Raw genomic sequence first — 230,686 nt, 5'->3', positions numbered from 1 at the left:
TACCAAGCATTTCGCTGATCCAGTCGGTGATGAGCAAACATTGGATTATGCCGATATGCCAGCAGCCCATCATGAACAGAGGCTGGCACAACTGGCGTACGGGGCGATGACATTAGGTGAACTTGGCGTACCATTTAACATGCGCTTACCGAATGACATGCGCTTTGATCAATCCTCTAGTGCAACAATGGGTGAAGGCGATAGCTTTGCACGAGCATGCTTGTTAAGGCTGGCGAAAGCACCATGATCAATTTTAAAAATTCCTCTACAAATGAGACAGAGATCAATCCTGCAAGCTTTGAGCAATTGGCTTTGGGTCAACATATCACTTCTCACACTGAGCAGGCTAGCGATGCTAAATGGACTCGCAAGCTACTCGCCTTGCCAGCCTATTATTGGGTCTTAATTGCCCAAATCATCGTCATTTTACCGCATGCAGCACATCTGCCTTTATGGTTGATTGGCTTTGCTGTGGTCAGTATTGTGGCTCAGTTGCCACGCGTAAAAGCGCGATTTAAAAAATTAGCGCATTTAAAGCGTGTTTATCAAAGCATGCAAATGCTCGGCTTTTTATTGGGGCTGGCAGGTCTGTGGCTGACTTATAATACAGCGTTTGGTCTCGATATGGGCGTGGCGTTTTTAGTGCTCTGTCTTATCAGCAAGCTATGGGAGTTGTATAAGCGCCGTGATGCTTATGTGGTATTGAATTTATCGCTATTTGTACTGGCTGCGCTATTTTTGATGGATCAAGGTCTCGTGACGACGTTAGAAGTAATCGTCGGTGCGGTCATCATATTATTGGCATTTATTGCGCTCAATGACGATGGCAATACTCGTGGTGATGGTCGTCTGCGTACTTTGGGCGTATTAGGTCTTGGGGCACTACCGTTATTGGTCGTGCTATTTTTGTTTTTTCCGCGCTTGCCACCGCTATGGTCAGTGCAGCTCTCAGGTCAGCAAGCAACCACGGGTGTCTCTGATAGTATGTCGCCCGGTGATTTTGCCAATTTGGGACAATCGACTGAGCTGGCGTTTCGGGTAGAGTTTGCAGATAAGCGCCCACCACAGCAGCAGCTATATTGGCGCGGCTTGGTATTTAGCGACTTTGACGGGGTGACGTGGCGTCCTAGCCCTCAGCAACGACAGTGGCAGCCGACGCAGCGAATACCTGCTTGGATTGAGAATGCCTTTGCTACTATCCCTGATGAGGTGAAAGCTGCGCCGACCAGCTATGAGATTATTCTAGAGCCCACGCAACAAAACTGGCTATTTGGCCTTGATTATCCTTTTGCTCAGCGTCAAGACATTAGTATTACTTCAAACTTTACTTTATTAAAAGACCAGCCGGTTACCCAACAGCTGCGCTACGAGGTATTACAGTTTGCCCCGATGGGTATCGATACGATTCTCTCTGATGAGTCACGCCGTCTGAATCTTGCCCTGCCAGCTGACGGCAATCCCAAAGCAAAAGCACTGGCGCAGCAGCTGTTTGTTCAATCAGACTCAGACCCAGTACGCTACATGCAAGCACTTGAGCGCTGGATCAACCAAACGGACTTTCGTTATACGTTGTCGCCGCCACGATTGCATAAGAACCGTATTGATGAGTTTTTATTTGACACCAAAGCGGGGTTTTGTGAGCACTATTCTTCCAGCTTCACCTTTATGATGCGCGCTGCTGGCATTCCAGCACGCGTCGTGGCGGGCTATCAAGGTGGTGAGCTGAGCCGCGGTGGTAATGTTTGGGAAGTACGGCAAAAGGATGCGCACGCTTGGACGGAGGTTTGGCTTGACGGTCAAGGTTGGGTACGTGTCGATCCGACGGCTTTTGTAGCGCCTGAGCGTGTCGAGCAAGGTATGGATGCACTGACGCAGGCACAAGGGGCAGCAATGTTCGGTGATGGGGCTAGTGCGCAAATCAGCTATCAGCAGTATCAAATGCTACAAACCTTACGCCGCCTCTCAGATCAAGCCAGCTACTATTGGCAAAAAGACGTCGTTGGTTACGATCAGGATAAGCAAGCTGACTCATTACTCAAGTGGTTTAACATCCGCTCAATCATGCAGCAAATTATTTGGCTAGCGGTGAGTGCTATTACCGTCATGGTAATTTTGGTTTTTATCATTTGGCAACGTCGCCGCAAACGTTGGCATCCAGCCGATCTACCACTTGCACAATTATCAAAGCGCATTGGCAAAGCGGATAAATCGCTCGCTCGCGATAACAACGAAGGGCAATTGGCTTGGCTTGAGCGTTTGGCAGCGGCGGTTAATAACCGAGGCAATGATATAAATAGTGACATGGATAGCCGTAACAATACTGTAAGTAGCGGTGCGGGTGGTAAAGTTAGTAAGCTAACAGATAGCGGTCACTCAGAGATTGTACAAGCAAAAATAATACAGATGAAGCAGGACTATCGTCAACTGCGTTATGGACGCCTAAGCAGCCTTGAAACCAATGATAGCGAATACCAAGTCGTACTGAAACAGCTTAAGAAAGATGCACGTGAATTGTTCTAATGGCTGTTTTGTGAAAGCGTTGTTTAGCATATGATAAAATAGCTAATGATAATAAAGGAGGCGACTCTATGGCGATATACGTTGATTTTATGCAGATAGAATTTAAAGGCTATAAATGGTGCCATATGCTGGCTGATACCCTGCAAGAGTTGCATGACTTTGCGGCATTGATTGAAGTGGATAAGCGTTTATTCCACCGTCATGCCAGTTATCCGCACTATGATGTGACGGTGCAAATGCGAGAGACAGCAATTGAGTACGGCGCTATTCCTGCCGGTCGAAAGAAAATTATTGAATGTGCAAAGAAGTTGAAAGTAGAGTTACATGAGCAAATAGCACAATCTGAGAATCGCTAATAATTTAATTTTCTAAAACATGAGAAAGGTGGGTTATGCTTTTGTATCCCACCTTTTTATTTGTTTAGACTTTCATTTATAGGTTATTTTGCAATAGCTGCTTTACTAACACCATCAAGGGCTTTTGCAATATTCGTGAGCTGGGTATCACAACCTTTTATATTATGGCGGTCTTTAAGATATTCAGGATTGTTGTACGACAACCAAACTTTTTTATCAGCATCTTCACTGATGAGGATTTTTTGCGGCAAATCGATAGCGACGCTTTGCTCGCAATTCATCAATGGCGTACCCGCTTTCGGATTACCAAACATAATCACTTGCGTCGGTCTCAATGTTAAATCGACACCTTGCGCATTTTTTTGATGATCGACGCGCGCAAATACTTTCATGCCTTTGCTTTCAATAATTGCCGCTAGCTTATCAGTGGTATCTTGAACGGAGTGATTACTTTGCATCGTCACCAAACCCTTTTCAGCATTGATAGCAGTCATCGTTTCTGGCGTCGACTGCCCCTTGTCTGGCGCGTTTAAAATATTTTCAACGCTGGCGCAAGAGGATACGGCCAAAGCTAGAGCAGCGATAGAGATAATCTTAAGCATAAAAAGTCCTTTTTTATTGTGGTTGTTTATTCAGTGAGTGATGGTTGGTAATATCAAATATTCATTGTGAATCATAACATTGTGCTTCATAACATTGTACTTCATAGCATTGTGCGTAATAAACTGCGCATAGTAAAGGGTCGTATTACAACACCTCTTAAAGAATGACTAAGCCAAAACTATCATCTAAGCCAAACGCTCTGCTAGATAATCTACCAGCAACCGAATCTTTGGCGATAAATGACGGTTGTGCGGATAGACGGCCCAGATACTTTCTTCAGGCTCTCTATAGTTATCCAGTAAGCTGACCAACGCACCTGATGCTAAGTGTTTTTGCACATAATAATCAGGTAGCTGCACGATACCCAGACCTTTTAAGGCAGCATCGACTAGGCTGTGACCACTGTTGTATTGCACAGTGCCAGACACTCGCAGGTTTTTTTCTTTATCAGCGTCTTTTCCAGAACCTGTTTTTTTAGAATCTGTTTTTTTAAAATCTATAAAGTGCCAATAGTCGCGAGTGCCAAGTAAGCAGTTATGTTGGCTTAGCTCGGACAAAGCATGAGGCGTGCCGTATTTTTCAAGATAAGCGGGTGCGGCACAGACGAAGTTGGTACGACGGCTGAGTTTTTTTGCCATCATGGTTGAGTCGCTTAATTTGCCAATACGAATTGCCAAGTCATAGCCGCCATCAACCAAGTCAATTTTTTGATTACTCAAAAATGCCGTCACTTCGATATCACTATATTGCACCATGAAATCATTGACCAGTGGCAATAATTGCTGCTCGCCATAAGTGACAGGGGCGGTCAGTTTAATCCTGCCTTGGGGTTTTGATTGTAAGTTACTCACCGCTTGCTCAGCGGCATCCAAGCCATCGAGTACACTGCGGCAATGCTGATAAAACACGCGGCCTTCTTCAGTCAGTGTTACCTTACGAGTTGTACGATATAGCAATTTAATATTGAGACGTTTCTCTAAAGCGCTTATCTGCCGACTGACTTGCGCGGTTGAGATGCCCAATTCTTTGGCAGCACGTGTGAAGCTCTCATACTCCGCCACATAGACGAACTCGCTAATACCATCCCAGCGCATGATTATTACCACTGTGTAAAAGATATTTGTAAATATAGCACATTGTTATCATGGCAGAAACGACTATAATGGTCAGTATAAAGTTTAATGCTTCACAGACTGGTACAACTGTCGCTTGCCTCTACTAAGTCAGCACTATAAGATGAATAGGTCTGTGCTCAATAATCGATAAAACTAATTAAAAAGAGAGACAACTATGTCAGATAAATTTATTAAATCGAAAGCCGCCATTGCTTGGGGCCCGAACCAACCACTATCTGTTGAAGAAGTGGATGTCATGCTGCCGCGCAAGGGCGAAGTATTGGTAAAAATCATCGCCAGTGGCGTCTGCCACACTGATGCGTTTACTTTATCTGGTGAAGATCCAGAAGGCGTATTCCCAGCTATCTTAGGTCATGAAGGCGGCGGTATCGTTGAGCAAATCGGCGAAGGCGTGACCAGCGTTCAAGTCGGCGATCACGTTATTCCTTTATATACCGCAGAGTGTGGCGTTTGTAAATTCTGTACTTCAGGTAAAACCAACCTATGCTCAGCCGTACGCGAGACTCAAGGTAAAGGCTTAATGCCAGACGGCACCACGCGTTTTTATAAAGACGGTGAGCCAATTTATCATTACATGGGTTGCTCAACTTTCTCTGAATATACCGTCTTGCCAGAGATTTCGTTGGCCAAAGTGGACAAAGACGCCCCATTAGAAAAAGTTTGTTTGCTAGGTTGTGGCGTGACCACCGGCATGGGCGCGGTTATGAATACCGCTAAGGTTGAAGAAGGTTCTACCGTTGCTGTTTTCGGTCTTGGTGGTATTGGCCTTGCCGCCATCATTGGTGCAAAAATGGCAAAAGCCAGTCGTATTATCGGTATTGATATTAACGAAGATAAATTTGAGTTGGCTAAGAAGCTTGGCGCGACTGATTGCATCAATTCTAAAGACTATGACAAGCCTATTCAGGAGGTCATCGTTGAGATGACTGATGGCGGCGTAGACTATTCTTTTGAATGTATTGGTAATGTCGATGTGATGCGTTCAGCGCTTGAGTGCTGCCATAAAGGTTGGGGCGAGTCGGTCATCATCGGTGTCGCTGGTGCAGGCAAAGAAATCTCAACCCGTCCATTCCAGCTAGTGACGGGCCGCGTCTGGAAAGGCTCAGCATTTGGCGGGGTCAAAGGTCGCAGCGAATTGCCAGGCTACGTCGATCGTTATATGCAAGGTGACATCCCATTAAATGACTTTATCACTCATACGATGCCATTAGAAGATATCAACGAAGCCTTTGATCTGATGCATAAAGGTGAGAGTATTCGTACGGTGATTCATTTTTAAGAGATAATCTTGAAGACACGCCCTAGTTTTATAAGATAGAAAAACCAAAAATGCCGTCCCTATATAAGGGCGGCATTTTTTTAGCATTAAAAATATAGTCAGTGAAAAGTAATATCGATATATCAGCAACATCGTAGCATTTTTAGGATATGTTGACGATAGGCTTATAAATAACGGTTAGCCTTGAGTATCAAGAATGATCTGCTCAGCAAGTGTGACAAGATCTGAGGCCACAAAGTCCGGTGTTGGCACATTGGAGGCGGGCAACATAGCGTTATAAGGACGTTTAAGAAACGCTCCTTGACAGCCAGCCGCTTGCGCGCCAATCGTATCCCAAAGATGACAAGCGACAAGGCACAAATCTGACATTTCAACAGCCAGCTCTTTAGTGATCATTTGATAAGTCTCAGGCGCAGGCTTGAATTTTGCAACCTTCTCAACGCTAAAAGACTGCTCAAAAAACTCACTCAACCCTGCCTTTTCAAGTGGCGTAGGGGACGGGCTGCTCGCTGAGTTGGTTAACGTTACCAGTCGAAACCCTGCGTCACGTAGTTTGGTTAATGCCGGTATTGCATCAGGATGAGCAGGCATTTCGCTCATGCGTTCTTTTAACTCATCGATATCGTCACCTGTTAGCGTGATTTCATGGATATCAGCGGTCATCTGCAACGCACCGACGCCAAGCCCACCAAAAGGCGTATAGAGTCCTGATAAAGTCATGGTTTGTGAGTAAAGCACCAATTGGGCAAACCACTCTCTGAGTATCTGCTTATCACCGAACAGTCGGGCAAACAATGGCTCAAGAGTGGCGATGTCGAGTAGCGTCTCATTGACATCAAACACGATAATCGAGGCTGATTTATTAGAGGACATAAAAGATCCTTTTATGAGTAGCGAACGAAATTTTGTTAACAAAGCTAGTCAGGAAATACTATCAACAAAGCTAGTCTGGCATGTCAGCTAATTGCTGCAAAATATTCGTGAAATTCTCTACACCTTGCGCACCGCTAACCAAATGACGTTCATTAAAAATTACCGCCGGCACGCTTTGAATGCCTTGCTGCTGCCAATGTTGCTCAGCCTCTCTTACTGCTTTAGCAAAACGCTGGTCGTCTAACACGGCTAGTGCTTCATTACGATCCAAGCCGGTCTCTGCAGCGATATCGGCGAGCACGGCATTGTCAGAAATATTGCGACCATGGGTAAAGTGTGCGGCGAACAACGCTTGCTTTAAGTCGTGCATACAGCCTTGCTGATCTGCCCAGTGCAAGAGCTGATGCAGATTAAAGGTATTATGCATACGTGTGTCATCGTTAAAGTTAAATTCAAAGCCGACCTCACGACCAGCTTCTATTAATCGAGCACGGCTAGCATCAGATTCTTGCTTACTCGAACCATACTTTTCCATAATATGTTCACGCATATTTTGTCCTTCGCTGGGCATATTTGGATTAAGCTCAAACGGATGCCAGCGAATCTCATGTTCGGTGTTGGTTTGCTTGAGCGCTTCTGCCAGCTGGCGGTAACCAATGACGCACCAAGGGCATACAACGTCTGAGACGATGTCTATTCGGAGTGGTTTTTCTGATGTGCTCATATATCCTCGCAAGCATTATTGTTTATTTTTTATGACGGTATTTTATAGCTAGACATATCAGCCAAAGCGACTTGGTTGAATCAGCTTTGGATAATATCACTCAGTCAATATTAAGAGAATGAGGGAGCGATTACAATGTAGTCTGCACAGTCTGCGTTATCACTTAGGTAGCTCAATTGTAACTATTATCAGTAGGATAGCCGAAATTTTTGCAAAAACGGTCTAACAACTGACGCACTGATAACAAAACCCATGACTACTTAACCAATCTGCCGTGGTCACAAAACAGGTTTTTATTTAAAGTTGCTCCATTGAAATTAGCGATGATTATTTATAAATAACGCTAATAATAATTCAATAAACAATAAAAACTTAACACTCACTATGGTGTCATATATGAAAAATATCACTGAAGCAATGAAATGGCGTTACAGCACCAAAGAGTTTGATACCAACAAAAAAATATCAGCAGAAGACTTTCAGAGTCTAAAAGATATCTTACGTCTCAGTCCGTCGAGCACCAATATTCAGCCTTGGCATTTTGTGATTGCTGATGACGAAGCGGGTAAAGCTCGAATTGCAAAAGGCACTGAGGGCATGTATGAATTCAATGATGCCAAAGTAAAAGATGCCTCGCATGTCATCGTATTCTGTAGCCGTGTCTATGCCGATGACGAGTTTTTAGAAGGCTTGCTCGATAAAGAAGATGCTGATGGTCGCTTTGCAGAACCAAAACTCAAAGAGCAAATGCATCAAACGCGTAAAATGTTCTTGGACATTCGTCGTTATGAGCAAAAAGACGAGCCGCATTGGTTGATAGAGCAGTTGTATCTCAATATGGGTGCATTACTACTAGGCGCTGCTACTTTGGGTATTGATGCTGTGCCGATGGAAGGCGCAGATTTAAAAGCGCTTGATGAAGAGTTTGATTTACGTAGTAAGGGCTATACAGCGGTCGCAATGGTTTCTCTTGGCTATCGTAGTGAAGATGATTTTAATGCTGATCTGCCTAAGTCTCGATTTGACGAAGAAACAATCATCACTAAAGCCTAGTTTTAGGTGTTTGATTTGAAATGATCATTCTAAAGTAGCCTCATAATAGTCCTATAAACTTTCGTTTGTGGGGCTTTTCTTTATTGAAGTCTATTTAATATACTACCTTTTTCTAAAAAATAGATTGCCCACTTCACATAATATAGTCAATCCTAAATAAAACAGATACATTATATATCAAGGTGGAACTGGTCTAAATTTTCCTTGTGTGCTGTACCTACGCAGACAGAGGCTGCGAAAAATTTATCCCAGTCCCACTGTATCGTTTTTATACTGAATTCACTATATATTGCTAAATCATATGGCCTGAATTTGAGTGCTGATAAATTAAAACCAATTAATACTAGCTAGCAGCAGATGGTTAGGCTGATTGAGGTAAATGATTATCAGTTAGCTTACAGCGATTGGTAGTACACACTTTTAGGTACTGCCTCGGATTAAAAACTATACTGCAACAACTACAAAATAAAAACAAAACAAGTTTTTTGGTACGCCATAATGGATTTATTGCCGCCGTAGCTATAAGGCGCTTTTTTCACCCATTATATTCATCTGCCAGCGAGAAGCCAGCATGTCTACCTTGACGTTAACAATCAATAAGCAGGATTATCAGCTCGAGAATCTTGACGCCCGTACGACACTGCTCGACGTCTGTCGTCAACATTTACAAATTACTGGACCCAAAAAAGGCTGCGACCACGGCCAATGCGGCGCTTGTACCATGCTCATCAATGGTCGCCGAGTCAACTCTTGTCTCACACTTGCTATCATGCATGATGGTGATGAGATTACGACCATCGAAGGCATCGGTATGCCGGATTCACTATCGGCGCTGCAACAAGCCTTTAAAGATAACGATGCCTTTCAGTGCGGATATTGCACCCCAGGTCAAATTTGTTCAGCGACTGCCTTAATAGAAGAAGTAAAACAAAATTGGCCAAGCCATGTGAGCACAGACTTACAACATCCTGATAGCCTTCTGGTACAAGAAATCGCTGAGCGCATGAGTGGTAATGTCTGTCGCTGCTCCGCTTATCCCAATATCATCAAAGCCATCTCACAAGTACTTGAAAATGAGATGTCAGAGTCTGCTGCCCAGACCAATGACACCTCTACACAAAATTCAAGCGTAACAGGTATTTGGTCACCGCCGTCAAGCGAGGCTCAGTTCCATAAAGCCTCAGCGAATAACAAAACAATAACAGGCAAGGCAGGAGACCACTCATGAAACGTTTTGAATATAGCCGCGCTGATGCACCTAAGCAAGCCGCAACCTCTGCTAGCGGCAAAGACGCTTCTTTTATCGCAGGTGGTACCAACTTATTAGATCTCATGAAACTAGAGATCGAAACCCCAATCAAACTGGTCGATATCACTCGTTTAGAATTAGAGCAAGTAGAAACGACTGCCGATGGTGGTTTACGTATTGGTACGCTTGTGACCAATAGCGATTTGGCCGCGCATCCTGAGGTGATTGCAAACTATCCAGTATTGTCCCGAGCTATCTTGGCAGGAGCGACTGGTCAGCTACGTAACAGAGCGACAACGGGCGGCAACTTTTTACAGCGTACTCGTTGCTATTATTTTTATCAAACAGACAGCGCTTGTAATAAACGTGAACCGGGCACAGGATGTCCTGCTATCAACGGGGAGAACCGTACCCTAGCTGTCTTAGGTACCAGTGATTCATGTATTGCTCAGCACCCATCCGATATGGCAGTGGCAATGCGCTTACTGGATGCCACGATAGAGACAGTTAAAGCAGATGGCTCGACTCGCGCTATCGATGTCAAAGATTTTTATTGTTTGCCAAAAGACACGCCGCATATCGAAAATGTGCTAGAAGCAGGCGAGCTGATTACTCATGTTGTATTACCTGCCCCTATTAAGGGCATGCATACCTATGACAAAGTGCGTGATCGCGCTTCTTACGCCTTTGCACTGGTATCTTGTGCCGCAGTCATCGATGCTGACGACAATGGCAACCTAAAGACAGTACGATTGGCGTTCGGCGGCATCGGTACCAAGCCATGGCGTAATGAAGAGGTTGAGGCACTATTAACGGATACCGATGGCAATAGCGACGTTATCACGCAGGCCGCTGATCTATTATTGCATGATGCCAAAGGTAATGGTCAGAACGACTTTAAAATACCGTTGACGCGTCGCCTACTAAAACAAGTTATTCAGCGCGCATTAGCGGGCGAGGGAGCATAATCATGGCACTATTAGAATCAATCACACAGTCAGAACCAACCAAAAAACTGACCATGGATGAGCCTGTTGAAACGCTATTTAGTACAACGGCAAGCAAGCTAGTTGGTAAGCCAATCAACCGTGTTGATGGCTCATTAAAGGTCAGTGGTCAAGCGCCTTATTCAGCAGAGATTCATCTAGAAAACCAAGTCTATGGCGTCTTGGTTGGGGCAACTATTGCCAAGGGCAAAGTAGATAGTATCGACAGTAGCTCTGTAGATGATATTCCCGGTATCATCAAAGTGGTGACCGATCCTGAGCACTTCTTACGTAATTCGCAACAGGGCGGGGCAACAAAAGCACCAACTCAAGGTGTGAGTGAAGTGTTTTATCATGGTCAGCCCATAGCTGTTGTAATCGCCGAAACTTTTGAGGCCGCAACAGAAGGCGCTAAAGCGCTGAAAGTGACTTATAAGGATGAGACTGACCAAGCGGCATTAAACTTTACTCAAGAGCTCTCTAACGCACATGCGGTAGATGAAGAAAAAGGCTCTGATAAAAATAATGTCCAAGGCGATCCAGACCAAGGCTTAGCTGATGCGGCAGTGACCGTTGATCGCTTTTATCATACCCCAAGTCAAAGCAACTCTCCGATGGAGCCCCATACAACGTTGGCTCATTGGGAAGGCGATAAGCTCGTTTTGTATACTTCCAATCAGATGATCGCTTCTTGCAAACAGCAAGTCATGGATGCTCTGGACCTAAATAAAGATCAAGTACAACTGATCGCACACTATGTGGGTGGTGGGTTCGGTAGTAAGCTCGGTATTGCTCCTGAATCTATTGCAGCGGCGATTGCTGCGAAAGATCTGGGTCGTCCTGTGCTAATCACTATGACGCGTTCACAAGTGATGGAAGCAACGGTCAGACGCTCAAACACGCGTCAGCGTATCGCTATTGGTTGTAATAAAGAAGGTATTATCAACACATTTATTCATGATACTACGACCAGTAATTTGCCAGGAGAAGCTTTTTTTGAGCCGACGGCATTATCTACCCATTATCTATACCGTGGTGAAAACCGCCGTGTACATTATCAGATGGTAGATATGAATCAAGTATTATCAGGCTCGATGCGTGCGCCGGGTGAGGCGGTGGGTTTGATTGCGGTTGAATGTGCCATGGACGAGCTAGCCTCACAGCTGGACATTGATCCAATCGAGCTGCGCCGCCGTAATGAGCCTGAAGAGGACCCTACCGAAGAGATTCCTTTCTCCACCCGTCAGCTAGTCGCTTGTATGGAGAAGGGCGCTGAACAGTTTGGTTGGGATAAGCATAATCCCAAGCCTGCCAGTCAATTAGAAGGTGACTGGTGGATAGGTACAGGCATGGCGGCGGCTGCCCGTGGTAACCAATTACAGCCATCTGAAGCACGTGCAACCCTACAGGTAGATGAGTCAAAAGCACTTGGTATCAAAGCAGTTATCGAGACAGACATGACAGACATCGGTACAGGGTCTTATACGGTGTTTTCTCAGGTAGCGGCAGACCTGTTAGGACTGCCTATCGACCATGTTGAGATGAAACTAGGTGACAGTGCATTGCCACCAGCATCAGGCTCAGGTGGCAGTTGGGGTGCTGCGAGTGCGGGTAGTGGTGTCTATCTTGCTTGTGAGCAGCTGCGTGAAATGCTAGCAGAAAAAGTTGGTCTGTATCCTGACAACATTCAGTTAGACAATGGTCAAATCAAGAAAACAGGCGAGCATGCTTTAACGGCAATGGAGGCTGCCAAAAAGAGCGGCCAATCATTTGCTGACAGCACTATTGATAAGCTATCGCAAACCACAGGGCTTTCGCTATCAGGACAGTCAGCATCACAAGAGTATGATTTTGATAATACAGAGTCTTATGCGCTTGCGGATGTGGTCGCTGACTATGATGAGCAAAAAATCACTGCTAAAGGCCAGATAAAACCGGGTAAGAACGGTAAGAGCCATCGCCAAGCCTCTTTTGGCGCGAACTTCGCTGAAGTGGCGGTTCATAAAGTCACTGGTGAGATTCGGGTGAAACGTATGACAGGTGCATTTGCCGCTGGTCGTATTCTGAACCACAAAACTGCAACGTCGCAATGCTATGGCGGTATGGTGTTCGGTATTGGCTCAGCGTTGATGGAAGAAGTGATTCATGACAAACGTGACGGTCGTCTCTGTAACCATGACCTTGCCGAGTATCATGTGCCAGTTAATGCGGACGTACCGCAGTTAGATGTCATATTGGTAGAAGAAGATGATCCTTATACCAATCCAATGCACATCAAAGGTATCGGTGAGACGGCTATTGCAGGTGCTGCTGCCGCGATTGCCAATGCTATCTATAATGCGGTCGGTGTGCGTGTTTATGACTTCCCGATTACCCTCGACAAGCTGCTTTATGAGATGCCAGAGTAGTTTTATCAGCTTATGTATGACAAGAACCCGCTTACTGAGCGGGTTTTTGTAACTGAGTCGGTAGTATATTTTATTACTAGCAAAAAATTCACTAACAAAAAACAATTATTAAATAAGAGGCATTATGAATCAAGTCGCTGACATTCTGAAGCTGGCAAGCGAGGCTCAGCAGCAAGGTGTTGATGCTGTATTGGCTACTGTCGTTCATACAGAAGGCTCAGCGTACCGTCGTGCTGGCGCGATGATGCTTATATGCGCAGATGGACGCTCGGTCGGAATGATAAGTGGTGGCTGCCTTGAGCCGCATATTATCAAACGTGCCTTTTGGCTTACTCGTAATGGCGCAAGCGTACAAGTTTATCAAACGGGCGATGATATTGAATACACCAAAAATGGCGAAGCGAAAGCAGCTGCTAAAGAAGAGACGTCCGAAAATGATTTTTTAAATGTTGATTTCTATGATGAACCAGACCTTGATTTAGACGAGTTGAATTTTGGCTTAGGATGTAATGGACGGGTACATGTTTTGTTTGAGCGCTTAACGACAGCGACGGCGCTTTTGAATGTTATTGGTCAAGTTCGAGGTACGCAGCAACCCGTCACGATAGCCACATTAATTCGCTCTGCTAGTCGCCAAAACTCAAATCCTGAACTGCAAATCGGTATGCGCATTAATTTGGATAATTATACCGAGTCAGAACAAATTACGACTATAGGCGCTAATGGTATTGGCACTAGTAACAGCTTAAATCAAGCCGGGTTTGATGTTTCAAATACTCTTTTCAATACGGTCGAAAACCTAGCTCAACATGAGCTTGGTAATAAAAAGACCGAATACGTTGTTGTGAAAGATGATGACCATTATGACAACGTTAATTTAACAACAGAGTGGCTGGTACAAAGATTAGAGCCACAAATCCGTCTGCTGATTTGCGGTGCAGGCAATGATGTCATGCCGCTGGTCACCATGGCAAAATTGCAAGATTGGCATGTCACCGTCGTAGACAGTCGCGCGCAATACGCCACACGTATACGTTTCCCGCAAGCAGATGAAGTGCTGCCGTTATCGTTGGAAGATACGGATACTTTGCTAAAGCTCAGTCATAACGCTGCTGTGGCACTGATGTCACATAGCCTCAGTCAAGACCGTGCTCGCCTTGCGGTACTATTGACACGTGCCAATCACTATAAGTACCTCGGACAATTAGGCCCGCGCTATCGTACCGAGCGTCTGATAGATGAGATTAAGGCTACTAAATCTGATCCTAATATTTTAAACAACGGTATCAATAAGCTACAGTATCCTATCGGCTATAAGTTAGGTGGCGATGGGCCCGAAGCTTTGGCGCTGGGTATCATGGCGCAAATAAACGCGGTTATGCATGGACAAACGCCACCAGCTAAATGTGTAGATTTAGATAATAGTGACTTAACTATGATGAGCCACGCATGATGACTCAAAATCATGCGGTTATCATTTTGGCAAGTGGTCTCAGTCAGCGCCTTGGCCAAGCAAAGCAGCTACTCAAAAAAGATGGCGAACCCTCAATTTGCTATATGACCAAGCTTGCATTAGCGACCCAGCCGCAAGCCATTATCATTGTTATTCCTGAAGATAATCCATCAATAGTCAGTGCGGTTACCGAGTTAGCTACTCAGCATGCCATTATCCACACGGTTACGAACCTAACACCCGAAACAGGGATGGCGCATAGTTTATATTTAGGTATTGAGGCATTAGTTAATCTTGACGACAGTCTTGTTAATCGTGTTTTGATAATGGGGATTGACCAAATCTTACTTAATGAGCCGCATTTAATAGAGCTGCTAGCGGGTCAACAGACTGTGGTTGCAAGTGGCTATAGTAGTTTGAGACATTGGAGTAATGGGCAGGATTTAGATAAAACAGCCGATACTGAAACCTTTAAAAAAGATATCATCGGATTGCCTTTAGCGATTGATTACGAGTTGCTAAAACAATGGCAAGCATCGTTAACAGGAGATAAAGGGCTGCGTTACTTAATTAGAGGACTGTCTTCTAGCCAAATAAGTACCGTGAATGAGCATCAGCTCAGCTATGATATTGACACGCCTGAGCAACTGACTTATGCCAAGCAACAAGGCTGGCTTGATACATAATCACAGATAGAGGCTTCAATGACAAAGGTGATAGAAACTAAACGTCTTTATTTGAGACAGTGGCAGCCAGCTGACTTTGGGGTATTTGCTGAAATGAATGCCGATCCAGAAGTCATGCGTTATTTCCCCAAGCTATTGTCGCCAAAATTGAGCGATGTAATAGCCAATAAATGCCAGCAGCTGATTGCAGATAATGGCTGGGGGTTTTGGGCAGTGAGTGAAAAAGACGGCCCAAAAGCGGACAATAGCTTTATTGGCATGGTGGGTTTAAATGCAGCTCATGCGGATATGTCATTTGCGCCTTGTGTGGAGATTGCTTGGCGGCTGCATAAAGACTATTGGGGACAGGGTTACGCCACTGAAGCCGCGCGTGCAGCGCTGAAATTTGCTTTTGAAGTTCTAGCGCTTAACGAGGTCGTCGCTTTCACCGCAGTCATTAATAGACACTCGCAGCTTATCATGCAGCGCCTTGGCATGGCGGATACACAGGAAGATTTTTATCACCCTATGCTTGATGCTAGACACCCACTTGCCAAGCATGTGTTATACAAAATAACGCGGCAGCAATGGCAAAACACTATCGAAAATTGACTGTATTTATAATTACCATTTATAGGATTTACTTACTATTATCCCGCGAAAACGTCAAAATGTGCCCTTTAAATGGCAAGTCAAGATAAGTGGTATTCTCGGGCTTGACGTGTTGACTGCTAAAACCATATTCAAGCATTTTATTGGTCAGCTTGTTTTTGCGCCCACGCCCAGGGTCTACGACGATGACCTCACATTTTGGTAACGCATGACGTTCGATAAATTCAGCCAAAATATCAATATGTTGGTCTTCATAGAGTAAATCACTACCGATAATGATATCGAACTTGCCAAGGTGGCTATTGTCTTCTGCCCAATCTAAACGCTCAAAGTTAATCTCTTTATTGTTATTCAAGGTGGTATTGCGATCAAGGAAGTACTCAACTGTCGGATGATAGTCGGTCGCCGTAATGTCTGCATGCCGATGATTGAGCAGCAGGCTCGATAATGCCATGCCGCAGCCAACCTCCAAGATACGCTTGCCCGCAATATCATAATCGAGCATGTGATTGGCCAATACCAAGCTTGACGGCCAAATCACGCCAAACATCGGCCAAGAAGCCGAGCAAATACCTAGGTTAAGCGCCTCATCGTCAGGGTCGCTAAATTGTTGGTTGTCACGTAAGGTGCAAATATGGATATCGGTGTTGCCAATTTCAATCGTTTGATAACGCACGCGCACAGTGGTCAGCGAAGTCATAAACTGTCCTAAAAAATAAGCAAGAATGCAAGCTTTGGCAGAGGGTGCCACTTTCAATGAGGGGAAAAGCTGTTGGGTAGGGTTTGCAGCGTTTAAATCTTGGAGAGGTGATAAGCGTCAAGTAAAAGAATAGGTAGAAAAAATATTCTCATTTGGACGATGATAGTATGACCTAACATTTGACAAGTTGTTGTTAATTCTGAGGAGGTTATTCTTACTAATTACCGATTAGCTAACTAATTATCAAATATTTAGTAGCAATTAGCTATAGTCAAAATATTCTAAAACGCGACGGTATTGCTGATATCAATTTTTTGTAGCCTCTGTCTGCGCAGGTACAGCAAGCAAGAAAAGTTGATATCAGCAGTGCATGATGGTTCGATATTACTTTTCACTCACTATATGACACGTTGAACATGGCGCAAACGTAGAAAAATAGCTTATATAAAAAGTGAATAGTGCTTATTACTTATTACTTATCCTAAGGCGCAGCAATAGAGGCGAGGTATCCAGCCTAATACGTTAGATTGTGACCCGCTTAAAGTCAGGCAGTCACTTTAATTCAAAAATCTTAGTCCAGACGTTTTTAATGCCCAGACCAACTCCACAAAGGCACGACTATTGGTCAGAGGCTCACCATCGATGATGAGTACATAACCTGAACCATCAATCCATAAGAATACAAAGCTGGTCTCAGGAATCAACAAGTCTACTTGCTGAAAGAACGAAATCGCTTGGCTTTCTACTGCCCAGCCGCGTTGCTTTTGGCGTAGCATAAAGCCTGAGAAGTCAGCGGCCGCCACACTCAGCATATCCGCTTCTTCTTGACTATAGCCAATCCGAGCAAGACAAAACCCTTCATCAGAGCCAATGGCTGCTCGGCGCTTACCAGATAAGCTCGCTACCACGTAGGGTAGAAATTGATCCAAGGGCAGATTGGGCGCGGGTAAAAACAGAGACAGCTTTTCAATCCAACCTTGTTCAATAAAGCTTTGTAACCACCCGTCAGAGTAGCGTGCTAGCCAGTCAGCAGCCAGTAGTGTCTGCTCATAGGATAATAAATCCTGTAAAGACAGCTGCGCATCGGTCGGCTCGTTTTGTGAAAATGCCTCAAAAATACCGGCTGGGGTTAAGGTCAGATAGGTTTTATCAGCGTTTAAGTAAGAAGACATAGCGGCTACCGTTGTTGGGAAGTTTTAAATAGGCGATAAGTTAAGTTTTGATATTCTGGCCGTTAGTTTGGTCAAGGCGTTGCTGGCAATGGTTCCAACGTTCATCAAACTGCCAATCGCTTTTGCCTAAGCGAAACCAAACTAATGAGAAGGCAAGGCGATCATGGCGCGCGATACAGTGGGCAAAGAACTCATTTTCGATTTGCTCAATCGTGCCCCAGTCTTGATTATTGCGTGCTTGCATCAGCTCAGTGGTGATGTCTTTTGCAATCTCTTTGGCATCATCGCTACTGATACGCAAACGCTTTGTCTGCTCGTTCAGCGATGGCGACACCAGCACGCTCCAACGGGTCGCCAGCATACTATTGCGCTGAATATAGCTTTTTTTATTAATACAGTCGCGAAAACCCTGCTCAACCTGCGGATACAGGCGGTCTTGAATACGAGTAAATAAATTGGTCACATCATAAGGAATGTCATACCAGCAGCCATAAAAAAAGTCCGCCACAGCACCTTGTAGCGGTTCTTTCTCGTTTAATAACAGTGCTGCATTGATACGTTGTTCGTGAAAATACCGATTATTGGGCGCCAAGAATACCTTGCGCGAGTAAAAACGAAACACCTTGCGCGCGGCCATCTCACTTTCTTTAATAAGGTCTACATCAGACATAATGGTGTCCTTTAGGTCATCGCTCGCACTCGAGTGCCATAGGCGATAACCTAACTAAGCAAAATAAAACCAAGGTGAAGCAGAATGCTAAGCAAAACGCTAGATAACATACTAGGGCGTGTCTTCAACTCATTCGATAGTCATCTAAATGGGTTAAAAATGGCTAAATCTTGCCAAACATCGTCAAATAGCTGGTTAATATCCCGATATTATCTGCGCTATTTTTTCTTGTTTGACGGCAATTTATCTCATTTTTATCACCATTTTTGAAATGAAGACATGCCCTAGTCAAGCAAGGTCTGCATCAAATCTATCATAAACTCAGCGTCTTCTTCACTCATAGGCTCAAATCCTTCAGGCATACCCAGTTCAGCCAGTGCTTCTTGACCATCGTCATCCTTATTAAAATTCAGGACAGCATCGGTGATCGCTGCGGCATCGGCAACATCGTCTTTGATTAATAAAACGTGACTGATATCTGCCAAATCACTTTCGATAAGTACCGATAGCTGGGTTTTGGTCAGACGTGAAAAGCCATGGAAAATCTCTGCCAAAAAGAACGCCGCTTGGACCTCCCCTTTAATGACTTTGCGCGCGGCGGCTTGGTAGGTTTCGGTGACATCCCAATTGAGATCCGAATCTTCTATATCAACCGCTTCGAGTAAACGTAAGCCAATCAGCTTAACATCACGGTTGTCCGCCATCGCTACTGTCGCGCCAGCACGGATATCTTCTAAACGATTGATATCGCTATTTGCCGCTGCCGCAATGACCATTTCATCCGATTTGCCGATAGGGCGGGCAATAGCACGGTAGCCTTGCTCGCGTATCAGCGCCGCTGCATCAAAGGGATTGGCGTAAATGACATGGACGTTGCCTGCTTTGATAAGGGCTTCTTGTTCAGCATACGACGTCGGTGTGTTGAGATGCATATGAATACCCGCACGCTTTTGCATAAGGGTGTTAAACATATGCCAACCGGCAAAGCGCTCAGGAGAAAAATCAGGGGCGATTAATAAGTTATACGTGGGTTCACTCATGATTTAGCCTTCCTCATTTTGTTTCATTTCAGCATACTGAGCCATTGCTGCATCAATCTTGCTGCGTGATGGCTTACGGCGGACCGAGGTATAACCCACCGTTTCGCCGTGACGAATATTAGGCACGACCGTGGCATATACCCAATAATGGCTGCCGTCTTTGCATAAGTTTTTGACGTAACCGTGCCATTTCTGCCCAGACTCAGCGGTATCCCACAAGTCTTTATAAGCCGCTTTAGGCATGTCAGGATGACGCAAAATATAGTGCTGTTTGCCGATTAACTCGTCGACATTGTAGCCACTAATCTCGACAAAGGCGTCGTTAACGTGCGTTAAAATGCCGTCCAAATCTGTACGCGAGACGATAAGCTTGCCGTCTGGGTAGGGGCGTTCAATACCAGTATCATAGACAGTACGCGATGTACCATCGTGATAAGTCAGCATGATTTGTTCTGCAGGTAACTCAGGTTTTTGTGCATCAGGGAGTGGAGAACCCATCGTAATCTCCTTCATTTAACGTTGTATTCATAAGGGTTAAAAAGCGGATTTGGTGTGTTAGCGGTCGATAATAGAATGAATGATAAGCCAGATATTTTTTATTGTTCTAATAAGTTCATCGCTCATCTCTTCTCTCATCATTGAAGCCTTTCATATAAACAGTGTGCACTACCTTAAATAGTTTTTATAAGACATAGCACCAATTTTAATTTAGAGTAGGACGGATAACTTGCTATCTCTTGTTATCTATAGCGATAACCATAACGCGGCATCGACAGTGCTTTATGCTCACCAATTAGATGAGTTTGGCTAGGGCTTCTGAGGCGCGCTTGATATCCAAGAATATCAAACCAAGCTTGGCATTGGGTTTTGCCATAATGGTCAGCACTGCCTCATCTCCTGATGACGTCATAATCACGTAGCCTTTTTCACCTTGAATCATAATGCGATCGATACTGCCGCGTGCGAGCTCACGACCTGCGCGGTCACCCAAGGATAAAAGCGCGGCTGACATGGCGCCAACGCGATCTTCATCAACGCCCGTTGGTAAGGCTGAAGCAATCATCAGACCATCGTTAGAAATAAGGGCAGATGCTTCTACATCGGCTGATGAGCTGTTTAGGTCTTCCAAAATCTGCTGGAATGAATCTGTACGCATATCGCTTTCTCTGTACTGGTGGTTGGTATGTATTTGTGAACGAGTGGCGGTAGCCAAAATATCCTTGCTTTAAGAAGGGCATTATAATTCCTTACTAATAATATTGATATACGATTATGCCAATAAAAGAGGTATTTTCTAGATATTTTACTGCTTAGTGGTCGATTTCTACTTTTTATCACTATTTCTGATATAGATTTTAATAAAATATTGAATAGTTATTTATTTTTATACCTCATTACCACTAATTTAACGTTTTTTAACAAGTGAATTGTGCGATAGATTCTTTTCGTTAAAAAGGTTTAGTGATAAGCGAATAATTGCTGCTCATCGTTTGACTATGGAGTACAAACAAAAACCTGCCGCATCAACTATACTGAAAAAAGTCACATCATTTTTCATGATGGTGATATTTACTAGACTTATAGACCCTAAAAATGATATATAGATATGAGATAAAAATAGTTGTTACTTATTAGCTATGCATTTAACCGATTATTTATAGAAGACAAACAGTTGGCGTTCAATCCCATTAGTTTTTATACCGACCTGTGTATAGGAGCGTTTTAATCCCACATCGGCGTTTATAATCCTATCGTTTGCTAGCAAATGATAAGACGTGGATGTATATCAACAGATCACAATTTTTACCTTAAGGAAGCTATATGAGTATCAGTCAGGCCATCGAAAAAATCGAAGAACGTTATGCCCATCAACCTGAATTCGTGCAAGCGGTAAAAGAAGTTGCGCTTACCATCGCACCTCTGTATGACGCTCATCCAGAATATGAACATTTAAAGATATTTGAGCGTTTGGTTGAGCCTGATCGTATTATTTGCTTCCGTATTAACTGGGAAAATGATCAAGGCGAAGTGCAGGTCAATCGCGGCTGGCGTGTTCAGTTTAGTAATGCCTTAGGCCCGTACAAAGGTGGCGTTCGCTTCCATCCTACCGTCAACCAATCCGTATTGAAGTTTTTGGGCTTTGAGCAAATCTTTAAAAACGCTTTAACAGGTCTACCAATGGGCGGCGGTAAAGGTGGTGCTGACTTTGATCCTAAAGGTAAATCGGACAGCGAAATCCGCCGTTTTTGTTATGCCTTTATGCGCGAGTTGCATCAGTACGTCAGCAAGGACATTGACGTACCAGCAGGCGATATCGGTGTGGGTGGACGTGAAGTCAGCTATATGTTTGCCATGTATAAAAACTTGACTCGCGAGCACGGCGGTGTCTTGACTGGTAAAGGCGTTGGTTTTGGTGGTAGCTTAATGCGCACAGAAGCGACAGGCTACGGCGCGGTTTATTTCTTAGAAAATATGATGGCTGCGCAAAACGAAAACATCAAAGGCAAAAAAGTGCTGATCTCAGGGGCGGGTAACGTCTCACTGCACGCCGCCGAAAAAGCGAATATGCTAGGCGCAACCGTACTGACAGTATCTGACTCACAAGGTACGTTGTATGATGAAAAAGGCATGGATCAAGAAAAAATTGATTGGCTAAAAAATCAAAAAGCACAAAGCAAGCCACTGTGTGATTATGTTGATGTTTATGGTGGTGAGTGGTTTGCTAAGCAAAAACCATGGCACATCAAAGGTGATATCGCTATCCCATCAGCGACACAGAACGAAGTCAACGAAGATGATGCTAAATTAATGGTTGAAAACGGCATCAAATATATCGCTGAAGGCGCTAACATGCCATTGACTGCCGAAGCTGTTGATTATATTCGTCTGCACCGTGTCCACTATGCACCAGGCAAAGCGGCTAACGCTGGCGGTGTGGCAGTATCTGGTCTTGAGATGTCACAAAACTCAGTGCGCCAATATAAAACCTTTGAAGAAATCGATGAGCGCCTAAAGCGTATTATGAAAAATATTCATGATTGTGCCGCTGAAGCATCAGAAAACTATGGTCAGACTGATGATGGCTATATCGACTATATGGCTGGCGCCAATATCGTGGGCTTCAAGCGCGTGGCTGATGCGTTATGTGCCTATGGTATCTTGAACTAACTTTTGGTATCTCGAACCAACTTTTAGTATTTTGAGCTAAAAGGACAGTTTGTCTTAGTTCGCTTATTGAAATTTTAAATACCGCTTTTATTTCTAATAAGGGCGGTATTTTTTTGTTTGAAATTTTTTTGCCTTTTTCGACAGGACGCTCACTAAAGTTTTTTGGCTTATAAGTACCTAATTTATAAATGTTTTTACATGTTTTACTTGAAGTTACATTAATCTATTTTATTAGACAGATTATAAGTAATCATTATTAGTCCTTTTGACTATTATCAATTCTCTAGGTTCATTTTAGTTTACCCAAAGTTTTTACCTATAGCTTTGATACATTCATCAAGGGATCAACCATGACCGTCCACAAGGGAGTCTATACTGACAAAAACTCAATTTTTTTGAGTTCGATTCCTATGATAGGAAATCGATTTAGCGATTATTTATTTAGCGATTATCTATTTAGTGATTATAAAAGCAATTTTCATGCTTTGAGAAGTCACTTACTAAAACGCACCGCCCCAAAAATTGGATTATATAAAGACCGTACATTAAAAGGCAGTCGTGCTTTAAACGATTATAGTGATATTGTTGGCTATGCTGGTATTGAAGACCAGCTTGGAGAGGCTGTAAGTATCCATAAGTTTTATGGTCATACTTCAAAAAGCTCTATCCGCTTAAGCTTTCAGTTAATGACCCGTGCTGAACCGGCAGCGATGGTGATTGAGACGATTAAGTCGTTGTTGGCGATTAAAGCAGATGACGATGAGATTTTAATTGTCGATAATAATAATACTCAAACAACGCTCTACAAGCCATTGGCTCAGTTCTGTGCCAGTCTGGATGCGCGTCACAATGTACATTTTTATCATATCGATTCAGTAGCAGGCTTTAAAGCTGGCGCACTTAATTTAGCGTTGGGGCTTATGGACCCCAATTGCAGCCATATAGTGGTAGTTGATAGTGACTATCAGGCGTTACCGCAAGCGCGAGTATCGATTGCCAATGCTATCGAGTGTTATCCGACCCATGCGCTATTGCAGTTTCCTCAGTTTTATCGTGACGCCGGACGAGTCGATATTCATAGCGAGCTAAATCACTATTTCAATCACCATTTATACCGTCCGTTTAATCGCACACGTGCGCTATCGACTGGGACTTATGCAGTCATTCGCCGCCGTGCGCTATTAGATTTAGGCGGCTGGTCAGGCGCATCAATTACCGAAGATGCGCAGATGGGTGTGCTGATGCATAGTCGCGGCTTGCGCAGTCAGTTTGTCCCTGAGGTTATCGCGACAGGACTGCTACCCACTACCTTGCACGACTTGATGAGCCAGCGGCGACGCTGGATCTATGGCAATATGCAAGTGCTTAATACTTACTTTTCAGCGTCATCAAACTTGCCTTCAACAAGTTTATCCATCATAGATTCACTCGTCACAGACTCATCCGCTACAAAAAAGAAACTCAGTGAGCGTCTAGCGTACATGGGTGCACACTTATCTCAGCTTAGTGCTTGGGTCAATTTTACCGGTATCTTTATCGTATTGCAGCTATTGACGCTACTTATTATTACGAGTGCGCTACTATTCAGCACCAGTTTAAATATTTATGCTTTGCTTGCTCCTTTATATATCGTGTATGCGAGTTACGCCATATTTTTGGGTAGGCGTTTATGGGCATATATGCAGGATAGGGCATCGCTCAATCAGCAAACTAGCAATGGAGCTGCGCCAAGCTTAAGTAATCGTTTGCGGGCTTGGGCTGTGCATCTGAATTTTTGGGAGTTGGGCGCTTTATCATGGTGGCCAGTACTATGGGGACAAAAGAAGCCGTTTATCTGTACGCCGAAGCAAGAGTTGATACGTACGCGAAAATCAGTTTATGTTGCCAATTTAATGGCGATGCCTAAAGTATTGCTAATGTTAAATATAACCACAGCCATAATTGTATCGCCATTTTCCCTTTTATATTCACCGCTACTATTTGGCTGCGCCGTGATGGTTTGTATTCTAAAAGTATGGGCTGCCAAGGTGATGCTGGATAATTACAGCTATGAAGAATATCAGGTTGCAAATAAAAAGGTAGCTGCTGAGACCTTAATTACTAAAAACCTCAGTGCTAAAAGCTTCGTTACTAAAAACTTGTCTCAGCCGCACATGATTAGTATTGCTAAATCAAAAGACAAACCTTTGACGTCTTCATTTAAAGACGACAATGCTGTTAATTTTTAACAACATTAATTTTAATCTCTACAATTTTTATCTGTACCTAATGACTGTCATTCAACTCATATTTAGTTAATTTATACTTAATAAATTCATATTGGACTTGTTATGCTATCTAGCCCTACTGTCGATATATCAAGTATTACTGCTTACCGTGATGCTAGCGTAATAGATACTCCTGTATTGCGCATTGCCATTATTGCGCATTCTCTATATCCAATCGCGCAGCCATATGCTGGCGGTCTTGAGATGATTACCGAGCTTATATGTGATGAATTGGTCGCTCAAGGACATGAAGTGTTGCTCTATGCGCATGCTGATAGTCAGACTAATGCGACACTCGTGCCCTTTATGACGCGCACGCAGTTTGATGCGTTGGTCTATGACAATGAGCATGATTCGGTAGGTATGAGTCGCGAAGAGTTGTATCAGTATTTGGTCTATCAGCAAGCCATGCGCGATATCATCAGTCGTGATGAGCAGGGCATGATCGATGTGGTGCACAATCACAGCTTGCACCATATACCGATGATGATGGGACAGGCATTTGGCGCGCGTTTTTTTACCACCTTTCATACGCCGATTTTCCCGCAGCTGCGCTTAGCATTATTGACACTACGTCAAGGCACGCAAACCCAGTTCACCGCGATTAGTGGTCATCAGCAGCAGTTATTTGCTGAGTTCGTGCCTTCTCATGTGGTCTATAACGGTATTGATGTACAGTCATTTGATGCCAATACAAACCCAATTGAAGACGAGATTTACTTTTGGTATGGGCGCATTTGTGTGGAAAAAGGCACCCATTTAGCGATGGAGTATTGCAAAGCGGCCGGCAAGCGCCTCATTATTGCAGGGCCAAAAAGTAATGAGGAATATTTTGATGAGTACGTTGCACCGTTACTAGAAGAAGATAAAAACGCTGGGTCTTTATTCGATTACGTCGGTCATCTGAGTAAAGATCAAATCAATGAACGCTTAAGCCAAGTGACTGCTATGCTATTTACCAGTACATGGGACGAGCCTTATGGCTTAACGCTGGCTGAGAGTTTGGCTTGCGGTACGCCAGTGATTGGATTTGATGTCGGTGCGAGCGCTGAGATTGTCACGTCATCGACTGGTATCATTGTACCTAAGATGGACAAAGACGCTTTCATTCAAGCTTTTGCTGATATCAAACATATTTCCCGCGCGGCATGTCGTCTGCGTGCTGAGCAGTTTTGTTCCGTCGCTACGATGGTGGATGGTTATCTGCGGCTATACGAGCAGGCTTTGGAAAGTGGTGATAGTAATAGTGCTCAGATTCAGGCCTTGTCTTTCTAGATGATACTTATGATTCAAGTTCTAGCCTACTAAAAATTTTCTAAATAAACAGACTAACTTTACTAGCTATTTAAGCGTCAGTTTTTAAACAGTAAATTTTGGGAAATCTCCTTATGCGTATTGGCTATTATGCCCATCATCATGGTTCAGGTCACTGTCGCCAAGCAGATAAATTGGCTGCTCTATTGCCGCCTAAATTACGCTCGCAGATGACAGTGTTTACCAGTTTGCCTAATGATGGTTATCACTTTAGCGCGATAACTGATGAGCAAATCGTACGTTTAAGCGCTGAGGATCAGCTACCAGAAGATGTACTACTAGGGCGAGCTGGAAAATATTGGCAGCCAAGTAGTTTGCATTATTCACCAGTAGGTAATCGCAATGTGCAGATGCGCAGCTGGCAGTTACTCGATGAGATTCGTCAGCGTCAGATTGACCTAATGATTATTGATGTCAGCGCCGAAGTTGCTATGCTGTGTCGCGTGGCTAGTATTCCTTACTTATACGTAAGGCTGGCAGGTGAGCGCGATGATATACCGCACTTGAACGCCTTTGCTGGCGCGCTGGGATTATTAACCCCTTACCCAAAGGCACTTGAAGCGTCAGCAACGCTGGACTGGGTACGCCAAAAAACGCTATATCTTGATTTCATGCCCAATAAGACGGATGAGCTGTTAACGTTTACCGCCTTTATAAATAAGCTCATGACGCTCACTACTAGTAGTATTAGTATCCATGAGCGGCTTTCATCTTCGGATAATAAACAAAAAATAGCTGATACTACAATCATAACGGTTATCAAAGGTTACGGTGGGCACGACGCTATTGATGCCAAGCTGCCCGAGCTACGCCGTGCATTACCGAATGCATTGATTATATCGCTTGGACCTATTAACGACGAGGCACGACATTGTGTTGATATTGCTGCTCACGTAAATGATGTGACGCCATTTATTGCCTATAGTGACCTGCTGTTGATGGCGTGTGGTTTGAACGGTATTGCGCAAGCTTATGACTATGCGACGCCGCTCGTGGTGTTGCCAGATGAGCGTCCGCATCGTGAGCAGGAAGTCATGGCAGAGGCGCTGATTGAGCAAGGTCGTGCTCTAAGTTGGGCACAGTTCATGGCTCAAAATTCAAGTTTGGGTAGTCAGGATATACCGTCTTTTTTATCAGTTAACGATAAGTCAATTAGCAATGAATCGATTAGCAATGAGTCAATCAACACTGATAAGACTGCTCTAACGGATAATCAAGATAATACGCCAGCGCAAAAATTTATGGATAGCATTGTTGACTATACTTCCGTCAAAGCTTGGTTTGAAGAATGGTTATTGCCACAATTGGGCCTAAAACCTGATAAACAATAAGAAACCTTAAAAACAAAAGGTTCTACAATAAGAGCAAAGAAGATCTCTATGACAACGACAACCAAAGCGCAAGAGGCCACTCATGCCACTACTCCCGTTAGCGTGCCTTTAAGCGTCATTACTACCTGCTACGGACGCAATCGCCATCTCTACAATCTACTCGGTAGCTTGGAGCAGGGTAGTGTCAAACCAGCAGAAGTTATTATCGTTAATGATGACGCTGAGCCTGAACGTCTGGCAGCATACGATTTAAATATCATTAAGATAGCAACGACTACAGCGACTGAGAATGGACTAGCAATTAGCGCATCATTTGATATCGGTCGTAACCGTAACCTTGGAGCGGCGCGCGCCACGTATGATGCCATGATTTTCTTGGATGTAGACTGTATCGTCGCGCCAACCTTTATTGAGCAGCTATATAGTAAACTTCAAGCACGTCCCAACGCCTTACTGATGGGTCAACCGCGTTATCTGACGCGTCCTTTGACGGATAATGAGGGTAGACAGCTACAACAAGGTAAATTGGCAGCCGACTTTTTAGACAAGCTGTCTGTATTTAACCCTTATCGGGATAACTTTGATTTACAACATCAGGGTACGTCTATTAAACAGACGCAAGACTATGGTGCGTTTTGGAGTCTTTGCTTTGCTATTATGCACAGTCAGTTTGAGCAAATTGGTGGCTTTGATACGGATTATGTCGGCTATGGCGCTGAAGATACGGATTTTGCTTTTATGGCGCGCGCGTTAAATATCGATTTTTATTTAACTGATGATGTGATTTACCATCAACAGCATAGTGTCTATAGACCGCCGCTTAATCATTTGGATAGTATCGTTATCAATGCCAATCGCTTTTATGAAAAATGGCAACATTGGCCGATGTCAGGATGGTTAGCGGAATTTTCGCAATTACAACTGATTAACTGGCGAGACGAGCAGACAGTACCGATTGCTATTAATCGACAGCCAAGTGAAGTCGAGATTAGAGCGGCTCATTATCCGGATGCGCCTTATGTGTAGATATATAGTCGATACTAAATAAAATAGATACATTGCATTAATACGCTAGACTGGTACAAATTTCTTTTGCGTGCTGTGCCTGCGCAGACAGAGGCTGCAAGAAATTTATCCCAGTCTCGCTATATCAGTTTTAAAGTGAATCAACTATAAGTGTTTAATCTTATTAGTAGTGTTCTATTAGTACTGACGAATAATCTCGACACTATTAGGCGGCGTCGCAAGCTCTTGTCTCTCAAACGCCCAATTATGCCCATCCCAAAAGTGCGCTGTTTTGTCATCATTATTAAAGCCCAACATGACTATCGATAGCGGAGTCGCAGCGTTCTGTCGCTGCTGCACATGTAAGCGCGCCGCCAATAATAGCCGATATAACAGAAACCCTGAGGTCGGCGCTGATGAATGGATATCAGCAAAAATAGGATAATCTGCCACCACGCTATCCTGCTCTGATAACACGCGACAATGCTCATCGCTATGCAATAATTCATTTAGCAGTTCTGGAATCTCTAATACTCGGCTGGCTGTTATCGGATCATCATTAGGGCTGGGGTCATCAGCTAGTAATGGAAACTGGTAGTCAGTATTGCCAAACAAGATGCCAAGTGGTGCATGCTTTGCCATATCGAGCATCGCCGTCAAATTATTACTACGAGGCGGCATGCCAAAATGCAACAGACTGTCGCCAATTTTTCTAAAGAATAATAGTTTTGGTAGATCTTTAACACTAGGATGATGCGCAAAAAAATCAGCATGAATAAAATCATTAAACAAAACCAGCATATCTGTCGGCTGCAACAGCGCCTCTAAGCTCGCTGTATCTATTGAAGGATTATTGGCTATCAATACGATACGCTGCTGTTGTAATAGCGCTTTCTGTATGATAATTGGCAAAGTGTCAAAAGCGGCGGTTGAAGGGTCTGATTGATCATAATTACTGTTGTAAAGTAAGTTTTGTAGCGTGTTTCGCATCATTAATTATGGTCTCAATATTTGGAAATTCAGAGAAGGAAATGGCAGACATATTATAGCGCTTACTCGCTCAAATTAATATATAAACCAAAGAGTTATCTCGTGTTCTTTCCACATGTGCTTGCTTTAGAAGCATAAACAGGAAAGCTACATTACGCTACCTTTTTATCTGCTATTCATCCCTATATATCCGTATCATAAAAGCAATTCCATAATGGCTATAAGGATAAAGAGATATGAGTAATATTATCAAAAAACTTCAACTGACTACATTGGGTGCTTGTCTAACTTTAGCATTGAGCGCAGGTGTAGTTAGTACAGCTGTTAGTGCTGCCAATCATACTGACGAAGTGAGTGCTGCTCAAGCAGCGAAAATTAGCCTAAAGCAGGCGATTACTACGGCGAGCAAAGAAGCTTCCGGTACTTTAATCAGCGCAGAGTTTGATGACGATGATAGCGATGCTGAGGGTGATGGCGGTGTCTATGAGCTGGAATTTAGTACTAATACCACTGGTTATGAAATCAAAGTTGATGCTATAACTGGCAAAATCGTAAAGACTGAAACCGAACGTCTGGATAAGGACGATTTGGCTGACTATAAGGCTCAGCAGCAAGCAAAAATCAAGGTGATGGATGCGATGAGTATCGCTGAGAAGCAAACGGGTGGTCGCATTCTCGAAATTGAGTTTAAGAATGATCGCGATTATGCTAATCATGCGTCCTACTACGAAACCCAACTTCTCAAAGGCAATAGTCTGCTTTGGCTAAATATCGATGCCGATACGGGGAGTACATTTAAAAACAAGTTTAAAAAATAACTGAGCGACATAAATAAATATCAGCAGTGCATGATGTATCGACATTATTTTTTACTGACTATAGAGTAGCAGTGTCTTAACTTCTATCGATAGCCAATAAAAAAACCCCAATCATTTAATGGTTGGGGCTTCTTTAATTATGCTAAATGTTTATATAAATTCGCTATACCGTCTCGCGCCATTTGCCTTGAACCATAATACCCGCAATAGGATTTAGCCCCATTTGATAAGCAAGGTCAGCAGGGCGCGCGATATCCCATAATGCCAAATCAGCATCGTAACCCACTTCTATTTTACCTTTGTTGGCGAGACCTAACGCTTGTGCCGCGTGAACAGTTGCGCCTGCCAATACTTCTTCAGGAGTGAGATAAAATAAGGTACAGCCCATATTCATCGCTAATAACAGCGACGTTAGTGGTGAAGTGCCGGGGTTGCAATCTGTCGATATGGCAATGTTGACCTGATGTTTGCGCAGTGCTTCTATCGGTGGCAACTTAGTATCACGTAGCGTATAAAAAGCACCTGGCAATAGTACGGCTACCGTGTTGCTTACGGCCATTTTTTCAATATCTTCTTCTGCTAAGTGCTCTAAATGGTCGCTTGATAGTCCTTGGTATTCTGCTACCAAAGCACTAGCACCTATGTTTGAGAGCTGCTCAGAATGTAACTTAACTGGTAAGTCTAATGAGCGGGCAACGTCAAAGACGCGCTTAATTTGCTCGCTACTAAAAGCGATGTTTTCACAGAAACCATCGACCGCATCGACCAAGCCCTCGCTATGCAAGATTGGTAACCACTGGCAAACTTGCTCGATATAGTCATCGGCATTGTCTTTATACTCTGGCGGTAGCGCATGGGCGGCCAAATAAGTGGTGCTAACATGAATGTTGTGTTTGTCACCGAGTGCGCGGGCGACTTTTAGTATTTTTCGCTCAGTTTCTAAGTCCAGCCCATAGCCAGATTTGATTTCGACACTGGTCACGCCTTCTTTTATGAGCGCGAGCAGACGTTTTTCACTTTGCGCAAACAACTCTTCCTCATTCGCTGCGCGGGTGGCGCTAACGGTTGAGACAATGCCGCCACCTTGTGCCGCGATATCTTGATAACTAACGCCTTGCAATCGCGCTTCGAACTCGTTGCTACGGTTACCGCCATAAACGATATGGGTATGACAATCGATGAGTCCAGGCGTTACCCAGTTGCCGTCAACGTCTTTGATTTGATCGCTCTTATAATGGGTAAGGTGCGGTTTTATTTGTTCATGCGTGCCAACCCATGCAATTTTGCCGTCTTTGATACCGATAGCGGCGTTTATTAATTGACCATAAGGGGTACTTTTTTTCTGGTTGTTGCTTTGATTGTTGTTATAAATATCAAACCCGTATTGTGCTGAAAAAGTGGCGAGATTGGCATTGATAATGATGTAGTCAAACGATGTCAGAGTGGAATCGTTTATAGGCATTTGATCTGTAGAGTTTATTGTATGAGTCATAATGTGCTCCTGCTTATTAGTATAGATTTAGTGCAGCCATCCATAGTCCATTTACTTTAAAACAGACATTGTGTCGTTGGTAAAAACGTTTCTTGCTGTGGTGCTGCTGACAGAGGATGTGCAAAACTTACTTCAGTAGCCTTGTATGGTTGGTTTATTTTAAAAATATTATAGCGTGACTGGTACAAATTTTACTCGCTTGTTGTGCGCAAGCGAGACAAAGGTGTCGCAAAATTCATCCTAGTCACTTGTATAAATATTCATAACACTTTTATTCTGTATCAATTTATTTATACTAAAAGTAAATGCTGCTCGATAATAGTTGCTAATAGTCTTGCCGCAACTTTACAGCTGCGTCCATCAATATCAAAGGTCGGGTTAATCTCGGCAATATCAGCCATCTTTACTTTATTCGACGCCATGATACGTTTGACCGCGCGCTCAACGAAGCTCAGCTCAATACCATAAGCTGCTGGTGCACTGACACCAGGAACGACGCTCGATGGCAAGCAGTCCATATCAATGGTTAAGTAGACCACATCAACGTCATTGATAAATTCTTCTATTTGAGCTGCAATTTTTTTCCATTTCTTATTGGTGCAGTCTTCGTCACTGATAATGTGGACGCCTAACTGCTCAGCACGGTCGAAGAGCGCGGCAGTGTTGGAAAACCGACTGACACCGATACAGCAATAGTGAAATGGCTGACCTTGTGCTTCAAGGTGCTCGGCTATTTGGCGAAATGGTGTACCAGACGTGGCGACATCAGATTGGCGAATGTCCAAATGCGCATCAAAGTTAATCACCCCGATAGTATGCATTGTGCTTGCATGGCTTTTAACATGGCTTTCAAGATTGCTTTCGACATCATTTTCAACATTACTTTCGATATTGTTAACGTCATTAGTGGGCTGATCGGTTTCTGATGACAGCGCCTGCCATAATCCTAAAAAACTGCCGTAAGCGATGGCATGACCACCACCAAGTCCAATGGGCAGCCCGCCTCGCTGAATAATATCACTTATCTTATCGGCATATTTTACTTGGGCTTTTTCAAGAGTGCGCTCGGCAAAATCATCATTATCATGACAATGGATATCACCAGCATCACCTAGTAGAGTTGGCAGTTGACCCTCATAGCGTTGTTGTAACTCAGCGATGACTGGCAGCGCCGCAAGTGCTTGGCGAATCAAGGGCGGCGCAGCTCGTGCACCCACGCGTCCTTGATTACGTCTGACACCTTGGTCACAAGCGAACCCGACCAGTCCAATGCGCTGACTGGTGCTATCAAAGGCATAAGGCTGCGCTATTTGATACCAGTAGCGGGCGCGCGCAGACTCAAACGGCTCTGCACGTCCTGTCCACCGACTCATATCAGCTGCGGTGTGGCTTACGGTTGTGCCAGTCCCAGACTTTGACATGCTCATTGCCCACCTCCTTTAATACAATAAAGCGTTTATTTAGAGTGATACCTTTTACTTAGACTCATACCAAGCGCTGCGCAGTGACTGCCAATATTCGGTGAGCGTACCATCTAATACTAGTTGCTTTGCAGCTTCAATATCAGGCGCTAGGTAGCGATCTTTGTCATAAAAAGTCACTTGCTCACGTAGCTTTTGATGCGCTGTCTGTAACGCTTCTGAGGTATCTAGTCCACGATGGAAGTCGATACCTTGACCAGCAGCCAATAGCTCAATGCCGATAATGGTGGCGGTATTTTGCGCCATCTCATATAGGCGGCGCGCACAATAGGTTGCCATAGATACGTGGTCTTCTTGATTGGCAGAAGTTGGAATGCTATCAACGCTGCCAGGGTGGGCGATAGACTTGTTCTCTGAAGCTAGCGCCGCTGCGGTCACGTGGGCAATCATAAAGCCAGAGTTCACCCCAGCATTATCAACTAAGAATGGTGGTAAGCCACCTGACAAGGTTGCATCAATCAATAAAGCCACACGGCGCTCAGACATAGAACCAATCTCAGCAATCGCCAAGGCTAAAATATCTGCGGCAAAGGCAACTGGCTCAGCATGGAAGTTACCACCTGAGATAGCAACTGGGCCATCATCGTTAGTGAAGATAAGTGGGTTATCGGTTACCGCATTAGATTCAATTAATAAGGTTTTTCCTGCTTGATTAATAATATCAAGGCAAGCGCCCATGACTTGTGGCTGGCAGCGTAAGCAATAAGGGTCTTGTACTCTATCGTCTTGCTCACCATCATGGGAGGCGCGAATAGCACTGCCTTTAATCAGCTGACGATGCGCTTTAGCGATTTCAATTTGACCATGATGGCCACGCACTTCATGAATACGTGCGTCAAATGGGGCATCCGAGCCTTTGGCGGCATCGATAGACATAGAGCCGACGATGGTGGCTGTCTCAAGCAAGTCACGCGCTAAGAAATAACCACGCAATGCCAGTGCGGTGGATACTTGGGTGCCGTTAATCAGGGCAAGACCTTCTTTGGCCGCTAGGGTAATGGGCTCAAGACCATGCTGCGCTAATGCCTCAGCAGCGGGTACTTTTTTGCCGCCAACATAGACATCGCCTTCGCCCATCATGGCCAGCGTCATATGTGATAAAGGTGCTAAGTCACCAGAGGCCCCAACGGAGCCTTTGGCGGGAATGTTTGGCGTAATTTGATTGTTAATTAAGCCAAGTAAGCTATCGACCACAGCGCGGCGGACGCCAGAGACGCCTTGCGCGAGGCTGGCGACTTTCATGACCATAATCAATCGAACCACACTGTCTGGCAATGCTTCACCAGTACCCACTGAGTGAGAAACGATAAGGTTACGCTGCAGTAGCTCAAGTTGATCATCACTAATACGAGTTTTTGCTAACAGGCCAAAACCCGTATTGATGCCATAAGCGCTCTTATCACGCGCAATGATGGTACGTACATCTTCATGCGAGGCATCTATCGCCTCATAAGCACTGTCGGGTAGCGTCAATATGACAGGTTGCTCATAAATATCGCGCAACATCTCAAAGCTTAATTGGCGTGGGTGTAGGGTTAGTTTTTTGATATCAGTCATGCGATTCATCCTAATTTTATGAGCTATATTAATTGTATTTTTTGTTGTCTATACATTTTAGTTTATGCGTTGTTGTTTATAAACCGTTAAAAGCTATGTTGTCTAAATTTCTTTAACCAATCCCGCTTGTTTCAGTCGGTCTAACTGATCCAGCCCAAATAGATCGCTAAATGTCCAAAAGGTGCAGCGATTAGAATGCTAAGCACCACTCGCTCAAACCAGATAATGACCATCTTAGGTACTGACAGCGGAATCTCAGTTGCCAATACGCAAGGAATCATCGCTGAAAAAAACAGCACGCTACTAATCGAAACCACGCCTGCCACATAGCGGGTCAAGACCTCAGCTTCCGTTAGCAGGAGTGCAGGCAAGAACATCTCAGCCAGTCCCGCTGACATACCTTTGGCAGCAACTAGTGGCTCGGGCATACCGGTTACCCAAGTGAATGGATACAAGAGCAAACCTAGCGCATCAAAGACAGGCGTATATTTGGCTAATAATAAACCCGTTAACCCTACCGCAATAATCGAGGGTACAATCGCTGCCGCCATCGTCACCCCATCGCGAAAGTTCGACCACATAATTTGTTTGAGGTCAGTCGCACGGCGCGAAGTAGCCAGTCCTAAATGATAAGCTGCTGCTAAGCGATTACCTTGTTGGTTTTCCAAGTTTGGACGCTCGACGCTATCATCAAAACCCCGGATAGGCGGAATACGTGCGGTAATGGCAGTGACAATAAAGGTAATAATCAGTGTCGACCAAAAAAACAGATTCCAAAACTCCATTAGACCAAGGGTCTTAGCAACGATCACCATAAAGGCTGCCGATACCGTAGAAAACCCAGTAGCAATGATGATGGCTTCACGGACCGAATATTGATTTTGCAAAAATACCCGATTGGTAATGAGCAGCCCAATAGAGTAACTACCAACAAAGGACGCAACGGCATCAATCGCCGATGAGCCGGGCGTTTTCCAAATTGGCTTCATAATAGGCTGCATGAGCACCCCAAACATCTCCAGTAAGCCAAAACCGAGCAAAAAAGCGAGGATTAATGCGCCAATAGGGACAATCATACCGACTGGTAATGCCAGTTTTTCAAACAAAAACGGCAACATGTCCTTTTCCATGATGATAGCAGGCGCCATATCAGTGATATACATGATGGCGAGTACTAGCCCGATAATCTTGAAGGCGGTTAATATCATATTGGTGATATTTTTACGCCATGAACCATCATAAATGGGTTTGCCAACACCATAAATCATCAGTAGAAACAGCAAAAACACAGCAAGGGTGTGCTGCTGAGTGACTAGATAAGTTGCCCCATGATCAAATAAAATGGTGCTCTTTTCACCAATAGTAAAAGGCACAAAGAACATCACCAAGCCAATAGCACTAAATACGATTAGCTGTATCAGTGCGACAGGTTTGGACAGCAGCTTTTCAGGCGGCGGGCTAGCAGGTGCTGGACTGTCTAGAGGCGTTCTAGGCACGGAGCTGCCTGGGGGCAAAATATCACGTTCAGACATATTATCGTCCTTGATAAAGTGTTGATGATGTCCTTATATCATTTGGGCATATAAGGACAAGGGCAAGCTATTTAATCATCGGTAGATTTAAGCCATATTCTTTGGCTGTTTTGATGGCCAGCTCATAGCCCGCATCCGCATGACGCATCACACCTGAGCCGCAATCATTGACCAGTACTCGCGCCAAGCGCTTGGCAGCGGCATCTGTGCCATCAGCGACGATGACCATGCCAGAGTGCTGCGAGTAACCCATACCCACGCCGCCGCCATGATGTAATGACACCCAAGTGGCGCCGCCTGCGACATTGAGCATGCCGTTTAATAACGCCCAGTCAGACACCGCATCTGAACCATCTTTCATACTTTCTGTTTCGCGGTTGGGGCTGGCAACAGAGCCAGTATCCAAATGGTCACGACCGATAACGATAGGACCTTTTAACTCACCACTTTTAACCATTTCGTTAAATGCCAAGCCTGCTTTATCACGTTCACCAAGACCTAACCAGCAGATACGTGCTGGCAAGCCTTGAAATTGAATGCGTTCTTTCGCCATGTCTAGCCAGCGATGAATATGCTGATTTTCAGGGAACAGCTCTTTAATTTTTTGATCGGTTTTGTAGATATCTTCTGGATCACCTGATAATGCGACCCAGCGGAATGGACCTTTACCTTGGCAAAACAGCGGACGAATATAAGCAGGGACAAAACCCGGGAAATTAAAGGCATTTTTTACCCCTTCATCAAAGGCAACTTGACGAATGTTATTACCATAATCAGTCGTTGGGATACCCATTTCTTGTAGATCTAGCATGGCCTGCACGTGTACGGCACAAGATGCAGCAGCATCTTTGGTTAAGGCGGCATGTTGGTCTGGATTTTCTTGTGCTGCTTTCCATTCTTCAACTGTCCAGCCACTTGGCAAGTAGCCATTGATTAAGTCGTGAGCGGAGGTTTGGTCAGTGACCAAATCAGGTTTTATCTCGCCTGCATTGGCACGCTTGACCATCTCAGGCAAGATATCAGCCGCATTGCCAAGTAGCGCGATAGAGACGGCTTCACCAGCATCCGTATGCTGCTTAATCAGCTCATAAGCATGGTCAAGATTGTCGGCTTGCTTATCGACGTAACCAGTACGCAAACGGAAATCAATACTAGACTGTTGGCATTCGATGTTTAAAGAAGTCGCGCCGGCAAAGGTCGCGGCTAATGGCTGTGCGCCGCCCATACCGCCAAGACCAGCGGTCAAAATCCAACGTCCTGCCCAGCTGCCATCATAATGCTGGCGACCGGCTTCGACAAAAGTTTCATAAGTGCCTTGGACGATGCCTTGAGTGCCGATATAAATCCAGCTACCGGCAGTCATTTGGCCGTACATAAATAGGTCTTTGCGATCAAGCTCGTTGAAATGCTCCCACGTTGCCCAGCGCGGGACAAGGTTGGAGTTAGCAATCAACACACGTGGCGCATTTTCATGAGTTTGAAAGACGCCAACTGGTTTGCCTGATTGCACTAATAAGGTCTCATCGTCTTCTAATTCTTTGAGTGACGCTAGGATTTGATCATAGCTTTCCCAGTTACGGGCTGCACGTCCGATACCGCCATACACAACCAAGCTTTTTGGGTTTTCGGCCACATCAGGGTGTAGGTTGTTTTGCAGCATGCGATAAGGCGCTTCGGTCAGCCAGCTTTTGCAATTTAATGTGCTACCAGTCGGCGCGGCGATTTCGCGGCTCTCATCACGGCGGGTAGGTTTGTTGCTATCGGTATCAGTAGTCATGGTCAAATCCTTATGAAATCTTTTTAGACAATAAAGTAATCAAGGTAAGCGTTTTACAGTCAGTCTATAAATTCGGCGAAATATCGATTAGATGACGCAGATTTTTAGCACTACTGTAAAGTTGTATATACAAATTATCAAAGATTATTTTCACACGCAAGTACTTTTTTATAAATGACTCAATTATTTTTGTGAGTGTTTTGGCAGATAGACAGAGGTGAAGGGGTTTTGCTGAGGTTCATGAAGTTATCTCGTGATATTATGGCCTCATTATTATTGATGAAACTAACGGTTAAAGACGAATATGACAAAGACGATTCCAGCCTATCAGCGGATTAAAAATGCCATATTGGACAATATCCATTCCGGAAAATGGCAGGCGGGCAATGCAATCTCTACCGAAATGGCCTTGGCAGAAGAGTTTGGGGTATCGCGTATGACGGTCAATCGTGCCTTGAAAGAGTTGAGTGAAGAGCGGGTATTGGAGCGCCGCCAAGGGTCGGGGACATTCGTCGCCCAGCAGCAGTTTAATCATACCTTTGTAGAAGTGCGTAATATTGCTCAAGACTTAAAATCAGCCAATCGTGACTATCAGGCACAAGTGCTGAGCAAACGCGCTATTACCGCGAGCATGTTAGATGATGAAATGCGCCGTAAATTTAGTATTGATGAAGCAGTCTTGCATTCTGAGGCAAATGAAGCTGATAGCACTATTAATAGCACCGAGGCGGCTATTTTATACGAAGTAAAAATCATTCATTTCGCGGATGGTCAGCCGATACAATTTGAAGAGCGTTGGGTCGATGCGACAAAAGTACCAGCATTCATTGAGCAAGATTTTAGCGTGGTGAATACTAGCGACTACTTGATTGCTGAAAGTCCACTCGAGCGCGGTAACTATACCATTCGCGCCTTAGCAGCACCTGATGAGATTGCTGAGGCGCTACAGATTGCACCGCAGTCACCGACGTTAGTGCTACGTCGTCAGACTTATTCGGCAGGGAAAGTATTGACCTTTGTAAAGATGTGGCATGCTGGCGATCGTTATCAATTCTCAGGTGCACTCTAACAATCTTACGCATGCTCACTGTTTTTGTACGGTTATTCTTACCCAATTACGATAGTATATAACTTAGCTACGATTTGATTTTTAAGTTTGCTAGGTAGCTGGCAACAGCCATTAGCGCTGACTAGCCATTGTGATTAAAGGTAAACGTTACTGTAAAATGCTTAAAAATTATATCTAATACCTAAAAGTAGTATTGAAAAACAGACTTACTATCCTCAAATTGAGCAACCAAAGACACAGATAATAGCGTACAGGTTTTATTGCTATCTCTGTATGTCATCATTTAGCCGTTTTTATTTGGCTTATATATTTTGCTCTACTTATATTTTTGCATTATTCATTTATCCTATAAGGACGCCTTATGAAACGTCGTAACCTTTTAGCCCTTGCCGCCAGTACTGTATTGCTTGCCGCTTGTGGTCAGTCTAGCACCAATGAAGCCGACACCAATGCGACAGATAGTGCTGCGACTGGTGGTTCAGATTTGCTACAACGTATCAATAATGGCGGCACGATTAACGTCGGTACCGAAGGCACCTATCCGCCATTCACGTATCATAATGAGAGCGGTCAGTTGACGGGTTATGACGTCGAAGTGACGCGTGCAGTCGCTGATAAACTAGGCGTTGATGTTGAGTTTAAAGAAACTCAGTGGGATGCGATGCTGGCAGGTCTAGACTCAAAACGTTTTGATATGGTCGCCAACCAAGTTAGCTTGACCACGCCTGAACGTCTAGCCAAATATGATAAAGCCACCGCTTATAGCTGGTCAGGTGCTGTGGTGTTAGCGCCGACTGATGACAATCGTTATAGCTCATGGGAAGCGTTAAAAGGTTTGCGTTCAGCACAATCACTGAGCAGTAATTATGGTGAGCTGGCAGAACGCTATGAAGCCGAAGTCGTCCCTGTCGACGGGATGGCGCAAGCGATTCAATTGGTCAAACAAGACCGTGCTGACTTTACGATGAATGACAATCTTGCCATATTGGATTATCTCAAGAAATTCCCCGACAGTGCGCTTGAAATCAAATTGGTCGCTCCTGTCAGTGAGCAGACGGGCTCGGGCTTAGTATTGCTAAAAGGTGATGATGCTGTGGTCGCCAAACTAGACGAAGCCATGGCCGCATTAAAAGCGGATGGTACGTTGACCAAACTCAGCGAAGAATTCTTTGGTGCTGATATAAGTCAACAAAAATAATGCTAGCTTCTATCACGTCAGTGCTGGCCGAATTACTGGCATTATTGCCATTCATGGACCCTGCTCGAGCGCAAATTGTTATCAATTCGTTTTGGCCAATGCTCAAAGGCGGTATCTATTATTCGATACCGCTGGCATTGATATCCTTTGCGATTGGTATGGCAATTGCGCTGTCGGTGGCGCTCATTCGTATCGTCCCACGCGCTGGCTGGTTCCATGAAATCATCTATCGGCTCGCTCGTGTCTATGTGTCCGCCATTCGCGGTACACCGATGCTGGTTCAGCTGTTTATTATTTTCTATGGTCTGCCAAGTGTCGGGGTGAAGCTCGATCCCTTTCCCTCAGCGATTATTGCGTTCTCACTGAACATCGGTGCTTATGCATCGGAGACAGTGCGTGCTTCGATTTTGTCGATACCAAAAGGGCAGTGGGAAGCAGGCTCGACGGTTGGCTTGACGTATCTACAGACGTTTCGTCATGTGATTTTACCGCAGGCGCTTCGAGTGTCGGTGCCGCCGTTATCTAATACCTTTATCAGTTTGGTAAAAGATACCTCATTAGCCTCATTGGTGCTGGTCACGGAGCTGTTTAAACAGGCTCAGATTATCACCGCACGTAACTATGAGTTTATGTTGGTTTACACCGAAGCGGCAGTGATTTATTGGGGTATTTGTTTATTCCTAACCTTTATTCAAGGTAAGCTTGAGACCAAACTTGATCGCTACGTGGCGAAATAGCTAAGTACGAAATAGCTTTTTGACTGATTGCAGAACAGCTTTAGTATCATCCGCACAACAGGAACCTTTATGATCAAAGTCACCAACATTCACAAAGCCTTTGGCAGCAATCAAGTGCTCAAAGGCATTGATTTGACCATTGAAAAAGGCAAAGTCGTGGTGATATTAGGGCCATCAGGGTCTGGTAAAACCACTTTTTTACGATGCTTAAATGCGCTAGAAATTCCAGATCAAGGCGTTATTGCCTTTGACGACGGCAGCTTGACGGTAGATTTTGCCACTAAGCCTAAGAAAAAAACCTTGTTGGCGCTGCAACGTAAGTCGGGCATGGTGTTTCAGTCTTATAATTTATTCCCGCACAAATCCGCGCTTGAAAACTTAATGCTTGGCCCGACAGTCGTACAAGGACAAAGTAAAGCGCATGCTCGTGAGCAGGCTTTAGTATTATTGGAAAAAGTTGGTCTGTCGGACAAAGCGGATCTTTATCCGTTTCAGCTATCTGGTGGTCAGCAGCAGCGAGTTGGTATTGCTCGTGCACTTGCGATTGAGCCGTCATTATTGTTGTTCGATGAACCAACGTCCGCGCTTGATCCTGAGTTGGTACAAGATGTCCTTGAAACCATGAAAAAATTGGCGTCAGAAGGTTGGACAATGGTCGTAGTTACGCATGAGATTAACTTTGCTCGTGATGTCGCAGATCATGTGGTTTTAATTGAAGATGGTGTTGTTGTCGAAGAAGGCAGCGCTGAGCAGATGTTTGAGCTATCAACGCATCCACGTACGCAGGCATTTTTACAGCGTATCGAGAAGCAATAAAGCTAAGAGATGTGCTTCTACTGTAAAATGAAGTTCTGAGTAATATCAAACCTTAAGCAATATACAGCCCTGAGTAATATATAACCTTGAACAATAAAAAGCCCCAAACATGCTGTCATGGTTGGGGCTTTTTTTATAAAAATATCAAGAATTTTGTCCATTACACCAGAATTTTATATCTTTTGCCGTTTTTTTAGCCAACGTGGTACGCGAGTAGCAGTACCGTTCAACATGGCATTAAATAAAGCGGCCAATAGAATCAGTACCACGCCTACATATTGAATCAATGACAGGGATTGATGTAGCAATATGGTCGCCAGTGCAATGGCTGTCAACGGCTCAAAAATCGTAAATACTGATGCGCGAGAGGCAGGCAGCTTTTCTAATGCTTTCATATATAGCGCAAATGGTACGACAGTTCCTAGCAAAGACAGCCCTAGGACATACCCCCACGTCATTAGCGGTAGGGTTAGCAGTTTTTCATAAGTATGATAAGTTTCTGGTAATAATAACAGCATGCAAGCACTGATGATAATAGAGGTAAAAAACACCAATGGGGCAGGGTGAGCATCGTGCATCGCACGTTTGCCCAGCACGCCATATAAGGAGTAGCACATTCCCGCTAACAGCCCCAATAAGATACCCCAGTTGACTTGAGCATGCTCGCCTAACATCGTCAAACCAACACCAAAGACAGCCATTAGAGCCAGTAGGGCTGATTGACGAGTAATGGATTCATTGAGCAAGACTGCCGAAAATAATAGGCTAAAAACCGGTGCAGTATATAATAAGGCTACGGCTGGTCCTGCACCGACGTAGATAACAGCAAAGAAATAACACAACGACATGCCAAGCACGCCTATCAAAGACTGGAATGCCAGTCCAAGCCATTGCTTGGGTCGCAATTTAACGAGATGTGGCCATAATTTAGGTAGCATGACGAGCACAAGTAGCGCAGCGGTCACGATGCGTAAGATAGTAGTCTGCCAGCCGCTAAAACCTATCTGATTTAGATAGGTAGAGAATATCCCTAATGTACCCCAGCAAACAGCAGCTGTGATGATTTGAATGATGCCTAGCCATGACCTTGGTGATGGCACTGCTTTATCCATGTTCGCCATATCGTTTTCTTACTATTATCTGAATGATACAATCTTTTGCAAGATTACCCGTGGTTTAAACGCGTCAAGCAATACTAAACAAACAAAAGACAGCCTTATTATAGGCTGTCTTTTGTTTGTTATTTTAGTCTAACATGAAAATATTATTGAGTCGCCCAGAAATATTAGGGCGTGTCCTCATTTTGAAAATAGGCGATAGGCACTACTGATATAGTGCCTTAGCAGAATAACGCATCACAATCGTAAAGATTATAAAACTCTAATCAATCCACAAGAACCACGATTGTTCTCGGCTGTCATTTTGCTGAATAAAACATACTTTTTCAGCTTGGGTGCTGGGTTGATGCCGAGAATCTGCCTCGCAGTCCTTTGAACGCTGCCTTATCCATCTAACCTGATCTTTTTTGAACGCATTCAGGCTATCTTGACCGTATACGTTCTCTATGTCTTTTCCGACAAGTTTGTAGCTACTATTTAAATCTTTGTCAGAAGTTTTATATAAAGAATCAATGAGACCAGCTTGTGACGCTAATGGCAAATAAGTTGAATTTTCTTGGTAGGAAAAGGTCGCGTTATCTTCTGTCCATTGACTACCTACCGTTATTTTCTTGTTTGATGGGTCTATAAATCCGTTAATGTCATTATCCTCAAAGCGATAGCCTTGGAATCTACAAGGGGTCACGCCATCTTTGCATAAGCTATGCTTGGTCTTAGCAGGATAAAGCTTTACGGCATAAGGTAATTTATTTTGCCTATCTCCAAGCTGCTTTGTTTGCAACAATCGACCCAAATCGGGGGCAACCAGCAGCATATTATCGCAAGTCACACTGCCTTCTTCGCAATCTCGATATAGATTTAAGCGTTGACCTTGTATGTCCATACCTAGTATAAAGTTCGCTTTTATAGGCGTCACGGCTGAGCTAAAAGAAGCGCACAGCATTAGACTCGCAAATACACTTACACGGCATAGTCGTTGATATATCGGTAATCTGGATTTATTTGGGTCTAAGGCAAGCATGATAATTTATACCTGTAGCAAAAAATTCGTTAGCAAGCGCTTGGCCCCTTCGGTGGCAAAAGACTCTGGGTGAAACTGTACGCCTTGGATGGGGTAGTCTTTATGCTGGAGTCCCATAATCTCATCACCTGCTAGCGCTGATTCTGCCAAGTTTAAGTCAACATGAGCGTCATTGGCGACGACAGCTGTCACAGTCAAGCAATCTGGTAGGGTATCTGCTTTTACCATCAGTGAGTGATAGCGCATGATTTCAATCTCTTGTGGCAAGCCTTGATAGACACCTGCGCCATCATGTCGAATCGACGAGACCTTGCCATGCATCGGTACACTGGCGCGTACCACGTCACCGCCAAATACATGCGCGATGCCTTGTAAGCCCAAGCAGACACCCAGTATTGGCGTCGTCTTACCCAGAACTTCGATGACTTCGGCACAAATCCCGAAGTAGGCGGGGTCATCAGGGGCACCAGGACCGGGTGATATGATAATGCGGTCAAGATTCATGGCCTGTACATCTGCTAGGGTGATTTCGTTATTGCGTTTAACGATGACGCTGGCCTCTTTATCACTGTCTAAGGTTTGCAAAATCTCACCCACATATTGGTAGAGATTGAAGGTAAACGAGTCGTAGTTATCGATAATTAAAACATTCATGGGTCATAAACTCTTTTGTAAAAATAGTGCTAGGTAAAATATGGTCAATGTACACAGTACTTCTGGTAGCAATTATGATTGCATAAAGCTGTCCAACACGACTTTCATCGCCGACAGTTTACGCTGAATCTCTAAGTACTCATCGGCTGGATTTGAGTCGTAAACGTTACCACCGCAAGTTTGAGCGTAGGCAGACTCGCCATTGATAAACAGACTGCGAATAGGAATGGCAAAGATACAATCACCATTAAAATTGAACGAGCCTAATGCACCGCCATAAGCACCGCGACCATCAGGCTCTAGCTCGTTGATGACTTTGATGGCTTCTACCTTGGGCGCGCCTGATAGTGTCCCAGCAGGGAAGTTACTGGCAAGGGCACTAAACATATCTTCGTTAGGATGCAAGATACCAACGATTTCAGAAGAGATATGCTGCACGTGAGAGAAGCGTTTGATATCCATTAAGCTACGTACTTTTACTGTACCAAATCGAGCCACACGGCCAATATCATTACGATGTAGGTCGACTAGCATATTGTGCTCGGCAATTTCTTTGTCATCGTTGAGTAAGGCGCGGGCAAGCTTACGGTCTTCGATCACATCTGCACCGCGCTTGGCAGTCCCTGCTAGCGGATAGGTTTCCATTTCACCCTGGCGCAAGCGAAATAGCAGCTCAGGAGAAGCGCCAATAATGCACTGCTGCGCAAATTTCATAAAGTACATGTGCGGTGATGGATTGACAGCGCGCAGTTTTTCATAAATCGGCATTTTGTCACCGGCAATACGATATTTAGATTTAAAGCCTACCTCGCACTGAAAAATACGCCCAGCGATGATGTCTTCTTTGACTTGCATAACGACATTGGCATGCTCTTCTTGGCTCATACCATCACCTAAAAATTCAACTTTAGGCGCTTCATAGCTAGGCGTTGGCTCATCGAGTAGGGCTTTGATTTGCTCGATGCGGTTTTCTTGTTGAGCAGTTGGGTAATAAAAATAAAAGATTTCCCCAGTCATTTTATCTAGGGTCAATCCATCTAGATACACGCCAAACTTAAATGGTTCAAAGTCTTCGCTGGCTTTTGCATTGAGGCTAGGTTCAAAGAAGTTCACGCAGTCATAACCCAAATACCCGACCAGACCGCCGCTTTGGTCACGAGCGATGACATGCTGCGGCGTTATGTCGCGCAGTAGCTGATAAGGATTGTCAGTTTGATAATGGCTTGTTTCAGCAGTTTTATTATCGGTAATCGCAAGCGTGTTGCGGTCTAATGCGGCGATAGTCGTCACAGGGTCAAAGCCAATCGCATGATGGCGCGAGATATGGCTGTCTTCACCCAATGATTCGAGCAAGTAGCAGGTATCAAACGCACTTTCAATACGTTTGAATAATGCAAAGAAATCGATATCTTGCGTCAGTTTGATACGTTGTGGTTTGCTCGGGATATCGATAGGAGTAAGTTTGGTCTGTGCGCGAGTACTAGAGGTCATAACAAAGTCCGAAATGGTTCAAATAAGTGTCGATTAATAAGTATAAGTTTCGTCAGTAAAAAGCTAGATAGTATCTTTCAAAGGGTTAAGAGCAGTCTCTATGTGTGGCCAGTAATGCGCTGACATCATGGCTTTGCTTGGCCTTGGCACCGCGAGAGACAGTGGCGATACCAACACCTAGTTGCTCAGAGATATCACGTTGGGTGATGCCACGATCTAGCAAGTCAAAAATCCGAATACGATTGGCGATGTCATGCTGTTCTTTATCCGTCAGCAGGGCACTGAGCAGCTTTTCGATATCTGTGCTATCAGTACAGTTGGTCAAATGTTTCACTAAGCTCTGATAAGGATCGGTAGTCATAATAGGTAATCTTAGCCAAAGAAAATAGATAAGTCGCTCATCGAGCAATTTTTCGCTGAGAACTATCTTGTTTCAGTATTCTAGTACAGTAGTACAAGAAAAACAAGTAATGAGTTAAGTGAATAACAGACTGCTATAAACGTGATAAGTTCTTACGCCTGACTACATATAGCCTTAATACAATAGCCTTAATACAAAGCCAGAATAATATTGAATGATTATTTTATAACCAGTATCGAAGCATTTTTATGCTCTCTCAGCATGTTTAGAGCTAAAATTGAGAATTTATTATATTAATTATTGCCAAAGTGTTAATACTTCGTTATTATGCCTCTCATTATTTAAACGCTAATCATTATCATTAACATTAATCATGTTATTCGCACAATAAGCTTAAGCGTTTTTAAGGTATTTAATCTTCTGGTAGGCACTATTTTAAGGGTTTTTCGATGATAGCCTTTAAAAATAATTCTAAACATTCTAATTTCTGAGAGTAAACCAAGTGAGTAAATGTGTTATGCGCGAAGTAAAGTTATCTAGTCAATTGACAGTATTGTCTATCGGTGTTGCCGCTGTATTGTGGACACAAGCTGCCAGTGCCGCAACGGCAGCAGATATGCCAAATACGACGTTGCAAACGATTACCGTGACAGCAAATAGCTCTGTCCGCGGTAGTGTACAAGAAGACTCTGTCTATATAGATGACTATACGCCAGCGGCACAAGCAAGCCATCTGAGCGATTTTCTGGACGTTGTACCAGGGGTAAGCGTGGGTGGCACCTCATCAGTCAACCAACGTATTCGTGTACGCGGGCTAGATGACACCAACCTAAAAGTTACGATTGATGGCGCCCGTCAAGAAGGCGCTTTGTTCTATCATATGGGCGATGTCACGATTGATCCGGACTTATTAAAACAAGCAGAGGTGTCGGTGGGCAATAACTCAGTGACGCTCGGTAATGATGCTATCGGCGGTGCGGTTGCTTTTGAGACAGTCGACGCGGCAGATTTACTTAAGCCTGGTCAAAAAGTAGGTGCTAAGCTGCATGCAGGCTATGGCAGCAACAATGATGAGCTGTTAACCTCAGCTACTGTATATGGTGCGCCAACAGAAAGTGTTGATTTGCTGGCTTATTATGGCAAACGTGATGCTAATGCTGGTGAAGACGGTAAAGGCCGTAAAATCCAAACGGAAGACAGCGAAGGCGAAAACATCCTATTAAAAGCGGGTGCTTATGTCGGTAGTGATCATCATGTAGGCGCTAGCTTTAGCCGTACCGAAAACAAAGGCAAGTTCCCATTGCGTCCAGATTTTCCTGCTGGTGGCTGGAACCCAATCATCCCGCAGGAAGTCAAACGCGATACCTATGCGCTTGACTATGCATATAGTCCTGCCAACCAGTTGGTCAATGTAGATGCCAATGTATATCAGACTAGCACGCAGATTTTGCGTAACTCTGATGGCATACCTGGGTTTGAGTTTGATGCAGAAGTCAAAACCACAGGCGGCAAAGTACAGAACACCAGTATCGTTGATAGCACTATTATCAACGGTGTGCCAGGGGTTCATAAGTTAATCGCTGGGGTTGAGCATTACAAAAAAGAATCTGAGATGGCGCGCGATTTTGGCAAGGCGAGCACCGATGAGGCGACCAACACTTCAGTCTATCTGGAAGACCAATGGCAAATGGGCAAGCTTAGTTTAACGCCAGGCGTCCGTTATGACCGTTATGAATCTCCAGAGTATGTATCGGCTGGCAAAACCTATGACAATGTCGTCGGTGCCTTGGCCGCCAGCTACGAAATTGCACCACGTACGCAAATATTTGCCAGTTATACACAGCTCTTTAACGGCCCAGACTTGAGCCAAGCTATCTTTAATGCCAATGGTCAAGATACCTTTGTTAATGAAAATCTAAAAGCGGAAGAAGGCGATAACGCAGAAGTCGGTATTACCACGACGTTGCGCGACCTGACCACAAGCGACGACGCACTACAACTGAGCGCCAAGTACTTTGAGACCAATATCGAAAACTATATCGAATTCGTCCGTGCAGGCAGTAATAGAGTGGGTTTAGACTGTGCGACCGGTCAGCTGGGCGGCAAATGCCAAGGGGTCATCAATAAAGACGAAGACTATAAAATCAAAGGCGTAGAGCTATCAGCCGACTATCGAGCAGATAACTTTAGCATGGGTCTCAGCTACGCTCGCGCCCGCAGTGAAGGCGATGATACTGGCTACAATATCTCATCAGTGAGCGGTAGTAGCTCTGAGTCTGGCGACAAGTATATGGTCAATTTGGCGTATCAGCCAACGAATACCACCGAGCTTGGCTGGCGCAGTACCTATGTTGCGTCAGTCACGCCAAAAGCTGAGACAGTACAGCCTAAAAAGCCTAACTATGATGTGCATGATATCTTTATGAGCTATACACCCACTCAAGTTGAAGGCTTAAAAGCCACGCTTGGCGTATATAACATATTTGATGAGACCTATGCCAGCCATGCCTCACGTAACAATGCTTTAGATGATAATTATACGGATTTTGAAATGGGACGTAATATCAAAACGTCTTTAACTTATCAGTTCTAATCTAGCTTATCGAATTTAAGTCTAATCGTACTTATAAAGTCAGCTGTCTTATACGGGAGCTGGCTTTTTATTGCCTACTAGCTTTTACATTGGCTGTAACAGCAATGACGTGCCAACTGATAAGTACCTACCAAAACAACAAATGACAAAGAACTAAGACTAATGATTTCATTCAATCCTCGTCAAGCTTGCCTATGGCTCCATCGTTATACTGGGCTTGCCATGGCAGCTTTCTTAATTATTACTGGTATTACTGGCACGTTATTGGCATTTCATGACGAGCTAGACGATATCTTTAACCATAAACTGGCTCAGGTTGAGAAACAAAACGCATCACATCTGCCTATTGCCGAGCTTCATGACAAGGTCATAAGTGCGTATCCACAATATGCTTTTTCTAGTATGCCAACCTCGATAGCAGCAGAGAGGTCGGCTGTATTTTCGGTAGATAGAGCACGAGGAAAAGCCGCCCAAAACCAATCAACAGCACCGTTTCAGCAAGTTTATGTCCACCCTTATACTGGCGATATCATTGGTACTCGTGATAGAGATGAGTGGGCATGGCACAACACCATGTGGAAAGTGTTTTGGTTACATCGCGATTTATTACTGGGTGATATTGGAAAATTGCTACTAGGGATTGTTGCGCTCGTGTGGACGATTAATTGCTTTATTGGTTTTTACTTAACGTTTCCTAGAGCGCTCAAGAAAAAAGCACAGAATCAAACCTCGCCTAAAAAACGTGCCTCCTTTTTGAAACGCTGGTTACCAGCGTGGAAAATTCGTACCAAAAGTAATATGTTTAAATTGAATTATGATCTACACCATGCTTTTGGATTATGGCTTTGGGGGATCTTGTTTATCATCGCGTGGTCGAGTGTTGGTTTTAACCTACGAGAGGTCTATCAACCTGTGATGCATGCTGTCGTAGGGCTTGAGGGAAGAGGTGAAAGACAGGAGAACTCAAGAAAACCATTAGAAAAAGCGGAGCAGGCGTCTGGTGCAGAAACGGCGACTAGGGTTAAGGCTGTAAACAATAAGGCTGTCGATGTCGAGGCTGTTGATGTGGTCAACAAAGCCAATAGCATTGCTTATTTAAGTGAGCAAGCAGACATCGCTGCCAAAAGTAAGGGCATGACAGTACAACAGCTATTGGGCGTACGCTGGGTAGAGGATGAAGGTCAATGGCAGCTGCGCTTTAAGACAGATAAGGATATTGGTAAAAAAGGCGGTGCATCATCCATCACGGTCAATGCAAAAACAGGTAGCGTTGAACATGTTAACTTCGGCTACCAGAACTCATCATTCGGCAGCAAAACCAATAATTGGTTGTTGACCTTACATATGGGTCATATTAGCCATGGCATCGGCCACTTACTGTATCAAATATTTTTAGCACTGGTCGGTTTGGCTGTGACGGTGTTGTCCATTACGGGCGTCTATCTGTGGTGGAAAGGTCGACAGCAACGACTTAAAGCAGCGCAAAAACTTAAATAGATGTTAAGACATAAAATTAATATGCTCAATATAGTGCTAGTACCAATGTGCTAGTAATATATTGAGTTTTTATTGCGTACTTGAATACGGTTTAGTTATTAAACCGTATCAACAATCACTGGACGACCCTGATGGCTTAGGACAGTGACATCGACGTTGTATAAATCTTTCATCGTCTCTTTAGTAATAACATCAGCAGGACGACCAACAGCCGTCACTTCTCCTGCTTTCATCGTAACCACTGTATCTGCAAATTGTGCTGCTTGATTGATATCATGCAGGACGATTACCACGGTTTTTTGCTGATTGTGGCTAAGCTGGCGTAGCTCACGCATCAGCCGACCAGCATGATACATATCTAGGTTGTTCAGTGGCTCATCGAGCAATAGATAGGGTGTATCTTGGCAAACAATCATGGCGATCAGCACGCGCTGACGCTGTCCACCTGATAGCGTTGACAAGAAACGCTCGGCAAGTGGCTCAAGCTCAAAGCGTTCGAGGATTTCCTGTACTTTTTGCTGATCGTCTGCGGTTGGTTGCCCTTGATGATAAGGATAACGACCAAACATCAGTAGCTCATGTACGCGTAGGCGTCCTTGCACATGATTGTCTTGTCCGAGCATAGCGACAGTTTTGGCCAGTGTGCGCGCCTGACAGCTGACAATGTCACGTTCCTCATTATCTACAGCGAAGCTCACCTGCCCAGATTGTAGCGGCTGCAAGCGAGCCATAACAGAAAACAACGTAGACTTCCCAGCACCGTTAGGCCCAATCAAAGCAATCACCTGCGCCGTTGGTAGAGACAACGTAATGTCATGCAAGATTTGTTGTTTGCCAATATGGTGAGAGATATTATTTAGTTTAATCATAGTCAGTCTTATTTAAAAAAGTCTTAGGGTTTTCTCTATCAACAGCATCAGCTAAATAAACAATGTCGGCTAAGTAGTTATAACGAACGACGTTGAGACATAAATATCAATGCTAAGAACATCAATCCGCCTGCTAGCTCTATCACCACTGACAATACGCCTGCCATATCTAACACTTGCTCAAAGATAGTCTGACCCAGCACTAAGCAAATCATAGCAACCAAGCTGACCAATATCAGCCGCTCAGTGTGATACATATGTCGCGCGATACGATTGGTCAATGCGCAAACCAATAAACCAAAGAAAGTCACTGGACCGACCAGTGCAGTGGCCGTGGCAACCAATACAGCGATGACAGTTAATAGACCAAATGCCAGACGCTGATAGTTGATACCAAGGTTGACGGCCTGTGCTTGTCCGAGCATCAACACATCGCATTGGTAACGCCAGCGCCACACAAATATCGCAGTGATGGCACAGATAAATAAGCTGATACCTAGTAGCTGAGGGTTGACTGTATTAAACTGCGCGTAGCTAGCGGACTGTATGACCACAAAATCATCAGGGTTTATCAGCCGTGCAATGAGTGCTGATAAACTGCGAAACAACACGCCAAAAATAACACCCACCAATATTAGCCGCGTCAGATCCTGACTGCTTTTAGAAAACAATAGCTTAAATAATAATAAAGATGCCCCAAACATCAGGACAATCTCTAGCGTAAACTTAGCAATAGGATCGAGACTGGTAAAGCTAATCGCACCTAAAAAGAAAACCAGCAGGCTCTGCAACAGAACATAGAGTGAATCAAATCCGAGTAGGGAGGGCGTTAGAATTGGATTGTGAGTCAACGTCTGAAACAGTAACGTCGACACGCCAATTGCATAGCCAACCACCATCAGTGCCAGCAGTTTTTTGCCGCGTAATGGTAGCGCAAAGTCCCAATAGCCATTGACATTGAGTGTCATAAACAAGGTCATCGAGATAAGTAGAATAATAGCTGCTATGGATTTTGGATGGGCAGCTATCCATGCCCAAAGCTTTGCCAAATGACCTTGGGCAGCGGCTGAATATTGACCGTCTGCTGAAGATGAGTTATCTACCGCTGTGCTGGTTTTGGTAGCATCAGTCTTGGTGGAAGTAAGCTTAGTTGATGAGAACATACAAAAATCCTATGGTGCCAAGCTTATCTAATAAGGCAAAAAATGAACGACGGTAAGCGAGTGTTGAAAATTAATACATAGTTAGTGAACATGGTGCTACTGCTCAGCTGGCGCACGTAATAACAGCCATAAAAACAGCACCGTACCAACCACACCAAAAATAGTGGCGACCGGTACTTCAAATGGATAGCGAATAGAGCGCCCGATAATATCGCATAGCAGTACTGCTGATGCGCCCAAGAGCGCGACAGCTGGCAAGCTGCGACGCAACTTATCTCCCATTAGACGGCTCACAATGTTTGGTACGACCAGCCCAATAAAAGGAATCATGCCCACAGTCACGACCACGACAGCGCTCATCATGGCTACCATACCCACGCCAATCCAAGTGACTTGACGCTTACTAATACCCAAGTTTAAGGCGATATTGTCACCCAAACCAACGATGGTCAGCTTGTCAGCAATAATATAAGCCAGCACACACAGTCCACCCGTGAGCCACAACAGCTCATAGCGCCCTGCCAATACGCCCGAAAAATCTCCAAACTGCCAAACACTCAGCATCTGTAGTGATTCGGTTTGATAGGCGATAAAGGTAGTGACGGCTTCAATAATGCCGCCAAAGACAATGCCAATCAGTGGAATCATCAAAAAATCAGTGGGCGGAATGCGGTGAATGAGCAGCATAAATAGCATCATGCCAAAAACGGCAGCGATGGTTGCCACGCCCATTTTTACAATGAGCGCACTGGCAGGGAACAGCAGACTGACCACTAGCAAACCAAGTGCAGCACTCTGAGTTGCACCAACCATAGATGGCTCTACAAAGCGGTTTTTTAGTACTATTTGGATAATCATCCCAGCCACTGCCATCGCAATACCAGTCAAGATAATGGCGATGGTACGCGGTATACGGCTAACCAATAACAATGAGCTATCGGAGTTGGCACTCTGAGTCAGCAGGCTCTGCAAGATACCTGACCACGAAAAGTCAGCCACACCAATAGATAAGCTCAATAACACCAAAAGCCCCATAAGAATGAGGCTTGCTGTATTGATGAACCACGGTGGTATGACAGTACGTCGATGTAACGCATTGCCAGTACCGCTTTGCCAGCTTGACGCTGATGGAGCAGTACTGGATTTGAGCCTAGCATGAGTACGGTGTGAAAATAACGACATAATCTCTACTGGCTTAAAAATGAGCAGGGTTAACGGTAATAATTACCTACTTGAGCAATAATATTTTTTATAAGCAACGACGTTATTTAGCGTTAGTAAAAGCATCTTTGATCGTCGTTAGATCCTGCATCCACTGGTAGTAACCGCCAAATGCTAAGTAAGAGTCTGGGCTCAAATAAACCACTTGCTGCTTACTCCATGCATTGCTCTGGGCAACTAGTGGATTGTCTAATACGGCCTTGGCACCAATACCGTCTTCACCAATTGCAGCACTACGGTCGATGACAAATAACCAATCAGGATTGGCTTTTTGGATGTATTCAAACGATATCGGCTGACCATGAGGCGCATCGGCAATTTTGTCATCTGCCATTGGTACACCTAACACAGTATGGATAAAACCATAGCGAGACTTGTCACCATAGGCTGACATTTTGTTGCCATTGACCATGACGACTAGGCCAGTGCCTTTATTTTCTTTTGTTAGATTCTTGGTCTCGTCGATGAGTCCATCGATGTTCTGTTGTAGCTTAGCGGCTTGATCGCTTTTACCAAACAGTGCACCTAAATCATGCAGGCGCTGCTTGCTTGACTCATAGATATTGGCTGTATCAATACTCATGTCCAATGTCGGCGCGATACTTGATAGCTCGTCGTATTTTTCTGCCATGCGTGAACCGACCAAAATAGCTTGCGGTTGCATTGCATTCAACGCTTCAAGATCCGGCTCAAACACAGTACCTACCGATTTTGGATCAGGCTGTGTTTCTGAATGTAGATTCTTTAGTAATAGGCCACCAGGCATACCATCGACCGCCACATCTAGCGCGGCCAAGTCTTGCATCAATGTCATGTCATAAACGACAAGTGGCGATGGGTTCATGGCTAGCTCAACATCACCTTTTACGGTATTAACCATGATTTTTTCAGCAGATACAGCGTCGTTATTAGCAACGTTCTGTGATTCATCAGCCGTTGGGTTTTCGGTTTTAGCGTCTGCTGGCTCAGAGTCATTTGATTCAGGCGAGCTACATCCTGCCACTACCGTAGCTAATAACGCTGTCATGGCAGCAGTCAATAATGGACGTTTGAAAAAAGAGGCGGTAGATCTGCTAGATAATAAGGGTGTCGGCATAATGAACTCGGTCTATCAAAAAATGTTTAAGCAATTGTCTAAGATAATTGCAGATGAATGACGCTAAAAATATTAAGTCTGAAAGATGCTGAGATAAAAAGCATAAAATAAATAGTCTACTTAGGGCGTGTCCTCAATTCAAACGAGTGTCCTCTAAATGGGCTAAAAACAGCTAAATTTTGCCAAACATCGTCAAATAGTTGGTCAATATCTCGATATTATCTGCACTATTTTCCTCGTTTGACGGCAATTTATCTCATTTTTATCACCATTTTTAAAATGAGGACACGCCCTAGTACCACTCACTAATTTTTTATACGAATAGTTTTTGTAAAAATAGTATGGGTAGACAACACAGCCGTTATAATAAAGTAGTTGAGACTCATTATCAATATAAATGATAATGGTTTTTATTAACAGTACTTGCTATATTAAACGCAACGTCTCATTTGATAAAAATATAAGTTTCATAGTAGTGAAATTGAGAAGTAGGGAAGGTTCATAGAAATGAGCGTTCTGAGAGGTAAAACTACTAAGCAATATCAAGTGTCAGAGATGTATTAAATAGCGAAAATATTGTAAATTATTATTGATAATAATTATCGTTTGCATTATTATCTACGCCATTCTACTCTGAGTAATAAACATTAGGCTTTTATGAGTTCAACGGATTTAGACGCGCCACCACTTAAGTCGTTATTGCTAGCTATTGTTGCAGTACTAGGACTCCATGTGCTTGCCGCAATTGCACTAGTGGCAATAAAAACGCCTGAACTCAAACCTGAGCCAAAAAAAGAGATGTCACCACTTGAGATAAAGTTTGTGTCATTACCGGCAAAAACGGTCTCAACTGAAGTAGAAAAACAAACAGTCACAGCCAAAAAAGAAGTACAGCCTGAGGTGCAAGTTCAGCCAGCGCCGCAACCTGAACCTAAGCCTAAAGAGCCGGTTAAACAACCAACAGAGACACCCGTAAAACCAAAAGAGCCTGTTGTAAAAAATACAGAGCCGAAAGTGACGCCTGTGATAGCGTCAGAAAAGCCTCGTCCTGATACCAGTCAAAAAGTAGCCCCAAAAGAGCCGCTACCGAAACCAAAGGTTGATAACTCAGCAGCCGAAGCACAACGTCAAGCAGCTGCCCAAGCTGAATCAGAGCGACAAGCTAGAAAAGCTGAGCAAGAAGCACAAGCTAGGGCAGAGCAAGAAGCCAAAAGAGTCGCCGATGCCAAAGCTGCCGCTCAAGCGAAGGCTGCCGCTCAAGCGAAGGCTGCCGCAGAGGCCGCCGCTGCACAAGCAAGAGCTGAGGCAGAAGCAGCAGCTGCTTTAGCACAGAGTAATGAGCCTGTGAGCTTTACTGCCAGCTCAGCCAACTGGGCATCTGCGCCAAACTTTAGTTTCCCTGAGCGCGCCGCACGTAGAGCCCGTTCTGGTGATACGCTCAACGTTGTCTTGGTATTGCGAGTCAACAAACAAGGCGGCATCGATAACGTGCGAGTGGCTCAATCATCAGGTAATCCGCTAGTAGACAAAGAAGCCCGACGTCAAGTGCGATCTGGCAAGTTCAAACCCTTTACTAAGAATGGCGTACCCGTGGTAGGTGATGTAACTCTACCGATCAGTTACGCGGTTCCTTGATAGTTCATACTTTATAAAAACGTATTTATTAATCATCTTTCATTATAAAACTAAACATGATATTTACCTCAGTATCATGTAATGGCATTACACATTAAGGAGTCTGACATGGACTTTATGCAATACTGGCAGATCAGCGACATGGTGACAAAAACGTTGTTCTTTTTGTTGCTTGCGTTATCTATTCTCTCTTGGGTGACAGGTATCGTCCGCGTATTGCAAAGCCGTAAACTGGCGACCAATGTAGCAGATGATTTGAGTCAGCAATTACAAGCCAAACAGTCTGACTTGGCTGGTACTGATGCTGCCACTCGCCGCTTGGTGACTGAGCAGACTTTGCTCAAGCATATCGGTCGCTATCGCTTTGCTAGTGAGCGCGGTCTGCCGATTCTTGGTACGACGGCAGCGATTGCACCGTTCATCGGCTTGTTTGGTACGGTATGGGGTATTTTCCATGCCTTGCACAATATCGGTATGAGTGGTCAGGCAGGATTGGGGCAGGTTGCAGGGCCAGTCGGTGAAGCTCTAATTATGACAGGTCTTGGTATTGCAGTAGCGATTCCAGCTGTGGTGTTTTATAACCTTGCAGTACGTATCAATCGCCGCATAATGTATCAAGCCAACGATAGAGCGCATGATTTATTGGCGCAATCAACGGGTCTTGTGGATACTACCAAGGTAACCGCGAGCCATGCTGCTAGCGCCTCACAAGTGCACGCTGCACCAAGCAGTCGTTCAACGACGAGCGAGACTCAGCATACCAATAACTACAGTAATTCTGTGCCAAAGCAGCTATAGATAGTGTTGATCTTGCAAGCATTAAATCTGCCAGCGCTAGGTCTGTAAAGGCTCAAACGACAGGTCAAAAAACGGCTTGGCTGTGTGAAAATAACCAAAAGCATTGAGAGTAACTATGGCATTTCAATTGGGTGATGATGACGTACGAAGCATGGATGAGATGAACCTCATTCCGCTGATCGATATCATGCTGGTATTGATGATTATATTTTTATTGACAGCGACCGTGCTGAATCCGACGGTGCCTTTAGATTTGCCAGAGACTAGTGCCGCGCTCAATGAAACGCCGCCAGAAGCGATTCAAGTCAGTATTGATAAAGATGCAGGGATCTTCTGGGATAGTGATCCAATCAGTATGGAAGAGTTAGAGACACGCTTGCAGCAACAAGGCGCGACTGGTAAGAATCCAGCGGTACAGTTACGTGCAGATAAAGAAGGCAAGTACGATACGGTTGCTCAAGTTTTGGCAGCGGCAAGTAACGCTGGACTGACCAAAATCGCATTTGTTAACGAATAATCTGTAGAAGTAAGTGATTGAAAAAAGCAGCTTCTAAAAGAACAAACTAGCAATGTAAACCAGCAAGCTTAGCAATAAGAAAACAACCAAGACCATAATAAGAATAATTAAAATTATAAATTTTTCTCCGACCTCGCTAGGGCAACCTTGCGAGGTTATCTTTTTGCTGATTACCTGTTTTCGATTGTACAATTGCTATAAAACTAGCTCTTTTCGCGCTTATGAGTTAAAGATATGGCACTATTACCAACCATAGCCGAACGGACTGTAACCATAACCAAAGCGTCCAGCAGGACCGTAGGCAAATCGATAAGGCGTACGTAGATAGTCTAGATCACGCTGGCGAATATAATAATAACGCCCTTGCGAATACGCTTCTTCTAGTTTATCAATGCCTTCGAGCGGACAGACAGCCTGCCAGTCATAGCCTTCACGACCAAGTTTATAAGCATTGAGCTCGGTGCAGTAGCTTTTGAGACCTTGCTGTCGCCCTTGCTCCCATTGTATGCGGTTGGGGCTAGCACCGCCCACGCTGGCGCATTGATTGGTATATTGACCAAAGTATGCGCCCGAGCGCCCACGGATGCCGTCTGCGTAGCCGACTTCTTGCCAATTGCTGCTTTGGCACTGCTGCGGTGTGAGACTTTGGGTCGTGGCACAGCCTGATAGGGTAAATAATGCAGCGCTTATCAGCGCTAGGACAATACTGGTTTTACTCATGAATTTGTTTGTCAGTTTGCTGGCTAAAGCAGCGGTCGATGAGTTTGACTTAATAAGATAATTCATAATAAACCTGCGCGCGTCTAAAATTATGGTTTATCATAGCACTTTTTACCGTGTACAACTTTTTGTATCTTGTTATTAAACTTATTTTTTACGTACTAACTGATTGATATGGCAGTATAAATAGTAGGTTTGTCAAATAAGGGGACTTTGCCAAGCAAGTGGCTATCAGCTGATTATCAACGCAGCGCTCTATCAACCCTGCTTGATTTTTTATGGTTCGTGCTCATTATAAGGACTGGTATGACAAACCACTGTCCATCCAGTTACTCGCTAATAGTTTTTTGCTCAATCGCGGCGCTAGTGTCGTCTCAGCCGCATTTTAATTCAGCTAAAAGGTCAGATTGTTATGGGAATATGGATTGCGATCGCCATTGTACTATTCGTATTAGGGAGTATGATGGCGCTCAAACCGAGCGGTATCGATCAGCGCTTGGATCATTTGCGCATGACCGCCCGTCGCTTACAGTTGAATCCAAAACTGGTGGCTTGTCCCGATTGGATCAGGGGCAAGGACAATGAGTATGGTCGCGGGATGCTTGGGCAGTATGGGTTGGTGCTAGACAATGTCAAATTGCCGCTGACGCGCTATCAGGTCCTCGATGGCTACTGGCGACCAGATAGCAATGCAAACAGCAACGTAAATAATGTGCCTCATCAAGCCAATTTTAGCTTGGATAAAGTGCCATTGGCATTGCCCGCCAGTATTGAGCCATTTGTAAAAGCCTTATTAATTAAGTCAAATAGCATTGTTATTTATTGGGAAGATATCGCCTATGTGCGCCCAGTGACCAACCCTCATTATCAACAAAAAATGATTGAGTCAGACTTATTAGTACTGAAGACACAGCTCGAAGCGTGGGCATTACAGATGCAAAAAAAGCGCCAGAGCTAGTAAATCGTTTTTTAGTCTCCATTAATGGGCAATAAGCAAGCAGTTTTGCGGTGCCCCAATTATTTACAGTTGACAGTTCAGCGCCTAGCAGTGTAACGTCTTTGTACCTTTATTGCTGTTTTATGACTCGTATCGGCGTCGTTGCTTGCTTTATACCCTTTTATATCAGCAGCTATTATTACAATAAATCGCTGAGCTATGATGATCAGCTTCCATAAATTGCCGTGCTGCTGAATTTAACCTTACTTTTAAACTACTTATATTATGGTGTCGTCAAATATGGCAAAAACCACAACTAAAAAAAGTCCAGCTGCGGCTGCTGACAAAACTAAAGACAGTCCAAAGGGCAAGTCTTTGGTGATTGTCGAGTCACCAGCCAAGGCAAAAACGATCAATAAATACCTCGGTAATGACTTCGTCGTTCGCTCGAGTATTGGACATATACGCGATTTACCCGTTGGTGCGAGTAAAAGCGCGAAGAAGCCAGCGACCAGTAAAAAAGATGACAGTCTGAGCAAAGAAGAAAAAGCGCAGCAAGCACTAGTCAGACGGATGGGTGTCGACCCTGAGCATGACTGGGCGGCAGTCTATGAAGTATTGCCAAACAAAACCAAGGTCATCAAAGAGCTGAAAGCCTTAGCTAAAGACGCTGACAAAATCTATCTCGCAACGGATATGGATAGAGAAGGGGAAGCCATCGCTTGGCATCTCAAAGAAGTCATCGGTGGCGCAGATAGTAAATATGAGCGCGTGGTCTTTAACGAGATTACCAAAACCGCTATTCAAAACGCCTTTAAGCAACCATCAAAGCTCGATATTGACCGTGTTAACGCCCAACAAGCACGGCGCTTTTTAGACCGTATCGTTGGCTTTATGGTATCGCCACTACTCTGGCAAAAGGTTGCTCGCGGTCTTTCTGCAGGTCGTGTCCAGTCGGTCGCTATGCGCTTGGTGGTCGAGCGTGAGCATGAAATTCGTGCCTTTATTCCAGAAGAATACTGGCAAATTCATGCTGATACTCACGTTGCTAGCAGTAAAAAAGACGCTGAGCAAATTGCCATTCGTTTAGAAGCAACCAAGCAAGGTGGCAAAACGCTAAAGCTTGTCAATAAAGAGCAGACGGATAAAGTCTTAGAAGTGCTTAACGCCAACGACTTTATCGTCAAAGAGCGTGAAGAGAAACCAACGCAATCACGCCCGAGTGCGCCGTTTATTACGTCAACATTGCAACAAGCAGCCAGCACGCGACTGGGTTTTTCAGTTAAGAAAACCATGATTTTGGCACAGCGTTTATACGAAGCCGGTCATATTACTTATATGCGTACCGACTCGACATTCTTGTCGGGTGATGCATTGGCGGCGGTACGTGGCTATATCGAAGACAGCTATGGCGCAAAATATGTGCCAGAAAAGCCAAACTTTTACGGTAATAAACAAGGCGCACAAGAGGCGCATGAAGCGATTCGTCCGTCTAACGTCAATATGAAATCAACCCAGCTAAAAGGGGTTGAGCGTGATGCCATCCGTCTATATGAGCTGATTTGGCGTCAGTTTGTGGCCTGCCAGATGCTCCCTGCAAAATACCTGTCAGTGAATCTATTCGTCGCTGCCAATGATGTTGAGCTAAAAGCCCGCGGTCGTACATTGGTGTTTGATGGCTTTACTAAAGTCATGCCACCAGCGAAAACCGACGATACTTTGCTTCCAGATGTCAAAAAAGGCGACAAATTAACGCTCGATAAGCTCGATCCGAGTCAACACTTTACCAAGCCACCACCGCGTTATACCGAGGCAAGCTTGGTCAAAGAGCTTGAGAAAAAAGGTATCGGTCGTCCATCGACTTATGCTTCTATCATCTCGACCATTCAAGATCGCGGTTATGTAAAGCTTGAAAATAAGCGTTTATTTGCCGAAAAAATGGGTGATATCGTCACCGACAGACTGACCGCAAGTTTTCCGGATTTGATGGATTACACCTTTACCGCCGCGCTTGAAGACAAGCTCGATCATGTCGCAGAAGGCGATACAAATTGGAAAGATGTCCTCGATAACTTTTATGGCGACTTCAAAACCACGCTTGATCGCGCCAAAGAAAAAAATGGCATGCGGCCCAATGATCCGACCGATGTGCCAGATGTCCATTGTGATATTTGTGGTCGTCCAATGCAGCTGCGTACTGGCTCAACGGGTGTGTTCTTAGGTTGTACGGGCTATAACTTACCGCCAAAAGAGCGCTGTAAAGGCACCAAGAACTTAATGCCAGTCGAAGCGTTTGCTAATCTTGATGATGCTGAAGGTGATGACGAAGCGGCTGAAGTTAAAGACTTGATGGAAAAGAAACGTTGCCCAAAAGATGGTACCGCGATGAACGGGTATATCGTTGATGGCGGTCTCAAGCTACATATCTGTGGTAACAATCCCGATTGCGACGGTTATATCTTAGAAGAAGGCAAGTTTGAAGTACCGGGTTCAGATGCCCCAACCATTGACTGTAATAAATGTGATGGGCAGATGGAGCTAAAAACCGGACGTTTTGGTCCTTACTTTGCTTGTCAGAAATGTGACAATACTCGTAAGGTACTCAAAACCGGCGAAGCTGCACCGCCGCGTATGGATCCTATTCATCTACCAGAGCTAAAATCAACCAAGCACGATGATTACTTTATCTTGCGTGAAGGGGCGGCTGGGATGTTCTTAGCAGCCTCTAAGTTCCCGAAAGTACGCGAAACACGTCCGCCAAAGCTTGCGGAGCTACGCGAAATCAAAGATAAGATGGAAGATAAGTTCCAGTATCTGTTTGCAGGTCCAGACGAAGACCCTGATGGCAATCCAACCATTTTGCGCTGGTCACGTAAGAAAAAAGAGCAGTATATCGGCTCTGAGAAAAACGGTAAGGCCACGCGTTGGGGTGTGTACTGGCGCAAAGGTGAATGGGTAGAAGAGTAAATTTCTTTAACCACTTTATCTCGAAGCCATATCTTTAAACCATAAAAAAACCTCTTAGATTATCTAAGAGGTTTTTTTACTATCAGTTTTTATGCTATTAAACGTATTAAACTTTAAAGGTTAATAGTTTAGTTAAAAACTATTAGATCTTTTCAATGATACCGCAAGCAACGCGATCGCCTGCATTACCAGCTGGTTGGCTAGTATAGTCATCTACGCCGCCATGAACGATAAAGGCTAGGCGGTTGACACTATATTTACCGGCATCAGCAGCAGATATTTTCTTGTTTACAAAGTTGATAGTAGCAACACCATCTGCGTTAGCGGTTAAGTTCGGCAAGTCGCCCGCATGACCATTCATATCATCAGGGTTAGAGTGCGGTTTGTTATCTGGGTTGAAGTGACCACCTGCCGCTTTACCCATATTACCGCAGCTACCTGTTTCATGAATATGCAATGATACAGTCTTACCTGGCTGCAAGTTCATCAGTTTACCGTAGACTTGTACGCCACCATCTACTGGGCGTAGGAATACTTGACCCACTTCACTATTGTTACCAGCGACTGCATTGATCGTCGATTTTAGCGCAGGTTGGTTAAGTGGATTACCGGTTTGCATCTGACCTTCTACCGTTTGGCAACCAGTCATCGCTAAAGCTGAACCACATAATAGCGCGCTTGCAAGAATTACTTTTTTCATCGTTTTCTCCGTTTATGTAAATAGTTGTTTCAAGTCTTTATATTTATAATCGTTACTGGCTTTGTTGCAACATTCGTTTATGTCGCAATCAGTATAGCCAACGACTCGGCATAGATATTCATTAAAAACGCAACAATCGGTTAATAAATGTAAGTATCGTATGGATTTGAAAAGGGTTTACGGTGTCTTCTTTACTTCGTTTTGCCATACTAAGGTTTCGCCTGATTCTAACTTTTGAGTAAGGAGATAGCTGGATTCAGAGTTATTAGAAGGATTAGATACTCTCTGCTTATCAAGATTGATCAGTGTTAACTGACTAGAGCTATAAAGCATTAGGCGGCTAAGGCTTGATTCAATATCATCAATGTCATCACCACACCCTACCATCGTTGAAGGGTTGCCACCAATTAGCAACGTTTGATTAGTAGATAAAGCATAAGACCCACCAGCCCCATTGCATCCGACAGAAAACCCAACACCTTGGCTAAAACTACTTTGCTGAGGATGGCTATAATCATGTGAACCAAGTCTGTAGTTTGCAGTAATAGGTACATCTGGACGATTAAATTTATTAATAGTTTTATTGGTATCGTCAGTTGCACTAATAAGACGCCATTGGTATCGCTCTAATAATTCATTGGTAAGCGGTATGCCCGCCACACGATATTCAGGCTTGGGCGTACCCGAAAAAATCAGTGTTTTTCCTTTATTGGTTTTTAGAGCCAGCTGTTTTAATGTCTTGTTAGAATTCTGTGTAGAATTTGGTAGTACTGGATCAAATCTGAAAGCTGTATCTGAATAGGGTATAAAAACACCATTTACGACATTTCCTGTTTTGTTTTTGATTGTGTTTTTATTACTCAAATTTTCGATAATTGAATGGTTTACTGTGGTGCAGTTATCAGATAGTTCTCTGACATCGATTTGCCCGTAAAGGTACGGTAATGGTAACCACATATCAAAAGAAACTTGGTAACGCTGACAGCCTTCTGTGAAAGTTAAAAGGCTTGGATGTACCTCCATTATCAAAGGCAGCTTTTGGTTAAAAGGCTTGATTCGACCCTTATCATTGCTGACATGGGTTAGTTGCCACTCATATTTTGTGGTGGTTTGAAACAGTCTGGATTCAAGCGTGGTCGCTGACCAGTTTTTATCGTCGATAACGGTACTGGTTTGTGCTGAATGATTGAGGCTGTTGGTTTGGCAGCCTAATAAAGCGAGGGGTAGTAATGTGCTTATTACAACTAGAGGCACCCTTAAATGATTTAACATTGTACTTTCCTAATTAATAAACATTTGTCTAAAATATAGCACAGGGTCTTAACCAAATTGTTTTTTATTATTACCAAAAAAAGCCGCCCATCATGACGATGAGCGGCTCTTTAATTTGTAAGACTGGATTAGTAACGAATCAGATTAGCTATGCAGTGCTTTGCTTGAGGTTTTATCAACCGTCACCTTAGCAGGTTTAAGCGGTACTGGCATACTCACCAACGCAACTTTTAATATCTCATCAATCGTCGCGACTGGCTGAATAGTCAGACCAGCTTTGACGTTATCAGGGATATCGGCCAAGTCACGCTCGTTGGTCGCTGGAATCAACACATGCTTGATACCACCGCGATGTGCAGCAAGTAGCTTCTCTTTTAGACCACCGATGCGTAGGATTTTACCGCGTAAGGTAATCTCGCCTGTCATTGCAATATCTGGACGAATGGCAATACCAGTCAAGGCAGAGACCAGCGCTGTGGTAAGCGCACCACCAGCCGATGGACCGTCTTTGGGCGTCGCGCCTTCTGGCATATGTACGTGGACGTCAGTGGTTTTAAAGGTCTCATAATCGATACCTAAGCTGTCACCGCGGGCACGCACCACACTCATCGCTGCACGAATCGACTCTTTCATGACGTCGCCGAGTGAACCGGTAAAGCTCAGCTCGCCTTTACCTTTCATCGCTACCGCTTCGATGGTTAATAGCTCACCACCGACTTGTGTCCAAGCAAGACCCGTAATACGACCAATCTCAGGCTCTTCTTCTGCCAGACCATAGTCATACTGATGCACACCTAAATAGTCATCGATGTTTTTGTCATCGACTACGACCAGCTCACGTTCTGCTTTTTTCGGAGCGCGTGCACCATGAGTTTCGACTGAACCGCGAACCACTTTACGGCAGATTTTATTGACTTCGCGCTCAAGGTTGCGCACACCGGCTTCACGCGTATAGCTACGCACGATGCTATGCAATGCCGCTTCTACAATCTCAATTTCACCTTCTTTAAGGCCATTATTTTTGATCGCTTTTGGCACAAGATATTTCTGCGCAATATTGACCTTTTCTTCTTCGGTATAACCCGGTAGACGAATCACTTCCATACGGTCAAGTAGGGCAGGCGGAATATCCATGCTGTTGGCGGTACAGATAAACATCACTTGTGATAAATCTAAATCCATATCGAGATAATGGTCGTTAAAGGTATCATTCTGTGAAGGGTCTAGCACTTCAAGTAACGCCGACGCTGGATCGCCGCGGAAGTCTTGCGCCATTTTATCGATTTCATCTAATAAGAATAGCGGGTTTTTAACTTCGACTTTTGCCAGTGATTGGACGATTTTACCCGGCATCGCACCGATATAAGTACGGCGATGACCACGGATTTCCGCTTCATCACGGACGCCGCCGAGCGCCATACGTACAAACTTACGACCCGTTGCACGCGCAATCGATTCACCCAATGAGGTTTTACCAACACCCGGAGGACCGACTAAGCAAAGAATCGGACCGCGCAGTTTTTTCACCCGTGATTGTACGGCGAGGTATTCTAAGATGCGATCTTTCACATCTTGCAAGCCGTAATGATCTTCATCCAGTACCGTTTTGGCTTTTTCTAAATTAATCGAAACCTTGGTTGTGGCATTCCACGGCGTATCCAAGATCCATTCAATATAGTTGCGTACGACTGATGATTCACTCGAGGCAGGCGGCATCATTTTTAGCTTTTTAAACTCTTGCTCGGCTTTTTTGCGCACATCTTCTGGCAAGTCAGCATCTTCTAGGCGCTGCTCAAGCTCAGCCACATCATCTTCACCATCGAACGCGCCGTCATTCATATCTGACAGCTCATTTTTAATGGCTTTCATTTTCTCATTTAAGAAGTACTCGCGCTGATTGTCTTCCATCTGCTGACGAACGGCATCTTGGATATCTTGTTCGATATTTTGCTCAGCGCTTTGTTTGACTAAGTACTCAGTTAACGTATTGATATGGGTTTTGATATCGTCATGTTCTAAGAACGATTGCTTGACCTCAAGATCCATCGACACGCGGGTTGAGATGAAGTAAACCAGTTCAAGCAAATCATCGATGCGTTTTGCCACGCGAGTTAGCTCACGCGCATTACGCAAACGAGCATCCGCATAGCTTTCAAACAGTGTAGTTAAAGCTTGAATGGTATTTTTTTGCTGGCTCTCATCCATGTCGACATCAAGGTCAGCACGCTCAAAGCTCGCCATTAATAATTTGTCGTGATTTTCGATGTTATCGACGCGCGCACGGTACTGACCTTCGATCAATACTTTGATACAATTCTCATCGCTGTCATGAGGCATGGTGCTGACGATGCGGCACACGGTTCCGTACTGATACAAGTTATCTTGATCAATGTCTTCGGTCAGCGAGTCTTTTTGCGCCACGACCAATACTTTATTGCCATACTCAGCTTGTGCCAGTTCAACGGCTTTGACCGATGGCGCACGCCCTACGAACAAGGCAATTTGCATATGTGGATACACGACCACATCTCTCAATGCCAGTAGCGGTAGATAGTTCTGTTCACCTTTGTCTTTAGCATTCATGTTTTCAGCATCGTCTTGAGTAGATTCAGGCGTCGACTCTGACTCATTTTCCAACGTATCGTCAGCTGAGATATTTAGCGCATTATCATCAGAAACGTTAGATGATACGTCGACATCGATGTCGATATTGTCTTGGGCAATTTTATGTTCACTCATATATTCTTCCTCGTTCACCAGACTTGTAAAGTCAAGTTAGTGGTTCATGTTTAGATAAATGGTGCTCACAGATAAAATTGCAAGGCTTGGTGACCAAGTCATGCGCTTATCTTTGTTAAATAGTTATATCTTCTTTAATACAGCGATTCATCGCTGTGTTAATTTTATGAGTAATCATTGAAAGTCAGCATAGACAAAGTACTTATTGTTAGTAGGCAGCCAATATCTATTGGGTTCTATGCGTAGGTTTTATGGGCAAAATGAGGTAAACTGACGCGCGTCCGAAACCTCGCTTTTTAGAGTAAAGCATTTTAGGCGTTAGAGCGATATTGATAGGTCTTAAAATACTAATAAATCCTAACCAGACCAGGTTATAAAGAGCAAGGGGCAACATATGACCATCAACGCAGTATTATTGGCAGTCGTCATCATGTTAGGGCTGTCACTAGCGCGCGTGCACGTGGTGCTCAGTTTATTGATCGGTGCGCTGGCGGGCGGGCTGCTAGCGGGTCTCGGTATCACTGATACGCTAGAGGCCTTTCAAGAAGGCATCCGCAATGGGGCACAAATCGCTCTATCTTACGCGCTACTGGGCGCTTTTGCGGTAGCGATAGCTCATTCTGGTTTGCCGCAATCATTGGCAGGGGCGGTCATCAAGCGCATTGATGCCGGTGGCGCCAGTGGCATGATTAAGTATATGCTGTTTGCAGGCTTAATCACCATGAGCTGCTTTAGCCAAAACTTAATCCCCATTCATATTGCCTTTATTCCGCTGCTTGTGCCGCCGTTATTACTCGCCTTTAATCGTATGCAAATTGATAGACGCTTGATTGCTTGTCTGTTGACCTTTGGTTTGGTCACTACCTATATGTTTATCCCATATGGTTTCGGTGATATTTATCTCAATCAAATCATGTTAAAAAACGTCGGTGAAGCGGGCATTGATATTAGTAATATTTCAGTCACTAAGGCAATGGCGATTCCGGCGCTCGGTATGTTGTTTGGTTTGCTGACGGCGGTATTTATCAGTTACCGTAAACCGCGCCACTATCAGCAAATGGCGATAGATAAAGAAGCGCACGATGTGGTAAAAAGTGCAGTGGTAGCAGGCGATTCTTTAAGTAAAACCGCCACTGAGGCGCAAACACAAAGCAAGATGAAAACGCTGGTTGCTCTAGCCGCTATTGTCACTGCCTTTGTCGTACAGCTCTACACAGACTCGTTATTACTTGGCTCAATGTTTGGCTTTGCGGTCTTTATGGCGACCGGCGTGGTCAAGTGGCGTGAAGCGGATACGGTCTTTAATGATGGTATCAAATTGATGGCGATGATTGGCTTTATTATGATTACCGCGCAGGGCTTTGCCGAAGTCATGAAAGCGACAGGTGAAATTGCACCACTTATCGATGGCGCGACCAACTTGTTTGCGGGTAATAAAGCCATCGCTGCGTTGGTCATGCTCGGAATTGGTCTAGTAGTTACGATGGGTATCGGTTCATCATTCTCGACCATTCCGATTATTGCTGCGATTTATGTGCCGCTCTGTATTTCTTTAGGATTTTCACCACTCGCGACGGTGGCGATTATTGGTACGGCTGGCGCGCTTGGGGATGCGGGTTCGCCTGCGTCAGACTCGACATTGGGACCAACCTCTGGTTTGAATATTGATGGACAACATGACCATATTGAAGACAGCGTGGTGCCAACCTTTTTGCATTATAATATTCCGTTATTAGTGTTTGGTTGGATAGCGGCGATGGTGCTGTAGGTTGTATTTTATAGAACTATGTTCCATAAAAAAGCTACCGAATAGGTAGCTTTTTTATTTCAAATCGATAATTTCATACTAAAGCTTTTTGTACTGCTTTTGCTAAAAACCCAGAGCGAGTTTCGTGGTTTTTTTCAGCATAACTGTCAACACGCTGTAATAAATATTCAGGCCAACTAACATTAAAGCGTACTTGCTTAGTTGAAAACTTGTTTTCATCAATATTTACAATAGCCCAAGCCAAAGCATCTTGAAAATCTGCATTCATTCTTAATGTTTCTATATCACTAGTATGAAAGTCAAAACTCATTCCTTTATCTACCATATATTCGATATGATCGTAAATTAAGGACTGCGCTTCTTGCACTGTGTCATCGATGGTATCTCCTAAAGGGAAACAGCCGTCAATATCAGGAACAATAGCTGCATAGTTGTCCATGCCTTCGTCTTTGAATATAGCGATGGGATAATTTAACATATAACCCCCTATGAATATTATCTTATTAATAAAGTTAAATAGGATAGAGAAAGTTTTTATGAAGAGTAAAAACCAACCTTTATTAAAAGGTTGGAGTTGCTTAAAGTTTCAAACCAGAAATACGTCTTGCTTGAGCCAATTGATGCCGAGACACATCTTTTTCAGGCTGACTGATTGAAATAATGCTATCAACGCCTTCCTTTCTCAAAATATGATGACTTCCTTTAACTCTATCAACTATCCAACCATCCTCTTTAAGCAACTTGATTAGTTCACCACTTTTCATGGATTCTCCTCAAGGATACTAATTGGATGTGTGTATTATCACACATAATTTATAATTAATGCTATATTTTGTGTGTAGAAGTGTGTATTGAATATTAAAGAAGATCGTTAATCCCTAAAATTCCCAATCTCACCACTTAAACTCTTCAAAAAATCATCACTTTGCGCTAGTAACTCATTCAAACGCGCCTCATTAATGACACTAGCCAACTCATCACCGCTAAAAGCTTGCTCCTGACTGTAGTAAAGTATCTCTCTAGCATCGTCATTCCCTAACGCTTGCAAATACGTATCAACACTATCAGCGCTAGATGCTTTGTCGTTGGACATTTTGATCTGATTTCTTTTAAACCACCTTAAGCCACTTGGCGTAATTAAGCCATCTAGCGGCACATCCCACGGTTGAGGCTCTAATTGCTCAACCACTTGAAAGTCGTAGCACCAGCCAATTTTCAACGGTTTTTTTAACCCTGCCTGATAGCTTTTACTAAGAGTCGTATCATAAAAGCCACCACCCATGCCCATACGATTACCGCTTTTATCAACCGCTACTAATGGACAGACAATCACATCTAATTCTCTCGCCCATAATAATCGACGATGATGATTTTGCTTCATCCCTAAGCTATGAATTCGCGTCGGTATATTCAGCAGTTTCGACTGATAAATAGGTACAAAGCGCAGGTGTTTATCTACGTTTCCCTTACTATCACGACCGAACGAACCAACCACTGGCAAGTAAGAAAAATAGCCTAAGTGTTGACACCAGTCCAATAGTGGCTGAGTGGGCAGCTCGCCAAAGCCATCATAATATAAGCCAATACGCGCACGCAGCGGTAAGCGTTGTTGCAATTTAATTAAATGTAAACTTGCCATGCGCGCATATTGTCTACGTTCGCCAGCCGTTAATTGCCGACGCTGGCGGGTAAATTGTCGTCTAGGCGGATTACTTAAGCTATCAGCGGTTTTGATATCGTTTTTAGAGCGAGCGTCATCAGTCGCTAACTCAGGTAACGAGTCAGATAATGAAGTAGCAGATTGTTGTTGGCTGGTGTTTTTAGACATCAGTTAGCCTCACGGACTTGGAGAAATTTGTGATAAGTCATGCTATCATAACGCCACTTTACATCGTATTTCCGTTTATGTGCAGCAGCTGTTGCACTTTTTATCGTTCAGTTATTTAACAACAAACCATCAAAGAGGGTAGTTATGTCGACACAGAATCAGGCAACTCGTACCGAAAAAGATACCATGGGCAATGTGGAAGTTCCAGCTGATGCTTATTGGGGTGCGCAAACTCAGCGTAGCCGTGAGAACTTTAAAATCGGTGGCGAGACGTTGCCACGTCCGATGATTGAAGCGATGGCATTAGTCAAAAAAGCCGCTGCCATTACCAATGCAAGCCTAGAGCGTATCGAAGGTGACAAGCGCGATTTAATCGTGCAAGCTGCTGACGAAGTCATCAACGGTGGTTTAACGGATCAGTTTCCATTAGTGGTATGGCAGACGGGTTCTGGCACACAGTCAAACATGAACATGAACGAAGTATTGGCCAACCGTGCCAACGAAATCGCAGGGAACGCGCGCGGCAGTTATACGCCGATTCATCCAAATGACCATGTCAACCATGCTCAATCTACCAATGACAGCTTCCCAACGGCGATTCGTGTGGCTGCTGCTCGTCAAATCAACAGCTTGCTTATCCCAGCGGTAAAAGCACTACGCGATACGCTAGATGCCAAAGCCAAAGAGTTTGATAGCATCGTTAAAATCGGTCGTACCCATCTGCAAGACGCCACGCCTTTGACTTTAGGTCAAGAATTTAGCGGTTATGTCAGCCAACTTGACCATTCATTGACTCGTATCGACAACGCTTTACAAGGTTTATATGAATTGCCACTAGGCGGTACTGCAGTAGGTACGGGTCTAAACGCCCATCCTGATTATGCGGTAAAATCAGCTGAGCAATTGGCTGAATTAACAGGCTTGCCGTTCGTAACGTCACCAAATAAATTTGAAGCACTAGCCGCTCGTGATGCCGAAGTGTTTGCTTCAGGCGCACTAAAAACGCTATCGGGCAGCCTGAATAAAATCGCTAACGACGTACGTTGGTTGGCATCAGGGCCTCGTTGTGGTCTAGGCGAATTGACGATTCCAGAGAATGAGCCAGGCTCTTCTATCATGCCAGGCAAAGTAAACCCAACGCAGTCAGAAGCAATGACCATGGTTGTGGCACAAGTGATGGGTAACGACGTCACTATCAGCATGGCAGGCGCGTCAGGTAACTTTGAGCTTAACGTTTATAAGCCTGTGATTGCCTTTAATTTATTGCAATCTATCCAACTATTGGGCGATGCGTGCAACAGCTTCAACGAAAATTGTGCGGTTGGTATCGAGCCAGTCAAAGACAAAATCGATGACTTCTTGCACAACTCATTAATGTTAGTCACGGCATTGAATCGTCATGTTGGTTATGAAAACGCGGCGAAAATCGCTAAGACTGCTTATAAAGAAAACAAAACGTTGAAGCAAGTGGCGGTTGAGTTAGAACTGTTAACTGAAGCGCAGTTCGATGAGTGGGTAACACCTGCTGATATGGTGCATCCTTCTTAATATCAATCCAAAAACCTGATTAGCATTGTCAGATAAGCTGATTCTACAATTAGTAGCACTTGCGCTTGTCTTCCTCGCTACCCAGATTTTTAAATTCGATATTCTGATTGATAAAAAGACCTTGCCATCTCTTGTAAAAGGGTGTGTAAGGTCTTTTTTTGTCTATCAATTGAATCACCTACATCGCGCGCAACAATGTCTTACGCTCAAACAACAAGCATAATAATAGTTATAACAGCACCAACAAAAATTTTGCTTATAATGAGTACATAGATAAGGGCTCGTGAATCAAAGTTTTAAAAAAATTTTAAATCACGACAAAGACAATAAGAGCAAACGATTAGACTAACTAAAAATAGTTCGTCGCTAACGTCCATATTACTCTTATCTATGACCATTCTATTTATATCATTGAGGTAATTTATGAAAAAGTTAACTGCCGCTCTATCATCAGCTGGCATTATAATGGCGATGTTGGGTTCAGGTTCTGCCATAGCTTACTCGGACCAAGTAATGGAAGCGAGCGAAAGCTATGATACTGCCGTTAAAATTAGAGAAGTTAATTACTCTTGCCAAAATAACAAAAAAGTCAGCGTGACTTACGGTTTTAACAAAGAGTATTTACCGACCTTTGCAGAAGCCAATCTAAATGGCAAGAAAAGATTTTTACCTATTAACTTAGGTCGTTCTGACGATGTTGATACCGTGTTTGGTGATGAAGATAACTTTAGTATTATGACGGGCGCGCTGCGTTTGAATAACTATCATAAATCATCCGCCAATATTCAAAACGCTAAGAGTGAAATCCTTTATAAAGGCTGTAATGTTGCCTCTATCAGAAAGCTTAAAGGCTAGTTTATAGCAGGCTGATAAATATAGTCAATCCCACTTAAAAATGTTATAAACTAATTATCAAATTCAATTGTTATTATAAAGACCATGACTTACTCGCTAGATTTTCGCAAACAAGTACTAAAAAGCTTAGACGAGGGTATGACCTTTGCCGAGGCAGCTAAATTCTATAACCTCAGCCCAACCACCATACAAAACTGGAAGAGACGTGTTCATAGCAAAACAACCAGGCAAACCAAGCCCTATAAAATACCAGATGATGTGCTACTGAATGATGTCAAAGAACATCCCGACGATTACCAGTATGAGCGAGCACGTCGTCTAAACTGTAGTAAAACAGGCATTTATCATGCCCTAAAGCGCCTTGGTATCAGTCAAAAAAAAGACTTTAGAACATCCAAAAGCCTGTCCGATCAAAAGAGCGATATATCAGAATAAGCTTGATATCTTTAAACAACAAGGCTATCCCATTGTTTATATATACGCGCGCGGCTTTGAGCACGAGACTATTCGCTCTCATGGGTACACATTAATTGGTACACCTTGTATTGATAGCTACAATTGGCAAGGTAAAAAGCGAACCAACGTTATCGGTGCTCTGTATGAAAAGATGCTGTTTGCACTAGATTACTTTAAGCACAACATTAACAGCAGCATATTCTACGAATGGTGCAAGTTCACACTTATTCCAAGTCTTAAAACCAAATGCGTGATTGTGATGGATAATGCCAGATTTCATAAGAGTAAGCGTATTCAAAAGCTACTGAATAGGCATGGTCATCGTATTTTATGGTTGCCGCCGTACAGCCCTGATCTGAACCCTATCGAAAAGAAATGGGCTCAGGTGAAGTTTCTACGCCAAGGCTGGATGGAAAACGACTTATCCAAATTGTTTTATGATATTTGTCCTGGCCATAACAATTTTATTTTGAACTGACTATATAGAGAATTAAAAAGACCTTGTCATTTAATGTGGCAAGGTCTTTTTTTTGTATTTAGGTTTAGTGTGGGAGCTAATCCCGCTTTTCGCTACAATTAGGGCTAAATCTTGCTTCAATGAAAAACACCTAATTGGTGCGAAAAGCGATACTCTGTGTGTTTACATATCATTATTGATGTTTATCGATTATCGATATACTATAAGTAGTAGCACTACAACTTATTTTAAAAGCATAAATAAAGGGTATCGAGACTTGTATGATTGTTAATTTCAAATGTAGTGATACTCAAACTCTTTTTTCTGCTGGAAAAACAAAGCGCTGGTCAGCCATTAAAAATGTTGCAGAACGTAAATTACTACTACTAGATAATGCAACTATGCTAGAAGACTTGAAAGCTCCACCTGGCAACCGATTAGAAGCTTTACGTGGTGATAGAGAAGGTCAGCACAGTATTCGCATCAATGTGCAATGGCGACTTTGTTTCACTTGGACAGATCAAGGCGCTATAGATGTAGAAATTGTGGACTATCATTAATTTTATAAGAGATGTTATCAAAGATATAGAATATAGAATATAGAATATAGAATATAGAAGAGAGAAACACTATGACTAAAAACGGTATGCGTCCCATTCACCCGGGCGAAGTATTACGAGAGGATTTTCTTGAGCCGCTGGGTATGAGTGCCAATGCATTGGCGCTGAAGCTTGGTGTCACACCTGCACGTATTAATGAAATCATACGTGAGAGGCGTGGCATTACAGCAGACACTGCCCTGCGTTTAGCCAAGTATTTTGGTGGTAGCGCTCAGTTTTGGTTAAATCTGCAGTCTACTTATGAGCTGCGTTTGGTTGAGACTGATGATTTACATTTTTTAGATGATATTGAACCTATTGAATATGCTTAACTGCGCTATCGAGCAATACTACCTTTATCTTTTTTCCTAGAATATATATTTAACGAGTTACCCGTTACTATCAGCAGCATACCAATGATTAAAGCTGCACTAAAGCTTTCAGAATACAAAAGCACACCGATGATTGAGATGAGCGGTAATCTGAACATATCCATAGTGACCACGAATGTGACCTCTGCATGTTGCATGGCTTTGGTCATACAATAATGCGCCGATAGTGCCGTTATGCCTATGATGACAAGCCATAGCCACTGAATACCTACTGGCGCTGTCCACCCTTCTATAAATAAGAGTAACCCCAGAGGTGCTTGTATCAAACACATCATAAAAATAATGGTGATTGGGCTTTCAGTATTAGAGAGTGATTTTGTGGCCACATGGGAAAAGGCATAACAAATGGCAGCGCCCAACACGATAAGTGACGCATAGTGAGCGACATCTAAGCTGGGTTGTACGATGACGATTACCCCAAGAATTCCTAAAAATACGGCAATAACCTTTTTTACAGTTATAGATTCTTTTAGGAAGAGATACGAGATGATTATTGTCCAAAAAGGGACAGTAAATTCGATAGCGAAAACGGTCGCCAAGGGCAGGAGTCCTATGCCCAAGAACCAGCCATATTGCCCCGCGAAATGAAATAGATTTCTGACTACGTGTAATTTAATACGCTTGGGGAATGAAAAACGACCTTTTTTCGATGAAGCGTTTGATGCAAAGCTTGATAACGATAGTATGGGCAATAATACCAATAGTCCGACGATACTTCGAAAGAATAAGATCTGAAAAACACCAATCTCACCGTTTAGCTCACGAGCACCAATGGCCATTAAACAAAATGAAGTGAGTGCTCCAATCATCCAAAGGGTAGCGTGGAACATAATGGTGCAATCCTGTATATAAAATCAAATCTGGAATTTATCTTATAGTTAATTTACTCTAAGAATGTTATGGCGAGGTTGATAGAAACTTTCGCAGCCTCTGTCTGCGTAGGCACAGCAAGCAAGAAAATTTCTATCAACCTCGCATCCAGATAAAGTAAATGACACTTTTATTTTGTACGAACTATATAGGCTAGTGTCTCATATCAACGAATTAACGCAATAAAAAAGCCAAGCAAAATGCTCAGCTTTTTTATCAAACTTCTTAAACTTATTAAACCTTAAATTTCAAATCTTAAAACTTATAAAGCAAACCAAGTGTCGTCGCTGCTTCAGTACGTGAGTCGACCATTGGGCTATCGTACTGCTCATTTGGTACATAGCTCAAGCTTTGGTTGGCAAATCCTGCCCAGCGCTCATTAAAGTCATAGTTAGCGCTAATGTTGATATACGGATTCAGGCTTGAGTTAGATTTATAAGCGTCAACGCCTGTCTCTGCTGACTCTTTTTCACTGACACCATAGTAGTATTCATTGTAGTCAGCATCATGATATTCAAAGCCAATACTTGGATAGACCGTCAGCTTGTCTTTGGTGATTCGGGCCAGATAAGTCAAGCGCCCCGTATTGCCGCCACTACGATCCAAAATATCAGTCGCTACTTGCGCACGAAAGCCGCCGACAGGGGTATTGCGCTGATAAGTCAGACCAGCAGCAGCTGAGGATTTACGCTCGTCCAGACCAGCAAGCGCGCCTCTGGCATCATCAGGATCGAACTCATTACCATCGAATTGCGCATAAGCAGACAGCTGATTGGTACCATCATTAATGATATAAGCACCCGCTTGCGCCCCGCGTGCATAGAATTTATTGTTGTCATAAAACACACCCGGCAATACGCGTATATCGGTGCTGTCTTCCAAGTCATAGGCTGAGTTGACTGCCATGACGTTAACGCCAACGCTGAGCTCAGCATCTGGATCAGCCGGCAAGTTTTTATTAAAAAAAGCGGCATTGGATATGCTAGCGACACTGAATAGTGCAGTGGCGGTCAAAGTGCTAAGCAAGACGCGCGTAGAGGTAGCGGATAGCGCTGAAAGTGTAAACATAATTAAGTCTCGTCAGTAGGTAAAAATAGCTGGGTAACCATAGAAGAATAAGGAAAGCTAAAATCAGCTGTTTGTTTCTGTGTGCAGGTTAATGATCAAAGATAAGGGTCAGCGTTTATTCAACAGCGTTTAGCACTTGTAGTATTTGCTGATGAATATCCTGCCACCACCAAACAAAGCCAATGCTGATGAACAACATTACCAGCCATGGTAGCAGCTGCCACATAAGGGCAGGTTTGGCCGCTGTCTTTTGCTCGATGATGTCGGCACGATTATCGTTCATATTTATAGGTAAGTTTACACGAGTGTCATCAAAATGAGCATTATTATCCAAATTAATATTGCTCATCGTTGGCTGCTCGATATAGCTGGTTTGCTCATTGTTTTGGATGTTGCTTTGCTCGTTATTTTGAGCGGTGCTTTGAATGTTGTTTTGAATATTATCTTGATAACGACTCTGTTTGAGAGCGACCGTCTGCATGAGGGCTGCCGTACGTTGGCGATGAACGATACCGATGGCGAGTGCAATGATCAATCCTGTCACCGCACCGCCAATATGTCCTGCATTGTCAATGCCAGGCACCGCAAAGCCGTATACTAAATTGATGCCCATAATCAATATCAGACTTTTTAAATTGAGCACTAAGCCATTGACCGATATTTTAAACAGCGCAGCTATCAAAAGAGCGGCACCGATGCCCATGATACCACCAGAGGCACCGGCCGACAGCCCCGGTTGCCCCGTGCCATCCAAGATACTCTGCCACGTCACATAACTATTCAGTAAGTTGCCACCGATGGCCGCGAGTAAAAACAATGCCAAAAATTTAGCGGAGCCAAACATCGGCTCGGCGATTTGCCCAAAAAAATACATGGCAAAACCATTAAACAATAAATGCATCAAACCAATATGCAAAAACGCGCTGCTGACCAAGCGCCATGGATCATCAGTCATGGTAAAAGGCAACGCATTGGCGCCCCATTTTAGCAGCGCTTCAGTCGAGGGGTTATTGGCATCGACGCCTGTCAGCACCTGCATAATAAAAAGTCCGATAAAGCTGACTAATAGCAGGGTGGTCACGGGTGCCGTTTTTAAAAGCTGTTGGATGGTCATAAAAGCCGAGTATCAATTAAAAAGATTAAGGCGATTATAAAGGGTAAGGCCACTATAAAGAAAGCCACTCCTAAAAAGCCACTCCTAAAAAGCCACTCCTAAAAAGCCATCGGCAAAAAAGCAAAAAGCAATCAGCGTCTAGGGGTGGCATTATCAGTGATATAAGGCGGTGCCAATTTTAGCTGCTCATACGTTCCTTTGACCAATATATTATCTGTGACTTGATTGATATCGGTATGACCACAAAACGCCATGCTAATATCGCACTCGTTATAGATAAGCTCAAGCGCGCGGCGCACCCCGTCTTCACCATACGCTCCCAATCCGTAGAGAAAAGCGCGACCGATCATCGAGCCTTTTGCGCCCAATGCGATAGCCTTTAGTACATCTTGACCGGAGCGAATACCGCTGTCGAGCCACACCTCGATATCACTGTTTTCGGCATGGACCGCCTGCACAATGTCAGAAAGCGCAGAGATAGAAGACAGCGCTCCATCCAATTGACGGCCGCCATGGTTGGAGACCACTAGCGCGTCCGCACCGCTACGCGCGGCTAAAATAGCATCTTCCGGCTCCATAATGCCTTTGATAATGAGCTTGCCGCCCCATGCGTCTTTGATACGTGCCACATCATCCCAACTTAGGCGAGGGTCAAACTGTTCTGCAGTCCACGCTGACAGCGATGAGATATCTTCAACATTTTTGGCATGACCGACGATATTGCCAAAGGTACGGCGCTTGGTGCCGATCATATTAAGACACCATTCTGGCTTGGTCATTAAATTTAAAATATTAGCCAATGTGGGTTTTGGCGGTGCGGATAGACCGTTTTTGATGTCTTTATGACGTTGTCCCAGCACCTGTAAGTCCGCAGTCAAAATCAACGCAGAACAGTTTGCTGCTTTGGCACGGCGAATCAAATTGGCCATAAAGTCCTGATCACGCATGACATAAAGCTGAAACCAAAACGGCGCACTGGTATTTTCAGCGACGTCTTCGATAGAGCAGATACTCATGGTCGATAATGAAAAGGGCACACCGAACTTTTCAGCTGCCCGCGCGGCATGAATCTCACCATCTGCCCACATCATGCCTGTGAATCCCGTTGGCGCAATGGCGACAGGCATCTTGGCTGATTCGCCAATCATCGTTGTCGCTAGACTGCGGTTGTCCATATCGACCAAGACGCGCTGGCGCAATTTGATACGATCGAAGTCAGTCTCGTTGCTGCGATAAGTGGTCTCAGTCCATGAGCCTGAATCGACATAATCATAAAACATGCGCGGTACTTTGCGCGCGGCGACTCGGCGCAGATCTTCAATTTCGGTGACTTTTTTTAAAGTTGGGCTCAAGTTTTTCATTATCCCTCTCGCTTATCTATTCCATAACTGCTGTAAATCCATGACTGAAAATGGATAATTTAGACGCTGCGTCTTTGTCAGGAGCACCGGAATGCTGGTAGCAAATTCCATCATCAATGACTCATCGAAGTCAGCGATATCGACATATTGGTAGGTAAGTGGCTGTACCGCCCGAAACTGTGTTAATAGTTGCTCAGCGACATCACATAGATGACAGCCAGAAGTACCAAGCAACCACCATTCATCGAGGTTTTTAGAGTCATTAAGCTCAGGGCACGCTGCCATAACGCGGTTCCGTAATAGGGTTATATTATTATCATTATGCATGTTTCTACTCTTATGTTAAGCCTTGTCGCAAAATACTTGTGTGCTGTTTTTAAGCCGACATACCAATGTGGCTTAGCCGTTATGACATGATAAAGAAATGGGGTAAATAATGACAGCGATTGTGAGATTAGGTAAGATGAGCTGCAGTTTATGATTCTCAATTTTATCTTATTATCTTTTTATCCACTCAGGTAGCGCACGCATGGCAAGTTTTGGCAAATTTATGAAACGAGTGTTATTGGCATTCATGTTATTGGTCGTGGCATTTCATATGCTGGTGGCAGGACTGCTATTAATTTGGAAAACGCAGCCAATTAACAACAGCATGTTTATGCTTACCCATCGCTTGAGCGGCGGTACGGTCACGCAGACGTGGGCTGAGTACGATGCCATCGCCAAATCAGCCAAGCAAGCGGCAATAGTGAGCGAAGACTCGACGTTTAGCCAACACAATGGCTTTGACATAAAGGGCATCGAGCTGGCGATGAAAAAAAATGAGGAGTCTGGCACCACCTCGGCTGGCGGCTCGACCATTACTCAGCAGCTGGCCAAAAATCTATTTTTGACGTCGCATCGCTCGTATATTCGTAAAGGCGAGGAAGCGGTAATCACCGTGATGATCGAAACATTTTGGGACAAGCAGCGTATCTTGACCGCCTATCTAAATGTCGCCGAGTTTGGCAATGGCATCTATGGTATCGATGCGGCGGCGCACCATTATTTTGATAAATCTGCTGCCAATCTCAATCGTGATGAATCCGCGCTACTCATTAGTATGCTGACCAATCCTAAATACTATGAAGACAATCGCAGTGATAGACGCCTACGTAATAAACAGCGTATTATTAAAAAACGTATGAAGAATGCGGTCTTGCCACAAGCGGCTTAATGAGTATTTACTAACAGTAGTTTTTTGAATGATAAATAGCAGGGTAAGTAGTACGATAAACTCATGACATGATTGATAGTCATATGGTTGCAATAATAGAACGTCACTATATTATGAACGCCACTATATATAGGGTCTGTTGAACATTCAAATATTAGGACTGCTGATTGCTAAAATCGTCCCAAACTAGGCGTAAACCGACGATAATGTCGAGACCTTAGCTAGGTTTACAACAACGTTTGAGGTGATTTTAGTATCAGCCTTTCAGGGCAGGACTGTTTTTTGCCAATACATGGCGAAATTGTCTAACCTAGAACGACTAGGCGTCAAACATTTCACTGCGTATTGTCTAAAAAATAGCCACTGCCAGTGCCACATTTGAATGTTCAACAGACCCTAGGTATCAAAATAAATTTGTTTAAAATAAGTGATTAAATAAAGTTACGGATACAGTGAAGTTAGCCATAAAAAAAGATAGGTAATGGCAGTAAAAATAAATTACATCAGTGATGATATATCGATAATGACAGGGGATGGCAGTATGGTGGATATTAATAATCAGAATAAAAGTGTCATGACTAACGATAATGCCACTGTTAACGAGCTGAATATACAGCAACTGAGCCAGCAGCTGACCGATATTGCATGGCAGCGCTCTGAAGATGGTAGCTATTCACCCAGCAGTTATATCAATCGTGACCTGTCCTTATTACAGTTTCATTTGCGGGTCTTAGCGCAAGCCGCCAGTTCTCGTCATCCGTTACTTGAGCGCCTATTTTTCTTGATTATTTTTTCATCAAATATAGACGAGTTCTTTGAGATTCGTGTCGCTGGCATTATGCAAAAGTTAAACCTCGGTGATGTGGTCAGTAGTCCGCATGGCATGCGCCCAAGTGAAGTGTTGGCAGAGTTATCCGCCGTCACCCATGAGGCGATTGATAAGCAATATCGTATTTTAAACGAAGACATCTTGCCAGCGCTTGCCAAGGAAGACATTCGTTATCTAAAACGTGACGAGCTGAATGCTGAGCAATCGGCATGGATGAAACGCTATTTTACTGAGCAAGTCTCACCAGTGCTGACCCCTATAAGTATCGATCCGGCGCATCCGTTTCCAAGATTGGTTAATAAGAGCCTCAATTTTATCGCCACTTTAGAAGGCAAAGATGCCTTTGGTCGCGATATTAATCTGGCGATTGTCCCAGCGCCGCGCAGTCTGCCGCGCGTGATTCGTCTGCCAGACGAGCTGACCGGTGGCAAAGAGCACCATGTCATGCTATCGGCTGTCATTCATGAGCATATCGGCGAGTTGTTCCCCGGTATGAATGTCACGGGTTGCCATCAGTTCCGACTCACGCGCAACGCAGACTTGGACTTGGCCGATGATGTCGATGATATTGCCAAGGCGCTAGAAGGCGAGCTTGAAAATCGCCGCTTTGGTGACAAAGTGCGGCTCGAGGTGACGACTGATTGCCCAACACCGATTAGTGATTACCTGCTTAATGAGTTTGAGCTACATGACAATCAGCTGTACCGCGTCAATGGCCCTGTGAACCTGACGCGCTTGCTGTTCGACTTTAACATACCCAAGCTGCGTTATCAGCCTTTTACCCATATCGTGCCAAAACCCTTTCGCCGTGAGCTGGACAAGCTTGATAAGAGTACCAGTATATTTTCTGCCATGCGCAAAGGTGATGTCTTGGTACATCATCCTTTTCATGCGTTTTCACCGATTATCAATCTGCTTTGGGAAGCGGCGAGCGATCCCAAAGTATTGGCGATTAAGCAGACATTGTACCGCTCAGGCACCAATTCAGAGATCGTCAAGGCACTGGCTGCTGCGGCTCGTAATGGCAAAGAAGTCACGGCTGTCATCGAACTACGCGCCCGTTTTGATGAAGCGTCCAATATCGCCGTCGCCAATTTTTTACAAGAGGCTGGGGCAGTAGTGGTCTATGGGATTGTCGGCTACAAGACCCATGCCAAGCTGATGCTTATCGTGCGCCGCGAAGACGATCGCATTCGCCGTTATGTGCATTTAGGCACCGGCAACTATCATGCGGCCAATGCCAAAGTCTATACCGACTACGGCTTGTTCAGCGCTGACCCTGACATCTCAGAAGACGTGCACAAAATTTTCCAAGAACTGACGGGTATGGGCAAGCCTGCCAATCTAAAAAAACTGTTGCACGCGCCATTTACCTTGCACGAAAAGTTAATGAGCTTTATCGATGATGAAATTGCCCATGCCAAGGCTGGCAAGCGCGCGCATATTATTATCAAAGTTAATGCGTTGACGGAACGTCGCCTGATCGATAAGCTATACGATGCCTCGCAGGCAGGTGTCAAAATAGAATTAATTTTGCGCTCCATGTGTTGTCTGCGCCCCCAAGTCAAAGGCTTGTCTGAAAACATCACTGTACGCTCGGTTATTGGGCGCTTTTTAGAGCACACACGCATTTATTACTTTTATAATGATGGTGATGAGCGCTTGTATTGCGGCAGTGCTGACTGGATGGATCGTAACCTCTTCCATCGCGTCGAAGTCGCCTTTCCGATTGAAAACAAAAAGCTGTTTAAGCAAATTTATCAGGATGGGCTACTAAACTATCTACAAGACAACACGCAAGCGTGGACACTGGATGGCACAGGCGTTTGGCAGCAGCTTCAGCCAGCAGCAGGTGAGACGCCACACGTTGCTCAAGAGCACTTATTAAAAGTGATCAATGGTGTCGACGAGTCCAACTGATTTGGACAAAGCTCAACGTCATCTCGTTTAAACAAGATGTTGTTAAACAATGGTTGCTAACACCGTACCTTATATCGTCGATCATTATGGTCATGAGTTAACCAAGCGCTGATACGCCTTAGTGCTTGGTTTTTTTTGTATTAACAACGCATCAAAGTTACAAACTGTCTTGTAACCTCACATTTATTCACATATTGATACGGCAGTACACTGGTGAATCTCACAGTATCCTACCTATAATTAATATCAGTTCTGGTGCAGTTTATTATTTTTATCAAAAACCTCATCACTCATCTATCTAAAAGTAACTGAACAAAAGCAACTGTCTAAAAGTGGCTGAGTACATAATGATGCCGCACCGGAGAAACTTTAAATTCAGTCAACAATAAAAATAGGAAATAAATCATGAGTACGACGAACAATGATACCTCAGACATCAAAAAAGCAGCAGAGCAAGCAAACGGTCAAGAGATTGAGAAAAATCTAGAAGACAACAAAAAAGTCGATGCGCCTAAATCACTAAGTGAAGAAGAGCAAACAGCGTTCATTGAGGATGACCTACGCACTGACAAATAAGAGTGTGTTTGCAGCATACGTCCAAAGCACTAATCAGATAACGATAATAAATAATGCGAGGGAGACGCCATGACCATGCCAGAAAAAAACAATACTGAAGAAAAATTCCTTGTAGAGGATCCAGCCGTTACGACGCAAGAAAATCCTCAAGGCAGCTATGAAGGCCGTAAACACGAACCTGATATCGATGGACCAGAGCAGGACTCACAGGAAACAGACGAGATATATTCCGACCCACGTAAAGAAGAGAACTTACCAGCAGGTGGGAAAAACGTGGCAGATCTCAATGCTCATGATTTGAGTAAAAATAATAATATTTAATAATTGTGTACCTACTTATGTAGTCTGGGTATATCATCAAAAATAAAGTGCTGACAATAGATACTGGTTAGCCAATTAAAACAACAATTAAGGACATAACCATGGAACCTCAAGATCCCGCGTTAAGCAGAACCCCTATTGACGGTGCTAATCCTCAAGAAGTGAGTAAAAATTTAGCCAATCAGCACACTGATATTGAAAACCATACCAATCATAATAAAGGTACTGACACTTTCGAAGAAGAGGTAGTGGACTCAGAGCACGTGAATGACGATGACAATCCTGCACGTCAGCCTGATCGCCGTGATCAACAGGGCAGCAGTCCGTTTGATGACAATATTAACGAAGATACCGTGGGCAGTGAAGCGCCAAAAAGTGAAGGTATTACGGATATGAATCGATATGCCAACGTTGATAACGCTCAAACTCGTGTATTAAATCCAGATGAAAAAGACTGATTTCTTAGCAAGATATTTCTGAATATTATTAATCTGAGCATTATTAATATGAGTATCGTCAAGTTATCGAATGCTCGATGTGGAAGACAGTTATTATAATAAGGATCGGTTATGAATAAGTCTAATGATACAGTTAACCATGATAACCATCAGCTCAAAGATGCAGATGATAATAATGGTATCGTCCCTGATGATGCATTACAAAAGGCAAATCCAGCCGCTGCAGAGCAAGAGACTGATGATCATGATCCGCATAATGTCGCAAAAAATACCAAGCAGTATGACAGTCCACTTATGGAAGATAAGAAACAGTCATAACTGAGCATTATATTCTGTACAGACAAATAAAAAAGCTAACGCTAGGCATGGTTTAAGACGCTAGTGTTGGCTTTTTTATGGATACGATATGAGTATCTTTGCATAGCGCTTATTTGACAGAAGCTATCAGCTGAAGCGCTCAGCAGGTGTACCACTGTGAAAACGCAGTTCAGTGTCAGGACTGGATATCAACTCTGCTTCTACTTCTTTAAAGAATGCGACACGCTCATCGATATTGTCGTCAGATAGCGATTGTGCCAGTGCCAAATAATCCTCAAAATGGCGACTCTCTGATTTTAATAGATAACGGTAGTACTTGGCTAAGCGTTCATCATCGATGACTTCAGCAAGCGCGGCAAAGCGCTCACAAGAGCGCGCTTCGATAAACGCCCCGATGATTAATACATCAACCATTGCTGCTGGCTCATGCGTACGTTTATGCTTGAGCAACCCTTTGGCATAACGCCCCGCACTCAGATATCCCCACTCTTGCTCGCGCTCATTCATAATGCCTAGGACTTGCTCATAGTGCAGCATCTCCTCACGTATTAACTGCGCCAATTTTCGCTGTAAGTCGTAAGAAAACTCATAGCGGAATAGTAGATTCATCGCTGTACCGGCTGCTTTCTTTTCGCAATTGGCATGATCTTGGATGATTAAAGGCACATCAGCGCTGGCAGCCTCCACCCAAGCCTGTGTGGTTCGCGCTCCCAAAAAATCATAGACAACAGATAAGTCGACCTTAATAGGGGTGCGCAGTTGTGCGATATCGATACTGTCTGGTTCCATACTTTCCTCTGTTAGACCGTCTTTTTCTATCTTGTATTCTTCTGTATGGCTGTCGCTCACAGCCTTGTCATTACTGTTATTGATTTTCATATTTTCATTATTCATAGTCTTTGCCATAGTCGAAGGTTCAACATCTCTTAATCAAATATTAAAAGTTAAATAGATAACCGTTAAGCATAAATGAATGCTGTAATGATTACTTACAGTTTATACTGAACGTATAATGGTCTAACTCTAAAGTATTGATTAAAGCCTCTAGAGTAGGTGGCTTATAGAGTATCATTATTATACAGCCTAAGTATTTACTTGGTGAATGACGTTTCCTTGTTTATTTTATTATTTGATAGTAGGATGAGATTTTGCTTTTCAGGCATTTTGTCTTACTATTGATCATTACTTAGTAGCGGGCGATAGGCATTATATCAAGTGCCAATCCTGTATTAAAACCTAAGAATTATAGACAGCTCTGCTTACAGACAATCCCAAAATCACAGACGCTGCATCAGACAAATTCAGTCTTAAACAGTTATTACATTAATAGATGCTCAATCACCACCAACAGTTCGCATTGTCATGTTTGCTATTTATTCACCGCAAAGCAAACTAGGGATAAATGCTCCAAGAGCACATATTTTCACACCGTTATTGTAGCAACTTAGCATTAACACACCTCACGAACAGATAAGGATAACAATATGAGCCAGTCTTCTAACGCCAATCGTATTCAAAAAGGCATTCTTGCCATCGACCAGCAATTGTATGACTTTATTGAAAACGAAGTGCTGCCGAAAGTCGGTGTTGATTCAGACAGCTATTGGTCAGGTTTTGAAAAGGTCATCAAAGAGTTTACCCCGCGTAACAAAGCGCTGCTAGAAACTCGTGACAAGATTCAAGCGCAGATTGACCAATGGCATCTGGACAACCCTGCCAAAGATGGCGAAATTGATTACCCCGCGTATAAAACATTCTTGCAAGAAATTGGCTATCTGTTACCAGAAGGTGATGATTTCAAAGTCAGTACTCAAAACGTCGATGACGAGATTGCCCATATTGCAGGTCCACAGCTGGTCGTACCAGTCCGTAATGCTCGCTACGCATTGAACGCCACCAACGCGCGTTGGGGCAGTTTATATGATGCATTATATGGTACTGACGTCATCAGTGACGAAAATGGCCAACAAGCAACAGGTGGTTATAACCCAACGCGCGGTGCTGCTGTTGTTGCTTATGCCAAAGCATTTCTAGACGAACATTTTGCCTTAGCATCAGGGTCATATAACGATGTGACCGGCTTTAAAGTGGTCGATGGCAAACTTGAAATTGTTCAAGGTGATAATAGCACTGATCTAAAAGACGCCGCGAAATTTGTTGGTTTCGTTGGTGAAGCAGAGCAGCCTACTGGTATTTTGCTCAAGAATAACGGCCTGCATGCTGAGATTCAAATCGATGGCAATCATCCAGTGGGCAAAGATGATCCAGCAAGTATTAAAGATGTACTATTAGAATCAGCGATTACGGCAATTCAAGATTGCGAAGATTCAATCGCTGCTGTCGATGCAGAAGAAAAAGTAGAAGTGTATCGTAACTGGCTTGGTCTAATGAATGGTGACTTGCAAGAAACCTTTGAAAAAGGTGGCAAGACCCGTACGCGTAAACAAAACCCAGACCGTGAATATATCAGACCAGATGGCAGCACGCTTATCCTGCCAGGCCGTTCACTACTATTGATTCGTAACGTTGGTCACTTGATGCAAAACCCAGCCATCTTGGTCGACTTGGGTAATGGGCAAGAGCAAATCTTTGAAGGTCTGATGGATGGCTTAATCACGCCGCTATTGTCTTTAAATGATTTGAAAGGTAAAACTGCGCTATCGAACTCACGCAAAGGTTCGATGTATATCGTTAAGCCAAAAATGCATGGCCCTGAAGAGGTCAAAATGGCCAATGATTTGTTCAACGCTTCAGAAGATCTATTGGGTCTAGAGCGCAATACTCTAAAAATCGGCATCATGGACGAAGAACGTCGCATGACGGTCAACTTAAAAGAAGCCATTCGCCAAGCAAAAGAGCGCGTCATCTTTATCAATACCGGCTTCTTAGACCGTACGGGTGATGAGATGCACACCAGTATGAACGCCGGACCCTTTGTCCGTAAAGGCGATATGAAATCGCAAGCATGGCAGCCTGCTTACGAGCAGTGGAACGTCGATATCGGTTTAGAGACCGGTCTACAAGGCCACGCTCAAATTGGTAAAGGCATGTGGGCGAAGCCTGACGAGATGAAAGAGATGATGGATACTAAAGCAGCCCATCCTAAGTCTGGCGCTAGCACAGCTTGGGTACCATCACCAACGGGCGCTACTTTGCACAGCATGCATTACCATGAGGTCAATGTTGCCGACGTGCAAGACAGCTTAAAATCCCGTGAGCGTGCCAGCTTAGATGATATCTTGACCATTCCATTGGCCAAAGATAGCAACTGGACAGAAGAAGAAAAGCAGCAAGAGCTTGATAATAACGCTCAAGGTATCCTAGGTTATGTCGTACGCTGGGTAAACCAAGGCGTTGGCTGTTCTAAAGTACCAGATATCAATGATGTAGGTCTAATGGAAGACCGTGCTACTTTGCGTATCTCAAGTCAGCATATCGCTAACTGGTTGCATCACGGCGTGGTAAGCGAGCAGCAAGTCATGGATACCATGAAGCGCATGGCAAAAGTCGTCGATGAGCAAAATGCGGGCGATAATGGCTATCAGCCAATGGCCAATAACTTCGATAATTCTTACGCCTTTAAAGCTGCCTGCGATTTGGTCTTTAAAGGTCGTGAGCAGCCAAGTGGTTACACTGAGCCATTATTGCATCAAGCGCGTTTAGACTTAAAAGCCAATACGCATTGCTAATTCCTTATTTATAAAAGCCATTTTAGGGCTACTTATCCATGGTTAAGTAGTCCTTCAATACTTAGTATTACTCAAGCATACTTAAAGCAATGTATTTCTACTTTATTTATAAAAGTTACCCCTATTTGCCAATGGCAAGTAGGGGTATTTTTTTTGTTTTTATCTGAACAATCGTTAAACCTTAGATTAAATATGGGTTTAAGGATTTTTCGTCATCAAAGACTTAAAAATATGTTGCAAATTATGTCAAAGTTGTTATGCTTATACTCTAAGTATGAGTTTGGTAACGGATGTTACGCAGTAGGACGCATAAGACTTAAGTTTACATGGCAGTTACGTTGTTTAATCCCAGTCATGTGAGTCATGGTTTTTTATCTTACTGTAATAGAACTTCGCCACACTTGTTTCTGACCAATCTCGGTAGCTAGTTACACATTATATCTTTGAGGATTTGTGACGATACCATTATGGGCGCCAGCTAATCACAGCTTGCTCATTACTACAATTGTAAAGTGGAGATACCCCCATGAAAAAACTACTTTTAGCTACAGCCGTTGCTGCTCTATCTGTATCTGCAGCACAGGCAGCACCTACCGTTTATGGTAAAGTATTCGTTACTACTGATTACGTTAATGCTGAAATTGATGGTCAGAATATGGATAATAATAACAGAATTAATGAAGACAACGGTTCATTACAAGTTAATTCTAAGCTTTCACGTTTAGGCTTCAGAGGCTCTGAAGCGATAACGGCCAACACTGACGTAATTTACCAATTAGAGTACGGCGTTCAAGTTGATGATAGTGGTAGCGATAACATTGGCTTCAAAAGTCGTGATACTTATCTTGGTCTAGTCAACAAAGATTTCGGTCAGTTCCGTTTTGGTCGTAACTACACAGTCATTGACTATATCAATAACGTATCAGTTAATGAAGGTTATTGGGATAATCTTGGCTCTAGTACTCTGAACAACAACGACAGCTTTGCTAATATTTTGACCCCGACCGTTGGTAACCGTATCAATAATTCAATCGTTTGGAAAGCGCCTAAATACAATGACCTACCATTAGCGCTTGCGCTGATGTATGGTGCTGATGAAGACTTTATATCTGAGAGTGGTCGTGACGCAGGCTATGGTGCCTCATTGATGTTTGATCCAGGTACAGGCATTACCGCTGGTATTGCTTATGAGCAAGACATGAGTGTTAGTGGTGATATTATCCGTGGCAGTGCTAGCGTCGATTTAGGTAAATATATCGCAGCTCCTGTAAAGTTAGGCGTTCTATATCAAGAAGCTGACTATGCCGGTACTACTACTGCAACAGAGGACGGTTTAGTGGTGAGTGCTGAAATGGGTCTTTCGAATTTTGCCCGTCCAGCCTCTGTTTATATTCAGTATGACAAAACCGACAATATCAGTGGTCTTGAGAATAATGACTCAAATCAAGTCGTTGTAGGTGGCAAATATGCGTTTAAAAATAATATGATCGCTCATGCCTATGCTGGTCTAAATTCAGCGGAATTAAACAATGGTCGTTTTGGTTCGAGAGACGAAGACGGCAATGTTAAGAAAATCGACTTACGTGGTGATATTGATGTACTCGCTATCGGTGGCGGTCTAGAATACTTATTCTAATCTAAACATTAGAAACGTATTATAAAAAACTCATCCTTCGGGGTGAGTTTTTTTGTTTTGTAATCAATACTGTGTCTTGAACAACAGCGTGTCTTAAATAACAGAATCCGTAAAATTAATAATAACATTTGTGTAAATTTTGGTTTTTTCACCTTACTGTAATATTTGGTTGGTAAAGTTGTGTCTAAGCAGTTCTTATGGCTCGCTATATATATGGTTTCGAAGGTATAGGACCTTGCCATTATATATCTAATGATCTTAGACCATTTATCACTCAAATCGTAAAGTGGAGATACCCTTTGAAAAAATTACTTTTAGCCTCGGCAATTGCAACGCTATCAGTTTCTGCTGCCCATGCTGCGCCAACTGTATATGGTAAAGCATTTTTAACCTTAGATTATGTTAGTACAGACTACGATGCAGCTAACAAGACAGATGAAGATACATTTAAACTTAACTCTAATCAATCACGTATCGGTTTTAAAGGTGAAGATGATCTTACTGATACCACTAAATTAGTCTATCAATTGGAATATGGTATTGATGTTGATGACGATAGCCAACAGTTTAGATCACGTAATACTTATGTAGGCTTAGCCCACAACACTTTAGGTACTGTACTAGCGGGACGCCATGATACCCCATTGAAACTTGCACAAAACAAAGTTGACGTGTTTAATGATAGCTTATTTGATATTAAAAATGCGGGTGTTTCAGGTGAATACCGTGCTAACAATATGGTGGCCTATCAATCACCTGTTATTGTCGGTATGCCAGTGAGTTTTATGGCAGCTACCGCATTATCAGAAACTGATGCCGACGGTGATATTCTCGTTTCCGCAGCATCTGGTGCGAAGCCTGCAGTCTATCGTGATAGAAAAGTAAAAGATAACGGTTATTCTGCTTTATTAGCCTATGACAAAAATGGTGTTTATCTAGCCGGTGCTTATGACAAAGACATGGGTGCTAACAATGTAAATACTGGCGTGATTGATAATACGTGGCGTTTGGTTGCTGGTTTAGATATGGGCAAAATGAATATGGTTTCGGGCTTAACTTTAGGTGCTCTATACCAACAAAGCCAATACTACGATAATTATAGCATCGTTAACAACAACCGCGTTAACAAAGCCAGTGAAGATGAAAAATCTTGGCTAATTAGTGGTAAATATAAAGTTGGTGCAACACCTTGGGCAGTTAAAGCACAGTATGTTAATACCACTGACGAAAAAGGCGTAAAAGATGCTGATGTAAATGAAATCGCAGTTGGTGGAGAATATGCATTCAATAAAGCGACCACGGGTCATATTTATGCAGGGCAAATCAGCCGTGACAATAACAAAGATGACTTGATTGTAGGTACGGGTATTGAATACAAATTCTAATCTAAACATTAGAAAACGTATTATAAAAAACTCATCCTTCGGGGTGAGTTTTTTTGTTGTGACCTTTTTAAAGCCGCAGTGGGTTATAATAGCTACGTATTTACGATGATTACGCACTTATGACAATTAAGCGTTAAAAACTGAGTGTTTTAAAGAGTTTGCGCTTTTGCCCTATATTTTGTAGCGTATTTTTAGTAAAATCCTTCTTTACCAATTACCGACAGAGTACTATGACCAAGTTTATATTTGTGACCGGTGGGGTAGTGTCCTCACTAGGAAAAGGTATTACCGCAGCCTCTCTTGCCGCAGTCCTTGAAGCACGTGGCGTGAGCGTGACGATGACCAAAATGGATCCGTATATCAACGTCGATCCAGGTACGATGAGTCCGTTCCAGCATGGTGAAGTCTTCGTTACTGAAGATGGTGCGGAGACGGATTTAGATTTGGGTTATTACGAGCGTTTTTTACGTCATTCTAAGATGAGTAAGAGTAATAACTTTACCAGTGGTCGCATCTATCAGAATGTACTGAATAAAGAGCGCCGCGGTGAATATCTTGGCGGCACTGTGCAGGTTATCCCGCATATTACCGATGAGATTAAGAGCAAGATTCTTGCCAGTGGTGAAGGTTATGATATCGCTATTATCGAGATTGGCGGTACGGTTGGTGATATCGAGTCACTCCCTTTCATGGAAGCCGTACGCCAAATGCAAGTAGAGCTAGGTCGCAATCGCGCTATGCTAATGCATTTGACCCTAGTCCCTTATATTGCGAGTGCGGGTGAAACCAAAACCAAGCCTACCCAGCATTCAGTGAAAGAGCTGCGTTCTATTGGTTTACAGCCTGATGTCTTAATTTGCCGCTCTGATCATCACATCTCACAAGACAATCGCCGTAAGATTGCGCTATTTACCAATGTCGAAGAACGTGCGGTCATCATGTGTGAAGATGCACAAAGTATCTATCAAATACCGCGTACCCTTTATGAGCAAGATCTTGATGATTTGATTTGTGAGCGCTTTGGTTTGGATGTACCTGAAGCCGATTTGAGCGATTGGGACAAAGTCGTTGAAGCCCAGCTCAATCCTGAATCCACTGTTACCGTGGCAATGGTCGGCAAATATGTCGAGCTGCCTGATGCTTATAAATCGATTAATGAAGCATTATTGCACGCGGGTATCACTCACAAGGCAGATGTGAAGATTGATTATATCGATGCCGAACGTTTAGAGGATGACGATAGCTTGTTGGCGCAGCTTAATAATGCCGATGCTATCTTGGTGCCAGGCGGCTTTGGTGAGCGCGGTACTATGGGTAAAATGAAAGCAATTACTTATGCTCGCGAAAACAATGTGCCATATTTAGGTATTTGTCTAGGTATGCAGTTGGCCGTCATCGAATACGCGCGTAATGTGATGAATATCGATGCCAACTCTTCTGAATTTGATCGCAAAACGGCTGAGCCAATCATTGGTCTCATCACTGAGTGGCTAGATGAGCGCGGTGAGCTACAGATTCGCAGTGATGATTCAGATCTTGGCGGCACCATGCGTTTAGGCGCACAGCAAGCTGAGCTGGTCGCTGGTAGCAAGCTGAGCCAAATCTATGGTGCTAGCAATATCACTGAGCGTCATCGCCATCGTTATGAGATGAACAACCGTTATATCGAGCCGTTAGAGCAAGCAGGCATGACGATATCGGGTTATTCTGCCAAGCAGCATTTGGTCGAGTCGGTTGAGATTGCTGATCATCCTTGGTTCGTTGCGGTACAGTTCCACCCTGAATTTACCAGCTCGCCACGTGGTGGTCATCCACTGTTTAACAGCTTTGTAAAAGCCGCAAAAATCTATAGCGACACTAAATAATATTAAAAGCTTTACTGTTTTAAAATGAATTTTTAATATAAATGAAAAGACTGATCTGCGGATTGGTCTTTTTTTTGACTGTTTATTTAGCCATTTTTTAATAGTTTTTTCTAGCAATAGTGGTTTGATTAAGTAATCTACAGTATCAGCGAGATGTAATTACGCTTGGATACTTTTATTCATTGGGCTATCGGTTACAATATGGGAGAGTAATATTAATAACAACAGTATATAACAATAATGAGGGTCACTACTTTATGGAAAATTTATTAACTGCACAATCGCATATAGAGCTTACGACGCCAAGTGGCAATACGATTAATATAGGCAACGACCAGCCATTTGTATTGTTCGGTGGCATGAATGTTTTAGAATCAAAAGAATTGGCGTTCGAGATTGCCGAGCAGTATGTCGAGATTTGCCAGCGTTTGGGTATCGGCTATGTTTTTAAAGCCAGTTTCGATAAAGCCAACCGTTCAAGTCTGCATTCATATCGCGGCCCAGGTCTAGAGAAGGGTATCGATTGGCTGGGGCAAATTAAAGAAAAGTTCCAAGTGCCGATTATTACTGATGTGCATGAGCCGTATCAAGCCGCGCCCGTCGCTGAGGTTGCGGATATTATCCAGTTGCCAGCATTTTTGTCGCGTCAAACGGATTTGGTGCATGCGATGGCGAAGACCGATGCGATTATCAATATTAAAAAAGCCCAGTTTTTAGCCCCACATGAGATGCGTCACATCGTTAACAAGTGCCTTGAAGGTGGTAACGATAAGCTCATCCTTTGTGAGCGTGGTAGTACCTTTGGTTATAATAATTTGGTCGTTGATATGCTAGGCTTCGATACCATGAAGCAGATGGATATACCGGTATTCTTTGATGTAACCCATAGTTTGCAGCAGCCGGGCGGTCGTAGTGATAGCGCCGGTGGACGCCGTGAGCAAATCACCACCCTTGCACGTGCAGGTATGGCGACAGGGTTGGCAGGGCTATTTTTGGAAGCGCATCCGAACCCAGAAACCGCAAAATGTGATGGTCCGTGTGCCTTAAGAACCAGTCAGTTAGAGCCGTTCTTACGTCAACTCAAGCAGATTGATGAGTTGGTCAAAGGCTTTGAAGTATTAGATACGCATTAATGCTATAAACGATAAGAGGGTAAGACAATGGCCATACAAATTGCACACGTCAGTATCGACAATATCGATGACGCGGAAGGTCTTGATAGCTTGATGACCGCGCTTAAGAATATTACAGGAGTCACTGAGATTGAGCTTGATCCTGCTAAGGACGTTGCTACCGTACGCTATGATGATACCGATACCAGTATCCATGCGTTAACTGCCGCGATTAGCATGGTCGATTATGTTACCCAGCCGTTTCCGATTGATTCACCGCAAAATCCACATCATCATGATTAGCGGTGAGGCACTTATAAAGAAAAAGTCGTTTAATAAAGTGCTTTCTTAAAGATATTAGCAGTCAAACTTGTTGTTCGCTTCAATTCGGCTTATGCTAGAGTGACATCCTGCATTTAAAGTGAATGTTATAAAAAACTATAAAAGCAGTTTATTTGACTTATAAAAATACTAGGGCGTGTCTTCATTTCAAAAATGGTGATAAAAATGAGATAAATTGCCGTTAAATAAGAAAAATAGCGCAGATAATATCGGGATATTAATCAGCTATTTGACGATGTTTGGCAAGATTTAGCCATTTTTAGCTCATTTAGATAACTATCGAGTGAATTGAAGACACGCCCTAATTAATAAAAATTCATTTACAAAAATAAGGAGCCTACCATGGCAAATCAAACACGTATTATTAAAATTGATGGCATGACTTGCGGTGGCTGTGTGGCAAGTGTCCATGCTGCTACTGGTGAGATTGATGGTTTAGATCTTATTACTGTTGATCTCACTGACAATCTAGCAACAGTTAGCTTCGATGATAGTAAGACCAGTGCAGAAGCTATTGCATCGGCTATCGAGGAAGCAGGCTTTGATGCCACCGTCGCTAACTCTTAAGATTTTTTTATTTATAAAAGAACCGGCTCTGATGGCTGGTTTTTTTAATGGCTAAAAAATAATGAGGCAGCAATAACTAACTGCTTTTTATGTATGTACGAATAGGTCTTGATGCGTTGAAACAATAGAAAAATTTGAATTATCGCCAATCATAACCATTTAATATTTATCCCAGTAGTTTTAGAAAACTGGTCTTCAAATACGCTTTTGCCTAAAAATTTTATCAAGTCGCTGAGTTTTTTTCGCGTAAACGAATGCCCAAATGTATAAACGCTATCATGCGCTTTAACGCAATAACGAGTTCTCTCTATGAATGACGCTACCCGTACCGCCACTGAGCAATCCTATGAAGTTGAGACTGATATTCAGTCCAATACAACGCTTGCACCGGAGCGTGCACACCTGCAGATGGCCATTGATGGCATGACATGTCAGGCCTGTGCCTCAAGAATCGAGAAGGTACTAAACAAAAAGCCGTCGGTATACGAGGTGAGTGTGAACTTCGCTGGCGAGACCGCGAATGTCGATTATGATCCGACCCAGACGACGCCTGAGCAAGTCAAAGAATGGGTAAATAAAACTGGTTTCGTCGCCAATTTGCAGGCAGCTGATAGCTTGTTTGCCCAAACGGATAAAGATACCGCGACTCAGTACCCGTGGCGCTTGATTGGCTTGTGGTTATGTTTGCTGCCGTTTTTAGTGGGTATGGCAGGTATGCTGACAGGTTTTGGTATGGCGTGGATGCCACCGGTTTGGATTCAGTTTGTCCTAGCGACCATTGTCCAATTTGGGCTGGCATTGCCATTTTATAAAAGCGCTTGGGCCTCTATCAAAGGCGGTCTTGCCAATATGGATGTACTGGTCGTCATTGGTACCGTGACTATTTGGGCGTATTCCACTTATTTATGGCTGACCCACGGCGATGGTACGTTAAGCAGTCTATTGCAAAGCGGGCATGCAGGTGGTCACGGGCCCGCTGTTTACTTTGAGGCGGGCGTCATGGTTATCGCCTTTGTGCGTACCGGTAAATATTTAGAAGAGCGTACTAAAAAGCACAGCCTTAACAGTATCGATTTATTGTTGTCCTTGACGCCTGATGAAGTTGAGCAGCAACAGCCAAACGGTGATTTTCATAATGTGGCTCTTAAAGATGTGCAAATTGATGATATTTTGCGTGCCAAACAAGGCAGCCGTGTTGCAACGGATGGGGTCGTTATCGATGGTAGCGGTTGGTGTGTGGAGAGTCATTTAACGGGTGAGTCGGTACCGCTCAAAAAAGAAGTAGGCGATGGTTTATTAGCAGGAGCACTGGTCGAAAACGGCAGTTTGCTTTATCGCGTCAGTGCTAAAGGTAGCGATACCAAGCTGGGTGATATGGTACAAGCGCTCAGCGATGCACAAGGCTCAAAAGCCAATCTAGCGCGCCTTGCTGATAGAGTAACGGCTATTTTTGTCCCAGTCGTTGTTGCCATTGCTTTGATCACTTTTGGGCTGACGTGGTGGCTAACGGGTATGATTGATACCGCATTGATGCATGCAGTGTCGGTGCTGGTCATTGCTTGTCCTTGTGCCTTAGGTTTAGCCACGCCAGCGGCTATTATGGCTGGTATGGGGGTCGCCGCGCGTCATGGAGTTTGGTTCAAAGACGCGCAAAGCCTAGAAGCGGCAGGCAATATCGATACGGTGGTGCTCGATAAGACGGGCACATTAACCATGGGTAAGCCTAGTATCGTCGATCAGGTGATGGTGGATAAGTCGCTTGCCGTCGATGATGTGCTACAAATTGCTGCAAGCGTTGAGGCGCACGCTAGCCATCCTTTAGCGACGGCATTGATTAACGCGGCTAGTGAACGCAACTTACCGTTAATGACTGTCACTGATATTAGCGTCATCAAAGGTGCAGGCATACAGGCAAACATCGAAGGGTTGGGACTGGTAAAAGTTGGTAGCGCAGAGTTTGCTAATTTAACATTGCCAAAGCTGATGCCCAAGGTATGGCAAATCGCCAGTACCGTAGCCATTAGTATTAATGATGAAGCGTTGGGGGCGTTTGCCCTAGCGGACGATTTAAAAGACGATACGCCGCAAGCAATTAAGGCGCTGCAAGATGCTGGCATCAATGTCATTTTGATGAGTGGTGATAAGCAGTCGGTCGTCGACCATGTGGCAGGGCAGCTGGGTATCGAGCAGGCTTATGGCAAAATGAGCCCACGCGACAAGGCGAGCCAAATTGCCCTATTGCAAACAGCGGGTCACAAAGTAGCGATGGCAGGCGATGGCGTCAACGATGCGCCAGCGATGGCAACCGCTGATGCCAGTTTTGCCATGTTTGAAGGTACGGATGTCGCCCAACATAGTGCCTCTGCGCGTTTGATGGGCGAATCGCTCATGCATATCGATGCGGCGCAAAAAATTGCGAATGCAACACTACGCAATATCAAACAAAATCTATTCTTTGCCTTCATCTATAATTGCCTTGGCATTCCGCTTGCCGCTTTTGGTTTTTTAAACCCTATGATTGCCGCTGCGGCTATGGCGCTCAGCTCTATTTCAGTATTAATGAATGCGCTGCGTTTAACGCGATTCAAAACAAAGGTTGAGCTCAGTAATACGGTATCTGGCTCACACACTGATAGCGAACATTTAACAAAAGCATAGGTGTTGCCTGACTGCCAATAATGGCGCTTATAATGAGATATGATAACGGCCGATTATTGCTGACCATATCTGGTTTTATGCGCGCAAGTTGGTGTAAGATAAGGGAAGTTTGGCAAAATTTATGCTATGATGCCAAGCACTATAGCTGAGGGTTAAAGTATTAAAAATACCTTTAATCCTGCTCAAAACTTACTGATCATATAGCTAAGTAAAGCTGGTTTGAGCATATGTGCTATACGATATTTTACTTTATCTTTTTTGTATTCTAGTTGCCGTTATTTATCCCACAAACTTGGCATGACCAAAGGAATTAACAGATATTATGTACGCTGAAGAAACCACCAACGTCGCCGCAATTAAAGACATTCGCGCCCGTGAGATTTTAGATTCGCGCGGTAACCCAACGATTGAAGCCGATGTCATCTTAGCTGATGGCACGATCGGTCGTGCTGCTGCCCCAAGTGGCGCCTCAACTGGCTCACGTGAGGCATTAGAGCTACGTGATGGCGACCAAAGTCGCTATGGGGGTAAAGGCGTCAAAAAAGCTGTTGCCAACGTTAATAGCCAGATCCGCAGTGCATTGATGGACAAAGATGTCACCGAGCAGCAAGGCATTGATGATGCTATGATTGCGCTCGATGGTACAGAAAACAAAGACAGCCTTGGCGCTAATGCCATGCTAGCAGTCTCTCTTGCAACTGCCAAAGCAGCTGCCAAGTCACAAAATCTGCCACTACATCAGTATATCGCTAATCTGCGTAATCAGACTTCTTTGACGATGCCGGTACCGATGATGAACATCTTAAACGGTGGCGAGCACGCGGATAACACCGTTGATATTCAAGAGTTTATGATTGAGCCTGTTGGTTTTACTAGCTTCTCAGAAGCGCTGCGTGCCGGTACAGAGATTTTCCATAGCTTAAAATCTGTCCTCAAAGCACAAGGCTTGAATACGGCGGTTGGCGATGAAGGCGGCTTTGCCCCAAACTTGCGTAGCAATGAAGAAGCCATCACCGTTATCATGCAAGCGATTGAGCAAGTCGGCTATAAAGCAGGCGAAGACATTCATTTGGCGTTAGATTGCGCGGCCAGCGAATTCTACAAAGACGGTCAATATATCTTGGCAGGCGAGGGTAATAAATCCTTTGATAGCCAAGGCTTTTCAGACTATCTAGTAGGCTTGGCACGTCAATATCCTATTATCTCTATCGAAGACGGTCTTGATGAGTCTGATTGGGATGGTTGGAAGTATTTGACCGAGCAGATTGGTGATAAAGTCCAATTGGTTGGCGATGATTTGTTTGTGACCAATCCTGCTATCTTGCAAGAAGGGATTGATAAGCATATTGCCAATGCAATTTTGATCAAATTTAACCAAATCGGCACCTTGTCAGAAACGCTAGATGCGATTTATCTGGCGAAGAAAAACGGCTATGCAACGATTATCTCGCATCGTTCAGGTGAAACTGAAGATAGCACCATTGCAGACTTGGCAGTAGGTACAGCTGCTGGTCAGATTAAAACGGGCTCACTATGCCGTTCAGATCGCGTTGCGAAATACAATCAGTTATTACGTATTGAGCAGCAAGTACGAGCAAGCTACCGTGGCCGTGAAGAGTTTATCGGTCTACGTGGCTAATAAGCTGAGTAGCTAAGAATTTTAGTGTAGACTTAAGCGCTATATTGTCATTCACAGGATGATATAGCGCCTAATCAGTTAATCTAATTTTTTCGATTTTAATTATTATCTCTTTATCACTTGGCGTTAATACTTTATGAAATACTTTAGCCAATTTATCTTACTTGCTTTAGCGGTCGCTGTGCTGTTAGGGCTGCAATATCAGTATTGGCTGGGTGAAAATGGTCGCTTTGAGCGTAATACACTACAGACTCAGATTGAAGATCAGCAGCGTCTGAACGACAACCAAGTGGCTGCAAATAATTTATTGCGTACTGATGTTTATGATCTAAAGAATGGTCTTGAGGCAGTAGAAGAGCACGCGCGTTTAGATTTGGGCTTAATCAAGCCAAATGAGACTTTTGTACAAGTATCAACAGCGCCGACAACGCACAGCCGTTATTGATTGCTCTCAACCTCATAAAATGAATTTCTTCTATCACCTATAGTAGAGACATTATTGATCTTAGGGCGTGTTGAACATTCGACCATGGCACTGACAGAGACTATTTTTTAGGCGATTCAACGTTAAAAATCTTAAGTTTAGTCTTTCTAAACGTCTATTTTTAACACAGAAGCGGCAAAAAACAGTCCTGTCCCTACAGGCTGATGCTAAAATCGCCCCATACTGCGTTGCAAGTCTAGCTAAGGTATTAACATTATCGTCGACTTGCGCCTTGTATGAAACCATTTTAGCAATCAGCAGTGCCTATTTGTGAATGTTCAACACGCCCTAAAATCTTTTTTTTAAATCTAAACCTCTTTTTCACTTCCTCCCCGTCCTATCATCATGGAATCCAACCATGAGTATCAATCAAAACCACCTTATGAATACCACACCTAATATACACGCCATGATTGTCGCCGCTGGTCGCGGTAGTCGCTTCGGTGCGTCTATTGCTAAGCAATATACAATCTTGCAAGGGCAGACTTTGCTACAGCATAGCGTGGCACGGCTTGCGTCAAGTGCTTATATTGACAAGTGCTTATTGGTCATCGCAGCAGATGACAGCACAGCGCAGACGCTTGATTTTGCACTTCCTATATATTATGCCATTGGCGGCACTGAACGTTGGCAATCAGTACAGGCAGGGGTAGAGGCAATCAGTCATTCAGGTGCTGACGATTCAGATTTAGTGCTGATTCATGATGCCGCGCGCCCTGCCGTTCCCAGTAATGATATTAATCAAGTTATCGAGGCAGCGATGTCAGAGCCTTATGGTGCTATCTTAGCGACGCCAGTGGCTGATACGCTAAAAGAGTCATATGTCTATTCTACTGCTCAATCTGAGCTTGTTAATACATCGATAAATAGCAGCAGCTCACACTCTTATGCTAAACGCACTATCGACCGCAGTAATATGTGGCAAGCACAAACCCCACAAGTATTTCGCCTAGGTGAGTTGCAGCAAGTACTCGCACATGTCGCTAAGCATCAGCTAGATATTACCGATGAAGCAAGCGCGTTTGAACATCTAAATCTCCCTATACGTTTAGTGACTGGCAGTCGTCAAAACATAAAACTCACTTATCCAGACGACGCTACATTGCTAGCAGCGATTCTCAACGCTCAGTCCTAATCATTTCTTAAAGATATTTAAACAATCACTTAAAATTTTTGAGTGATTGCTTTACTGTACCTATTCATTTTAACGCGTAAGCCGTTAGCTATGGTCAGTGAAAAGTAATATCAATACATTAGGCACCGCTGATATCCATTTTTGTTCTTAAAAAGTAGCGTACTAGACAGCAAAAATATATCGTTATATGTCACATACTCAATATATATAATGCTAAATGATTGTTTAGTATACATAAGTAGTGTTATAAGATAATCATAGGTTGCTTTGATGACCAAACTAAACTATGATGTAACCAACTTAATACAATTAATATAAATACTTATAAAATCAATAATGTATCAAGCCAATTTGACATCCTAATTGTCTTGTCTCTATGTGTTTTTCAAAAGTTAGTATGGTTGTCTTAGCTAAATTTACCTGATAATAGGGAGAAGCTGATTGTCAACAGTCAATAGTTCAACAAATCCAGTCACGACAGACCTCTGCCAACTTGTGTATTTGAGCCGCATTACGTCGACTGGTCTATCAAATGCCAGTACACTGAACGATATCGCAGAAGTCGCCAGCAAGCGTAACAAAACTGATAATATTACGGGTATTCTTTGCTACGGCAATGGTTATTTTTTACAGTGCGTAGAAGGTAGCGAACAAGCATTAACCAATCTCAAAAATCGCTTAGTAATGGACGATAGACATAAAGATCTAAACATTTTAGATTTTTCTGCGCTAGCAGAACGTCGTTTCGCTGGTTGGTCATTGCGCTCTATCACTCTTGAACGTTGGATGATTAAAGAGCCTAAGCTTAAAAGGTTTATGCCATTCAAGCCCTATGAGTGGAACACTGACGAATGGACGGAGTTTTTAGATATCTTGCAAGGTTACTATGAACAGCAGGTCAGAACAGGCGAGATCGACAGTCAGCCGATCCAATACAGCACCTTAGGTTTAACGCTAGGTAAAGTCGTTGGTCAGCACCAAGCCTTTTTCTTAATTCAGACGGTATTGGGTGCACTCATTATATTGGCACTTCTTTGGTTTGTGTTATCAGACAAGATTTTTTAGCTTGCCATAATTTTTAAGATATTATGGATAGACAGCTTATAAAAAAAGCCAGCTAAGATTGCTGGCTTTTTTGCGATAAAAATTTGATAAGGCACTTTTTTATCAGAAGATCAGCGCTCAAAATAGATAATCAAACAATTAATAAGTGGCTAGTCAGTGATACCGTATCCATGCCCGTCTATATTTGAGAGTGGAGTGGGTTGTAAGCTGGCAGCGTTAGTAGTGTAGTCATCTGAAATATTAAGAGAATATACAGAGATAAAAAAAGTCCAGTCACAATAGAATGTGACCGGACTTTTTGATGGTACGCTTATTAGTCTTATCTTATGCTTTACAGCAAAAGTGCTAATCAGTGACGCCAAATAGTGGCGTCCCCAGGGGGATTCGAACCCCCGTTACCGCCGTGAAAGGGCGGTGTCCTAGGCCTCTAGACGATGGGGACTAGTAACAACGCTTCAGCTGCTTTCACCATTTATGCTGAAGTGGTGCGTATTTTAATGGCGTCTGCGTTTGCTGTCAAGCCTTTTTCTTCGTCTTTTTAATATTAAGTATCTTTTTTTGAGTGCACGACTTGGATGTAGGTCATTACTCTTTAAATGGTGGCGAATCCATAAAGATGTGCAGCCACTAATGGTTAAGGCGAGCAGCATATAACCGATGATGGTGCCCCATAATTTAAGCTGTGGATCCATAATAAAGTCCCTCTTATTAAGCCTTAACAGCAGGGGCATTATCGATATCAATAACCTCAGCTATCAGGGCAGTGTGAGCGACTTAAACCATCTATAGGATATAAAGGTGTTGTTTGAGAGCAAAATAGTGGCAAGTAAGTGAGCTATTAATTCCTTTTAACAGCGCTACATGACATTGGCCCAAGTAGCCACCTTACTTATCATGGTATCAATCATATCCTTATTGATTGTGAAATCAAGATGTCAAAGTCATCAAGGTGTTGCAAAATTACTATCGTCAACTTTAGCAAACGATCAGTTATTACTGTAAAAATAACCTTTTATTGCGCGTCGTTATCTGTTAACTCTACTTTGCTTTGTTCGGTATGTAAAGCATTAGACAACATAGGATAGTGGTTAAGGATATGACAAAACAGCTCGGCTGTTTTTTGGGTATCATATAAGGCTGAATGGGCGTCTTTACCATCGAAGTCAAGACCTGCAGCCTTACAGGCGCGTGCCAATACTGTCTGACCGAAAGCAAGCGCGGCGAGGGTTACGGTATCAAAGACGGAAAAGTTATGGAAAGGGTTGTGGCTTTTAATGTTAGTACGTAGCACCGCTGCATTTAAAAACCCCAAGTCAAAGTGGGCGTTATGACCGACCAACACGCATTGACGGCAGTCTTCAGCGCGGCGCACTTCTTTTAAACCCTTAAAAATGCGGCGTAGTGCCGTTTTCTCATCTTCTGCAATGGCTTTCCGCATTGGGTTATTGGGGTCAATACCCGTAAAGGCGAGGGCACTTGGTTCTAAATTGGCACCTTCAAAAGGCTCAATATGGGCATTAAAAGCGTCACCGGGATAAAATACACCGTGCTCATTCAGCAAAATCGGAATACAAGCTATCTCTAATAAAGCATCGGTCTGCGAGTTAAAACCCGCGGTTTCGACATCGACCACGACAGGCATAAACTTACGAAAACGGTCTCTTAGACTCATCGGTGTTTGGGTGTCATTATCTGGCACCACTTTACTGTCGGTGTTGTTAGCGTCGACGCTACTAGTATCAATGTTATTAACGTTATCAGTGTTATCAGTGTTATCAGTCGCTAAGTCACTATTTGGATGACTATTAGCGACGTTATTTGATGGGTCGTCTGCAGGCAAGGTCGCATCGGTTTGAGTGGTCATATTAAGTTAAATCGCTTTTATCAGTCGTGCAGTGGTATTGAATTAAAAAATGAAATCAAGAACAAACTAAAATATCAGCCACACCGCTTGCCACAAGGGTATCACTGATACTTTAGAATAAACTAGGGTCTGTTAGCATTGAGCAAGCGTTACACTTTAAGAGACCAAGGCAACGTCTCACCAGCCATAAGCGGTGTCAGTGAGCTACCGTCAAAGTATGGGTAGTCTGCGGGTACTTGCATAGGTGTTTTGATGAGGGTAATTGTGCTGTCATTAACAGGCAGCCCATAGAACTGGGCACCGAAACGACTGGCAAAGCCTTCAAGTTTGTCTATTTTGCCCACACTATCAAAAGCGGTGGCATATAACGGTAGCGCAGTAGCGGCACTATAACAACCGGCACAGCCACACGCAGCCTCTTTTTTATCTGTGGCATGCGGAGCAGAATCAGTGCCTAAGAAAAATTTCGGATTGCCACTGGTAGCAACATCCAACAATACTCTTTGATGGCTTTCACGCTTTAAGATAGGCAAGCAATAAAAGTGCGGTTTGATGCCACCGACCAATAGATGGTTGCGGTTAAACATCAAATGCTGCGGCGTAATGGTAGCAGCGATATGGTTGCCTTGCGCCAAGACAAAGTCAGCGGCATCACTGGTGGTAATATGCTCTACCACAATCTTTAGTGTTGGGAATTTAACGATAATTTGTGCCAGTACCTCATCTAAAAAACGTTTTTCGCGATCAAAAATATCCACATGGTCTTGCGTCACTTCACCATGTAATAGCAGTGGTAGGTTGTGTTTTTCTAACGCTTCAAAGACATCTACGCAGGCGTTGATATCAGTGACACCATCCGCAGAGTTGGTGGTAGCACCAGCAGGGTAGAGCTTGACTGCTTGGACGATACCCGACTGTGCTGCCATTTCGATATCTTGTGCTGTCGTTCTGTCCGTTAAGTATAACGTCATACGCGGGTCAAATGCGGCTTGGCGCTCAGCAGATAAGTCACTGGCTTGTAGCTGCTGCATAATCCGTGCGCGATAGGCACGCGCATCGTCAACATTTTTGACAGGCGGCACTAGATTTGGCATACAAATAACACGGTTAAAGCTACTGGCTGCATGCGGTACAGTAGTAGCTAAGGCGCTGTCATCACGAAGGTGAATATGCCAATCATCTGGCTGAAGGATGGTCAATTCTGTAATCGAATCAGTCATAGTGTCGTCGCGCTCTATATCGTCGTATTGGGGAATAATAGGGAATGATACTGTGTGGCTATAATAACAGATTTGTCAGTGCGACTAAATACGTGACGAGATAAGCGGCAAAATGTCTTTGCAGCATTCATGGGTTATTGTTCTTATCATCATAAGTGTGTATTTTTGGACAAATAATGCAGAGGGATGACAGAGGCATTGACAGCAAAAGCTAGTACCTTGTGGCAGTTACACTTTTGCCAAAAGTAAATATGATGTACACTGAGCAAGCAATATATCTTTTATTGATTTTATCCCATCATTCGCATTTTTACGTCTTATTAAATGTATTCGACAATAAATTCTCATAATAGGAGTTATTCATGGCTCAGCTTGATCCAAAAAATATTAATAAAATCGTACTGGCCTATTCAGGTGGTCTTGACACCTCAATCATCGCGAAGTGGCTACAAGTAACCTATGATGCCGAAGTGATTACCTTTACCGCTGATATCGGTCAGGGCGAAGAGGTGGAGCCGGCGCGTGCCAAAGCTAAAGCCATGGGTATCAAACATATCCATATCGAAGACTTGCGTGAAGAGTTCGCTCGTGATTACGTATTCCCAATGTTCCGTGCCAATGCCATTTATGAAGGCGAGTATCTGCTAGGTACTTCTATTGCGCGTCCACTCATTGCCAAGCGCTTGGTTGAAATCGCTAAAGAACATAACGCTGATGCCATCAGTCATGGCGCGACTGGTAAAGGTAACGACCAAGTACGTTTTGAGCTAGGTGCTGTTGCCTTGTCACCAGATGTGGTGACAATCGCACCTTGGCGTGAATGGGATTTATCGAGTCGTGAGAGCTTGATGGAATATGCCAAAGAGCATGATATTGCGATTGATTATGCGGGCAATAAGAAAAAATCTCCGTACTCAATGGATGCCAACTTGCTGCATATCTCTTATGAGGGCGGTATCCTAGAAGATCCGTATGCCGAAGCAGAAGACGACATGTGGCGCTGGTCAGTTAGCCCAGAACAAGCCCCTGACGAAGCACAGTATTTAGAGCTAGAATATGAGAAAGGCGACATCGTTGCGATTGATGGCGAAGCGCTCAAGCCTTATGAAGTAATGATTAAGCTCAACGAGATTGGTGGTAAGCATGGTATCGGTCGTTTAGATATCGTCGAAAATCGTTATGTCGGTATGAAGTCACGCGGCTGCTACGAGACGCCAGCGGGTACGATTATGCTAAAAGCGCATCGCGGTATTGAGTCGCTAACGCTAGACCGTGAAGCGGCACACCTAAAAGATGAGCTAATGCCTCGTTATGCCAAGACTATCTATAATGGTTACTGGTTTAGCCCTGAGCGTATGATGCTACAGGCATTAATTGACAAGTCACAAGAATATGTCAACGGCACCGTACGTGTGAAGCTGTATAAAGGCGCTGTGAGCGTCGTCGGTCGTAAGTCTGATGATTCATTGTTCGATGAAAAAATTGCCACTTTTGAAGATGATGCTGGTGCTTATGATCAAAAAGACGCAGAAGGTTTCATTCGTTTGAATGGCTTACGTCTAGCAATTGAAGCCAGCCGTGGTCGTGATTTATCAAAATAATACCAAACGCCAAAAAGACGATTAGCTGTGTCAAAATCGCTTAACCTACAATGCGTAGTATTTGCACTCTTTTTCCTTACTACTCTAATTTTTGTGCATGGTATAAGCTTTCTAGCTATTTATCGTTAGATAATAGTTAATTGAGCTGATAAATCACAAAAAAAGCAGAGACCTATATTGATAGTGTCTCTGCTTTTTTATGGATGATAGTGATTGGTGAAACTGTATCGCCAAAATACTCTAAAAACGCGACGGTATTGCTGATATCTATTCAGTTTTCGCTTTTTCTGTGCCACCAGCTGCTTCATCATCTACCATGACAATGGCCACATCTTGCTGCTGACGTTCCTCGCTGCGTTCTTGCGCTAAGACCTCTTCGGTTGCTGGAACGGCACCGTTAGATTTTTGCGTTTGGTATTTTAAAGTAGCCAGCGCCCCAAGCACACCAATGACTACAATAATGATAAGAATCACTGGGTTTTTCCAAAGTGGTGTGGCCGCATCATATTCAATCGGTTTTTCACTGGTAGTGGCCGGTGTATTGTCATTGTTCCCACCGATCAACCCTAAGCTAACCAGCGGCGGTTTTGGCGGGGTAGCAGGTTCCGAGGTAATACGTAGCCGATTACGTTGTAAATATATTTCTGAAATCTTGGCCAACTGCAATAGCCAGCGCTGATGCGGTAAGGTAACGGCAGTCATTTCTGCAAACATCAATAAATCATTGTGTCCACCTTGCTGAATGTTTTCAGTAGAGCGGCCAATCGCCTTTAAGTAATTGCCAGTAGCCAGCTGCATATCTTGTGCCGGCTCATAATTATCAGCTTTAAAATTATTCAGTTTGTACCAATAAGGATCGAAAGGTGGTGGCGTACTTAAGAGTTGCTCTGCATCTAACAACTCACATTCTGCACCATCTTCCGATACTATTTCTGTAGCGTCTGAAGACAAAGTGCTGCTTTTGTTATTATCAGTGTCGGCTAAGGTCGTAGGCATTATCTGGGTCTGGTCGGCGGCGAATCGATCTATCGACAAAAACTGTGGCTGCAATGCAAACCATTTATTAATTTCATCATTATCAAGCTGACTGTATTCCGCTAAAATAGCCAGCTCGCGCAGCACAATCACGCATAGCGATGTCAGTAAAATCTGCACTTGTGGCGTCGTAGCATCAATGCGGTTTGCAATGTACTCACTGGCCTTTATCACGCGAGCACTATCGTTAAATATGGCGTCTGCAGCATCGTGGCGATGGTATAACGTCGCACTGATGGTCGCAAAATTCATCGAGTTGTATTGCCTAAGCTCTTTGACAGCACTGCGTCCAAACAGCTTTTTGCTAACGACTTGACCTTGATAGCGCTGCTGATAAGCGAGAAGGGCACTAATAATGGCCTGCAAACTGCAATCAATTGCCAAGCGCGCTTGCGGCAAAGAAAGCTTGGCGGCATCAGCCAATAATGACACCATCGGCTGGGTATCTTGATATAGAAAATCATACATCGACACACGTGTCGGTGAAATAGTCGTCATAATCTGCTAGCATCAAAAAGTGTGCCCCTATATTACGGTGCCAAAAGCCTTGATACAATCCCTTAATAATAGAAAATCTCAATCATTTTGCTAATAATACTCCAAATGACAGCCGGAAGACCGCTATGACCAATAACGCAGACCTTGCTCCAAATACAGATATCGCTACGACGTTACTGATTAATATCGCTCAGCAGACCTTGACGGTATATCAGCAGAATAAAGAGCTCGCTCAATACTTAGTTTCTACCGCCAAAAATGGCATTGGCAGCCAACAAGACAGTGGCTGTACGCCGCTCGGCAAGCATGTTATCGCAGAAAAAATAGGCAGTAGCGCACCTCGTAATGCTGTGTTTGTCGGTCGTGTGCCTACAGGGGAAGTATATAGTGCCGACTTTGGGGCTCTACATCCTGAGCGTGATTGGATATTGAGCCGTATTTTATGGTTAAGCGGCGTTGAGGAAGGGGTTAATAAAGGTCGCAATAGCCAAGGTGGCTGCGATACTTATCAGCGTTATATTTATATTCATGGCACACCAGACAGCGAACCGATGGGCGCGCCTTACTCACATGGCTGCGTGCGTATGCGCAACCAAGATATTATCGAGTTGTTTGAACAAGTCGAAGAGGGCACACCCGTCACGATTGTAGCGAGTGAGAAAGACATCTTATAAACCCTTCAATGGTACTGTATTAATAAACAATGAAACCTAAAAAGATAGCCATAATGCATTGAGCTGTCTTTTCTAAGCGTTCATGTCGATATAAATATGTCTACCTAATGGTGACTACCAAAATATATCGTTATCTTTAACGTTAGCCAAGCGTTTATGATGGCGATTATAGTCATCACTTAGCCTAGCAGCAAACCAACCGGCGCCATACAAAGCATTGGTATCCACTGTGGATTTTTGCTGATAACGCTGTTGGTATTGATTATGATCTAGGTATCGCCCCAGTGCTTTTTGCGCTTTGATCAGACGTTTTAACCCGCGTTTATTTTTCTTTTTAGCCCCCTTTTTACGCAATAACGGCGTGGCAAATTCACTGATATAACGTGAGTTTTTTAGCTGATGGCGTAATTTATGCTGGGCTTGTTGCTTATCGTTGCTATATGAATCATAGCTTTTTAAATCATGGCTTTCTAAATCAGAGCCTTCTAAGTCAGAGCTATCTGGTTCAGCATTATTGATATCATCAAGATTTTGTATAGCTTTGAGCATTTTTTTATGCTGTTTGCTAAGTACTTTTACTATTTTATCACGGGCAAGCTTATCAGCTTTGGGCTCAAGGTTTGGGTCACTCATGGTAAAAGCTATTAGCTCGAGCAAAGTCAGCTGAAAGTCATTGGCTCGTACTGCATCGATAGGGTTAATCTTGACCGTATTCATATCTGTAGACCAATCAACCACAGGCGCGCCATGCTCTTGTAATTTCGGCTCGATATGGCTGGCAAGATAAGCAACCTCTTGATAATCAGCCAATAAGTTGGCGGTTTGTTTCAGTATCAGCGGCCAATCCGGGTTGATCTCATCAGAGAAGCTTGCAAAGGCTTTCAGCGTAGTAAGCAGGCGATGAATACCGATACGCAATTGTAGAACATGCGCATCATCTGTGCTGCCAGCGACGATAGCACTGCTGTTTGGCAGTATTTGTAGCAGACAGTTATGGACTGCCGCACGGACAAAGGCGGGCATGCTGCCGTCTTTTTTAACCATTAGCTGACTAAGATTAGCGCTAACTGCTGGGCTATGGGGCTGTCCTTGGATAAGTAGACCACCGCGCTCCGCTTTCGTCACGGTAGACAAGCAGAGTTTATAACGCTGACACCAGCTTTTTGCGGTGATAAATAAAAAATCTAAATCTCCTGAGATTAGCTCAAATTCGATCTCTTGAATGGCCTCTCGATGATTATCATCATTACCATGAATGATTTCGCCATAATCGTACGCCATCTCGATCATATTGTCGCCTTGCTCACTATCCTCTTCTACCAGCAAGCGCGTGGTACGCCGTACATCAGTGACATACTGACGATTAAGCTGCTGAGCCAGTTTTTTGAGGTTAAATACCGCCAATGCTGGTGCAATTGGCGTGCCCTGATAAATCGTTAAATCTGGCATGAGCTCATGCTTGTCGAGCATTGCTTGTACCTGCTCATTATTCAATACGGCATTGTGCTCTAAGCGCGCCGCAATACCATCACCACCTGCTTTGATGGTCTGTACCCAAGCATCGCCTTCTTTACGAATACGCAGACCAATACCCGCTTGCGCCAGTTGCTGATCAGGGGTATCAAAATAATGTGCGGCCAGTTGCAGTACTTGTGACGATTTGACTTGAGCTTGACGCATTAGACTTTTTAACCGTGCCTCCGGTACCAAAAATTTCAGCTCTATTTCTTGCATCGTATATTCCTAGTTGTTTGATAATTATAATCAACTTAATAACATCGTATGAAAGCTATCTCATAATCACAAGTGAAATTTTGACTGTTTGCGTGCGTTTTATCGCTAACAATATACTTTTGGCAAATAATCATTATAATCAGGGCAAGGAATTAAACAAAAGTAAGATAAAAATGGAGTTGCAGCGATGAAAACGAGATTAAAGAAGACAAGGGCTTTTTCTGTCAGGCAAACCTTTAAACCAAACACGTCAGCATCGGATTACAGTGATTCTATCTACAAAACTGCTAACTGGCTTAAAGTATGTAGCGTTATAGCCTTGACTACTATTGTCGCTAGTGGCTGCAGTCCACAAAATGAGGAGTATGAATCAGAACAGAGTAGCGCTGAGACTGAATATGTGACGACGGAACAAGCGGTTGAAGAGATAACAGATCAGGGTGCTGATATATCAGATACCAATAATAAAGACTCGCCTAAGTTACAAGTAGAAAACCTATCCAATGATAGTGAGCAGACCCTTAATAGCCAAGCGGCTGATATCAAAATAGCAGGGAAGACATTACTGATTACGGCGGCAGCTGACTTCAAAGTAGAGGATGTGGTTGAGAGCAGTAGCGCTATTGAGAATCTGACCTATCAGCAAAGCGGTTATGTGGCATCAAGTCATATTAGCAATCGGGAGCGTGATAGTCGTGGTTTTGTGCAAGGGGATAAAAATGTTGTTTTGACGACTTATTATCGACAAGCTGAGATGACCGTACGTATCCCTAGACAAAACGTGAACAAGTTCCTAAAACAAGTGCAGCAGCAAGTGGCTTTTTTGAATGAACAGGAATTCTCGGCTCAAGATGTCACTTTGGATATATATCGCGAGCAACTGGCAAGTAAGCTCAATAGTGATATGGCAAAGGATCTCAGTCAAGAGCGGCTTAATAGCAAAAATGACAAAGATCAAACCAGTAATGTCGATACGATCACCGCCACCTATGCTGCGCGGCAACAGCAGGAATATGCGCAGTTAGAGCAAATGAATATTACGGATAGAGTGAAATACAGTACGATCAACCTAACCTTTACACAACCAGATATCAGTTATAAAGAAACGACGCAGAATATAGATCTGCTGATAGAGGCTGAACGCCCAAGCTTTAGCGCACAAGTGAGTCAGGCATTCAAACAAGGTTGGGAGATGTTAAGAGAAGTCGCTATTACTTTGATTAGACTGTGGTGGCTTGTCGTACTGCTAGCAGTATTTTATGGGGTCTATAGACTCATAAAAATGCTGTATCGCAAATTTCGTAGAAGTACTAGGCGTATGAACCACGCCAAGCTCAACGCAAAACGTAGGTCTGAGATAAAAACCAAGGGCAATAGTCATATTGATGACCGCCATTCTAATGACTGAAGCATTTTGTCTATTGGACGCTAATTTTTAAATATTTTTCAATGCAATCAGTTTGTGATGGCATTTTTATAATTGAGTAGGGCGTGTCCTCACTTTTAGGTACTTTGTTCAGATTGAGGACACGTCCTAAATCTGCTCATAAAAAAGCCGCCCTACATAGTGTAGGGCGGCTTTTCTTGTAACCTTTACTTATAAAAAGTATTTATAAAGTGTCGGTGATTAGAACTGGTTCATCGTGTTCTTGCCGCCGCCAGCTTTAAGGGCATTGTCACCAGAGAAGATCTCTTTGTGGTCATCGCCAAGGTCAGAACCGGCCATTGCTTGGTGCTTAACACAAGCGATGCCTTCACGGATTTCTTTACGTTGTACGCCAGCTGCATAAGCAAGCATACCGTCTTCACCGAAATAGCCTTTAGCAAGCTCATGCACGCTAAGTGCCGTGGTGTGGTAAGTCGGTAGCGTGATTAAGTGATGGAATACACCCGCTTCACGTGATGCATCACGTTGGAAGTTTTTAGCAGCGATATCAGCTGCTTCATCAAGCTCAGTACCGTCATAATCAGCGCTCATCAAGTCATCTTTATTGTACTTAGAGATGTCTTTGCCTTCTTCTTCCCACTGAGCGATTACTTGTTTACGGAAGTTAAGCGTCCAGTTGAATGATGGGCTGTTGTTGTATACAAGCTTCGCTTTAGGCTGCTCTTCTTTGATACGATCAACCATCATTTTGATGTGTTCTACGTCTGGAGTCGGTGTTTCGATCCATAATAGGTCAGCACCATTTTCTAGAGCAGTAACACAGTCAAGGACAACGCGATCGATGTTCGTATCTTCACGGAACTGATATAGACCATTGGCTAGACGTACTGGACGAACTAATTTGCCGTTGTGCTTAAGCAAGCTGTCGTTTTCGTTGGCGTTCTCTAGCGTCACTTCTTCCATTTCGATGAAGTCGATGTATTTAGAAGCTAAATCGCCTGGCTCATTTGATACTGGGATTTTTTGCGTTAGTGATGCGCCTTCAGAGTCAGTACGAGCAACGATGATGCCGTCTTCAACACCAAGCTCTAAGAATGCATAACGAATCGCATTTAGTTTAGAGATGAAGTCTTCATGCGGTACAGTTACTTTACCCGCTTGGTGACCACATTGCTTAGCATCAGATACTTGGTTTTCAACCTGAATAGCACAAGCACCCGCTTCGATCATTTGCTTGGTTAGCAAGTAAGTCGCTTCTTCGTTACCGAAACCTGCATCGATGTCAGCAATGATTGGCACAACATGCGAATCAAAGTTTTCGATTTTTTCTAGGATAGCTGAGGTGTCTTGACCGGCTTCTTCTGCAGCGTTTAGCTCACGGAAATAATCGTTTAGTACTTTAGCATCGGCTTGGCGCAAGAAGGTGTAGATCTCTGCAATTAGCTTAGGTACAGAGGTTTTTTCGTGCATAGATTGGTCAGGAAGAGGACCAAACTCAGAGCGAAGGGCTGCAACCATCCAACCTGATAGGTAGATGTAAGTTTTTGACGTGGTACCAAAGTATTTTTTCTTAGCATACATGGTTTGCTGGGCAACAAAACCATGCCAAGCACCTAAAGACTGCGTGTACTGAGAAGTATCATTGTCATACTCTTTCATATCTTGACGCATGATTTTTGCAGTATACTTTGCAATATCCAAACCTGTTTTGAAGCGGTTTTGTGCCATCATACGTGCTGCATCGGTTTCGCTGATATTTTGCCAGTTACCGTGCTTTTGCTTTAATTCACGTACTAAATCGATCGCTGATTTATAAACAGTTGACATCTATAGTCTCCTTGGTGGGGTGTAAAAACGAGAAAAATTAAGTGATAAATTGATCACGACTGTCTGTTATTGAGAGATACAAAATAAGATTTTTATTAAGGTTCTCGACATCTAATAAATATAGACATAACGAAAAGGAATGAATGGTTATATCAGCTAAAAATAAATGTATATTGAACCCAGCCCTACTTACCCTAAACAAACCTATCTATAAACACAAGAGATTTGCTGAACTCAGCAGTTAACAAATTGTCTAATACATAGTGATAGCGTGACGCTCATTCAGTATGTTTTGTGTGCTACCTAAACAATTATAGCGCTGTGGTTTTATAATTGGCGATGAGAGGTGTTACAATAATCATTGAGGCAATCAGCTAAAAAATATCACTGGCAAAAAATTTATTTAAATCGATTGCTAGGCAGTTGATTAGGTTTTGCTATCGATACGGACCATTAAAATATTATGTTGGTCGGTAAGCTTATAATCAGCGTCTCAGCCTACGGTTTATTGTTTGCGTGACGGCTTGTCTGTGTCACTCACTATAACTGCCTTACCAAGATTTATCTAATTTATGATAGTTATCTTGGGTATTTTATTTGGTTATAATATATAAAAAACAATGTCTTATGATGGCTAGTTTGCGTTATAATTAGCTGATTATAGGAACCCCTAGACAAAAAAATAGTAATATTATGCAGTTATAGACGATAAATATTTATGACAGCACTAAAAATACCAATATTTATAGTGGTATTTATTCTAAGGCAAAGAGAAATACATATGAATTTGCAGCGGGTTGATTTGAATTTATTGGTACATTTAGATGTGTTGTTGCGAGAAAAAAATGTGACACGTGCAGCTGAACAGCTTGGCATTACCCAACCGGCGATGAGTAATATTCTAAGGCGCTTACGTAAGCTGTTTAATGACCCACTATTAGTACGCTCATCAGAGGGCATGACCCCAACTGAGCGCGCCCTTGAGTTGCAGCCACGTATTCGCGAGATATTGGCTGACCTCACGCAAGTGTTAGAGCCACGTACCGAGTTTCGCCCTTATAGTACCTCACGCGTCTTTCGCATTATGACTTCAGATTATGCCGAGGCGACCTTAGTACCCAAGCTAGTAAAAGCGCTACGTTCCGAAGCGCCCAACGTCATTTTGGATTTCTTGACGCCATCCGATGTCTCCTATCGCGATATGGAGCAGGGACGGGTGGACTTGGCGATCAACCGCTTTAATGAAATACCGCAAAGCTTCCATCAAGTACTCGTATGGCGCGATACGTTTAGTTGCTTGCTGTCGTCAGAAAGCCCCTATGCCAACCGTTTCAATCTAAAAAACTATCTAAAAGCCCAGCATGTTTGGGTGTCCAAGACAGGCATGGGCGTGGGATTTGGGGTCAATCCAGAAAAATCTGGCGGCCTAGGCTCAATTGATCAAGCACTGCAACGTTTGGGTCAAAAACGCCAAATCAGCGTCTTTACGCGTCACTATCAGATGCCGGCGATGCTCGCCGCCAATAAAGATTTGATTGCGACATTGCCGACGCGGGTGGCAAAAATGCAGGCCAATAACGACAGTATAAAAATGGAAGAGCCACCATTTTTTATTCCTGAATTTGAGCTAACGATGGCGTGGTCGCCTTTATTGCAGCATCACCCAGCCCATCGTTGGTTGCGCCAGCTCATTATGCATGTAGCGCGTCAAATCGTTGACGAGGAAGAGAATCCTCCTCAAGATATCCCTATTATCAATCATTTGTTCTAACAAAATGTGAATAACATAAGTATCGCTTAAACAATCGATAAAACCAGCCCATATATCATGTGCTGGTTTTTTATTTGCTTGATTTATTATCAAAGATTTCATAAATATATAGTCAGTGAAAAGTTATATCAATATCAGCAATACCGTCACGTTTTTGGGATATTTTGACTATAAGCAGTTATATATTAGGGCGTGTTGAACATTCACAAATAGTCTCTGTCAGTGCCATGATCGAATGTTCAACACGCCCTAAATAGTTTTGATAAATATGCTAATAATCTGCCAAATATGTATTTAACAACGAATGAGTCACACTCTTAACATCTTACGCACACTTCTTTATATCTTGTAAAACTTCAAAGCAAATGATTTGTTATGATAGCTCTACATTAAGAAAAAAGACAACTAGAGTATCCATTGTTAAGACAGGCGACACGATCGAAGCTTTTTAAAGTTTTGATTAAGTGCAACTCTAAATTAGCATTAGCTAACTAGCATTAACTAAGAACAACAAATAAATAAGGGCAACAATCATGGCAGATATTACTACTGTAAACCCAACAACAGGCGAAGATATTAAAGATTACGACTATATGAGTAATGATGAGGTCAACAACATCGTTGAAGCCTCACATCAAGCGTTTCTAGAATGGCGTAAAACCAGTCATGAAGAGCGCGCGAAGGTTATTAACTCTATTGGCGAAACCCTGATGAAGTATAAAGAAGAGCTGTCTCGTCTTATGACTGAGGAGCGTGGTAAACTTTATAGTCAGAGTCTACAAGAAGTTGATCTGTGTAAAGCCATTTGTGATTACACTGCAGAAAAAGGTGTGGCCGCGCTTGCTGACGATGAACGTGACATCGAAGGTCTCAAAAAAGGTATTGTCACTTATCAGCCCATTGGTGTCATTTATGGTATGCAGCCTTGGAATTTTCCAGCGTATCAAGTGTTCCGCTATACCATAGCCAATTTGATGGCAGGTAACAGCATTCTGCTCAAGCACGCAGCAAACGTGACTGGTTCTGGCTTATTAATTGAAAAAATATTCCATGAGTCTGACTTACCGAACGACTTGTTCCGTACCATTTTAATTGATCATGATCAGTCAGAGAAATTAATTGGTAATGATAAAGTACGCGGTGTGACGCTCACTGGTAGTGATGGTGCAGGTAGTATCGTCGGTCAGCAAGCAGCCAAAGCAATCAAAAAAGCAGTTCTAGAGCTGGGTTCAAATGACGCATTTATCGTTTTAGAAGATGCTGATCTTGAGCTTGCAGTACAAACTTGTACGCTAGCGCGTCTGATAAATAATGGCGAAACTTGTGTGGCTGCAAAGCGCTTTATCGTTGTTGATAGCCTGTATGACGAGTTCCGTGAGCGTATCGTTGAAGAGTTTGCAAGTAAAAAAGCCGGCGATCCAATGGATGACAGCTCAGATCTTGGACCACTAGCGCGTAAAGACTTGCAAGAAAAGTTGCATGAACAAGTAGAAGAGAGTGTAAGTAAGGGCGCTACTATATCTGTCGGTGGTAAATTACCAGAAGGTAAGGGCAGCTTCTACCCAGCGACTATTTTGGAAAATGTCGAAAAAGGTCAGCCAGCTTATGACGATGAGCTATTTGGTCCAGTAGCATCGCTAATCCGCGCCAAAGATCAAGATGATGCCTTACGTATCGCTAATGACAGCCGCTATGGTTTAGGTGGCGCTATCTTCTCTAAAGATGAAGACAAAGCGATTCGTTTAGCTAATGAAGAGTTTGATACCGGTATGGTTTATATCAATGGTTATGGCCTCGCAAATCCAGCACTACCTTTTGGTGGCGTGAAAAACTCAGGTCATGGTCGCGAGCATGGTGGTTTTGGTATTAAAGAGTTTGTAAACATCAAAGGTGTCCACGTGCATAACAGCTAAGAGCACGTACAGATTTTGAAGCTAAAACGCTTTAAATATTAGATACTGAAAAGCCCAGTCATTCATTAATTGAGTGACTGGGCTTTTTTATGATTGATAGTTTTAAATGATTACTAATTTTCTTTACTACTTGTTACTGCTTTAACTGTCTAAATACAGCTTTAAAGGTAATGTGGGCAATATAGAAAAAGTCCCTTTGTCCTGACTGTTCAGGTTGATGACACCTTTAGCTAATAATAAAATTGTCCAAGGTAGCAGTTGATGTTCAAGCTTTTGGACGCGCGCTTGTAGGCTATCGGCAGTATCTTTTTGGTTAATCTCTAAAAAAGCTTGGGTCAAAACAGCGCCCGCATCGAGCTCAGCGGTGACGACATGGATGCTGCAACCATGATGACGTTCGCCTGCTTGTATGGCACGTTGATGGGTATCAAGGCCTTTATAAACAGGTAGCAGGGAAGGGTGCAGATTAATCATCGGTGGAGGTATATTGTCGATGAAACCTGCGCTAAGTACCCGCATAAAGCCAGCCAACACGATTAGGTCAGGTTGCCATGCCGTTAGTTGGGCGCTGGCATGAGTCTCAAAAGTTTTGATAGCCATGCGTTTGCCACTATCAGTATGTGATAGCACGGCGACAGGTATGTTAGCTTGCTCGGCACGCTTGATAGCGTAGGCGTCTTCACGATTACTAATGACGCCGACGATCTCAATTGGTAGTGTACCTGCTTGCATGGCATCTATTAATACTTGTAGATTGCTACCACTACCTGATACTAAAACGGCAATGCGTAATGGTTTATTGTTGCTAGTTTTGATAGGACTGTCTGACATTAACGGTACACCACGGCATCCGCCTGATCATCAGTGCTGCGCTTGATCATTTCGCCTAGTTGCCACGCTTTTTCGCCAGCATCGTTCAAGGTTTGAATAGCAGCATCTGCTTTATCTTTTGGTACGACAATGACAAAGCCGACGCCGCAGTTAAAGGTACGGTACATCTCACTTTGCTCGATATTACCCTGGGTTTGCAACCAAGTGAACAGCTCTGAGAACTGCCAGCTATTGGTATCGATGCTAGCGGCTAGAGTTTCAGGCAGTACGCGTGGTAAGTTGTCCGTTAAGCCGCCACCGGTGATATGTGACATGGCATGTAAAGCTGAGCTACCAAGAGTATCTTGCAAGGCTTTAATGGCTTTTACGTAGATACGCGTCGGTGCCATTAGCGCGTCTTGGATAGATTGACCATCTAATTGCTCATCACTGCTAGTGACATCAATCCCGCTGACTTCGATGACTTTACGCACTAATGAGTAGCCGTTAGAATGCGCGCCACTTGAGGCAAGGGCAATTAAAACATCGCCCTCTGCGACATTTTCGCCAGTGATGACTTCCGCTTCTTCAACCACGCCGACACAAAACCCTGCCAAGTCGTAATCATCGTTTTGATACATGCCTGGCATCTCAGCAGTTTCGCCACCTATAAGCGCGCAATTGGCCAACTTACAACCATCACCAATCCCGCTGACAACAGTAGCAGCCACATCCACATCGAGCTTACCCGTTGCATAGTAATCTAAAAAGAACAAAGGCTCAGCACCGCATACCAATAGGTCGTTGACACACATCGCTACCAAGTCGATGCCGATCGTCTCATGACGATTGAGCTGTAGCGCGAGTTTGAGCTTAGTACCGACACCATCTGTACCAGAAACCAATAGCGGCGAGGTGTAACCTGTCGGAATACGGCATAACGCGCCAAAACCACCCAGTCCACCCACGACTTCAGGACGCGTCGTGGCTTTTGCTACGGACTTGATTCGTTGCACCAATGCATCGCCTGCATCGATATCAACGCCGGCATCTTTGTAGCTTAACGAAGGCTTGTCACTCATAGTCATCTCACAGTTGGGGGCTATATAATTGGAATTAACCGATAAATTATTTATTGACATTAATAATAGCAGTCAATGTTACAAAGTTTGAAGTTAGTGGGCGCATTATACCTAATAATAGACCTCACTCGCAAAGCAACTTGCCAATATTCGGCCAAGATTAGAAATAAGCGATAAATAAAAAGTTAAGAAACAAAAAATGACTGCTTTTTTTGTCGACTCTGCGATAATAAAACACTTAGAATCAAAGCACTTAGAATTTGTAGACGTACCGATAACGATACAGTGAGTTTGTAGCAATAAAACTGCAATCTCAACGATAAGTTATCGCGATTAGCTTACTTTTAGGATGGCCCTTAATGACCAAACAATCGATAGACCCTTTTTTCCGGCGCTTATTTATCGTCGCCGTGCTCATCATTGCTGTTGTTTTGCTTTATTTAATGATGCCGGTCATTTTGCCGTTCATCTTTGCTTTTGTACTCGCTTATTTGTTCAATCCATTGGTCAAACGTCTCTCAAAGTATATCAAGCGCTGGATAGCTATTATTATTGTTTATGCTACCATTACCTTGGGGATGGTATTGCTGCTCTGGTGGCTGATACCGACATTGCTGCATCAGCTACAAGCGGCTTGGGAATATCTGCCCAAGGTTTTGAATTGGTATAATCAGGTAGTTCGCGGATGGTTTGTTGCGAATGCCAATATCCGCTTGCCCATACTAGAAACCAAAGGATTCTCTGAAACCTTGGTTGAATATCTGCAAACACATTATAAGTTCTCTGATGCCAGCTCGATGATGAGTCAGGTGCTTGCTTCAAGCATGAGCTTTATCAATAATGCAGGATTGATTGTCTTAGTACCGATTTTGACTTTTTACTTTTTGTTCAATTGGGACAAACGCATACAGATGTGGAAGACAGCGATTCCAGGGCCGTACTGCGAAAAAGTTATTGGTATTGCCCAAGAGTGTGATCAGGCATTGATGGCGTTTATCAAAGGTCAGCTGTTGGTGATGGTGTTGTTGGGTGCCATTTATGCCGTACAACTTCAGCTCATTGGCCTTGAGCTGGGTCTTATTATCGGCATGGTTGCGGGTATTGCTAGCTTCGTGCCTTATCTGGGCTTCGGTATTGGCTTCATCGCTGCTATTATTGCGTGTTTGTTCCAGTTTGGCTTAGATTGGACGTATTTATCCTTAATCGTTGGCGCATTTTTAATCGGTCAAGCGGCAGAAGGCTACATCCTACAGCCTTTATTGTTGGGCGATAAGATCGGATTGTCACCTTTATGGGTTATATTTTCGGTACTAGCAGGCGCAAGTCTATTGGGTTTTGTCGGTATGCTTATCGCGCTACCAGTGTCCGCCGTCCTCAACGTATTGTTCCGCCACTTATATGCTTATTATCTCTCCACGGACTTTTATAAAGGTCGTAAACAGTTGGTGTTATTTAAAAAATAATAGGTGTAACGTCATTGAAAATTGATAAAATAGCTAGATAATAAGGGTGTCATTTAGGCTTAATAATTAATGACTGACAAAGCTTAGTAAGTAAAAGACTTGTCAGTCATTTTGCAAATATGTTATATATAGGCGCAGTAGTAACGCTAACAGCTGTTACTGTGAGCGTTTTGATACACGTCGTTAATTTTGATAAATATCATGTTTGACTGAGTGTAATCAAAACCTCAAGCTCGTTTATTTTATTAAGCCTACTTAAACTGAGCCTGTTTTAAAAGTTACCACGCCTTTTCCTTTTCTATCTATTGCGCTACGCAAACCGAGTTGATGATTCATGGCAGAAGCACAGCTAAGTCTCAATCTGGACATTAAGCATGATGCGAGTCTCAGTGACTTTGCCGGTCCCGGTTGGATGTCGATTATTGATGCAGTGCGGCAGCTACATGTCGGCCTGATTGGTCAGCTGTACCTGTTTGGCAGCCCTGCAACTGGTAAGTCCCATCTACTATCCGCTATCTGTGAGTCATTCATTGAGATGGACAAGTCAGCGATTTGTTTGTCACTCAATGAATTGATCCATACCGATGTCAATGTGCTGTCTTCTCTTGAGAACTTCTCGCTTATCGCCATCGATGACTTAGAAGTGCTTGAGCAAAGTAGTCAATGGCAAGAAGCCTTATTCCATCTCATTAATCGTAGCCGTGAAGGGCAGCGCCAGTTATTATTTGCTGCCAATAAGCCTGCGGGCGAGTTACCATTTCAATTGAGGGATTTGCTCACTCGTCTGGCACAAGCGCCTACCTTTAAAGTACCGAATGGTCACGATCTTGCTGACCGTCAAGCCTTGCTGCAGTCTATCTTACGTCGCCGTGGTTGGCAGTTTGATGAGCGTATTATTGATTATCTTCTGACCGAAGGGCCACATCGTATCGGTGCTATGATGGAGGTGCTCAATTATATTCAGCCAATGTTCTCAAACCTTGGGCGTAGCAATATCTCTAAAGCGGTCATCAGTGATGCTTTGCGTACGATTGATGAGCAAACACTGGCAGCTGAGCTTGCGGATATTGCACAAGAGACACAAGTGGATAATGAGGCAGCCAGTCAGGATCAACATACGATGCCACTCGATTTTTAATACTGAATTTTAAATATTAGAAACACCATTTGTTTCTATCCAAAATGTCGCTGTTATCAATGCATTTACTATCAATGGGACCATTTATGAAAACCAATACTTCTTCGCTAAAAAAACTGACCATCAGCACCTTACTTATCAGTGCCGGATCGGTATCTATGCTCTCAAATGCCGCGGTTACTTTACTCGTTGATGACTATATCAAAGTGACTGCTATCAATGGTCAAGAAGTTCAACAGAGTCCTTTTCAGGCGTTGACTAAACAATTCACCTTGCAGCCGGGTCAGCATGCGATTACTGCTAAGTATGACCGCTTGTATAATCTGCCGCGTGACGAGCATGATTATTTGCGTTCAGGCAATGTGAGTGTGACAGCCGAACTGGCAGACAACCAGACATACCGCTTGACCATGCCTAATCAACCAGAAAAGTATGAGGCAGCCAAAGATTATGTCAAACAGCCAACCCTTGCGATACAGCAAGACGATGCCATTATTGCCAGTCAACAGGGCGTTGCAAATGGTAATGATGGCTTGTTTGCTGGATTGGGTAAAGCGATAGGCGGCGTATTTGGTGGTGGCGGTGATGCAGAATTACAGAACCAACGCGCAATCGCAGCTCTCAATCAGCCAACGGCGAGTACTCAGAATAATACAGGTAGTATGTCTTCAAATACCTATACCGTGGCGCCAGTAGGGACGAGCAATCAAAGCACCAATACCCTTGATAGCTTCATGCAGTTATGGCTACAAGCAACGCCAGCTGAACGCGAAAAAATTCGCCAGTGGGTACAACAGTAGATTTTACCCCTATAAATATGTGAAGACATAACCCAAACTTCACCCACAAAAAAGCACCCATAGCGGGTGCTTTTTTATGACATATAATTTTACTTATAACCGACTTCTAAGGCTGGTCGCTCTTAAAGTCAGCTACCTTTAAGTATTAACTATTTTGCTAAAAAAGCATTATACATCCAAATTAGCTTTTCTTGCTGCTGCACATAGCCGTCGACTAAATCGGCAGTACCTTGGTCTTCCGCTTCTACCGCCAGCGCTGATACTTGACGCTGCTCTGAGATAAGCGCTTGTAGGCCAGTAACTACGCCTTTTACACAAGTATTGCCATCTTTGACGTTTTTATCTTCCTGAATACTTGTATGTTTCGTAAAGTCGCTATACGCATGGAGTGGTGTACCACCTAAGGTTAAAATACGTTCAGCGATTTCGTCAATCTCGACTTGTAGGCTGGTATACAGCTCTTCAAACTGTGGGTGCAAAGTAAAGAAGTGCTCACCTTTGACGTTCCAATGATAGCCACGAACGTTAATATAGAACATGTGATAGCTTGATAGTAAGCTATTAAGTTTAGTGATGACACCGCTCATGTCTGATTGTTCTAAACCGATTTGGTTGGTCGCATTATTAGTGTTACTCATAATATTATCCTTATAGTGTGAGTGTTAATGTAAGAAACTGGTTATAACAGACTAAGAGTATAGCAAGCCCTATGATGCACTACTATGCTTGCTCTTGTGTTGAATTATAGAACGCTATTTTAATTCATAAAGATCTATTTATTAAGTCCGTCATAATCTTGCTGTCGATGTTCATTATAATAGCAAAGCAGCGTCTATAAGTTAAGTTCAATAATTATAAGTCTATGATTGGTTTTTTAAAATTATAAGCTTATGAGTTCAAAAGCTTATAAGTTCAAAAAATGGACTATTACCCTTTATGCAGGGGGTTGTAAGCTTTCAGGATTTAAACCTTTAACTGGAACCACTTCTTGTAGGTGTTGACGTACCGTATCGATGGGAAATTTCTGTGCTTGTAGACGTTTAGGAACAATTTGGCTGCCTTGTTGACCTTTCATCTCAAACATCATAAAGATATAGTCGTCAGTCTCATCCCAGCTTTTGACCGCTGTCCATGGAATAACCGCTTGTTGGGTCGCTCCTGCACGCATTTGCATGCCACGCATTTGCGAGTTTTTCATCATATCAGGTTGATTGGTTGGCATCGCCATGACCAAGCCATGTTTTTGTACACCCAACTTCATCTGGCGCATCTCATCTGGCATCTCTTGATCAGCCACTTGTTTTTCAAACTCTCTTTTGACGTACCATTTAAAACCTAAGGTACGCACCAACAGATAAACCACGACCGAAACCAACATGACCCAAAAAATAATTGTGGAATAGCCAGTGACAAAGATTAACCCTGCAATGGCCAGTATCACGACTACCGCCATAATGACCCATTCTTTGGTCTTCAAACTTGAAAGACCAAACGAAGGGCTGGCACTGGCAAACAGTTCATACTGTGCTTGATGAAATTCCGCCTCGGTCAGGTTTAAGGCAACAGGTTGGAGCGTATAGGGGTACAGGGCCATAAAGGTTTCTCAAATACTTGTAGTAAAAGCGTTGGGTTTAAATCGCCAAAGTGAAGCTGCGATGCGGTACTTGGCTAGAAGTGTCATAAAGCTATGCGCTTATCTTACCGAAAAGTGCTCCTAAATGAAACATATAAGCCGCTCTGTTCATTGATAGACGTCATATTAATGGCATTAATAGAGATTGGGGCTGATTGTGGAAGCTAACCTTAAGTTTTTCATAGCAAGATAGTGGTATAACGTGCAACATTGATAGACGTCATATTAATGGCATTAATAGAGATTGGGGCTGATTGTGGAAGCTAACCTTAAGTTTTTCATAGCAAGATAGTGGTATAACGTGCAACATTCAAACACGGCGTCACACTAAAAACTTTGCTATAACACAGGACAGTCACAGGTACGAAAATAGCCGAAAAGTAGTCAAAATAGCGTCTAAATAGGGGCAAAACATGGTCAAATCTGCTGGGTCTTGGTATTATAGCGACTACCTATTTTCTCATGACAAACAAGCTGTCATAACATAAGTTATAAAGTGATAGGCTGCCCACTATAAAATCACTACAGCGTCAACTTCGCTAAACATAGTACTGTATAGCTTGTACTCGGTTTTCTTGTATTGATATTATTTTGGATTGACGATAGGTTAGGTTGTAAAATGAGCTTGGCTCATTATTGTTTTGATAATATTTTCTTAAAATTCCTTATTCACTCTCAGCGTTACAGGCAACTATTATGATTGATCCAAAACTCTTACGCGGCGATTTAAGCGATTTACAACAGCAGTTGGCTGCTCGTGGCTATACGCTTTATATGGAGTTCTGGCAAACCATTGAAAACGAGCGTAAATCGCTACAAGTCAAAACCGAAGAGTTGCAATCGCGCCGTAACGCTGGTGCTAAGCAAGTAGGGGCGCTAAAAAAATCGGGCGAAGATGCCAGTGAGCTGTTGGCTGAGATGCAAAGCGTCAGCGGTGAGATTAAGACGGCAGAAGACGAGCTGCGTACTCTGCAAGAGCGTATCAATCAAGCTGCCTTGCAGATTCCTAATATTCCAGCAGCAGATGTGCCAGTGGGTACGTCAGAAGATGATAATGTCGAAGTACGCAAATGGGGTACGCCGCGTGAGTTTGATTTCGACATCAAAGACCATACTCATATCGGTGAGACGCTCGGTATGCTCGACTTTGAAGCCGCAGCGAAGCTTACCGGTAGTCGTTTTAATGTATTAAAAGGTCAGCTTGCGCAGATGCATCGCGCTTTGATTCAGTTTATGCTCAATACCCACACCATCAAGTACGGCTATACTGAAACGTATGTGCCTTATATTGTCAATTCTGAAAGCCTAAAAGGTACGGGTCAGTTGCCAAAATTTGAAGATGATTTGTTTAAATTGACCAATCATACGAATAATGATGATATGGATTTTTATCTGATTCCGACGGCTGAAGTACCAATGACCAATTTGGTACGCGGTGAGCGTTTAGATATCAAAGAGCTCCCATTAAAATTCACCGCCCATACGCCTTGTTTCCGTAGTGAAGCCGGCTCGCACGGCCGTGATACCCGTGGTCTGATTCGTCAGCATCAGTTTGAAAAAGTCGAGATGGTTAATATCGCTAGCGCTGAGCAATCTGATGAATTGCTTGAAGCAATGACAGGTCAAGCTGAATATATTTTACAGCAGCTCAATCTGCCATATCGTACAGTCAAATTATGTACGGGTGATATGGGTTTTGCCGCGCAAAAAACCTACGATATTGAGGTATGGCTACCAAGCCAAGACACCTATCGCGAGATCTCTAGCTGCTCAAATTGTGGCGACTTCCAAGCCCGTCGTATGGGTACGCGTGTCAAAGACGGTAAGCAAACCAGTTTGGCGCATACGCTAAATGGTTCAGGTTTGGCCGTTGGTCGTACTTTATTGGCAGTGATGGAAAATCATCAAAACGCCGATGGTAGTATCACCATTCCAGAAGTGTTGCGTCCGTTTATGGGCGGTGCTGAGACGATCTCCGTTTAGTAAATATTTTGCCCATATAAATGGCGGTTGATAATGCAAACTCGCCATTTATTATTTTTAGCCTATTATTAGGGTCTGTTTAACAAAACCGATATAAGTTATGAGTTAAATACAAACGATTTTATGATGCCGTTTTTGGCTTGGCTCATGGCAAATATGTTAATATTGCACCTTAATTAAATACCTTATTCTTAAGAGCGTTTATTGCGCTCCTACTGTTGCTCAATATATCTTCTTCTTATCCTCCATACTTCTTATTTGAATATTAGGACACGCTATGCCCACCCCAATTAACGAACGCAAACTTGCCAATGCCATCCGTGTACTGTCGTTTGATGCGGTGCAAAAAGCCAATTCAGGACACCCCGGTGCACCCATGGGTATGGCTGATATTGCTGAAGTTCTGTGGCGTAAGTTTTTAAAGCATAATCCTGCCGATCCGCAATGGCACAACCGTGATCGCTTTATACTGTCAAACGGTCATGGCTCGATGCTTATTTATTCATTGCTACATTTATCAGGTTACGATGTGAGCGTTGATGACCTAAAAGGTTTCCGTCAGCTGCATTCAAAAACCCCAGGGCATCCTGAACTTGGCTATACGCCTGGTGTAGAAACGACGACTGGTCCACTAGGACAAGGTATTGCTAATGCCGTTGGTTTTGCAATCGCAGAAAAAACTCTAGCCGCACAGTTCAACCGCGACGGTCATAACGTCGTCGATCATCATACCTATGCGTTCTTGGGCGATGGTTGCTTGATGGAAGGTATCAGTCATGAAGTCTGCTCACTAGCTGGCACGTTGGCGCTTGGTAAATTGGTATTCTTCTATGATGATAACGGCATCTCAATCGACGGTAACGTCGAAGGCTGGTTCACTGATGATACCGAAGCGCGTTTTGAGTCTTACGGCTGGCAAGTTATCAAAGTCGATGGTCATGATACTGATGCAATCACGCAAGCAACTGAGCAAGCGATTGCAGAGACTACTAAGCCAAGTCTAATTATTTGTAAAACGACTATCGGTGCTGGTAGCCCGAACAAACAAGGTCTAGCCGCCAGTCATGGTGCACCACTTGGTGATGATGAAATTGCCTTGACTCGTGATGCGCTGTCTTGGAAACATGCCCCATTTGAATTAGATGACGAAATCTATGAAGCGTGGGATGCTAAAGCAAAAGGTGATGTCCAGCAAAAGAACTGGGATGCAGACTTTGAAGCGTATAAAAAAGCCTACCCAGAGCTTGCAGCAGAACTATCACGCCGTTTAAATGGCGAATTGCCTGCTGACTTTAACAGCCAAGCGCAAGCTTATATTCAGCAAACGCAAGAAGAAGGTGGTGATGTTGCTAGTCGTAAAGCCAGTCAAAACGCCATCAATACCTTGCAGCCATTATTGCCAGAACTATTGGGCGGTTCAGCGGATCTAGCTGGCTCAAACCTGACGCTATTCAAAGGTGCTAAAGGCATCGAAAAAGATGCTGACGGTAACTATATCTATTACGGTGTACGCGAATTCGGTATGACTGCGATTGCCAACGGTATTGCATTGCATGGCGGCTTTATTCCTTACGTCGCGACGTTCCTGATGTTTATGGAATACGCACGTAACGCAGTACGCATGGGCGCATTGATGAAGCAGCGCGTTATCCATGTCTATACGCATGACTCTATCGGTCTGGGTGAAGATGGCCCGACGCATCAGCCAGTTGAGCAATTGACTAGCTTACGTACTACGCCAAATCTACGTACATGGCGTCCGTGTGATGCGACTGAATCTGCAAGCGCTTGGGTAGAAGCAATCAAGTCTGAAAACAACCCATCAGCATTGATCTTTAGCCGTCAGAGTTTGCCACATCAAGCACGTGATAGCGAGCAAGTCGCGAGCATCACCAAAGGTGGTTATGTACTTGCGAAAGAGCAAAGCGAGCTACAAGCAATCATCATCGCCACTGGTTCAGAAGTTGGCCTAGCGATGGAAGCGTATGAAGCGTTGAGCGCAAATGGTGTTGGCGTCCGTGTGGTATCTATGCCATGTGCTGAAGTCTTCGTTGAGCAAGATGCCAGCTATCGTGAAGCGGTATTGCCTGCCACTATCCGCGCCCGCGTCGCAGTAGAAGCGGCGCACGTAGACTACTGGTATAAGTTCGTTGGTCTAGATGGCAAAGTCATCGGTATGACGACTTATGGCGAATCTGCTCCTGCTAGCGATTTATATAAAGAGTTTGGTATCACGACTGATGCTGTGGTTGAAGCGGTAAATAGTTTGGTGTAATAAACCTAACTTAGTTAGTGTTTAAAAAAGAGCCACTAGAGAAATCTGGTGGCTTTTGTATAGAAGCTATTGCTTAATAAATTCATTAAACTGTATCAGCATATTCTTCAAATTTATATTTATTTCTTCAATATCTTTCTTTGAGTAATCGTTAGTAAAATGGACGATTCGATTACGACTATCCTTTAAACTAACCAATTTATAAAATAATGATGAATCAATAGCCTCACTATTGTGTAAAAACTTAAGAAGTATATAGAAAGGGGTGTTCTTTTTTATTTCATTATCTGTATATTTGCTATCGACCCAGCCTCTAATATTACTTTCAAGTTTGTTCCAAGATATCATAAACTCTCCGAGCTCTGAGCTAATGCTACCTATCACTTGTTCTTCAATATTATCTTTTTCATTTTCTTCAATATGTAAGTTGGACAGACTAACGATAGCTTGTTCAATTATAGGTTTTATTTTATTAATTAAGTCTACTAACTTTATATAATCATTTATTGTGAAAGTTTTATTATGAGCGACATCACATCTCAACTCATATAGTTTTTGCCAGTCATTGCTAAGTTCCTTTTCATTAATGTCAATACTATTAGAGAAATGTTTGGACCAATTAGACTCAGGTATCAACTTATCTAGACTCTCAATATCTTCAATAGTTAAATTATTTTTAGTTTTGAGAGACTTCAATGTACTGATCAGCTTATTTTTATTTGAAATATACTCTTCACTAAATAAAAAATTCTTTAATTGAATAAAGTCGGTATTATGAAAATATGTAAAATCCTTCTTTAAATTATTATCTTTTGTTTTAATTGAGCTAGCAACATCATCTGGTACATCGGTTTTATACCAGTTTACTCCAACATTTATAAGCATGAACTTAGTTAGTAATTTCCGCATTAAATTTTCTATTTCATAAATCAAGGGATAGGCTTTAGAAGCATAGTACATACTTAGTCCATCAAACAAGATTTGTGGAGAATTAGTGATAATAGAAAACCTTTTTCTTATTGCTCTAAGTAATTTAGTTAATTTTTCTATGTCTTCGATGGATTCTGTAGTGATGATAAGATGAAAGCAAGCATCTTCAGTATTTGAAATTTTATTAAAATCTAGTTGGTATTTAACACTAAAACTATTTTCGTAAGTTATACTGCCGTTATTTAATACTATATCAGAGTCGGTTTGCATAAAGTGCTCAAAGGATTTTACGCTAGAACACAGGCTTTCTTTCTTATCGTTAAATATCAGATACTCCACTGTAATCACTTAACACTTCCTTATAAATTTTTTAATGTGGTTGATAGCTTATTATAATCAATATTTAACTTACTATGAATTTAAAAGACGCTTCCTATGTCCCTAAAATCCAGCTTCAAAGGTTTCCTAGGTGAGGCCGTCATCAATGTTGCCATGTGGCTAAAGCTTGAAAAAGACGTCTACCACCGTTTAAACGGTATTACCTTGCCAAGAGCCAATGGTGGCAGTACCCAAATCGATCATATCATCGTCTCCGTATACGGCATATTCGTCATTGAAACCAAAAACTATAAAGGCTGGATATATGGTAGCGAGAACCAAAGACAGTGGACACAAGTTTTCCAAAATGGAAGTAAGTTTAAATTTCAGAACCCATTGCGCCAAAACTACTTGCACATTAAGACGCTCGCAGATTTATTGGGCTTGGAGCTGAGCTATTTTCATTCGATGATTGCTTTCATCGGTGAGTGTGAGCTAAAAACCCGCGATGAGTTGCCCGAGTATGTATTGACGAGTGGTATGGTCTCGTATGTGAAGAAAAAACAAGAAAAAATACTCACTGAAGATGAGGTTGCATCTATCGTTGAGCAGATTAATAGCAATAGATTTAGCAAGTCTTGGCGTACCAATAGAGAGCACAAAGCCTATCTAAAAGACAAGCATAGCAATCCAAGCCAAAATACAAATAAGCAGCCTAGCGGTAACGCTATTGATAAACCAGTTGCTAAAGTGGCTAATGAGTCTATACCAGAGCCGATAGTAAAAGAGACCGCTAAACGAGCTATTCTAAAAAGTAGAGAAGTGCATCGATGGTCTGGTCAGACTGAAATTGAATCTAGCGATTTACCAATTGATAGTATGGACAATCAGCAGGCAGTCACTCAGCATACAATTACATCGCACGATATTGCTGATAAGGTTTTTCTTACGCCGTTTGAAGTTATGGAGCCTGAGTTATCGGGCAATGATTTTAAAACGGCTGAATGTGAGATTATCACGTCTAATAGCATCGATCTTAAAGCTGTTGAGCAAATCAATCATACAGCTATTACAGAGCAAGTACCTGCCTGTCCAAGATGTCAGGCAGCAATGGTCAAACGTGTTGCAAAAAAAGGCCAGCACCAAGGGAAAGACTTTTTTGGTTGTAGTCAATTTCCTAAATGTTGGGGCGTGGTGAATATTGATTAGCTATTTCATGATAAAAGCGACATCAAAATCATGGGTTGGCACAAAATTACTCTCTTTAATCTCAAACGTCGTTGGTCCAATCTTTTTGACTTTACTCTTACCTTTCCAGCAGAACGAGACCAGCTCGTTAGGGTCGCGTTCGACAGTCAGTTTGAAATTGGCAATAGGTTTGGCCCAATTTGCTCCCGTATTCAAGATATAGCTTAAGGCATGATAGGGACGGCCATTCTTGTTAAAGGATCTCTGAGTTGAAGCATCTACGCAAAAATTGCCATATTGTCCACTGTCTAAATCTACAGAGCCACCCACTAACGGTTTATATGTGTGTTTGACCTTGGTAATCGTATTGGCTTTGAAGGTTTGCTTCCAACTATAAATCACTTGTGAATCCCAAAGGATATCAAGGTCTTCTCTATTATCGAGAAACTTATCGAGTGCCTTGCTCTTACAATCTAAAAGCCGTTGATTGACATCGTCAGTATCAAATCGATAGGTCCAAGGTGACATCATTTCAGCATCACTAATACCGCATGCCTTGAAAATATTGGTGGTATCAATAGGGGTTTCTGCATAGTTTCGATCACGGTTTCTGGTGATGATCGGGTACATAAAAGTGCGGACATGCTGATCAGGCGTGATAGGTTTGCCATTGGCCCAAATCTTAAAGTTATTATAAGTGGCACTGGTATCAGCGTAATCTGAGTCTGTAAAGCTAGGCACCGCTGGCATAGGAAAAAGAACCGTCTCGGTAATGTCTTTATTACTGAGATTTTTGAACTCATAATTAACGCGCACTTCCTCTTTTGAGATGTATAAGTCTTCACTATGCATGCTGATGTTCTTATTTTTAAGATATTCAACACCGCCTGTGCCGACATAGCCAGTAGAGTCGTTCGCTTGAGCAGCCGTCATCGCTATGAGCACAGCGTAAGCTAACGTACCGCTAAACATCAGATGTCGCTTATCCATATATTTCTTCTAAACGTAAACAAGCGACCAATCGACCGTCCCATTCGCGCAGTTGCGGCTCTATTTCACTGCATTGTGGTTTGGCATAAGGACAGCGCTTGTGCAGGGCGCAGCCACTTGGCGGATTAAGCGGACTTGGCAGCTCACCATGTAGGGTTAAATCATTTTTATGACCACTCACAGTTGGTGCTGCGGCCAATAAAGCAATGGTATAAGGGTGCTTTGGGGCATTATAAATCGCTTCCTTAGGCCCGTGTTCGACGGCCTGACCTAAGTACATCACCATCACATCATCGGCGACATGGCGTACTACTGATAAGTTGTGCGAGATAAAAACGTACGCAGTATGATATTCGTCTTGCAAATCCATAAATAGATTCAATACTTGTGCTTGAATCGACACATCGAGCGCTGAGGTTGGCTCATCAGCGACGACAATTTTAGGATTAAGCATCATCGCGCGGGCGAGGGCGATACGTTGGCGTTGTCCACCTGAAAACATATGTGGATAACGGCCCGCATGTTCGGGACGTAGACCGACATGCCTCATCATCTCGTTTATTTTGTCGCGCTTTTCTTCTTTAGATAGCTTGGTATGAATATCTAAAGGCTCAGTCAATTGATAACCAATCGTATGACGCGGGTTTAGGCTGCCATAAGGGTTTTGGAATACCATCTGGATTTCGGTACGCAACTCTTTTAATGCTTTTCTACTATAACCGGTCGTTGCTTCATCGTTGATAAATAACTCGCCGTCAGTGGGCTCTTCAATGAGGGTCAACTGGCGGGCAAGCGTTGATTTACCACAGCCTGACTCACCAACGACCGCCAGCGTCTTGCCCGCTTCAAGCTCAAACGAGACACCATTTAGGGCTTTAACATAAGCTTTAGGCTTGCCCAATCCTTGTGATACTGGGTAATGCTTGTGTAGGTTGTCTGCTTTTAAGACCACTTTATGACTCATGCTGTGACTCCAAAGTAGCAGGGTGAGGGGTGGAGGTGCGAGTAGGTAAATTAGGCAATTCAGAGTGAATACAGCGCACTTTGCCATTGGGCGTATCTAAAATGGGCGGCGGTACTTCACAAGCGGGCTCTTTATAGGGACAGCGGGGAGACAATAAGCAACCGCTTGGGCGATCATATTGGCTGGGTACCACACCCGGCAAACTATTGAGCCTGTCTTGCCCAATAGCCAGCTCAGGGATGGCTTGCAGTAAAGCTTCGGTATAAGGGTGGGCAGGATGTTGAAAAATCTCCGGCACTGTGCTGGTTTCGACCACTTGTCCGGCATACATAACGGCGACATCGCGTGAGTTTTGCGCGACCAAACCCAAGTCATGGGTAATTAATACCATTGCCATTTGCTTTTCGCGTTGTAAGCGCCCGAGCAAATCCATAATTTGTGCTTGCACCGTGACATCAAGAGCCGTGGTTGGCTCATCGGCGATAAGCAGTTTTGGCTCGCAAGCAATCGCCATCGCAATCATGACCCGCTGACTCATACCGCCCGATAATTGATGCGGATAAACCTTAAGTCGATTTTTGGCATCCGGCATCTCAACCAGTTCGAGCAGCTCTAAGATACGCGTCTGTACCGCTGCACCGCGCAGTCCAAGATGCTTACGCAGTACTTCACCCAGTTGCATCTCAATGGTAAAGCTCGGATTTAGACAAGACATGGCATTTTGAAAAATCATGGAAATATCTTTACCAATGATGCCGCGCTTTTCTTTGGCTGACATACTCAGCATGTCTTTATTATCAAACATCACCCGCTTGGCACGAACTGTCGCAGAGGGCGGCAGAAGTCCCATGAGTGCCATCATAGTGACCGACTTACCCGAGCCTGATTCACCGACGACGGCGATGACTTCGCTTTGGGTGATTTTTAATGATACATCATCGACGGCGCGAAAAGCACGCGCGCCTTGACCAAAAGTGACCGAAAGATTTTCAATATCTAACAACAGTGGCGCTTCTTTTATTAACGAGCCATTCATAGAAGTATTGGTAAGCGCTGTTTTATCTAAGGTATCAGTCATCTTAGGTCACCTGCTTTAATTTGGGATCTAGCGCATCGCGTAAGCCATCACCCGTCAGGTTAATCGACAAGGCAGCTAAGAAGATGGCGACACCCGGCCAAATAGCGAGCCAAACATTACTTTGAATATATTGCCGCGCTGTACCGAGCATTGCGCCCCATTCGGCATCTGGTGGTTGCACGCCAAAGCCTAAGAAACCAATTGCGCCTGCTTCTAAAATAGCAGAGGAAAAAATCATTGTCGCTTGGACGATAAGCGGTGCCATACAGTTAGGTAAAATAGTTATAAATAATAAGCGCAGCACGCCAGCCCCCATGACTTGCGAGGCAACAAAGTACTCACGTTGTAGCTCTACCATGGCGGTAGCGCGTGTCAGACGGATAAAAGGTGGGGTACAAACCAAGGCAATGGTAATAATGGTGTTGGTCATAGACGGCCCTAAGATAGCCGCAATAATAATCGCCAATAGTAAGCTTGGATAAGACATCAAAATATCATTGACTAGCATCACCGCCTTGCCCCAAACCTTTGGCCAAAACGCGGCGCTAAGCCCTAGCGAGACGCCGACCAACATAGCAAGGGTCGTCGCACTTAGACCGATAAACAACGAGTAACGTGCGCCATACATCACCCGAGATAAGGTATCTCGACCGGCATCATCAGTCCCAAGCCAAAACATCGTATCGCCGCCACTTAAAAACGCTGGCGGCAATTGCTCTTGACCGGTAAATAATTCATAAGGGTCATGCGGTGCAAGGGCGGGCGCAAGTATGGCGATAATCACCATCAAGGCCAGTACTATAAAACCAAGTACCGCGCCTTTATTGCGGCAAAATGTCGATAAAAATAACTGCCAAGACGACGGCGGTGTCGCTGCCATCAGCTTAAGATCAGAGGGAAGAACAGAAGGCTTCATGAGCATTTCCTACAGTGGCTAGTGCTTTGCTAATATTTAAAGTTTTAGAGTTTTAGCCTTAATAAGTATTAAGCATTTGCTAAAAAATCACTCAAAACCATGCAAACACCAATAGCCACTATTTATAATATGAGTATTTATCAATGTTAAATTAAGAAGTATGTCTGATGCGCGGATTGATCAGACCATACAAAATATCAATAAATAAGCTAACCAAAATCAAGGCGGTGGCGACCAATAAGATACCGTTTTGCACAATAGGATAATCACGGGTAAAGAAGCCATCGAGTAGCCAATTACCAACACCCGGCCAACTAAAGATAGTCTCAGTAATAATGGCGCCAGCGAGCAAGGTTGCCATCTGTAAGCCAATTACCGTCACCACAGTAATCAAGGCATTGCGCATCACGTGTACCAATATCACGCGGCGCGGCGATAAGCCTTTAGCGCGTGCGGTACGTACATAATCTTCATCTAGTACCTCCAGCATCGCCGAGCGCGTCATACGTGCAATCATCGCGAGTGGTATGGTCGATAAGGCAATAGACGGTAAGATAAAATGTTTTACCACGTCCCAAAATGCGCCCGGTTCACCTGAAGTCAAGGAACCCAATAGCCATGAACCATATAAAGGTTTGACGTCCAAAAACTGCGCGACAGATATGACACCGGCGACGGGTAATAGGCCTAGATAGTGGGCGAATATACCGGTTAGGATAGGTCCCAATAAATAAATAGGCATAGAATAGCCAGCCAGCGCCCCTGACATTAAGGTGTAATCAATCCAAGTACCACGGCGCAGCGCGGCAAAGATACCTAAGCTGACCCCAATGACACTGGCAATAACAATGGCGCATACCGCCAGCTCTAAGGTTGGCACAAAATGGGCAAAGAAGTCTTGTAATACTGGAGTACGGGTACGAAAGGACTGACCAAAATCACCGGTTAAGATACCGGTTAAATAGTCCCAGTATTGAACGATGAGGGGTTTGTCTAATCCTAGTCTTTCTAAGGCACGAGCATGGAGCTCTGGATCGACCATACGCTCACCCATCATAATCTCGACGGCGTCTCCGGGGACGAGCCGAATCAGGGTAAATGTCGATAGCGTTAAGCCAAGATAGACAGGAATGAGAATGGCAATGCGACGCAAAATATAAAGTAGCATGGGCTGCTCAATAGTTGTGGTTCAATAGTTATGGTTTAATAACTCTAAGTTGATGACTAGAATGTTGATAATGATGAGAGTGTTGGTGACAGCATGCTTAACAAAGCGGTTGCTTAACAAAGCGGTTGCTTAACAGAGTGCTTAATTTATATAAATAAGGCTGGAGCAGAGTATCTGACCCAGCCGAATACCAATTAAACAGTCGTGTATGTCATACCGGACTTCATCAGTTAAGATTATTCAACTTTTACACCATCGAAGCGTATTGAGCCAAGTGGACTAATTTTATAATCGACGACGTTTGGTGCGGTGAATACCGTTACCACCGAATGCGCCATCGTCGTCCATGGCAGTTGCTCTTTAAATATCTGCTGAGCTTTTACATAGTCATTGACGCGATCATCTTGATTGGTAATCTGACGGGCATTAGTCACCAAAGTGTCAAAGTCTTTATTACACCAGCGCGAGTAGTTATTGCCACCGACCGCATCACAAGATAACAATGTACCAAGCCAGTTATCAGGGTCACCATTATCACCTGTCCAGCCTGCTAAAATAACATCGTGCTCGCCTTTAGCGGCGCGATTTAGATACTCGCCCCACTCGTAAGTGACCAGCTTGGCATTAACACCAATCTTCGCCCAATCTGCTTGTAGCATTTCCGCCATGAGTTTGGCATTTGGATTGTAAGGGCGCTGAACGGGCATATACCAGAGATTGATGGCAAGCTTATCTGCACCTGCTTCTTTCATAAGGGACTTGGCTTTTTCGACGTCATAAGGCGCGTCTTTGATCGATTTATCATAACCCCATTGTGTTGGTGGCATAGGGTTGGTGGCTTTAAGCCCTTCGCTTTGATAAACGGCGTTAATAATAGCGTCTTTGTTGATGGCCATATCTAATGCTTGACGAACTTTAAGGTCGCTAAGCTTTGGTTTTTCAACGTTGTAGCCGACATAACCGACGTTAAAGCCGGGTTGATCAAGGACGGTGGCCTTACCGGATTTTTTAACAGAGTCAATCTCGGCAGGTTTTGGATAAGCGGACACATGACATTCGCCAGCTTGCACTTTTTGCGCGCGAACCGCCGAGTCTTTGGTGATGACAAACACTAGATTGTCGATATGAATATCGTCTTTGTTCCAATAATCTGGATTTTTGGTATAACGAATTTGCGCATCTTTTTGATAGGAAGTAAAGACGAAAGGTCCGGTACCAACAGGTTTGGTATTAATGTCAGCCGCATTACCAGCAGCCATTAACTTGTCTGCATATTCAGCAGAATCGATGTAAGCAAAGGCCATCGCTAGGTTTTGTAAAAACGGCGCGTTGGTCTCGCTGAGAGTGATTTTCACGGTATTGTCATCGACCTTTTCGATAGTAGAGATCAGATCAGGCAGCCCCATGCCGACAGAATACGGGAACTCAGCAGGATAGGCTTTATTAAATTCAAAATCAGGATTGGTGATACGTTCTAGCGTAAAGACCACGTCGTCCGCGTTAAAATCGCGGGTTGGGGTAAAGTAATCGGTTTTACCGAATTTGACGCCTTTGCGCAGATTAAAGGTATAAGTCTTGCCATCTTCACTAATATCCTAGCTTTCGGCTAAGGCTGGCTGAATCTCAGTGCCATCTCTTTTGAATTCCACCAAGCCATTATAGATAGGATAGGCGCTCGCATCAAAATCAGTACCTGCGGTGTACTGTGCGGGATCAAAGCCAGCAGGGCTGCCTTCTGAACAATAAAGTAGGGTTTTCGCGGCTTTAGCGTCTGAGCTGGCGGCAGTTCCGTCAGTGGTTTTGTTGTCGCCGCTACAGGCGCTGATACCTAAGATAACCGTCGCCAACAGGGTCAATTTGAAAAGTGATTTTTGCATTATTACATCCTATGTAATTATAATTAGTTGCCAAGCATCTTTATAAGTTCGTTTGCGAACCATAAATATGCTTGACGTCCTTTTAATTCCCTTTAAAGCAATTGTTTATATCGTATTGTTGATAAGCAAATAAAAAATGCATCAGGTTCTATAAACCGTCAGTCAGGTTTGCAAAAAATACTGATATAAATAAGTCGTTTAAATATACTCTGTTAAACACTGCTAATGCAAGGCATCTCTAAGATAATTTTGATAGAAAATGTACCGTTTTAATATCTTTATTGCCGAATTTATTAGTCGTTACTGAATTCAGTAAACTAACGTCGCTTGTCGATTTTTTTCAGTATTCTAAAAACCAGAACATAGGCTGCTAATATAAAATTGCCTAAATAAGTTCTAAAGATAGCAACGAAAAAATATGAGCCACATTTTTATACCATCAGCTTATTCTCATTTGATTGAATATCAAGTTTTGAATAGATAAGCTTGTTAAAGAAAAGCAGCCACAATAAGCTGCTTACCCCATTCCATCCTAACGTATTTTATGACGCGGCTAGCTCAATATGATGATGGTTGGCTTTAATAAGGTCGGCCATTTTTTCAGCAATCATAATCGTTGGTGCATTGGTATTGGCGCTAATCAACGTTGGCATGACCGACGCATCAATCACGCGTAATCCGCTGACGCCGCGCACTTTTAATTCTAAATCGACTACGGAGTTATCATCTGACCCCATGCGGCAAGTGCCCACCGGATGGTAAATGGTATCTGACTTATTGCGAATATAGCCAAGCATGCCATCTTTTTCGATATAGGGGGCAGGGTAGTCTTCGGTAATATATTCGGCCATTGGAGATTCTTGCATGATGGCGCGCGTACGCTCAGCGCCTGCTACCATGTACTCTACATCTTTAGGGTGTGATAGATAGTTTGGATCAATCAATACCGCATCTGAGGGATTGGCAGAGTCCAGCCTGACCGTACCGCGACTCTCAGGACGTAGGTAGCAGGTGTGACAAGAGACAGCGAAGCCACGTTTGATATCACGGCCATGGTTAATCACGCGCGAGATCACAAAGTGCAATTGGGTATTTGGCCATTCTTTTGGATCATCACCGACGCTAAAGAACGCGCCCGCTTCTGCATAGTTAGTAGACAATAGGCCAGTGCCATCCTTTCTCCATTGGCGTATGCTCTTGGTTAAGGTCGAAATAGTCGCCAAGCCAACCCCAATGACATCTTTGGTATTCACTTCATAATCAAAAACTACATCCAGATGATCTTGTAGATTGCCACCGACTTCAGGGGCATCGACCACGACCTCAATACCGTGCGCCTGCAAATGCTCAGCAGGACCAATGCCTGATAACATTAAGACTTTAGGTGAGCCAAAAGCACCGCCTGATAGTATAACCTCTTGGTGTGCCATCACGCGATGCTCGACACCGTCTTTTTCGTACGCCACGCCAACAGCTTGATGGTTTTCAATAATGACACGGTTGGCTTGCGCATGGGTAATGACGGTCAAATTCGAACGATTTTGAACGGGATGTAGATAGGCGGCTGCGGCAGAGCAGCGTTGCCCTTGCTTTTCTCCATGGAAGTGGGTGACTTGATACAATCCTGCGCCGTCTTGCTTTTCACCATTAAAATCTGAGTTGTGATCAAGACCATTGGCAACGGCCGCTTCTACAAAGGCTTTTGAGATATCGCGTGGGCTGAGTAAATCGCTGACGTGCAGCGGTCCGCTGTCACCATGTAGTGCATCGCTACCGTGGACGTTGTTTTCTGCTTTGATAAAGTAAGGTAGGACATCATCGAACCCCCAACCATCACAGCCTTGCTCCACCCAGCGCTCATAATCTAGCGCACTGCCGCGGGTATAAATCATGGCGTTGATAGCGGATGATCCACCTAAGCATTGCCCACGTGGTTGGAAGCCGCGTCGATTATTGAGATGAGTTTGAGGGGTAGTGTGAAAGCACCAGTTATTTAACTTTAATGGCTTACCTGGTACCATCAAAATCAGCCCAGCAGGCACACGAACTGCGAGGTCCTTGCCTTCACCACCATATTCTAATAAACAGACACTGATGTCTGGATTTTCTGTCAGCCGACTGGCAAGCACACAGCCTGCAGAGCCACCGCCCACGATGACGTAATCAAACGTTTTATCAAGTTCCATTTTATCTTCCTTATAGCATCCATGCCAATCAAAACGAGCTTTTCAAAGTAAGCTATGCTTTACAGTATCTATTATTTTGCCAGAATAATAAAATAAAAATGACTAGAGCGTGTAGATAGAGAAAATAGACTATCACTAGGAGCCTATTGATAAGTTCTGTGATGTTACCTAGGGCGTGTTATCGATTAGCATATTTATATTGAGCAAACTTTTGAACGTACGATAAAGCGCTTACCTTCTGGTATTTCTAACGAAAAACTGGCGCCACGCCCGTCCACCACGTCAATGGTCAAATCCGTATTTTGCCATAATTTGTGCTGCGCTTTGCCCATATAAAATGGACAACCAGCAATCTCACCGACCAATACATCTTGGCCGCCTACCTTAAACTCACCTAGCGGGTAACACATAGGCGAGCTACCATCGCAGCAGCCACCAGACTGATGAAACATCAGTTCACCGTGCTTGGATTTAAGTAGCTCAATCAAGTCTACGCAGGATTCTGTCGCTGTAACGTTCATAATGATTTCCTTATCATTAAAATATGATTGTAGAAGACGTCTCATTAAGTACGAGTGTCTTATTAAGTATAGGAGTCTTATTAAGCATAAACCTCATACCCATATTGGGCGAGAATATAAAAAGCCGTATCGTTTTCACTCACATCACTTATAGCATGTGAATGAAAACGATACGACTGATGGTTTGTGATTAAATGTGTGAAGCATTAAGACAATATCAAAATCTCACAAGCAATATAGTCAATCCTCTATAAAAGAGTTACAGCGTTAACCTCACTTGAGGTATCACATATACATCTGCGCTCGGTTGCCTTGTCTCTCTTTTAAACTGAATAAACTATAACTACATACTGTAGTCAATCACAATGCGACCTTCGATTTTGCCGTTACGCATACGCTCAAAGATATCGTTGATGTTCTCTAACGGCTCCGCGGTAACGGTGGCTTTTACCTTGCCTGCTGCTGCCATGTCCAGCGACTCTTGTAAGTCGAGTCGCGTACCAACGATGGAGCCACGAATGGTAATACCGTTGAGCACCGTATCAAAAATAGAGACAGGGAAGTCACCGGTTGGTAAGCCGTTAAAGACCACCGTGCCACCACGTCGAACCATGCTTAACGCTTGATCGAACGCGATAGCAGATACGGCTGTTACTAGCACACCATGGGCACCGCCAATTTCTTCTTTTAGATACTCGCCAGGATCGGTATTTTTTGCATTAACGGTAATGGTCGCGCCTAGTTTTTTGGCAAATGCGAGCTTTTCGTCATCGATATCGACTGCCGCAACGTTGAGTCCCATGGCAATGGCGTATTGTACTGCCATATGACCAAGACCACCGATACCAGAAATAACGACCCAATCACCAGGCTTGGTATCGGTCATTTTTAGACCTTTGTACACGGTGACGCCTGCGCATAAAACGGGTGCAATTTCTATCGAGTCAACACTTTCAGGGATGATACCGACGTAGTTGGCATTGGCCAGTACGTATTCTGAAAAGCTACCATTGACTGAATAGCCTGCGTTTTGTTGACGCTCGCATAAGGTTTCCCAGCCGCCTAAACAATGGGTACAGTGACCACAAGCAGAGTAGAGCCAAGGCACACCAACGCGGTCGCCTTCTTTTACATGGGTCACACCTGCGCCAACGGCAGTAATCAGGCCAACGCCTTCATGTCCAGGGATAAATGGCGGACTTGGTTTGACGGGCCAATCGCCTTCAATGGCATGCAAGTCGGTATGACAGACACCGGAGGCTTGCATCTTGACAACGATTTCACCCGCGCCTGGCGTTGGAATATCAACTTCTTCGATCTGTAATGGTTGATTAAACTCATGTAATACGGCGGCTTTCATCTTATTGCTCATATAGTTCTTCCTTGTTAGATTTTCTGCATAAAAATAATCTGTGAATGTACCTAACACACTTTGCAACCTCGATTGCAAAGTGCTTCGAACTGGGGCTTAAAAGAACCCCATTTTTTTAGGATCGTAAGACACCAGCATGTTCTTGGTTTGTTGATAATGATCAAGCATCATCAAATGGTTTTCACGGCCGATACCAGACTGTTTATAACCACCGAATGCAGAATGCGACGGATAGATGTGATAGCAGTTCGTCCATACGCGACCCGCCTGAATACCACGTCCGAAGCGATATGCCTTATGTACACTACGCGTCCAAATACCAGCACCCAGACCATATAACGTATCGTTGGCAATTCTCATCGCATCTTCGTCATCTTTAAAAGTCGTTACCGCAAGCACCGGTCCAAAGATTTCCTCTTGGAACACGCGCATGTCATTAGTGCCCTCAAAGATAGTCGGCTGCACGTAATAGCCATCACCCAGATCACCGTCGTGTGTGGCTCTCTCGCCACCGACCAATACTTTAGCGCCTTCTTGTTTACCGATATCTAGATAAGATAGGATCTTCTCTAATTGATCTGAGCTTGCTTGTGCCCCAATCATCGTCTCCGTATCTAATGGATTGCCCATTTTGATGGCTTCAACACGGGCGATACAGCGTTTGATAAATTCATCATAGATACTCTCATGTACCAGTGCACGTGATGGGCAGGTACAGACTTCACCTTGGTTCAGCGCAAACATCACTAGGCCTTCAACCGCTTTGTCCAAGAAGTCATCGTCTTCATCCATGATATCAGCGAAGAAGATGTTTGGACTCTTACCGCCCAGCTCCAAGGTCACAGGAATGATGTTTTCACTGGCATACTGCATGATGAGGCGACCGGTTGTGGTCTCACCCGTAAAGGCCACTTTATTGATACGAGGGTTAGAAGCTAACGGCTTACCAGCTTCGACACCAAAGCCATTGACGACGTTTAATACGCCTTTAGGTAACAGGTCAGCCGCACCGATAATCTCTAACATATAGAGAATAGAGGCAGGGGTTTGCTCAGCAGGTTTGAGAACCACACAGTTACCCGCAGCAAGCGCAGGAGCCAGTTTCCACACGGCCATTAGGATAGGGAAGTTCCAAGGGATAATCTGACCAACAACGCCTAGTGGCTCATGGAAATGATAGGCAACGGTATCGTCATCGATTTGGCTGATGCCGCCTTCTTGAGCGCGAATGGCACTGGCGAAATAACGGAAATGGTCAACGGCTAGCGGGATGTCTGCTGCGAGTGTCTCACGCACCGGTTTGCCGTTTTCATAACATTCAGCAATGGCGATAGACTCAAGATTGGCTTCCATTTTGTCAGCGATTTTGAGGAGGATATTGGCGCGTTCTGTCACGCTGGTTTTGCCCCACGCATCTTTGGCAGCGTGAGCCGCATCTAGGGCTTTTTCGATGTCAGCTTCTTTTGAGCGGGCAACTTGGCAAATGACTTTGCCATCTATGGGACTGGTGTTGTCAAAGTATTCCCCATCAACAGGTGCAACCCATTCACCATTGATAAAGTTGTCATATTTTTCGCGGAATTGGACTTGGCTTTTTTCTGTGTTTGGATAGGGATATAACATTAACTGCTCCTTGTTGTTTTATGTATGAGGCAAGTCATATATAAGCAATTATTTATTACATCATCGTGTAAAATAAATGCTTATCTCATCGCCACCGAATCTTCCTGATCAAGTTCTCACTTCATACTACTCAAATTTTGAGCAGATTTATACTCACATTTAATAATAGCTAATGAATTAACTCATAAAATTTAGTTATGGAAAATGTGTCAGTTAAAAGGGTTCGTAAAGTGGATGTAGCTGTTATAATTATTGCCAATATTTTAGGCTACGGCATTTATAAAATTGCTGATGGCTGCTCTCTTTTCTTTTTCTTCTAAGTTATTGGTTGGTTTGAATATATGCGTCAATCTTCTGCTCTTGATATCCTAAAAACAGGTCAAAATGTCTTTTTGACTGGCTCAGCAGGTTCAGGTAAGACCTATACACTCAATCAATACATCGATTATCTACGCGCACGCCGTGTGCCAGTGGCGGTCACTGCCAGTACTGGGATTGCTGCCACGCACATGAACGGTACGACCATTCATAGTTGGTCGGGCATTGGTATCAAGGATGAGCTGACTGATCGTGATTTAAGCAATCTATCGCGCAAGCAGTTTTTGGCAGATAGATTAAAAGATACTGCGGTATTGATTATCGATGAGATATCGATGCTGCACGCCAAGCAGATTAATTTGGTCAGCCAAGTGCTTAAGCATGTACGCAAAAATGATGCAGCGTTTGGTGGTATTCAAGTCGTCGTTGCGGGCGACTTTTTCCAGCTGCCGCCGATTGGTAGCAAGGGCGAGACCAACCGTGAAAAGTTTGCCTTTATGTCTGAAGCATGGCTTGATGCTAAGTTCCATATTTGCTACTTGTCTGAGCAACATCGTCAAGTAAGCGAAGCGGCGAATGGCGGACTTGATTTGGACGATATCCTCAATCAAATTCGCCGTCAAGAAGTGACTTTTGAGGCGATTGCTGCTTTAGAGGCCACCTTTGATCAAAACGTCGATATCAAACGTACCCGTCTCTACACCCATAATCTCAACGTTAATAGCATCAATGATAAAGAACTTGCCGCATTAGATGGCGAGATGATGCGCTTTGAAGCCACATCTACTGGTGACAGTAAGCTGGTTGAGACCTTGAAGAAAACGGTACGTACTCAAGATGAGCTTATTCTCAAAGTTGGTGCTAAGGTAATGTTTATCAAAAATAATACCGAGCTTGGCGTCTCTAACGGCACTATGGGTGAATTGACAGGCTTTGCCGCTGTTAAGGCTGATGATAGCAAGGACAGCAGCGAGGCGTTAATTGCAGACGATGACACTAGTGCTGACAGTGATGAAGAGGCTACTAAAAATAAAAAAAGCGTGGCAAAAAAGGATAAAGAAAAGGTAAAGGAGAAGAAAGCCACCACGCAAAAAATGCCTGTAGTTAGGCTCAATTCTGGTCGTGAAGTCATCGCCGAGCCGGAAGAATGGATGATTGAAGACGAGACTGGTGACGTGCTGGCAAGCTATGAGCAAGTGCCATTATGCTTAGCTTGGGCAATTACCATTCATAAATCACAAGGTATGACTTTAGATGCTGCAGAAATCGACTTGTCGCGCACCTTTGAGCTTGGGCAAGGCTATGTGGCATTATCACGGCTAAAGTCGCTGGCGGGATTGCAACTGCTTGGTATGAATGACATGAGCTTGCAACTCGATCCATTGGCACGTGGCGCGGACAAACGGTTTTTGGTGTTATCTGACGAGGCTGATGCCAATTACGCCATGCTCGATGAAGAAAGCATGACGCAAGCACATGAGAAGTTTATTTTAAAATCAGGTGGAACTTTGAGCAAGTCGGTGATTGATGCTTATGCCAACCTGCAGAAAAAACGCCGCGAGCAACAGCAAGCGCAGCAAGACAAGAAGCAGAAGCTGGGCAATCAAATCTCTGATAAGTCAGAAAGCACCTTGCTAGCGACCCGAATCTTATTAGAAGAGAGTTTGTCAATTGCGGAAATCTCGCAAGCGCGTCAGTTGTCGCAATCGACCATTATGCGCCATATCGGTGAGTTAAAATCTCAAGACCCAAGCCTCGCCTGTGATCATTTACGTCCAGATGATGAGGTGATGACAGCAGTAGGCAACGCTTATGTGGCGATTAAAGTCGCTAACAATCCAAACGACTTTAATGATGATGGCAGCATTAAGCTGCGCCCAATCTTTGACCATCTTAAGCAAAGCATCGATTACAATACCATTCGTTTGGCTCTGATTTTTATCACGCCATAGCGAGCAATTAGCCAATATTCAAGTTATTAAACAATTTATTGATTCAGCCATTTATTGATTCAGCCATTTATTTATTAAGTCATTTATTTATTAAGTCATATATTAAAACCAATCATCATACGTATGAATATGTTGGTTTTTCTAGAGCATTGAATGTGCAGCGCTTAACTTATATACCTTCCTTTATAGCGATACCCTTTTATGTCTGATGTTACGCCTAATTTTTCTAGCGCCACCTATCAATTGACGTCTGACGCAGTAGCAGCGACGTTTCATGCCACTGGCGAGCACACACAGCCACTGAGGGTCGCTATCAATGGTTTTGGTCGTATAGGGCGCAATGTGCTGCGTGCATTGATAGAGCGCTTTGAGGTGTTAGGCCGAGCCATTCATGTGGTGGCAATTAATGATTTGGCACCGCCTGATATTCTGCTGCATTTGCTAAAATTCGATAGTACCCATGGTCGTCTAACCAGATTGGGTGTTAGCGCTGATCTTGTGATGAGTGACGTCAATGCTAGTAAAGATGATAGCAGCACCATTATTAATAACGACACTCAGCTGTGTCTGACGAAGAACAATTTAACGTACTGTATTAAGATGCTCTCAGAGCCCGATCCAAAAAACCTACCGTGGCAGGAGTTAGGCGTGGATGTAGTGCTAGAATGTACAGGGCACTTTCGCTCTTATGAGCAAGCGAAGCTGCATATTGAGGCGGGCGCTCAGCAAGTCATTATCAGTGCTGCACCCTTCGATGATGTCGATGCTTGTATCGTTATGGGCGTCAATACCGAGGAGCTCACGCGTGAGCTGCCGATTATATCGAGCGTCTCTTGTACCACGCAGGCATTGGTGCCGCTGATTGCTACCCTTGATAAAGTGTTCGGCGTTAAGTCAGCGATGATGACTGAGATTCATGCCGTCACCGCTGATCAGACCGTGCTCGATCAAGCGCATCGAGACCCAAGGCGCGCGCGAGCCTCTGGCCACAATATTATTCCTACGACTTCCAGTAGTATCGCAGCCACTGAGCGCGTATTGCCAGCGATGGTCGGCAAAATAAACGGCCACTCAATCAGAGTGCCAACCATTGATGTTGCCGCTATTGATGTCACTTTTGTCTTTGATATCCCTGATGTCAGTATAGAAGCAGTTCGAGACGTGCTTAAAGCGGCGAGCAAGGGTCATTTGCTCGACATCATGGCCTATACCGATGAGCCATTGGTCTCAAGTGACTTTATTCATCAAACAGAGTCGCTCATCATTGACGGGCAACAGCTTATGCACGTGGGTAATCAGTATAAAGTTTTTGCGTGGTATGATAACGAATGGGGCTATGCCAACAGGTTGCTTGATATGTGCTTACATTTAGCTTCGAGTAAATAATACGGCCTCAAGTGAATAGGTTAAGCTGAAAAGCTGATTAAAAAGTTGCGAGCAAACGGTAAGTCATTGATTTAAAACCATCGGCAAATTAATTTCATTTTTTTAATATGAATCGCTTGCATTATGAGATGATATCTATATAATGATGCACCAATGGAGACGTGGCAGAGCGGTTGAATGCACCGGTCTTGAAAACCGACAAGGGTTCATAGCCCTTCGAGAGTTCGAATCTCTCCGTCTCCGCCAAATTCGAAAAAGCCCCAATCAGTAATTGATTGGGGCTTTTTTTATAGATGTTTTTTAGCAGCTTGAATGAGTTCATTTACTTCATTAATGACTCATCAAATTCAACTCGTTGTCCGTCTTCTAAAACTAGCATGCCTTCGCTAATATTTATCGTCACGTCGTGGGCGTTTCTGATAGCGCGCATGACGTTGATGTCCTCAATACTACTCTCGATAATTATCTTGCCAGATTGTTCAGGCTTTATAGCTGGCTCGAATTGTGTGAGCGGTATGTTGAAGCGTTTACCTTTTTCCAGTTTTGCATCTTGCATGGTCAATGTGCCTTTGAAACTTTGAATAGCAACCTTGCCATGATTTGAGAGCATAAATTGTAGTTTTACTTGGTTTAAGCTGTCGCTATCACTGGTTTTGACAGGTAATAGGGCAACCGGATAGTTCTGTGCATTGGCTGATGCAGCTTGCTGACTTTTAATAATAGGACTTTTTTTACCAGTTGGATTATTGGGATGTAAGCGCTCGTATTCACGTTGTTGTATCAGCGCTTGCTTGATAGTAATACGCGGCATAGCACCTGATTCATAAGCGCCGCTCAACTTCATACGTAGCATATAGCGGCTCAGCAGTTGTTGGTCGGACTTTGGTAGCTCCTCAAAAGTCGCTCCAAGTTTCTTTTGCCATTGGTCAGAGTTGGTCGGAATGGTTTTTTTACTGGGATCCGCTTGCGGCGCTGAGCACCCAGCGAGTGGCAATGTTAAAGACAGTGTTAAAGGCAGTGCTAATAGCCAAGTGCATAAAAAGGCTTTGCTGAAATACTGATGTAACTCACTCATTGTGTACCTCCTTGTCGGCCATAATGAATAACAATGAATAATGACTATTATTAATATACCTCGTTTAATTGTCTTTTGTGTTGAATTATGGCTAATGACTGTATTCAAATTCACAGACAGAAAAATAGGGATTTATCAAAGCCAAAAAAAGACTGAGCGCTATTGAGCAGACTCAGTCTTTTTTTGGAAATCAGTAAACTTTAACGGTTAAGAGTCACGCGCTTAGTCGTCGTTTTGCAGCTCAGACAATGGGTGAGTGATATTGTTATTATGGGTTACCACAATGGCTTCATCGATGATGCGTTGACTGACACCGCGCTTACGCAAGGTCTCGATAAATACTTCGTCATGCGCTAAGGTATAATCTTGATGGTCACGGTCTAGACCTTGACGAATATATAGACGAATCAGTCCTTGGATACGTTTAAATCCCAACTCCGATGAGGTCGCTTCTAACAGCTCAATCATTTCTTCAGACAAGCGAATACTGACCGGACGCATGATTTTTTGCGGATGATCAGAAAACTTATTTTTTATACGTACAGGTATCATAATAAACCATTACTTTTAGTGAGTAGGAGTAAAGCACTCAGACGAAAACTGACTCAATCAAACTATCCTTACCATACAACAAAAACGCCCAAAAGAACACCACGGCAGTGCTAATATTATTACCATAAAACGGGCAACATAAAAAAACCCTCATCAAATAATGATGAAGGTTTTTAGTATATGGCTCTCCAACCTGGGCTCGAACCAGGGACACACGGATTAACAGTCCGTTGCTCTACCAACTGAGCTATTGGAGAATAAGCGGTCATAACGACAAGTTCAACAAACATGATGCTAAAAAGCATTGCTTGTTTGCGTTAAGAGGAGCACATTTTAGCCAAGTAGTTATAGGCTGTCAACCTTATTACGCCATTAATTATAAATATTGTCGTAATCTGTCAAAAATAACCGGTAATCCCTGATAAAACGAACTGCTTTGGCACATTTTGACCTTTACAATTTTTATTTATTGGCTAGGGCGTGTCTTCAATTCACTCAATAGTCATGCTAAATGAGCTAAAAATAGCTGAAATCCTTATCTATGCAGAATGATTATAAAATCATAATTGCAATTTAATCAGATAAATCGTGTAGATTTTCGACTTAGTATTTTGAATAATAAGACAATCGTTTGTATGCAATGAAACAAAATAGCATAAACCAGCCCTTCACATTGCTAAATTATTTCTATACAATACCGACCGTATGGTTTCTTTAATGCATACTCAAACTATTTATGCAGACTAACTTATGCTTAATCGAGAAGATATGCATGATTTGAAGCAGGTATCTTAACTATGAGTCCTACCACTATTGCTTACGGCTACCTAGCCATTGCTATCATTTGTGAAGTGATTGGCACGACATTTTTAGTAAAGTCAGAGCAGTTTACGCGTTTGGTGCCGACCCTGATTATGGGCGTGCTTTATGCTATCTCGTTTTACTTGTTGACCCAAACTCTCAAAACCATTCCGCTTGGTATCGCTTATGCGCTGTGGGGCGGATTGGGCATTGTTTTGACCTCGCTCGTGGGCTTGCTGTTTTTTAAGCAAAATCTCGATACCGCAGCGGTGGTAGGCATTGCGATGATTGTCGGCGGTGTCATTGTAATGAACTTACTGTCTAACTCTGTGGCGCACTGACAGGTAGGTGAAAACAAACATGGAAATAAAGATGGAAACAGAAAACCCTTATAAACGTAAAAAACAGCCAGAAATGGTGCGCCGTGCACTGCTAGATCAAGCGGCACGAATCACGTTAGAGCAGGGGCTGTCTAAAGTGACCTTTCAAGCCGTTGCTGATGCAGTCGGGGTGACCAAAGGTGGCGTGATGCATCACTTTGCTACTAAGAATGCGCTCATTCTTGAAGTGTTTCATGATGCGATGGCGAAGTTTGAGGCAGAAGTCAATCAAGCTATGGCGCAAGACCCTGTGCGTTATGGTTCTTTCACCCGCGCTTATATCGATGCCACGATTAGCTTGGGCGAAAAAGGGCAGGAAGAGTTTGATAATCAAGCCACTTTGTATGTATTGATGCTGGGTGATAGCGAGCTGCGTGAGTTGTGGGCTGCGTGGTCGAATGAGCAATTGGAAAAGCATAAAGCAACCGATAATACTGAAACGCTATGTATGGTGCGTTTGGTCGCTGATGGTATTTGGCTTTCTGATTTTTCAGGAATTAATATATCGGACAAAAAATCATTACGCGCGCGTTTGATAAAGATGACGCAACCTGAGAATGATTAAAACATAGCTCTCAAATAACTCATTAAAAAAACCTTAAGAAAGAACCACGTAAATTTTATTTTTTAAAACTTAAACAATGACGAAATTATTTGGTATAAGCGCTTTTTATAAAGCTGTTGCCAGTCGTCGACAGGAGAACTCATGACAGATTCAAAGACAAACCCAAATCCGAACCCAAATCTAAGTAACTTAACAGACATTATCGATTTAGAACAAGTACAAACCGCTTATATTAACGGTCGCTATCTGGCTGTCGATGAAACGCTGACTACTTTTGAAGATATTAATCCAGCGACGGGTGAAGTGCTCGCCACTATTCAGCAAACGACCGATGAGCAGATAGACGAAGCGGTAAAAGCGGCGCAAAAAGGTCAAAAAGTTTGGGCAGCGATGACGGCAGTTGAGCGTAGTCGTATTTTGTTAAATGCAGTAGCCATACTACGCGAACGCAACGATGTGCTGGCGTTACTTGAGACCAAAGACACGGGTAAAGCTTACTCTGAGACCAAGTATGTCGATATCGTCACTGGTGCTGATGTCGTTGAGTACTATGCAGGGCTTGCGCCAATGATTGAAGGTCGTCAGATTCCGCTGCGTGATAGCAGCTTTGTCTATACCCGTCAGGAACCACTCGGCGTGGTAGCCGGAATTGGCGCATGGAACTATCCTATCCAAATCGCTATGTGGAAGGCGGGTCCTGCGTTGGCCGCAGGTAATGCGATGATTTTTAAACCATCAGAAGTCACGCCATTAACCGCCTTAAAACTGGCAGAAATATTTACCGAAGCGGGTTTGCCAGATGGCGTCTTTAACGTCGTGCAGGGTAATTACGAAGTTGGCGAAGCATTAACCCAGCATCCTGATATTGCCAAAGTATCGTTTACTGGCGGTGTGCCGACTGGTAAAAAAGTCATGTCGAGTGCAGCATCATCGTCTCTTAAAGACGTGACCTTAGAGCTTGGTGGTAAGTCGCCATTAATCATATTTGAAGATGCCGATATCGATACCGCTGCTGACATTGCGATGATGGCGAACTTCTATAGCAGTGGTCAGGTCTGTACCAATGGCACGCGTGTATTTATTCCTAAAGCGCTACAAGCCAAATTTGAAGAGGCTATTTTAACGCGCGCCAATCGTATCAAATTGGGCGATCCAATGGATGAGAACATCAATATGGGTCCAATGGTCAGCTTTACGCACATGGACAGAGTGCTTGGCTATATCGAGCAAGGTAAAAAGGGTGGCGCGCGTCTATTGACTGGCGGCGAACGTATCACGTCAGGCGAACTTGCCAATGGCGCGTTTGTCGCCCCGACGGTGTTTACCGATTGCAGCGATGATATGACTATTGTACGTGAGGAAATCTTTGGCCCAGTGATGTCGATATTGACTTATGAGACCGAAGAAGAAGTCATTCGCCGTGCCAATGATACCGAGTACGGCTTGGCAGCAGGGGTGGTAACCGCTGATTTGACTCGCGCACATCGAGTGATCGGTCAGATTGAAGCCGGTATTTGCTGGTTAAATACTTGGGGTGAATCACCTGCACAAATGCCAGTTGGCGGTTATAAGCATTCGGGTATTGGCCGTGAGAATGGCATTGAAGCCCTTGAGCACTATACACAGACCAAATCTATTCAAGTAGAGTTGGGCGCGTTTGAGTCTGTATTTTAATAAATTGTATTTTATTAATTCTTATTTTAAACAGACTATATTATGGAGCATTTTATGACAACAACCACACCTGAGTATGACTACATCATTGTTGGCGCAGGCTCAGCAGGAAATGTGCTGGCTACGCGTTTGACCGAAGATGCCAACATTAAGGTGTTGCTGTTAGAAGCGGGTCGTCCAGACCATCGCTTAGACTTTCGCACCCAGATGCCAGCGGCGCTCGCGATGCCGTTGCAAGGCACCACTTATAACTGGGGATACAAAACCGATCCCGAGCCGAATATGAATAATCGTGTGATGGACTGCGGTCGCGGTAAAGGGCTTGGTGGCTCATCGTTGATTAATGGTATGTGCTATATCCGTGGCAATGCGCTCGATTTTGACGATTGGGCGAAAATTAAAGGCTTAGAAGATTGGACCTATTCAGACTGTCTGCCTTACTTTAAAAAGCTAGAAAACTGCGACGCTGGCGAGAATGATTATCATGGCGTCGGTGGTCCGGTTGAGATGACCACTTCAAAGCCAGGAGTCAATCCGCTGTTTGAAGCGATGATTGAAGCGGGCGTACAAGCTGGCTATCCAAGCACTGATGATCTAAATGGCTATCAGCAAGAAGGCTTTGGGCCAATGGATCGCTTTGTGACGCCCAATGGTCGCCGCGCATCAACGGCTCGCGGTTATCTTGACCGTGCCAAGCCGCGTAGCAATATCACGATTTTGACTGGTGCATTGACTGATGTGATTTTGTTCGATGGCAAGCGTGCTGTCGGTGTCAAAGTAGAACATCAAGGTCAAACTAAAAACTTTTACGCATCTCGTGAAGTGATTGTTTCATCGGGCGCGATTGCCACACCGCAACTGTTGCAGCGCTCTGGCATTGGTCCTGGTCAATGGCTTAAAGATTTGGACGTGACTGAGATTTTAGATTTGCCGGGTGTCGGTAATAATCTACAAGACCATTTAGAGCTGTATATGCAGTATGAATGTAAGCTACCGGTCTCAATTGCACCTGCCAATAAATGGTGGAACAAGCCAGCGATTGGTGCGGAATGGCTATTTAATGGCACAGGGCTTGGTGCTTCAAATCAGTTTGAAGGTGGCGGCTTTATCCGTACCGATGAGAAATTTACGCATCCTAATATTCAGTATCATTTCTTGCCGTTAGCAGTGCGTTATGATGGTCGTAGCGCGGTCAAATCACATAGCTTCCAAGCGCATGTCGGTTCATTGCGCTCGCCAAGTCGTGGTCGTGTCAAGCTGACCTCAAAAGACCCAAGCGCGCATCCAAGTATCTTATTTAACTATATGTCTCATGACCAAGACTGGCAAGAGTTCCGTGCTGCCATGCGCATCACTCGTGAGATTATGCATCAGCCAGCGCTTGACCCTTATCGTGGACGTGCTATTGCGCCGACCGATGATCTAGTGACCGATGCGCAGTTAGATGAATATGTCCGTAACCATAGTGAGACGGCTTATCATCCTTCTTGTACTTGTCCAATGGGCGAAGGTAATGATTCGGTCGTCAATGGCGAAGGGCTAGTGCACGGTATTAGTGGCTTGCGAGTCGTTGATGCGTCTATCATGCCAAATATAATTAGTGGTAATCTTAACGCGACGACTATTATGTTGGCAGAAAAAATCGCCGATAAGATGCGCGGTGTACAGCTGCCACGCTCAACAGCGGACTATTATACGGCCAATGGTGCACCATTGAGAGCTGAGCCGATGCGTGCTTATGGTTCTGTTTAAATTAAATATTAATAAGAAGGCCTTTTTACATAAAGGTCTTTTTTATCCGCGCTAATGTTAAGCAGATGAAGCCTTTATAGCTGCCTCTGTTTATCGTTTGCTTTGCTATTTTTCTAACAGTTTAAAGGTAGCAAATTGTTATTGATTGGTACTGCTTTGTGCGTCATGCGGTTATTTATATGTCATGCGGTTATCAGTCATAAGGTTATGACGGACAAAGCAATATCAGACCCTGTTTAATTTACCTATTGAGGTCTTTTATGTACAGCTCGCCATCAAAAGATGCGACGAAACCCCTGACTCTAAATAAGACGGTTTTTTTAGGTTCAGCTATTATTTCTATTTTATTAATAATCTGGACAATTGCATTTCCAGATTATAGTGAGGCATTATTAAGCTCAAGTATGGCATGGGTATCAGAGAGTTTTGGCTGGTATTACATGTTGGTAGTTGCCGCTTATAGTATATTTGCGTTATTTGTTGGCTTCTCCAAGTATGGTGATATCAAGCTTGGTCAAGATCATGAAAAAGCTCAGTTTCCCTTTCTAGCGTGGGCGGCGATGCTGTTCTCTGCTGGTATCGGCATTGATTTATTGTTCTTTGGTGCGTCTGAGCCGTTGATGCATTATCTAACGCCGCATACGGGGCTCGAGCCTGCCAGTGAGGCGGCCATGCGTGAAGCACTTGCGCAAACCTTTTTACATTGGGGTCTACATGGCTGGGGCATTTATGCGCTAATCGGGATGGCATTGGCGTACTTTGCTTATCGCAAAAACATGCCATTAGCTTTGCGTTCACCACTGACGCCTATCTTTGGCGAGCGCTTAATTAAAGGCTGGCTTGGTGATGGTATCGATACCTTTGGTGTGGTTTGTACCTTGATGGGTATCGCGACCAGTTTGGGTATTGGTGTATTGCAAGCCAATGCGGGTTTGACTCATGTGTTTGGGATTGAATCCAGCAAAATGGTTCAAACCTTTATCATCATAGGTGTGGTCGCTGCCGCAGCGATCTCTGCGATGACTGGTGTGGAAAGAGGCGTCCGCCGTTTATCCGAATTCAACATGCTATCGTCGATATTGCTATTAATCGCGATATTGGTGATGGGTAACACAGTTTATTTGCTGAATACCTTTACCCAAAATATTGGTCAATACTTCCAAACCATCGTTTTCAAAACTTTTGATGTTTATGCTTATGATGGTAAAGCTGGCGCTGACTGGAAGTCAGGTTGGACGATATTTTTCTGGGCATGGTGGGTCGCTTGGGCGCCATTTGTAGGTTTGTTTATCGCGCGTATTAGCCGTGGTCGTACCTTGCGTGAGTTTGTGTTTGGCGTGATGTTTATCCCACTTGGTTTCATTTTTGCATGGTTCTCTATCTTTGGTAATTCAGCGATAGATTTGGTCGCCAATGGTGCAACCGAGCTTGGCGAAATCGCTGTTAATGATGCAGCGATGGGTATGTTTGCCTTGTTTGAGTACTTTCCTTACAGCGAAGTGCTATCATTTGCCGGTGTTGTGATTGGGTTAGTATTCTTTGTGACTTCAGCTGACTCAGGCGCTTTAGTATTGGCGAACCTAAGCTCAAGAGGCATGACCAATGATACCGACGCACCAGTTTGGTTACGCTTATTTTGGGCAGCAGCGACCGGTCTTATTACCTTAGGCTTATTGTTTGCTGGTGGTTTTGCCTCATTACAGTCAGTATCTGTGATTGCCGGTTTGCCATTCTCGCTTATTTTAGTCCTTTATATGGTGGCGATGTGGAGATCATTAAAAGAAGAGGGCAATAAGCGCAAAGCCAGTACGATTGGTACGGCTAACGTGCTCGATAGCGGTAAGAGCTGGAAAGCTCGCTTGCAACGTATTGTCAGCTTCCCTAAACATGCACAAGTTGAACGGTTTTTACAAAATGTGGTCAGACCTGCCATGACGGAAGTTGAAAAAGAATTTGCCGCAGGTGGTTTAAAGACGTCTTTGGATATCCGTAACCCTGAACATATCGGGCAAGATATAGATGAGGGTATGGACGAGAGTAGCGGTCAAATAGATGGTCTCAAATTGCGTGTTGGACATGGCGATGAAGATGACTTTATTTATGAAGTTAATTTGATCAAAGCTGAGCGTCCTAACTTCACATTGAGCACCTCAACTAAGAATGCAGAGTACTATTATCGTGCCGAAGTGTTCTTAAGCGAAGGCTCGCAAGAGTATGACTTGGTGGGCTACTCTAAAGAGCAAGTATTGGTCGATATCTTAAATCAGTACGAGCGTCATTTGCAGTATCTACATTTAGAGCGTTAATGGATTCATTGGCAATCGCGTATAAAACTATCTATACGTAGTAGGTTCTAAATAAAAGTATTGTAAGAGATAACCCCATAAGTTGGATTCAACTTATGGGGTTTATTTATGAACCAATGATAGGCAGATAGTAGATATAGGGTAAAATCTAGACAGACAAAATTTGAAGTACCAGCAAAGGATAAATTTGTGACCACATTAAAGTACATCGCTCATTATTCTGAGCAAATTCAAACCCAAGCCGCGTTACTCATTAGTGAAGGTAAACTGGGCGCTTATCTAGCAAAAAAGTATCCTATTCAGCACCAAGTACAAAGCGATAAAGCACTTTATCAGTATATCAATGAGATAAAAAACCAATATATGCGCAAAGTTGGCCCGTTATCGAATGTCAGTTATAGCAGTAAATTAAAAGTCTTAAAACATGCGCTGGGTATTCATACCACTCAGTCTCGCGTACAGGGCAGTAAGCTGAAATCGCATAATAGCATCACCGTGGCGAGCTTATTTCAAGAAGCGCCGCCTGAGTTTTTGCGCATGATTGTTGTGCATGAGTTGGCACATTTTAAAGAGCATGAGCATAACAAAGCGTTTTATCAATTATGCTGCCATATGGAGCCTGAATATCACCAGTTTGAGCTAGATACGCGGCTTTGGTTGCACTGGCGAGAGTTGTAGCCCTAATAACGTTCATAGTAATCTTAATAACAGCCATATAAATATCGTGTCCTTTTCTGTGGCAATCATCTGAGCCGCTAGGGCGTGTCCTCAATTCAATTGATCATATCTAAACGGGCTAAAAATGGCTAAATTTTGCCAAACATCGTTAAATAGCTGGTTAATATCCCGATATTATCTGCGCTATTTTCCTTGTTTGACTGCAATTTATCTCATTTTTATCACCATTTTTAAAATGAGGACACGCCCTAGAATTACGTTATAATCCTAACCAAATAATTTATACCCCAAGTCAATAAAAGGTTGTAAGCAATGATCAATACCAAAATATATAAATCTATTTATAAATTGGCAGAAGAGTTACTAGAGGCTGATCGTATCGGTAATCAAGAAAAATTTGATGCGTTTTATGCTGAGCTAAAGGCCATCTGTACTGATAACGAAAACACAGACAAAGACCATCCAGAGCAGTGGGAAACGCTTGCTGACTTTACAGAAGATTTGGACGAAGCACTGGTCCTTTATGACAAAGCACTAACCAAAGCCACGGCGATCAATTCGAAAGATCATCTGTCGTCGATTGCTTTTTCTATGGCGGTGCTACAGCTTGAGACAAGTAACAAAGAAGCGGCTATTCAAAGTCTGCAAAATGCCAAAATCACTGCCAATAAGATTGAAGATAAAGAGTTTAAGGTTGAGATAGACGAGCTGCTGACCAAGTTATTGGCTGAATAATCTTTATTGAGCAGGAATGATTTGTTATGCAAAACCTACCTATTGTGATTGTTGGCGGTGGCTTAAGTGGTCTATATGCGGCATTTTTATTAGAGCAACGAGGCATCGATTATATATTGCTTGAGGCACGTGATAGAGTGGGCGGGCGCATCGCTATTGCGAAATCATCAGTAGATCAGAATGCTAGTAGTCAAAGTGTCGATAATGAAAAATCAAACGATGGCTTCGACTTAGGGCCATCATGGTTTTGGCCAGATTATCAGCCGCAGTTAAGTCGTCTTATCGAAACATTGAATTTACCGCGTTTTGCTCAGTTCGAAGACGGCGACATGATGGTTGAGCGTGCTGCCAATGAGTTACCTAGCCGTACTCAAGGCTATCAGAGTTCGCCACCATCTATGCGCCTCGTGGGTGGAATGACGGCTCTAACTGATGCTTTATACGCGCGCTTAGATGCCAAGCGTATCGTAACGCGACAGATAGCAAGGCGCTTAACCAAGACTGATCACTATATCAAAATAGAGAGCGAATGCAGCTCTGAACACATGACAAATGGTCAAATAACTACTTATCGAGCGCAGCATGTGTTGCTTGCGCTACCGCCTCGCTTGGCGGTCAGTAATATCATATTTGAACCTGCTTTACCGCTAGATGTAGCAAATGAATGGCAAGAGACTGCGACGTGGATGGCGCCACATGCCAAATATGTGGCGGTTTATGATTCACCATTTTGGCGGAATCAAGGACTATCGGGTTCAGCGCGCAGTGCAGTAGGACCGCTTACTGAGATTCATGATGCGTCCTTGCTAGAGGGCGATGGGGCATTATTTGGCTTCTTTGGGGTTCCTGCTCATGTTCGCCAAAGCGTCTCTGAAACAGAGCTGAAAGCCCATTGCCGAGCGCAGCTGGTACGTCTATTTGGGGTGCAGGCAGAGACACCAACGGCTGAATATCTAAAAGATTGGGCGCAAGACCCATTGACTGCAATACCTGCTGATGCCAGTGGCACAGATCAGCATGCCGTAGCACCTACTGCCAAGCCAAAAACAGGCATATGGCAAGATGGTATAACGGGCAGCGCAAGTGAATGGTCAGAAGCATTTCCTGGTTATATCGCTGGTGCTATCGACGCAGCAAATAGGGCGGTACAAACTTTGCTTGATGTTATATTGTAGTCTGCAATTATTTGCCAATACATGGCGAAATTATCTAACCTAGAATGACTAGGCGTCAAAAATTTCACTGCGTATTGTCTAAAAAATAACCACTGCCAGTGCCACATTTGAATGTTCAACAGACCCTAGACACTAAAAAAATAACCCAACCTTATTAAGAAATCGGTCTATAAAAGACCGATTTTTCTGGTTAACTATTTGATGCCATTATAATAATCATAACGTGTTCAGACTCTCGTTCTTAAAAGCATCTAAAACTTAAAAGAACGATTTATCAAAAGTCTGCTTTAAGCTCTTAGGCTCTTGGCGTTTGACATCATTAAGTTTATGACGAGTCTCCGACGCGATCTGATAAGCTTTGAGGCGCGACTGTTGTAGATTACCAATAGGACGATTTTCTGCTAAGCAGCGAAACGGTGTAAAGGATAAATTTTCCATAATCTCAAAATTGCCATCATCTGGCACATCTTGACACGGAATCGTCAATGTTGCGACCGTCACAAAGGGCGCGTCAGACTCTTTCCATTCAGTCGTAATCTCTTCAATGGGTTGCTTTTTCAGGTTACGGCAAAGCTGAATCTGGACGTCAAACTGATAATCATGCTCACGTATCTCTTCGATGATCAATGGACGAATCGCTTCTTGGCTTGCGTTAACATCTAAATCACGGCGAGTTATCTTCTTAGTAGATGCTGCTGTTGGCGTGACTCTTATTTTGGCCATATAATCGCCATGACGTACCACACCTTGCGAGTGAAAATCATATAACAAAGTATTTTTTGGTTCAATCGTCGTAAAACCGCCAAGCGCTTTAAACGTTTTAAATGATTCTTTGCTTGGTAGGCTTGAGCCGTAGTTGGTCAGCCAGTTAAATGCCAGTTTCGCTTTACCTCTCGCGCCTTTTTCAGCATACTCTGGTAGCTCTAAAAAAAGCTTAGAGATATAGGCATAATCTTCGATTCTATTACAAAAGAACACCGGATGATTGATCAAGTTAAAATCAAAAGTCGTACTATCTTCTTCACCTGGTGCTAGCTTCTCACCCGGTACGTCAAAAACTTTAATCGCCAATCCTTGCGCTAAACCTAATTTACGGTCAGGTGAAACGCGCGAGGCGCCATTAGAGAAACGAATCACCGCATCATGAATGCCTGATTTGGCATACAGACCTTGTGCATATTCTTTTGGGATATTATCCAAAATCTCAAACTTAGCTTTTAAGGCACAGTAGCCTTTGGCATGAGCATCGCGTGTATGGTAATTAACATCACTGACCTTATCGCTACGAGTAATATAACTTTTTATATCGTCAGTGATAGTACGAATATTGCGTTCATCTTCTGCTGTAAGTTCAATGTGTTTTGGGTTATAGGGAATATACTTGGTTTTGAAGATTTTCTTTAACATGGTTTTTCCTATTTATTATAATAGTTGGGGTGTTGAAATGGTTGAATAGCAACGAAAGATAAAGTGATAACAAGTTTATAGCTTTTATTTAAAGGGCGAACAATTGTAGTATGTTAATAAGTGATAGAATGTACTAAACCTGTAGGATTATTATCCTATTACGACAGCTCGCTAATCCATTTCAGGGCTGACAAACTTGGAATAAATAAGTATTCACCACCATACAAGGTATTAAAGGTTTCGATGCCATGATAGCGCTGACGAATAGGGTCAGCAGGCACAGTAAAAGTATCAGCGTCGCTGTCTTTATCACCCTGATGCAAGCCTATCATTGGATCTTTTTCTTCTCCTAGGCTCATAAAATTGCCGTCGTTAATCCACTGTGATTGTAAGAATTCAACCGTTTCCATCGCATGAGCATTGATACCAATAAAAAATAAGCCGCGCTCTTTGCCATCGTCTTCGGTCACATCAGGCGGTAATACTTCGCCAAAGCCGACGCTACGTCTGACAATACGGTGGATACGTACATCAGATAAAATAAAGTCCTTACTGTCTCTTGGGTTCATGCGCCGCGCATGAGCACCGAAGGGACATTTTTTACCGTAGGGATCGTCTTTATAGCCGAAGTCATTGTTACGGCTTGCATCGTCTCCCAACGCTTCGTCATCATGATCAGGGGACAAGTCGAGGGGCGCACCAGAACGCCAGCGTCCCCACATTTTTGCGCCTAAAAGCTCAGCTTCTTCCTCGCTATCGGTGTTATCTTTGCGGAATTTATTGAAGGCAGCAACATGGCTATTATAAGCACGTAGTACCATAAACGAGCCATTTTTGCCCAAGATCTCTGGCTGCGGCATCGGTGGAATCGTGCCAGCTTCTCCTTCATAACCCAAGACAAACTCACCCGCTGCGATGGCTTCGTTCGTGCTACTCGGCGGCGTTTGGATACCACTGCCTTTAATCTCTGGATTACTGATACCATCACGATAGCCAAAGACATTTTTGACATTGTTGTCAGAACCAAAATCGTGTTCCATGAGGATTTCGATATCACCGTTGGCAGGATGCTCATAGTCGATATGCGTTTGCATGTTTTCTTTTAGTTCAGCAAGTTTTGCTTGCCATTTTTCTTTGCTATCGGCAATGATTGCAGCGCAAACATGGATATCCCCTTTATCACCAAAAGGTGCCATCCAGTTTTCAGGATCATTGCCATCGGTATCGCGCAACTTATCGGCACGATTCGCCATACCTGCTTTAAAGGAATCAGGAAAACTCTCTAAGGAGGATTGCGGCACACCCAATGCTTCTAGCCCCTCATAAGTCATAACGATAGACAGTGTCGCTTGCATGTCTTTATGCCACTCTTTGCTGCCCGTCACATCGGGCAAAACTTGGGCAAGCATTTGTCGTCCAACGGCGGCATTATTGACTTTGACGGCGATAACTGTACCGAAATAAGGGCTAGGGCGCTCACGCAAAATAAGAGATTGAATGTCTTCTAGCTGCATATCGACCAGATTGGGATTGAATACGCCGCGCGCTTTACGGGCAAACATCTCAATATTATCGCCAACGTCTTCTTTAATAGTTTGGAGCCACGAATCGAATTTACTGTCTTCAATACGATTGCCAAACTCATCTTTTAAGTCATGCAACTTATTGGTCAACTCTGTTAGTGGTTTTTTATTATTAATATTACTCATAGGTAAGCCTACTTTTAAAGGATTCTTCTACAATACAAAGTTATTGAAAATTAGACGTTTTTTAAGGTTAAGACTGCGCATCATCCAAAGCTTTATTGATACCTTTGACAATACGGTCTTGACGGCGAATATCTTGAATAGTGAGATGAGGGACACCAACGTACCAAGCCGCCGCTGTAATCTGATGGTCTAAAATAAACTGTTTGACGCTTGGGTCTTTGATACCAGGCCAGCCTTCGACACTACCAAATAAGATGTCCATCAACTCAGGAATTTTGGTCGCAAAATCATCAATGTATGGATCCCAATTTCCATCATAAGCCGTGCAAAATAGCACTCGAGTATCATTATCTAAAAACGCAAAACGCAGATCGTGCAGCGTACCTACTCGCGTAGCGCCTTTGAGGTTGCCACCTGCAATTTTTAAGATTTCTTTTAAACGCTCTGCTCCGCCTTCTTTTAAAGGGGCGATAACGGTAAGCTCAGACACTTTGCCTGACTTAAGACCTTTTTCTCCGGCATTGCTGGTCGAGTGATCGTAGCTATCATCACCGCCTTCTTTTATATTGGCCATTAACAGCTCAGCACGCAGCTTAAAAGCATCTATGGATTCGGTAATTTTAGTTTTTAAATCTTCAGAATTATCGATAATACGTTCTTTATTTTCTGTGGTGTGCATCGTGATTGTCTCCTAATTATTATTTTTAATAGCCCTCTGTTTAATGGCTAATTCCTCAATAGTTAACTAATTCTGATAGTTACCTGAGAAATAAATTCATCATAAATATAGCAAACTTAAAAAATGTTTCAAAGCACAGCAATCTAACTCAACAAAAAAATAAAATTCATTAACGTGAATGCTTATATATTTAGAAAAATAATAAATATGACGTTTCTAGTGAGTCACTGTCATTTTCTTTGTTCAGTGAGTAAGGGTTCAATAAATGACAGTTTTTAATAAAATAGCGTTTTTAACTTTTTTATTGAGTCGAATGCGAGCCGTTAAGTTCTATTGTGCGCTAGGATTTTTTAGCGTAGGCAGGTACAATATGACTATCAACCATACCTTGATTAAGGATAAGACAGGCATGCAAGTAATTGCGGCGCTGTCTTTATTTTTTTATCGCACCCTCTATTGGAGTTCCTATGTCTATTGCGTCTACTGCCCAAGCGTCCGCCACCGTATTGGATGGCAAAGCACTTGCCAAACAAATAGAACAGCAACTGCGCACGCGCGTGGATGCTATCAAGGATAAAACTGGACGTACACCAAGCTTAGCGACGATATTGGTCGGTGATGATCCCGCCTCAGCGACTTATGTGCGTATGAAGGGCAATGCCTGTAAGCGTGTTGGTATGGACTCTATACGTGTTGAGATGCCAAGTGTAACGACGACAGAGCAGCTATTGGCAAAGATAGATGAGCTTAATAACAATCCTGACGTTCATGGTATTTTGCTGCAGCATCCGGTCCCTGAGCACATCGATGAGCGTGCTTGTTTTGAGCAGATTGACTTAGCAAAAGATGTCGATGGCGTGACTTGTATCGGCTTTGGTCGTATGGCCATGCAGCAGTCGGCCTATGGCTCATGTACACCGCAAGGCATCATGCATTTATTAGAGCATCACGGTATTGAGCTGGCAGGTAAAGAAGCGGTCGTCGTCGGGCGTAGTGCTATTTTGGGTAAACCAATGGCGATGATGCTATTGAATGCAAACTGTACGGTGACTATTTGTCATTCAAGAACACAGGATTTAGCCGCTCATATTCAGCGCGCTGATATCGTGGTTGGAGCAGTGGGCGTGCCTGAATTGATTCAAGCTGCGTGGATTAAAGCGGGTGCGGTGGTCATCGATGCAGGTTTCCATCCAACGGATAATGGCGGCGTCGGCGATATCGAAATGCAGAGTGTGGAAAGCATCGCCAGTGCTTATACGCCTGTACCAGGTGGCGTGGGCCCAATGACGATTAATACCCTTATTCGCCAAACTGTTGATGCCGCTGAAAAAGCCGCCGGTTTAGATATCAGTTAATAAGTTAATCATAAGAGCACGGATTGCCGATAGATAAGAAGCCTGAGCCTATACAGACTCAGACTACATCAACCCCTTTACCGTTGATAGGATCTAACATGGCTAAAAAGAACGTGGGTATTCATGAGCGATTGCAAAATATTGGTAGAGAGTTCGTCGATATCTCTCATTACATAATCTTATTTTTAATCAGTGTGGTCGTGGTTTGGGCTGCGGGCAAAGAGTTTATTGGCATTATCCAAAAAGGCTCAGCGGACTTAAAAGATATCTTGATGTTGTTTATTTATCTTGAACTGTTGGCCATGATTGGTATTTATTTTAAGACCCATCGTCTGCCGGTACAGTTTTTGATATTTATCGCCATTACGGCTTTGTCACGACATTTGGTAGTCGATGTGCAGGCCGTATCAGACTACTTCCATCTGTGGCTACTGGCGACGATTTCTGTGGCTATTATGGTACTGAGCGCCTCTATTGTGGTGCTAACGTGGACGGCAAAAACGTTTGGTCGTCCAGAAGACAATCTCGATCGGAAGTATGCCAACTTGGCTATCAAGGCGCTTCTTCCTGATAATGCTCAAGCGCCCGATAGTCATACCAAGCACCGCCGTGAATAATGTCCATTACACCTAATTGACGTAGAATGAGCATAAAAAAAGGGTTGCCAATGGCAGCCCTTTTTTATACTTTTTATTTTATATTACAACCATTTTAATCTCTTAAAGTTGTAATACAAGTAACTACATAGAGTGATGATTACTGCCATAATGACAAAGTAAGAATACTTCCAATGCAGCTCAGGCATAAAGTCGAAGTTCATTCCGTAGATACCAGCGATGGCTGTCGGTACTGCCAAGATACCAGCCCACGCTGCAAGCTTACGCACGACTTCGTTCTGTCCCATATTGACCATTGCCATATAGGTATTCATCACGACGCTGAGCATTTCATTGAGACCATTGATGGCATCTAAAGAGTGCAATAGATGGTCATTGACGTCGCGAAAGTAAGGCTTGGCTGCTTGCGAGAACCCTGAGATTAACTCGCTCTTTTTGTGATTGATAAAGAAGCTACAGATGTCTTGCACTGGTAAAATAATGGCACGCATGTGTACCAGCTGCGATTTGAGCTCATAGAGGTTTTTTAGGGTGCTTTTATCGAACTCGTAGGTAAATACATAGCGTTCCTGCTCACGCAAGTAGCGACCCAAACGATCGGTAATCGGCATATAGTTATCCACGATAAAATCGAGAATAGCATGCAGGACAAATATCGGTCCCATACGCAGCTTTTCAGGACGACGATGGCAATGTTCACGCACAGGAGCGTAAGAGTTGGATGGGCCATTACGAATGGTAATCAGGTAGTTTTTGCCCATAAATATCGCTGTCGTACCGTAGCGAATGACATTGTCTTCAAGTTTCGCCGTACGCAGCACCACAAACACCATATCGTTGTCGTAGTTTTCGACTTTGGCGCGCTGATGATCGGCAAAAGCATCTTCAATCGCCAGCTCATGTAAACCAAAAGCGTCTTGAACTTTGACCATGGTTTCTAAGCTAGGATCATACAGACCGAGCCAGACAAATTGACCATTGTTGCTCAAACAGCGATTGACGTCATTTAAGGCTATTTGATCGAGTTTTTCGCCAGTTTTACGCGAGTAGGAGTAACAGCTGACCACTTCATCTGTGCTGCTATATTCGATATCTTCATAACGCTCAGAGTCTGGATCATAGACCGTCATGGTTTCAATCGTATCTTCGGCAGTGGCGTCAGTATCGCCGTAGATATAGCTGTCATAATTGTCTAAATAAAGATGCTCGTCGTGCATATCGGCATAAATACGACTGACGTTAGACTCAGGTGTAATACGCGCCGTTTTTTTGATCAATTGGTCATCATCATTGTCCATACACCCTCCTTTAATAAAATAAAAGCCCGCGCCAAGCAAACCTTTTTATCCGTTTAACCGTTGTCATTATTAACGGCTACCATTTATTAACGGCCGTCATTTATTAAAAACTAACCATTATTAAACAGTAGTCATTGTTAAGTACTAACCACTAACCATTAATCGTATCCGTTAAAGCGCATAGCTTTTTAGGGTGTCGATATCGACTAAGCTCAATAAGCTTTCGTGACACGCTTCGAGTTTTATTGGTGGTGCAATATCGAAGTCTAGCGCTTCGACCCAGCGTAAGGCGCAGATACACCAGTAATCACCAGGCTGTAGACCTGCAAAGTTATACTCAGGTAGCGGGGTAATGAGATCGTTGCCACGACTGGCGGAGAAGTTTAAAAACTCACTGGTCATCTTGGCGCAAACGGTATGTTGACCGACATCGTGATTGCCAGTATGACAAAAGCCATTGCGATAAAAACCGGTGATAGGATCAAAGCAACAACTGGCAAGAGCAGTGCCTAAAACGTTGCTTTGGTTGATGGCTGGGTTTGGATGATAATCAGATGACATAAGGCTTCCGAGATAAAAATATAGGATAGTGTACCATGAGTCTGGGTCGAAGGCGTGGTTCTCGCCATGCTCATGACTGTCTTTATTATACAGGGATAATGTTAACATTCTTAGGCGCACAGCGATGTATCTAAGGTGAATATAATCGTTGTCTTTGTAGCAGCGATGTCCCGAAATTAGATGGTGATTGTGGCGAATTGTCACTAGGCGAACCTTAACTGCTATGCTAAACTAAAGCATAAAGTGCCTTGATTATTTATCGTCGTTTATTAGCGCATAAAGATACTCGTCTTATCTTCCGAACTTATACTTATTACTCACCCTTTTGCGGTTACCTAGTTTGTTTATAAATAATTGGGTCAACGATGTTGCGCGTTAAAAATAAAAACGCCCAGCGTCAATGCAATTGTAAAGATAACCTTTAAGTACCGCATCAGTACCGCGTTTTTGGTAAGCGATACGCCAAACAAGGATTTATTGTGTCTGTCAGTTCTGATTCTGCAAAACCTGTCCAGTCAAATATTGCCAACAAAGCAGCGACTCAGTCCGCTGATCACAACGCCGCACCCAACCGTTTACCTTATTTGAGCAATTTCGCCAGCGACGTTGCCAACAGCTGGTTGCTGCCTGATGGGGTGGTCGATGTATTGTTCGAAGACGCCCAAAAACAAGAAGTGCTCAGGCACAAGCTTACACAGCAACTGATTACGCATGGCTATCAGTTGGTCAATCCACCGATGATTGAGTTTACTGAGTCGCTGCTCAGTGATGCCTCAGAAGATCTAAAGCGTCAAACCTTTAAAATCATCGATCAGCTGACCGGTCGCCTAATGGGTGTGCGCGCGGATATTACTCCGCAGATTTTGCGTATTGATGCGCATCACGGCGGCACAGGTATCGCGCGTTACTGCTATGCAGGGGATGTGATTCATACCTTGCCATCAGGGCTTTTTGGTTCGCGCACACCGTTGCAATTAGGTGCTGAGATATTTGGTTGCGCCTCGCTTGCGGCAGATATTGAGCTTATAGATGTGTTGTTTACGATGCTCAATAGTCTCAATATGAGTGCCGCGCTACACATCGATTTGGGTCACGTGGCGATATTCAAGCGTTTGGCTGAATTGGCCGAATTGCCTGAGCATGATACTCAGCAATTGATGAACTTGTATGCCAATAAGAATTTGCCAGAGCTAAAGCGCGTCTGCCAAGCGTTACCGATGGGCGATGACTTTTACGCATTGGCACGTTTTGGTCATGATATGGCGCATTTATTGGCAAAATTGTCAGCGACGGCGCAGCAGGATACACAGATTGCTACTGCTGTTGACGAGTTACAGCGCCTAACTGCCCATCTGCAAGAGCAGTGGCAGTGTCCGGTCAGTATCGATGTGACAGAACTGTCAGGCTATCATTATCATACGGGTATTGTCTTTAACGGCTATATCAATAGTGAGACCCAGCCGCTAGTACGCGGTGGGCGTTTTGATGGTATGCAAAGTTATAGCCAGCAGCCACGTGAAGCGACCGGTTTTAGTATGGATGTCAGTCGTTTGCTTGCCCATACGCAGCTTGATGCGCCAAGTATTGTATTGGTGGATTATGCCGCCTTGCACAATGCTGATAAGACTCAAAAGCAGACGTTGTTACAACAAGTTGAAAGCTTACGTCAGCAAGGCTACCGCGTTACCATGCCATTAGATGCGCAAGATAGTCCCGCAGATGTCACGCACCGTTTGGATTTTGCTGATAATCAGTGGCAACTAAAAACCCTTTAGCTGTAGCAGATTTTAAGTAAATAGCCGCCAGTGTAAGAAAAAATCATCATGCTAAGCGCTTTCGAAAAATACGTTAGTACTTAGCAAAACAGATAGTAAATACCTTAAAACTGTCTTAGGTTATAAGCAGTTTTAACATCATTTTAGTTTTTTAACCGTTATTGCACACACCTCAATACATAAAGGTAAGGATTGATCATGGGTAAGAATGTCGTAGTTTTGGGTAGCCAATGGGGCGATGAAGGTAAGGGTAAAATCGTCGATTTACTCACCGAAAAAGCCTCAGCAGTTGCTCGATTTCAAGGCGGTCACAATGCAGGTCACACGCTAGTTGTCGATGGCAGAACCACGGTCTTGCATTTGATCCCATCAGGTATCTTACGTGAAGGCGTGACGTGCTTCATCGGTAATGGCGTGGTGTTAGCACCAGACGCATTGCTCAAAGAAATGAAAGAGTTAGAAGACAACAACGTGCCGGTACGTGAGCGTCTGCGCATCTCACCAAACTGCCCATTGATTATGCCATATCACGTCGCACTTGATCAGGCGCGTGAAGCCAAGCGTGGTACTGGCAAAATCGGTACAACAGGTCGTGGTATCGGTCCTGCCTATGAAGACAAAGTGGCGCGCCGTGCGATCAAGCTTGCTGATTTATTCCGTGATGATTTAGAAGAAAAGTTGCGCAATCTAATCGAATATCATAACTTCCAACTGACGCAGTATTATAAAGTTGACGCGATTGATTTTGATGAAACGTTTAAGCTTTGCCAAGAGTGGAAAGTAGAAATCAAAGGCATGGTTACTGATGTAACTGAAGACCTCAATCAATTGCGACTGGCTGGCAAGAACCTGATGTTCGAAGGCGCACAAGGTACATTGCTTGATATCGATCATGGTACTTATCCGTTTGTGACCAGCTCAAGCGTCACCGCGGGCGGCGTATCGACTGGTACGGGTATTGGTCCATTGTACTTAGACTACGTATTGGGTATCACCAAAGCTTATACCACCCGTGTTGGTAGTGGTCCGTTCCCAACTGAATTGTTCGATGATGTTGGCGCGCATTTAGCTCGAGTTGGTCATGAATTTGGTGCGACGACAGGTCGTGCACGTCGCTGTGGTTGGTTCGATGCCGAAGCCTTGCGCCGTGCAGTGGTATTGAACTCACTATCAGGTATTTGCTTGACCAAGCTTGATGTCCTAGACGGACTTGAAGAGCTGCTCATTGGGGTAGGCTATGACGTGCCAGATACGGAGTTTGCTGGCGCGCATGATGCTGAATTCTATGAGTCAGTGACGCCAAAATACGAAACGCTACAAGGGTGGAGTGAGTCAACGGTTGGTATCACCAATTATGACGACTTGCCAGAAAACGCCAAAATATATATCAAACGTATCGAAGCACTAATTGGTTGCCCAGTTGATATTATCTCAACCGGTCCTGACCGTGAAGAGACCATCGTACTGCGTGATCCGTATGATGCGTAAGTAGTGTTAAAAAACTACTATTAATAGGTAGATTGAGCGATAAAACCCCAGTGCTGAGCATTGGGGTTTTTTTTGCATGAAAAAATAGACTTGCTAACATTATTTTGGTTTAATTCGGTGTATTATGTCATCAGTGGCTTTAATTTTATCAATACACGAAAAGGAAAACGTGATGAAAACGAATATTCTTAAGCATTCCGTTCGCAAGACGTCTTTAGCGCTGTTAACTTCTGCAGCTTTTATGATACCTATGCTTTCTTGGGGCGCTGAAAATTGTGATAATCCTAATAATGACTTTGATGGTTTGTACTGTTTAACAAAGGTATATTTGCAAGCCGATAAAGAGCTGAATAACTCTTATAATAAGTTGAGCAAACAGCTCAATAAAAAGCAAAAATCCACGCTAAAACGTGGACAACTGGCTTGGATACGTGAGCGTGATGATCGTTGTAGCTATCATGATGATGAAAATGGATTTTTTGTTAATATGGGCTGTGCCACTCGCACGACGACCAGTCGCGTTAACTTCTTAAATGAGCGGGTGCGTGAATGTAATGCGGGCAGTTGTCGAGACAGCCGCCTAGGCGAGTAGTTTTAGGTAAGAATATAGTTTGAACATATTGATAGGTTAGCTGATTACATTTTGATCTCTCCTAACTGTGAAGAAATCATCATCCTAAGCAATTTGTATGATGTTTAAATAATAATAAACTATTGTAATCTAATCAAAAATACTCCATGTTATTGCATGGGGTTTTTTCTATTTACGGGAATAATAATGTCAACTATAAAAAAACAAATTAACCAGAGTATTTGGAAAGAACTAATGCTTCATTTCGATACTGTAAAGCATCCAGAATTTAGTATTGCCAATATTGCTGAGTTAATGAGGCAGGCTATAATTAATGGTACACCATATACTATTTTAACAGGAGCAGGATGCTCCAAATCAGCTGGCATACCATTAGCAGGTGGGTTAGTAGAAGAAATGAATTCTCAGTTTGATGTTCAATTGAGTAACCTAACTGAAAAGGATAGAAGTAACTATAATAAATGTATGAACGCTTTGACTCATCAAGAACGTAGGCAACTACTTCAGAATCACATAAAAGAAGCAAATATAAACTGGGCGCATATTGGTCTAGCCGCTTTGATGAATAAGGGCTATACGCAGAGAGTTTTAACGTTTAATTTTGACAACATATTAATGAGAGCTTGCGGTCTGATTGGGCTATATCCTTCTATTTATGACTTTACAAATGCAGATGTTAATCTACAAAATCTTATAATTGATCCCTCTATCATCTATTTGCATGGTCAAAGCTATGGTTTCCGACAGCTAAATGATGAAAATGAAACTAAAAACCATGCTAACAGTATGACTAACTTTATAGCCCAAACCTTAAACACGTCACCTGTAATTGTCGCTGGATATAGTGGTTTTAATGACGGTTTTTTTGAGCAAATCAACAAACATTACTGTGGTGAACAGCGATTATTTTGGATTGGCTATGAAAAGGAGGTACCAGAGCATTTACAAAATTTCTTTAAAAAATATAAGAATCATGCACACTATATTGGAGGACAAGATGCTGATGACTTTTTTATCAGTCTGATGCAAAATCTTGATTGTTTACCTGACTTTTTCACAAACCATGCACAACATACAATAAGAATTCTAGATGAAGTAATAGATTTTCCTATGCCAAATACAGATGATGGAATCAACATAATGAGTGATCTGCGGCAGCAAATGGTTGAGCTTGGAAAACAAATATTATCATTCACAGCTATATTGAATAATCTTATGATTGAAGGAAAATATAGTGAAGTTATAGAAGCTGTAGAAAGAAAATATAGTCAAATTTTTGTTGATAATGATACCAGTGACATAGATGAAGAAATTAAATACGTGTATTCTTGGGCGCAAGTTAACCAAGCAAACAAGGATTGGTTAGGGCTTAAAAATAAAGATTTTGATATCAATGACAACAAGATTCAGTCTATCTTCAGACGCTTTGAAAAAGCAGAGTTATTGCAGCCCGATATGTATGAGGTTTATCTTAAATGGGGAGTATTACTATCAACCCTTGCTACTCTGAAATCTAGCGTAGAACTGTATAATGAAAGTTCTGAGAAATATAGTAAAGCTATAAATATAAACTCTAATAGAATTGAGGCTTACAATAATTTAGGAGCAAACTTATCACGGCTTGCAGACTTGAAGCATGATGAGTCTTATATTAATTTAGCCATAGAAAATCTATTAATTTCTGAAAATATTGATCCCACTCATGTCTATAATCTTGCTTGTGCATATGTTCGCTTAAGTAAGTTCGAAGAAGCTAAGACGAAGCTTGTGGTTTGCAAAGAAAACCAAACATTACCTCCAAAAAATTATTTACTCAATGATCCCGACCTAGAGATACTTCGTCAAGAAACATGGTTTAATGACTTCATTTCGGATTTATAATAAATTTACTTTTATGCAAGGTGCGGTCATAAATTAACCCTATCATTTATAGCGCTAATCATTATAATAGGCAGCAATCCTGTGTTGGCGCTCATATTATCGCATTGATAGACCATGAGTTATTTAAATATGCCTAAGTCAACATTGCGGCCAAAGATAAAACAAAGTATTTACCATCTCATTTTTATCGAATTCATTATTTATTAGGAGCTTTTCATGGCTAACGAACGTACTTTATCTATCATCAAACCTGACGCAGTTGCTGGCAACCACATCGGCGCTATCTATAGCCGCTTCGAACAAGCTGGTCTAAAAATTGTTGCAGCAAAAATGATGCAACTTGATGATGAAAAAGCAGGTGGTTTTTACGCTGAGCACGCTGAGCGTCCATTCTACAATGACCTAAAATCTTTCATGATGTCAGGTCCAGTATTGGTATCAGTGTTAGAAGGCGAAAACGCGATCGCTAAGCATCGCGACATCATGGGCGCTACTAATCCAAAAGACGCTGCTGAAGGTACTATCCGTGCTGATTTCGCTAGCAGCATCGATGAAAACGCCGTTCATGGTTCAGATTCAGCTGAATCAGCAGCACGTGAAATCAGCTACTTCTTCAATGATGATGAAGTTTGTGCACGTACGCGTTAATATAGTAACCTAAATATAGGCTGTTACTGTGTCAGACTCGCTTAATGTACCGGCTTTGATGAGCTAGCTACGATTTGCGCTCGTCTGCCTTGTACCAGCTCTATATTTAATTCACTATTCAGCTATTATTAACAAAATTAATTGTTAATAACTGGTGTGAGAAGACGGCTTATATCTTATGGGTATAAGCCGTTTTAGCTATTATAATAATCTGTATTATTCATTGAAATCCTTAATGACTTGCCTCATTATTGGCTTTATGTAGCGTTATCAATCCCTTATCAGCATTCTTTTATCAAATTGCTGGCATTTATCAAAGTTCGGTATTCATAAATGCTCAGTGCTCACACCAGCATCGATAAAAAATACGCTCATAACGGATTGCTCATGCATTGCTCGTGGCAACATTCATACAAATAATTGCAGTGCTTATCTAAGCTTATGCAAAAAGGTTACCTATTATGTCAACTGTTCAAACACCCATCCAGCACGTACCTACTAAGCCTATGAGTAGTATTAAGCTAGTAGATGAAGCGCAGGCCAAGACCAATCTATTGGGGATGACACAAGCGCAATTGGCCGATTACTTTAAGAGTATTGGCGAAAAGCCGTTTCGAGCGACGCAAGTGGTTAAATGGATATATCAGCACGGCGTCACAGATTTTGAGCAGATGACCAATCTGAGTAAGTCACTGCGCGATAAACTGTCAGCCAATGCTTGCGTCGTTCCGCCAAAAGTGATTCATCGTCAATATAGTGATGATGGTACGCGCAAATGGGTGTTTGAAGTCACTGGCGGCTCTTTGGTGGAGACGGTACTGATTCCAGCAGATGACAGCAAAGTAAACGGCCGTAAGACTTTGTGCGTGTCTTCACAAGTTGGCTGTGCGTTAGATTGTAGTTTCTGTAGTACTGGCAAACAGGGCTTTGAGCGCGATTTGACGGCAGCTGAAATCATCGGACAGCTTTGGGTAGCTAATGCTTCTTATATGACTGATGAAAATGACAGTTTAGACAACGTTGATCATAGCTTGTGGGAAAATAACGTGACCAACGTGGTGATGATGGGCATGGGCGAGCCACTACTAAACTATAAGCCAGTGGTTGGCTCGATGGAGCTGATGCTGAGTGATCACGCCTACGGTTTGTCAAAGCGTCGGGTGACATTATCAACCTCAGGCGTCGTGCCAAAAATGTATCAGTTGGCACAAGATATCGATGTGGCACTGGCGATTTCACTGCACGCACCCAATGATGAGCTGCGTAATGAGCTAGTGCCGATTAATAAGAAATACCCGCTAGAAGAGTTGATGGCAGCCGCTCGCAATTATGTTTATGACGTGAATCCGCGCCATAAAAAGCATGTGACCATTGAATATGTGATGCTTGATGGTGTCAATGATAGCAACGAGCACGCTCATCAATTGGTTGCTTTACTAGGTGATTTGCCAAGCAAAATTAATCTGATACCATTTAATCCGTTTCCACATGCCAATTACGACAAATCAAGCAACAATCGTATTCATGCCTTTAGTGATATTTTGAGCCAAGCGGGATTTGTCTGTACGATTCGCCAAACCCGTGGTGATGATATTGATGCGGCCTGCGGTCAATTAGTCGGACAAGTGGCTGATAGAACACGTCGCTCAGCGGCGTGGCAGCAAAGTATCAAAGACCGTGAAAACGTTTAGGGTGATGCCGTTTGTAATATTAATGGTTTAAAGTAGCATGGATAGGGGCGGTATCAACCGTTTAGACTGGTGTCAATAATTAAAGACGATATGGATAAAAGTGATGAACAATCTATCAATTTCTACTCATTAGCTGTCTTTTATCCATCACAACGGTAATAAAATTGTAGTCACAACGGCTAATAATCATGAAGACCACAATTAATAGTAACTAAATTGTACTTATGGGGGCTAAATCTATTAAACTGATGCTTCTTTGATCCTCTGTACTGAACCACAGTTTTATGATGGCGGCTATGATGACTTCTAAAGATTCTTGTCAGTTCAAATATCAAAAACCCTTTCTTTCGGCATTCAAGCCGTTGATATCAGCGCTTGAGTCACTGACTACGCCAAAGCGTATGCTGCTGGCAAGTGCATTGGCAGGCTTGCTAGTGAGCGGCTGTCAAAGCACGACGACCAATGATCTAACGGGTAGCACCCCTTATCAAACGTCCACGCGACCGAGTGACAATCGCAACTTGGATCAACAAGAAATCGCTCGTGTGCGCACCTCGCTTGCTGCGCAATATATCCGCAAAAACGAGCTTGATACCGCGCAGCGTCAGTTAGAAAAAGCCTTTGCTGCTGATAGCCGTTACGCGCCAGCCTATGATATGATGGGCGTTTTGTTGCAGCAAGAAGGCAGCCGCATCAATCTTGAAAAAGCCGACCAGTATTTTAAAAAAGCCATCGCGCTTGATAAAGATTTTGAGCAAGCGCACAATAATTACGGCGTTTATTTGTCGCAAATGAAGCGTTACCAAGAAGCGGCGGCGCAGTTTGAAATCGCCGGTGCAGCATTGGGTTACGAAGGCCGTATTGGCGCGCTAGAAAACTTGGGTCGCACCTATCTGCAACTCAATGATCATCCAGCAGCAGCCAAAGCATTCTTGCGGGCATTAGATGGCAATCGCAATAGTATTATCGCCCATATTGAATTGGTAGACTTATTGCTTGAGCAGCAGCGTGTGCAGCAAGCGCAGCGGCTCTATGACGAGACTTTGATGCTGGTACAAGGGCAGGGTATTAGCCCACGCTTACTGTTGCAAGGCATCAAAATTGCCGCTGTACAAAACAACAAGACAACGCGCCAACAATTGGCACAGCAGCTTTTATCGGCTTACCCGTTAAGCGATGAGGCAAAACAACTTAAGACTTGGCTTAATAATCCAGAGGCACCATGGAAATGATCACCCCATCATCAAACACTCAATCTAACCCGCAGGGATCATTTGGTGCCGTATTGCAGCAAGCCCGAAAAAATAAACAAATCAGCTTAGAAGAGGTGGCAGCTGAGCTATTTATTTTAAAGCGTCATTTGCAAGCGCTAGAGAGTGAAAACTTCTCTGAGCTACCGCAAGCGGCTTTTGCTCGTGGTTTTGCGATTAATTATGCCAAATTTTTGGGCTTAGATCCGGTAAAAATAGCGAGCAGTTTCGATGCCGCTTATCCCAAAGAGCTAAAAGCCCAGTCGGCAAGCAATATAGACACGCCTTTGCGCCCAATGGGTACATTGCAGCGTGATACGCACAACCGTATTCGCTTTAACCCCCTATTAATCATAGGCGTTATCGCGCTAATCATCTTAGCGATATTTTTATTTCGTATGGTGAGCAATGCGAGCAAAGAGAATAACCAAGAGCCAGCGGCAGCTGTCGAGGATATCTCAGCCATAGAGCAAGCACAAGGTGCTGCAGTCAACACCGATGCCAATGGGGTCGGCGCGTCTGGCTCTGCACTAAATTTGGGCGGTGATGCCAATACCAGTGTGGCGGCTTTGGATATCAAGATTACGGATAATGCCGTTATTAGTATTACTGACGCTTCTGGTAGCAACTTGATGAATGGCGCGCAGACAGCTGGTGACTACCAATTGTCAGGCATGCCACCATTTAATGTGCAGATTGATAATGTCGATAACGTCAGCTTAATGCTCAATCAAGAAGCCGTCGCCTTAGATACCTATGCTACGGATAAGCAGGCCAGTTTTGAGTTGGCTCCTTAGTCTTTCTGCCTTTTTACCTCTTCGCCTATTGTTTTTTCAGTTCTGATTAAAGGATTTATGTATGTCAATGCCATCGCCTATTAACCGTCGTCTGACCAAAAAAATCTATGTTGGTGATGTTGCGATTGGTGGCGATGCACCGATTAGTGTGCAAAGCATGACCAACACCGACACCTGTGATGTGGCAGCGACCGTGGCGCAAATTGAGCGCTGCGTCGAAGCGGGCGCGGATCTGATGCGCGTATCGACACCCACGATGGATACGGTCAAAGCCTTTGGTGAGATTCGCAAGCTGGTCAGCGTCCCATTGATCGCCGATGTACATTTTGATCATAAGATTGCGCTAGCGGTTGCCGAAGCGGGTGCGGATTGTCTACGTATTAACCCGGGTAATATCGGTAGCGACGCCAAAGTACGTGAAGTCGTCGCTTGTGCCAAGCATTACAATATTCCGATTCGTATTGGCGTCAATGCAGGCTCCCTAGAAAAAGACATTCAGCGTAAGTATACCGAGCCAACTGGCGAGGCAATGCTGGAGTCAGCGATGCGTCATATCGATATTTTGGAGCGTCTGAACTTTGATCAATACAAAGTCTCGGTTAAAGCCAGCAATGTGTTTTTGACCTTGGATGCCTATCGTCTTATCTCTGCTCAAATTGACAATCCACTGCATTTAGGCGTGACCGAAGCGGGTGTCTATCGCACAGGCGCGGTCAAGTCAGCCATTGCTCTTGGTGGCTTATTGCTAGATGGTATTGGTGATACTATTCGTATCTCCTTGGCAGCAGAGCCAGAAGAAGAGATTAAAATTGGTTTTGATATTTTAAAATCGCTTAATATTCGATCTAACGGCGTGAACTTTATTGCTTGTCCAAGCTGCTCGCGTCAAGAGTTTGATGTGATTAGAGTGATGACTGCGCTTGAGTCGCGTTTAGAAGACATCCGTGAGCCGATGAACCTGTCCGTGATTGGCTGTAAGGTAAATGGTCCGGGTGAAGCGAAAGAAGCGGATATTGGTATTGTCGGTGCTGCACCAAAATCGTTGGTGTACCGTATGGGTGAGAAAAGCCATCTGATTGATACCGAAAATTTGGTCGATGAGATAGAAGGTATGGTTCGCGCGCACGCAGAAGAATTGGCCAAAAAACGTGAGAATGAAATTATTCGAGTAAAATAAGCTGGGATAATTCAGATTCCAGTAGCGTTCTTTAAAGCATGACAACAATAATAGAATACTTGTTAAAATTTTTAAGGATACAACCGTACCATGATTAAAGCTATTAAAGGGTTTAATGATATTTTGCCTGACCAATCCGCAAAATGGCTGCACTTAGAGTCGATATTGGCTGATGTATTGGGTAGATACGGTTATGAACACATTCGCCTGCCTATCGTAGAACAAACCGACTTATTTGCCCGTGCTATCGGCGGGGCAACCGACATCGTCGAAAAAGAGATGTATAGCTTTACCGATAAGTCCGAGCCACCAACGCCCTTAGCATTGCGTCCTGAAGGTACAGCTGGGGCGGTACGTGCAGTGATTGAGCACAATTTGCTGCGTGGTGATACGCCTAAGCTTTGGTATATCGGCCCGATGTTCCGCTATGAGCGTCCACAAAAAGGTCGCTACCGCCAGTTTCATCAATTGGGTGTCGAGAGCTTTGGCAGTGCGCTAGCGGATGCCGACGCTGAATTAATTGCTATGACGCATCTGATGTGGCAAGAGCTGGGTCTAAAAGATGAGATGCATTTGCAGTTAAATAGCTTGGGCGAGCTGGATGAGCGCCATGCTTATCGTGAGGCGCTGGTTACTTATTTAACGGACAAACAAGAGCAGCTAGACGATGATAGCAAACGCCGCTTGACGACCAATCCGCTGCGTATTTTAGACAGTAAAGAGGCGAGTACCCAAGCAGTATTGGCAGATGCACCAAAGCTGGCTGACTTCTTAGGAGCAGAGAGCGTCGCACATTTTGAACAAGTGCAAGCGTATTTGACCGACCTTGGCATCAGTTTTGAGATTAACCCGCATCTAGTACGCGGTCTTGATTACTATAACAAAACCGTCTTTGAGTGGGTCACTGACAAGCTTGGTAGCCAAGCGACCGTTTGTGCCGGTGGGCGCTACGATGGTTTAATTGGACAGCTAAAATCAATCGGTAGCGATAGTAGCAAGCCGATGAAGTCTGAGCCTGCGGTTGGTTTTGCCATGGGACTTGAGCGTTTATTGTTACTCATGGAAGCTGTCGCTCCGATTGCTGATGTGCCAGCTTGCGATGTCTTTGTCGTGGCTCATCCCGATGTTTATGGTGCGGGTATTGGCTATGCACAACGTTTGCGTTATAGCCGTCCAGATGTGCGGGTAAAAATGGCAAGTGCGACGAGTCTAAAGGCGCAAATGAAAAAAGCGGACAAATCGGGCGCTGCGTTGACGGTTATTATTGCGCAGCAAGAGCTGGATGATCAGACTATTAGCATCAAAGACATGCAGACAGGTGAGCAACAGACGGTCGCGCAGGATTGGCTATCGAGTAAAGAGCACTTTTCTCGTCACTGAACCGCTTTAGCATCAGCAACTTAATAACAATTTTATCAGGTAACTACCTATGGCTCTGACACCCAATTCGCCGAATGCAGACAACTCAATGCAAGCGTTAAAGCAATACGGCAGCTATATTGTCACTGCGATTTTGTTGGCACTGGCCGCTTATTTTGGCTGGACATATTGGCAGGACAATCATGCCCGTGTGGATACGGTTGCTGCCGATCACTATGCGGACATCCAGCGATTGAATGAAGAAGTCAGTCTGGCGTCACAAAATCCAGATTTAGAAGCAGAGGCAAAAGCAGCACTATCAGACAGCCGTACGCAGCTTAATAAAGACATTGATGACTTGGTCAGCACGCATGGTGACTCCGTCTATGCGTGGCAAGCGCTGATGATTAAAGCGCGTCAACAGGTTGATGGTGATGACTTTACAGGCGCAAGTGAGACGCTAAAAAAAGCGCTGGCAATCGATTTGGGTGATGCGGGTCTGACTGCGATTACTCGTCTGCGTTATGCTAAGACGCTATTGGCGGCTGGTGATGCAGATGCAGCCTTAGCCGAAGCCAACAACGATATGCCAAGCTCCTTTGAAGCCAGTCAGCAAGAGCTGCTGGGTGATATTTATCTGGTGCAAGACAATAAAGACTCAGCGATTAAGTCTTATAACAATGCTTGGGAATTGTTACGTAGTCGTCAAGAAACGCGTGCGGTATTGGCTTTAAAGATGGAAAGTTTGGGTATCGTGCCTGAGCCTATTGAGCCGCAAGCTGGCCTGCTGCAAGAGCCTGCTACTGCTGAGCAGCCATTAGTCATTGAGGAAAATACCGCTACCGCCGAGCAACCCTCTTAGTTTTAATGATTTATATCGTAACTCAAACCGTTCTACAAACTAAGTAGCGCAGTAAGTCAGCAGAGCAGTATTAACAGTCGGTACCAATGTAGCGGGAATGTACCGGACTTTTTTATTACTGCTCAATTGCCTATTTACTGATGGCTAATTTATTAATGATTAATTTATTTGTAGTGAGAACCTATCATGACTCAATCTATTCGCTCTAGCAACACGTTAAAGGCTAAGACCATCAAGACGACTGTCATGCACGTGGCTGTCATCGCAGCACTGGCAACGGCTGTCGTTGGCTGTAATCGCGGTATCAAACCTGTCGTTAACGATCCTGTAAAACTGGTGCAAATTGCTCAGCCTATTAGCGTGCTACAGCCTGTATTTAGCACTGATGTCGGTAACAGAAAAGCCAGCAAAAAAGACCCATTAGATTTACAGGTCGGATATGCCAATGGTCAAATAGTAACGGCATCACGCGGTGGTGATTTGACCGGCTTTAATAGCGCTGGTCAAGAGTCATGGTCGGTCAATGTCGGTGATCAAATCACAGGCGGCGTGGCAATAGATGCCTTGAGCCAAACTGCAATTGTCAGTACACGTAGCGGGCGAGTCATGGCTTTTGATAGTGCGACTGGCGCAAAACGCTGGCAGCAACAGTTATCAGGTTCGGTACTGTCACCAGCGCTTATTAGTAATAATCGGGTGATTTTGTCGGCCAATGATGGCTTCTTGCACGGCTTATCACTACAGACTGGTCAGTTGGTATGGCAGTTCGCCACTCAAGTACCTGCTATCAGTGTGCGCGGTAGTGCGGCACCGACGTTGTTAGATGAAAAAACAGCATTATTGGCAACGGCTGATGGACGTTTGCATGCAGTGACCACCGATAGCGGTCTACCGCAGTGGTCAAGACGTGTGGGCGTGGGCGCGGGCAGTAGTGAAGTTGAGCGTATGAGCGATGTTGACGGCAAGCCTGTCGTCAATAATAATCAGCTGTTTGCTATCAGCTATAGTGGGCAACTATTAGGGATTGACTTGGCGTCACGTCAAGTGATGTTTGTCAATGATCTTGCCAGCCTAAAAGCGCTAGCGGTAAACAATCAGCAAGTCATTGCCACCAGCTTAGACGGAAAAGTAGTCGCTTATGATCGTAGCAATGGTGAGATGCTATGGGAAAGTGAAGAGCTGGCTTATCGCCACTTAACCAACCCTGTCATGATTGGGAACTATATTGCAGTGGGTGATTATGATGGGGTTGTGCATTTATTTGACCCTGCTAGCGGAAAAATCGTCAGCCGTGTAGAGACCAAAGGCGCGCTTACCAACTTGCAAGCTCAAGGTAGCCGCTTGCTGACCCAAAGTACCTCAGGCCAAGTTGCTATCTGGCAATTAGCTCGCTAAGACTTGATGAACAGGCGCTTTATCAATGGTTTTTTTAAGCCTATGACTAAGCGTACTGTTTAATGTCGATGCTAAGAGATATAAACGCTGCTTTGTCAGCGTTTCATGCCTTGTGTAAATGGCTTGTTTAACGACAGGGTTTCGCGTACTCTATGCGACCGATGCGCTGTCGGCATTATCTCTATATAATAGCGGTAGGTAATGCCTATGTATGGTATCTGGAGACAGTATTCATAAATAATGCTGTCTCTAGGCATACCATCTATTTATTGCAAAATAGTAAATAATACCTTTTTATTGCTATAGTCGGTTTAATATAATTTAGAGACAAGAAAGGCGAGTGAAAGTACTACAAATAGTAGACTAAACGAGACTGACACCGTATCTAATTTATAGAGGATTGACTATATCGTTTTATATTTATCATTCATTTTAGTTTACGTTCAAGCACAGCATGTTTACTCGTATTATTAAGCGAGTAACTGTCTTGTCCGTCATTGTGCCCTTCACTGAGAGTAACCCATGAGTATCAAGCCTGTGGTCGCCTTAATTGGTCGTCCAAACGTCGGTAAATCTACCTTATTTAATCAGTTCACTAAAAGTCGGCAGGCACTGGTTGCTGATTTGTCAGGATTGACTCGTGACCGTCAATACGGCGATGCGGTATATGAAGGCAAAGCCTTTATCGTCGTCGATACGGGCGGTATTGGTGAAGCGGATGATGGCAGCGGCAACATCGATGACTACATGTCTGAACAGTCGCATACTGCCATTCACGAAGCGGATATCATTGTGTTTGTGGTTGATGCACGGGCTGGGATGATTGGCGCTGATGCCGAAATCGGTAAGTTCTTGCACACCCTTGGCAAGCCGGTCTATGTGGTTGCCAACAAAGTCGATGGTGTCCATGACTCTGCCCCTGCAGAATTTTATGCTTTAGGGTTGGGCGAGCCGTATCCGATGGCAGCCAGCCATGGTCGCGGTATCGGTAACTTGCTCGAAATTCTGACTGCTGATATGCCTGAACAAGATGCAGTGGTAGAGCCGAGAGGTTTAAAGCTTGCCATTATCGGTCGTCCAAACGTGGGAAAATCCACCTTGGTGAACCGTCTATTGGGTGAAGACCGCGTTGTGGTGTTCGATATGCCTGGCACCACGCGTGACAGTATTTATATCCCTTATAAGCGCGATGGCAAAGACTACGTATTGATTGATACGGCTGGTGTCCGTCGTCGTGGTAAAATCGATGAAAAAGTAGAGAAATTTTCAGTTATCAAAACCTTGCAAGCCATTGAAGACTCCAACGTCACGGTTATTGTCATTGATGCTCATGAAGGAATCGTCGATCAAGATTTGCATATGATTGGTTACGCCCTTGATGCCGGTCGTGCTTTAGTCGTAGCAATCAATAAGTGGGACGGTCTGACTCAAGATCAAAGAGACTATATCAAAATTGAGATGGATCGCCGCTTTAATTTTATTCCGTATGTAAAAGTGCATCTAATCTCAGCATTACATGGCACTGGCGTGGGTAATTTATATCCATCTATCCTGCGTGCTTATCAGTCCTCTATGTTTGAAGTGTCGACCAACCGTTTGACTCAGATTTTACAAGATGCCGTGACTGCCAATCCACCACCGACGGTCGCTGGTCGCCGTATCAAGTTACGCTATGCGCATATCGGTGGTCACAATCCACCCGTGATTGTCATTCATGGTAACCAAACTGGCTCGCTCCCTAAGAGCTATCAGCGTTATCTAGAAAACCAATTCCGTCAGGTGTTTAAGCTCGAAGGTACGCCGCTTAATGTGGTCTTTAAGCTCAACGAAAATCCTTACGCTAATAAAAGTGATACGCCAACCAAAGCAAAAGCGCAACAGTTACGTCAACGTGAGCGTAATCGAACGCAGAAGTTCACCACAAAAGATAAAAAACCGCGTTAAAACAACGGTTTTACCTGCCTTTAAATGTTTATAATTTTATTTATAAATATAGACTCACTGCAGCTTTGTTATAACAAGGCTGCAACACAGTATGTGCATGTTGCTCTTACCATATCTTACAAATACCTGTAGTATAAATAAACAGTCGTCTTAACTCAGTTGAGTGACATGAACAACCAACCGCTGCAAACCCTTCCTAAGCTTATCTGGCGCTCGGTCGTGCAAGCCATCATTTTGGCTGTATTGGCTGGTATTTTATTGTCTTTTATTTACGGTTTGGTGCATCATTATCAACAGAAGCATCGTCATATTCAGCAATTGGCCGCCTTACTGACAAGCAGTGCGTCGACAGTAGATGGTGCCGACACTGTTGCCAAGCAAGTCAGCATTCTGTTGGCGGCAGAACCAAATATCCAAAGCATCCTATTTTATTCAACGCCGCAGCCTATTGCTGATATAGATAGGTTCACCGCCTATCAGTCAAACGATGACTGGCAAAACGCTTTGTTTGCCAGTACGGTCAGCTTTAATTATCCAGTCATCAGTGATGATATCGTTGACGATAGTGCTGCAACGATAAACGCCACTCAGCAACCAAACACGCTTTTATCAGACAACACGCTTGAGCTGGCAGCCCCTGAAGCCTTAACCGATAATAGTGCCTTGGTTGGCTATATTAATATCACTTTAGATGTAGATAAGTTGCGGGCCAATTGGTTTCGTAGCAACCTGTTGTTATGGCTTATCACTACCATGCTCGCTATTATTTGGGCGCTATACATTCTGCGTAAGCTCAGCTGGCCTGTCAAAGACATCGCAGCGCTAACCGAGGTGTGTGAGATCGTTAGTAAGAACCCAGAGCTTGAACAGCTGCCAGTGATCCCGCAGCAGTTTGAGTTTCAAGAACTGGTGCAAATCAAACAGACCTTTATAACTTTGTTTGATCGCCTACAAGCGGCCAAACAAGACTACGAAGCCCTTGCCGTCTTTGAGCAGCAGCTACACCATAAGGACTTGTCTTTAGATGTGCAGTTGCATAACTTTCAAAGTATGATCACTCACGAATTAAAAACATCATTGAATGCGATTGTTGGCGGCTTGCATCTATTAGATGATGAGCGCTTAAATAATGAGCAAAAAGATGCGGTTGATATCATCCGTAATGGCAGTGAAAAATTGGTATTGTCGCTTGACCAAATCATTCAATTGAATCAAATACAAAAGGGTCAAGTTAGCCTACATTTTAGTGAATTTAACCCCTTACAGTTAATCGCTGATCTGTTAGCGGATGTTGAGTGTGCTGCTAAACAAAAAGGCTTGGCGTTAGTCAGTCATATTCACCATATAGACTATACGCTCGAAGGCGATGCGAGCAAAATAAAACAGATATTATCAATACTCCTGAGCAATGCAATTAAGTTTACACCAGTGGGACAAGTGAGTATCAGCTCGCAATTGACCCATTTTGACAATAGTAACCGCTGGCAAATTACTATCAAAGATACGGGGATTGGTATCGAGAGCGATTATATCGATGATATTTTTAATCCATTTTTTCAGATAGATTCCTCACAAACTCGGCAGTACGAAGGGACAGGTATCGGCTTGCCGGTGGTCAAACAAATCGCTCAGCTGATGAGTGCAACTATCGAAGTTGAAAGCGCTCTAGGCGTCGGTACGCAGTTTATACTCACCATTCCTCTACCCAAAAAAACCCACGTTCGTCAGCAAAAACTATTGGCTGGATTGGACGTAGTTTACTACTATGATCATGAAACGGGAGTTTTGGTAGATGAGCTTGAGCGTTTAGGGGCGACAGTCATCTGTCACCAGCATGAACATCTTGTGATCGAAGCACTGCATACGAAGAAAGTCGATATGGTGATGTTTGCAGAAGATGTGTCCGCAGGCATCGCTGAAGTTATCGCCAAGCGTATTCGCCAGTTTGAAAGCTACGAGAGTGAGAACCGCGCGCTATTGGTCTACTGGTACGCGCCGCATCAAGCGCAATACTTAGACAGCTTTGAGCATGGCTTAAAAGCGGCTGGTATCGATTACTGTTATAGCGCAGCTTATGAAGATAAAGCCTTAAGTAATCTGCTGAAAAGTTGGCTAATATGGGCATAGCTTATCTCAAAAGTGGCTTACTTCAAAAGTATTCACTTTGAGCTTAATTGCTTTAAAAGCAATAGATATAAGTATCAATTAGTATAGCTATAACTCAGTATAGAAACAAAAAAAGACGCCCAAATTGGAGGCGTCTTTTTTATTCACTCATGCTCTTAAAAAGTATTTGTGCGATGACTAAATAGCCTTACTTTAAAATAAGTTTTGTACCCAGCGTACGGCATGTTGCCACATACGACTCATAAAGCCTGATTGCTCGACATCATTGGTCGCTATGATAGGCACTGATGCGACTGCCTTACCATCGATGACTGCCATCATTTTGCCAACTTCTTGACCTTTTTTGATAGGCGCTTCTAAGCTTTCAGGGATATCAACTACGGTCGTGATTTTGTTCTTCTGCGTTTTACTGGTTAGAATTTGCAGATTATCACCTGTAGTCAGCTCTACTTCCTCTGCTTCCCCGAACCATACAGGGATTTTGCTCACGAACTGGCCAGCCGGTGCCTTGGTTACGGTCGTGAAGTGGCCAAAGCCCCAGTTGAGTAGCTCACGTGACTGATCGGCACGCGCTTGCTGGCTTTCGGTACCCATGATGACAGAGATTAGACGCATGCCTTCACGGTTACTTGACGCAACCAAGCAATAGCCAGCGGCATCAGTATGACCTGTTTTTAGGCCATCAACGGTAGAGTCAGTGGCGAGTAGGGCATTACGGTTACCTTGGGTAATACCATTGTAGGTAAACTCTTTTTCGGCATAAATACCATAATAGTCACCGCTGTTTTTGATAATAGCACGGGCTAGTTTGGCCAAATCCAACGCCGAGGCTTCATGACCTTCGTCAGGCATACCCGTAGAGTTGACGAAGTGGGTATTCTCCATACCCAGCTTTTCTGCTTGCTCATTCATTAGGATGGCAAATGAATCTTCGCTACCAGCAATATGCTCCGCCATGGCTTTTGAGGCATCATTACCTGATTGAATGATAATACCGCGCAGCATATCAATAACGCTGGCCTTTTGGTTCACTGGCACATACATACAAGATTGACTGCTACTACCACGGCACCAAGCATTTTGACTCATCAATACTTGTTCGTCTTCTTTAAGATCACCTGACGCTAAGCGCTGCTCAATGATGTAACTGGTCATCATTTTCGTCAAAGACGCTGGTGGGAGAGCTTGTTTGGCATTTTTTTGTGCCAATATTTCACCAGTATTGTAGTCCATTAGCACATAGGCTGTATTTTCCATCTCAGGTGGCTGAATGGCAGCGCTCGCCATCACCGCACTCATAGAAATACTCATACCAACGACCAGCTGCACCAGCTGTTTTTTTACACGCTTTACTGTCATAGATTGTTACACCGCATCATGGAACCAAATGTATCTATCGCATCATGGCTAGTACTAAACCTCATACGTTATTTCAAACCCTATGTCTCAAACATAAGGTTTTAAAAGAGCCAATGTGTGAGGAAAACGAGGCCTGAGCGACGGACATAAAATTAACGCCTTATCTTAGCAAAATGCCAACCGATGGGGAATCGATAAATAAAAAAAATAGGACGCAACTGAAAAAGGCAGGCAATACTTAAAAGGCTTTTAGGTATATTGAGATTTATGCATGTTTTTTTACTTGCCACAAAAAAGCTTGCCGCACCAACTGCAATGGAGCAGTGGGGTGACAGCAAGCTTTTCCTAGACGCGATAAGCTCACTTATAAAGCTCGTCGCGCTAGCGTTCTATTTGCTTAACTCAATAAGGCAAAGGCAGCAATATCTATATTTTTTATCATTATTTATTGCTGTTAATGTCCAAGTGAATAATAGAAAGGATTGTACAGAGTAATATTTCTAGACTTAGCAAAAGTTCTACTTTTGTCATACAACGAAAGCATCTATTAATTATCCATTAATATTCAGCGTTCGCCAAATCTTCGCACAAGGCTTTATTTTCTTGTTTAGAGAAGCCCATGGTCCAGCTACGGATGCCTTGTAATATCTGGCGATAGTCTTGCTGTGTTGATAGATATTGAATCGCCGCTTTTGGGTCTTCTAGCGATGGCATCAATTCATGCAGCTGTACCGTATAAGACTTATAAAAACGCTGTTTCTGTTTACCATTTAGCATCGGCGGGCAAATCTCAGACAATACTTGCATCACGGCAATCTCGTGCTTGGTGATATTCATGCCAGACATATCCAATGGGATAGTGGTTGCTGGATTGGGTGCAGCATTGGTCGCTTGAGACAGCATGGCAACAGACGTTATCAGTCCTGCAAAACCGATTTTTGAGACGGTCTTTGCTATCACAGAAGCTATAGATAATATCGATTGATTATTCATTCAGTATTACACTCGCTTATCTTTATTTAATGGTCATATGTTAATGGGTAAAAAAACAAAAGTCACATAAAATATTGATTTATGTGTAGATATATTGTGAGCCAAAGGCATTTTGCAGCAACATATCAGTAGCATCAACCTATAAGTTACGTCAGCATAAAAGTATAAGTTTATATTGTTGTACGTTGTTGTCTATTGTAACGTGTTACCGACCAGTTTTAATTGCATCTAGTCGAGCCACTATAAAATAAACATAGTACTACTGGGATGAATTTTTCGTCGCCTCTGTCAGCTTAGACACAGCAAGTAAGGAAAATTTATACCAGTGGCGCATTATAATACTTATACTCATTTTATTTGGGACTGACTATATTGCCGTTTGACTACCGTGAAAAATAAAGGATGCTGTCAAGCAACAGGCAAATTCTGCGCAAAGAGTGGGTTCGTGTCTGCTAGCGATTCAGGTATAATCGCCCATAATATCGTTGCACCTGACACGACTATAGGGTTAAAGTGCTATCTAATAATGACCACAGTTAGCATAAAACGGAGTGATAACAATCGTTCCCAGTGGTGCATCGGGGTGAGGTGCGCTCAGCAATTAATAGTCAAATACTGGGCTAATTATAGCAATTTTACCACCCTAAAGTAGACAAGCAGACAGACGGTCAAACCTAAATATATTGAGCACAAATGAAATTTTTAGTTAGTAATGATGATGGGGTACATGCGCCAGGATTGTTAGCGCTGGCGCAAGCTTTATCAAAGGTTGGTGAGGTGAAGGTGGTCGCACCTAACAATGAGCAGAGCGGCTGCAGTAGCGCCTTGAGCATCTCTCAGCCGTTGTATACTCAGCAGTTGCCGTCGGGGTTTATCGCGGTCAATGGTTCGCCTGCGGATTGTGTTTATTTGGCGTTACACGAGCTGTATCAAGACACGCGCTTTGACTGCGTGATTACCGGTATCAATTCAGGGGCCAACTTGGGACAAGATGTATTGTTTTCGGGTACTTTTGGCGCGGCATTGACCGCCCAACTCTTTGGCTTACCGGCGATTGCGACTTCTCTGGTAGGGGCGAGAATAAAAGGCGACGAGCAAGACCAAGCGCACCGCTATCAAATTGCCGCCGATGAAATAGTCAAACTGTTGACCGAAACATCTATAGTAGAGGCATTCAAAAGTTTGCCCTATCATGTATTAAACGTTAATATCCCTGATGTAAATGATGCTGATGATATCAAAGGTCGAAAAATCACCTGTCTGGGACATAGTCAGATAGCACGGCCTGTACATCATGTGGTAGATCCACGCGGGCGAGATGCCTATTGGCTATCGCTACGTAAGCGGCAACATGAATCGTCACTAGAAACTGAAGATATTCAGTCATCGGCCATGAACATGACGGATGACCAAGCGGTGGCAGCGGGTTATATTAGTCTATCTCCAGTGCGCCTGCATCATACGCCAGCTGACACCCTTAATACGTTGTCGGCGTTAATGCTATAATTTGGTGCTGCCAAATCCTAGCTGCCAAATACTAAACGGTATAAAAGTTAGCAAAATGCTTGTGATTAGCACAAGGAGTTTGTGAGTAACATAAAGAATAGGAAATCTTGTATGAAGAAGCTTATTGCTGGATCGCGCTTGGCAACAGTAGCATTGATAGGAACGTTGACAGCAGCATCGTTAACGATAGTGGGCTGTGCGACGAAGCCTACTTACCAATCAGCTAACCAAGTGGGACCTAAGATTATTACCAATGCGCAAGGCGTTCCTAACTATCATCGCGTGCAGCGTGGCGATACGGTCAGTCAAATCGCTGAGCGCTATCGCTTGAGCTATCGTCAAATTGGGGCGATGAACGGTTTGGATAGTAAATATACCATCTATAGCGGTCAGTGGTTGAAGCTATGGGAAGGCGCGCCAGTAACGGCAGCTAGCAACAATCGCTATAATACTTATAATGGTGCTAATACCTCTGCTCCCTCGCAGCCGACTTATACGCCTCCTGTCGCCAGCACGCCGACACCAGCATATGAAGTGACAGCCAACGCGACATCGGGCTATGATTATCCAAGTCGCAACCAAGTGATTCGCAACTTTGATGCGGCAGCCGGTAACATGGGCATGTGGTTCGCTGGTAACGAAGGTGATCCTGTGCTTGCCAGCCAATCTGGTACTGTATTGTATTCGGGCAATGGTCTACCAGAGTATGGCAACCTCATCATGATTCGCCACAGCGATAATTACATCACCGCCTACGCTCACAATAGTCAATTACTGGTTAAAGAAGGCGAGCAGGTACAACTTGGTCAACGTATTGCCAGTATGGGTAGCAGTGGTCAAACCAACCAAGTCGGCCTAGAATTTCAAGTTCGCTTGAATGGCAATCCTATCGATCCACGGGCTGTACTTGGACGTTAAATGCCTTGATGTTAAATGCTTAGACGTTAAATTTGATGAACGGCTGCCAATGGTTGCCGCTAATCGCTAAGTTACTTATCCATACTTGAGAGTTTTTATGATGTTAAAAAAACAGTACATTGCCCTTTTCCCTGCCTTAGTAATGGTCGGTTGTACCAGTCAACAGGCGATGCAAAAACCCAGCAAGCCTGTGCGTCAAGGTAATGTACAGATTACCCAGACCCAAACCATTCAAGTAAAGCCAACACCGGCACCGGTCGTCAAGCCGCAGCCAGTGGCAAAACCAAGTTACAACAGCTTTTCTGATTGGAAGTCTGACTTCTCCATGCGCGCGCTGTCATCAGGCTATGATGCCTCAACGATTCGACGTCTGATGGATTCTGCTTACTTAAATCAGCAGGTCATCTCGCTTGACTCAGGACAGCCAGAGTTTTCAAAAATGCCGTGGGAATATGTTGATTCTGCGGTATCAGATGGGCGTGTGAGTACGGGTAAGCGCAAGTTTGCTGAGCAACGGGCATTTTTGTCACAATTAGAATCGCAGTATGGGGTAAGTGCAGAAACCATCGCCGCGATTTGGGGCATGGAGTCGTCATACGGCGTGGTGACTGGCAATAGCGATTTACCAAGCGCGCTCTCTAGCCTTGCTTATGACGGTCGTCGCCAAGAGTTCGCCGAAACGCAGTTACTATCATTAGCGACGCTATTGCAGCGTGGTGACGTGTCGTGGTCACAGTTAGAAGGCTCTTGGGCTGGCGGCATGGGACAAACGCAGTTCATCCCAGGTACTTGGTCAGAGCATGGTGTCGATGGTGATGGTAATGGTCACCGCAACCCATGGTCAACAGGCGATGCCTTAGCCTCTACGGCCAATTATCTCAGCAACTCAGGCTGGGTTCGCGGTCTGGCGCCTTTTTATGAGGTAACGGTTCCATCTTCATTTGATTATTCAGTGGTCGGTAGCAAGCAACCTGCAGCCAGATGGGCGGCGCTTGGCGTTGATACCATAGATGATGTGTATCTCGATGCCAATACGCAAATGGAGCTATGGCTACCAGCGGGTAAAGATGGCCCAGTGCTATTGTTAAGCCCAAATTTTGATGTGATCAAGGTTTATAACAACTCATCGAGCTATGCGCTGGGTGTGAGCTTGCTGGGTAAAGCACTGGCTGGGCAAAGTGGTCTACGAAAATCATGGCCGCGCTATGAAAACCCATTATCGACTTCTCAAGTGACCAGATTGCAGCAGCGCTTAACCAGTGCAGGTTATGATACCAAAGGCACGGATGGTATTATCGGTACCAACACGCGCAAAGCATTCCAGCGTTGGCAAGCCGATAACGGGCAAACGCCAGATGGTTTTATCAGTCAGCGGAGTGCTTCTTCATTGACATCATGGTGAAGTTGGTTGCTGGCGCTATTATGTAATAATCAACGCCACCGTTTTTGACGACTGTGTTCATAATTTTTTATAGTGATGACTCTAAAAAAGCACCTAGATTAAGGTGCTTTTTTATGCCCTATCTAAAGGCATTGATTTACAGGTAGCAGCTTACTTAAAAGGTACTGAGTTAAAAGGCTCGCATTGAAAATTAAGCAGTTAAAATTAAGTACTCACTATTCGGGCATGTCATCATTTTAAAAATGGCGATAAAAATGAGATAAATGGTAGCCAAACAAGAAAAATAGCGCAGATATAGTCAGAGCATTTTTAAACCGCTACGGTGTTGCCCGCCCTAGATGTACTCAGTGTACTATCTGCGGTCGGTCGCCTTGTAGCGATTCTAAAATTCCTTGACTATAGTATCGAGATATTGACCAGCTATTTGATACAATTTGGTAGTATTTAGCCTGTTTAGTCTCTTCCGTTCAGATTGAGGACATGCCCTAATATCGATTATCTGTTAGTGTTTAACGAGCAGGGTGCTATATGAACTTATTTGTATGGTGCTATCAAAAACTTAAGTACACTCGCATTGAAAATATATAAAATCGACTACAACTAGTAGAAGAGATGCAATTAACGCTGATAGCAAAAAATACGGGCTACAGATGATAAACTGTTAGCAATGCCTCACTATAATGTAATACTAATAACAACCGACAAACTGAGTGTTCTCCTATGATTACGATGGAAGCGTTACAGACAGCGATAAAGCTGCGCGTAGATACTTATAATAATAATGACTTTCCATTGCCAACAAGGGTGCTCAACACCTGTGAGCTGCTAGACAGTCGTAATCAAATACTGGCGCAAGATATCACCGCAACATTCGATATACCAAGACAGAATCTATCAGCGATGGATGGTTATGCGATCGCTCATGGCAGCGATATATCAAACGACAGCAGCATTCAAATCATTGGCGAATCACAAGCGGGCAGTGCTTATACTGGCGAGTTAACAGCGGGACAAGGTGTACGTATCTTTACTGGCGCCGTCGTTCCAGATAGCTGTGACACGGTCATCATGCAAGAGAATACTAACTTTGCCACTATTAGAGACACAATCGATAAATCAAAACCTTACACGGTGACGCTGTCGCAAACGGCTCAGATCGATAACAATATTCGCAAACAAGGTGAAGAAATCGAATCGGGCGAGGCCGTATTGAAGGTAGGTAAACGTCTTAATGCTGCTGATATTAGCTTATTGGCTAATTTGGGCGTCAGCCAAATCAAGGTGTTTCAGCCATTGACGGTAGGCCTGTTAGCAACTGGTGATGAGCTGGTTGCTATTGGCAATGAGCTGACAAGCTTGGCGCAAATATATAATTCTAATACGCCTACACTCAAAACCATGCTGGCTGATCTGCCAGTGACCATTCGTGATTACGGCATTATCCCTGACAATCTAGAGCAGACGACTGCCGCTGTCAATAAAGCGATGCAAGACTGCGATGTCCTGATATCAACGGCTGGCGTCTCGGTTGGTGATTATGATTTTTTGACTACCGTGATTGAACAGCTGGGTCAAATTAACCACTATAAAGTCGCGATGAAGCCGGGTAAGCCGTTTGTGTTTGGTGAATTAAACCAAGATATAGCTAAGCCCGTGTTATATTTTGGTCTGCCGGGCAATCCATTATCGACGGTCGTTGGGGCGTTACAGTTTGTGATACCAGCATTGTGGCAAATGTCAGGCGCTGATTTAGCAGAGCGACCCATGCAATTGAGTGTCAAAGCAACGCTCACAAACGATATCAAAAAATCAGCTGGTCGTAAGGACTTTCAGCGCGGTGTTCTCACACAAAACGACGCTGGCAGTTATCAAGTTGAGTGCTTCTCAGGTCAGCAATCACATAGAATCAAACAGCTTAGCCGAGCGAATTGCTTTGTTGTTTTGGACAAAGACAGTGGTAATGTGGCATCAGGTGATAGCGTCATTGTGCAGCCGTTCCCTTGGCTACATGCGTAGTGACAGTTTTCTAAATCTCTATAAGATGACTACAAAAAAACTGAAAATAAATCATACAATGGTAGGCCAAACACGAATAATAAAGTAATGCTGCCCACAAGCACTACTGATGGTAGGAAAATATGAGTGATGACAACATTAAGATAGGCCATGCACAACTGTATTCGCCTAGTATGTCTACATTAACAGCCGCTACGGCTTTTGATAATTATCAAGCCCCGTCTGTAACAGCACCTACCGAGCAAGATATTGAGCACTCTCAACCGTTAACTGATGGTTTTGCTCGACGTCTTACCTATCTGCGTTTGTCTATTACCGACTTCTGTAACTTTCGCTGTGAATACTGTTTGCCGAACGGCTATCAAGGCAAACGTCCTGATGATGAGCTTAGTGTTCCTGAGATTGCCACACTGATACGCGGCTTTGCTCAAGTCGGCACCAAAAAAGTTAGAATCACTGGCGGTGAGCCCTCTATCCGTCGCGATGTCGTCGAGATTATTGAAACCATCAAACAAACTGATGGCATTGAAACGGTGGCAATGACCAGTAATGGTTATAAGCTGGGTAAGCATTTAGCCAGTTGGCAAGCAGCTGGGCTCGACCAGTTAAATATCAGCATGGACAGTTTTGATGCCGCTACTTTCCATAAGATGACAGGCTTTGATAGCTTACCGCAACTACTTGCTGACATGGATACGTTGCTACAAACCACGAATATCAAGCTCAAAATCAACAGTGTGTTGATGGCAGAGACCGCCTTTGAAAATCTGATAGATGCCATCGACTACGTCAAAGATAGGCGAGTGACTTATCGATTTATTGAATTCATGCAGACCAGCGACAATAGCGATCTGTTTTTTGCTCAGCATGCCCAGTCCGATATTATCACCTATTATTTATTAGAGCATGGCTGGCAGCCACATGAGCGCGGCAGTAGTGATGGTCCAGCGGTAGAGTACAGCCATCCTGATTATATGGGACGCATTGGTATGATTGCCCCTTACGCGGCGCATTTCTGTGATACCTGTAATCGCCTGCGGGTGAGCAGTCAAGGCAAAGTGCATCTGTGCTTATTCGATCAAGGCAACTATGATATTCGTCAGCATCTACAGACTAACGATGTGCAAGGTTTAGTCAATGATCTATATAGCTTTATGCCGATTAAACCTGAGCACCATCATTTGCATGATGCCAATAGCGGCATTATGCATAACCTGTCAATCATTGGCGGTTAAATTAATAAGCACGTTACGCTTTTTTAAACATTAACATCACCTTCTCGAGGAAACTCTATGAGCAAACCCGCTACAGCATTTACACCGCTTAATATTACCGTATTAACCGTCTCTGACAGTCGAACACTTGCAGAAGATACCTCAGGACAATACTTGGTAGACAGCTTAACCGAAGCAGGGCATCACTTAGCAGACCGTCAATTGATCTCTGATGATATCTACCAGATAAGAGCGGTGATCAGTGGTTGGATTGCAGATCCAAAGGTTCATGCAGTGATTACGACGGGCGGTACGGGATTTTTTATCAGAGATAGCATGCCAGAAGCGGTAAAAGTACTGTTTGATAAGTCGATCGATGGCTTTGGTGAAATGTTTCGTCTCATCTCAAAAGATGAAATTGGCATGTCTACGGTACAATCACGAGCGGTTGCTGGCATGGCAAATGGCACCGGTATATTTTGCTTACCGGGCTCATCAGGCGCGTGTCGTACTGGCTGGGAAAATATCTTAAAAGAGCAGTTCGATAGCCGTACTCGTCCATGCAATTTTGTGCCGCACTTTTTGGCACAAAATCCTAGCCATGACTGATATTCAATGATGGTTGATACTGCACCACATCTAAATAGCTTGGCAGGCGTAGTCATCTTAGCGGGTGGTGCGTCCAAGCGTATGGGCACGCCCAAAGCGGAGCTCACTCTGTCGACAGGTGAGCGGCTATTAGACTATCATGTGCGTCATGCCCTTGAACTAACAGCGGCTGATTCAAATGCCGCTGATTTCAATATACTGATTATGATTGCAGACAATGAGCGCGGTTTTACGGTTGATTTAGATTTAACTGTTAGTAATATACAATCTTCAATTATGCATATTACTGATTACACTCCTATGAAAGATGACAAACAGAGCGATAATGGCGGGGCTTTGGTTGCTATCGAATCAGCTCTGCAGACATTAGCTAAGCTCACTGATACAACGCCAAACCAAAAATCCGGCTCCTCATGGTTACTCGTTATTAGCTGCGATAGCTTAATACCTGCAACTGATTTGTGGCAAAAATTACAACCGGTGATTAGTCAAGCGGCCGATAAAAAAGTGGTTTGTCTAACCGATGATAGCCATCTATATCCATTATTGGGGCTGTATCAATTAAGTGTTGAGCCTGATCTGAAGGCTTATGTTGATAGCGGTCAACGCCGTGTCATGTCATTTATCAAGCCTCTTACGCAAGCGGTGCCTTTGACAGAAAATTGGCAGCATCTGACCAACTTTAATACCCCTGAAGATTTTCAACGTGCCTGCGCAGTGTTAAGCGATTTATAAAATTTTATCAAGAGACCTTATCAAGAGATATTAGCAATGAATAGCAATAATCAGGAAAGCAGACAATCTAGCTTATCGCATCTAGACGGCAACGGCGATATTACCATGGTTGATGTCAGTGGCAAGACGGCAACGACGCGAGAAGCCAATGCAGTCGGACAAGTGCGTTTCCCAAGCGAGATTTATGCGCAAATCAAAGCTGCTGATGGTATGACCAAAAAGGGTAGCATTACTCAGACGGCGCATATCGCCGGTATTATGGCCGCCAAGCGCACCCACGATTTGATTCCACTGTGTCATCCATTGCCGCTAGACAAGATTGGTCTAGCCTTTGCTTATGATGACGACCTAAATGCCATTATCGTCAGCGGCACTGTCAAAGTCACGCATAAAACTGGGGTCGAGATGGAAGCCTTAACCGCCGTTAGCATTGCTTGTTTGACCATCTACGATATGACCAAAGCGCTATCGCATGATATCGTTATTGATAATATTCATTTGGTGACAAAAACAGGTGGAAAATCAGACTATCGTCATGCTTAAAATCACACTTAGAATAATGAAGTTTTTTATAACGATGAGCATTACCCGATGAGCAGTAATATATAGTCAAAATATCCTAAAATCGCTACGGTACTGCTGATATCAATTTTTTGAAGCCTCTGTCTGCGCAGGCATAGCAAGCAAAAAAAATAGATATCAGCAGTGCGTGATGTGTCGATATTACTTTTAACTGACTATAGTTATAAAGCTCGATAGTTTGCACAGAATGGAAGGTTTTTATGAGTAATATTGACGTAGCACCAAACACTGAAGCAACGATGACTATCAACGTCTTGTATTTCGCCAGCTTAGCGGACGAAGCCAATTGCCAAGAAGAAGCGGTCAGCGTTGAGCAGTCGACCTCATTGACTGAGCTATACGAACAACTCAGTCAAAAGCATCGCTTTAGTCGCCCGCAGGCAGAGCTACGCGTGGCGGTAAATGATTACTTTGCTAAATGGACAGACCAGATCTATGATGGTGATAGTGTGGTATTTATCACCCCAGTTGCGGGTGGTTAAATTTTAGTAGATCGCTTCCTAATTAAAAAGACAGCAAATAGAGACATCAAATGACAGATAACGTCCACAGCCACTCAATGAGTATCAAGCGTAGTATCGATGAAGCCTACCTAATCGCTGAGCGTGATGGCTTTGCGTTATTAGACGTAGCGATTGATGAAGGTCGACTAAAAAATACCCTCGATGATGATAGCTGCGGTGCTTTTGTTTGCTTTGAAGGCAGAGTGCGTAATCATAATAATGCCACTAGTGTTGAACGCTTGACCTATTATGGTTATGAAGACTTAGCGCTGAATCAAGGTCGCGCAATTATCGAAGAAGCTAAAAAGCGTTTTGAAATCACTCATGCCATTGCCATTCATCGTATCGGTGCTTTAGAGATAGGCGATGTCGCTGTGTGGGTTGGTGTGGTTTCTGCCCATCGTTATCCCGCTTTTGATGCTTGCCGCTGGATACTCGATACAATTAAGGCAGATATTCCGGTTTGGAAGCAAGAATACTACGACAATGATGTTTCCAAGTGGCTTAGTAACAATGGTTAAGAACGAGGATGGTTAGTAATGGCTAAGTTGATGGCGGTGACACCTATCTCTGCGTTTTTACTAGTAGCGTTAAGCGCTTGCACAGCAGAAAATACGGTTGACACGGATTCTGCTAGCCAGACACCTGAGCAAACCCAAACCCTACGTATTGCTGCTGCTGCCAATTTATCGGATGTGTTGCCTCAAATTGTTGATGGTTATAAAGCAGATAAAAACTTAACGGCGCAGGATATCGACGTCACTTATGCCTCGTCAGGCAAGTTATACGCGCAAATAAAAGCAGGCGCACCTTACGATATATTCTTATCTGCCAATCAAGAATTCCCTGCCAAACTGGCGGCTGAAAGAGTCGTAGACAACGATAAAAATAATGAGAGTTATACACCATTTACTTATACGCAAGGTCAATTGGCACTATATAGCGTCACTAAGTCATTGCATGGTCTTGAGCCAGCAGCGGTGAGTGACTTATTAATAAAAGACGCTAATGGTAAGATAGCCATCGCTAATCCTGAGCTTGCCCCTTATGGCGCATCGGCACAAGCCTATCTACAGTCGCAAACTCTATATAACACTTTAAATCAGCAAAAACGCCTGATACAAGCAGAAAATATCGGTCAAGCCTTTCAATATGCGCATACTGGCAGTGTCGATTATGGCTTTGTCGCGCAATCACAAATCGTAGCCATTAAAGCCAAGCCTGAGCGGTTCGTTACCTTAGCGCCCGAGTCTTATCCAGCTATCCTGCAAGATGGCATAGTCATCAGTGACGTGTCTATGGCAACAGACTTCAGCGATTATTTACTCTCTAAAGCAGGACAACAATACTTCTCGCAAGCGGGCTATCTCACGCTTCAATAGTGATTCTTAAATAGAATCAACCCTTTAACACAACGAGCAATGACATCATGATAGCCCAATCTCTTATGGCAGGCATGCTCAGTCCATTATGGGTGAGCGTTAAGCTTGCCGGTGTGACCACCTTGTGCTTATTATTGTTTGCCACGCCTGTCGCTTATTGGCTTGCCAAGCCCAGCCGTGGCCGCGTACTTGGTCGCTTTAAAGTCTTACTAATGGGCATTATCGCGTTGCCGTTGGTATTACCGCCTACCGTGATTGGTTTTTATTTATTACTGCTATTAAGCCCCAACGTTGGTATCGGTAGATGGCTTGCCGAGCATAACATCAGTCCATTCATCTTTACCTTTGAAGGGCTTGTCATCGGCTCTATTATTTACTCATTGCCTTTTTATATTCAGCCTGTCTACGCTCAGTTTTTGCGCATTCCACCTAGCGTCATTGAAGTTGCACATTTATTAGAAACCAGTCGTCTGAGGCGCTTTATGAAAGTGGCATTGCCACAAGCGCGCGTTGGTATCATTCTTGGCAGCTTAATTAGCTTTGCCCATACCATTGGCGAGTTCGGCGTGGTATTGATGATAGGTGGCAGTATCTCCGGTGAGACCAAAGTCGTCTCGATTGCTATCTATGAGCAAGTCGAGGCACTGAATTATGAAGCTGCACATATGATGTCCGGCATTCTTATTATCATTGGTGTGATCATGGTCGCCTTGATTGCCACTGTCAATAAGCTAAATCAACGCTGATGCTCGATTAACGTTGATAAAAGCGACGCAAACAGCATTTTTGAAACACTATAATTTCTAGCGATTCTCATCTGAGCGCTTAATACTGTCTGGGCTTGCTTGATAAACAGCATCTAGCTCATCCTCTGTTAGATACTTTTCTACGATAGGATACAGTTCGCGCTCCTCAAAACGAATATGGTCGTATAGTAACGTGCCAAGCTCTCTAACTTGTTCTGTCGTTATAGACTGATTCGCCGTTTTTTGTCCCGTATCTATCAGGGTCTGCAAGCGTTTATGCTGACCAGTAAGCGTCTCTAATACCGATGCTACTTCAGGTTGAGATGCTCGATAAGGCTCTAGGGCGTTGGCAATTAAATTGTCTTCAATCTGAAAATGATATTGCATATCGTCGATATAAGCGGTGAGATTATGCCAGTGCTTGGCAATCTCGTCAGTCGTGTCAGCGCATTCTTTCGCATGACGAGACAAGTTGAGACCAAGATGATGCTGGCGAGATAATGGCTGTAGTTGATTGCTGCGTTTCATAATTGAACCCCTTCATAAGTCTACAAACGATTAGGTAAAATACTTTTGAAACAAAAGCTTTTGTTTCAAAAGCTTTTATTTTTAACACTGTCATTCTAAAAATCATGATGCTGTTACTATCAGCATACACAAGCATCAAGGCAGGTTGTTATTTCATTTTTATCTCTACTTTTCAAATGAGGACACGCCCTAGAATTATATAAATATAATTGAATTACTATAAAACCAATAGCACTGGTAATATCAGCTTATCGATTTTATGTAAAATTGACTATAGAATCGTCTTTGCATTGGCTCTATTTTAAAAAGGCCTAATAATTTTGAGAAAACTGCTCCAAACGACAAGTATTGTTCTAAAAATAAGAACTATAATTTGCGTTTACCCCTGTTTATTTGCGGGTCGTCAACACCTATAATAGTGTTATCGAATAAAGACAACCGAGCAAAAACATAGGAAGATGATTATGACTACTACAAATAAAATCAATGATAATCTTACCCCACTACAACACCGTACCGTGATGCATCAACTACCTGGCATGCCAACCTCTGATGGCGCTGGCGTGAAGCTCACGCGTATTATTGGTACGCGGCATCTGGATACGTTGGATCCGTTTTTGATGTTAGATTGCTTTGAGAGCGATGATGCTGATGATTATGTGGCAGGCTTTCCTACCCATCCGCATCGCGGCTTTGAGACCGTGACCTATCTGCTCAATGGTCGTATGCGTCATAAAGACAATGCAGGTAATGAAGGTGTCATCGAGCCGGGCGGTGTGCAGTGGATGAGCGCTGGGCGTGGCATCTTGCATTCAGAGATGCCAGAACAAGAAGAGGGCTTGTTAAAAGGCTTTCAGCTATGGGTCAACTTGCCTGCCAGCGCTAAAATGAGTGAGCCGAATTATCAAGAGTTTCCACCAGAGTCGACGCCACTTGAGCGCCGCGACAATGGCACCGAAATTCGCGTCATCGCTGGTGAGACTAGCGAAGGTACGGTTGGACCTGTTATCAATAACTATACTTATCCGACGTACTTGGATGTTACCTTACCGGCTAATACCAGCTTTGAGCAGGCTTTGGCAAGCGAGCACAATGCCTTTATCTACGTGGTAGAGGGTGAGTTACAAGTACGAGATGCTGAAGGAAATGTCAGCAAAAATAATACGGTACGTGCCAAAAACCTTGCTGTATTAACCAAAGGTGATACTGTTACTGTGGATAGCGCTAATGATGGCGCGCGGTTTTTGTTAATCGCAGGTCAGCCGCTTAACGAGCCAGTCGCTCGCATGGGGCCGTTTGTGATGAATACTGAAGCCGAGCTACATCAGGCGGTCAATGACTTTCACAATGGCAAGTTTGGACAACCTGCTTAAGCGTGATTGTGAGTATCAACGCGTTAATGATAAAGTAGCAAAGCCCGCTAAATTAATTTTAGCGGGCTTCTTTATTGAATACTAAGAATGATAGGGTGGATTATTTACGTTTTTTATTCAGCACTTCCACTAGCAGGAGTTGCTTCAAATTCAGCCAGCATAGCGCTAATGCGCTTGTCTTTTTGCTGCCACATCTCTTCTATCCAAGCAAACATCTGCGCCTTGATGGCCTCATCATTCTCATAACCGCCATTTTTGACCGCATCAAAGAGCGCATCAGGTATCTCGACATGTCGTACGTCGACACCTAAGCGTTTGATATTGCCTTTCCACAGATCACTGTAAGTCGGCACCCCATCAGGATATACGATGGTCATATCCAAGATGCCATCCATCTCTTTACCCAACGCATTAATTGCTAATGATAAACCGCCCGCACGTGGCTTGAGGAGATACTTGTAAGGTGACTGCTGTTTGTCATGCTTGTCTTGGGTAAAGCGCGTGCCTTCTAAATAGTTCAATAAGGTAAAAGGTTTGTCTTTGAGTAGGGCGCATGCGCGTTTGGCTTCTTCGATATCTTTGCCTTGTAAAGCTGGGTTTTTAGCAATTGCCTCTTTAGAATGGCGACGCATCATAGGAAAGTCTAAAAAATAAAACGCTTGGCCGATAACAGGAATGTATATCAGCTCAAACTTGGTAAAAAAGCGCGTTAATGGCAAGCGGTTTTCACTAATGTATTGCACGATACTGGTATCTACCCATGACTGATGGTTGCTCATCAGTAGATACTTGCCTTGGGTATTGACGTCGTCAGGTAGGCTGATGCGCCAGTCTTTCTCCGGCAAGATATTATCGATTAAGGCGTTATTACTATTTATCCAATAGTTAGTCACTTTGATCATCGTGTCATCAGCGATCGCGGCACCGGTCACGACTTTAGTAGCACCCATTAGCCATACCGGTAGTGCAACGATTAGGCTGTTACCAGCAAGTACCCCTGTGGCCGTTGCAAGCGAGGCAACTTTGCCAAGTTTAGGGTTGCGTTTGTGCATTTTTTGCATGAATGATGACAGTCGCATATTAAATCCTTTTATTCTACTAACTGATAATGACTCCAGTTCACTGAACGCGCGTTAACCATAGTCGGTTAAATATAATTTGGATACAAGGAAGGCGGGTGAAAGCACTACAAATAGTAGACTAAACGAGCCTGAGACCATATCTGATTTATAGGGTACTGACTATATCTGGTTTTTATGAGCGTATAAACTGGACTTGAGAAGAATTGAGCTATCATTATCCACTTGCTGACGATATTTTCTAGCGTTTTTGAGTAATCTCTAACGCACTTGAGTAAGCGAACAAAGCGGGAGCACCGCCCGTATGCCAAAATAACACACGATCCGTTTGCTTAATTTTACCTGTGCGAATCATATCTATTAACCCGCCCATCGCACGACCCGTATAAACAGGATCTAACAAGATTCCCTCTGTTTGCGCAGTCATCTCAATGGCTTCGTTTTCCAAAGCACCAACCACGCCATAACCGCCGCCTACATAATCAGAGTTAAGTATTAAATCGCTCTCTGAAAATTGATGGTCGGCTGCGATAAGGACAGCGGTGCTATTGGCAAGCGCGACGGTATACTGATCAAATGGCACTTTGTCTGTTTCGCCTTTATCGATATTGATACCCACGATCTGCGCAGGCGAGTTGAGCATTTTCTTGCCAAGCATCAAGCCGGCTTGTGTCGCACCAGAGCTAGAGGCAAAAACAATATGAGTAAATGAGACGTCCATGCTGGTACGTTGCGACTCTAACTCTTTAAAGGCTTCTACAAAGGCCAAAGCACCCAATTCATTGGAACCACCATAAGGGATGACGTAGGGTTTTTTGCCTTGTGTTTTTAACTGTTCGACGATTTTAGGAATGTCTTCCCCTTTGCGATGGGCGCCTGCCCAATGAATATGACACCCGAAAATCTTATCCAATAATAAATTGCCACTTGCTTGCTCAGGTTCTTCTCCGCCTAATACTAAATGGCAGTCAAGTCCCAAGCTTGCAACGGCAGCAGCAGTTTGGCGACAATGATTAGATTGTGCAGCGCCTGCCGTAATCACGCAATCAGCACCCTGAGCAAGGGCGTCACCCATTATAAATTCAAGCTTACGGGTTTTGTTGCCACCCAATGCCAATCCTGTATTGTCATCTCGTTTCATAAAGATAGTAGGGCCGCCGAGTTTGTCACTCAATCTGGTGAGCTCTATCAAAGGGGTGGGGAAGAAGCCTAATGATTGTCTGGGTATGTGGTTATAGTCCATGTGTTATTCGCTTTATGGGTAGAGAAATTATGAGCTTGGAAGCTATCCTATGATAGTAATTATTGAATATTAATACCATACAATATTTAGCCATGAGAATAGCTATTTTTAGAGTATTAAATATATAATTTTGATAGATAAGTCTGCTCATTGATGACACGTCCTAGCCCAAGTTGCCCGTTTCAATCCATAGAGACCGTTTTAATCCATAGAGACCGTTTCAATCCATAGAGAATAGGCATTAAGTAAAAACACTGTCTTATCTTCAATTTCTAGAAAAATAGTTATCAGACCAATTTTATTCATTTGGCTTATCAAACAAGGCTTCGATAGGTTTGCTGTGAATCTTAGAGGCGTTAAACAGAGATTTATTAGCCGTATCGCCCTCTGTCCAAAAATTAATATTAAACTGAGCATCTTCACTCAGCTCTACTCGATGCCAATACTGTGGCGGACTAACTGCAAACTGTCCCGCTTTAATGACGATGGTTTGCTCTGGTTCGGTGGCTGCTTCATTGGCAAATCCGTAAAAAGTGACCTCTCCTTGCATGACACAAATCTGACCATACACGCCCTCCGCAGTATTGTGGTGAGTGAGTAGGGCTTTGGGTACTTTATCCTTGGTAAAGAAATGGGTAGAGCGTTTTACTTTCCAATGACTGGGGATGATTATATGGTTCATGAGAACTCCTTGATTGAGTAAACAAAGTGATTTTTATCAAATTTTAATAATCATTAAGCTTAGCATTAGCAGATGTAGCATTGACTTGTTTCAACAATTATACGATCAGCTTGAATAGTTTTTAAAATTAAATCAAATGTTGTTGAGATAAATTATAACATTCATTTAAAATGAATGTTATAATTTATTTTTAAGGCTTTGGTGGACTGCGATTACTGAGACAGCAGTGTTGCTGATTATTGAAATAACCTTAGGTGTTAGCTATTTAACCGCATGACTTATTAGCAGTATAGGAATCATATAGTCAATTCGACATAAAATCGATACGCTAATATTACCAGTGCTACTGGTATAAATTTTACTTGCGTGCTGTGTCTGCGCTGACAGAGGCTGCGCAAAATTCATCCCAGCAGCACTGTATTTTTTTATAGTGATTCAACTATATTTTAAATAAGTGATGCCTTAAAACACCCTTAAACATTCATTATTAATATATTTTTAAGGGTTATGACCTATTTGCAAGGAGGAGCGAGACATGGGTGAGTACAAGAAGTATTGGTTCGGTTTACTGGCCGTGCTAATCGTGACATTTATATTTTTAGGGTGGGGCGGTGTTGAAATCTATCGCACAGCACCACCAATACCAGATCAGTATGTCGATACTACTGGTCAGGTTTTATTAACAGAAGAGGATATCTTAGATGGTCAATCTGCATGGCAGCGCACAGGCGGTCAGCAGCTTGGTTCGGTATTGGGCCATGGTGCTTATCAAGCGCCAGATTGGACCGCGGACTGGCTGCATAGAGAGCTGGTAGCGTGGTTGGATATCAGATCACAAGAGCTATATGGCAGTAATTTTTCTGACGCATCTGATGATCAAAAAGCGGTATTGAACGCGCAGCTGAAAAAAGAATATCGTGGTAGCGTGGTCAATGATAGCGAGCAAGTCGTGCTATCAGACACGCGGATTGCCGCTATCAATCAGATAGCGCCTTATTATATGAGCTTGTATGGTGATGACCCTGCATTGCAAGAGTCTCGAGAGAACTTTGCGATGAAGAACAACACCATAACGGATGCTGCTGATAGACAAAAACTGACCAATTTTTTCTTTTGGACAGCATGGATTGCTTCTGCTGAACGTCCCGGCACTGATGCTACCTATACGAATAACTGGCCGCATGAGCCGCTTATCGATAACGTACCGACGTCAGAAAATATTATGTGGTCTATCGCCAGTATTGTCTTTTTAATCGCTGGGGTAGGGTTTTTAATTTGGGGATGGTCTTTCTTACGTCAAGAAGAAGACGTCAAGCAGATAACGCCAGACGTTGACCCATTAACCAAAGTTGCTTTAACCCCTTCTCAAAAGGCGCTAGCAAAATACGGCTTTTTAGTGGTGGCACTGTTTGTATTTCAGGTGTTTATCGGCGGTTTTGTCGCACATTATACGGTCGAAGGTCAAGAGTTTTATGGTATTCCGGTTGCAGACTTTTTCCCCTATGCGCTAGTGCGTACTTGGCATATTCAGTCGGCCTTATTTTGGATTGCCACTGCATTTTTGATGGCAGGGCTATTTTTGACACCGCTTATCAATGGTGGTAAAGATCCTAAATATCAAAAACTAGGAGTCGATATATTATGGTTTTCATTAATTATCGTGGTAGTGGGATCTTTCGCCGGTCAGTATTTTGCTTTAGCGGATATATTACCCGCAAAATATAACTTTTGGTTTGGACATCAAGGCTATGAGTATATTGACCTAGGCAGATTTTGGCAGATTTTAAAATGGGTTGCCGTACTGTTTTGGCTGTTATTAATGACCCGTGGTTGTTTACCTGCCTTTAAAGAACAAGGTGATAAAAACTTACTCGCTATCTTCTTTGCCTCCGTCGTTTGTGTTGGCTTATTTTATGGTGCAGGCTTGTTCTATGGTGAGCGCACCCATTTAACCATCATGGAATACTGGCGCTGGTGGGTTGTGCATTTATGGGTAGAGGGTTTCTTTGAAGTATTCGCTACGGTCTCGCTTGCTTTTATTTTTTATAACTTGGGCTTGGTGAATAAGAAAATCGCCACAGCCAGCTCTATTGCCTCTGCCGCGCTATTCCTGCTTGGCGGTGTACCAGGCACATTCCATCATTTGTATTATTCCGGCACGACCACACCGGTGATGGCAATCGGTGCATCATTCAGTGCGTTAGAAGTGGTGCCATTAGTGGTCTTAGGTTATGAAGGCTATGAGCATTGGTCTATGCAGCGTCAAGCGCCATGGATGAATAAATTAAAATGGCCTATCATGTGCTTCGTCGCGGTCGCCTTCTGGAATATGTTAGGGGCTGGGGTGTTTGGCTTTATGATTAATCCACCGGTATCATTATTCTACCTACAAGGATTAAATACCACTGCCGTGCATTCACATGCTGCACTGTTCGGGGTATATGGATTTTTAGCGATTGGTTTTGTATTACTGGTAATGCGATATATTCGTCCAGACTATATTTTTAGTGAAAAGCTCATCAAAACTGGCTTTTGGGCATTAAATATAGGCTTGGTATTGATGATTGCGACCAGCTTGCTACCCATCGGTATCTTCCAAGCGCATGCTTCCATGACCGAAGGTTTATGGTACGCGCGTAGTGAGGGCTTCTTACAACAAGACTTGTTACAAACGTTACGTTGGGTCCGTACCTTTGCCGATGTCATCTTTATCATTGGTGCTATTTGTGTGGCATTGCAGGTGGTCAAACTGGCGTTTGCAAAACCGTCACACTCTAATTATCAGCCGAACAAACCAGTGAACGATTGATGATAGGGCGTAGGTATTGAAGATAGTGTTTGAGTAAAAATCCCTGCCTAGTAGCGGGGATTTTTATTATTTTGAAACTGGTTTTTAGAAGGGTTTTATCACGAAGTTATGGATTTTTCACTAAACCTCTTCATACATAGATTTGCTAAATTAAGGGTCACTACCACCAAACTTTAACCATCATGGTCACAAAATGGTCACCGTTTGGTCCCTGAGAAATTGGTCACCGACTTCCACAAGATAGAGTGCATGTGCAAAAACTTATCATTCATGCATTTTTGAAGAGTAGATTTTTTGGTAAAGGTGAAAAGAGAGAAAGCATCCAACCCTTATAAAGAAAAGGTTTAAGTGGAAATTCAGACACAAAAAAACCTCAAACAAAGTTATGTTTGAGGCGAAACTTGCTCAGATTTAACATCCGAATTCGTTTTAAATATGGCGCAGCGGACGGGACTCGAACCCGCGACCCCCGGCGTGACAGGCCGGTATTCTAACCAACTGAACTACCGCTGCTTAGGTCGTTTTTAGCATCTTCTCTTATTACAGAGACACTCGCTAAAAAGAGTGGTGGGTGATGACGGATTCGAACCGCCGACATTCTGCGTGTAAGGCAGACGCTCTACCAACTGAGCTAATCACCCTGAGAAGCGTATAAAAATTGCACTGCAATTTTAGCTTCGCAAGAGAAATCCTTTAAATAGGATTTCTTAAAAGTTCTACTATCTAAAGGTGTCACGCTCTAGAATCATAAAAACTTTCAACAACATAGAACTTAATTAAAGCCCCTTGCTGTGGGTGTGTATTATATAGATTTACACCTGCCTGTCAAATATTATTTTAAGTATTTTATAAATTGATGATTATCCTAGTTTTATGGTCGTCATTGTAGCGCTTGTTTAGCCCATATAGTGGCTACACAGTTACCTATTGTGTGTGTGCTAAAAGCTACTATACTGATAATGCTTTGTGGCACGTGCATGTGTTGAATTATTTGATTGGTATTAATTGATTGGTTGGTTGATGGAGGCGGGCATAGACACTTTTGCTATTGAAAAGTACTTTACGACATGGTCTTTTGGCGACTTTGCAGAATTGGGACTGATATTACATGTCGTGCTCATGATATTAATGACGCTACGGATTGTATCGGTACAGCGCAATATTGGTGTATCGATTGCTTGGGTTGCCGTGCTTTATACCTTGCCTGTGGTAGGATTTATTGCCTATATATTGCTGGGTGAGCCAATGATCGGACGCCGCTATCGTGAACGCGTGGATCAAGCCAGCCTGCTGATGAATGATATGGCAAAGCGGGAGCATTTGGTCTTTGACAAGGGGCAAGATTTGTTGCCCGACAACTATCGCGGTGTCAGCCAAATAGGGACGCGCTGGACAGGCTTTGGGGTGTTCCCCGATCATCAAATGCAGCTATTAACCGCGCCCAATGCTATTTTTAAGCGTTTGATCGATGATATTGAGTCAGCAAAGAGCATCATCTTGATGGAGTTTTATATTATCTATCCGAAGGGGCAGGTGGTAGAGGTGATAGAGGCGTTGGTCGCTGCCGTACAGCGCGGGGTCGAGTGCCATATATTGGCGGATAGTGTTGGCAGTTTCAGCTTTTTTAACAGCAATGAGCACCGAATGTTAGAGCGCGCGGGTGCCTTTGTCCATCAGTCGCTACCAGTAGGCTTGTTCAAGACTTTATTTAAGCGTTCAGATCTGCGTAACCACCGCAAGATGGTGGTCATTGATGAATACATTGGTTATATCGGCAGCTTTAATTTAGTCGATCCTAAGTTTTTTAAACAAAACAAAAACGTCGGACAGTGGATCGATGTGGCGATACGTAGCGTTAGCCATCGTACCATTAGTATAGCGACGGCGATGGCCAAGGTGGTGGTTACCGATATCGGTGCTGAAAACAAAAACAATCTAGACGAGCTAAACCAGCGGATAAATAACTATACCCGTAAACTATATGTGATGGATCCGACCATCAATGACATCAATAGCCGGGTGAAGTTCTTAGGTGATAGTATCGCCGCTGATGAGCCGCTACATACGGGCTCAACGTCGATAGTCATACCTCAGATGCCTATAATAGAAGGCGTGGTCGCGCAGTTGATACCTTCTGCACCACAGGTGACGGCGCATGTTATTTACAATACATTGGTGACGGTTATTCATCGCGCCAACAAACGTATTTGTATTACCACGCCGTACTTTGTGCCTGATGAGGCGCTATCAAGTGCGCTGACGATCGCGGCTAAGCGCGGGGTAGAGGTGACGATTATCGTTCCCGAAAAGGTCGATTCGTTTTTAGTACAGCATGCATCCCAAGCGTATTATGAGGAGTTACTAGAGGCAGGTGTGACCATTGCGCTATTTAAAGGTGGGTTGCTGCATGCTAAAACTGTGGTCATCGATGATGATTACTGTTTGTTCGGTACGGTAAATATCGATATGCGCAGCTTTTATCTCAATATGGAAGTCAGCTTGGCGATTTATACCCCAGAAATGGTCGCTCAAATCACTGACTGCCAAGAGACTTATCTGCAAAGCTGTCATTTTTTGACTTTAGCCGAATGGCAGCAGCGCGCAGGTTATGAGCGTTTGTTCGATAATGTGGTACGCTTGTTTAGTCCTTTATTGTAGCGCCTTAACTTTTAGGTTAAGGTAAACTATCTACACATTGCATTACTGTCGCCATCATAACGATGTCATCCTATTCATGACCTATTGAACTGTAAAAGGACACGCTTGCCTTATGTCTGCATCGCCTTTAACGCCACTTGATTATATCGCCGCAGGCTATTGGCAAGATTTCTTAGCGAATCGTCCGGTCGCAGGCGGCATTGCCTACGAAACTCAGCTACGTGATTGCGTTTTGGATGAGTCGCTGGCAAGCTTGCAACGGATAGACACCTTGCTGTCGCAGATACGTCGCGATTTGATTAAAGCGGGTCATTGGGATGAAGAGACGCTGCTAACGGATGAACGTTATCGCAATTTCATGATGTTTTTAGCGTTTTATGCAGGCCAAGTATTGGCACGGCACTGGCAAACCACAGCGCATTGGTATGGTCAGTTCGAGCTGCGCAAACGCTATCCAACATGGTCACTGAGCGCCGATGACTTTTATCAGCATATGGCAGTACTGTATGGCGACAATAACAATGCCAATATTAATGACAGTGTCAACTCACCGATATTTTTTGCCCTAAAACCAGTAGGGTTGCGTTTGTTCGGTCATATTGACCGGCCGTTTGTCGCTGTACAAGGCGGGCAAGTTGCTAGTGGCTTGTATCAAGCGGTCAGTGCCAGATTGCCAAGCGCTGGCAATAATCACACGTCTGCAACGAGCCATCAGAATAATAAAGCTGATATTACGTCCCATACAGCTTCGAATCCCAATACAAATTTAAAAGCAGGTTTAAGCCCGATTCGCATGAAGAGTAGTTCTCAGACAGTCGCTACTAGTGAACACTCTTTAGTAAAGCAGAATATAACGGCTACATCAGCAGATGCTTTAAATAGAGCTGATTTGAATAAAAATGCTTTGAATGAAGCTACTGCTCCACAAATATTGGATCGACTAAGCAATAAAGACTTATCGAATGAACAACAAGGTGAGATAAAGCCTGAGCTGTCTAAATTGGAACCGGCATTAACGCAAACCAAGTCAGATCGCTCGCCGTCAGTCCCTGTCAAACCCTCGCCAACCCCAGAAATTTTTAGCCAGTTATTGATAGAATTAGATGAGATTGAACAGCCACAAACTGCTGGTAATGCTGAATACCAGCAAGCTTGTAAAGTGCTAGAGCAGTTTGAACAGCACATTGCCAAGCAAAGCAAACCACGTGCACAAGTTAGTTTTTCAGAGCGTCATTTGGCAGCAAAAGAGCAAGCGTTGTTAAAACTACGAGAAGCCGCGCATGCTGGTAATACCGCTGCTATGCTACGTCTAGCGATGTATGAGCTACTCGGTGAAGGGTTAGCTACGGATAAAATCACTGGCACAGAGGCAGGTGTTGAATGGGTTAAGCAGGCCGCCAGCAAAGACGACAGCCGAGCGCAGCGCTTACTCAGTAGGATGTATTACCAGGGGGTTGGTATAGTGCAAGATATCAATAATGGTAAGTATTGGCTAGAGCAAGCTGCCCAAAATGGTCACGTAGAAGCAGCCAGCTTGGTGGCGCAGTGGCAGCAAGCGCAAGCGTTGATAACGACACAAAAGCAAGAACAACACAGTATCAAGCGCTATCAGCTGTTGCTAGCGATAGTCACAATAATGGCAGTGCTAATATTAATTATTGTCTAAACGATTTTTGTTAGCTCATACTGCGTAAAAGCTTATTATTAAGCAGAAAATTCAGGTAGAATTGTCGCGTTTTTTACCATCAGTTTTTTGAGAATGGTATTATCTGATTCATTACTAATCTGGGCTGTTCTATGCCATCTTCTCCTACGCCATCCAAGCCCTCTACTACCGCGTCTCCATCTAACGCGTTATCCAGTCGAGCTGTGTATCAACCACCCTTTTATTATCAATGTATCATTGGCTTACTCAAGCCGCTATATCGTCTGCAAGTCTGGCGACGCTCACACAAGCGCGATAACTATCAGCAAGAAGTGGCGCAGCGTTTTGGCAAGCACTATCCTGCAGCGCCAACAGCGGATATCAAAGCTGAAATGCACCATAAAGCTGAGATGGATAATAACGTTATCTGGTGCCACGCGGTGTCTTTAGGTGAAACCAATACAGTAGCGCCGTTGCTTGACATGCTGTTGGCGCAGGGTTATCAGATTTGGCTGACCAATACCACGCAGACAGGTTTTGCCCGCGGTGCCAGCCGTTTCGCTGCTGACATTGCTCAAGGTCGGCTTAGCCATAGCTATGTACCTGTAGATAGCCCTGCTGTTATTGAGACGTTTTTAGCGCATGTGCAGCCAGTCGCGGCCTTATTTGTAGAGACCGAACTGTGGGCGAATATTTTAGCCAAGCTATCCGAGCATTGTATTCCGAGCATCTTAGTCAATGGTCGTCTATCAGCCAGTTCATTTACAAGCTATCAAAAAATCGCTGCTGTCAGCGCCAGTATGATGAAAAATCTGACGTTAATTATTGCGCAAGACAATGAGTCTGCCAAACGCTTTCGCCAGCTGGGTGCTCATAGTGCGCAAATTCGGGTGGCGGGCTCACTCAAGTGGGTCATTAATAGACCAATGCTTAATAATGAAACGATTGATAGCAAAACTGATGATGTACAAGCGATTGATAGCAGCGCTGCTAAGAAAGAACATGAGCGTGCCACTATACAAAAGCAAAAGAGCGGTATTGCCGTCGAGTTGGGCATAGCTGATCGTCCTATTTGGGTCGCGGCCAGCACCCATAGCGGTGAAGAAAGCATCGCTCTGTCATTACAGCAGCAGCTATTGTCCAACCCAGCGCTGGCAGATACGCTATTGATTATCGTGCCCAGACATCCTGAACGCTTCGATGAAGTAGCGACACTTATCCAAAACAGCACGTTGATAATGGCACGGCGCAGTAACGAAGAAGTAATCAATGCGGACACGCAAGTCTATTTGGCAGATAGCATGAGCGAGCTGATGACATGGTATGCATTGGCGGATGTGGCGTTGGTGGGCGGTTCTTTGGTCGATGTAGGCGGACACAACCCAGTTGAGCCAGCGAGTGTGGCAACGCCGGTGCTAATGGGACCTCATACTCAATCATGTCAAAGCGTGGTCGATAAGCTGGCGAGTGTCGGCGCGTTATATCAACCTAACAATGCGTTTTATCGTTCAGTTACGATAAAGCCAACGACGATAGAGGATGTTGCTGCCAATGATGTTGCTACCAATAATGAAAATATCGCCAATTCAGCTATCAGTAGCTCAGATATCAGTAGTTCAGAGATAAAGGGTAAGCAAAAATCCTCGCGCAAAAAATCCTCATTGGCTGCTAACGATACGGCGCTCATTTATGATCAACTACAGTCTTGGCTTAGCCATCCGCTATTAGCCAAACAGGCAGGGCAAGCTGGCGAGCAGATGACCGTACAGCAGCAAGCAGTATTAACGCGCCAGTTTGCCATGATTGAAAAGGTAATTGAGCAGCATGCAAGCCAAGAGACGCTATGAACTGTCTATTACTACCTACCGAACATTTTTCGCAAGATTCTGCGATAATCAATAATCTGTTGCAAATCAACCATGTCAATCATGTATTGGCAGCAAAAGTGGGCGACACGCTGAAAATCGGGCAACTCGGTGGTAATCTTGGTACGGCGATTATTGAGGAGATTGCTGCTCGCTGTATTCAGCTAGGTGATGTCCAATTGTCAGTTGTGCCACCTGCTAAGTTAAATCTGACTGTTATCTTGGCATTGCCACGTCCAAAAGTGCTGCGCCGCTTGATAATGGATATGACGGCGCTTGGTGTGCGTGATATTATCCTTATCAATAGCTACCGTACACAAAAGAGCTATTGGCAAAGTCCGATGTTGAGTCGCCTCGATGAGTTCGTATTAGAAGGCTTACAACAAGGGGTGGATAGCATTGCCCCGCGCATTACTTTGCAAAAGCGCTTTAAACCCTTTGTCGAGGATGAGCTGGCAAGTCTAATCACTAACCGCGCTATTGTCGCGCATCCTTACAGCGATCTGTCATTTTCGCAATATGTACAGCAGCACAGACTAGCAAAGCCACGTCAAGATAAAACATTGCTTGCAGACACCAACTTATCTAATAGCGCCTCATTACCCAGTCTCGTCTGTATCGGCGCAGAAGGGGGCTGGATTGACTATGAGGTTGAGCTACTTACCGCGCAAGGCTGTCAAGCAGTGCATATAGGTCCACGCATACTACGTACTGAAGCAGCAGTCAATGCAATTTTAGGTCAGTGGTTATTATAAGTTTGGGGCAATAGCAGCGATAAAGATGGATTAAATAAACAACTGCTGAGCAGAAATTAAGTCAAAAATTGCGTTGTAAAAGCAAGGGTTTAGCCAAATAAATACCAGTTTATCCAGTTAAATAAATGTATTGATAATTAATCTCATTTCTATTAGTATGTTGTTTTCAGATATTATGCGGTTATTAATCTTGATTATTAGTGATTGATAATGATTTTTTATCTCAATTATCTGTAGCACCATTAATGGGGAAAACTATGTCATTGAAAGCTTTCAGCGCAAATTTACCTTCTACCAAGCTTACTTTACCTATTGCCGTATTTGGCATGATGTTAGGACTTGCAGGTTGTAGCAATTCCTCTACGACGGAAGAAGAGAGCGTTGAGGCGGAAGGCTCAGCAGCGAGTAGCGAGCAAGAAGTGGCGAATGATGGCGCGACGAGTGCTGAGGGACAGACGATTACGATCTACTCATCACGTAACGAGCAGCTGATCAAGCCCTTGCTAGACCGCTATACGAAAGAGACGGGCGTCAATATTGAACTGGTGACCGATAAGAGTGGTCCGCTGATGGCACGTTTGCAAGCGGAAGGCAAAAATACGCCAGCGGATATGCTATTGACTGTAGATGCAGGTAATTTATGGCAAGCGGCTGAGCAAGGTTTGCTCCAACCAGTGGCATCGACGGTTTTAGAGGCCAATGTGCCTGCAAAATATCGTGATCCAAAAGGTCAGTGGACGGGTCTGTCATTACGTGCGCGTACTATCATGTATGACCCAAGTAAAGTCAGCGCCGACCAGTTATCCACTTATGCAGATTTGGCCGACCCAAAATGGAAAGGCAAGCTTTGTTTGCGCACCTCGAACTCTGTATATAACCAGTCATTGGTTGCCAGTATGATTGAAAACTTAGGCGAAGAAAAAACCGAAGCCGTCATTCGTGGTTGGGTAGATAATTTGGCTACTGACGTCTTCAGTGATGACACTAGCATGCTAAAAGCTATCGCTGCCGGTCAGTGTGAAGTGGGCCTGTCTAACAGTTATTACTACGGTCGCTTGCTCGATGAGCAGCCGAATTTCCCTGTCAAAGTCTTTTGGGCAAACCAAGGCACTACTGGTACTCACGTGAATATCTCTGGGGCGGGTGTGGTCACAGACTCAGACAATCCTGATGGTGCGCTTAAATTGATGGAATGGTTGTCGTCGGATAAAGCCCAAGGTCTCTACGCCAGCTCTGATAAAGAATATCCAGTCAAAGAAGGCGTCGATGAGTCAGATATGCTCAGATCATGGGGCGAATTCAAAAAAGACGACATCAGCGTGCAAAAGTTTGGCGAGCTGCAAACCCAAGCGATTCAAATGATGGACAAAGCAGGTTATAAATAGAGCCTCTTAAACCCTGCCATACCTAAAAAGCACAGTAGCCAAAAGACAAATGCAGCACTACGTTTAGTAGGCTAAATGAGTTTGACAGTGTGAACGTGCTATTTGGGTATGCGCTGGCTAAGTTAGGATCTCTATGCGTATGACACGGTAATAATGATATGATCACAACGCCAGACGCGTCTGTTCGTCAAGATGAAACAGTCAACGACAATAACAATAGCAATAATGGTAACCATAGTAACCAAGCTGTTAGTCAAGACCATGCCGTTCGCAAACGTATCCTCTCAAAATCAGTCCTAGGACTGATTTCGTTGTTTATGCTGGTACCAATTCTCATCGTCCTGCTGTCATGGACGCAGCCAGTGGCAGACATCTGGACGCATATGCGCGAGTATGTATTGCCGCAAGTTTTCAAAAATACCGCGATTTTATTGGTCATGGTGACGGTCATTTCTGGCAGTATCGGCACTGCACTTGCTTGGCTCACCAGCATGTATCGCTTTCCCGGACAGCGCTTTTTTTCGTGGGCGCTGATGCTACCGCTCGCGATACCGGCTTATGTGCTGGCATTTGTTACCGTTGGTATTGTTGATTTTAGTGGACCGCTACAGACAGGTTTGCGAGAACTGGGTATCGATACAGCTATTCCGTCGGTACGCAATGTCTGGGGCGCAGGCTTGGTGTTGTCACTGGCGTTTTATCCCTACGTTTATTTGCTGGCGCGTCAGGCCTTTTTATCACAAGGCAGGCGGGCGATTGAAGCGGGTCAAATGCTTGGTTTAAGCCGCAGTCGCGTGTTTTTTCGCTTGGCATTACCACAGGCCTTGCCGTGGGTCATTGGCGGCTTGTTACTTGCCAGTATGGAAACGCTTGCAGATTTTGGCGCGGTTTCAGTCTTCAATGTTGATACCTTTACGACGGCTATTTATAAGGCTTGGTTTGGCTTCTTTAGTCTAACGACAGCCGCCCAGTTGGCCGCTTTGTTAATCGGTGTGGTATTTATCGTGGTATTGTTTGAGCAGTATTGGCAAGGCAAACGCGGCAATACAGTGACTCAAGGCAATAATCAACGTTTTGAAGCCAGCACGTCTGCTAAATTGGCTATGACGTTACTGTGCACACTGGTGTTTTTGCTGGCCTTTTTAATACCGTTCTTGCAGCTCATCTACTGGACGGCGTTAAACTTCCGCCAAGATTTTGACGCTCGTTATATTGATTTTGTCACCAACAGTCTCATGATTGCGAGCATGACCACCATTTTTATTGCTTGCTTGGCAGTCATCATTGCGTGGATTAAGCGCCAATATCCTGATAAATCAACCAAGCTCATGACCACTTTATCCAATCTAGGCTATGTGGTGCCGGGAACAGTATTAGCTGTTGGCATATTTATTCCGATTGCTTGGCTTGACAATCAGCTGATTGCTTTTGGTATAACCTCGCAACAAGTGCTGTCTGGTAGTGTGATTGTAATGCTCCTTGCTTTATCGACGCGCTTTATGACTGTAAGCTTTCAGCCAGTCGATCGGCAGTTACAACGACTGACTGTCAATCAAGAAGCGGCGGCTAAATTGCTCAGTGACAGCCCTTATCAGCGCTGGCGACAAGTGATGTTGCCCGTACTCAGCCCTGGGGTGCTAACGGCATTACTGATGGGCTTTGTCGAAGTGATGAAAGAGATGCCAATCACCTTGATGACAAGGCGGCAGGGCTGGGATACGCTAGCAGTGCGGGTGTTTGAGATGACCAGCGAAGGAATGTGGGGCAGGGCAGCATTGCCAAGCTTACTGATTGTGCTGGTCGGTCTTATCCCTGTTTGGATATTGCTACGTCAAAGTGATAAGCAAAGGTAAGTTGAGCGCAGTTTATTATTTAATAAGTTAAAGACAGAGTTGCTCGCGCTCAAGGATTCATTAGCACCATAATTTTTACCGTTTTATTTATTGGTTTTATTCACTAATAGCTTACTGGTACCGTCTATGTATACTGACTTGATTAAAGACTCAACAGACCCAGCCAATCCTAAGTCGGCTACGGCTAAAATGGAAGTGCGTGCTGGCAATGTAAAAAAATCACCAGTATCAACAGATGAAGCCTATCAAGTACAGCATAATAATATCGCTAAGCATGATGGTCATTCTAGCGCACATACTGAGACCAATATCGCCACCAATCCTTACTTTAGCGTCCAAGATTTAATTGTCGGTTATGACGATACCATCATCGTTAATGGACTATCGCTAAGCTTGCAGCAAGGTGAGATTGGCTGCTTTTTGGGTTATAGCGGCTGCGGCAAGACCACAGCATTACGAGCCATTGCAGGGCTAGAGCAAAGTCGGCGCGGCACGATTGGCTTAAATAACCAACGCTTGACAGAACAGACACCGACGACCTCGTTCGCCGTCGCGCCAGCCAAGCGTGGCATGGGCATGGTGTTTCAAGATTATGCGTTATTCGGGCATTTAAGCGTGGCAAAAAACATCGCTTTTGGTCTCAATAAATGGTCAGCAGCCGACAAAAAAGCCCGCGTGGCTGAGATGCTAAGCCTCGTTGAATTGACGGAGCATGCTAATAAACGCCCCAATGAGCTCTCAGGTGGTCAGCAACAACGCGTTGCTTTGGCACGCGCGTTAGCACCGAAGCCCAAGCTTTTGCTACTCGATGAGCCGTTTTCTAATTTGGATGTGGTGCTTCGCGAGTCATTGGCCATGAATGTCCGCGATATTCTCAAACGTACCAATACTACCGCTATTTTGGTGACTCATGATCAAAACGAGGCTTTTGCGCTGGCAGATAAAGTAGGGGTCATGGATAAAGGTCGACTGGTACAATGGGCGACACCAAGCGAGCTATATCATGAGCCAGTCAGTCCGTTCGTTGCTGAGTTCGTCGGCGAAGGCGCAATGATAGACGGCATCATCAAGGAAGGTCACGTTGAGACTGCACTTGGTGATATCTATCGTCGTATGGAAGTCTATGATGAGTCGGGACAGCCGCAGTATTGCGAGTACGACTATCCCAACGGCACACCGATTAAGGTGCTGGTCCGTCCTGACGATATTATTCATGATGATGACAGTCCCCGAACCGCTTTAGTAGTGGGGCGTGTCTTTCGCGGTGCTAATTATCTGTATCGCTTGCAACTCGATGATGGGCAGACGGTTTTGTCCTTGGTCGCCAGTCATCATAATCATGAGATTGGCTCGCAAATTGGGATTTTGCCCATACTTGAGCATGTCGTTGTCTTTGATGAAAAAGACATCAATGCGACGACTTGGTCAGAGTACGATCGGTCCGAGCGCGTGGCAGAAGCCAGATAGTCGCTTTAACAAACGCTACTTTAGATGCTCGTTATCATTCCACTTAAGCAACTTGCCGAGTTGCCATGATATGCAGGTAACGACCCAGCCATTTATACGGCTCTCGTTGTGAGTAGCGTAGCTCCATGCGTATGACTGCATCAGGATCGTTGTGACCGCCGCGTTTGAGCGGCGCATAATCATGAAACACGCGCAAGCCACTGGTTAGAATCGTTTGGTAATGATGAGCTTCTAACCAAGACTCGACTTCTTCCTTGGCGACTGGATGATTAGGGGTCAGGCTTTTTTTATTGTCAGCCTTATAATCCGTGTTATCGAGCAGATTAAAATTACCCATAATCAGATTACGATAGTCAAAGCTCGCTGGATTATAAAAGCAGAGCGACAGTGCGCCATGCTCAGCCAATTGGCGGTCAAAAAAGTCCATGATAGCGGCTGGTTCTGCGAGCCATTCGAGTAGGGCGTGTGACATTATCAAATCAAACTTAGCTGCGTTTTCAGTATTATCAGCCCCACTGCCTTTATTTTGCCAGTTGTCTATTGCCAGTTTATCTATCGCCAATTTGTCCTCAAGCGCTTGATACGGGCAAACATACCAGCGTATATCTAGATTCTTATCGATTTCTGCGGTGCTCGCTTTTGCTTTCTCTAACATATTGGCAGAGATGTCATTGATGACCACGCTATGGCCTTGAGCGGCAAGCTCAATCGCAATCTGAGCCAGCCCCGCACCCACATCTAAAATCCGTAAAGGCCGCCCAAGCTCTTTGCTCATCTGCGCCGTATAGTCAAAGATATCACGGCGCAATACTGCCAGCCGAATGTCGCCTTTAAGACCACCGTAGACCTTTTTTTCAAAATGATCGGCAATCGCATCGAAGCTACGATCACTGCGCATCTCTTCTGCTTGGATAGAGTGTTGCAGAGATTCTGTTATTGCTTGCTTGTCGTTTGTACTGTTTTTCATATCACTTGGCATAAGGGTTTACACTGTCTAAGGAGTAGGGGTTGGGTGGATAGTATCAAGGCAAAATCATGTAAACAAAGCCTATGACATGTAAGCAGGAGTGCTGACCTCTCTGGTATCGTGAACCTCATGGCTAAAAGTATTAGCGTTGCGAGGACAATTGTGATGTTCAAGAGCATGTTTTCCGGTAGCTTTTGCTCACTTTTTACGGTATATATAGTAAGGTATCAGACACATTGCTGATGCATTAACTGTCATCAAATACTCTGATTAAATCAACACTGTCAAACGACTCCTATCTACTGCCAAGGACGCTTGGCACTCTTCTGTTTTATTACTGCTAAGGATAGCAATTATGATTATCGCCTCTTCCTCTATTATAAATAAGCCTGTCATGTCACGTTGTTTGCTCTCAGTTGCCATTGCGAGTAGTTTATTACTCGTCGGTTGTGGCGACGATAACGATTTTGACGCTGTTGATTCAGATACCTCGTCAGCCACGTCAAAGTTTGTAAAAAGTTTTAGTACGAGCCAAATAGACAGTGGCTTTGGTAATAGCGCAACGCCAGCGGCCAAATGCGGCGTGACTATAGAAAAGGTCAGCTATGATACCAAAGGTGCTGCCGATGAAGATACCACAGCGACAGCGGCATTGATGGTACCGACTGGCGATGCGGCTGAATGCCAAGGCGACCGTCCAGTATTATTATATGCCCATGGTACGACCACTGAGAAGTCTTATGACTTTAATCAAGTAGGCAACCTAAACAATCCGGCGGTTGGCGAATCGACGTTAATCGCTGCGAACTTTGCTGCCCAAGGTTATATCGTCGTAGCGCCAAACTATGCAGGCTACGATGAATCAGAGCTTGATTATCACCCTTATCTGGTTGCCCAGCAACAGTCTACGGATATGGTCGACGCCTTAGACAGCGCCCGCTCAATCATTGACAGAAAAAAACGTGCCAACGATGCCAATTACCTCAAGATTGATGACTCAGGTAAATTGTTTCTCGCTGGTTACTCGCAGGGTGGCTATGTGGTTATGGCAACCGCTAGATTGCTAGAGTCACAAAACAAACCTATTACGGCGATAGCACCATCTTCCGGCCCTTATGCCTTGGCGGCCTTTGGTGATGACATCTTTAGAGGCAATGTCAATATTGGCGCTTCTCGGTTTGCGCCCTTGCTTGGTATTGGCTTGCAAGAAAAGTACGGCAATATCTATCAAGATAAATCCGATATCTTTTTGGATAAGTATGCCAGTGCGCAATTACCAAGTGATTCACCATTTGGCGAATTGGTAGCGGCTGGTAAATTACCAAACAATGCGTTGTTTCAAAAGACGCCGACGAATCCAGTATTGGATGGTTTGTCCAAAGGTTCTATATTCTCATTTTTGGGTGGTTATGATGACAATGATTACTTGATAAAATCTGATTTCCGCGCGGCTTATGTGACGGATACCATCAACAATCCTGATGGGCTATTTGCAGAAAATGGCAATGATTTACCTGCTGCCAATCCGCAGAATAATCTGCGTAAAGCGCTAAAAGACAACGACCTACGTGGCTATGTGCCAAAAATGCCAACACTCATCTGCGGTGGTAATCAAGATCCGACCGTCTATTATGATATAAACACCGGCTCTATGGCAAAATTATTGCAAGCAGCCAGTACCAACAATCCTGCAGTTAAACTTAATGTGACGGTATTAGATGTAGATACCGATAATGCGGATAGTCGTCCAGACCAGCCGAGCCTTACAATGATTGGTCAGGCATCAATGAACAAGTGGAATGCCAACACTGTGGTCACCAGTGTGCAAACCAACTTTAGTAGTAGTGTGGCTAAAGTGAAGGCAGATGCCGAAGCACAAGGTCAAAACAGCTTACTGGCTTTTTATAGCAACTATCATGGTGGCTTAGTCAGTCCTGCCTGTACGCAAGCTACCCGTGAGTTCTTTGCGCAAAATTTTAACCAATCTTAAGAATATTTGGGCATAAAGGGTTTAAGCGTAAAGAGTAAAGAGTAAAGACATACCATAGACTAAAAGACTGCATCCTAGTGGGTGCAGTTTTTTATGGGTAAACCAATGAGCTTTTGGAAGAATAAAACGATGAAATCAATGATGCTATCTTTGCTGGCCCTGACCTTTGTACTGTCTTCTATGAGCCAAGCACAAGCAAAAAATACCCCTTGCTCTGGTAAGATGGGCGGCATCTCGCATTGCTCAAAAGAGGGCAAGTTTGTATGCAAAAATGGCAAAATTAGCCAGTCTAAACAAGTATGTCGTTAAAGTCGTTTTGGTAGATATTACCAGATTAAAAAATTAGCGCTAATGAGCTGTTTTGCTTGATTTTTATGACAGTCAGAACCCCCTAAATCAACAAATTTGTGCTAAAATGGCTTCTTTTATTAAACATTACTTTTAACAAAAACCGTATCGCCATTTTCCTATGGTTTTGCCCGTCTGATGGTGCTTTTCAGCGTTGATAAAGCAATCATAGTTGCGCGTTTGTGCCGCTATATTTTTGTATCAGCGTAAGCACTTTTGAGGCGCGCAACCTATAGCGAAAGTATGTGAGTGAAGGAGTGTATATGAGCGACTCGATCAGTCCTATTGCCATCGTGGATGAATTAAAGCAATCCTATTTGGATTATGCGATGAGCGTGATCGTCTCGCGCGCGCTGCCTGATGTGCGTGATGGGTTCAAGCCAGTGCATCGCCGTGTGATGTATGCGATGCACGTATTGTCTAATGACTATAATAAAGCTTATAAGAAGTCGGCGCGTGTGGTCGGTGATGTCATCGGTAAATATCACCCGCATGGCGATAGTGCGGTCTATGATGCGATTGTACGGATGGCGCAGGACTTTAGCTTGCGTTACCCGATGGTTGATGGTCAAGGTAACTTTGGCTCGATTGATGATGATCCACCGGCTGCCATGCGTTATACCGAAGTACGTATGACCAAGCTGACCCATCAGATGCTGGCTGACTTGGACAAAGATACCGTCGATTGGGAAGACAACTACGATGGCTCTGAGCGTATGCCAAGCGTGTTGCCAGCGCGTGTTCCTAACTTGCTGGTCAATGGTGCGACTGGTATTGCGGTCGGGATGGCGACCAATATGGCGCCGCATAACCTAACCGAGGTCATTAATGCCTGCTTAGCGTATGCCGAAAACCCACAAATATCAGCCGAAGAGCTGATGACGCATATCTCTGGTCCTGACTTTCCTACGGGCGGTATCATCTATGGTCGCGCTGGTATTTTAGATGCTTACCGCACTGGTAAAGGCCGCCTGCATGTGCGCGGCCGCTATATTATTGAAGCGATGAGTGATACTGGTGTCAACCGTGACCGTGAGCGTATTGTCTTTACCGAAGTGCCTTATCAGACCAATAAAGCCAAGCTGATTGAGCGTATCGCCGAGCTGGTACGTGACAAAAAAATCGAAGGTATTACTGAGATTCGTGATGAGTCTGATAAAGACGGTATGCGTATCGCTATTGACTTACGTCGCGGTGAGACGGCTGAAGTTATTGTTAATAACCTATTTCTACAAACGCCGCTAGAGTCTAGCTTTAGTATCAATATGGTCGCGCTTGATAATGGTCAGCCAAAGCTATTGACCTTGCGTCAGCTTATCGCTGCATTTGTCCGTCATCGTCAAGAAGTGGTGACACGTCGTACGATTTATGAATTGAACAAAGCCCGTGTTCGTGGCCATTTGCTAGAAGGTTTAACGGTTGCACTAGCCAATATCGATGAAATTATTGCAACGATTAAAGCGTCAGCAAACCGTGGATTGGCGCGCGAAAGTCTGTTAAATAATACATGGGGTTCAGGTAGTGTCGTGGCGATGCTTACGGCTGCTGGTAGTCAATCAGTACGTCCTGAGTTTATCGATGGTGAAGATCCTAAAGCGCCGTTTGGTCTGATCGAAGGCGAGGAGCGTTATCGCTTGTCACTTGAGCAGGTCAATGCGATTTTAGACATGCAGCTGCATCGTTTGACGGGTCTTGAGCAGGACAAATTAACTGAAGAATACCAAGACTTATTGCGTGAAATCGCGCACTTAGAATCTATTCTTGGTGATTTCGATAAGCTGATGTCCATTATCTCAAATGAGATGATTGAGATTCGTGAAAACTTTGGTGATGAGCGTCGTACCGATATTATTGACTCACGTATGGACTTTAATCGTGAAGACCTTATCCCTGAGCAAACCGTGGTAATGACGGTTTCTCGTACCGGTTATGCAAAAACGCAGCCAATTGATGATTATGTGGCACAAAAACGTGGTGGTAAAGGCAAGTCAGCCACTGCAATGAAAGAAGACGATGTGATTGATCACTTAGTTGTGACCTCAACGCATGCCACCGTACTTTGCTTTACGGATACCGGTCGCGTCTTTAGCCTACGTGGGTTTGAAGTGCCGATTGCCAGTCGCGGTGCCCGTGGTCGTCCATTAGTGAATTTAATCGGATTAAATCCTGATGAAACCGTGACAACCATCTTGCCTATTCCAAAAATCGTAGAAGAATTGTCGGTAAAAGATGAGATGTCATTAACAAGCGCTCTAGTAGACGGCGATGACAGCTTATCAGAAGATAATAATTTAGAGGATAGCACGCAAGCAGAGCCACCTTTTGTATTCTTTGCAACGGCCAATGGCACAGTGAAGCGTGTCGAGCTTAAGCAATTTGCCAATATTCGCTCGAATGGCTTGATTGCCGTTGGTTTAGAAGACGGTGATAAGTTGGTAAGCGCGCGTATCACTAGCGGTAGCCAAGAAGTCATGCTATTTGCTTCAAGTGGTAAAGCCATTCGTTTTGATGAAAATGATGCTCGCGCTATGGGCCGTACCGCTAAAGGTGTCCGTGGTATGCGTCTGGCTGCTGATGAATTTATCAAATCATTGGTTGTCATTGAAGATGATGTACTCGAAATCTTAATTGCTTGTGAAAATGGCTTTGGTAAGCGTACCTTGATCGATGAGTTCAATACGCAAAATCGTGGCGGTGGCGGTGTTATCGCTATCAAAACTAGCACGCGTAATGGGGCATTAGTACGGGCGACCAAGGTTGATCCTGAAGACGACATTATCTTAATCTCTGACAAAGGCACATTAGTGCGCACGCCAGTCCAGCATGTGGCCAGCTCTGGTCGTAATACGCAAGGTGTCACGCTGATTCGTCTGTCAAAAGATGAAAAACTGGTGGCGATGGCGCGTGTTGATCATGAAGAAAGTGACGACGAGCTAATCGATGCCATGAGAGAAGACGGTACGTTTGATGTGGAAGGTCAAGAGCAGATAGATATTGATGCGGCAACTGGCGACACAGCGACGACTGATGTCAACGATGTTATCGATATTGCCAATGATCCTACCTTGGATAATGACAGTACTGACAACGAAAACACAGACGATGACGAATAAATGTTTCAGTGCCTAGCTTTTTAGTTTAGTTTTCATAACTGTTCTATCAAAAAGCCTCTGACGTTATCGTTGGAGGCTTTTTTTTGTTGCTTCGTTTAATTCGTCATTCTGATTTATTCGTTTTGCAATTCTATTTTTTGAGATTCTGTTTTTTGAAATGTGTTGCACAACTCTATTTTTAACTCTTAATAACTCTACGTGGTTTTATAAATAATGCCAACAAAGTGTTTTATTTTCTAAGGCTGTTGTTATGCTTACGACCAATCAAACTTTTCAGGGAACCCTAGCATCGGTATCATCCAGCTTCTTATTCTCCATGATGTTCTTGTTTGGGCTGTTTATGCTGCCCTTGTCAGGCACACAGGTAGCCTCATGGCGTGTGCTCATGATGCTGCTCAGTTTGGTATTATTGGTCAGTTTCACAAAGCAATGGCAGCACGTTTTTGATTATTTAAAGACTTTGAAAACCCCAAAAGAGTGGCTGTTATTTGTATTGCCAACCCCGATTTTGGGTGGGCAAATCTGGCTATTTATGTGGGCGCCGGTCAACGGCTTTGGTCTTGATATCACCTTGGGCTATTTTTTATTGCCGCTGGTGATGATAGTAGTCGGACGCTTCTTTTACCATGAGCATATGAGCGCGCTGCAGTGGGCCGCAGCGTTATTTGCCGCAATGGGTATCGGCTATGACATAGTGCAATATGGCACGATATCTTGGGTGACTTTGTTTGTATGTTTGGGCTATCCACCTTACTATCTACTGCGGCGCAAGCTTGCCGTGCCACCGATTACTGGCTTATTGTCTGACTTGACCTTACTGACGCCAGTGGTGCTCATCATGCTTTATGTCAGCGGTGGTTTTAGTATGGCTGCTCAGGAGGCTAAGTTCTGGTATTTATTGCCGCTACTGGGTGCTTTTAGTGCGCTTGCAATGTCGCTGACGATGATTGCCAGTAGTAAGTTGCCGGTCTCGTTATTTGGGGCATTGAGCTATGTAGAGCCGATGCTGTTGTTTGTATTATCCGTCACGGTATTGAGTCAAAGTCTCGATGAAGGCGGCTCGCTGTTTATGTATGGCATGATTACGCTGGCATTACTGGTCATGCTGTTAGACAGTGCTATGGGCTATGTGACCCGTAAGCGTGACAATCATTTGCATGGTTACCGAGAGCCGCAAGTGGTCAGCTTTCCACCGCGCCGCCGTTTGATAGAGCGCCGTATCGATGGGGTGCTACAGGCGCATCGCTTCCGCAAAATTCGTCGTTACCAACATAAGATGAATAAGCTTAAGCAAAAAATTGAGCAGCTAGACTCGATGTAAGTATGTATGATATAAAAATCAGTGAAGTGGGCGGTTGTTATGAGCATCTTTATGTCGATAATTGGCTTAACTGAATCACACGTTTGATAGACTAGTCTTACAGTTGTATTGCTTATCCAGAATGACTTTGACATAATGCTGCTCATTATATAAGCACGATAAAGTTATCGTAGCTCTTAGCAACAAAAGCCTCCGACGTTCGCGTCTGGGGCTTTTGTTTTTTTTCAAAATTGCCAAGGAAGTGCGCCAATCTGTACAGGCTGTCGTTAATTATGCTCACTACGAATCAAACGTCGCAAGGCGCTATCGCTGCGGTGGCGGCAAATTTTTTATACTCGTTGTTATTTTTGTTTGGTCTGTTGATGCAACCATTGTCAGGTACGCAGGTGGCGTCATGGCGCGTGCTAATGATGCTACTAAGTCTGCTATTGTTAATCAGTGTCTTAAAGCAATGGCAACATATTTTTGACTATTTAAAGACCTTAAAAACCCCAAAAGAGTGGTTTTTGTTTGTATTGCCAACCCCGATTTTGGGCGCGCAAATTTGGATATTTATGTGGGCGCCCGTCAATGATTTGGGTCTTGAGGTGACGCTAGGTTATTTCTTATACCCGCTTATCATGATTATGGTGGGTCGGTTTTTTTATAATGAAGACATGAGTGTGTTGCAGTGGCTAGCGACTTCATGCGCAGGCGCTGGTATCGCTTATGATGTTTTCCAGTATGGCACCATATCTTGGGCGACGTTATTTGTCTGCTTGGGTTATCCGCCTTATTATCTATTACGTCGTAAATTAGCGGTACCGCCGATTACTGGCTTGGTCTCTGATCTGATCTTGCTGTCACCCGTTGTCATTATTGCTCTGTATATGAGCGGTGGGTTTGAAGTAGCCTTTGATACCAGTAAGCTGTGGTATTTCTTACCGTTATTAGGGATTATCAGCGCCGCAGCCATGTCGCTGACCATGGTCGCCAGTCAAAAATTGCCGGTCTCTTTGTTTGGCACTTTATGCTACCTTGAGCCGATATTTTTATTCGTATTTTCTATTACTATTTTGCATCAAAGCGTGGATGAGGGCGGCTCCTTATTTATGTACGGTATGATTTTTGCCGCCTTGATGATTATGATTGTCGATAGTGCCTTGGGGTATTGGGGACGTAAACGTGATGACCGTCTGCATGGCTACAATGAGCCACAAGTGGGCAGCTTTCCGCCGCGCCGTCGCCTAAAAAATCGCCGTATCAAAGGGGTGTTGGCCGCGCACCGTTTTCGCAAAATCAGAAAGTATCAGCAAAAAATAGACAAAATGAATCGAAAAATAGACGTACTGCACGCCAAATAAGCAGGGGTCGTCGTAAACCCCAAAGTTGACTTGATAGACACTGTTTTTCGTAACCGCTCTACACAGTTGTGGTGTCAAAGCCGAGTTAAGTGCGCTATTATCAATAGCAGTATTATCACGCTCGACCTAATTTGGCACATGATATCTAAAATAGTATAGCGGACTCACAATCATTTATTACCAATTACTAGGATGGTTTATGTTACACCTTTATCATTTAGCAAACTCACGCTCGTTTCGTATCTTATGGTTACTAGAGGAGCTCAAAGCCGATTATCAACTGACGTGCTACGAGCGCAATAAAGCTTATCGTGCGCCTGATAGCTTAAAAGAAGTGCATCCACTCGGTCATGCACCGATATTGGAAGTTGACGGTCGCCCGCTGATTGAGTCAGGGTTTATCATCGAGTATCTGCTCAAGCATTATGATAAAGCGCATCAATTCAAGCCTGCGGATGATAATGAAGCCGCATGGGAAGCTTATACATTTTGGTTACACTTCGCTGAAGCATCAGTTATGCCGCCGCTGGTCATGCGCTTAGTATTCACCAAAGTGGTTGAGCAATCGCCGATGCTGATTAAGCCGGTTAGCAAAAGCATCAGAACCCAAGTCGAAAAAAGCATGATCACCAATAGCTTAAATAAGATACTCGACATGATGGAGCAGCATCTACAAGACAATCATTGGTTTGCCGGTGAAGACTTTAGCGCCGCTGACATTCAGATGCATCTAGCAGTCGTAGGTGCCAATGCTGGCCCAGGATTGGATAAGAGTAAATATACCAACATCTTAAATTGGCTCAAGCATTGTGAAGAACGTGATGCCTTTAAGCGCGCAGAAGAAAAGGGTGGTCGTCTGACGTTTTAATTGCCAGCGTTTATACTTCTATAAATGCTTGATTTGATATTTTGCCCAAAGGTTTTGTTTATTCGTAAACAAAACCTTTTTAGGATACAGTAATGACTGACTTGAATAAATCTGATAACAAAAATATCGATGCCAATACCGATGGCAATGCTAACCCATCGCTTGCTCGTCAAGAAATCAACCGCCAGCAGGTGTCGATAAAAGCCTGGTCACAAAAACTGCTGGTCGTTTTGTTGTGTGTAGCGAGCTTTTATGGTGGTTGGAAATCCTACGAGTCCAACATGGTTAATGAATGCAGTGCTAATGGCGGACAGATGGTAGCAGGCGACCGAACCATGATGTGCCAATTGTCATAAGCCGTATCATTTATTAATAATTTTGTACTATGAGTGCTAAATCATGCTCAAACTGACTTTTTTAGGTACCTCAGCAGGAGTGCCAACCAAACAGCGCAATGTCACGGCGCTGGCAATTGAGTGCCTGAATCCTTATCTATCTGGCGCTAGCCCGCAGCCTAAAAAATCGCGTCCTTGGGTTTTGATTGATTGCGGTGAAGGCACGCAGCAACAATTGCTGCAGACCAAGCTCTCCTTACATCAATTAACCGCCATTTGTATTACCCATGTGCATGGCGACCATTGCTATGGTTTGCCAGGATTGCTGGCGAGCGCGGCTATG

The 230,686-nt window shown here is 43.8% G+C and carries 192 protein-coding genes and 5 tRNA genes (2 of these 197 cut by a window edge); 120 read left to right on the top strand and 77 right to left on the bottom strand.

The genetic code is table 11. The features are described from left to right. The 3 genes from ACSUPM_RS10755 to ACSUPM_RS10745 all read left to right on the top strand — a co-directional run. Positions 1–247 carry the 3' end of a hypothetical protein gene (locus tag ACSUPM_RS10755; RefSeq protein WP_350588230.1) on the top strand. Its footprint begins 803 nt before the window's first position, so the window shows 247 of its 1,050 coding nt (coding positions 804–1,050); its start codon lies beyond the left edge, outside the window; it ends in the stop codon at positions 245–247. Further along, positions 244–2,520 (top strand): DUF3488 and transglutaminase-like domain-containing protein, encoded by a 2,277-nt coding sequence (locus ACSUPM_RS10750; protein WP_350588229.1) that lies wholly within the window; start codon positions 244–246, stop codon positions 2,518–2,520. The genes ACSUPM_RS10755 and ACSUPM_RS10750 overlap by 4 nt, the downstream gene beginning before the upstream one ends. A gap of 68 nt (positions 2,521–2,588) precedes the next feature. Beyond that, complete coding sequence (locus ACSUPM_RS10745) at positions 2,589–2,876, top strand: DUF4031 domain-containing protein (RefSeq protein ID WP_025650774.1); 288 nt, start codon at positions 2,589–2,591, stop codon at positions 2,874–2,876. A gap of 83 nt (positions 2,877–2,959) precedes the next feature. Here ACSUPM_RS10745 and ACSUPM_RS10740 read toward each other — a convergent pair whose 3' ends face one another. Both ACSUPM_RS10740 and ACSUPM_RS10735 read right to left on the bottom strand, forming a co-directional pair. Next, positions 2,960–3,478, bottom strand: a complete 519-nt coding sequence (locus tag ACSUPM_RS10740) for a DUF302 domain-containing protein (RefSeq protein ID WP_350588228.1) — start codon at positions 3,476–3,478, stop codon at positions 2,960–2,962. Positions 3,479–3,664: 186 nt separating this feature from the next. After that, positions 3,665–4,573, bottom strand: a complete 909-nt coding sequence (locus tag ACSUPM_RS10735) for a LysR family transcriptional regulator (protein WP_350588227.1) — start codon at positions 4,571–4,573, stop codon at positions 3,665–3,667. Between the two features lie 211 nt (positions 4,574–4,784). On the opposite strand from ACSUPM_RS10735, the gene ACSUPM_RS10730 reads away from it, so the two are divergent. Next, positions 4,785–5,894 (top strand): S-(hydroxymethyl)glutathione dehydrogenase/class III alcohol dehydrogenase, encoded by a 1,110-nt coding sequence (locus tag ACSUPM_RS10730; RefSeq protein ID WP_436880328.1) that lies wholly within the window; start codon positions 4,785–4,787, stop codon positions 5,892–5,894. A 177-nt stretch (positions 5,895–6,071) separates the two neighbouring features. Here the strand turns inward: ACSUPM_RS10730 and ACSUPM_RS10725 are convergent, their stop codons facing one another. Continuing rightward, complete coding sequence (locus ACSUPM_RS10725; protein WP_025650770.1) at positions 6,072–6,767, bottom strand: haloacid dehalogenase type II; 696 nt, start codon at positions 6,765–6,767, stop codon at positions 6,072–6,074. 70 nt (positions 6,768–6,837) lie between these two features. Continuing rightward, a complete protein-coding gene (locus tag ACSUPM_RS10720) occupies positions 6,838–7,491 on the bottom strand; it encodes a DsbA family oxidoreductase (RefSeq protein ID WP_101212498.1) in 654 nt (217 codons plus the stop codon). Positions 7,492–7,887: 396 nt separating this feature from the next. On the opposite strand from ACSUPM_RS10720, the gene nfsB reads away from it, so the two are divergent. From nfsB to ACSUPM_RS10685, 7 genes are all read left to right on the top strand, one after another. Continuing rightward, positions 7,888–8,544 carry an oxygen-insensitive NAD(P)H nitroreductase gene (nfsB, locus tag ACSUPM_RS10715; RefSeq protein WP_101212500.1) on the top strand — a complete coding sequence of 219 codons (657 nt, stop codon included), beginning with the start codon at positions 7,888–7,890 and terminating at the stop codon, positions 8,542–8,544. A gap of 571 nt (positions 8,545–9,115) precedes the next feature. Next, a complete protein-coding gene (locus ACSUPM_RS10710; protein ID WP_025650766.1) occupies positions 9,116–9,772 on the top strand; it encodes a 2Fe-2S iron-sulfur cluster-binding protein in 657 nt (218 codons plus the stop codon). Then, positions 9,769–10,761: an FAD binding domain-containing protein gene (locus tag ACSUPM_RS10705; protein ID WP_201571084.1), complete on the top strand. Its 993-nt coding sequence runs from the start codon at positions 9,769–9,771 to the stop codon at positions 10,759–10,761. Before ACSUPM_RS10710 ends, ACSUPM_RS10705 begins: the two co-directional genes overlap by 4 nt. A gap of 2 nt (positions 10,762–10,763) precedes the next feature. After that, positions 10,764–13,187, top strand: coding sequence for a xanthine dehydrogenase family protein molybdopterin-binding subunit (locus ACSUPM_RS10700; protein ID WP_350588224.1), 2,424 nt, complete (start codon positions 10,764–10,766; stop codon positions 13,185–13,187). A 124-nt stretch (positions 13,188–13,311) separates the two neighbouring features. Next, positions 13,312–14,640, top strand: coding sequence for an XdhC family protein (locus ACSUPM_RS10695; RefSeq protein WP_201615891.1), 1,329 nt, complete (start codon positions 13,312–13,314; stop codon positions 14,638–14,640). Further along, on the top strand, positions 14,637–15,326 hold the full coding sequence (locus tag ACSUPM_RS10690; protein WP_436879930.1) for an NTP transferase domain-containing protein: 690 nt from the start codon (positions 14,637–14,639) through the stop codon (positions 15,324–15,326). Before ACSUPM_RS10695 ends, ACSUPM_RS10690 begins: the two co-directional genes overlap by 4 nt. A gap of 18 nt (positions 15,327–15,344) precedes the next feature. After that, entirely contained in the window at positions 15,345–15,917 is a 573-nt protein-coding gene (locus ACSUPM_RS10685) for a GNAT family N-acetyltransferase (protein ID WP_101212510.1), read from the top strand. Between the two features lie 28 nt (positions 15,918–15,945). Here ACSUPM_RS10685 and ACSUPM_RS10680 read toward each other — a convergent pair whose 3' ends face one another. The 6 genes from ACSUPM_RS10680 to ACSUPM_RS10655 all read right to left on the bottom strand — a co-directional run bounded on the left by ACSUPM_RS10680 (position 15,946) and on the right by ACSUPM_RS10655 (position 20,655). After that, a complete protein-coding gene (locus ACSUPM_RS10680; protein ID WP_101212512.1) occupies positions 15,946–16,617 on the bottom strand; it encodes a class I SAM-dependent methyltransferase in 672 nt (223 codons plus the stop codon). A 557-nt stretch (positions 16,618–17,174) separates the two neighbouring features. Then, positions 17,175–17,789 carry a hypothetical protein gene (locus ACSUPM_RS10675; RefSeq protein WP_025650759.1) on the bottom strand — a complete coding sequence of 205 codons (615 nt, stop codon included), beginning with the start codon at positions 17,787–17,789 and terminating at the stop codon, positions 17,175–17,177. Positions 17,790–17,829: 40 nt separating this feature from the next. Next, complete coding sequence (locus ACSUPM_RS10670; RefSeq protein WP_025650758.1) at positions 17,830–18,459, bottom strand: hypothetical protein; 630 nt, start codon at positions 18,457–18,459, stop codon at positions 17,830–17,832. A 284-nt stretch (positions 18,460–18,743) separates the two neighbouring features. After that, complete coding sequence (locus ACSUPM_RS10665; RefSeq protein WP_025650757.1) at positions 18,744–19,499, bottom strand: phosphate/phosphite/phosphonate ABC transporter substrate-binding protein; 756 nt, start codon at positions 19,497–19,499, stop codon at positions 18,744–18,746. 3 nt (positions 19,500–19,502) lie between these two features. Continuing rightward, complete coding sequence (locus ACSUPM_RS10660) at positions 19,503–19,997, bottom strand: PAS domain-containing protein (RefSeq protein ID WP_025650756.1); 495 nt, start codon at positions 19,995–19,997, stop codon at positions 19,503–19,505. Positions 19,998–20,292: 295 nt separating this feature from the next. Then, positions 20,293–20,655, bottom strand: a complete 363-nt coding sequence (locus tag ACSUPM_RS10655; RefSeq protein WP_010201036.1) for a roadblock/LC7 domain-containing protein — start codon at positions 20,653–20,655, stop codon at positions 20,293–20,295. A gap of 665 nt (positions 20,656–21,320) precedes the next feature. Here ACSUPM_RS10655 and gdhA point away from each other — a divergent pair. The 5 genes from gdhA (at position 21,321) to ACSUPM_RS10630 (ending at position 28,605) form a co-directional block, all read left to right on the top strand. Beyond that, complete coding sequence (gene gdhA, locus ACSUPM_RS10650) at positions 21,321–22,667, top strand: NADP-specific glutamate dehydrogenase (protein WP_025650755.1); 1,347 nt, start codon at positions 21,321–21,323, stop codon at positions 22,665–22,667. A 485-nt stretch (positions 22,668–23,152) separates the two neighbouring features. After that, positions 23,153–24,895 (top strand): glycosyltransferase family 2 protein, encoded by a 1,743-nt coding sequence (locus ACSUPM_RS10645; RefSeq protein WP_198015405.1) that lies wholly within the window; start codon positions 23,153–23,155, stop codon positions 24,893–24,895. Positions 24,896–24,997: 102 nt separating this feature from the next. Beyond that, positions 24,998–26,209, top strand: a complete 1,212-nt coding sequence (locus tag ACSUPM_RS10640) for a glycosyltransferase (RefSeq protein WP_025650753.1) — start codon at positions 24,998–25,000, stop codon at positions 26,207–26,209. A gap of 113 nt (positions 26,210–26,322) precedes the next feature. Beyond that, a complete protein-coding gene (locus ACSUPM_RS10635; protein WP_025650752.1) occupies positions 26,323–27,579 on the top strand; it encodes a hypothetical protein in 1,257 nt (418 codons plus the stop codon). Positions 27,580–27,627: 48 nt separating this feature from the next. After that, positions 27,628–28,605 carry a glycosyltransferase family 2 protein gene (locus tag ACSUPM_RS10630; protein WP_051395141.1) on the top strand — a complete coding sequence of 326 codons (978 nt, stop codon included), beginning with the start codon at positions 27,628–27,630 and terminating at the stop codon, positions 28,603–28,605. A gap of 177 nt (positions 28,606–28,782) precedes the next feature. On the opposite strand, the gene ACSUPM_RS10625 is transcribed toward ACSUPM_RS10630, so the two are convergent. Then, entirely contained in the window at positions 28,783–29,577 is a 795-nt protein-coding gene (locus ACSUPM_RS10625) for a hypothetical protein (RefSeq protein ID WP_201583428.1), read from the bottom strand. A 233-nt stretch (positions 29,578–29,810) separates the two neighbouring features. On the opposite strand from ACSUPM_RS10625, the gene ACSUPM_RS10620 reads away from it, so the two are divergent. Next, positions 29,811–30,392, top strand: a complete 582-nt coding sequence (locus tag ACSUPM_RS10620) for a PepSY domain-containing protein (protein ID WP_025650749.1) — start codon at positions 29,811–29,813, stop codon at positions 30,390–30,392. 163 nt (positions 30,393–30,555) lie between these two features. Here the strand turns inward: ACSUPM_RS10620 and hutI are convergent, their stop codons facing one another. From hutI to hutU, 5 genes are all read right to left on the bottom strand, one after another. Further along, on the bottom strand, positions 30,556–31,884 hold the full coding sequence (gene hutI, locus ACSUPM_RS10615) for an imidazolonepropionase (RefSeq protein ID WP_201566176.1): 1,329 nt from the start codon (positions 31,882–31,884) through the stop codon (positions 30,556–30,558). Between the two features lie 290 nt (positions 31,885–32,174). Beyond that, positions 32,175–33,311, bottom strand: a complete 1,137-nt coding sequence (locus tag ACSUPM_RS10610; protein WP_413786708.1) for a formimidoylglutamase — start codon at positions 33,309–33,311, stop codon at positions 32,175–32,177. 48 nt (positions 33,312–33,359) lie between these two features. Further along, positions 33,360–34,922, bottom strand: coding sequence for a histidine ammonia-lyase (hutH, locus tag ACSUPM_RS10605; protein ID WP_201566175.1), 1,563 nt, complete (start codon positions 34,920–34,922; stop codon positions 33,360–33,362). A 140-nt stretch (positions 34,923–35,062) separates the two neighbouring features. After that, a complete protein-coding gene (locus ACSUPM_RS10600; protein ID WP_352288630.1) occupies positions 35,063–36,454 on the bottom strand; it encodes a YjiH family protein in 1,392 nt (463 codons plus the stop codon). A gap of 67 nt (positions 36,455–36,521) precedes the next feature. Continuing rightward, positions 36,522–38,231: a urocanate hydratase gene (gene hutU / locus ACSUPM_RS10595; RefSeq protein ID WP_025650744.1), complete on the bottom strand. Its 1,710-nt coding sequence runs from the start codon at positions 38,229–38,231 to the stop codon at positions 36,522–36,524. A 304-nt stretch (positions 38,232–38,535) separates the two neighbouring features. Between hutU and ACSUPM_RS10590 the strand changes: the two genes are divergently transcribed. From ACSUPM_RS10590 to ACSUPM_RS10575, 4 genes are all read left to right on the top strand, one after another. Further along, entirely contained in the window at positions 38,536–39,300 is a 765-nt protein-coding gene (locus tag ACSUPM_RS10590; RefSeq protein ID WP_025650743.1) for a UTRA domain-containing protein, read from the top strand. Positions 39,301–39,661: 361 nt separating this feature from the next. Then, on the top strand, positions 39,662–40,498 hold the full coding sequence (locus ACSUPM_RS10585) for an amino acid ABC transporter substrate-binding protein (protein ID WP_025650742.1): 837 nt from the start codon (positions 39,662–39,664) through the stop codon (positions 40,496–40,498). Then, the gene (locus tag ACSUPM_RS10580; protein ID WP_307783273.1) at positions 40,498–41,235 is read left to right on the top strand and encodes an amino acid ABC transporter permease; all 738 of its coding nucleotides are present in this window, start codon (positions 40,498–40,500) and stop codon (positions 41,233–41,235) included. The genes ACSUPM_RS10585 and ACSUPM_RS10580 overlap by 1 nt, the downstream gene beginning before the upstream one ends. A 69-nt stretch (positions 41,236–41,304) precedes the next feature. Then, a complete protein-coding gene (locus ACSUPM_RS10575; RefSeq protein WP_201583408.1) occupies positions 41,305–42,051 on the top strand; it encodes an amino acid ABC transporter ATP-binding protein in 747 nt (248 codons plus the stop codon). 173 nt (positions 42,052–42,224) lie between these two features. Here ACSUPM_RS10575 and ACSUPM_RS10570 read toward each other — a convergent pair whose 3' ends face one another. The 5 genes from ACSUPM_RS10570 to ACSUPM_RS10550 all read right to left on the bottom strand — a co-directional run bounded on the left by ACSUPM_RS10570 (position 42,225) and on the right by ACSUPM_RS10550 (position 46,696). After that, the gene (locus ACSUPM_RS10570; protein ID WP_201583405.1) at positions 42,225–43,172 is read right to left on the bottom strand and encodes a DMT family transporter; all 948 of its coding nucleotides are present in this window, start codon (positions 43,170–43,172) and stop codon (positions 42,225–42,227) included. Between the two features lie 259 nt (positions 43,173–43,431). Beyond that, on the bottom strand, positions 43,432–44,112 hold the full coding sequence (locus ACSUPM_RS10565) for a lysozyme inhibitor LprI family protein (RefSeq protein WP_201583402.1): 681 nt from the start codon (positions 44,110–44,112) through the stop codon (positions 43,432–43,434). An 84-nt stretch (positions 44,113–44,196) separates the two neighbouring features. Continuing rightward, positions 44,197–44,844, bottom strand: a complete 648-nt coding sequence (locus ACSUPM_RS10560) for an anthranilate synthase component II (RefSeq protein WP_201583400.1) — start codon at positions 44,842–44,844, stop codon at positions 44,197–44,199. Positions 44,845–44,916: 72 nt separating this feature from the next. Beyond that, a complete protein-coding gene (locus tag ACSUPM_RS10555) occupies positions 44,917–46,335 on the bottom strand; it encodes an anthranilate synthase component I family protein (protein WP_436879926.1) in 1,419 nt (472 codons plus the stop codon). Positions 46,336–46,420: 85 nt separating this feature from the next. Further along, complete coding sequence (locus ACSUPM_RS10550; RefSeq protein ID WP_102090498.1) at positions 46,421–46,696, bottom strand: Trp family transcriptional regulator; 276 nt, start codon at positions 46,694–46,696, stop codon at positions 46,421–46,423. 517 nt (positions 46,697–47,213) lie between these two features. Between ACSUPM_RS10550 and ACSUPM_RS10545 the strand changes: the two genes are divergently transcribed. Together ACSUPM_RS10545 and ACSUPM_RS10540 are read left to right on the top strand one after the other, a co-directional pair. Continuing rightward, the gene (locus tag ACSUPM_RS10545) at positions 47,214–49,289 is read left to right on the top strand and encodes a TonB-dependent receptor domain-containing protein (protein WP_201566166.1); all 2,076 of its coding nucleotides are present in this window, start codon (positions 47,214–47,216) and stop codon (positions 49,287–49,289) included. 162 nt (positions 49,290–49,451) lie between these two features. Further along, the gene (locus ACSUPM_RS10540; protein WP_201583389.1) at positions 49,452–50,786 is read left to right on the top strand and encodes a PepSY-associated TM helix domain-containing protein; all 1,335 of its coding nucleotides are present in this window, start codon (positions 49,452–49,454) and stop codon (positions 50,784–50,786) included. A 98-nt stretch (positions 50,787–50,884) separates the two neighbouring features. On the opposite strand, the gene ACSUPM_RS10535 is transcribed toward ACSUPM_RS10540, so the two are convergent. The 4 genes from ACSUPM_RS10535 to ACSUPM_RS10520 form a co-directional block, all read right to left on the bottom strand. After that, entirely contained in the window at positions 50,885–51,655 is a 771-nt protein-coding gene (locus tag ACSUPM_RS10535; RefSeq protein ID WP_057761234.1) for an iron ABC transporter ATP-binding protein, read from the bottom strand. Between the two features lie 77 nt (positions 51,656–51,732). Next, positions 51,733–52,818, bottom strand: a complete 1,086-nt coding sequence (locus ACSUPM_RS10530) for an iron chelate uptake ABC transporter family permease subunit (protein ID WP_350588161.1) — start codon at positions 52,816–52,818, stop codon at positions 51,733–51,735. Positions 52,819–52,914: 96 nt separating this feature from the next. Further along, positions 52,915–54,000 carry an ABC transporter permease gene (locus ACSUPM_RS10525; RefSeq protein WP_102093047.1) on the bottom strand — a complete coding sequence of 362 codons (1,086 nt, stop codon included), beginning with the start codon at positions 53,998–54,000 and terminating at the stop codon, positions 52,915–52,917. 82 nt (positions 54,001–54,082) lie between these two features. Next, positions 54,083–55,135, bottom strand: a complete 1,053-nt coding sequence (locus tag ACSUPM_RS10520; protein WP_436879925.1) for a siderophore ABC transporter substrate-binding protein — start codon at positions 55,133–55,135, stop codon at positions 54,083–54,085. A gap of 657 nt (positions 55,136–55,792) precedes the next feature. Between ACSUPM_RS10520 and ACSUPM_RS10515 the strand changes: the two genes are divergently transcribed. The 3 genes from ACSUPM_RS10515 to ACSUPM_RS10505 all read left to right on the top strand — a co-directional run bounded on the left by ACSUPM_RS10515 (position 55,793) and on the right by ACSUPM_RS10505 (position 58,085). Next, positions 55,793–56,770, top strand: a complete 978-nt coding sequence (locus tag ACSUPM_RS10515; protein ID WP_201583381.1) for an energy transducer TonB — start codon at positions 55,793–55,795, stop codon at positions 56,768–56,770. A gap of 108 nt (positions 56,771–56,878) precedes the next feature. Beyond that, positions 56,879–57,568 carry a MotA/TolQ/ExbB proton channel family protein gene (locus tag ACSUPM_RS10510; RefSeq protein WP_101205179.1) on the top strand — a complete coding sequence of 230 codons (690 nt, stop codon included), beginning with the start codon at positions 56,879–56,881 and terminating at the stop codon, positions 57,566–57,568. Positions 57,569–57,683: 115 nt separating this feature from the next. Beyond that, on the top strand, positions 57,684–58,085 hold the full coding sequence (locus ACSUPM_RS10505) for an ExbD/TolR family protein (RefSeq protein WP_025651314.1): 402 nt from the start codon (positions 57,684–57,686) through the stop codon (positions 58,083–58,085). Between the two features lie 243 nt (positions 58,086–58,328). Here ACSUPM_RS10505 and ACSUPM_RS10500 read toward each other — a convergent pair whose 3' ends face one another. Then, positions 58,329–58,871, bottom strand: a complete 543-nt coding sequence (locus ACSUPM_RS10500; RefSeq protein WP_436879924.1) for a DUF2799 domain-containing protein — start codon at positions 58,869–58,871, stop codon at positions 58,329–58,331. 346 nt (positions 58,872–59,217) lie between these two features. Here ACSUPM_RS10500 and ACSUPM_RS10495 point away from each other — a divergent pair, with 346 nt between their 5' ends. Together ACSUPM_RS10495 and topA are read left to right on the top strand one after the other, a co-directional pair. Then, positions 59,218–59,763, top strand: a complete 546-nt coding sequence (locus tag ACSUPM_RS10495; protein WP_025651316.1) for a hypothetical protein — start codon at positions 59,218–59,220, stop codon at positions 59,761–59,763. A 279-nt stretch (positions 59,764–60,042) separates the two neighbouring features. Further along, a complete protein-coding gene (gene topA, locus ACSUPM_RS10490) occupies positions 60,043–62,709 on the top strand; it encodes a type I DNA topoisomerase (RefSeq protein WP_227692038.1) in 2,667 nt (888 codons plus the stop codon). 142 nt (positions 62,710–62,851) lie between these two features. Here topA and ACSUPM_RS10485 read toward each other — a convergent pair whose 3' ends face one another. The 3 genes from ACSUPM_RS10485 to lon all read right to left on the bottom strand — a co-directional run bounded on the left by ACSUPM_RS10485 (position 62,852) and on the right by lon (position 67,420). Then, the gene (locus tag ACSUPM_RS10485) at positions 62,852–63,409 is read right to left on the bottom strand and encodes a superoxide dismutase family protein (RefSeq protein WP_025651318.1); all 558 of its coding nucleotides are present in this window, start codon (positions 63,407–63,409) and stop codon (positions 62,852–62,854) included. Positions 63,410–63,586: 177 nt separating this feature from the next. Beyond that, positions 63,587–64,681 (bottom strand): hypothetical protein, encoded by a 1,095-nt coding sequence (locus ACSUPM_RS10480; protein WP_025651319.1) that lies wholly within the window; start codon positions 64,679–64,681, stop codon positions 63,587–63,589. Positions 64,682–64,825: 144 nt separating this feature from the next. Further along, complete coding sequence (gene lon / locus ACSUPM_RS10475) at positions 64,826–67,420, bottom strand: endopeptidase La (protein WP_025651320.1); 2,595 nt, start codon at positions 67,418–67,420, stop codon at positions 64,826–64,828. Between the two features lie 394 nt (positions 67,421–67,814). On the opposite strand from lon, the gene ACSUPM_RS10470 reads away from it, so the two are divergent. After that, positions 67,815–69,188 carry a Na+/H+ antiporter family protein gene (locus tag ACSUPM_RS10470; RefSeq protein WP_025651322.1) on the top strand — a complete coding sequence of 458 codons (1,374 nt, stop codon included), beginning with the start codon at positions 67,815–67,817 and terminating at the stop codon, positions 69,186–69,188. A gap of 73 nt (positions 69,189–69,261) precedes the next feature. Here the strand turns inward: ACSUPM_RS10470 and ACSUPM_RS10465 are convergent, their stop codons facing one another. The 3 genes from ACSUPM_RS10465 to ACSUPM_RS10455 form a co-directional block, all read right to left on the bottom strand. After that, on the bottom strand, positions 69,262–69,666 hold the full coding sequence (locus tag ACSUPM_RS10465) for a type II toxin-antitoxin system HicB family antitoxin (RefSeq protein ID WP_350588165.1): 405 nt from the start codon (positions 69,664–69,666) through the stop codon (positions 69,262–69,264). Between the two features lie 100 nt (positions 69,667–69,766). Next, complete coding sequence (locus ACSUPM_RS10460; RefSeq protein WP_436879922.1) at positions 69,767–69,952, bottom strand: type II toxin-antitoxin system HicA family toxin; 186 nt, start codon at positions 69,950–69,952, stop codon at positions 69,767–69,769. Between the two features lie 107 nt (positions 69,953–70,059). Then, positions 70,060–71,016, bottom strand: a complete 957-nt coding sequence (locus tag ACSUPM_RS10455) for a 5-formyltetrahydrofolate cyclo-ligase (RefSeq protein ID WP_436879921.1) — start codon at positions 71,014–71,016, stop codon at positions 70,060–70,062. A gap of 144 nt (positions 71,017–71,160) precedes the next feature. On the opposite strand from ACSUPM_RS10455, the gene fumC reads away from it, so the two are divergent. From fumC to ACSUPM_RS10425, 6 genes are all read left to right on the top strand, one after another. Next, the gene (fumC, locus tag ACSUPM_RS10450) at positions 71,161–72,564 is read left to right on the top strand and encodes a class II fumarate hydratase (RefSeq protein ID WP_436879920.1); all 1,404 of its coding nucleotides are present in this window, start codon (positions 71,161–71,163) and stop codon (positions 72,562–72,564) included. A 423-nt stretch (positions 72,565–72,987) separates the two neighbouring features. Continuing rightward, positions 72,988–73,419: an ACP-like domain-containing protein gene (locus ACSUPM_RS10445; RefSeq protein WP_436879919.1), complete on the top strand. Its 432-nt coding sequence runs from the start codon at positions 72,988–72,990 to the stop codon at positions 73,417–73,419. A gap of 84 nt (positions 73,420–73,503) precedes the next feature. Next, positions 73,504–73,854: an IS630 transposase-related protein gene (locus ACSUPM_RS10440; protein WP_025651329.1), complete on the top strand. Its 351-nt coding sequence runs from the start codon at positions 73,504–73,506 to the stop codon at positions 73,852–73,854. Further along, positions 73,781–74,353, top strand: coding sequence for a transposase (locus tag ACSUPM_RS10435; protein WP_156915633.1), 573 nt, complete (start codon positions 73,781–73,783; stop codon positions 74,351–74,353). The genes ACSUPM_RS10440 and ACSUPM_RS10435 overlap by 74 nt, the downstream gene beginning before the upstream one ends. Positions 74,354–74,613: 260 nt before the next feature. Continuing rightward, positions 74,614–74,892, top strand: a complete 279-nt coding sequence (locus ACSUPM_RS10430; protein ID WP_025651331.1) for a type II toxin-antitoxin system RelE/ParE family toxin — start codon at positions 74,614–74,616, stop codon at positions 74,890–74,892. Positions 74,893–74,963: 71 nt separating this feature from the next. Next, positions 74,964–75,263 (top strand): HigA family addiction module antitoxin, encoded by a 300-nt coding sequence (locus ACSUPM_RS10425; protein ID WP_025651332.1) that lies wholly within the window; start codon positions 74,964–74,966, stop codon positions 75,261–75,263. A gap of 5 nt (positions 75,264–75,268) precedes the next feature. Here ACSUPM_RS10425 and ACSUPM_RS10420 read toward each other — a convergent pair whose 3' ends face one another. From ACSUPM_RS10420 to ACSUPM_RS10400, 5 genes are all read right to left on the bottom strand, one after another. Next, the gene (locus ACSUPM_RS10420) at positions 75,269–76,153 is read right to left on the bottom strand and encodes a DMT family transporter (RefSeq protein ID WP_025651333.1); all 885 of its coding nucleotides are present in this window, start codon (positions 76,151–76,153) and stop codon (positions 75,269–75,271) included. Between the two features lie 295 nt (positions 76,154–76,448). Then, on the bottom strand, positions 76,449–77,261 hold the full coding sequence (locus ACSUPM_RS10415; protein WP_436879917.1) for a MipA/OmpV family protein: 813 nt from the start codon (positions 77,259–77,261) through the stop codon (positions 76,449–76,451). 115 nt (positions 77,262–77,376) lie between these two features. Further along, entirely contained in the window at positions 77,377–78,375 is a 999-nt protein-coding gene (locus tag ACSUPM_RS10410; protein ID WP_201577202.1) for a rhomboid family intramembrane serine protease, read from the bottom strand. Between the two features lie 131 nt (positions 78,376–78,506). Beyond that, the gene (locus ACSUPM_RS10405) at positions 78,507–79,736 is read right to left on the bottom strand and encodes an alpha-hydroxy acid oxidase (RefSeq protein WP_436879916.1); all 1,230 of its coding nucleotides are present in this window, start codon (positions 79,734–79,736) and stop codon (positions 78,507–78,509) included. A gap of 12 nt (positions 79,737–79,748) precedes the next feature. Continuing rightward, positions 79,749–80,021: a glutaredoxin family protein gene (locus ACSUPM_RS10400; protein WP_227692037.1), complete on the bottom strand. Its 273-nt coding sequence runs from the start codon at positions 80,019–80,021 to the stop codon at positions 79,749–79,751. Positions 80,022–80,265: 244 nt separating this feature from the next. On the opposite strand from ACSUPM_RS10400, the gene mtgA reads away from it, so the two are divergent. The 6 genes from mtgA to ACSUPM_RS10370 all read left to right on the top strand — a co-directional run bounded on the left by mtgA (position 80,266) and on the right by ACSUPM_RS10370 (position 85,374). Continuing rightward, complete coding sequence (gene mtgA, locus ACSUPM_RS10395) at positions 80,266–80,952, top strand: monofunctional biosynthetic peptidoglycan transglycosylase (RefSeq protein ID WP_025651338.1); 687 nt, start codon at positions 80,266–80,268, stop codon at positions 80,950–80,952. A 574-nt stretch (positions 80,953–81,526) separates the two neighbouring features. Then, positions 81,527–83,701 carry a polyphosphate kinase 1 gene (ppk1, locus tag ACSUPM_RS10390; protein ID WP_227691678.1) on the top strand — a complete coding sequence of 725 codons (2,175 nt, stop codon included), beginning with the start codon at positions 81,527–81,529 and terminating at the stop codon, positions 83,699–83,701. 405 nt (positions 83,702–84,106) lie between these two features. After that, positions 84,107–84,277: a hypothetical protein gene (locus ACSUPM_RS10385; RefSeq protein ID WP_201566159.1), complete on the top strand. Its 171-nt coding sequence runs from the start codon at positions 84,107–84,109 to the stop codon at positions 84,275–84,277. A 69-nt stretch (positions 84,278–84,346) separates the two neighbouring features. Beyond that, complete coding sequence (locus tag ACSUPM_RS10380) at positions 84,347–84,598, top strand: hypothetical protein (protein ID WP_201566158.1); 252 nt, start codon at positions 84,347–84,349, stop codon at positions 84,596–84,598. Between the two features lie 101 nt (positions 84,599–84,699). Continuing rightward, entirely contained in the window at positions 84,700–85,056 is a 357-nt protein-coding gene (locus tag ACSUPM_RS10375) for a hypothetical protein (RefSeq protein WP_025651341.1), read from the top strand. A 111-nt stretch (positions 85,057–85,167) separates the two neighbouring features. Continuing rightward, positions 85,168–85,374: a hypothetical protein gene (locus tag ACSUPM_RS10370; protein ID WP_160022521.1), complete on the top strand. Its 207-nt coding sequence runs from the start codon at positions 85,168–85,170 to the stop codon at positions 85,372–85,374. 126 nt (positions 85,375–85,500) lie between these two features. Here ACSUPM_RS10370 and ACSUPM_RS10365 read toward each other — a convergent pair whose 3' ends face one another. After that, positions 85,501–86,268, bottom strand: coding sequence for a tRNA-(ms[2]io[6]A)-hydroxylase (locus tag ACSUPM_RS10365; protein WP_173239943.1), 768 nt, complete (start codon positions 86,266–86,268; stop codon positions 85,501–85,503). A gap of 590 nt (positions 86,269–86,858) precedes the next feature. On the opposite strand from ACSUPM_RS10365, the gene ACSUPM_RS10360 reads away from it, so the two are divergent. The 12 genes from ACSUPM_RS10360 to ACSUPM_RS10305 all read left to right on the top strand — a co-directional run bounded on the left by ACSUPM_RS10360 (position 86,859) and on the right by ACSUPM_RS10305 (position 102,951). Next, positions 86,859–89,063 carry a malate synthase G gene (locus ACSUPM_RS10360; RefSeq protein ID WP_436879915.1) on the top strand — a complete coding sequence of 735 codons (2,205 nt, stop codon included), beginning with the start codon at positions 86,859–86,861 and terminating at the stop codon, positions 89,061–89,063. A 526-nt stretch (positions 89,064–89,589) separates the two neighbouring features. Continuing rightward, a complete protein-coding gene (locus ACSUPM_RS10355) occupies positions 89,590–90,699 on the top strand; it encodes a porin (protein WP_436879914.1) in 1,110 nt (369 codons plus the stop codon). A 299-nt stretch (positions 90,700–90,998) separates the two neighbouring features. Then, complete coding sequence (locus ACSUPM_RS10350; RefSeq protein ID WP_436879913.1) at positions 90,999–92,084, top strand: porin; 1,086 nt, start codon at positions 90,999–91,001, stop codon at positions 92,082–92,084. 230 nt (positions 92,085–92,314) lie between these two features. Further along, positions 92,315–93,949: a CTP synthase gene (locus tag ACSUPM_RS10345; RefSeq protein ID WP_436879912.1), complete on the top strand. Its 1,635-nt coding sequence runs from the start codon at positions 92,315–92,317 to the stop codon at positions 93,947–93,949. Between the two features lie 257 nt (positions 93,950–94,206). Beyond that, the gene (gene kdsA / locus ACSUPM_RS10340; RefSeq protein WP_436879911.1) at positions 94,207–95,082 is read left to right on the top strand and encodes a 3-deoxy-8-phosphooctulonate synthase; all 876 of its coding nucleotides are present in this window, start codon (positions 94,207–94,209) and stop codon (positions 95,080–95,082) included. A 27-nt stretch (positions 95,083–95,109) separates the two neighbouring features. Next, positions 95,110–95,364: a heavy-metal-associated domain-containing protein gene (locus ACSUPM_RS10335; RefSeq protein ID WP_025651349.1), complete on the top strand. Its 255-nt coding sequence runs from the start codon at positions 95,110–95,112 to the stop codon at positions 95,362–95,364. A 381-nt stretch (positions 95,365–95,745) separates the two neighbouring features. Further along, entirely contained in the window at positions 95,746–95,970 is a 225-nt protein-coding gene (locus ACSUPM_RS10330) for a heavy-metal-associated domain-containing protein (protein WP_025651350.1), read from the top strand. Between the two features lie 309 nt (positions 95,971–96,279). After that, positions 96,280–98,628: a heavy metal translocating P-type ATPase gene (locus ACSUPM_RS10325; protein ID WP_436879910.1), complete on the top strand. Its 2,349-nt coding sequence runs from the start codon at positions 96,280–96,282 to the stop codon at positions 98,626–98,628. Between the two features lie 322 nt (positions 98,629–98,950). Next, positions 98,951–100,267 (top strand): phosphopyruvate hydratase, encoded by a 1,317-nt coding sequence (eno, locus tag ACSUPM_RS10320; RefSeq protein ID WP_201566152.1) that lies wholly within the window; start codon positions 98,951–98,953, stop codon positions 100,265–100,267. Positions 100,268–100,403: 136 nt separating this feature from the next. After that, positions 100,404–100,712 (top strand): FtsB family cell division protein, encoded by a 309-nt coding sequence (locus tag ACSUPM_RS10315; protein WP_025651353.1) that lies wholly within the window; start codon positions 100,404–100,406, stop codon positions 100,710–100,712. 397 nt (positions 100,713–101,109) lie between these two features. Next, on the top strand, positions 101,110–101,886 hold the full coding sequence (ispD, locus tag ACSUPM_RS10310; protein ID WP_051395118.1) for a 2-C-methyl-D-erythritol 4-phosphate cytidylyltransferase: 777 nt from the start codon (positions 101,110–101,112) through the stop codon (positions 101,884–101,886). A gap of 495 nt (positions 101,887–102,381) precedes the next feature. Further along, positions 102,382–102,951: a BLUF domain-containing protein gene (locus ACSUPM_RS10305; RefSeq protein WP_227502375.1), complete on the top strand. Its 570-nt coding sequence runs from the start codon at positions 102,382–102,384 to the stop codon at positions 102,949–102,951. Positions 102,952–103,317: 366 nt separating this feature from the next. Here ACSUPM_RS10305 and ACSUPM_RS10300 read toward each other — a convergent pair. The 3 genes from ACSUPM_RS10300 to pyrC form a co-directional block, all read right to left on the bottom strand. Then, positions 103,318–103,393 (bottom strand) — tRNA-Glu (locus ACSUPM_RS10300). Positions 103,394–103,963: 570 nt separating this feature from the next. Continuing rightward, a complete protein-coding gene (gene rnt / locus ACSUPM_RS10295; protein WP_201565776.1) occupies positions 103,964–104,623 on the bottom strand; it encodes a ribonuclease T in 660 nt (219 codons plus the stop codon). A 341-nt stretch (positions 104,624–104,964) separates the two neighbouring features. Next, a complete protein-coding gene (gene pyrC / locus ACSUPM_RS10290) occupies positions 104,965–106,035 on the bottom strand; it encodes a dihydroorotase (protein WP_101212006.1) in 1,071 nt (356 codons plus the stop codon). Between the two features lie 362 nt (positions 106,036–106,397). On the opposite strand from pyrC, the gene ACSUPM_RS10285 reads away from it, so the two are divergent. Beyond that, positions 106,398–107,636 (top strand): argininosuccinate synthase, encoded by a 1,239-nt coding sequence (locus tag ACSUPM_RS10285; RefSeq protein ID WP_025651358.1) that lies wholly within the window; start codon positions 106,398–106,400, stop codon positions 107,634–107,636. A gap of 267 nt (positions 107,637–107,903) precedes the next feature. Here ACSUPM_RS10285 and ACSUPM_RS10280 read toward each other — a convergent pair whose 3' ends face one another. Continuing rightward, the gene (locus ACSUPM_RS10280; RefSeq protein WP_101212007.1) at positions 107,904–109,169 is read right to left on the bottom strand and encodes a hypothetical protein; all 1,266 of its coding nucleotides are present in this window, start codon (positions 109,167–109,169) and stop codon (positions 107,904–107,906) included. 125 nt (positions 109,170–109,294) lie between these two features. On the opposite strand from ACSUPM_RS10280, the gene ACSUPM_RS10275 reads away from it, so the two are divergent. Continuing rightward, positions 109,295–109,843 carry a L,D-transpeptidase gene (locus ACSUPM_RS10275; protein WP_025651360.1) on the top strand — a complete coding sequence of 183 codons (549 nt, stop codon included), beginning with the start codon at positions 109,295–109,297 and terminating at the stop codon, positions 109,841–109,843. 114 nt (positions 109,844–109,957) lie between these two features. Here ACSUPM_RS10275 and ACSUPM_RS10270 read toward each other — a convergent pair whose 3' ends face one another. Next, positions 109,958–111,577 carry a CYTH and CHAD domain-containing protein gene (locus ACSUPM_RS10270; RefSeq protein ID WP_201565770.1) on the bottom strand — a complete coding sequence of 540 codons (1,620 nt, stop codon included), beginning with the start codon at positions 111,575–111,577 and terminating at the stop codon, positions 109,958–109,960. 319 nt (positions 111,578–111,896) lie between these two features. On the opposite strand from ACSUPM_RS10270, the gene ACSUPM_RS10265 reads away from it, so the two are divergent. Further along, on the top strand, positions 111,897–112,985 hold the full coding sequence (locus ACSUPM_RS10265) for a DUF4349 domain-containing protein (protein WP_350588173.1): 1,089 nt from the start codon (positions 111,897–111,899) through the stop codon (positions 112,983–112,985). 219 nt (positions 112,986–113,204) lie between these two features. Here the strand turns inward: ACSUPM_RS10265 and ACSUPM_RS10260 are convergent, their stop codons facing one another. After that, a complete protein-coding gene (locus ACSUPM_RS10260) occupies positions 113,205–114,791 on the bottom strand; it encodes an isocitrate lyase (RefSeq protein WP_436879909.1) in 1,587 nt (528 codons plus the stop codon). 781 nt (positions 114,792–115,572) lie between these two features. Here ACSUPM_RS10260 and ACSUPM_RS10255 point away from each other — a divergent pair. Both ACSUPM_RS10255 and ACSUPM_RS10250 read left to right on the top strand, forming a co-directional pair. Then, complete coding sequence (locus ACSUPM_RS10255) at positions 115,573–116,562, top strand: LysR family transcriptional regulator (RefSeq protein ID WP_025651364.1); 990 nt, start codon at positions 115,573–115,575, stop codon at positions 116,560–116,562. Between the two features lie 533 nt (positions 116,563–117,095). After that, entirely contained in the window at positions 117,096–118,475 is a 1,380-nt protein-coding gene (locus ACSUPM_RS10250; protein ID WP_436879908.1) for an NAD-dependent succinate-semialdehyde dehydrogenase, read from the top strand. A gap of 141 nt (positions 118,476–118,616) precedes the next feature. Here the strand turns inward: ACSUPM_RS10250 and purN are convergent, their stop codons facing one another. Beyond that, on the bottom strand, positions 118,617–119,306 hold the full coding sequence (gene purN / locus ACSUPM_RS10245) for a phosphoribosylglycinamide formyltransferase (RefSeq protein ID WP_201583356.1): 690 nt from the start codon (positions 119,304–119,306) through the stop codon (positions 118,617–118,619). After that, on the bottom strand, positions 119,306–120,367 hold the full coding sequence (purM, locus tag ACSUPM_RS10240) for a phosphoribosylformylglycinamidine cyclo-ligase (RefSeq protein ID WP_025651367.1): 1,062 nt from the start codon (positions 120,365–120,367) through the stop codon (positions 119,306–119,308). Before purM ends, purN begins: the two co-directional genes overlap by 1 nt. 359 nt (positions 120,368–120,726) lie before the next feature. On the opposite strand from purM, the gene ACSUPM_RS10235 reads away from it, so the two are divergent. From ACSUPM_RS10235 to ACSUPM_RS10225, 3 genes are all read left to right on the top strand, one after another. Further along, positions 120,727–121,830: an AI-2E family transporter gene (locus ACSUPM_RS10235; RefSeq protein WP_025651368.1), complete on the top strand. Its 1,104-nt coding sequence runs from the start codon at positions 120,727–120,729 to the stop codon at positions 121,828–121,830. A 334-nt stretch (positions 121,831–122,164) separates the two neighbouring features. Next, positions 122,165–122,968 carry a DnaA regulatory inactivator Hda gene (gene hda / locus ACSUPM_RS10230; protein WP_025651369.1) on the top strand — a complete coding sequence of 268 codons (804 nt, stop codon included), beginning with the start codon at positions 122,165–122,167 and terminating at the stop codon, positions 122,966–122,968. Between the two features lie 86 nt (positions 122,969–123,054). Continuing rightward, entirely contained in the window at positions 123,055–123,768 is a 714-nt protein-coding gene (locus ACSUPM_RS10225) for a DUF2057 family protein (RefSeq protein ID WP_025651370.1), read from the top strand. Positions 123,769–123,917: 149 nt separating this feature from the next. On the opposite strand, the gene ACSUPM_RS10220 is transcribed toward ACSUPM_RS10225, so the two are convergent. Together ACSUPM_RS10220 and ACSUPM_RS10215 are read right to left on the bottom strand one after the other, a co-directional pair. Continuing rightward, on the bottom strand, positions 123,918–124,406 hold the full coding sequence (locus ACSUPM_RS10220) for a Dps family protein (protein WP_025651371.1): 489 nt from the start codon (positions 124,404–124,406) through the stop codon (positions 123,918–123,920). Between the two features lie 296 nt (positions 124,407–124,702). Then, positions 124,703–125,362, bottom strand: coding sequence for a YcxB family protein (locus ACSUPM_RS10215; protein ID WP_025651372.1), 660 nt, complete (start codon positions 125,360–125,362; stop codon positions 124,703–124,705). A 735-nt stretch (positions 125,363–126,097) separates the two neighbouring features. Here ACSUPM_RS10215 and serS point away from each other — a divergent pair. Then, positions 126,098–127,384: a serine--tRNA ligase gene (gene serS, locus ACSUPM_RS10210; RefSeq protein WP_201576326.1), complete on the top strand. Its 1,287-nt coding sequence runs from the start codon at positions 126,098–126,100 to the stop codon at positions 127,382–127,384. Between the two features lie 277 nt (positions 127,385–127,661). Next, positions 127,662–129,659 carry a transketolase gene (gene tkt, locus ACSUPM_RS10205; RefSeq protein ID WP_201576323.1) on the top strand — a complete coding sequence of 666 codons (1,998 nt, stop codon included), beginning with the start codon at positions 127,662–127,664 and terminating at the stop codon, positions 129,657–129,659. Between the two features lie 66 nt (positions 129,660–129,725). On the opposite strand, the gene ACSUPM_RS10200 is transcribed toward tkt, so the two are convergent. Then, positions 129,726–130,859 (bottom strand): HEPN domain-containing protein, encoded by a 1,134-nt coding sequence (locus ACSUPM_RS10200; RefSeq protein WP_201576320.1) that lies wholly within the window; start codon positions 130,857–130,859, stop codon positions 129,726–129,728. 165 nt (positions 130,860–131,024) lie between these two features. On the opposite strand from ACSUPM_RS10200, the gene ACSUPM_RS10195 reads away from it, so the two are divergent. Beyond that, positions 131,025–132,116, top strand: coding sequence for a nuclease-related domain-containing protein (locus ACSUPM_RS10195; RefSeq protein ID WP_201583354.1), 1,092 nt, complete (start codon positions 131,025–131,027; stop codon positions 132,114–132,116). Here the strand turns inward: ACSUPM_RS10195 and ACSUPM_RS10190 are convergent, their stop codons facing one another. The 11 genes from ACSUPM_RS10190 to exaC all read right to left on the bottom strand — a co-directional run bounded on the left by ACSUPM_RS10190 (position 132,117) and on the right by exaC (position 144,790). Then, positions 132,117–133,085 (bottom strand): DUF4424 family protein, encoded by a 969-nt coding sequence (locus ACSUPM_RS10190; RefSeq protein WP_227693021.1) that lies wholly within the window; start codon positions 133,083–133,085, stop codon positions 132,117–132,119. Continuing rightward, the gene (locus ACSUPM_RS10185; RefSeq protein ID WP_025652678.1) at positions 133,078–134,049 is read right to left on the bottom strand and encodes a peptide ABC transporter ATP-binding protein; all 972 of its coding nucleotides are present in this window, start codon (positions 134,047–134,049) and stop codon (positions 133,078–133,080) included. Before ACSUPM_RS10185 ends, ACSUPM_RS10190 begins: the two co-directional genes overlap by 8 nt. Then, a complete protein-coding gene (locus ACSUPM_RS10180) occupies positions 134,039–135,127 on the bottom strand; it encodes an ABC transporter ATP-binding protein (RefSeq protein ID WP_265088701.1) in 1,089 nt (362 codons plus the stop codon). Before ACSUPM_RS10180 ends, ACSUPM_RS10185 begins: the two co-directional genes overlap by 11 nt. Position 135,128: 1 nt before the next feature. Beyond that, a complete protein-coding gene (locus tag ACSUPM_RS10175; RefSeq protein WP_025650615.1) occupies positions 135,129–136,043 on the bottom strand; it encodes an ABC transporter permease in 915 nt (304 codons plus the stop codon). A gap of 151 nt (positions 136,044–136,194) precedes the next feature. Continuing rightward, positions 136,195–137,211, bottom strand: coding sequence for an ABC transporter permease (locus tag ACSUPM_RS10170; RefSeq protein ID WP_173239922.1), 1,017 nt, complete (start codon positions 137,209–137,211; stop codon positions 136,195–136,197). Between the two features lie 236 nt (positions 137,212–137,447). Then, positions 137,448–138,803, bottom strand: a complete 1,356-nt coding sequence (locus tag ACSUPM_RS10165; protein ID WP_264673004.1) for an ABC transporter substrate-binding protein — start codon at positions 138,801–138,803, stop codon at positions 137,448–137,450. 3 nt (positions 138,804–138,806) lie between these two features. After that, positions 138,807–139,088 carry a hypothetical protein gene (locus ACSUPM_RS10160; RefSeq protein ID WP_265088523.1) on the bottom strand — a complete coding sequence of 94 codons (282 nt, stop codon included), beginning with the start codon at positions 139,086–139,088 and terminating at the stop codon, positions 138,807–138,809. 542 nt (positions 139,089–139,630) lie between these two features. Beyond that, positions 139,631–141,274, bottom strand: coding sequence for a GMC family oxidoreductase (locus tag ACSUPM_RS10155; RefSeq protein WP_436879905.1), 1,644 nt, complete (start codon positions 141,272–141,274; stop codon positions 139,631–139,633). Positions 141,275–141,468: 194 nt separating this feature from the next. Continuing rightward, positions 141,469–141,795: a DUF779 domain-containing protein gene (locus ACSUPM_RS10150; RefSeq protein ID WP_025650612.1), complete on the bottom strand. Its 327-nt coding sequence runs from the start codon at positions 141,793–141,795 to the stop codon at positions 141,469–141,471. A 343-nt stretch (positions 141,796–142,138) separates the two neighbouring features. Continuing rightward, the gene (adhP, locus tag ACSUPM_RS10145) at positions 142,139–143,167 is read right to left on the bottom strand and encodes an alcohol dehydrogenase AdhP (RefSeq protein WP_025650611.1); all 1,029 of its coding nucleotides are present in this window, start codon (positions 143,165–143,167) and stop codon (positions 142,139–142,141) included. Between the two features lie 96 nt (positions 143,168–143,263). Continuing rightward, positions 143,264–144,790 (bottom strand): acetaldehyde dehydrogenase ExaC, encoded by a 1,527-nt coding sequence (gene exaC, locus ACSUPM_RS10140; protein ID WP_025650610.1) that lies wholly within the window; start codon positions 144,788–144,790, stop codon positions 143,264–143,266. A 341-nt stretch (positions 144,791–145,131) separates the two neighbouring features. Here exaC and ACSUPM_RS10135 point away from each other — a divergent pair, with 341 nt between their 5' ends. From ACSUPM_RS10135 to ACSUPM_RS10125, 3 genes are all read left to right on the top strand, one after another. Then, the gene (locus tag ACSUPM_RS10135) at positions 145,132–147,060 is read left to right on the top strand and encodes an AAA family ATPase (RefSeq protein ID WP_436879904.1); all 1,929 of its coding nucleotides are present in this window, start codon (positions 145,132–145,134) and stop codon (positions 147,058–147,060) included. 201 nt (positions 147,061–147,261) lie between these two features. Next, complete coding sequence (locus tag ACSUPM_RS10130) at positions 147,262–148,446, top strand: type I glyceraldehyde-3-phosphate dehydrogenase (RefSeq protein WP_436879903.1); 1,185 nt, start codon at positions 147,262–147,264, stop codon at positions 148,444–148,446. Positions 148,447–148,601: 155 nt separating this feature from the next. Further along, a tRNA-Ser gene (locus ACSUPM_RS10125) sits at positions 148,602–148,692 on the top strand. Positions 148,693–148,768: 76 nt separating this feature from the next. Here ACSUPM_RS10125 and ACSUPM_RS10120 read toward each other — a convergent pair. From ACSUPM_RS10120 to ACSUPM_RS10110, 3 genes are all read right to left on the bottom strand, one after another. Continuing rightward, complete coding sequence (locus ACSUPM_RS10120) at positions 148,769–149,521, bottom strand: hypothetical protein (RefSeq protein ID WP_427646306.1); 753 nt, start codon at positions 149,519–149,521, stop codon at positions 148,769–148,771. A gap of 222 nt (positions 149,522–149,743) precedes the next feature. Next, positions 149,744–150,073 (bottom strand): hypothetical protein, encoded by a 330-nt coding sequence (locus ACSUPM_RS10115; RefSeq protein WP_025650606.1) that lies wholly within the window; start codon positions 150,071–150,073, stop codon positions 149,744–149,746. Positions 150,074–150,254: 181 nt separating this feature from the next. Next, positions 150,255–150,330: transfer RNA gene (locus ACSUPM_RS10110), tRNA-Asn, on the bottom strand. Positions 150,331–150,870: 540 nt separating this feature from the next. Between ACSUPM_RS10110 and ACSUPM_RS10105 the strand changes: the two genes are divergently transcribed. The 8 genes from ACSUPM_RS10105 to ACSUPM_RS10070 all read left to right on the top strand — a co-directional run bounded on the left by ACSUPM_RS10105 (position 150,871) and on the right by ACSUPM_RS10070 (position 160,139). Further along, the gene (locus ACSUPM_RS10105) at positions 150,871–151,215 is read left to right on the top strand and encodes a DMT family transporter (protein WP_201576642.1); all 345 of its coding nucleotides are present in this window, start codon (positions 150,871–150,873) and stop codon (positions 151,213–151,215) included. A gap of 19 nt (positions 151,216–151,234) precedes the next feature. Then, positions 151,235–151,819 carry a TetR/AcrR family transcriptional regulator gene (locus ACSUPM_RS10100; RefSeq protein ID WP_240990809.1) on the top strand — a complete coding sequence of 195 codons (585 nt, stop codon included), beginning with the start codon at positions 151,235–151,237 and terminating at the stop codon, positions 151,817–151,819. Positions 151,820–151,960: 141 nt separating this feature from the next. Further along, a complete protein-coding gene (betB, locus tag ACSUPM_RS10095; RefSeq protein ID WP_227687584.1) occupies positions 151,961–153,493 on the top strand; it encodes a betaine-aldehyde dehydrogenase in 1,533 nt (510 codons plus the stop codon). A gap of 54 nt (positions 153,494–153,547) precedes the next feature. Next, complete coding sequence (gene betA / locus ACSUPM_RS10090; protein ID WP_436879902.1) at positions 153,548–155,245, top strand: choline dehydrogenase; 1,698 nt, start codon at positions 153,548–153,550, stop codon at positions 155,243–155,245. A 260-nt stretch (positions 155,246–155,505) separates the two neighbouring features. Beyond that, entirely contained in the window at positions 155,506–157,551 is a 2,046-nt protein-coding gene (betT, locus tag ACSUPM_RS10085; protein ID WP_436879901.1) for a choline BCCT transporter BetT, read from the top strand. Between the two features lie 189 nt (positions 157,552–157,740). Further along, positions 157,741–158,229: a M48 metallopeptidase family protein gene (locus ACSUPM_RS10080; protein ID WP_025650600.1), complete on the top strand. Its 489-nt coding sequence runs from the start codon at positions 157,741–157,743 to the stop codon at positions 158,227–158,229. A 312-nt stretch (positions 158,230–158,541) separates the two neighbouring features. Continuing rightward, the gene (locus tag ACSUPM_RS10075; RefSeq protein WP_201615806.1) at positions 158,542–158,964 is read left to right on the top strand and encodes a tetratricopeptide repeat protein; all 423 of its coding nucleotides are present in this window, start codon (positions 158,542–158,544) and stop codon (positions 158,962–158,964) included. Between the two features lie 26 nt (positions 158,965–158,990). Further along, positions 158,991–160,139: a flavin monoamine oxidase family protein gene (locus ACSUPM_RS10070; RefSeq protein ID WP_201615805.1), complete on the top strand. Its 1,149-nt coding sequence runs from the start codon at positions 158,991–158,993 to the stop codon at positions 160,137–160,139. 258 nt (positions 160,140–160,397) lie between these two features. Here ACSUPM_RS10070 and ACSUPM_RS10065 read toward each other — a convergent pair whose 3' ends face one another. The 3 genes from ACSUPM_RS10065 to ACSUPM_RS10055 form a co-directional block, all read right to left on the bottom strand. Further along, a complete protein-coding gene (locus ACSUPM_RS10065) occupies positions 160,398–161,546 on the bottom strand; it encodes a catalase family protein (protein WP_436879900.1) in 1,149 nt (382 codons plus the stop codon). A gap of 158 nt (positions 161,547–161,704) precedes the next feature. Continuing rightward, positions 161,705–163,255 (bottom strand): Dyp-type peroxidase, encoded by a 1,551-nt coding sequence (locus ACSUPM_RS10060; RefSeq protein ID WP_436879899.1) that lies wholly within the window; start codon positions 163,253–163,255, stop codon positions 161,705–161,707. 67 nt (positions 163,256–163,322) lie between these two features. Continuing rightward, positions 163,323–163,934 carry a hypothetical protein gene (locus tag ACSUPM_RS10055; protein ID WP_025650595.1) on the bottom strand — a complete coding sequence of 204 codons (612 nt, stop codon included), beginning with the start codon at positions 163,932–163,934 and terminating at the stop codon, positions 163,323–163,325. Between the two features lie 467 nt (positions 163,935–164,401). Between ACSUPM_RS10055 and folD the strand changes: the two genes are divergently transcribed. Both folD and ACSUPM_RS10045 read left to right on the top strand, forming a co-directional pair. Then, complete coding sequence (gene folD / locus ACSUPM_RS10050) at positions 164,402–165,289, top strand: bifunctional methylenetetrahydrofolate dehydrogenase/methenyltetrahydrofolate cyclohydrolase FolD (RefSeq protein ID WP_352287249.1); 888 nt, start codon at positions 164,402–164,404, stop codon at positions 165,287–165,289. Between the two features lie 98 nt (positions 165,290–165,387). After that, a complete protein-coding gene (locus ACSUPM_RS10045; protein ID WP_025650593.1) occupies positions 165,388–165,906 on the top strand; it encodes a phosphate-starvation-inducible protein PsiE in 519 nt (172 codons plus the stop codon). A gap of 83 nt (positions 165,907–165,989) precedes the next feature. Here ACSUPM_RS10045 and corA read toward each other — a convergent pair whose 3' ends face one another. Continuing rightward, positions 165,990–167,204: a magnesium/cobalt transporter CorA gene (gene corA / locus ACSUPM_RS10040; protein ID WP_025650591.1), complete on the bottom strand. Its 1,215-nt coding sequence runs from the start codon at positions 167,202–167,204 to the stop codon at positions 165,990–165,992. Between the two features lie 171 nt (positions 167,205–167,375). Then, positions 167,376–167,765 carry a DUF2237 family protein gene (locus ACSUPM_RS10035; protein ID WP_025650590.1) on the bottom strand — a complete coding sequence of 130 codons (390 nt, stop codon included), beginning with the start codon at positions 167,763–167,765 and terminating at the stop codon, positions 167,376–167,378. A gap of 479 nt (positions 167,766–168,244) precedes the next feature. Between ACSUPM_RS10035 and ACSUPM_RS10030 the strand changes: the two genes are divergently transcribed. From ACSUPM_RS10030 to ACSUPM_RS09965, 14 genes are all read left to right on the top strand, one after another. Then, a complete protein-coding gene (locus tag ACSUPM_RS10030; RefSeq protein WP_025650589.1) occupies positions 168,245–169,540 on the top strand; it encodes an ATP phosphoribosyltransferase regulatory subunit in 1,296 nt (431 codons plus the stop codon). 198 nt (positions 169,541–169,738) lie between these two features. Then, a complete protein-coding gene (locus ACSUPM_RS10025) occupies positions 169,739–171,028 on the top strand; it encodes an adenylosuccinate synthase (protein ID WP_201576656.1) in 1,290 nt (429 codons plus the stop codon). Between the two features lie 172 nt (positions 171,029–171,200). Continuing rightward, positions 171,201–171,620 carry a lysozyme inhibitor LprI family protein gene (locus tag ACSUPM_RS10020; protein ID WP_025650587.1) on the top strand — a complete coding sequence of 140 codons (420 nt, stop codon included), beginning with the start codon at positions 171,201–171,203 and terminating at the stop codon, positions 171,618–171,620. Positions 171,621–171,806: 186 nt separating this feature from the next. Beyond that, positions 171,807–173,501, top strand: coding sequence for an SIR2 family protein (locus ACSUPM_RS10015; protein ID WP_436879898.1), 1,695 nt, complete (start codon positions 171,807–171,809; stop codon positions 173,499–173,501). Between the two features lie 216 nt (positions 173,502–173,717). Continuing rightward, positions 173,718–174,149, top strand: coding sequence for a nucleoside-diphosphate kinase (ndk, locus tag ACSUPM_RS10010; protein WP_025650586.1), 432 nt, complete (start codon positions 173,718–173,720; stop codon positions 174,147–174,149). A 506-nt stretch (positions 174,150–174,655) separates the two neighbouring features. Further along, positions 174,656–175,840: a 23S rRNA (adenine(2503)-C(2))-methyltransferase RlmN gene (gene rlmN, locus ACSUPM_RS10005; RefSeq protein WP_407074168.1), complete on the top strand. Its 1,185-nt coding sequence runs from the start codon at positions 174,656–174,658 to the stop codon at positions 175,838–175,840. A 296-nt stretch (positions 175,841–176,136) separates the two neighbouring features. Continuing rightward, positions 176,137–177,072 carry a type IV pilus biogenesis/stability protein PilW gene (pilW, locus tag ACSUPM_RS10000; protein WP_227523224.1) on the top strand — a complete coding sequence of 312 codons (936 nt, stop codon included), beginning with the start codon at positions 176,137–176,139 and terminating at the stop codon, positions 177,070–177,072. Continuing rightward, positions 177,069–177,887 (top strand): helix-turn-helix domain-containing protein, encoded by an 819-nt coding sequence (locus ACSUPM_RS09995; RefSeq protein ID WP_101211617.1) that lies wholly within the window; start codon positions 177,069–177,071, stop codon positions 177,885–177,887. Before pilW ends, ACSUPM_RS09995 begins: the two co-directional genes overlap by 4 nt. A gap of 61 nt (positions 177,888–177,948) precedes the next feature. Then, complete coding sequence (gene ispG, locus ACSUPM_RS09990) at positions 177,949–179,064, top strand: flavodoxin-dependent (E)-4-hydroxy-3-methylbut-2-enyl-diphosphate synthase (protein WP_025650582.1); 1,116 nt, start codon at positions 177,949–177,951, stop codon at positions 179,062–179,064. A gap of 90 nt (positions 179,065–179,154) precedes the next feature. Further along, a complete protein-coding gene (gene hisS / locus ACSUPM_RS09985; protein WP_025650581.1) occupies positions 179,155–180,444 on the top strand; it encodes a histidine--tRNA ligase in 1,290 nt (429 codons plus the stop codon). 49 nt (positions 180,445–180,493) lie between these two features. Then, positions 180,494–181,285, top strand: a complete 792-nt coding sequence (locus ACSUPM_RS09980; protein ID WP_101211618.1) for a YfgM family protein — start codon at positions 180,494–180,496, stop codon at positions 181,283–181,285. A gap of 186 nt (positions 181,286–181,471) precedes the next feature. Continuing rightward, positions 181,472–182,680, top strand: a complete 1,209-nt coding sequence (bamB, locus tag ACSUPM_RS09975) for an outer membrane protein assembly factor BamB (RefSeq protein WP_101211619.1) — start codon at positions 181,472–181,474, stop codon at positions 182,678–182,680. Between the two features lie 522 nt (positions 182,681–183,202). Further along, positions 183,203–184,624, top strand: coding sequence for a ribosome biogenesis GTPase Der (gene der, locus ACSUPM_RS09970; RefSeq protein WP_025650578.1), 1,422 nt, complete (start codon positions 183,203–183,205; stop codon positions 184,622–184,624). A 168-nt stretch (positions 184,625–184,792) separates the two neighbouring features. Next, positions 184,793–186,751 carry a sensor histidine kinase gene (locus ACSUPM_RS09965; RefSeq protein WP_101211620.1) on the top strand — a complete coding sequence of 653 codons (1,959 nt, stop codon included), beginning with the start codon at positions 184,793–184,795 and terminating at the stop codon, positions 186,749–186,751. Between the two features lie 192 nt (positions 186,752–186,943). Here the strand turns inward: ACSUPM_RS09965 and ACSUPM_RS09960 are convergent, their stop codons facing one another. Together ACSUPM_RS09960 and ACSUPM_RS09955 are read right to left on the bottom strand one after the other, a co-directional pair. Continuing rightward, on the bottom strand, positions 186,944–188,110 hold the full coding sequence (locus tag ACSUPM_RS09960) for a D-alanyl-D-alanine carboxypeptidase family protein (protein WP_025650576.1): 1,167 nt from the start codon (positions 188,108–188,110) through the stop codon (positions 186,944–186,946). 558 nt (positions 188,111–188,668) lie between these two features. Beyond that, positions 188,669–189,103: an MCR_0457 family protein gene (locus ACSUPM_RS09955; RefSeq protein WP_025650574.1), complete on the bottom strand. Its 435-nt coding sequence runs from the start codon at positions 189,101–189,103 to the stop codon at positions 188,669–188,671. Positions 189,104–189,796: 693 nt separating this feature from the next. Here ACSUPM_RS09955 and surE point away from each other — a divergent pair. From surE to modB, 12 genes are all read left to right on the top strand, one after another. Beyond that, the gene (gene surE, locus ACSUPM_RS09950) at positions 189,797–190,609 is read left to right on the top strand and encodes a 5'/3'-nucleotidase SurE (RefSeq protein ID WP_436879897.1); all 813 of its coding nucleotides are present in this window, start codon (positions 189,797–189,799) and stop codon (positions 190,607–190,609) included. A gap of 111 nt (positions 190,610–190,720) precedes the next feature. Further along, a complete protein-coding gene (locus ACSUPM_RS09945; RefSeq protein ID WP_436879896.1) occupies positions 190,721–191,527 on the top strand; it encodes a peptidoglycan DD-metalloendopeptidase family protein in 807 nt (268 codons plus the stop codon). Between the two features lie 97 nt (positions 191,528–191,624). Further along, on the top strand, positions 191,625–192,929 hold the full coding sequence (locus ACSUPM_RS09940; protein WP_350587928.1) for a lytic murein transglycosylase: 1,305 nt from the start codon (positions 191,625–191,627) through the stop codon (positions 192,927–192,929). Between the two features lie 720 nt (positions 192,930–193,649). After that, positions 193,650–194,945 carry a molybdopterin molybdotransferase MoeA gene (locus ACSUPM_RS09935; protein ID WP_025650569.1) on the top strand — a complete coding sequence of 432 codons (1,296 nt, stop codon included), beginning with the start codon at positions 193,650–193,652 and terminating at the stop codon, positions 194,943–194,945. 122 nt (positions 194,946–195,067) lie between these two features. Then, entirely contained in the window at positions 195,068–196,180 is a 1,113-nt protein-coding gene (moaA, locus tag ACSUPM_RS09930) for a GTP 3',8-cyclase MoaA (RefSeq protein WP_436879895.1), read from the top strand. 57 nt (positions 196,181–196,237) lie between these two features. Next, positions 196,238–196,768, top strand: coding sequence for a molybdenum cofactor biosynthesis protein B (gene moaB, locus ACSUPM_RS09925; protein ID WP_025650567.1), 531 nt, complete (start codon positions 196,238–196,240; stop codon positions 196,766–196,768). Positions 196,769–196,774: 6 nt separating this feature from the next. Further along, positions 196,775–197,503 (top strand): molybdenum cofactor guanylyltransferase, encoded by a 729-nt coding sequence (gene mobA, locus ACSUPM_RS09920; protein WP_025650566.1) that lies wholly within the window; start codon positions 196,775–196,777, stop codon positions 197,501–197,503. Positions 197,504–197,539: 36 nt separating this feature from the next. Continuing rightward, on the top strand, positions 197,540–198,046 hold the full coding sequence (gene moaC / locus ACSUPM_RS09915; RefSeq protein WP_025650565.1) for a cyclic pyranopterin monophosphate synthase MoaC: 507 nt from the start codon (positions 197,540–197,542) through the stop codon (positions 198,044–198,046). Between the two features lie 239 nt (positions 198,047–198,285). Further along, positions 198,286–198,567 (top strand): MoaD/ThiS family protein, encoded by a 282-nt coding sequence (locus ACSUPM_RS09910; RefSeq protein WP_025650563.1) that lies wholly within the window; start codon positions 198,286–198,288, stop codon positions 198,565–198,567. A 50-nt stretch (positions 198,568–198,617) separates the two neighbouring features. Further along, positions 198,618–199,109, top strand: a complete 492-nt coding sequence (locus ACSUPM_RS09905) for a molybdenum cofactor biosynthesis protein MoaE (RefSeq protein ID WP_025650562.1) — start codon at positions 198,618–198,620, stop codon at positions 199,107–199,109. 18 nt (positions 199,110–199,127) lie between these two features. Next, positions 199,128–199,970, top strand: coding sequence for a molybdate ABC transporter substrate-binding protein (gene modA, locus ACSUPM_RS09900; RefSeq protein ID WP_201615787.1), 843 nt, complete (start codon positions 199,128–199,130; stop codon positions 199,968–199,970). A gap of 47 nt (positions 199,971–200,017) precedes the next feature. Beyond that, positions 200,018–200,716: a molybdate ABC transporter permease subunit gene (gene modB, locus ACSUPM_RS09895; RefSeq protein WP_201615785.1), complete on the top strand. Its 699-nt coding sequence runs from the start codon at positions 200,018–200,020 to the stop codon at positions 200,714–200,716. A gap of 57 nt (positions 200,717–200,773) precedes the next feature. Here modB and ACSUPM_RS09890 read toward each other — a convergent pair whose 3' ends face one another. Further along, complete coding sequence (locus ACSUPM_RS09890) at positions 200,774–201,244, bottom strand: hemerythrin domain-containing protein (protein ID WP_436879894.1); 471 nt, start codon at positions 201,242–201,244, stop codon at positions 200,774–200,776. 464 nt (positions 201,245–201,708) lie between these two features. Here ACSUPM_RS09890 and ACSUPM_RS09885 point away from each other — a divergent pair, with 464 nt between their 5' ends. Next, positions 201,709–202,617: a pirin family protein gene (locus tag ACSUPM_RS09885; RefSeq protein ID WP_427646334.1), complete on the top strand. Its 909-nt coding sequence runs from the start codon at positions 201,709–201,711 to the stop codon at positions 202,615–202,617. Positions 202,618–202,730: 113 nt separating this feature from the next. Here the strand turns inward: ACSUPM_RS09885 and ACSUPM_RS09880 are convergent, their stop codons facing one another. The 3 genes from ACSUPM_RS09880 to ACSUPM_RS09870 form a co-directional block, all read right to left on the bottom strand. Beyond that, positions 202,731–203,696, bottom strand: a complete 966-nt coding sequence (locus tag ACSUPM_RS09880; RefSeq protein ID WP_173238958.1) for an acyltransferase — start codon at positions 203,694–203,696, stop codon at positions 202,731–202,733. Between the two features lie 241 nt (positions 203,697–203,937). Then, positions 203,938–204,939: a D-cysteine desulfhydrase family protein gene (locus tag ACSUPM_RS09875; RefSeq protein ID WP_025650556.1), complete on the bottom strand. Its 1,002-nt coding sequence runs from the start codon at positions 204,937–204,939 to the stop codon at positions 203,938–203,940. A gap of 298 nt (positions 204,940–205,237) precedes the next feature. Further along, the gene (locus ACSUPM_RS09870) at positions 205,238–205,621 is read right to left on the bottom strand and encodes a DUF1971 domain-containing protein (protein ID WP_101211678.1); all 384 of its coding nucleotides are present in this window, start codon (positions 205,619–205,621) and stop codon (positions 205,238–205,240) included. A 535-nt stretch (positions 205,622–206,156) separates the two neighbouring features. Here ACSUPM_RS09870 and ACSUPM_RS09865 point away from each other — a divergent pair. Next, positions 206,157–208,430, top strand: a complete 2,274-nt coding sequence (locus ACSUPM_RS09865; protein ID WP_201576031.1) for a nitric-oxide reductase large subunit — start codon at positions 206,157–206,159, stop codon at positions 208,428–208,430. A gap of 436 nt (positions 208,431–208,866) precedes the next feature. Here the strand turns inward: ACSUPM_RS09865 and ACSUPM_RS09860 are convergent. Continuing rightward, positions 208,867–208,943: transfer RNA gene (locus ACSUPM_RS09860), tRNA-Asp, on the bottom strand. 52 nt (positions 208,944–208,995) lie between these two features. Then, positions 208,996–209,071, bottom strand: a tRNA-Val gene (locus tag ACSUPM_RS09855). A gap of 379 nt (positions 209,072–209,450) precedes the next feature. Between ACSUPM_RS09855 and ACSUPM_RS09850 the strand changes: the two genes are divergently transcribed. The 7 genes from ACSUPM_RS09850 (at position 209,451) to ACSUPM_RS09820 (ending at position 220,058) form a co-directional block, all read left to right on the top strand. Continuing rightward, the gene (locus tag ACSUPM_RS09850; protein ID WP_025650553.1) at positions 209,451–211,088 is read left to right on the top strand and encodes a cardiolipin synthase; all 1,638 of its coding nucleotides are present in this window, start codon (positions 209,451–209,453) and stop codon (positions 211,086–211,088) included. 112 nt (positions 211,089–211,200) lie between these two features. Next, positions 211,201–212,754, top strand: coding sequence for a tetratricopeptide repeat protein (locus ACSUPM_RS09845; protein ID WP_201576028.1), 1,554 nt, complete (start codon positions 211,201–211,203; stop codon positions 212,752–212,754). A gap of 131 nt (positions 212,755–212,885) precedes the next feature. Next, on the top strand, positions 212,886–214,580 hold the full coding sequence (locus tag ACSUPM_RS09840) for a 3-deoxy-D-manno-octulosonic acid transferase (protein WP_201576024.1): 1,695 nt from the start codon (positions 212,886–212,888) through the stop codon (positions 214,578–214,580). After that, on the top strand, positions 214,577–215,353 hold the full coding sequence (locus tag ACSUPM_RS09835; RefSeq protein ID WP_101211683.1) for a 16S rRNA (uracil(1498)-N(3))-methyltransferase: 777 nt from the start codon (positions 214,577–214,579) through the stop codon (positions 215,351–215,353). The genes ACSUPM_RS09840 and ACSUPM_RS09835 overlap by 4 nt, the downstream gene beginning before the upstream one ends. Positions 215,354–215,610: 257 nt before the next feature. Further along, the gene (locus ACSUPM_RS09830; protein ID WP_201565716.1) at positions 215,611–216,738 is read left to right on the top strand and encodes an extracellular solute-binding protein; all 1,128 of its coding nucleotides are present in this window, start codon (positions 215,611–215,613) and stop codon (positions 216,736–216,738) included. A 158-nt stretch (positions 216,739–216,896) separates the two neighbouring features. Further along, positions 216,897–218,591 carry an ABC transporter permease gene (locus ACSUPM_RS09825; protein WP_025650548.1) on the top strand — a complete coding sequence of 565 codons (1,695 nt, stop codon included), beginning with the start codon at positions 216,897–216,899 and terminating at the stop codon, positions 218,589–218,591. A gap of 126 nt (positions 218,592–218,717) precedes the next feature. After that, positions 218,718–220,058, top strand: a complete 1,341-nt coding sequence (locus ACSUPM_RS09820; protein WP_025650547.1) for an ABC transporter ATP-binding protein — start codon at positions 218,718–218,720, stop codon at positions 220,056–220,058. Between the two features lie 43 nt (positions 220,059–220,101). Here the strand turns inward: ACSUPM_RS09820 and ACSUPM_RS09815 are convergent, their stop codons facing one another. After that, a complete protein-coding gene (locus ACSUPM_RS09815) occupies positions 220,102–220,956 on the bottom strand; it encodes a methyltransferase domain-containing protein (RefSeq protein WP_413771505.1) in 855 nt (284 codons plus the stop codon). 424 nt (positions 220,957–221,380) lie between these two features. Here ACSUPM_RS09815 and ACSUPM_RS09810 point away from each other — a divergent pair, with 424 nt between their 5' ends. The 8 genes from ACSUPM_RS09810 to ACSUPM_RS09775 all read left to right on the top strand — a co-directional run. Continuing rightward, a complete protein-coding gene (locus tag ACSUPM_RS09810; RefSeq protein WP_025650545.1) occupies positions 221,381–223,015 on the top strand; it encodes an alpha/beta hydrolase family protein in 1,635 nt (544 codons plus the stop codon). A 93-nt stretch (positions 223,016–223,108) separates the two neighbouring features. Next, positions 223,109–223,324, top strand: a complete 216-nt coding sequence (locus ACSUPM_RS09805) for a hypothetical protein (RefSeq protein ID WP_227502410.1) — start codon at positions 223,109–223,111, stop codon at positions 223,322–223,324. Positions 223,325–223,626: 302 nt separating this feature from the next. Beyond that, positions 223,627–226,476, top strand: coding sequence for a DNA gyrase subunit A (gene gyrA / locus ACSUPM_RS09800; RefSeq protein ID WP_436879893.1), 2,850 nt, complete (start codon positions 223,627–223,629; stop codon positions 226,474–226,476). 250 nt (positions 226,477–226,726) lie between these two features. Further along, positions 226,727–227,797 carry an EamA family transporter RarD gene (gene rarD, locus ACSUPM_RS09795; RefSeq protein ID WP_025650542.1) on the top strand — a complete coding sequence of 357 codons (1,071 nt, stop codon included), beginning with the start codon at positions 226,727–226,729 and terminating at the stop codon, positions 227,795–227,797. Between the two features lie 272 nt (positions 227,798–228,069). After that, the gene (gene rarD, locus ACSUPM_RS09790; protein ID WP_201577242.1) at positions 228,070–229,140 is read left to right on the top strand and encodes an EamA family transporter RarD; all 1,071 of its coding nucleotides are present in this window, start codon (positions 228,070–228,072) and stop codon (positions 229,138–229,140) included. Positions 229,141–229,339: 199 nt separating this feature from the next. Further along, positions 229,340–230,008, top strand: coding sequence for a glutathione S-transferase (locus ACSUPM_RS09785; RefSeq protein WP_350587935.1), 669 nt, complete (start codon positions 229,340–229,342; stop codon positions 230,006–230,008). A gap of 92 nt (positions 230,009–230,100) precedes the next feature. After that, complete coding sequence (locus tag ACSUPM_RS09780) at positions 230,101–230,364, top strand: hypothetical protein (protein WP_025650539.1); 264 nt, start codon at positions 230,101–230,103, stop codon at positions 230,362–230,364. 43 nt (positions 230,365–230,407) lie between these two features. Next, positions 230,408–230,686, top strand: the start of a protein-coding gene (locus ACSUPM_RS09775) for a ribonuclease Z (RefSeq protein WP_201631964.1). It continues 834 nt past the right edge of the window; the window shows 279 of its 1,113 coding nt (coding positions 1–279); it begins with the start codon at positions 230,408–230,410; the stop codon falls past the right edge of the window.

The organism is Psychrobacter okhotskensis (assembly GCF_965638355.1).
GTDB lineage: Bacteria > Pseudomonadota > Gammaproteobacteria > Pseudomonadales > Moraxellaceae > Psychrobacter > Psychrobacter okhotskensis.
The sequence above is the reverse complement of the archived record's forward strand: the minus strand, read 5'-3'. Positions and strand labels throughout refer to the sequence as shown.

Bases quoted from the DNA above. Each gene is read 5' to 3' on its own strand.
- pyrC (WP_101212006.1), bottom strand. From the start codon at position 106,035: ATGACTGATTCGATTACAGAATTGACCATCCTTCAGCCAGATGATTGG.
- kdsA (WP_436879911.1), top strand. From the start codon at position 94,207: ATGGAAAATTTATTAACTGCACAATCGCATATAGAGCTTACGACGCCA.
- ACSUPM_RS09815 (WP_413771505.1), bottom strand. From the start codon at position 220,956: ATGCGCAGTGATCGTAGCTTCGATGCGATTGCCGATCATTTTGAAAAA.
- ACSUPM_RS10020 (WP_025650587.1), top strand. From the start codon at position 171,201: ATGAAAACGAATATTCTTAAGCATTCCGTTCGCAAGACGTCTTTAGCG.
- ACSUPM_RS10420 (WP_025651333.1), bottom strand. From the start codon at position 76,153: ATGTTCCACGCTACCCTTTGGATGATTGGAGCACTCACTTCATTTTGT.
- moaA (WP_436879895.1), top strand. From the start codon at position 195,068: ATGAGTGATGACAACATTAAGATAGGCCATGCACAACTGTATTCGCCT.
- ACSUPM_RS10700 (WP_350588224.1), top strand. From the start codon at position 10,764: ATGGCACTATTAGAATCAATCACACAGTCAGAACCAACCAAAAAACTG.
- serS (WP_201576326.1), top strand. From the start codon at position 126,098: ATGATTGATCCAAAACTCTTACGCGGCGATTTAAGCGATTTACAACAG.
- ACSUPM_RS10690 (WP_436879930.1), top strand. From the start codon at position 14,637: ATGATGACTCAAAATCATGCGGTTATCATTTTGGCAAGTGGTCTCAGT.
- rarD (WP_201577242.1), top strand. From the start codon at position 228,070: ATGCTCACTACGAATCAAACGTCGCAAGGCGCTATCGCTGCGGTGGCG.
- ACSUPM_RS10460 (WP_436879922.1), bottom strand. From the start codon at position 69,952: ATGAAAAGTGGTGAACTAATCAAGTTGCTTAAAGAGGATGGTTGGATA.
- ACSUPM_RS10620 (WP_025650749.1), top strand. From the start codon at position 29,811: ATGAGTAATATTATCAAAAAACTTCAACTGACTACATTGGGTGCTTGT.
- ACSUPM_RS10550 (WP_102090498.1), bottom strand. From the start codon at position 46,696: ATGACTACCGATCCTTATCAGAGCTTAGTGAAACATTTGACCAACTGT.
- surE (WP_436879897.1), top strand. From the start codon at position 189,797: ATGAAATTTTTAGTTAGTAATGATGATGGGGTACATGCGCCAGGATTG.
- ACSUPM_RS10045 (WP_025650593.1), top strand. From the start codon at position 165,388: ATGGCTAAAAAGAACGTGGGTATTCATGAGCGATTGCAAAATATTGGT.
- adhP (WP_025650611.1), bottom strand. From the start codon at position 143,167: ATGAGCAATAAGATGAAAGCCGCCGTATTACATGAGTTTAATCAACCA.
- betT (WP_436879901.1), top strand. From the start codon at position 155,506: ATGTACAGCTCGCCATCAAAAGATGCGACGAAACCCCTGACTCTAAAT.
- ACSUPM_RS10535 (WP_057761234.1), bottom strand. From the start codon at position 51,655: ATGATTAAACTAAATAATATCTCTCACCATATTGGCAAACAACAAATC.
- ppk1 (WP_227691678.1), top strand. From the start codon at position 81,527: ATGACTAACGATAATGCCACTGTTAACGAGCTGAATATACAGCAACTG.
- ndk (WP_025650586.1), top strand. From the start codon at position 173,718: ATGGCTAACGAACGTACTTTATCTATCATCAAACCTGACGCAGTTGCT.
- ACSUPM_RS10725 (WP_025650770.1), bottom strand. From the start codon at position 6,767: ATGTCCTCTAATAAATCAGCCTCGATTATCGTGTTTGATGTCAATGAG.
- ACSUPM_RS10705 (WP_201571084.1), top strand. From the start codon at position 9,769: ATGAAACGTTTTGAATATAGCCGCGCTGATGCACCTAAGCAAGCCGCA.
- der (WP_025650578.1), top strand. From the start codon at position 183,203: ATGAGTATCAAGCCTGTGGTCGCCTTAATTGGTCGTCCAAACGTCGGT.
- ACSUPM_RS10070 (WP_201615805.1), top strand. From the start codon at position 158,991: ATGCAAAACCTACCTATTGTGATTGTTGGCGGTGGCTTAAGTGGTCTA.
- ACSUPM_RS10025 (WP_201576656.1), top strand. From the start codon at position 169,739: ATGGGTAAGAATGTCGTAGTTTTGGGTAGCCAATGGGGCGATGAAGGT.
- ACSUPM_RS10745 (WP_025650774.1), top strand. From the start codon at position 2,589: ATGGCGATATACGTTGATTTTATGCAGATAGAATTTAAAGGCTATAAA.
- ACSUPM_RS10635 (WP_025650752.1), top strand. From the start codon at position 26,323: ATGCGTATTGGCTATTATGCCCATCATCATGGTTCAGGTCACTGTCGC.
- ACSUPM_RS10665 (WP_025650757.1), bottom strand. From the start codon at position 19,499: ATGAGTGAACCCACGTATAACTTATTAATCGCCCCTGATTTTTCTCCT.
- ACSUPM_RS10430 (WP_025651331.1), top strand. From the start codon at position 74,614: ATGATTGTTAATTTCAAATGTAGTGATACTCAAACTCTTTTTTCTGCT.
- ACSUPM_RS10380 (WP_201566158.1), top strand. From the start codon at position 84,347: ATGACCATGCCAGAAAAAAACAATACTGAAGAAAAATTCCTTGTAGAG.
- ACSUPM_RS10495 (WP_025651316.1), top strand. From the start codon at position 59,218: ATGGGAATATGGATTGCGATCGCCATTGTACTATTCGTATTAGGGAGT.
- ACSUPM_RS09865 (WP_201576031.1), top strand. From the start codon at position 206,157: ATGGGTGAGTACAAGAAGTATTGGTTCGGTTTACTGGCCGTGCTAATC.
- ACSUPM_RS10560 (WP_201583400.1), bottom strand. From the start codon at position 44,844: ATGAATGTTTTAATTATCGATAACTACGACTCGTTTACCTTCAATCTC.
- rlmN (WP_407074168.1), top strand. From the start codon at position 174,656: ATGAGTAGTATTAAGCTAGTAGATGAAGCGCAGGCCAAGACCAATCTA.
- ACSUPM_RS09940 (WP_350587928.1), top strand. From the start codon at position 191,625: ATGATGTTAAAAAAACAGTACATTGCCCTTTTCCCTGCCTTAGTAATG.
- ACSUPM_RS10115 (WP_025650606.1), bottom strand. From the start codon at position 150,073: ATGATACCTGTACGTATAAAAAATAAGTTTTCTGATCATCCGCAAAAA.
- ACSUPM_RS10130 (WP_436879903.1), top strand. From the start codon at position 147,262: ATGTCTGATGTTACGCCTAATTTTTCTAGCGCCACCTATCAATTGACG.
- gyrA (WP_436879893.1), top strand. From the start codon at position 223,627: ATGAGCGACTCGATCAGTCCTATTGCCATCGTGGATGAATTAAAGCAA.
- ACSUPM_RS10345 (WP_436879912.1), top strand. From the start codon at position 92,315: ATGACCAAGTTTATATTTGTGACCGGTGGGGTAGTGTCCTCACTAGGA.
- ACSUPM_RS10100 (WP_240990809.1), top strand. From the start codon at position 151,235: ATGGAAATAAAGATGGAAACAGAAAACCCTTATAAACGTAAAAAACAG.
- ACSUPM_RS10580 (WP_307783273.1), top strand. From the start codon at position 40,498: ATGCTAGCTTCTATCACGTCAGTGCTGGCCGAATTACTGGCATTATTG.
- ACSUPM_RS10610 (WP_413786708.1), bottom strand. From the start codon at position 33,311: ATGAGCATGTCAAAGTCTGGGACTGGCACAACCGTAAGCCACACCGCA.
- ACSUPM_RS10160 (WP_265088523.1), bottom strand. From the start codon at position 139,088: ATGCAAAAATCACTTTTCAAATTGACCCTGTTGGCGACGGTTATCTTA.
- ACSUPM_RS10505 (WP_025651314.1), top strand. From the start codon at position 57,684: ATGGCATTTCAATTGGGTGATGATGACGTACGAAGCATGGATGAGATG.
- ACSUPM_RS10215 (WP_025651372.1), bottom strand. From the start codon at position 125,362: ATGGCCCTGTACCCCTATACGCTCCAACCTGTTGCCTTAAACCTGACC.
- ACSUPM_RS10675 (WP_025650759.1), bottom strand. From the start codon at position 17,789: ATGTCTTCTTACTTAAACGCTGATAAAACCTATCTGACCTTAACCCCA.
- ACSUPM_RS10500 (WP_436879924.1), bottom strand. From the start codon at position 58,871: ATGAATTATCTTATTAAGTCAAACTCATCGACCGCTGCTTTAGCCAGC.
- ACSUPM_RS10280 (WP_101212007.1), bottom strand. From the start codon at position 109,169: ATGACGACTATTTCACCGACACGTGTGTCGATGTATGATTTTCTATAT.
- ACSUPM_RS10285 (WP_025651358.1), top strand. From the start codon at position 106,398: ATGGCTCAGCTTGATCCAAAAAATATTAATAAAATCGTACTGGCCTAT.
- ACSUPM_RS10680 (WP_101212512.1), bottom strand. From the start codon at position 16,617: ATGACTTCGCTGACCACTGTGCGCGTGCGTTATCAAACGATTGAAATT.
- ACSUPM_RS10200 (WP_201576320.1), bottom strand. From the start codon at position 130,859: ATGCAAACCGACTCTGATATAGTATTAAATAACGGCAGTATAACTTAC.
- ACSUPM_RS10135 (WP_436879904.1), top strand. From the start codon at position 145,132: ATGCGTCAATCTTCTGCTCTTGATATCCTAAAAACAGGTCAAAATGTC.
- ACSUPM_RS10150 (WP_025650612.1), bottom strand. From the start codon at position 141,795: ATGAACGTTACAGCGACAGAATCCTGCGTAGACTTGATTGAGCTACTT.
- ACSUPM_RS10470 (WP_025651322.1), top strand. From the start codon at position 67,815: ATGACCATCAACGCAGTATTATTGGCAGTCGTCATCATGTTAGGGCTG.
- ACSUPM_RS09885 (WP_427646334.1), top strand. From the start codon at position 201,709: ATGACTACTACAAATAAAATCAATGATAATCTTACCCCACTACAACAC.
- ACSUPM_RS10065 (WP_436879900.1), bottom strand. From the start codon at position 161,546: ATGTTAAAGAAAATCTTCAAAACCAAGTATATTCCCTATAACCCAAAA.
- moaB (WP_025650567.1), top strand. From the start codon at position 196,238: ATGAGCAAACCCGCTACAGCATTTACACCGCTTAATATTACCGTATTA.
- ACSUPM_RS10540 (WP_201583389.1), top strand. From the start codon at position 49,452: ATGATTTCATTCAATCCTCGTCAAGCTTGCCTATGGCTCCATCGTTAT.
- ACSUPM_RS10735 (WP_350588227.1), bottom strand. From the start codon at position 4,573: ATGCGCTGGGATGGTATTAGCGAGTTCGTCTATGTGGCGGAGTATGAG.
- ACSUPM_RS09980 (WP_101211618.1), top strand. From the start codon at position 180,494: ATGGCTCTGACACCCAATTCGCCGAATGCAGACAACTCAATGCAAGCG.
- ACSUPM_RS10405 (WP_436879916.1), bottom strand. From the start codon at position 79,736: ATGAAAAACTTGAGCCCAACTTTAAAAAAAGTCACCGAAATTGAAGAT.
- corA (WP_025650591.1), bottom strand. From the start codon at position 167,204: ATGGACAATGATGATGACCAATTGATCAAAAAAACGGCGCGTATTACA.
- hutI (WP_201566176.1), bottom strand. From the start codon at position 31,884: ATGACTCATACAATAAACTCTACAGATCAAATGCCTATAAACGATTCC.
- ACSUPM_RS10335 (WP_025651349.1), top strand. From the start codon at position 95,110: ATGGCCATACAAATTGCACACGTCAGTATCGACAATATCGATGACGCG.
- ACSUPM_RS10370 (WP_160022521.1), top strand. From the start codon at position 85,168: ATGAATAAGTCTAATGATACAGTTAACCATGATAACCATCAGCTCAAA.
- ACSUPM_RS10520 (WP_436879925.1), bottom strand. From the start codon at position 55,135: ATGCCGACACCCTTATTATCTAGCAGATCTACCGCCTCTTTTTTCAAA.
- moaC (WP_025650565.1), top strand. From the start codon at position 197,540: ATGAATAGCAATAATCAGGAAAGCAGACAATCTAGCTTATCGCATCTA.
- ACSUPM_RS10225 (WP_025651370.1), top strand. From the start codon at position 123,055: ATGAAAACCAATACTTCTTCGCTAAAAAAACTGACCATCAGCACCTTA.
- ACSUPM_RS10575 (WP_201583408.1), top strand. From the start codon at position 41,305: ATGATCAAAGTCACCAACATTCACAAAGCCTTTGGCAGCAATCAAGTG.
- ACSUPM_RS10445 (WP_436879919.1), top strand. From the start codon at position 72,988: ATGAAAAAGTTAACTGCCGCTCTATCATCAGCTGGCATTATAATGGCG.
- ACSUPM_RS10075 (WP_201615806.1), top strand. From the start codon at position 158,542: ATGATCAATACCAAAATATATAAATCTATTTATAAATTGGCAGAAGAG.
- ACSUPM_RS10660 (WP_025650756.1), bottom strand. From the start codon at position 19,997: ATGGGTTCTCCACTCCCTGATGCACAAAAACCTGAGTTACCTGCAGAA.
- ACSUPM_RS09945 (WP_436879896.1), top strand. From the start codon at position 190,721: ATGAAGAAGCTTATTGCTGGATCGCGCTTGGCAACAGTAGCATTGATA.
- ACSUPM_RS10670 (WP_025650758.1), bottom strand. From the start codon at position 18,459: ATGTCTGATGTAGACCTTATTAAAGAAAGTGAGATGGCCGCGCGCAAG.
- ACSUPM_RS10220 (WP_025651371.1), bottom strand. From the start codon at position 124,406: ATGAGTAACACTAATAATGCGACCAACCAAATCGGTTTAGAACAATCA.
- ACSUPM_RS10685 (WP_101212510.1), top strand. From the start codon at position 15,345: ATGACAAAGGTGATAGAAACTAAACGTCTTTATTTGAGACAGTGGCAG.
- bamB (WP_101211619.1), top strand. From the start codon at position 181,472: ATGACTCAATCTATTCGCTCTAGCAACACGTTAAAGGCTAAGACCATC.
- pilW (WP_227523224.1), top strand. From the start codon at position 176,137: ATGATGACTTCTAAAGATTCTTGTCAGTTCAAATATCAAAAACCCTTT.
- ACSUPM_RS10585 (WP_025650742.1), top strand. From the start codon at position 39,662: ATGAAACGTCGTAACCTTTTAGCCCTTGCCGCCAGTACTGTATTGCTT.
- ACSUPM_RS10515 (WP_201583381.1), top strand. From the start codon at position 55,793: ATGAGTTCAACGGATTTAGACGCGCCACCACTTAAGTCGTTATTGCTA.
- ispG (WP_025650582.1), top strand. From the start codon at position 177,949: ATGTCAATGCCATCGCCTATTAACCGTCGTCTGACCAAAAAAATCTAT.
- hda (WP_025651369.1), top strand. From the start codon at position 122,165: ATGGCAGAAGCACAGCTAAGTCTCAATCTGGACATTAAGCATGATGCG.
- ACSUPM_RS09850 (WP_025650553.1), top strand. From the start codon at position 209,451: ATGGAGGCGGGCATAGACACTTTTGCTATTGAAAAGTACTTTACGACA.
- betA (WP_436879902.1), top strand. From the start codon at position 153,548: ATGACAACAACCACACCTGAGTATGACTACATCATTGTTGGCGCAGGC.
- eno (WP_201566152.1), top strand. From the start codon at position 98,951: ATGTACGCTGAAGAAACCACCAACGTCGCCGCAATTAAAGACATTCGC.
- modA (WP_201615787.1), top strand. From the start codon at position 199,128: ATGGCTAAGTTGATGGCGGTGACACCTATCTCTGCGTTTTTACTAGTA.
- ACSUPM_RS10415 (WP_436879917.1), bottom strand. From the start codon at position 77,261: ATGTTTACACTTTCAGCGCTATCCGCTACCTCTACGCGCGTCTTGCTT.
- ACSUPM_RS10190 (WP_227693021.1), bottom strand. From the start codon at position 133,085: ATGGATAAGCGACATCTGATGTTTAGCGGTACGTTAGCTTACGCTGTG.
- ACSUPM_RS10155 (WP_436879905.1), bottom strand. From the start codon at position 141,274: ATGGAACTTGATAAAACGTTTGATTACGTCATCGTGGGCGGTGGCTCT.
- ACSUPM_RS09995 (WP_101211617.1), top strand. From the start codon at position 177,069: ATGATCACCCCATCATCAAACACTCAATCTAACCCGCAGGGATCATTT.
- purN (WP_201583356.1), bottom strand. From the start codon at position 119,306: ATGTCAGACAGTCCTATCAAAACTAGCAACAATAAACCATTACGCATT.
- ACSUPM_RS10695 (WP_201615891.1), top strand. From the start codon at position 13,312: ATGAATCAAGTCGCTGACATTCTGAAGCTGGCAAGCGAGGCTCAGCAG.
- rarD (WP_025650542.1), top strand. From the start codon at position 226,727: ATGCTTACGACCAATCAAACTTTTCAGGGAACCCTAGCATCGGTATCA.
- ACSUPM_RS09905 (WP_025650562.1), top strand. From the start codon at position 198,618: ATGACAGATAACGTCCACAGCCACTCAATGAGTATCAAGCGTAGTATC.
- ACSUPM_RS10035 (WP_025650590.1), bottom strand. From the start codon at position 167,765: ATGTCATCTGATTATCATCCAAACCCAGCCATCAACCAAAGCAACGTT.
- ACSUPM_RS09910 (WP_025650563.1), top strand. From the start codon at position 198,286: ATGAGTAATATTGACGTAGCACCAAACACTGAAGCAACGATGACTATC.
- ACSUPM_RS10510 (WP_101205179.1), top strand. From the start codon at position 56,879: ATGGACTTTATGCAATACTGGCAGATCAGCGACATGGTGACAAAAACG.
- hutH (WP_201566175.1), bottom strand. From the start codon at position 34,922: ATGACTGATATCAAAAAACTAACCCTACACCCACGCCAATTAAGCTTT.
- ACSUPM_RS09835 (WP_101211683.1), top strand. From the start codon at position 214,577: ATGAACTGTCTATTACTACCTACCGAACATTTTTCGCAAGATTCTGCG.
- ACSUPM_RS09870 (WP_101211678.1), bottom strand. From the start codon at position 205,621: ATGAACCATATAATCATCCCCAGTCATTGGAAAGTAAAACGCTCTACC.
- ACSUPM_RS10330 (WP_025651350.1), top strand. From the start codon at position 95,746: ATGGCAAATCAAACACGTATTATTAAAATTGATGGCATGACTTGCGGT.
- ACSUPM_RS10185 (WP_025652678.1), bottom strand. From the start codon at position 134,049: ATGAGTCATAAAGTGGTCTTAAAAGCAGACAACCTACACAAGCATTAC.
- ACSUPM_RS10710 (WP_025650766.1), top strand. From the start codon at position 9,116: ATGTCTACCTTGACGTTAACAATCAATAAGCAGGATTATCAGCTCGAG.
- ACSUPM_RS10250 (WP_436879908.1), top strand. From the start codon at position 117,096: ATGGCAGATATTACTACTGTAAACCCAACAACAGGCGAAGATATTAAA.
- ACSUPM_RS10260 (WP_436879909.1), bottom strand. From the start codon at position 114,791: ATGTCAACTGTTTATAAATCAGCGATCGATTTAGTACGTGAATTAAAG.
- ACSUPM_RS10485 (WP_025651318.1), bottom strand. From the start codon at position 63,409: ATGAAAAAAGTAATTCTTGCAAGCGCGCTATTATGTGGTTCAGCTTTA.
- ACSUPM_RS09935 (WP_025650569.1), top strand. From the start codon at position 193,650: ATGATTACGATGGAAGCGTTACAGACAGCGATAAAGCTGCGCGTAGAT.
- ACSUPM_RS10325 (WP_436879910.1), top strand. From the start codon at position 96,280: ATGAATGACGCTACCCGTACCGCCACTGAGCAATCCTATGAAGTTGAG.
- ACSUPM_RS10360 (WP_436879915.1), top strand. From the start codon at position 86,859: ATGAGCCAGTCTTCTAACGCCAATCGTATTCAAAAAGGCATTCTTGCC.
- ACSUPM_RS09845 (WP_201576028.1), top strand. From the start codon at position 211,201: ATGTCTGCATCGCCTTTAACGCCACTTGATTATATCGCCGCAGGCTAT.
- ACSUPM_RS10060 (WP_436879899.1), bottom strand. From the start codon at position 163,255: ATGAGTAATATTAATAATAAAAAACCACTAACAGAGTTGACCAATAAG.
- hisS (WP_025650581.1), top strand. From the start codon at position 179,155: ATGATTAAAGCTATTAAAGGGTTTAATGATATTTTGCCTGACCAATCC.
- ispD (WP_051395118.1), top strand. From the start codon at position 101,110: ATGAGTATCAATCAAAACCACCTTATGAATACCACACCTAATATACAC.
- ACSUPM_RS10255 (WP_025651364.1), top strand. From the start codon at position 115,573: ATGAATTTGCAGCGGGTTGATTTGAATTTATTGGTACATTTAGATGTG.
- ACSUPM_RS09825 (WP_025650548.1), top strand. From the start codon at position 216,897: ATGATCACAACGCCAGACGCGTCTGTTCGTCAAGATGAAACAGTCAAC.
- ACSUPM_RS10015 (WP_436879898.1), top strand. From the start codon at position 171,807: ATGTCAACTATAAAAAAACAAATTAACCAGAGTATTTGGAAAGAACTA.
- ACSUPM_RS10315 (WP_025651353.1), top strand. From the start codon at position 100,404: ATGAAATACTTTAGCCAATTTATCTTACTTGCTTTAGCGGTCGCTGTG.
- ACSUPM_RS10195 (WP_201583354.1), top strand. From the start codon at position 131,025: ATGTCCCTAAAATCCAGCTTCAAAGGTTTCCTAGGTGAGGCCGTCATC.
- ACSUPM_RS10355 (WP_436879914.1), top strand. From the start codon at position 89,590: ATGAAAAAACTACTTTTAGCTACAGCCGTTGCTGCTCTATCTGTATCT.
- lon (WP_025651320.1), bottom strand. From the start codon at position 67,420: ATGAGTGAACATAAAATTGCCCAAGACAATATCGACATCGATGTCGAC.
- ACSUPM_RS09785 (WP_350587935.1), top strand. From the start codon at position 229,340: ATGTTACACCTTTATCATTTAGCAAACTCACGCTCGTTTCGTATCTTA.
- ACSUPM_RS09805 (WP_227502410.1), top strand. From the start codon at position 223,109: ATGGGTAAACCAATGAGCTTTTGGAAGAATAAAACGATGAAATCAATG.
- folD (WP_352287249.1), top strand. From the start codon at position 164,402: ATGTCTATTGCGTCTACTGCCCAAGCGTCCGCCACCGTATTGGATGGC.
- ACSUPM_RS09890 (WP_436879894.1), bottom strand. From the start codon at position 201,244: ATGAAACGCAGCAATCAACTACAGCCATTATCTCGCCAGCATCATCTT.
- ACSUPM_RS10740 (WP_350588228.1), bottom strand. From the start codon at position 3,478: ATGCTTAAGATTATCTCTATCGCTGCTCTAGCTTTGGCCGTATCCTCT.
- ACSUPM_RS10365 (WP_173239943.1), bottom strand. From the start codon at position 86,268: ATGAATAATGAAAATATGAAAATCAATAACAGTAATGACAAGGCTGTG.
- ACSUPM_RS10375 (WP_025651341.1), top strand. From the start codon at position 84,700: ATGGAACCTCAAGATCCCGCGTTAAGCAGAACCCCTATTGACGGTGCT.
- ACSUPM_RS10720 (WP_101212498.1), bottom strand. From the start codon at position 7,491: ATGAGCACATCAGAAAAACCACTCCGAATAGACATCGTCTCAGACGTT.
- ACSUPM_RS10275 (WP_025651360.1), top strand. From the start codon at position 109,295: ATGACCAATAACGCAGACCTTGCTCCAAATACAGATATCGCTACGACG.
- ACSUPM_RS09830 (WP_201565716.1), top strand. From the start codon at position 215,611: ATGTCATTGAAAGCTTTCAGCGCAAATTTACCTTCTACCAAGCTTACT.
- ACSUPM_RS10545 (WP_201566166.1), top strand. From the start codon at position 47,214: ATGCGCGAAGTAAAGTTATCTAGTCAATTGACAGTATTGTCTATCGGT.
- rnt (WP_201565776.1), bottom strand. From the start codon at position 104,623: ATGAGTCTAAGAGACCGTTTTCGTAAGTTTATGCCTGTCGTGGTCGAT.
- ACSUPM_RS10640 (WP_025650753.1), top strand. From the start codon at position 24,998: ATGCTATCTAGCCCTACTGTCGATATATCAAGTATTACTGCTTACCGT.
- ACSUPM_RS10630 (WP_051395141.1), top strand. From the start codon at position 27,628: ATGACAACGACAACCAAAGCGCAAGAGGCCACTCATGCCACTACTCCC.
- fumC (WP_436879920.1), top strand. From the start codon at position 71,161: ATGTCGACACAGAATCAGGCAACTCGTACCGAAAAAGATACCATGGGC.
- ACSUPM_RS10120 (WP_427646306.1), bottom strand. From the start codon at position 149,521: ATGAGTGAGTTACATCAGTATTTCAGCAAAGCCTTTTTATGCACTTGG.
- ACSUPM_RS10455 (WP_436879921.1), bottom strand. From the start codon at position 71,016: ATGTCTAAAAACACCAGCCAACAACAATCTGCTACTTCATTATCTGAC.
- ACSUPM_RS10655 (WP_010201036.1), bottom strand. From the start codon at position 20,655: ATGCGTACAGATTCATTCCAGCAGATTTTGGAAGACCTAAACAGCTCA.
- nfsB (WP_101212500.1), top strand. From the start codon at position 7,888: ATGAAAAATATCACTGAAGCAATGAAATGGCGTTACAGCACCAAAGAG.
- ACSUPM_RS10410 (WP_201577202.1), bottom strand. From the start codon at position 78,375: ATGACCATCCAACAGCTTTTAAAAACGGCACCCGTGACCACCCTGCTA.
- ACSUPM_RS09810 (WP_025650545.1), top strand. From the start codon at position 221,381: ATGATTATCGCCTCTTCCTCTATTATAAATAAGCCTGTCATGTCACGT.
- ACSUPM_RS10480 (WP_025651319.1), bottom strand. From the start codon at position 64,681: ATGTTAAATCATTTAAGGGTGCCTCTAGTTGTAATAAGCACATTACTA.
- ACSUPM_RS09955 (WP_025650574.1), bottom strand. From the start codon at position 189,103: ATGAATAATCAATCGATATTATCTATAGCTTCTGTGATAGCAAAGACC.
- gdhA (WP_025650755.1), top strand. From the start codon at position 21,321: ATGAGTATCAGTCAGGCCATCGAAAAAATCGAAGAACGTTATGCCCAT.
- ACSUPM_RS10055 (WP_025650595.1), bottom strand. From the start codon at position 163,934: ATGCACACCACAGAAAATAAAGAACGTATTATCGATAATTCTGAAGAT.
- ACSUPM_RS10600 (WP_352288630.1), bottom strand. From the start codon at position 36,454: ATGTCTGAACGTGATATTTTGCCCCCAGGCAGCTCCGTGCCTAGAACG.
- ACSUPM_RS10530 (WP_350588161.1), bottom strand. From the start codon at position 52,818: ATGTTCTCATCAACTAAGCTTACTTCCACCAAGACTGATGCTACCAAA.
- ACSUPM_RS10105 (WP_201576642.1), top strand. From the start codon at position 150,871: ATGAGTCCTACCACTATTGCTTACGGCTACCTAGCCATTGCTATCATT.
- ACSUPM_RS10555 (WP_436879926.1), bottom strand. From the start codon at position 46,335: ATGACCTCTAGTACTCGCGCACAGACCAAACTTACTCCTATCGATATC.
- ACSUPM_RS10465 (WP_350588165.1), bottom strand. From the start codon at position 69,666: ATGTTAAATTATCCCATCGCTATATTCAAAGACGAAGGCATGGACAAC.
- ACSUPM_RS10385 (WP_201566159.1), top strand. From the start codon at position 84,107: ATGAGTACGACGAACAATGATACCTCAGACATCAAAAAAGCAGCAGAG.
- exaC (WP_025650610.1), bottom strand. From the start codon at position 144,790: ATGTTATATCCCTATCCAAACACAGAAAAAAGCCAAGTCCAATTCCGC.
- ACSUPM_RS10235 (WP_025651368.1), top strand. From the start codon at position 120,727: ATGACCAAACAATCGATAGACCCTTTTTTCCGGCGCTTATTTATCGTC.
- ACSUPM_RS09965 (WP_101211620.1), top strand. From the start codon at position 184,793: ATGAACAACCAACCGCTGCAAACCCTTCCTAAGCTTATCTGGCGCTCG.
- ACSUPM_RS09820 (WP_025650547.1), top strand. From the start codon at position 218,718: ATGTATACTGACTTGATTAAAGACTCAACAGACCCAGCCAATCCTAAG.
- topA (WP_227692038.1), top strand. From the start codon at position 60,043: ATGGCAAAAACCACAACTAAAAAAAGTCCAGCTGCGGCTGCTGACAAA.
- ACSUPM_RS09875 (WP_025650556.1), bottom strand. From the start codon at position 204,939: ATGGACTATAACCACATACCCAGACAATCATTAGGCTTCTTCCCCACC.
- ACSUPM_RS10565 (WP_201583402.1), bottom strand. From the start codon at position 44,112: ATGCTGTGCGCTTCTTTTAGCTCAGCCGTGACGCCTATAAAAGCGAAC.
- ACSUPM_RS10570 (WP_201583405.1), bottom strand. From the start codon at position 43,172: ATGGCGAACATGGATAAAGCAGTGCCATCACCAAGGTCATGGCTAGGC.
- ACSUPM_RS10270 (WP_201565770.1), bottom strand. From the start codon at position 111,577: ATGCAAGAAATAGAGCTGAAATTTTTGGTACCGGAGGCACGGTTAAAA.
- betB (WP_227687584.1), top strand. From the start codon at position 151,961: ATGACAGATTCAAAGACAAACCCAAATCCGAACCCAAATCTAAGTAAC.
- hutU (WP_025650744.1), bottom strand. From the start codon at position 38,231: ATGACTACTGATACCGATAGCAACAAACCTACCCGCCGTGATGAGAGC.
- ACSUPM_RS10425 (WP_025651332.1), top strand. From the start codon at position 74,964: ATGACTAAAAACGGTATGCGTCCCATTCACCCGGGCGAAGTATTACGA.
- ACSUPM_RS10590 (WP_025650743.1), top strand. From the start codon at position 38,536: ATGACAAAGACGATTCCAGCCTATCAGCGGATTAAAAATGCCATATTG.
- ACSUPM_RS10170 (WP_173239922.1), bottom strand. From the start codon at position 137,211: ATGCTACTTTATATTTTGCGTCGCATTGCCATTCTCATTCCTGTCTAT.
- ACSUPM_RS10180 (WP_265088701.1), bottom strand. From the start codon at position 135,127: ATGACTGATACCTTAGATAAAACAGCGCTTACCAATACTTCTATGAAT.
- mobA (WP_025650566.1), top strand. From the start codon at position 196,775: ATGATGGTTGATACTGCACCACATCTAAATAGCTTGGCAGGCGTAGTC.
- ACSUPM_RS10750 (WP_350588229.1), top strand. From the start codon at position 244: ATGATCAATTTTAAAAATTCCTCTACAAATGAGACAGAGATCAATCCT.
- modB (WP_201615785.1), top strand. From the start codon at position 200,018: ATGATAGCCCAATCTCTTATGGCAGGCATGCTCAGTCCATTATGGGTG.
- ACSUPM_RS10440 (WP_025651329.1), top strand. From the start codon at position 73,504: ATGACTTACTCGCTAGATTTTCGCAAACAAGTACTAAAAAGCTTAGAC.
- ACSUPM_RS10525 (WP_102093047.1), bottom strand. From the start codon at position 54,000: ATGTCGTTATTTTCACACCGTACTCATGCTAGGCTCAAATCCAGTACT.
- ACSUPM_RS09780 (WP_025650539.1), top strand. From the start codon at position 230,101: ATGACTGACTTGAATAAATCTGATAACAAAAATATCGATGCCAATACC.
- tkt (WP_201576323.1), top strand. From the start codon at position 127,662: ATGCCCACCCCAATTAACGAACGCAAACTTGCCAATGCCATCCGTGTA.
- ACSUPM_RS10625 (WP_201583428.1), bottom strand. From the start codon at position 29,577: ATGATGCGAAACACGCTACAAAACTTACTTTACAACAGTAATTATGAT.
- ACSUPM_RS09960 (WP_025650576.1), bottom strand. From the start codon at position 188,110: ATGACAGTAAAGCGTGTAAAAAAACAGCTGGTGCAGCTGGTCGTTGGT.
- ACSUPM_RS10175 (WP_025650615.1), bottom strand. From the start codon at position 136,043: ATGAAGCCTTCTGTTCTTCCCTCTGATCTTAAGCTGATGGCAGCGACA.
- purM (WP_025651367.1), bottom strand. From the start codon at position 120,367: ATGAGTGACAAGCCTTCGTTAAGCTACAAAGATGCCGGCGTTGATATC.
- ACSUPM_RS09840 (WP_201576024.1), top strand. From the start codon at position 212,886: ATGCCATCTTCTCCTACGCCATCCAAGCCCTCTACTACCGCGTCTCCA.
- mtgA (WP_025651338.1), top strand. From the start codon at position 80,266: ATGGCAAGTTTTGGCAAATTTATGAAACGAGTGTTATTGGCATTCATG.
- ACSUPM_RS10400 (WP_227692037.1), bottom strand. From the start codon at position 80,021: ATGGCAGCGTGCCCTGAGCTTAATGACTCTAAAAACCTCGATGAATGG.
- ACSUPM_RS09880 (WP_173238958.1), bottom strand. From the start codon at position 203,696: ATGCGACTGTCATCATTCATGCAAAAAATGCACAAACGCAACCCTAAA.